This is a genomic window from Rhizobium hidalgonense, assembly GCF_005862185.2.
GTDB lineage: Bacteria > Pseudomonadota > Alphaproteobacteria > Rhizobiales > Rhizobiaceae > Rhizobium > Rhizobium hidalgonense.
This window is the reverse complement of record NZ_CP054028.1, coordinates 1,249,125-1,479,810: the sequence shown is the minus strand read 5'-3', so window position 1 is coordinate 1,479,810 and position 230,686 is coordinate 1,249,125. Positions and strand designations below refer to the sequence as shown.

At 59.6% G+C, this 230,686-nt stretch carries 193 protein-coding genes, 10 pseudogenes and 1 riboswitch (2 of these 204 only partly in view); of the genes and pseudogenes, 115 read left to right on the top strand and 88 right to left on the bottom strand.

Annotated features, from left to right (window positions below; all coding sequences use genetic code 11):
• The 3 genes in view from FFM81_RS28210 to FFM81_RS28200 are tightly spaced (at most 38 nt apart) and all read left to right on the top strand, a layout consistent with a single transcriptional unit that may run on beyond the window.
• Positions 1-720, top strand: the end of a protein-coding gene (locus FFM81_RS28210) for a sugar transferase (protein ID WP_138384692.1). 774 nt of this gene lie to the left of the window's left edge; 720 of the gene's 1,494 nt are visible here — the last part of the coding sequence; its start codon lies beyond the left edge, outside the window; it ends in the stop codon at positions 718-720.
• A 38-nt stretch (positions 721-758) separates the two neighbouring features.
• Positions 759-1,802, top strand: coding sequence for a UDP-glucuronic acid decarboxylase family protein (locus FFM81_RS28205; protein ID WP_097537431.1), 1,044 nt, complete (start codon positions 759-761; stop codon positions 1,800-1,802).
• Positions 1,803-1,805: 3 nt separating this feature from the next.
• Complete coding sequence (locus FFM81_RS28200) at positions 1,806-3,629, top strand: glycosyltransferase family protein (protein WP_138384693.1); 1,824 nt, start codon at positions 1,806-1,808, stop codon at positions 3,627-3,629.
• A 103-nt stretch (positions 3,630-3,732) separates the two neighbouring features.
• Here FFM81_RS28200 and FFM81_RS28195 read toward each other — a convergent pair whose 3' ends face one another.
• Positions 3,733-4,512, bottom strand: a complete 780-nt coding sequence (locus FFM81_RS28195; RefSeq protein WP_138384694.1) for a response regulator transcription factor — start codon at positions 4,510-4,512, stop codon at positions 3,733-3,735.
• Between the two features lie 563 nt (positions 4,513-5,075).
• Here FFM81_RS28195 and FFM81_RS28190 point away from each other — a divergent pair.
• Genes FFM81_RS28190 through FFM81_RS28165 form a run of 6 tightly spaced genes read left to right on the top strand, consistent with a single transcriptional unit; the run spans position 5,076 to position 10,619 of the window.
• Positions 5,076-5,582: an acyltransferase gene (locus FFM81_RS28190; RefSeq protein ID WP_025418120.1), complete on the top strand. Its 507-nt coding sequence runs from the start codon at positions 5,076-5,078 to the stop codon at positions 5,580-5,582.
• Entirely contained in the window at positions 5,579-6,616 is a 1,038-nt protein-coding gene (locus FFM81_RS28185) for a Gfo/Idh/MocA family protein (protein WP_025418121.1), read from the top strand. The genes FFM81_RS28190 and FFM81_RS28185 overlap by 4 nt, the downstream gene beginning before the upstream one ends.
• Positions 6,613-7,716: a DegT/DnrJ/EryC1/StrS family aminotransferase gene (locus FFM81_RS28180; RefSeq protein ID WP_138384695.1), complete on the top strand. Its 1,104-nt coding sequence runs from the start codon at positions 6,613-6,615 to the stop codon at positions 7,714-7,716. Before FFM81_RS28185 ends, FFM81_RS28180 begins: the two co-directional genes overlap by 4 nt.
• Positions 7,706-8,425, top strand: coding sequence for an acyltransferase (locus FFM81_RS28175; protein ID WP_138384696.1), 720 nt, complete (start codon positions 7,706-7,708; stop codon positions 8,423-8,425). The genes FFM81_RS28180 and FFM81_RS28175 overlap by 11 nt, the downstream gene beginning before the upstream one ends.
• Positions 8,422-9,393: an NAD-dependent epimerase/dehydratase family protein gene (locus tag FFM81_RS28170; RefSeq protein ID WP_138384697.1), complete on the top strand. Its 972-nt coding sequence runs from the start codon at positions 8,422-8,424 to the stop codon at positions 9,391-9,393. Before FFM81_RS28175 ends, FFM81_RS28170 begins: the two co-directional genes overlap by 4 nt.
• Entirely contained in the window at positions 9,390-10,619 is a 1,230-nt protein-coding gene (locus tag FFM81_RS28165) for a DegT/DnrJ/EryC1/StrS family aminotransferase (protein ID WP_138384698.1), read from the top strand. The genes FFM81_RS28170 and FFM81_RS28165 overlap by 4 nt, the downstream gene beginning before the upstream one ends.
• A gap of 243 nt (positions 10,620-10,862) precedes the next feature.
• Here FFM81_RS28165 and FFM81_RS28160 read toward each other — a convergent pair.
• The 4 genes and pseudogenes from FFM81_RS28160 to FFM81_RS28145 form a co-directional block, all read right to left on the bottom strand.
• Positions 10,863-11,102: pseudogene (locus FFM81_RS28160) on the bottom strand (transposase); the annotation flags it as partial.
• A gap of 84 nt (positions 11,103-11,186) precedes the next feature.
• Complete coding sequence (locus FFM81_RS28155) at positions 11,187-12,695, bottom strand: O-antigen translocase (RefSeq protein WP_138384699.1); 1,509 nt, start codon at positions 12,693-12,695, stop codon at positions 11,187-11,189.
• 136 nt (positions 12,696-12,831) lie between these two features.
• A complete protein-coding gene (locus FFM81_RS28150; RefSeq protein WP_173883872.1) occupies positions 12,832-14,157 on the bottom strand; it encodes a polysaccharide biosynthesis/export family protein in 1,326 nt (441 codons plus the stop codon).
• A 26-nt stretch (positions 14,158-14,183) separates the two neighbouring features.
• The gene (locus FFM81_RS28145; protein ID WP_173883871.1) at positions 14,184-14,360 is read right to left on the bottom strand and encodes a hypothetical protein; all 177 of its coding nucleotides are present in this window, start codon (positions 14,358-14,360) and stop codon (positions 14,184-14,186) included.
• Positions 14,361-14,689: 329 nt separating this feature from the next.
• On the opposite strand from FFM81_RS28145, the gene FFM81_RS28140 reads away from it, so the two are divergent.
• Positions 14,690-21,019, top strand: a complete 6,330-nt coding sequence (locus FFM81_RS28140) for a DUF4082 domain-containing protein (RefSeq protein WP_173883870.1) — start codon at positions 14,690-14,692, stop codon at positions 21,017-21,019.
• 100 nt (positions 21,020-21,119) lie between these two features.
• Positions 21,120-22,304, top strand: coding sequence for a GTP-binding protein (locus FFM81_RS28135; protein ID WP_138385459.1), 1,185 nt, complete (start codon positions 21,120-21,122; stop codon positions 22,302-22,304).
• 24 nt (positions 22,305-22,328) lie between these two features.
• Here FFM81_RS28135 and FFM81_RS28130 read toward each other — a convergent pair whose 3' ends face one another.
• Positions 22,329-22,679, bottom strand: a complete 351-nt coding sequence (locus FFM81_RS28130) for a hypothetical protein (protein ID WP_246401317.1) — start codon at positions 22,677-22,679, stop codon at positions 22,329-22,331.
• Positions 22,680-23,169: 490 nt separating this feature from the next.
• Here FFM81_RS28130 and FFM81_RS28125 point away from each other — a divergent pair, with 490 nt between their 5' ends.
• From FFM81_RS28125 to FFM81_RS28100, 6 genes and pseudogenes are all read left to right on the top strand, one after another.
• Positions 23,170-28,524, top strand: coding sequence for a DUF4082 domain-containing protein (locus FFM81_RS28125; protein ID WP_138385461.1), 5,355 nt, complete (start codon positions 23,170-23,172; stop codon positions 28,522-28,524).
• 49 nt (positions 28,525-28,573) lie between these two features.
• Positions 28,574-29,821, top strand: coding sequence for a GTP-binding protein (locus FFM81_RS28120; RefSeq protein WP_138385462.1), 1,248 nt, complete (start codon positions 28,574-28,576; stop codon positions 29,819-29,821).
• Positions 29,822-29,868: 47 nt separating this feature from the next.
• Positions 29,869-30,177 carry a hypothetical protein gene (locus FFM81_RS28115; RefSeq protein WP_138385463.1) on the top strand — a complete coding sequence of 103 codons (309 nt, stop codon included), beginning with the start codon at positions 29,869-29,871 and terminating at the stop codon, positions 30,175-30,177.
• Between the two features lie 98 nt (positions 30,178-30,275).
• Positions 30,276-32,420, top strand: a complete 2,145-nt coding sequence (locus tag FFM81_RS28110; RefSeq protein WP_037092631.1) for a peptidase domain-containing ABC transporter — start codon at positions 30,276-30,278, stop codon at positions 32,418-32,420.
• Positions 32,417-33,864, top strand: a pseudogene (locus tag FFM81_RS28105) (HlyD family type I secretion periplasmic adaptor subunit). The gene FFM81_RS28110 and the pseudogene FFM81_RS28105 overlap by 4 nt, the downstream one beginning before the upstream one ends.
• A 296-nt stretch (positions 33,865-34,160) precedes the next feature.
• Complete coding sequence (locus FFM81_RS28100; RefSeq protein WP_138385666.1) at positions 34,161-34,979, top strand: DUF6030 family protein; 819 nt, start codon at positions 34,161-34,163, stop codon at positions 34,977-34,979.
• Between the two features lie 65 nt (positions 34,980-35,044).
• On the opposite strand, the gene FFM81_RS28095 is transcribed toward FFM81_RS28100, so the two are convergent.
• From FFM81_RS28095 to thiC, 4 genes are read right to left on the bottom strand one after another with little or no spacing between them, the layout of a single operon-like run.
• Positions 35,045-35,818, bottom strand: a complete 774-nt coding sequence (locus FFM81_RS28095; protein WP_138385465.1) for a thiazole synthase — start codon at positions 35,816-35,818, stop codon at positions 35,045-35,047.
• Positions 35,819-35,820: 2 nt separating this feature from the next.
• Positions 35,821-36,018, bottom strand: coding sequence for a sulfur carrier protein ThiS (thiS, locus tag FFM81_RS28090; RefSeq protein ID WP_138385466.1), 198 nt, complete (start codon positions 36,016-36,018; stop codon positions 35,821-35,823).
• Positions 36,009-36,989, bottom strand: a complete 981-nt coding sequence (gene thiO, locus FFM81_RS28085) for a glycine oxidase ThiO (RefSeq protein WP_138385467.1) — start codon at positions 36,987-36,989, stop codon at positions 36,009-36,011. Before thiO ends, thiS begins: the two co-directional genes overlap by 10 nt.
• Before the next feature lies 1 nt (position 36,990).
• Entirely contained in the window at positions 36,991-38,817 is a 1,827-nt protein-coding gene (gene thiC / locus FFM81_RS28080; RefSeq protein ID WP_138385468.1) for a phosphomethylpyrimidine synthase ThiC, read from the bottom strand.
• A gap of 92 nt (positions 38,818-38,909) precedes the next feature.
• Positions 38,910-39,040: riboswitch (TPP riboswitch) on the bottom strand.
• 135 nt (positions 39,041-39,175) lie between these two features.
• Here thiC and FFM81_RS28075 point away from each other — a divergent pair.
• Positions 39,176-39,622 carry a GNAT family N-acetyltransferase gene (locus FFM81_RS28075; RefSeq protein WP_003571692.1) on the top strand — a complete coding sequence of 149 codons (447 nt, stop codon included), beginning with the start codon at positions 39,176-39,178 and terminating at the stop codon, positions 39,620-39,622.
• Positions 39,623-39,785: 163 nt separating this feature from the next.
• On the opposite strand, the gene FFM81_RS28070 is transcribed toward FFM81_RS28075, so the two are convergent.
• The gene (locus FFM81_RS28070; RefSeq protein ID WP_138385469.1) at positions 39,786-40,853 is read right to left on the bottom strand and encodes an ABC transporter ATP-binding protein; all 1,068 of its coding nucleotides are present in this window, start codon (positions 40,851-40,853) and stop codon (positions 39,786-39,788) included.
• Positions 40,846-41,097: a hypothetical protein gene (locus FFM81_RS28065; protein ID WP_157214815.1), complete on the bottom strand. Its 252-nt coding sequence runs from the start codon at positions 41,095-41,097 to the stop codon at positions 40,846-40,848. Before FFM81_RS28065 ends, FFM81_RS28070 begins: the two co-directional genes overlap by 8 nt.
• 91 nt (positions 41,098-41,188) lie before the next feature.
• Here FFM81_RS28065 and FFM81_RS28060 point away from each other — a divergent pair, with 91 nt between their 5' ends.
• The 6 genes from FFM81_RS28060 (at position 41,189) to rbsK (ending at position 47,405) form a co-directional block, all read left to right on the top strand.
• Entirely contained in the window at positions 41,189-42,829 is a 1,641-nt protein-coding gene (locus tag FFM81_RS28060) for an extracellular solute-binding protein (RefSeq protein WP_003571688.1), read from the top strand.
• A 72-nt stretch (positions 42,830-42,901) separates the two neighbouring features.
• On the top strand, positions 42,902-44,020 hold the full coding sequence (locus FFM81_RS28055) for a carbohydrate ABC transporter permease (RefSeq protein ID WP_138385470.1): 1,119 nt from the start codon (positions 42,902-42,904) through the stop codon (positions 44,018-44,020).
• Entirely contained in the window at positions 44,020-44,931 is a 912-nt protein-coding gene (locus tag FFM81_RS28050; RefSeq protein WP_003571683.1) for a carbohydrate ABC transporter permease, read from the top strand. The genes FFM81_RS28055 and FFM81_RS28050 overlap by 1 nt, the downstream gene beginning before the upstream one ends.
• A gap of 16 nt (positions 44,932-44,947) precedes the next feature.
• The gene (locus tag FFM81_RS28045) at positions 44,948-45,976 is read left to right on the top strand and encodes a LacI family DNA-binding transcriptional regulator (protein WP_138385471.1); all 1,029 of its coding nucleotides are present in this window, start codon (positions 44,948-44,950) and stop codon (positions 45,974-45,976) included.
• 41 nt (positions 45,977-46,017) lie between these two features.
• Positions 46,018-46,479, top strand: a complete 462-nt coding sequence (locus tag FFM81_RS28040) for an RbsD/FucU family protein (protein ID WP_003571679.1) — start codon at positions 46,018-46,020, stop codon at positions 46,477-46,479.
• Entirely contained in the window at positions 46,476-47,405 is a 930-nt protein-coding gene (gene rbsK / locus FFM81_RS28035) for a ribokinase (protein WP_003571678.1), read from the top strand. Before FFM81_RS28040 ends, rbsK begins: the two co-directional genes overlap by 4 nt.
• Before the next feature lie 52 nt (positions 47,406-47,457).
• On the opposite strand, the gene repC is transcribed toward rbsK, so the two are convergent.
• The 9 genes from repC to FFM81_RS27990 all read right to left on the bottom strand — a co-directional run bounded on the left by repC (position 47,458) and on the right by FFM81_RS27990 (position 58,138).
• Positions 47,458-48,798, bottom strand: a complete 1,341-nt coding sequence (gene repC, locus FFM81_RS28030) for a plasmid replication protein RepC (RefSeq protein WP_138385472.1) — start codon at positions 48,796-48,798, stop codon at positions 47,458-47,460.
• A 221-nt stretch (positions 48,799-49,019) separates the two neighbouring features.
• Positions 49,020-49,988, bottom strand: a complete 969-nt coding sequence (repB, locus tag FFM81_RS28025; protein WP_138385473.1) for a plasmid partitioning protein RepB — start codon at positions 49,986-49,988, stop codon at positions 49,020-49,022.
• A 69-nt stretch (positions 49,989-50,057) separates the two neighbouring features.
• The gene (repA, locus tag FFM81_RS28020) at positions 50,058-51,266 is read right to left on the bottom strand and encodes a plasmid partitioning protein RepA (protein WP_138385474.1); all 1,209 of its coding nucleotides are present in this window, start codon (positions 51,264-51,266) and stop codon (positions 50,058-50,060) included.
• Between the two features lie 239 nt (positions 51,267-51,505).
• Positions 51,506-52,567 carry an ABC transporter ATP-binding protein gene (locus FFM81_RS28015; protein WP_138385475.1) on the bottom strand — a complete coding sequence of 354 codons (1,062 nt, stop codon included), beginning with the start codon at positions 52,565-52,567 and terminating at the stop codon, positions 51,506-51,508.
• Positions 52,568-52,589: 22 nt separating this feature from the next.
• Positions 52,590-53,444, bottom strand: coding sequence for a sugar phosphate isomerase/epimerase family protein (locus FFM81_RS28010; RefSeq protein ID WP_138385667.1), 855 nt, complete (start codon positions 53,442-53,444; stop codon positions 52,590-52,592).
• A gap of 45 nt (positions 53,445-53,489) precedes the next feature.
• Positions 53,490-54,728: an ROK family transcriptional regulator gene (locus FFM81_RS28005; RefSeq protein ID WP_003571665.1), complete on the bottom strand. Its 1,239-nt coding sequence runs from the start codon at positions 54,726-54,728 to the stop codon at positions 53,490-53,492.
• Positions 54,729-54,771: 43 nt separating this feature from the next.
• On the bottom strand, positions 54,772-55,614 hold the full coding sequence (locus FFM81_RS28000) for a carbohydrate ABC transporter permease (protein WP_003571663.1): 843 nt from the start codon (positions 55,612-55,614) through the stop codon (positions 54,772-54,774).
• Positions 55,611-56,540 carry a carbohydrate ABC transporter permease gene (locus FFM81_RS27995; protein WP_025418151.1) on the bottom strand — a complete coding sequence of 310 codons (930 nt, stop codon included), beginning with the start codon at positions 56,538-56,540 and terminating at the stop codon, positions 55,611-55,613. The genes FFM81_RS28000 and FFM81_RS27995 overlap by 4 nt, the downstream gene beginning before the upstream one ends.
• Before the next feature lie 299 nt (positions 56,541-56,839).
• Positions 56,840-58,138, bottom strand: a complete 1,299-nt coding sequence (locus tag FFM81_RS27990; protein ID WP_138385476.1) for a type 2 periplasmic-binding domain-containing protein — start codon at positions 58,136-58,138, stop codon at positions 56,840-56,842.
• A 337-nt stretch (positions 58,139-58,475) separates the two neighbouring features.
• Between FFM81_RS27990 and FFM81_RS27985 the strand changes: the two genes are divergently transcribed.
• A complete protein-coding gene (locus tag FFM81_RS27985) occupies positions 58,476-59,522 on the top strand; it encodes a Gfo/Idh/MocA family protein (protein WP_097536954.1) in 1,047 nt (348 codons plus the stop codon).
• Positions 59,523-59,551: 29 nt separating this feature from the next.
• Here FFM81_RS27985 and FFM81_RS27980 read toward each other — a convergent pair whose 3' ends face one another.
• Entirely contained in the window at positions 59,552-60,691 is a 1,140-nt protein-coding gene (locus FFM81_RS27980; RefSeq protein WP_097536928.1) for an ROK family transcriptional regulator, read from the bottom strand.
• A gap of 268 nt (positions 60,692-60,959) precedes the next feature.
• A complete protein-coding gene (locus tag FFM81_RS27975) occupies positions 60,960-62,750 on the bottom strand; it encodes a methyl-accepting chemotaxis protein (RefSeq protein ID WP_138385477.1) in 1,791 nt (596 codons plus the stop codon).
• Positions 62,751-63,188: 438 nt separating this feature from the next.
• Here FFM81_RS27975 and FFM81_RS27970 point away from each other — a divergent pair, with 438 nt between their 5' ends.
• Together FFM81_RS27970 and FFM81_RS27965 are read left to right on the top strand one after the other, a co-directional pair.
• The gene (locus tag FFM81_RS27970) at positions 63,189-63,911 is read left to right on the top strand and encodes a helix-turn-helix transcriptional regulator (protein ID WP_138385478.1); all 723 of its coding nucleotides are present in this window, start codon (positions 63,189-63,191) and stop codon (positions 63,909-63,911) included.
• Positions 63,912-64,323: 412 nt separating this feature from the next.
• On the top strand, positions 64,324-65,349 hold the full coding sequence (locus tag FFM81_RS27965; protein WP_138385479.1) for an alpha/beta hydrolase family protein: 1,026 nt from the start codon (positions 64,324-64,326) through the stop codon (positions 65,347-65,349).
• Here FFM81_RS27965 and FFM81_RS27960 read toward each other — a convergent pair.
• The gene (locus FFM81_RS27960) at positions 65,304-66,398 is read right to left on the bottom strand and encodes a helix-turn-helix domain-containing protein (protein ID WP_138385480.1); all 1,095 of its coding nucleotides are present in this window, start codon (positions 66,396-66,398) and stop codon (positions 65,304-65,306) included. The genes FFM81_RS27965 and FFM81_RS27960 overlap by 46 nt on opposite strands.
• Positions 66,399-66,638: 240 nt before the next feature.
• Between FFM81_RS27960 and FFM81_RS27955 the strand changes: the two genes are divergently transcribed.
• From FFM81_RS27955 to FFM81_RS27940, 4 genes and pseudogenes are all read left to right on the top strand, one after another.
• Positions 66,639-66,890: an antitoxin gene (locus FFM81_RS27955; protein ID WP_138385481.1), complete on the top strand. Its 252-nt coding sequence runs from the start codon at positions 66,639-66,641 to the stop codon at positions 66,888-66,890.
• A gap of 16 nt (positions 66,891-66,906) precedes the next feature.
• Positions 66,907-67,192, top strand: a pseudogene (locus FFM81_RS27950) (type II toxin-antitoxin system RelE/ParE family toxin); the annotation flags it as partial.
• Positions 67,193-67,562: 370 nt separating this feature from the next.
• A complete protein-coding gene (locus tag FFM81_RS27945) occupies positions 67,563-69,722 on the top strand; it encodes a ParB/RepB/Spo0J family partition protein (RefSeq protein WP_138385482.1) in 2,160 nt (719 codons plus the stop codon).
• Between the two features lie 118 nt (positions 69,723-69,840).
• Positions 69,841-71,031, top strand: coding sequence for a DUF932 domain-containing protein (locus FFM81_RS27940; RefSeq protein WP_138385483.1), 1,191 nt, complete (start codon positions 69,841-69,843; stop codon positions 71,029-71,031).
• Between the two features lie 427 nt (positions 71,032-71,458).
• Here the strand turns inward: FFM81_RS27940 and FFM81_RS27935 are convergent, their stop codons facing one another.
• Complete coding sequence (locus FFM81_RS27935) at positions 71,459-71,812, bottom strand: MarR family transcriptional regulator (protein WP_097536920.1); 354 nt, start codon at positions 71,810-71,812, stop codon at positions 71,459-71,461.
• Between the two features lie 101 nt (positions 71,813-71,913).
• Here FFM81_RS27935 and FFM81_RS27930 point away from each other — a divergent pair, with 101 nt between their 5' ends.
• The 13 genes from FFM81_RS27930 to virB11 are packed head-to-tail and all read left to right on the top strand — an operon-like array spanning position 71,914 to position 82,054.
• On the top strand, positions 71,914-72,450 hold the full coding sequence (locus FFM81_RS27930; protein WP_138385484.1) for a hypothetical protein: 537 nt from the start codon (positions 71,914-71,916) through the stop codon (positions 72,448-72,450).
• A gap of 2 nt (positions 72,451-72,452) precedes the next feature.
• Positions 72,453-73,121, top strand: coding sequence for a lysozyme family protein (locus FFM81_RS27925; protein WP_138385485.1), 669 nt, complete (start codon positions 72,453-72,455; stop codon positions 73,119-73,121).
• Positions 73,118-73,417, top strand: coding sequence for a TrbC/VirB2 family protein (locus FFM81_RS27920; protein WP_097536917.1), 300 nt, complete (start codon positions 73,118-73,120; stop codon positions 73,415-73,417). Before FFM81_RS27925 ends, FFM81_RS27920 begins: the two co-directional genes overlap by 4 nt.
• Positions 73,418-73,422: 5 nt before the next feature.
• Positions 73,423-73,761, top strand: a complete 339-nt coding sequence (locus tag FFM81_RS27915) for a VirB3 family type IV secretion system protein (protein WP_097536916.1) — start codon at positions 73,423-73,425, stop codon at positions 73,759-73,761.
• Positions 73,754-76,120, top strand: coding sequence for a VirB4 family type IV secretion/conjugal transfer ATPase (locus FFM81_RS27910; protein WP_138385486.1), 2,367 nt, complete (start codon positions 73,754-73,756; stop codon positions 76,118-76,120). The genes FFM81_RS27915 and FFM81_RS27910 overlap by 8 nt, the downstream gene beginning before the upstream one ends.
• On the top strand, positions 76,117-76,818 hold the full coding sequence (virB5, locus tag FFM81_RS27905; protein ID WP_138385487.1) for a P-type DNA transfer protein VirB5: 702 nt from the start codon (positions 76,117-76,119) through the stop codon (positions 76,816-76,818). The genes FFM81_RS27910 and virB5 overlap by 4 nt, the downstream gene beginning before the upstream one ends.
• A complete protein-coding gene (locus FFM81_RS27900; RefSeq protein ID WP_138385488.1) occupies positions 76,815-77,048 on the top strand; it encodes an EexN family lipoprotein in 234 nt (77 codons plus the stop codon). Before virB5 ends, FFM81_RS27900 begins: the two co-directional genes overlap by 4 nt.
• Before the next feature lie 3 nt (positions 77,049-77,051).
• Positions 77,052-77,984 (top strand): TrbL/VirB6 family protein, encoded by a 933-nt coding sequence (locus FFM81_RS27895; RefSeq protein ID WP_025418174.1) that lies wholly within the window; start codon positions 77,052-77,054, stop codon positions 77,982-77,984.
• A 37-nt stretch (positions 77,985-78,021) separates the two neighbouring features.
• On the top strand, positions 78,022-78,306 hold the full coding sequence (locus FFM81_RS32990; protein WP_080687605.1) for a hypothetical protein: 285 nt from the start codon (positions 78,022-78,024) through the stop codon (positions 78,304-78,306).
• Between the two features lies 1 nt (position 78,307).
• Positions 78,308-78,979, top strand: coding sequence for a VirB8 family type IV secretion system protein (locus FFM81_RS27890; protein ID WP_138385668.1), 672 nt, complete (start codon positions 78,308-78,310; stop codon positions 78,977-78,979).
• Positions 78,976-79,833 (top strand): P-type conjugative transfer protein VirB9, encoded by an 858-nt coding sequence (virB9, locus tag FFM81_RS27885; RefSeq protein ID WP_138385489.1) that lies wholly within the window; start codon positions 78,976-78,978, stop codon positions 79,831-79,833. The genes FFM81_RS27890 and virB9 overlap by 4 nt, the downstream gene beginning before the upstream one ends.
• Before the next feature lie 8 nt (positions 79,834-79,841).
• Positions 79,842-81,017, top strand: a complete 1,176-nt coding sequence (virB10, locus tag FFM81_RS27880) for a type IV secretion system protein VirB10 (protein ID WP_138385490.1) — start codon at positions 79,842-79,844, stop codon at positions 81,015-81,017.
• A gap of 8 nt (positions 81,018-81,025) precedes the next feature.
• Complete coding sequence (gene virB11 / locus FFM81_RS27875; protein ID WP_097536908.1) at positions 81,026-82,054, top strand: P-type DNA transfer ATPase VirB11; 1,029 nt, start codon at positions 81,026-81,028, stop codon at positions 82,052-82,054.
• Positions 82,055-82,186: 132 nt separating this feature from the next.
• Here virB11 and FFM81_RS27870 read toward each other — a convergent pair whose 3' ends face one another.
• Complete coding sequence (locus tag FFM81_RS27870; protein ID WP_097536953.1) at positions 82,187-82,627, bottom strand: PIN domain-containing protein; 441 nt, start codon at positions 82,625-82,627, stop codon at positions 82,187-82,189.
• 107 nt (positions 82,628-82,734) lie between these two features.
• On the opposite strand from FFM81_RS27870, the gene FFM81_RS27865 reads away from it, so the two are divergent.
• Positions 82,735-83,568: an IS5 family transposase gene (locus FFM81_RS27865; protein WP_138385491.1), complete on the top strand. Its 834-nt coding sequence runs from the start codon at positions 82,735-82,737 to the stop codon at positions 83,566-83,568.
• Positions 83,569-83,588: 20 nt separating this feature from the next.
• On the opposite strand, the gene FFM81_RS27860 is transcribed toward FFM81_RS27865, so the two are convergent.
• The 3 genes and pseudogenes from FFM81_RS27860 to FFM81_RS32985 all read right to left on the bottom strand — a co-directional run.
• On the bottom strand, positions 83,589-84,182 hold the full coding sequence (locus tag FFM81_RS27860) for a DUF433 domain-containing protein (RefSeq protein ID WP_097536907.1): 594 nt from the start codon (positions 84,180-84,182) through the stop codon (positions 83,589-83,591).
• A 245-nt stretch (positions 84,183-84,427) separates the two neighbouring features.
• On the bottom strand, positions 84,428-85,618 hold the full coding sequence (locus FFM81_RS27855; RefSeq protein WP_138385492.1) for a DUF1173 domain-containing protein: 1,191 nt from the start codon (positions 85,616-85,618) through the stop codon (positions 84,428-84,430).
• A gap of 67 nt (positions 85,619-85,685) precedes the next feature.
• Positions 85,686-85,945, bottom strand: a pseudogene (locus tag FFM81_RS32985) (hypothetical protein); the annotation flags it as partial.
• Positions 85,946-86,447: 502 nt separating this feature from the next.
• Here FFM81_RS32985 and FFM81_RS27850 point away from each other — a divergent pair.
• The 6 genes and pseudogenes from FFM81_RS27850 (at position 86,448) to FFM81_RS27825 (ending at position 90,840) form a co-directional block, all read left to right on the top strand.
• Positions 86,448-87,485: a DUF7146 domain-containing protein gene (locus tag FFM81_RS27850; RefSeq protein ID WP_138385493.1), complete on the top strand. Its 1,038-nt coding sequence runs from the start codon at positions 86,448-86,450 to the stop codon at positions 87,483-87,485.
• Between the two features lie 325 nt (positions 87,486-87,810).
• Positions 87,811-88,752, top strand: coding sequence for a DUF2493 domain-containing protein (locus FFM81_RS27845; RefSeq protein ID WP_025418183.1), 942 nt, complete (start codon positions 87,811-87,813; stop codon positions 88,750-88,752).
• Positions 88,753-88,837: 85 nt separating this feature from the next.
• Positions 88,838-89,095 (top strand): type II toxin-antitoxin system Phd/YefM family antitoxin, encoded by a 258-nt coding sequence (locus FFM81_RS27840; protein ID WP_138385494.1) that lies wholly within the window; start codon positions 88,838-88,840, stop codon positions 89,093-89,095.
• Positions 89,091-89,392: pseudogene (locus FFM81_RS27835) on the top strand (type II toxin-antitoxin system VapC family toxin); the annotation flags it as partial. The gene FFM81_RS27840 and the pseudogene FFM81_RS27835, both read left to right, overlap by 5 nt.
• A 612-nt stretch (positions 89,393-90,004) precedes the next feature.
• A complete protein-coding gene (locus FFM81_RS27830; RefSeq protein ID WP_003571613.1) occupies positions 90,005-90,328 on the top strand; it encodes a DUF736 domain-containing protein in 324 nt (107 codons plus the stop codon).
• 344 nt (positions 90,329-90,672) lie between these two features.
• Entirely contained in the window at positions 90,673-90,840 is a 168-nt protein-coding gene (locus FFM81_RS27825) for a hypothetical protein (protein ID WP_173883869.1), read from the top strand.
• 95 nt (positions 90,841-90,935) lie between these two features.
• On the opposite strand, the gene FFM81_RS27820 is transcribed toward FFM81_RS27825, so the two are convergent.
• Positions 90,936-91,175 carry a WGR domain-containing protein gene (locus tag FFM81_RS27820; protein WP_343073723.1) on the bottom strand — a complete coding sequence of 80 codons (240 nt, stop codon included), beginning with the start codon at positions 91,173-91,175 and terminating at the stop codon, positions 90,936-90,938.
• Between the two features lie 538 nt (positions 91,176-91,713).
• On the opposite strand from FFM81_RS27820, the gene FFM81_RS27815 reads away from it, so the two are divergent.
• Together FFM81_RS27815 and FFM81_RS27810 are read left to right on the top strand one after the other, a co-directional pair.
• Positions 91,714-92,184 (top strand): hypothetical protein, encoded by a 471-nt coding sequence (locus FFM81_RS27815; RefSeq protein WP_138385495.1) that lies wholly within the window; start codon positions 91,714-91,716, stop codon positions 92,182-92,184.
• Positions 92,185-92,348: 164 nt separating this feature from the next.
• Positions 92,349-92,642: a type II toxin-antitoxin system prevent-host-death family antitoxin gene (locus FFM81_RS27810; RefSeq protein WP_138385496.1), complete on the top strand. Its 294-nt coding sequence runs from the start codon at positions 92,349-92,351 to the stop codon at positions 92,640-92,642.
• Here the strand turns inward: FFM81_RS27810 and traG are convergent.
• The 3 genes from traG to FFM81_RS27795 are packed head-to-tail and all read right to left on the bottom strand — an operon-like array spanning position 92,626 to position 95,052.
• Positions 92,626-94,545, bottom strand: coding sequence for a Ti-type conjugative transfer system protein TraG (traG, locus tag FFM81_RS27805; protein WP_138385497.1), 1,920 nt, complete (start codon positions 94,543-94,545; stop codon positions 92,626-92,628). The two genes, FFM81_RS27810 and traG, sit on opposite strands and share 17 nt — an antisense overlap.
• Positions 94,542-94,775, bottom strand: coding sequence for a conjugal transfer protein TraD (locus FFM81_RS27800; RefSeq protein ID WP_138385498.1), 234 nt, complete (start codon positions 94,773-94,775; stop codon positions 94,542-94,544). Before FFM81_RS27800 ends, traG begins: the two co-directional genes overlap by 4 nt.
• Positions 94,765-95,052 (bottom strand): TraC family protein, encoded by a 288-nt coding sequence (locus FFM81_RS27795; protein WP_138385669.1) that lies wholly within the window; start codon positions 95,050-95,052, stop codon positions 94,765-94,767. Before FFM81_RS27795 ends, FFM81_RS27800 begins: the two co-directional genes overlap by 11 nt.
• A 222-nt stretch (positions 95,053-95,274) precedes the next feature.
• On the opposite strand from FFM81_RS27795, the gene traA reads away from it, so the two are divergent.
• The 3 genes from traA (at position 95,275) to FFM81_RS27780 (ending at position 102,582) form a co-directional block, all read left to right on the top strand.
• Positions 95,275-99,924, top strand: coding sequence for a Ti-type conjugative transfer relaxase TraA (gene traA, locus FFM81_RS27790; protein ID WP_138385499.1), 4,650 nt, complete (start codon positions 95,275-95,277; stop codon positions 99,922-99,924).
• Positions 99,925-100,543: 619 nt separating this feature from the next.
• Positions 100,544-101,227 (top strand): winged helix-turn-helix transcriptional regulator, encoded by a 684-nt coding sequence (locus FFM81_RS27785; RefSeq protein ID WP_138385501.1) that lies wholly within the window; start codon positions 100,544-100,546, stop codon positions 101,225-101,227.
• Positions 101,228-101,340: 113 nt separating this feature from the next.
• Positions 101,341-102,582, top strand: a complete 1,242-nt coding sequence (locus FFM81_RS27780) for an 8-amino-7-oxononanoate synthase family protein (protein ID WP_138385502.1) — start codon at positions 101,341-101,343, stop codon at positions 102,580-102,582.
• Between the two features lie 39 nt (positions 102,583-102,621).
• On the opposite strand, the gene FFM81_RS27775 is transcribed toward FFM81_RS27780, so the two are convergent.
• The 4 genes from FFM81_RS27775 to FFM81_RS27760 form a co-directional block, all read right to left on the bottom strand.
• Positions 102,622-103,710, bottom strand: a complete 1,089-nt coding sequence (locus FFM81_RS27775; RefSeq protein ID WP_138385503.1) for an extracellular solute-binding protein — start codon at positions 103,708-103,710, stop codon at positions 102,622-102,624.
• Position 103,711: 1 nt separating this feature from the next.
• Positions 103,712-104,482 (bottom strand): ABC transporter permease, encoded by a 771-nt coding sequence (locus tag FFM81_RS27770; protein WP_138385504.1) that lies wholly within the window; start codon positions 104,480-104,482, stop codon positions 103,712-103,714.
• A gap of 70 nt (positions 104,483-104,552) precedes the next feature.
• Positions 104,553-105,461: an ABC transporter permease gene (locus tag FFM81_RS27765; RefSeq protein WP_138385505.1), complete on the bottom strand. Its 909-nt coding sequence runs from the start codon at positions 105,459-105,461 to the stop codon at positions 104,553-104,555.
• Between the two features lies 1 nt (position 105,462).
• Positions 105,463-106,572 (bottom strand): ABC transporter ATP-binding protein, encoded by a 1,110-nt coding sequence (locus tag FFM81_RS27760; protein ID WP_138385506.1) that lies wholly within the window; start codon positions 106,570-106,572, stop codon positions 105,463-105,465.
• A gap of 237 nt (positions 106,573-106,809) precedes the next feature.
• On the opposite strand from FFM81_RS27760, the gene FFM81_RS27755 reads away from it, so the two are divergent.
• The 5 genes from FFM81_RS27755 to FFM81_RS27735 all read left to right on the top strand — a co-directional run bounded on the left by FFM81_RS27755 (position 106,810) and on the right by FFM81_RS27735 (position 112,166).
• Complete coding sequence (locus FFM81_RS27755) at positions 106,810-107,508, top strand: GntR family transcriptional regulator (RefSeq protein ID WP_138385507.1); 699 nt, start codon at positions 106,810-106,812, stop codon at positions 107,506-107,508.
• Between the two features lie 107 nt (positions 107,509-107,615).
• A complete protein-coding gene (locus FFM81_RS27750) occupies positions 107,616-108,977 on the top strand; it encodes an aspartate aminotransferase family protein (protein WP_138385670.1) in 1,362 nt (453 codons plus the stop codon).
• Positions 108,978-108,979: 2 nt separating this feature from the next.
• Positions 108,980-110,689: an acetolactate synthase catalytic subunit gene (locus FFM81_RS27745; protein WP_138385508.1), complete on the top strand. Its 1,710-nt coding sequence runs from the start codon at positions 108,980-108,982 to the stop codon at positions 110,687-110,689.
• Positions 110,686-111,462: a 3-oxoacyl-ACP reductase FabG gene (gene fabG / locus FFM81_RS27740; RefSeq protein ID WP_003571585.1), complete on the top strand. Its 777-nt coding sequence runs from the start codon at positions 110,686-110,688 to the stop codon at positions 111,460-111,462. The genes FFM81_RS27745 and fabG overlap by 4 nt, the downstream gene beginning before the upstream one ends.
• Positions 111,463-111,494: 32 nt before the next feature.
• Positions 111,495-112,166 (top strand): response regulator transcription factor, encoded by a 672-nt coding sequence (locus FFM81_RS27735; RefSeq protein ID WP_138385509.1) that lies wholly within the window; start codon positions 111,495-111,497, stop codon positions 112,164-112,166.
• A gap of 159 nt (positions 112,167-112,325) precedes the next feature.
• On the opposite strand, the gene FFM81_RS27730 is transcribed toward FFM81_RS27735, so the two are convergent.
• The 3 genes from FFM81_RS27730 to FFM81_RS27720 all read right to left on the bottom strand — a co-directional run bounded on the left by FFM81_RS27730 (position 112,326) and on the right by FFM81_RS27720 (position 114,046).
• Positions 112,326-113,234, bottom strand: a complete 909-nt coding sequence (locus FFM81_RS27730) for a nucleotidyltransferase and HEPN domain-containing protein (protein WP_003571581.1) — start codon at positions 113,232-113,234, stop codon at positions 112,326-112,328.
• 147 nt (positions 113,235-113,381) lie between these two features.
• Complete coding sequence (locus FFM81_RS27725; RefSeq protein ID WP_138385510.1) at positions 113,382-113,759, bottom strand: type II toxin-antitoxin system VapC family toxin; 378 nt, start codon at positions 113,757-113,759, stop codon at positions 113,382-113,384.
• Entirely contained in the window at positions 113,756-114,046 is a 291-nt protein-coding gene (locus FFM81_RS27720; protein ID WP_138385511.1) for a type II toxin-antitoxin system Phd/YefM family antitoxin, read from the bottom strand. Before FFM81_RS27720 ends, FFM81_RS27725 begins: the two co-directional genes overlap by 4 nt.
• 179 nt (positions 114,047-114,225) lie before the next feature.
• Between FFM81_RS27720 and FFM81_RS27715 the strand changes: the two genes are divergently transcribed.
• The 4 genes from FFM81_RS27715 (at position 114,226) to FFM81_RS27700 (ending at position 119,400) form a co-directional block, all read left to right on the top strand.
• The gene (locus FFM81_RS27715) at positions 114,226-115,368 is read left to right on the top strand and encodes an RHE_PE00001 family protein (protein ID WP_138385512.1); all 1,143 of its coding nucleotides are present in this window, start codon (positions 114,226-114,228) and stop codon (positions 115,366-115,368) included.
• Between the two features lie 726 nt (positions 115,369-116,094).
• Positions 116,095-116,637, top strand: a complete 543-nt coding sequence (locus FFM81_RS27710) for a hypothetical protein (protein WP_173883868.1) — start codon at positions 116,095-116,097, stop codon at positions 116,635-116,637.
• 383 nt (positions 116,638-117,020) lie between these two features.
• The gene (locus FFM81_RS27705) at positions 117,021-118,280 is read left to right on the top strand and encodes an AAA family ATPase (RefSeq protein WP_246401365.1); all 1,260 of its coding nucleotides are present in this window, start codon (positions 117,021-117,023) and stop codon (positions 118,278-118,280) included.
• 13 nt (positions 118,281-118,293) lie between these two features.
• Positions 118,294-119,400 carry a hypothetical protein gene (locus FFM81_RS27700; RefSeq protein ID WP_138385514.1) on the top strand — a complete coding sequence of 369 codons (1,107 nt, stop codon included), beginning with the start codon at positions 118,294-118,296 and terminating at the stop codon, positions 119,398-119,400.
• A gap of 63 nt (positions 119,401-119,463) precedes the next feature.
• Here the strand turns inward: FFM81_RS27700 and FFM81_RS27695 are convergent, their stop codons facing one another.
• From FFM81_RS27695 to FFM81_RS27660, 8 genes are all read right to left on the bottom strand, one after another.
• On the bottom strand, positions 119,464-122,520 hold the full coding sequence (locus FFM81_RS27695; protein WP_138385515.1) for an AAA family ATPase: 3,057 nt from the start codon (positions 122,518-122,520) through the stop codon (positions 119,464-119,466).
• Positions 122,517-123,164, bottom strand: a complete 648-nt coding sequence (locus FFM81_RS27690; RefSeq protein WP_138385516.1) for an ABC-three component system middle component 1 — start codon at positions 123,162-123,164, stop codon at positions 122,517-122,519. The genes FFM81_RS27695 and FFM81_RS27690 overlap by 4 nt, the downstream gene beginning before the upstream one ends.
• Before the next feature lie 11 nt (positions 123,165-123,175).
• Entirely contained in the window at positions 123,176-125,599 is a 2,424-nt protein-coding gene (locus FFM81_RS27685; RefSeq protein ID WP_138385517.1) for an ABC-three component system protein, read from the bottom strand.
• 87 nt (positions 125,600-125,686) lie between these two features.
• Complete coding sequence (locus FFM81_RS27680) at positions 125,687-126,247, bottom strand: hypothetical protein (protein ID WP_138385518.1); 561 nt, start codon at positions 126,245-126,247, stop codon at positions 125,687-125,689.
• A 464-nt stretch (positions 126,248-126,711) separates the two neighbouring features.
• Positions 126,712-128,787, bottom strand: coding sequence for an AIPR family protein (locus FFM81_RS27675; RefSeq protein ID WP_138385519.1), 2,076 nt, complete (start codon positions 128,785-128,787; stop codon positions 126,712-126,714).
• A complete protein-coding gene (locus FFM81_RS27670) occupies positions 128,780-129,775 on the bottom strand; it encodes a PD-(D/E)XK motif protein (RefSeq protein ID WP_138385520.1) in 996 nt (331 codons plus the stop codon). Before FFM81_RS27670 ends, FFM81_RS27675 begins: the two co-directional genes overlap by 8 nt.
• Complete coding sequence (locus FFM81_RS27665) at positions 129,772-132,516, bottom strand: Z1 domain-containing protein (RefSeq protein WP_138385521.1); 2,745 nt, start codon at positions 132,514-132,516, stop codon at positions 129,772-129,774. The genes FFM81_RS27670 and FFM81_RS27665 overlap by 4 nt, the downstream gene beginning before the upstream one ends.
• Before the next feature lie 4 nt (positions 132,517-132,520).
• On the bottom strand, positions 132,521-134,011 hold the full coding sequence (locus tag FFM81_RS27660) for an ATP-binding protein (RefSeq protein ID WP_138385522.1): 1,491 nt from the start codon (positions 134,009-134,011) through the stop codon (positions 132,521-132,523).
• 224 nt (positions 134,012-134,235) lie between these two features.
• On the opposite strand from FFM81_RS27660, the gene FFM81_RS27655 reads away from it, so the two are divergent.
• Genes FFM81_RS27655 through FFM81_RS27635 form a run of 5 tightly spaced genes read left to right on the top strand, consistent with a single transcriptional unit; the run spans position 134,236 to position 137,488 of the window.
• Entirely contained in the window at positions 134,236-134,418 is a 183-nt protein-coding gene (locus FFM81_RS27655; protein ID WP_210384122.1) for a ribbon-helix-helix domain-containing protein, read from the top strand.
• On the top strand, positions 134,415-135,929 hold the full coding sequence (locus FFM81_RS27650) for a DNA cytosine methyltransferase (RefSeq protein WP_138385523.1): 1,515 nt from the start codon (positions 134,415-134,417) through the stop codon (positions 135,927-135,929). Before FFM81_RS27655 ends, FFM81_RS27650 begins: the two co-directional genes overlap by 4 nt.
• Positions 135,929-136,510 (top strand): hypothetical protein, encoded by a 582-nt coding sequence (locus FFM81_RS27645; protein WP_138385524.1) that lies wholly within the window; start codon positions 135,929-135,931, stop codon positions 136,508-136,510. The genes FFM81_RS27650 and FFM81_RS27645 overlap by 1 nt, the downstream gene beginning before the upstream one ends.
• Positions 136,500-136,982, top strand: coding sequence for a very short patch repair endonuclease (locus FFM81_RS27640; protein WP_138385525.1), 483 nt, complete (start codon positions 136,500-136,502; stop codon positions 136,980-136,982). Before FFM81_RS27645 ends, FFM81_RS27640 begins: the two co-directional genes overlap by 11 nt.
• A complete protein-coding gene (locus tag FFM81_RS27635; protein ID WP_138385526.1) occupies positions 136,979-137,488 on the top strand; it encodes a hypothetical protein in 510 nt (169 codons plus the stop codon). Before FFM81_RS27640 ends, FFM81_RS27635 begins: the two co-directional genes overlap by 4 nt.
• Positions 137,489-137,571: 83 nt before the next feature.
• On the opposite strand, the gene FFM81_RS27630 is transcribed toward FFM81_RS27635, so the two are convergent.
• The 3 genes from FFM81_RS27630 to FFM81_RS27620 all read right to left on the bottom strand — a co-directional run bounded on the left by FFM81_RS27630 (position 137,572) and on the right by FFM81_RS27620 (position 140,973).
• Positions 137,572-138,402, bottom strand: coding sequence for a hypothetical protein (locus FFM81_RS27630; RefSeq protein WP_246401314.1), 831 nt, complete (start codon positions 138,400-138,402; stop codon positions 137,572-137,574).
• A 454-nt stretch (positions 138,403-138,856) separates the two neighbouring features.
• Positions 138,857-139,624: a hypothetical protein gene (locus FFM81_RS27625; RefSeq protein ID WP_138385527.1), complete on the bottom strand. Its 768-nt coding sequence runs from the start codon at positions 139,622-139,624 to the stop codon at positions 138,857-138,859.
• A 188-nt stretch (positions 139,625-139,812) separates the two neighbouring features.
• Complete coding sequence (locus FFM81_RS27620) at positions 139,813-140,973, bottom strand: hypothetical protein (protein WP_138385528.1); 1,161 nt, start codon at positions 140,971-140,973, stop codon at positions 139,813-139,815.
• A 328-nt stretch (positions 140,974-141,301) separates the two neighbouring features.
• Here FFM81_RS27620 and FFM81_RS27615 point away from each other — a divergent pair, with 328 nt between their 5' ends.
• On the top strand, positions 141,302-142,093 hold the full coding sequence (locus FFM81_RS27615; protein ID WP_138385529.1) for a hypothetical protein: 792 nt from the start codon (positions 141,302-141,304) through the stop codon (positions 142,091-142,093).
• A 136-nt stretch (positions 142,094-142,229) separates the two neighbouring features.
• On the opposite strand, the gene FFM81_RS27610 is transcribed toward FFM81_RS27615, so the two are convergent.
• From FFM81_RS27610 to dinB, 4 genes and pseudogenes are all read right to left on the bottom strand, one after another.
• A complete protein-coding gene (locus tag FFM81_RS27610; protein WP_138385530.1) occupies positions 142,230-144,308 on the bottom strand; it encodes a patatin-like phospholipase domain-containing protein in 2,079 nt (692 codons plus the stop codon).
• On the bottom strand, positions 144,305-144,955 hold the full coding sequence (locus FFM81_RS27605) for a hypothetical protein (RefSeq protein ID WP_138385531.1): 651 nt from the start codon (positions 144,953-144,955) through the stop codon (positions 144,305-144,307). The genes FFM81_RS27610 and FFM81_RS27605 overlap by 4 nt, the downstream gene beginning before the upstream one ends.
• Positions 144,956-145,039: 84 nt before the next feature.
• Positions 145,040-146,272, bottom strand: coding sequence for an endonuclease/exonuclease/phosphatase family protein (locus tag FFM81_RS27600; protein WP_138385673.1), 1,233 nt, complete (start codon positions 146,270-146,272; stop codon positions 145,040-145,042).
• A 247-nt stretch (positions 146,273-146,519) separates the two neighbouring features.
• Positions 146,520-147,619 (bottom strand): annotated as a pseudogene (gene dinB / locus FFM81_RS27595) (DNA polymerase IV).
• A gap of 212 nt (positions 147,620-147,831) precedes the next feature.
• Between dinB and xth the strand changes: the two are divergent.
• The gene (gene xth / locus FFM81_RS27590; protein ID WP_138385532.1) at positions 147,832-148,602 is read left to right on the top strand and encodes an exodeoxyribonuclease III; all 771 of its coding nucleotides are present in this window, start codon (positions 147,832-147,834) and stop codon (positions 148,600-148,602) included.
• Positions 148,603-148,614: 12 nt separating this feature from the next.
• On the opposite strand, the gene FFM81_RS27585 is transcribed toward xth, so the two are convergent.
• Entirely contained in the window at positions 148,615-149,388 is a 774-nt protein-coding gene (locus tag FFM81_RS27585) for an SOS response-associated peptidase family protein (RefSeq protein WP_138385533.1), read from the bottom strand.
• A 296-nt stretch (positions 149,389-149,684) separates the two neighbouring features.
• Between FFM81_RS27585 and FFM81_RS27580 the strand changes: the two genes are divergently transcribed.
• From FFM81_RS27580 to FFM81_RS27570, 3 genes are read left to right on the top strand one after another with little or no spacing between them, the layout of a single operon-like run.
• Positions 149,685-150,443 carry an ImuA family protein gene (locus FFM81_RS27580; RefSeq protein WP_138385675.1) on the top strand — a complete coding sequence of 253 codons (759 nt, stop codon included), beginning with the start codon at positions 149,685-149,687 and terminating at the stop codon, positions 150,441-150,443.
• Positions 150,358-151,875 (top strand): Y-family DNA polymerase, encoded by a 1,518-nt coding sequence (locus FFM81_RS27575; RefSeq protein ID WP_173883867.1) that lies wholly within the window; start codon positions 150,358-150,360, stop codon positions 151,873-151,875. The genes FFM81_RS27580 and FFM81_RS27575 overlap by 86 nt, the downstream gene beginning before the upstream one ends.
• Positions 151,872-155,138: an error-prone DNA polymerase gene (locus tag FFM81_RS27570; RefSeq protein WP_138385534.1), complete on the top strand. Its 3,267-nt coding sequence runs from the start codon at positions 151,872-151,874 to the stop codon at positions 155,136-155,138. Before FFM81_RS27575 ends, FFM81_RS27570 begins: the two co-directional genes overlap by 4 nt.
• Positions 155,139-155,639: 501 nt before the next feature.
• Here FFM81_RS27570 and FFM81_RS27565 read toward each other — a convergent pair.
• Positions 155,640-158,114: an FAD-dependent oxidoreductase gene (locus FFM81_RS27565; RefSeq protein WP_138385535.1), complete on the bottom strand. Its 2,475-nt coding sequence runs from the start codon at positions 158,112-158,114 to the stop codon at positions 155,640-155,642.
• Positions 158,114-159,598, bottom strand: coding sequence for an aldehyde dehydrogenase (locus FFM81_RS27560; protein ID WP_138385536.1), 1,485 nt, complete (start codon positions 159,596-159,598; stop codon positions 158,114-158,116). The genes FFM81_RS27565 and FFM81_RS27560 overlap by 1 nt, the downstream gene beginning before the upstream one ends.
• Positions 159,599-159,870: 272 nt before the next feature.
• Between FFM81_RS27560 and FFM81_RS27555 the strand changes: the two genes are divergently transcribed.
• Positions 159,871-160,668 (top strand): IclR family transcriptional regulator, encoded by a 798-nt coding sequence (locus tag FFM81_RS27555; protein ID WP_246401312.1) that lies wholly within the window; start codon positions 159,871-159,873, stop codon positions 160,666-160,668.
• 38 nt (positions 160,669-160,706) lie between these two features.
• Here FFM81_RS27555 and FFM81_RS27550 read toward each other — a convergent pair whose 3' ends face one another.
• From FFM81_RS27550 to FFM81_RS27540, 3 genes are read right to left on the bottom strand one after another with little or no spacing between them, the layout of a single operon-like run.
• Positions 160,707-161,498, bottom strand: a complete 792-nt coding sequence (locus FFM81_RS27550) for an SDR family NAD(P)-dependent oxidoreductase (protein ID WP_138385537.1) — start codon at positions 161,496-161,498, stop codon at positions 160,707-160,709.
• A gap of 49 nt (positions 161,499-161,547) precedes the next feature.
• Positions 161,548-162,561 (bottom strand): phosphotransferase enzyme family protein, encoded by a 1,014-nt coding sequence (locus tag FFM81_RS27545; protein ID WP_138385538.1) that lies wholly within the window; start codon positions 162,559-162,561, stop codon positions 161,548-161,550.
• Between the two features lie 11 nt (positions 162,562-162,572).
• Positions 162,573-163,856 (bottom strand): aspartate aminotransferase family protein, encoded by a 1,284-nt coding sequence (locus FFM81_RS27540; protein ID WP_138385539.1) that lies wholly within the window; start codon positions 163,854-163,856, stop codon positions 162,573-162,575.
• Between the two features lie 212 nt (positions 163,857-164,068).
• On the opposite strand from FFM81_RS27540, the gene FFM81_RS27535 reads away from it, so the two are divergent.
• Both FFM81_RS27535 and FFM81_RS27530 read left to right on the top strand, forming a co-directional pair.
• Positions 164,069-165,508 carry an APC family permease gene (locus FFM81_RS27535; RefSeq protein WP_138385540.1) on the top strand — a complete coding sequence of 480 codons (1,440 nt, stop codon included), beginning with the start codon at positions 164,069-164,071 and terminating at the stop codon, positions 165,506-165,508.
• 650 nt (positions 165,509-166,158) lie between these two features.
• Positions 166,159-168,405 (top strand): methyl-accepting chemotaxis protein, encoded by a 2,247-nt coding sequence (locus tag FFM81_RS27530; protein WP_246401310.1) that lies wholly within the window; start codon positions 166,159-166,161, stop codon positions 168,403-168,405.
• A gap of 427 nt (positions 168,406-168,832) precedes the next feature.
• Here FFM81_RS27530 and FFM81_RS27525 read toward each other — a convergent pair whose 3' ends face one another.
• Both FFM81_RS27525 and maiA read right to left on the bottom strand, forming a co-directional pair.
• Positions 168,833-169,276 (bottom strand): MarR family winged helix-turn-helix transcriptional regulator, encoded by a 444-nt coding sequence (locus FFM81_RS27525; protein WP_130775899.1) that lies wholly within the window; start codon positions 169,274-169,276, stop codon positions 168,833-168,835.
• A gap of 50 nt (positions 169,277-169,326) precedes the next feature.
• Positions 169,327-169,965 carry a maleylacetoacetate isomerase gene (maiA, locus tag FFM81_RS27520; protein WP_138385541.1) on the bottom strand — a complete coding sequence of 213 codons (639 nt, stop codon included), beginning with the start codon at positions 169,963-169,965 and terminating at the stop codon, positions 169,327-169,329.
• A 103-nt stretch (positions 169,966-170,068) separates the two neighbouring features.
• Between maiA and hmgA the strand changes: the two genes are divergently transcribed.
• The 6 genes from hmgA (at position 170,069) to FFM81_RS27490 (ending at position 177,637) form a co-directional block, all read left to right on the top strand.
• On the top strand, positions 170,069-171,433 hold the full coding sequence (gene hmgA / locus FFM81_RS27515) for a homogentisate 1,2-dioxygenase (RefSeq protein ID WP_138385542.1): 1,365 nt from the start codon (positions 170,069-170,071) through the stop codon (positions 171,431-171,433).
• A gap of 37 nt (positions 171,434-171,470) precedes the next feature.
• Positions 171,471-172,739 carry a fumarylacetoacetase gene (gene fahA / locus FFM81_RS27510; RefSeq protein WP_138385543.1) on the top strand — a complete coding sequence of 423 codons (1,269 nt, stop codon included), beginning with the start codon at positions 171,471-171,473 and terminating at the stop codon, positions 172,737-172,739.
• A 4-nt stretch (positions 172,740-172,743) separates the two neighbouring features.
• Entirely contained in the window at positions 172,744-173,694 is a 951-nt protein-coding gene (locus FFM81_RS27505; RefSeq protein WP_130775895.1) for an MBL fold metallo-hydrolase, read from the top strand.
• 19 nt (positions 173,695-173,713) lie between these two features.
• Entirely contained in the window at positions 173,714-175,348 is a 1,635-nt protein-coding gene (locus tag FFM81_RS27500) for an FAD-dependent oxidoreductase (protein WP_138385544.1), read from the top strand.
• The gene (locus FFM81_RS27495) at positions 175,341-175,538 is read left to right on the top strand and encodes a DUF2783 domain-containing protein (protein WP_138385545.1); all 198 of its coding nucleotides are present in this window, start codon (positions 175,341-175,343) and stop codon (positions 175,536-175,538) included. Before FFM81_RS27500 ends, FFM81_RS27495 begins: the two co-directional genes overlap by 8 nt.
• A 155-nt stretch (positions 175,539-175,693) precedes the next feature.
• Positions 175,694-177,637: an acetoacetate--CoA ligase gene (locus FFM81_RS27490; RefSeq protein ID WP_138385546.1), complete on the top strand. Its 1,944-nt coding sequence runs from the start codon at positions 175,694-175,696 to the stop codon at positions 177,635-177,637.
• Positions 177,638-177,724: 87 nt separating this feature from the next.
• Here the strand turns inward: FFM81_RS27490 and FFM81_RS27485 are convergent, their stop codons facing one another.
• Genes FFM81_RS27485 through FFM81_RS27475 form a run of 3 tightly spaced genes read right to left on the bottom strand, consistent with a single transcriptional unit; the run spans position 177,725 to position 180,577 of the window.
• Positions 177,725-179,080: an aminotransferase class III-fold pyridoxal phosphate-dependent enzyme gene (locus tag FFM81_RS27485; protein ID WP_138385547.1), complete on the bottom strand. Its 1,356-nt coding sequence runs from the start codon at positions 179,078-179,080 to the stop codon at positions 177,725-177,727.
• Positions 179,081-179,104: 24 nt separating this feature from the next.
• Positions 179,105-179,752, bottom strand: a complete 648-nt coding sequence (locus tag FFM81_RS27480; protein WP_138385548.1) for an HAD-IA family hydrolase — start codon at positions 179,750-179,752, stop codon at positions 179,105-179,107.
• Positions 179,753-180,577, bottom strand: coding sequence for an IclR family transcriptional regulator (locus tag FFM81_RS27475; protein WP_138385549.1), 825 nt, complete (start codon positions 180,575-180,577; stop codon positions 179,753-179,755).
• A 482-nt stretch (positions 180,578-181,059) separates the two neighbouring features.
• On the opposite strand from FFM81_RS27475, the gene FFM81_RS27470 reads away from it, so the two are divergent.
• The 10 genes from FFM81_RS27470 to FFM81_RS27425 all read left to right on the top strand — a co-directional run bounded on the left by FFM81_RS27470 (position 181,060) and on the right by FFM81_RS27425 (position 192,742).
• Positions 181,060-182,301 carry a Tm-1-like ATP-binding domain-containing protein gene (locus FFM81_RS27470; RefSeq protein WP_138385550.1) on the top strand — a complete coding sequence of 414 codons (1,242 nt, stop codon included), beginning with the start codon at positions 181,060-181,062 and terminating at the stop codon, positions 182,299-182,301.
• 7 nt (positions 182,302-182,308) lie between these two features.
• Complete coding sequence (locus tag FFM81_RS27465) at positions 182,309-184,345, top strand: oxidoreductase (RefSeq protein WP_138385551.1); 2,037 nt, start codon at positions 182,309-182,311, stop codon at positions 184,343-184,345.
• Positions 184,346-184,365: 20 nt separating this feature from the next.
• Positions 184,366-185,478, top strand: coding sequence for an aminomethyl transferase family protein (locus tag FFM81_RS27460; RefSeq protein WP_138385552.1), 1,113 nt, complete (start codon positions 184,366-184,368; stop codon positions 185,476-185,478).
• 16 nt (positions 185,479-185,494) lie between these two features.
• Complete coding sequence (locus FFM81_RS27455) at positions 185,495-186,244, top strand: electron transfer flavoprotein subunit beta/FixA family protein (protein WP_130775886.1); 750 nt, start codon at positions 185,495-185,497, stop codon at positions 186,242-186,244.
• Positions 186,245-186,271: 27 nt separating this feature from the next.
• Complete coding sequence (locus FFM81_RS27450; protein ID WP_138385553.1) at positions 186,272-187,201, top strand: electron transfer flavoprotein subunit alpha/FixB family protein; 930 nt, start codon at positions 186,272-186,274, stop codon at positions 187,199-187,201.
• A gap of 27 nt (positions 187,202-187,228) precedes the next feature.
• Positions 187,229-188,113: a formyltetrahydrofolate deformylase gene (gene purU, locus FFM81_RS27445; protein ID WP_138385678.1), complete on the top strand. Its 885-nt coding sequence runs from the start codon at positions 187,229-187,231 to the stop codon at positions 188,111-188,113.
• A gap of 3 nt (positions 188,114-188,116) precedes the next feature.
• Positions 188,117-189,019, top strand: coding sequence for a bifunctional methylenetetrahydrofolate dehydrogenase/methenyltetrahydrofolate cyclohydrolase FolD (gene folD, locus FFM81_RS27440; RefSeq protein ID WP_138385554.1), 903 nt, complete (start codon positions 188,117-188,119; stop codon positions 189,017-189,019).
• Between the two features lie 19 nt (positions 189,020-189,038).
• Positions 189,039-190,694 (top strand): electron transfer flavoprotein-ubiquinone oxidoreductase, encoded by a 1,656-nt coding sequence (locus FFM81_RS27435; RefSeq protein ID WP_138385555.1) that lies wholly within the window; start codon positions 189,039-189,041, stop codon positions 190,692-190,694.
• 205 nt (positions 190,695-190,899) lie between these two features.
• Positions 190,900-191,517: a type IV toxin-antitoxin system AbiEi family antitoxin domain-containing protein gene (locus FFM81_RS27430; protein ID WP_138385556.1), complete on the top strand. Its 618-nt coding sequence runs from the start codon at positions 190,900-190,902 to the stop codon at positions 191,515-191,517.
• Between the two features lie 178 nt (positions 191,518-191,695).
• Positions 191,696-192,742, top strand: a complete 1,047-nt coding sequence (locus FFM81_RS27425; protein WP_173883866.1) for a nucleotidyl transferase AbiEii/AbiGii toxin family protein — start codon at positions 191,696-191,698, stop codon at positions 192,740-192,742.
• Between the two features lie 122 nt (positions 192,743-192,864).
• Here FFM81_RS27425 and FFM81_RS27420 read toward each other — a convergent pair whose 3' ends face one another.
• A complete protein-coding gene (locus FFM81_RS27420) occupies positions 192,865-193,605 on the bottom strand; it encodes an SDR family NAD(P)-dependent oxidoreductase (RefSeq protein WP_138385558.1) in 741 nt (246 codons plus the stop codon).
• A 316-nt stretch (positions 193,606-193,921) separates the two neighbouring features.
• Here FFM81_RS27420 and FFM81_RS27415 point away from each other — a divergent pair, with 316 nt between their 5' ends.
• Both FFM81_RS27415 and FFM81_RS27410 read left to right on the top strand, forming a co-directional pair.
• Positions 193,922-194,101 (top strand): zinc-binding dehydrogenase, encoded by a 180-nt coding sequence (locus FFM81_RS27415; protein ID WP_246401308.1) that lies wholly within the window; start codon positions 193,922-193,924, stop codon positions 194,099-194,101.
• Between the two features lie 22 nt (positions 194,102-194,123).
• On the top strand, positions 194,124-195,053 hold the full coding sequence (locus FFM81_RS27410; RefSeq protein WP_138385559.1) for an alpha/beta hydrolase: 930 nt from the start codon (positions 194,124-194,126) through the stop codon (positions 195,051-195,053).
• Here FFM81_RS27410 and FFM81_RS27405 read toward each other — a convergent pair.
• Positions 195,050-195,922, bottom strand: coding sequence for a LysR family transcriptional regulator (locus tag FFM81_RS27405; RefSeq protein WP_138385560.1), 873 nt, complete (start codon positions 195,920-195,922; stop codon positions 195,050-195,052). The genes FFM81_RS27410 and FFM81_RS27405 overlap by 4 nt on opposite strands.
• A 137-nt stretch (positions 195,923-196,059) precedes the next feature.
• On the opposite strand from FFM81_RS27405, the gene FFM81_RS27400 reads away from it, so the two are divergent.
• From FFM81_RS27400 to FFM81_RS27390, 3 genes are all read left to right on the top strand, one after another.
• Positions 196,060-196,719, top strand: coding sequence for a hydrolase (locus tag FFM81_RS27400; RefSeq protein WP_138385561.1), 660 nt, complete (start codon positions 196,060-196,062; stop codon positions 196,717-196,719).
• Positions 196,720-196,808: 89 nt separating this feature from the next.
• Entirely contained in the window at positions 196,809-197,744 is a 936-nt protein-coding gene (locus FFM81_RS27395; protein ID WP_138385562.1) for a pirin family protein, read from the top strand.
• 379 nt (positions 197,745-198,123) lie between these two features.
• Positions 198,124-198,552 (top strand): sensor histidine kinase, encoded by a 429-nt coding sequence (locus tag FFM81_RS27390; RefSeq protein WP_138385563.1) that lies wholly within the window; start codon positions 198,124-198,126, stop codon positions 198,550-198,552.
• A 214-nt stretch (positions 198,553-198,766) separates the two neighbouring features.
• On the opposite strand, the gene FFM81_RS27385 is transcribed toward FFM81_RS27390, so the two are convergent.
• The 7 genes and pseudogenes from FFM81_RS27385 to FFM81_RS27355 form a co-directional block, all read right to left on the bottom strand.
• Positions 198,767-199,111: a hypothetical protein gene (locus FFM81_RS27385; RefSeq protein WP_138385564.1), complete on the bottom strand. Its 345-nt coding sequence runs from the start codon at positions 199,109-199,111 to the stop codon at positions 198,767-198,769.
• A 125-nt stretch (positions 199,112-199,236) separates the two neighbouring features.
• A complete protein-coding gene (locus FFM81_RS27380; RefSeq protein WP_138385565.1) occupies positions 199,237-199,638 on the bottom strand; it encodes a RidA family protein in 402 nt (133 codons plus the stop codon).
• A 126-nt stretch (positions 199,639-199,764) separates the two neighbouring features.
• Entirely contained in the window at positions 199,765-200,505 is a 741-nt protein-coding gene (locus tag FFM81_RS27375) for an SDR family NAD(P)-dependent oxidoreductase (RefSeq protein WP_138385566.1), read from the bottom strand.
• Positions 200,506-200,752: 247 nt separating this feature from the next.
• Positions 200,753-200,991, bottom strand: a pseudogene (locus FFM81_RS27370) (cysteine hydrolase family protein); the annotation flags it as partial.
• Positions 200,992-201,169: 178 nt separating this feature from the next.
• Positions 201,170-201,679 carry a nuclear transport factor 2 family protein gene (locus FFM81_RS27365; protein ID WP_246401306.1) on the bottom strand — a complete coding sequence of 170 codons (510 nt, stop codon included), beginning with the start codon at positions 201,677-201,679 and terminating at the stop codon, positions 201,170-201,172.
• 39 nt (positions 201,680-201,718) lie between these two features.
• Entirely contained in the window at positions 201,719-203,197 is a 1,479-nt protein-coding gene (locus FFM81_RS27360) for an aldehyde dehydrogenase family protein (RefSeq protein WP_246401304.1), read from the bottom strand.
• Between the two features lie 47 nt (positions 203,198-203,244).
• A complete protein-coding gene (locus FFM81_RS27355) occupies positions 203,245-203,502 on the bottom strand; it encodes a putative antibiotic biosynthesis monooxygenase (protein WP_138385567.1) in 258 nt (85 codons plus the stop codon).
• A 195-nt stretch (positions 203,503-203,697) separates the two neighbouring features.
• Here FFM81_RS27355 and FFM81_RS27350 point away from each other — a divergent pair, with 195 nt between their 5' ends.
• Positions 203,698-204,609, top strand: a complete 912-nt coding sequence (locus FFM81_RS27350; RefSeq protein WP_138385568.1) for a LysR family transcriptional regulator — start codon at positions 203,698-203,700, stop codon at positions 204,607-204,609.
• A 112-nt stretch (positions 204,610-204,721) separates the two neighbouring features.
• Here the strand turns inward: FFM81_RS27350 and FFM81_RS33385 are convergent, their stop codons facing one another.
• The 4 genes from FFM81_RS33385 to FFM81_RS27330 all read right to left on the bottom strand — a co-directional run bounded on the left by FFM81_RS33385 (position 204,722) and on the right by FFM81_RS27330 (position 208,881).
• On the bottom strand, positions 204,722-204,874 hold the full coding sequence (locus tag FFM81_RS33385; protein WP_097536085.1) for an NAD-binding protein: 153 nt from the start codon (positions 204,872-204,874) through the stop codon (positions 204,722-204,724).
• Between the two features lie 194 nt (positions 204,875-205,068).
• Positions 205,069-206,316, bottom strand: coding sequence for a type II toxin-antitoxin system HipA family toxin (locus FFM81_RS27340; RefSeq protein WP_003567988.1), 1,248 nt, complete (start codon positions 206,314-206,316; stop codon positions 205,069-205,071).
• A complete protein-coding gene (locus tag FFM81_RS27335) occupies positions 206,309-206,644 on the bottom strand; it encodes a helix-turn-helix domain-containing protein (RefSeq protein WP_003567985.1) in 336 nt (111 codons plus the stop codon). The genes FFM81_RS27340 and FFM81_RS27335 overlap by 8 nt, the downstream gene beginning before the upstream one ends.
• Before the next feature lie 659 nt (positions 206,645-207,303).
• The gene (locus tag FFM81_RS27330) at positions 207,304-208,881 is read right to left on the bottom strand and encodes a 4-hydroxyphenylacetate 3-hydroxylase N-terminal domain-containing protein (protein ID WP_138385569.1); all 1,578 of its coding nucleotides are present in this window, start codon (positions 208,879-208,881) and stop codon (positions 207,304-207,306) included.
• Between the two features lie 227 nt (positions 208,882-209,108).
• Here FFM81_RS27330 and FFM81_RS27325 point away from each other — a divergent pair, with 227 nt between their 5' ends.
• The 7 genes and pseudogenes from FFM81_RS27325 (at position 209,109) to FFM81_RS27295 (ending at position 214,539) form a co-directional block, all read left to right on the top strand.
• Complete coding sequence (locus FFM81_RS27325; RefSeq protein WP_138385570.1) at positions 209,109-209,705, top strand: FAD synthetase family protein; 597 nt, start codon at positions 209,109-209,111, stop codon at positions 209,703-209,705.
• Positions 209,692-210,216: a flavin reductase family protein gene (locus tag FFM81_RS27320; protein ID WP_138385571.1), complete on the top strand. Its 525-nt coding sequence runs from the start codon at positions 209,692-209,694 to the stop codon at positions 210,214-210,216. Before FFM81_RS27325 ends, FFM81_RS27320 begins: the two co-directional genes overlap by 14 nt.
• Positions 210,217-210,253: 37 nt before the next feature.
• On the top strand, positions 210,254-211,123 hold the full coding sequence (locus FFM81_RS27315; protein ID WP_138385572.1) for a dioxygenase family protein: 870 nt from the start codon (positions 210,254-210,256) through the stop codon (positions 211,121-211,123).
• Positions 211,124-211,250: 127 nt separating this feature from the next.
• Positions 211,251-212,384 (top strand): muconate/chloromuconate family cycloisomerase, encoded by a 1,134-nt coding sequence (locus FFM81_RS27310; protein WP_138385573.1) that lies wholly within the window; start codon positions 211,251-211,253, stop codon positions 212,382-212,384.
• Complete coding sequence (locus tag FFM81_RS27305; RefSeq protein WP_246401302.1) at positions 212,381-212,782, top strand: hypothetical protein; 402 nt, start codon at positions 212,381-212,383, stop codon at positions 212,780-212,782. The genes FFM81_RS27310 and FFM81_RS27305 overlap by 4 nt, the downstream gene beginning before the upstream one ends.
• Positions 212,779-213,648, top strand: a pseudogene (locus FFM81_RS27300) (alpha/beta fold hydrolase). Before FFM81_RS27305 ends, FFM81_RS27300 begins: the two are co-directional and overlap by 4 nt.
• A 9-nt stretch (positions 213,649-213,657) precedes the next feature.
• A complete protein-coding gene (locus tag FFM81_RS27295; RefSeq protein ID WP_138385682.1) occupies positions 213,658-214,539 on the top strand; it encodes a LysR family transcriptional regulator in 882 nt (293 codons plus the stop codon).
• A gap of 484 nt (positions 214,540-215,023) precedes the next feature.
• Here the strand turns inward: FFM81_RS27295 and FFM81_RS27290 are convergent, their stop codons facing one another.
• From FFM81_RS27290 to FFM81_RS27270, 5 genes are all read right to left on the bottom strand, one after another.
• On the bottom strand, positions 215,024-215,671 hold the full coding sequence (locus FFM81_RS27290; RefSeq protein ID WP_138385574.1) for a MarC family protein: 648 nt from the start codon (positions 215,669-215,671) through the stop codon (positions 215,024-215,026).
• 107 nt (positions 215,672-215,778) lie between these two features.
• Entirely contained in the window at positions 215,779-216,180 is a 402-nt protein-coding gene (locus FFM81_RS27285) for a hypothetical protein (protein WP_138385575.1), read from the bottom strand.
• A gap of 52 nt (positions 216,181-216,232) precedes the next feature.
• Entirely contained in the window at positions 216,233-218,389 is a 2,157-nt protein-coding gene (locus FFM81_RS27280; protein ID WP_138385576.1) for a mechanosensitive ion channel family protein, read from the bottom strand.
• Positions 218,390-218,436: 47 nt separating this feature from the next.
• The gene (locus FFM81_RS27275) at positions 218,437-219,747 is read right to left on the bottom strand and encodes an alpha/beta hydrolase (RefSeq protein WP_138385577.1); all 1,311 of its coding nucleotides are present in this window, start codon (positions 219,745-219,747) and stop codon (positions 218,437-218,439) included.
• Positions 219,748-219,906: 159 nt separating this feature from the next.
• Complete coding sequence (locus FFM81_RS27270; RefSeq protein WP_138385578.1) at positions 219,907-221,727, bottom strand: adenylate cyclase; 1,821 nt, start codon at positions 221,725-221,727, stop codon at positions 219,907-219,909.
• Positions 221,728-221,871: 144 nt separating this feature from the next.
• Here FFM81_RS27270 and FFM81_RS27265 point away from each other — a divergent pair, with 144 nt between their 5' ends.
• The 3 genes from FFM81_RS27265 (at position 221,872) to FFM81_RS27255 (ending at position 224,412) form a co-directional block, all read left to right on the top strand.
• Positions 221,872-222,138 carry a hypothetical protein gene (locus FFM81_RS27265; RefSeq protein WP_138385579.1) on the top strand — a complete coding sequence of 89 codons (267 nt, stop codon included), beginning with the start codon at positions 221,872-221,874 and terminating at the stop codon, positions 222,136-222,138.
• A gap of 149 nt (positions 222,139-222,287) precedes the next feature.
• Positions 222,288-223,394, top strand: a complete 1,107-nt coding sequence (locus tag FFM81_RS27260; RefSeq protein ID WP_138385580.1) for an HlyD family secretion protein — start codon at positions 222,288-222,290, stop codon at positions 223,392-223,394.
• On the top strand, positions 223,384-224,412 hold the full coding sequence (locus tag FFM81_RS27255; protein ID WP_138385581.1) for a DUF2955 domain-containing protein: 1,029 nt from the start codon (positions 223,384-223,386) through the stop codon (positions 224,410-224,412). Before FFM81_RS27260 ends, FFM81_RS27255 begins: the two co-directional genes overlap by 11 nt.
• A 183-nt stretch (positions 224,413-224,595) precedes the next feature.
• Here FFM81_RS27255 and FFM81_RS27250 read toward each other — a convergent pair.
• Positions 224,596-225,326: pseudogene (locus FFM81_RS27250) on the bottom strand (Crp/Fnr family transcriptional regulator).
• A gap of 235 nt (positions 225,327-225,561) precedes the next feature.
• On the opposite strand from FFM81_RS27250, the gene FFM81_RS33380 reads away from it, so the two are divergent.
• The 5 genes from FFM81_RS33380 to FFM81_RS27230 all read left to right on the top strand — a co-directional run bounded on the left by FFM81_RS33380 (position 225,562) and on the right by FFM81_RS27230 (position 228,927).
• Positions 225,562-225,858 carry a DUF6894 family protein gene (locus FFM81_RS33380; RefSeq protein ID WP_425504982.1) on the top strand — a complete coding sequence of 99 codons (297 nt, stop codon included), beginning with the start codon at positions 225,562-225,564 and terminating at the stop codon, positions 225,856-225,858.
• 682 nt (positions 225,859-226,540) lie between these two features.
• Positions 226,541-226,750, top strand: coding sequence for a cold-shock protein (locus FFM81_RS27245; protein WP_137155677.1), 210 nt, complete (start codon positions 226,541-226,543; stop codon positions 226,748-226,750).
• A 1,013-nt stretch (positions 226,751-227,763) separates the two neighbouring features.
• Entirely contained in the window at positions 227,764-227,973 is a 210-nt protein-coding gene (locus FFM81_RS27240; RefSeq protein WP_138385582.1) for a hypothetical protein, read from the top strand.
• Positions 227,966-228,184: a hypothetical protein gene (locus FFM81_RS27235; protein ID WP_138385583.1), complete on the top strand. Its 219-nt coding sequence runs from the start codon at positions 227,966-227,968 to the stop codon at positions 228,182-228,184. The genes FFM81_RS27240 and FFM81_RS27235 overlap by 8 nt, the downstream gene beginning before the upstream one ends.
• Positions 228,185-228,420: 236 nt before the next feature.
• Positions 228,421-228,927 (top strand): YciE/YciF ferroxidase family protein, encoded by a 507-nt coding sequence (locus FFM81_RS27230; protein ID WP_138385584.1) that lies wholly within the window; start codon positions 228,421-228,423, stop codon positions 228,925-228,927.
• A gap of 62 nt (positions 228,928-228,989) precedes the next feature.
• Here the strand turns inward: FFM81_RS27230 and FFM81_RS27225 are convergent.
• The 3 genes and pseudogenes from FFM81_RS27225 to FFM81_RS27215 form a co-directional block, all read right to left on the bottom strand.
• Positions 228,990-229,826 (bottom strand): annotated as a pseudogene (locus tag FFM81_RS27225) (SDR family oxidoreductase); the annotation flags it as partial.
• Positions 229,827-230,144: 318 nt separating this feature from the next.
• Positions 230,145-230,456 (bottom strand): DUF982 domain-containing protein, encoded by a 312-nt coding sequence (locus FFM81_RS27220; RefSeq protein ID WP_138385585.1) that lies wholly within the window; start codon positions 230,454-230,456, stop codon positions 230,145-230,147.
• A gap of 170 nt (positions 230,457-230,626) precedes the next feature.
• On the bottom strand, positions 230,627-230,686 hold the final stretch of the coding sequence (locus FFM81_RS27215; RefSeq protein ID WP_138385586.1) for a phosphotransferase enzyme family protein. Its footprint extends 675 nt past the window's final position; 60 of the gene's 735 nt are visible here — the last part of the coding sequence; its start codon lies off the right edge, out of view; its stop codon occupies positions 230,627-230,629.

Below are 230,686 nucleotides of genomic sequence, written 5' to 3'. Positions count from 1 at the left end.
ATTTTGCTGTCTGACACGCCGAGCTTCAAGGTAAGCGGATTGCGGCCTGCGGATGTCGGCGGAGAGATCGGTATCCGCCTCACCACTGGTCGGCGTTCGGTCAACTCGGATATGGTTCGCCGGATCCTCGATCTCGCAATCGCTATTCCTGCAACGATCGTGGTCGCGCCATTCATCGCGATTGCAGCGGCCGCAATCTATGCCATCGATCCAGGCCCCGTCTTCTTCCGGCATGCCAGGGAAGGACGCTCCGGCAAGCCGGTGCACGTCCTGAAATTGAGGACGATGTACCAAGACGCGGAACAGCGCCTTGAAGCGTTATTCCGAGACAACCCGACCATGCGCGCCGAGTGGTTGAGTCACTTCAAGCTCAAGGACGATCCACGCATCCTTCCGGTTATAGGACATATGCTGCGCTCCTCGAGTATCGACGAGCTCCCGCAATTGGCAAACATCCTTGCCGGCGAGATGGCCATCGTCGGGCCGCGTCCGTTTCCGGAATATCACCTTTCCGCGATGGACAGCGAATTTCGAGACAAGCGCCGTTCCGTCACGCCGGGGCTGACGGGCCTTTGGCAAATATCCGAACGAAGCAATGCGGATATCGAGCTGCAGCAGCAACTCGACGAGTTCTACATCGACAACCGGTCCTTGTGGTTCGACTTGCACATCCTTCTCAGCACAATTCCTGCGGTCTTAAAGGGCAAGGGAGCCTGCTGACCACATCCACGGGCAACCACCAACTACGGAGCACACCAATGCACGGACACAAGAGAATTATGGTTACCGGCGGCACCGGGTTTCTGGGATCATTCCTGTGCGAAAGGCTTTTACGCGAGGGCAATGACGTCCTCTGCGTGGACAATTACTACACCGGGTCGCGCGACAATGTGCTGCACCTTCTCGACGACCCACGCTTTGAGATTCTTCGCCACGACATTACCTTCCCGCTTTATGTAGAGGTCGACGAGATCTACAACCTCGCCTGCCCGGCATCTCCGGTCCACTATCAGCACGACCCCGTGCAAACGGTGAAGACCAACGTGCACGGGGCCATCAATATGCTTGGCCTTGCCAAACGCACCAAGGCGAAGATCTTCCAGGCCTCCACCAGCGAAGTTTATGGCGATCCGGCAGTTCACCCTCAACCCGAGGACTATCGAGGCAGCGTCAATCCCATTGGCCCGCGGGCATGTTATGACGAAGGCAAGCGGTGTGCCGAAACATTGTTCTTTGACTATCATCGTCAGTATGGCGTGGAAATTCGGGTAGCGCGGATATTCAATACTTACGGGCCGCGCATGCAGACCAATGACGGCCGCGTCGTCTCCAATTTCATCGTCCAAGCGCTCCGAAACGAGCCGATCACCATCTTCGGCAACGGCACGCAAACGCGCTCCTTCTGCTACGTAGACGATCTCATCGAGGGCTTCATCCGCCTGATGGGTACGCCGGCCGGCGTCACGGGTCCGATCAATCTCGGCAACCCGGGAGAATTCCAGGTCCGGGAACTGGCCGAAATGGTCGTCGAAATGACCGGGTCTAAATCAGGCATCGTTTACAAGCCTCTGCCGATTGACGATCCGACCCAGCGCAAGCCCAATATCAGCCGTGCAATGCAGGAATTGGGCTGGCAGCCGACAGTGAGCCTGCGTGAAGGGCTCGAGAGGACGATTGCCTATTTTGAGTGGAAGCTTGCCGGCGGCGTCAGGAACATTCTCGGCGCCAAGTCCCCGCAGGAGGCTTACCCGGATCTGCTTCCTCCGAAGGTCGGCCTTCCTGTCGCGGAAATCACACGATAGAACATGGACAGATTTGTCGACCATCGCAAACCACGGCTCGTCTTCTTCCAGTGGGACCATCAGCCCAATGCGAATGCGGCCGGTTACCTGTTGCTGCATATGCAGCAACAGGTCAAATGCCTCGCCACGCACTTCGATGTCGTCGTCATAAACCACGACTGCGATTATGCCGAGATATGCGACCGTTACGAACCGGATCTGACGCTGTTTGAAAGCGGCTACCGGTCACACGGGTCACAGCGGATAAAAATCACCAATACCAATACCCAGGTTCCAAAGCTCGGCCTCCACAACGCCGATCCGTGGTGCGACCGCCGCAGCGGCTTCCTGTCCGATATGGAGCAGTGGGGCATAGAGACCTTTTTCTCGATTGGAACTATGACGCCCGAATACATGCCGGAGCTCAGGGATAACCTGTTCGTCTGGCCAAACTTCATCGACCCCGAAGTTTATCGCGACTATGGCCAGCAGAAGATCATACCGGTCACGCTCACCGGCCAGGTCTATGGCCTCTACCCTTGGCGGCAGAATGTCTTTCCGATAATCCGCGACCACTATCCCTGCCTGGTCTCGCCGCAACACAGTTATGAAAGCAAGCTTGCCTCCCAGCTGTTGTCGGGAGAGGCCTATGCGCGCGTCCTAAACGCAAGTTTTGTCGTCCCTACATGCGGAACCGCGGGCGGCGAGGTCGTTCGCAAGCACTTCGAGATCCCCGGGGCAAACGCCTGTCTTTTGACGGAACGTACGGCATCGGTGGAGGCCGCCGGCTTTGCCGACATGGAGAACTGTATCTTTGCCGACCACCACAACGTGGTTGAGCGATTGGAATACCTCTTTGCTCATCCCGATGAAATACAGCGCATCGCGACGTCAGGCTACCGTTTAGTTCATTCGCGTCATACGCTGAACCACAGACCTCAAATATATCAATGGTTCATGCTGAACCGAGACCTGCAATTCGGCGAAAAGATCATTCAGCCCGGGCCTTTCGATGAACTTATTAAGGTCGAACGCGCCTCACAGCGAGAGAGTATCCATGTTGTTGGTGAGGCGAGCGATCGCGCCTTGCTGAAACAGGGCGATTTGCTTCTTGAGCAGGACAGGGTGGAGGAGGCCAAGCGCTGCTACCTCAGCTGTCTGGACTATGTATCCTACCTGCCTGAAGCTAAGTTCCGTCTTGCCATCTGCGCTTTGCGTGAGGGCGATGTCGATCGCGCCTATGACCTTATGGTGAACTTGGTCAAGATAACGATGGTCGACTATGGGTCGACCGACCCGGACCCGGTCGAATGGGCTTATTTCCTTCTTTCCTTGATCTGCAAGGGGGAATTTGAGCAGGCGCGGAGGTTACTGGACTTTTATCCATGCCTGTCCCACGATGAGCTCAGGCGCATGCGCCTCATCTTCGAGCAACCGGGTCTAGAAGGCGATCGGGCCGCCTCGCAACGGCGCCGCAAAGATCGAAAAAGCATTCATCAGCTTCCCAAGCGAAGCGATCTTGAATGGCTTTCATGGGTTGCCGATATTCTTGAGCGTTGTGAAAAGCCAGATCTTGCGAACGCTCTTCGTCGTGTCCCTCTTTCCGTCAACGAGACCGGCGAGCGCGTAGCATCTCTATATCTAAAACGTGATCTTGGTTGGCGCTTGCGATTCTACTTGGGCATCGATAGCCTGATGACCAAACTGCGTCTGAACAGCATAAGGCCGAACGTGCCGCCTCTGCCGGAGTTCCGATATCTTCGGCATCTTGCACGGGGCCTAGTGCCCCGCTCACAAAGAGGTGCGTTCCGCAGGATCCGAATGGCGCTTTCCAGGCCTCTTTTGTGACGGCGGCAATTGACTCACGTCGCTGCGAGGTCTCACCAAAACAGGATGATTTTAGGCCGGACTGCCTAAAATCATCCTGAAAAGATGTGATCGGTTGAGTGTATCAGGACAGTTCTCTGCTCGTCCCTGAGCCAGCAAGACTATCCGGAAAGAGATCGTTGAGCTTGAACACGACCTCGGTCCTGTTCGTTGCCTTGACCTTTTTCATGATATTTCGAACATGTACCTTGACCGTGCTTTCTCGCAGATTGAGCTCGTAGGCAATGATCTTGTTCGCCTTTCCGCGCCGCAGTGCCGCTACGACTTCGGCCTGGCGATCCGTGAATATCCCGGCCAGCGGGTGTGCTGTCGGGTTGTTGGACTGCAGCAAGTGACGCATGGCGAACAGGGCGCTTGCGGGAACGAAAAGTCCTCCTGCTACCGATAGCGCAATCAGCTCCATGCAGACGCTGATGCTGACGGAGGCAGGTATGTAACCCTTTGCTCCGTAATCGATCGCCCTCACGATCTGCGCGAAGTCGTCACTATCGGACAATATGATGACCGGTGTCGACACGAATTCCGACGAAAGACCCTTGATCTGCTCCGAAACGACAGGGTCGTCGACCGTCTTGCCACCGACGTTCAAGAGGATTGCCGAAAGCGGAGGATATTCTTCACGCCTTTGCTTCCACTCTTCAATCGATCCAAACGCCAGAATTACGAAATCCGCCGTGTGGGCGGCCATGCATTGCGCAAGGCAGTGCCGATCAAGTTCCCTCTTGTCAAGAATGACAAGCGAGTGCTTTGCCTTTGACGGTCCGGCAAACGCCGTGGATTCTTCTTCTATCTCTAACGGAAGAGATACGTTTTCCTGCCTGTGGCTTATATTTATTGTATCCAAAGCCCTATCCTCCCAGCCTTTTTTTACGCGGTACTTCAAAGTCGAATATCAAACTCCGCTGTAGATATGGGAGTTTAATCACTAGAAGTGCTCATTTAATACCACAGTTCCGAGGATGTTAAACTAATTAATAGTGGTTACCCCAATACATAAGTTCCATCGACAGATACAAATGGTTACATCGTTGAAACTGATCGATCTGAGGCTCATTCATTTGTATGTCGATCCGGCAGGTTGCTACATGTATTCATCTAAACTCGCTAAACCCATGTAAACTATGCCCCTCTTCGACGTGGAGGATTAGGATCGGTCGGCGTGTGACCTGTCGATGCTGATGATCGATGGGATAGACATTCGCATGTGATGGTCATCCAATTTTCGTAAGCAGATACGCCTTTAGGTGAATGAGCTTCAACGTTTTGTCCCTTTACTCAGATGAAGAAAACAATTCTTTTTGAAGGAGAAGAAATAGTTGTTCTGATGAAACGAAACCTTGAAAGCATTCTTGCGATCGACGGTTTCACCCACATCAGGGTCTGTAGAAGAGTAGGGGGCGAGTTGGGATGATTGCATCGAACGTCAACCTGGGTGACGGCTGCGTTATCCACCATCGGGATCTTGTAAATCTCTACGGCTGCACGATCGGCGCGGGAACGCGCATCGGCACCTTCGTTGAAATCCAGAAAAACGTCCTCGTCGGAAAAGACTGCAAAATATCAAGTCATTCCTTCCTCTGTGAAGGCGTGACGCTGGAGGATGGCGTTTTCATCGGCCACGGGGTGATGTTCACCAATGATACCTATCCGCGCGCCGTCAATTCGGACGGCAGCCTGCAGACGGAGGCCGACTGGGTCCTCATCCCCACTCTGGTCAAGCGCCACGCGTCAATTGGCAGCAACGCCACCATTCTTCCTGGCGTGACCATCGGAGAGGCTGCACAAGTCGGCGCCGGCGCCGTCGTCACGAAGGATGTACCCGCCGGCGCCATTGTTGCCGGCGTTCCGGCGAGAATCACCGGTCGCGTTCATGACCGGACAGTTGACATGCAAGCGTTGGGAGGAATGCGATGATCGGCATTGCTGTTGTCGGGTATGGGTATTGGGGTCCGAACCTGGTTCGTAACATCTCGGAAGCGGCCGGTGCGCAGCTCGTTTCTGTCTGTGATCTGAATGTCGAACGGTTGGCGGCTGTCAAAAGCCGGTATCCAGCAGTCACGATCACCGACAATTTCGAGGAAGTTCTGCGCGATCCGAGAGTGGATGCAATTGCTATCGCAACGCCGGTCTCCACCCATTTCAAGCTCGCTATGCAGGCGATGATGGCCGGGAAGCATGTCTTCGTCGAAAAGCCGATGGCATCGACGACGGAGGAAGCTTCGCGGATGGTGGAAGAAGCGGCGCGCCGCCGCCTCGTGCTGGCCGTGGACCATACGTTCGTCCACACCGGGGCCGTTCGCAAAATGTGCGAACTGGTCGAAAGCGGCTTGGGCGACATGTATTATTACGACTCGGTTCGGGTCAATCTGGGTCTCTTCCAGCACGATGTCAGCGTGATCTGGGACCTCGCAGTGCATGATCTTTCCATCCTGGACCATGTTGTGCAGGAAAGGCCGGTGGCTGTTTCTGCGACGGGCATGAGCCATGTGCTCGGCGAGCCGGAGAACATCGCCTATCTGACGCTCTTCTTCGAAAGCAAGCTTATCGCCCACATCCACGTCAATTGGCTGGCGCCGGTCAAGGTGCGCCGCACGCTGATCGGCGGCAGCAACAAGATGGTCGTCTACGACGATCTGGAGCCGAGCGAAAAGATCAAGGTCTATGATAAGGGCATCACGCTGAACCCGAATTCCCAGGCCTATGGGGAGAAGGTGCATCAAATGATGGTCGGCTACCGCAGCGGCGACATGTGGGCGCCCAAGCTCGATATGACCGAAGCATTGAAACGCGAACTTGATCAGTTCGTCGAGTGCATCGATCAGAGTACACGTCCCATTACGGACGGCCAGGCCGGGCTGCGTGTCGTTCGCATTCTGGAAGCCGCAAGCCGGTCGCTCGCCCAGCGCGGTCGTATCATCGAGCTCGAAGAGGCGAGGCGCATTGCATGATCCCGTTCCTGGACCTCAAAGCCCAATATCAATCGATCAAGAGCGAAATCGACGCAGCCGTCCTCGGTGTGCTCGCCTCGGGGCAATACATACTGGGCGAGGAAGTCGCCTGCCTCGAGCAGGAATTCGCGGATTATTGCAACGTCAAACATGCGATAGCGGTCAATACCGGGACGAGTGCCCTGCATCTGTCGCTGCTCGCGGCGGGCGTCGGCCCCGGCGATGAAGTCATCACCGTGCCGTTTACCTTCGTCGCGACCGTCTCGGCGATCTGCTACGCCGGTGCGCGACCGGTATTCGTCGATGTCGAGCCCGCGACGCTGACGATGGACCCGGCTCAGCTCGAGGCAAAGATTACGCCGCGAACCAAGGCCATTGTTCCCGTCCATCTCTACGGTCAGATGGCCGATATGGACGCGATCAAAGCAATTGCCGATCATTACCGGATACCCGTGATCGAGGACGCCTGCCAGGCGCACGGAGCGCAATATAAAGGCGCCCGCGCCGGCAGCATCGCCGCATCCGGCTGCTTCAGCTTCTATCCCGGCAAAAATCTCGGCGCCTGCGGCGAGGGCGGTATCGTCGTCACGAACAGCGACGATCAGGCCAAGACGATGCGCATGCTGCGCGACTGGGGCCAGGAACAGCGCTATCACCATCTGCTGAAGGGCTTCAACTACCGGATGGATGCCATTCAGGGTGCGATCCTGCGTATCAAGCTCCGGCATCTCGAAACCTGGACCGAAGCACGGCGCGCCCATGGCCGGCGCTACTCGCTGCTGCTTGGCGGTTTGGCGAATTTGAGGACGCCTGTCGAAATCACCGACCGGCGCCACGTCTACCACGTCTATGCCATCAGAAGCCGCGATCGCGACGAGCTTCAGCGCGTGCTGACCGCCGAGGGCATTCAGTCCGGGCTGCACTATCCGATCCCCGTTCACCTGCAGAAGGCCCATGCCGACCTTGGTTACCAGGCCGGCGACTTCCCAGTCTCGGAAGCGGCCGCACGAGAGGTACTCTCGCTGCCGATCTATCCCGAGATGCCCACATGGCATGTCGACCAGGTGGCAGCAGCGCTGGAATACGCCTATGTCAGTTGATCGTTTGGGTGAGGCCCGGATCGTGCAAGCGGTACACGGCCGTCATGAAAGACCGGCAGATCCAGCCTACCAGGCCGGGCTGGCCGAAGAACTCAGGCAATCATACGGGCGCGCTGGCCTGATTGAGCTCTACGGTCGTTTCGCGACGGGCGACGGGGTCGTCGATACGATGATGCGCAAAGCCATCTGGCAAGCGATCACGCGGAGTTGCGGCACGGGATTGCAGGTCGCAGGCGGCGCCGGTTTCAAACATCCGGAAACGTTCGAAATCGGCAATGGGGTGTTCATCGGCGCCCAGGCCTATATCCAGGGGCGCTACGACGGCACCTGCGTAATTGGCGACAATGTCTGGATCGGGCCGATGGCCTATTTCGACGCGCGCCACCTGGTGATTGAGGATTTTGTCGGGTGGGGCCCAGGCGCCAAGGTGCTGGGCTCGGGCCACACGGCACTTCCGGTGGATGTGCCGATCATTCGCACGGATCTTGAAATCAAGCCGGTCCGCATCTGTGCAGAGGCCGATATCGGAACGAATGCGACGATTCTCCCTGGTGTCACCATCGGGAAGGGAGCGATCGTTGGAGCGGGGGCAGTCGTCGTTTCCGACGTCGAACCGTTCTCCGTTGCCGCAGGTGTACCGGCGAAATTCATACGTTGGCGTTCGGAGAATGATCCGATGACGAACATGTCGCGTGAGGGAAGATCATGAGAAACAAACGAGTGCTCATTACCGGCGGCGCCGGTCTGATCGGATCGCATATTGCCGATCTTGTCGCATTGGAAAAACCTCGCGAGATCATCGTCCTCGACAATTTCGTGCGCGGGCGCCGGGACAATCTCAGCACGGCAATAGCCAGTGGGTCCGTCAACATTATCGAGGGAGATATCCGCGACAGAGCGCTGCTGGCAAAAACCTTCGACGGCGTCGATATCGTCTTTCACCAGGCCGCCATCCGCATCACGCAATGCGCCGAAGAGCCACGACTGGCTTTTGATGTTCTTGCGGAGGGGACGTTCAACGTTCTCGAATCTGCCGTCAAGGCAGGTGTTTCGAAGGTCGTCGCTGCTTCCTCGGCTTCCGTGCTGGGACTGGCCGAAAGCTTCCCGACCACTGAAGCGCATCATCCCTACAACAACAGGACGATCTATGGCGCGGCGAAAACGTTCAACGAGGGGCTGCTGCGCAGCTTCGCGGAAATGTACGGCCTGCGTTACGTCGCGCTGCGTTATTTCAACGTCTACGGGCCGCGCATGGACGTTTACGGCGCCTATACGGAAGTTTTGATCCGTTGGATGGAGCGACTGATGGCAGGAATGCCGCCGCTGATCTATGGGGACGGCAGCCAGACGATGGACTTCGTCGATGCACGCGACATCGCCCGTGCAAACATTCTGGCCGCCAAAAGTGATGTCACGGACGAAGTGTTCAACGTCGCCAGCGGCACGGAGATAAGCCTGCTGGAACTCGCCAAGATGCTGAGCGACATTATGGGTTCCTCGCTCGAGCCACAGCACAAAGAGGCCCGCACGGTCAACGGCGTGACCCGTCGTCTTGCCGATATCAGCAAGGCCGAACGGCTCCTCGGCTTCAAGGCGGAGATCTCCATGGAGCAAGGGCTTCGTGATCTCGTTGCCTGGTGGCAAAAGCAGACCGACGCAGGGGGGCAGGCAGCATGAGCTCGTCTCAATCCACAACCCCAGCCACAATTCCGGTCGCCAAACCCGTCCTCGGGGAGGAAGAGGCTGAGGCCGCGCGCCGCGTTATTCTGTCTGGATGGGTGACGCAGGGGCCGGAAGTCGCGGCTTTCGAGCGTGAATTCGCGGCCTATGTCGGCGCCCCACATGCATGCGCCATGTCGAATTGCACGACGGCATTGCATTTGGCGCTGAAGGCGGTCGGCGTATCGGGCGGCGACGAAGTCGTCACCGTCAGCCATTCTTTTATCGCGACCGCAAATGCGGTTCGGTACTGCGATGCGGTGCCGGTTTTCGTCGATATTGAAGAAGATGGCTACAATATCGACGCCAGTCTGATCGAAAGGGCAATTACGCCTCGCACAAAGGCCATTCTCTGCGTGCATCAACTGGGTATGCCTTGCGATCTCCGCTCCATCTTGGAGATCGGCAAGCGCCATCAGATACCGGTGATCGAGGATGCAGCCTGCGCGACGGGAAGCGAAATTCTGTGGGACGGGCGTTGGGAGAAGATCGGCAAAGCGCATGGCGACATTGCCTGCTTCTCCTTCCACCCCAGGAAGGTCGTGACGACGGGCGATGGCGGCATGTTGACCACGGCCAATCCCGAATATGACCGGAAGTTCCGGCTCTGGCGCCAGCATGGCATGAGCGTCACCGATGCCGTTCGTCACGGCTCGAAGCAGGTCATCTTTGAAGACTATGACGAGCTGGGTTACAATTACCGCATGACCGATCTCCAGGCCGCCGTCGGGCGCGAGCAGTTGCGGCGGCTGCCGGAACTGGTTGCCCAACGCAGGCTGCTTGCCGAGCAATATTGCGAACGTCTGCAGACGATTGCCGGGCTTTCTCTGCCGGCCGAACCGCGCTGGGCTCGCAGTAACTGGCAGAGCTTCTGTGTGAGGTTGCCCGATACCGTCGATCAGCAGGCTGTCATGCAGACCCTGCTCGATCAGGGCATCTCGACCCGGCGTGGCGTGATGAACATTCATCTGGAGGGCGCCTATTCTGCTCAGAGCTCCCACCGCACTGCCACGAGCCTGATGCGAAGCGTAACCGCGCAGCAGCACACGATCATCCTGCCGCTTTATGCCCAGATGACGGAGGCTGATATCGTCAGGGTCGTCGAGACATTGCGACAGGCCCTTGCTGCGGCCACCACCGGGCGCGTCGTCCGTCAGCCCGAGCAGGACGTCGTACCTGCCTGAAGTGATGCCTGCACACTGCGGAATGTGGATACGAGATCACGACGCGCGCATCATCTGATGCGCGCTCAAACTGCTGACAAGCCCGCCATATTTTCGGCGGGTTTTATTTTTTCGCGGATAGGATGTTTCTGGCCGCAGGATTTGGCGGAGGGAGTCGGGTCGTTCCCGGCTTACGCGGTGGCCGGTTTCGGCGCCTTTGTCAGGGCCATTGCGATTTTCTTGATGTTTTGGGCGGACGCAGCCAACCAGTTGACGCTCCGAGCGGATGCCGAACAGGTAGCCAATGAACAGCGCCTTGAACATGAGGGTCGGATCGAGCCGCGGGCGGCCGTTGTCGGCGCAATTAAGCTCCGCAACGCGATCGCGGGTGAACGAGAAGTCGATCACCGCGTCGATCTTGCGAAGCAGATGAGCCTTCGGCACCAGGCTGTCGAGCATTACCATCTCGAGGGCAGTCTGGCAGGGGCCAGGTTTCTTCAACATCTCCCAATGAACCACAAACCCCTGGACGCCGCCAGGGGTTTGTCAGCAGTATGAGCGCGCACCATCTGATGCACGCTTTCCTTTTTATGCGGATTTCGCGATCCATCCTCTTACGATTGCCGGCACGAACTCCCGTGGAAGCAGCTCGACCAGCATGCGCAGAGAGTAAAGCCCGGTCACGACCACGGCGAGGCAGCCAATCACCATCGCCGACCACGCCGGTAAGAGGAAAAAGACCGAGACAACCAAACCCGATGCAGGCAGGAAAAGAAGCGCGTGCCTGCGATTGGCGGGCGACCAGCGAAAGCCGGTGAGCCGACGCACGATCAAGTAAATCAGAATACTATGCCAGACATAGAGGCCGAAGAACGCCATGCCGGCCCCTAGCGTGCCCAACTTCGATACGAAGAACCAGGCCAACCCCACATGCACCAGCGTCGCAGCGACCTCCGTCCAAAAGAAGATCGTCTGCGCACCCTTCGCCAGGACGATGAAACCCATCGGCCAGGCGACGATCCTCAGCATCATCCCAAGACAGATCCAGCGCAGAAGATCCACAGCCCCATGAAACTCCGCGGAATAGAACAAACTCATCACGAGTGGCGCCAGGGTCAACGTGGCAATTAGACCGGGGCCGGCCAGCAATATGCTAATTTCCGCCTGCTCATTGACCAGCCGGTTGCACTCGGCATTATTGTTGGCGATTGCAGTCAAGCGCGGGTAGAAGTCCGTTCCCATCGCCTGCAGGATGAAACCGGCGTAAAGGCCGCCAAGCGCCCAAGCTGCCTGATACAATCCAGCCGCTACGACGCCCCCTTCATTGAGCACGATAATGCGGATGGCATAGGCCGCGCCGAAGGTTAGAAGTCCACTTGCCATGAAAGCGACACCGAGCCTGAACAGAGCTGTCGCTTCCCGGCCGAACTGGTGCGCCGACATCGCCGGTGGCTGTGTGGATATTTGTTTGCTGTACCACCAGGTGGGAAGTAGCGAGACGGCCGCGATCGCCACGAGAGAGGGTGCAATCGCCTTTTCGCCGAACAGATAGATCAGCGGGATGCTGACGATTGTGCCGAACAGCCCTGAAAGCACATTGATGCGGGCAAGATTTGCAATGCCCCGCAAGCCCTGGATCAACGCAGCCTGTCCGGCAGCGACAAGCCGAAAGAATACGGCCAGGGAGAGCAGCACAATGCCGCCGGCATGCTGGTAGTCGCCGAAGGTGAATTTCGAGACCGGAAACGCCAACGCGGCAAGCAAAAGCCCGCCAAGCAACCCGAGCGCTAATGAGATGCGTCTGAGCGCTGTCGCCGACCGGGCGATCTTGTCGTCGTCGCCGGCGCCCGCCGCCTCAGCGACCCGGCGCACACCGCTGCTGCTCACGCCCAGACCAGCTATCGCTTGCGCGATATCGAGGATTGCCCCGTAAAGGCCGAGAAGCCCCACGCCTTCAGGACCGAGCAGAACGGCGAGCGCTTTGTTGCGAATGATGCTCAGAGCGACATTGACCAGCGAGGAACCGCCCATCAGCATCGTCGATTTCAGGATTTGGGTATAAGTCAGACCGCTGGGGGGGGGCATGCGCAAGGTCATCACTTAACCCTAGCTGCCAGGTGAGATTCAGGCTGGTCCATATTAAAAGCGATTTCTTTGGGGCAGGCGGCCTGAGCGCCTCGATGACGCTCGAACCTCCGCTCCAACTTTGTTGAGAACACGCGCACGTCGCGGGTCACTGGCCGGCTCGATCTGCGAGCGCTTGGGTTTCGAAAGATGGGCTTGTGTCGGCCTGAGACGTATTATCCAATATGTGCGGCTGGACGACTCTCACCACATCGCCGGGTGCCAGCATCGTCGTTTCCGAGGCTTGGAACTGATCGATTTGTCCATCGTTGCGGCGGGTCACGCTAAAGGTGAGCGGGAGTTCCTCGACGAGGGTCTTGACGCTGTCATTGCTCCCCAGGTCGGCGATGAGCAGCTTCTGTAGTGTTTCGCGCTTCAGCTTGAATTGATCGAGACTTGCCCGTTCGGACTGCGCTTCGGTCGCCACTTCGCTCCGGCGTGCGTCGTAAAGTCCCTCAAGGTTCCGCGTCGTCTCGCTGACCGCCTGCCGGCCCCGCATGACGGCGGTGAGAAGGTCGAGCTTGTCGGAGCGGTAAGTCGTCAGCAACCGTTCCAGATCCATCTGCCTTGAGGAGATCGTCAGGCCTTTCTGGACCAGGGACTTGACGCTGACCAGTTGGTCTTCGACTGATTTGATATTGTCGTCGGCGCCCGTCAGTTTCTCTTCCAATGTCGATATCTCAGTGGTCAAAAGATCGCGTAATTCCGTGAACGCCCTCGACTGCCTCTCCAACGCATTGGCGCGAGCCCGAAAGATAATCCTCTCCTCGTTGTATATGCCGGCGGCAAATTGCTGATCGGCGCCGGTCATCTGATCGAAGGTAATCTCGTCGGCTCCATCCATCTCCGCCTGCAGCCGCGCCAGCCTCGCAGTGCTGCGCAGGATCGAGTGATCGATTTCGCGCAATTCTCCGACGATCTGGATCGAATGCGTTTGCTGCTCTTCTTTGGCGCGGCGCGGCCCGCCACTCATTGCCAGGGATTTCAGGACGGTCAATCCGGGGCGGAAACCGTACTGCCCAGGCGTGGTCACGTCTCCCACGACGTAGATCGGCGGGTATTCGAGAATTTCGATGTTGACCGCCGGCGCCTGAACCAAACCGATCTTTTCCTGCAGGCGCTTGCCAATCTCGTTTGTGAGGTCGGCGTTTGTCCGATTGCCGACGGAAAGGGACCCAAGAAATGGCAGAAAGACCGTGCCGTCATCCGAGACTGTGTATTCGCCGCCAAGCGCATCCCATCGTTCATATTGGCCCCTGGACTGCATCCATTGGACGATCGTTAGGCGGATCTTCGTTTGTGGAGCCAAGGCTTGTGGAGCCGGCGGCGCGCTTTCTGCGACGGCCGGCGACACAGTTCCGGCAAGAAAGACGGTTGCTCCGATGACAGCGATCGCACGAAAGAACAGGTGGAGCGCACGGTGCGATGAATTCATGTACATATCTCGCCTGCAAAACATCCTTAAGCGGATGCCGGTCCAATGCCTTGACGCTGCTTGACGGCCGGACGAAAGTCCGAAGCCGAGATCTTCAGTTTGCAGCCTGGCGAAGCCTTGAGGAAGGTGGAGTCTGTTTGCTTTGCCTCATCATTATTGATGAACTGGTGGCGAAGTGCTTCACCCATGTCGACCAGAAGCATATGTCCCTGCGCGGCAAGGAGGCATTATCCTGGAAAATCAAAGGTTATGCACGCAGGCTTAGGCGTGCCCGCGACGTCTCCAGCGCTGGCGCGAGCATGAGGAAGAAGCCGCCACCGCGGCTTCGGGTCTTGCTTCGGAAGCGGCGAAGCTTCGCGACTCCGCGTGTCTCGCCCGTCTCCTGGCCAATGCGGCACGGCCGTTCCAAAGGATGCTGCGAGTAGAGCAAAAGGCGTAGGATATACTCGCTTAATTTTCGACTATACTTCGGTGCTCCGTATTGAGCGATCTCATAGCTTCGACTCTGACAATCTCGCGAGAGGTGCCTCCCATGTATCGCAACGCTCGTCGCTGGACTGCGCGCTCACTCCTGGTGGATTCGCTGATTCCCCAATGGCTGACTATCGGAGGGAAGGAAAGGCCACGCAAGCCGGCCGAAAAGCACGGGGACAGTGCTCAACTCGCGGCAGCGGTGAAAATCGCGACTGGAAACAATCAGGCCCTTATCGACGATTCCCATAAGGACGCGACGCTTAACGAGCGTGACGTTGGACAGAAAGAGGGCGGGAACGGCGTCGCGGACGGCCGGGCCGACGATAGGCTCGTAGCGCCGCCCTTGCCTGACGCTTTCACAATCAATCGCGAACTGGGGGCGCGAAGCGGCGATATCGCTGCGTCTGTGAAGGCCGGCCATACGCCGGGTTTCGTACATTTCGCGCCGGATGCGGGCAGGGTTGCGTTCGGGGCCGCATCGTCTCTTCCGCGTAGCTACGGCGAAATGAGCTCCATAGGCGACGACCCCCTGGCTCCGTATTTGCCGCAAAGCCCTGCGCCGACAGGTTCGGGGCAAGATTCTGCGACCATTGGGGCCGAGCGTTCTCACTCGGGCAAGGTCGTCATTCTCGAATCGACGCCCTCAGCGCAGTCGACTGCGCATCATGCTGGGCCGAATGCGCTGGCGGTTGGCATGCCCTTTGGAGTGTGCGGATGCGGCTACTATACCTCCCCCACGCGGATTCTCGATTGGGCCCATGGCAGCGGCCTGCTTCAGCAGGACGGTCAGTTGCCGGGGACCAAATTTACCGACGGGCCGGACTATGTGTCGACGATCAAGAAGGCCATCGGCGCCTCGGTCAGTGATCCTCTGCTCGATCGTGACGTATCTTCGTTCGCGGGCTGGCGCGCAACCGCAGACCTGACGAACTTGGCGCTCTCCAACGGATCATTGCCCGGCGGCGGAGAGATAGGAACGGGAACCGGCACCAAGGGTAAAGCCGTCCTTTCCGGCTCGGTGACGACGCCACCTCAACCTTCTGCGCAGCGGTCGCTGGCAACGCAAGATCTGGCGGCCGCCGCGGCGGCGAGCAACGCGATCGTGCTGGAAAACCAGAAGCAGGGCAATCCGGAGAGCGAGTGGGGCATCGACACCGCCAGCACCAACATCGAGGGTTTTGCGACCGATATCAGCGTCGACAACGGCAAGACGATCAGCTTCAAGATCAATACGAATTCTACCAACTATCGGATCGATATCTATCGGCTCGGCTACTATGGCGGCATGGGTGCCCGCAAGGTCACGACCATACAGCATACCGGATTGCAGACGCAGCCCAATCCGCTGCGCAATGCCACGACCGGCACGGAGGATGCCGGCAACTGGGCGGTCTCGGCGTCCTGGGCCGTACCGGACGATGCCGTCTCAGGCGTCTACATCGCCAAGCTCGTGCGTCAGGACGGCACCTTCGGCGAAAATCAAATCCCGTTCATTGTGCGCGATGACGCCAGCCATAGCGACGTCGTCTTTCAGACCGCAGACGAGACCTGGCAAGCTTACAACGGCTGGGGTGGCGCAAACTTCTATGGCGGCAACGGCCCGGCGACGGGGCAGGGGGCAGGCCGCGCCTATGCACTCAGCTACAACAGGCCGATTGCAACCCGCGACGGAGTCGGCACCTATGCCGGCCCGCAGGACTATCTGTTCGGCGCCGAATATGCAGGCATCTACTGGCTGGAACAAAACGGTTATGATGTCTCCTATATGTCAGGCATCGACGTCGATCGCTATGGCAGTCTGCTACTCAATCACAAGACCTATATCGATGCCGGGCACGACGAATATTGGTCGGGACAGCAGAGGACCAATGTCGAAGCCGCACGCGATGCGGGCGTCAACCTGATGTTCTGGAGCGGTAACGAGGTCTATTGGCGTACCCGCTGGGGCAATGCCTACAGCGCCGACGGAACACCTTATCGCACCCTGATCTCCTACAAGGAGACATGGGGACCGCCTGGCACCAGCCTCGATCCTTCCAACGAATGGACAGGCACCTTCCGCGACCCGCGCCTCAGCCCGCCTGCTATCGGCGGCGGCAGCCCTGAGAACTCGCTGACTGGCCAATTATTCAAGGTCGACGATGTTGGCGGCAATCTCGCCGCGATTAAGGTTGGCTATGATGATGCCAACCTGCGCTTCTGGCGCAATACGAGCGTCGCAAACCTCCAGCCCGGCCAGACGGCAACGCTCACCAAGAATTATCTTGGTTACGAGTGGGACGAGGCGCCTGACAACGGCTTCGATCCGGCCGGGCTCGTCAAGCTGTCGTCGACGACGCTGCCCGTCACCACCTACTTGCTCGATTACGGAAATACGACCGGCAGTGCGACGGCGACTCACAATCTGACCCTCTACCGCGCCCCCAGCGGGGCACTGGTGTTCGGTGCCGGTACGGTCTATTGGACATGGGGCCTGAGCAACAATCACGATAACGAGGCGACCCCCACCGATCCTCGCGTCCAGCAGGCGATGGTCAATCTGCTTGCCGATATGGGCGTTCAGCCGGGGACGCTACAATCCGGGCTTACCGCGGCGACTGGTTCCACCGATGCTGTTGCTCCGACCTCCGTCATCACGGTGCCAGCGACGGTGGCCGCTAATTCAACCGTGACGATTTCAGGCACCGCTGCCGATACGGGCGGCGGGGTCATCGCCAGCGTCGAGGTTTCGACCGACAATGGTGCGAGTTGGCATCCGGCGACGGGCGACGAGAACTGGACCTACTCATGGACCCCGGCGATTGCAGGGACCTATACGATCCGGTCGCGGGCGGTGGACGACAGCATCAATCTCGAGACACCTTCGGCGGGGCGCACGGTCACCGTCACCGGCCCGACTTTTACATCTCTCTTCGGTGGCGCGACGCCCGCGGTCGTCAACACCGACGATGCTGCCGCCGTCGAGCTCGGAGTCAAATTCCAGTCATCCGTGGCGGGCACGGTCAGCGGTATCCGGTTTTACAAGAGCAGCCTGGATACGGGCACACATACCGGGTCGCTCTGGTCAAGCACGGGTACGCGGCTTGCGACCCTCACCTTCACTAACGAGACTGCCAGCGGCTGGCAGAGTGCGACTTTCACGAGCCCGGTGACTTTGACAGCCGGACAGACCTATACCGCATCCTACCATACGAATGTCGGCAACTATTCGACGACCGCCAACTACTTCCTGTCCAATGTGACGAGTGGTCCGCTGACGGCGCCGGCAAGCGGCAACGGCGTCTACCGCTATGGCAATAGCGCGTTCCCGACGAGCAGCTTCGACCAGACGAACTATTGGGTCGATGTGATGTTCAATCCCTCGAATGCGAACAACACGACACCGACGGCGGTCGCCGATACGGGGAATGCGACCGAGAAGGGCGGTGTCGCCAATGGTTCGGGCGGCGTGGTTGCCAGCGGCAACGTGCTGACCAACGACACCGATCCGGATTCCGGCGATACCAAGACGGTGAGCGCCGTCAGCTTCGGCGCGACCTCAGGCACGCTCGGCTCAGCGCTGAACGGCACCTATGGCAGTCTCGTTCTCAGTGCATCGGGCACCTATAGCTATACGATCAACGAGAGCAATACCGCCGTGCAGGCGCTGCGCCTGTCGACCAACACCGTGAACGACGTCTTCAGCTATACGATGCGTGATACCGCCGGGGCCACCTCCACGGCAAATCTGACCGTCACCATCCATGGCGCCAACGACGCACCGGTGCTCGCCGTCCAGACGGCGACGCAAAATGCCACCGTCGGCTCGGCCTTCTCCTTCGTCGTGCCGACGACCACCTTCAGCGATGTCGACAGCGGCGAAACGCTGACCTACGCGGCAACGGCCGCCGACGGCACGGCGCTTCCCAGCTGGCTGACCTTCAACGCCTCGACGCGCACCTTCTCCGGCACGCCGACGGCGGGCGGGAGCTACGGCGTCAGGGTCACGGCAACCGATATCGGCGGCCTTGCCGCCAACGAGACCTTCAACATCGCCGTGTCGGTTCCCGGCAACACGACCCCGACGGCAGTCGCCGATACAGGGGATGCGACCGAGAAGGGCGGTGTCGCCAATGGTTCGGGCGGCGTGGTTGCGAGCGGCAACGTGCTGACCAACGACACCGATCCGGATTCCGGCGATACCAAGACGGTGAGCGCCGTCAGCTTCGGCGCGACGTCAGGCACGCTCGGCTCAGCGCTGAACGGCACCTATGGCAGTCTCGTTCTCAGTGCATCGGGCACCTATAGCTATACGATCAACGAGAGCAATACCGCCGTGCAGGCGCTGCGCCTGTCGACCAACACCGTGAACGACGTCTTCAGCTATACGATGCGTGATACCGCCGGGGCCACCTCCACGGCAAATCTGACCGTCACCATCCATGGCGCCAATGACGCGCCGGTGCTCGCCGTCCAGACGGCGACGCAGAATGCCACCCTCGGCTCGGCCTTCTCCTACACGCTGCCGACGGCGACCTTCAGCGATGTCGACAGCGGCGAGACGCTGACCTATTCGGCAACGGCCGCCGACGGCACGGCGCTTCCCAGCTGGCTCGCCTTCAACGCCTCGACGCGCACCTTCTCCGGCACGCCGACGACAGCAGGCAACTATGGCGTCAAGGTTACGGCAACCGATATCGGCGGTCTCTCGACCAACGAGACTTTCACTATCGCCGCTGCGGCGGGGGCAACGACCTACAGCCTGTTCTCCGCCTCCAGCACGCCGGCCCAGACGAACCTCAACGATGGCCAGCAGCTCGAGCTCGGCGTCAAGTTCACGTCGACCGTCGGCGGCGACATTACCGGGATCAGGTTCTACCGCAGCGCCAACGACAACGGCCAGAACGTCGTCGACCTGTGGAGCTCGACGGGCACCAAACTTGCCAGCGCCACCTTCACCAACACCACGGCAAGCGGCTGGCAGACGGCGAACTTCACGACGCCCTTCACCATTGCCGCCAACACGACCTATGTCGCCTCCTACCACACGACAGGCGCCTATGTGGCGACTGCTAATTTCTTCACCGCCGCCGTTACCAGCGGGCCGCTGACGGCAACAGCCACCGGCAACGGCGTTTACCGCTATGGCGGCTCCGCCACCGCTGGCATTTTCCCGAACTCCACTTTTAGCGCCACCAATTACTGGGCCGACGTGGTCTTCCGTCCCACGAATACGAACAACGCGACGCCGACGGCGGTTGCCGATGCGGGGGATGCGACCGAGAAGGGCGGGGTGGCCAATGGTTCGGGCGGCGTGGTTGCCAGCGGCAACGTGCTGACCAACGACACCGATCCGGATTCCGGCGACACCAAGACGGTGAGCGCAGTCAGCTTCGGCGCGACGTCGGGCACGCTCGGCTCAGCGCTGAACGGTACCTATGGCAGTCTCGTTCTCAGTGCATCGGGCACCTATAGCTATACGATCAACGAGAGCAATGGCGCCGTGCAGGGGCTGCGCCTCTCGACCAACACGCTGAACGATGTCTTCAGCTATACGATGCGTGATACCGCCGGGGCTACCTCCACGGCAAACCTCACCGTCACCATCCATGGTGCCAATGACGCGCCGGTGCTCGCCGTCCAGACGGCGACGCAGAATGCCACCCTCGGCTCGGCCTTCTCCTACACGCTGCCGACGGCGACCTTCAGCGATGTCGACAGCGGCGAGACGCTGACCTATTCGGCAACGGCCGCCGACGGCACGGCGCTTCCCAGCTGGCTCGCCTTCAACGCCTCGACGCGCACCTTCTCCGGCACGCCGACGACAGCAGGCAATTATGGCGTCAAGGTCACGGCAACCGATATTGGCGGTCTTGCGGCCAACGAGACTTTCACTATCGCTGCCGGGACGGCGCCAGCGACCTACAGCCTGTTTTCTGCCTCCAGCACGCCGACCCAGACGAACCTCAATGATGGCCAGCAGCTCGAGCTCGGCGTCAAGTTCACGTCGAACGTCGGCGGCGATATTACCGGCATCAGGTTCTACCGCAGCGCCAACGACAACGGCCAGAACGTCGTCGACCTATGGAGCTCGACGGGCACCAAGCTTGCCACGGCCACCTTCACCAACACCACGGCAAGCGGCTGGCAGACGGCGAACTTCACGACCCCCTTCACCATTGCCGCCAACACGACCTATGTCGCCTCGTATCACACGACAGGCGGCTACGTGGCAAGCAACGCCTTCTTCACCGCCGCCGTCACGAACGGTCCGCTGACGGCGCCGGCCAGCGGCAATGGCCTCTATGCCTATGGCGGCTCTGCCACCGCAGGCCTCTTCCCGACCAGCACTTTCAATTCAGCGAATTACTATGCCGACGTGGTCTTCCGGCCGCAGCTTGCCGCGTGAAGGATCGGGAGGTCGGGAACGGGATCGGAATGAGGTTCATACGACGCAAATGCCCGCCGCGGCGACGACCGCCCCGAATGTCCATATCCGGGAGATGTCGATGAACGGGATCGACCGGCTACCCGTGACAGTGCTCACCGGCTTTCTCGGCGCCGGAAAGACGACGCTTCTCAGCCACGTGCTGATGAATCGTGAGGGCCTGCGGGTCGCCGTCATCGTCAACGATATGAGCGAGGTGAACATAGACGCCAGTCTCATCCGGGACGGCGGCTGCAACCTGTCGCATACGACGGAGACATTGGTCGAGCTCAGCAATGGCTGCATATGCTGCACCCTGCGCGACGACCTCCTGGCGGAAGTGCGGCGACTGGCCGAAGAGGGGCGATACGACTATCTGTTGATAGAAGGGACCGGCATTGCCGAGCCATGCCCGATCGCGGCCACCTTTTCCTTCTGCGACGAGAAAGGTGTTTCGCTCTCCGATTTCGCGAAACTCGACACGATGGTGACCGTCGTCGACGCCGCAAGCCTCCTGGCCGACTACAGCAGCGCAGATCTGCTTGCCGACCGCGGCATGCAGCGGGACAGCGAAGACCGACGGACACTCATAGACCTGTTGGTGGACCAGATCGAGTTTGCCGATATCGTCGTGATCAACAAGATCTCGGACGCGAGCGAGGAGATGCGCGCGGAAGTCCGCATGGTCGTGGCTGCCCTCAACCCGGATGCGCGCCAGGTGGAGGCGGACTTCGGCGAGGTTTCTCTTGCAACCATCCTCAATACGGGCCTCTTCGACGAAGCAAAAGCCGCCGCCCACCCGTTATGGCACAAGGAACTGTACAGGTCGGGCGACCATGTTCCCGAAACGGAGGAATACGGCGTATCGAGCTTTGTCTATCGCACGAGGCGCCCTTTCGATCCCATGCGGTTTCGAGCATTTCTGGACGAGCCCTGGCCGGGAGTGATGCGCGCCAAAGGCCACTTCTGGCTTGCCACCCGCCCGCGTCACGTGGGCCTGATGTCGGCTGCCGGGGTGCAGCGGCGCTGCGAGCCCATGGGGCTGTGGTGGGCAGCCGTGCCCCGGCAGGACTGGCCGCCCCATCAGCAGTTTCGTCAGCATCTCGAGAGCCGGTGGGACAGCGCCTGGGGCGACCGTCGGCAGGAATTGGTTTTTATCGGTGTCGATATGGACGAGAAAGGTGTGCGGACGGCACTGGACGGATGCCTCGCCAGCACCGATCCGCGCGACTGGGCCACCCTCGAAGATCCGTTTCCGGCCTGGTAGCTCAGGCGGTGGACCTTGGCGTCGTCACGGCTTGGTTGGGCAGCTCTTTGCCACGCGAGATATCTGGTCTCGCGCCCCCGTAAGTTCAAAGCCGGTGCTGTAATCTATCCCACCGGCCTTGAGGGCAAACATAGTGGCGAAATCAGCGCCAGATGTGAGGGCGGCAAGCAGCTTCGGATGCCTTGAGAGAACAACCGTTCGCCGATCGGGACTGTTGCCGTCGAGGCGGATCGTCTCTTTGTACCTCCCAATCTCGAAACGCGCCAATCGCAGGCCGTTCTCACCAACAGTGGCATCGCCAATCTCGAAAATGAGACCGTTCTTGGCGTCGCACCGGACCATGTAACAAGCCTCGATGTCGCTCGCATCAATCATTGAGCATGTTCCGACCGCTCCGGCATGCGAACCGGTGAGCTTAACCCATGGAGCCGGCGGCTCGACTTCCTGTGTGAGCGCAGGCGATGCCGCAAGGCACGCACCAAACATACACGCTGCCACGCCAACCACGCCAGCGACTGCCGGTCTGCTGAACCTCATCCTATCCTCGTTTTTTCAAAGACGTTGCGACCCGAATAGCGTCTCGACTTGCACAATCTTGTCAAGGTCGATTGAGAGGAGACGCAGACCAGCAGCATAGCATCGCCGGAGCCATTTTCGTTTCGCCAAGGCAAAGCGGTGCGGCCGGTGGGCCGGGCATTTCTAGCCAGGATTAGAGGCGATCGCTCGGACGTACCTTGGGGTTTGCGTTGAGGGTCATCATATGGGCGTAGGGAATACCTCCCTCATACCCCAGATTACTGTCGTACATTCCCTCGGCAAAGGTGCCAGAATGAACCTCTTGCTATAGCGGCCGAAGGGCCGGCCGATGCGGAAGGGGACGCCGCTGATGCGGAGAATTCGCGTTAGTAACCGTGAGTACCTGAGTACATTTGGTGGAGCGTTAAGTATCTGTCGTGCACCCTCAGCCTGGAGCGCAGTGCTGGGAACCGCGACGGTTGTATCTTCCACAAGTACCGATGGTTCCCTAAGCTTTGCCAATAACGGCGGCTTCGCCAATCCCGACGGGGCCGCCGTCCCGTCCTCCTTCACAGGTCCGTCTTCCTTTACCGGCAATATCATGCAGCCTGCCGCGCTGTTCTCATCAAGCGGCGTGGAGACTGCCTCGATACCACCGACGGCGATGCCCGCGCCTGCGGGCGAGGGCGGCGCGCGGGACCCGTCCACCAAGACGGCGTCGGTTGCGACGGTGTTGCAGACGACGACGACCACATCATCCGAGCGCACTGTGCTTGGTCCGGACCCATATCAGGAGGCTGCGACACTGCCTGCCGCTCCCGTGCTGACGGGTGTTACCAGCGATGCCGGCACGGCAGGCTCTACCACGCCGTCGGCCGATCCTGCCGCCGGTTCCGGCACGACGTCATTGCGCCTTCAGACCTCGATAGCCTCCATCTCGCTGGAGCCGAGCCAAGACGGTTCCGCTGGTTCCACCGGTTCGACCGCGACGCCTGCGGCGCTTGCAGCACCGGTGGCGGCGGCGGCGGTGACGCCCAACAAGATCGCGCTCGAAAACATGAAGCAGGGCAACCCCATCAGCGAATGGGGCCTGGAGGGCGATGGCAAAGGCACCATCCAGGGCTTTGCCACCGAAATCAGCACGAATATCGGGCAGACGGTCGATTTCAAGATCGCCACCGATTCCACCCATTACCGCATCGATATCTACCGCATGGGCTATTATGGTGGGGACGGCGCGCGCAAGGTCGACTCGATCGAACAATCTCTGACCACGGCGCAGATACAGCCGCATCCGATCGTCGACATGTCGCTCGGTCTCATCGATTGCGGCAACTGGTCGGTTTCGGCGAGCTGGCAGATTCCGACGGACGCCGTCTCCGGCGTCTATTTCGCCAAGCTGGTGCGTGAGGATGGCACCGAGGATGCAAGCATCATCCCCTTCGTCGTGCGCGACGACGCCTCGCACAGCAATATCGTCTTCCAGACCTCGGATACGACATGGCAGGCCTACAATGCCTGGGGCGGCGCCAGCCTCTATTACGGCGAAGTGCCTGTCGATCCGGCCGCCATGATCGGCTACCTGCCCCCGAACTGCAGCTGCGGCCTGCAGGCGATCGGCCGCGCCTCGGCGGTCAGCTACAACAGACCGATCATCACCAATACGAGCCCGGTCGGCGGCTCGCATGATTATATCTTCGGCGTCGAATCCTCCGCGATCTCGTGGCTGGAGCAGAACGGCTACGACGTGTCCTATATTTCCGGCGTCGATGCGGCGCGCAGCGGCGCGCTGCTGCTCAACCATGATGCCTATCTCTCGGTCGGCCACGACGAATACTGGTCGGCCGAGCAGCGCAGCAATGTGGAGGCCGCGCGTGATGCCGGCGTCAATCTCGCTTTCTGGAGCGGCAACGAGTGCTACTGGAAGGTGCGCTGGGAAAGCAGCATTGACGGCAGCGGCCAGGCCTACCGCACCATGGTCTGCTACAAGGAGACCTGGGGCACGAGCACCGATCCGAGCAATGTCGGCACCGGCACCTGGCGCGATCCGCGTTATGCCGATCCGGGGCAACAGCCGGAGAATGCGCTGACGGGAACGATGTTCCAGGTCGACAGCTACCGTCAGGACACGATCTCCATCCCCTACGACTATTCCAACCTGCGCTTCTGGCGCAATACCGATGTTTCCCAGCTGAATGAAGGCGACACCTACAATCTGGTGCAGAACCTGCTCGGCTACGAATGGGATTCCGACGTTGAGAACGGCTTCCGTCCGGCCGGGCTCGTCAATCTGTCGCTCTCGTCGGTCTCGGTCGACACCTATCTGCGCGATTACGGCGCGACCATCGGTTCGGCAGTCGCCACCCACAGCCTCACCATGTACCGTGCGGCAAGCGGCGCGCTGGTCTTCGGCGCCGGCACCGTCTTCTGGTCCTGGGGTCTGAGCGACAATCACCAAGGCCCGACAACGTCGACCGATCGCAACGTCCAGCAGGCGATGGTCAACATGTTCGCGGACATGGGCATCCAGCCGACGACGCTCGATGCAAGCCTGATCCTCGCGACCCAATCGACCGACACCCTGAAGCCGACCTCGTCCATCTCGTCGCCGGTCGTCGGCGCAAGCTTCCTCGAAGGACAGCATGTGACGATATCAGGCACGGCGCAGGATTTCGGCGGCGGCATCATTGCCGGCGTGGAAGTTTCGACCGATGGCGGCCAGCACTGGTTCAAGGCGTCAGGCCGCGAGAGCTGGAGCTATAACTGGGTCGTCCAGGCGAGCGGAGCCTACACGATCATGTCGCGGGCCGTCGACGACAGCGTCAATATGGAGACGCCATCGGCGGGCAAGCAGGTCACGGTCAGCCTACCGGGAACGACGGGCCTCTGGACGCTTGCGGAAAAGCCGGCAACCGAAGTGGCGATCGATCGCGATTCCGTCGAGCTCGGCCTGCGCTTCCAGACGACGACGGCAGGCTCCGTGGAGGGCATCCGTTTCTACAAGGGCTTCTACAATATCGGCGACCATGCCGTGAGCCTCTGGAGTGCCAACGGAACGTTGCTGGCAACAGGCGTGTCCGTCGGTGAATCGCTCTCCGGTTGGCAGACGGTGATGTTCTCCAGCCCGATCCAGATTGCCGCCGGCACAACCTATGTGGCCTCCTATCACAGCAGCGGTTTCTATTCCGCCACCAATAATTATTTCGGCGGCACCTATGCCAGCGGCGCGCTGAAGGCTGTCGACGGCGGCGGCGTCTTCGCCTACGGCACCACTGCCGGCACGTTTCCCGGCCAAAGCCCCGGCACCGGCACAAATTACTGGGTCGACGTGGTCTTCGATGCCGGTCCCAATGGCGCGCCGGTCGCGACCGACGATACGGGGTTCGTCATCTCCAGCAACGATACAGTTAGCATCTCGATCGCCTCACTTGTCGGAAACGATACAGATCCCAATGGCGATGCGCTGACGATTTCGGCCGTCGGCAATGCCGTCAATGGCACGGTGACGCTCAACAAGCAGAACGGCACCGTCGTCTTCACGCCGACCAACGATTATTCGGGGCCGGCAAGCTTCACCTATACGCTGTCGGACGGGCGCGGCGGCACGGATCAGGGCGGCGTCAGCCTCACCGTGAACCCAGGCCCTGCCGGAGCGACACTGTTTACATCAAGCGAAGGACCGACGGGCGCAAGCTTCAACGACGGCCAGTCGATGGAACTCGGCATGAAGTTCGTCGCTTCGGCGAGCGGCATGATTACCGGCATCCGCTACTACAAGGCAGCAGGCGATACCGGAGCCCATACCGGCTCGCTCTGGACGGCCGGCGGCACGCTGGTCGCGACCGTCACCTTCGCCGACAGCGGATCGGTGAACGGCTGGCAGACCGCGACATTCGCCAACCCGGTGCATATCGCGGCCGGCACGACCTATGTCGCCTCCTACAGCACGACAGGCTCCTATGTCGCGACGGCAGACTATTTCACATCAGCCCATAGCAATGGCTCGCTGACGGCGCTCGCCGGCAGCAATGGCGTCTACACGGTCGGGGGCTCGGCGTTCCCGACCTCCAGCTACCAGTCGTCGAACTACTGGGTGGATGTCGTCTACAATCAGGCGACGGGCAACGCGGTGCCGGTCGCCGCCAATGACAATGGCTACACGACTTATTCCGACACGGCGCTGTCGATTGCCGCAGCCAGTCTGCTTGCAAACGACACCGATGCCGATGGCGACGCGCTCAGTATCACCGGCGTCAATGGCGCGGTCCACGGAACGGTGACTTACAACGGCCAGACCAAGACTGTGACTTTCACCCCGGCGGCGGGTTATACGGGTGCGGCAAGCTTCTCTTATTCGATCTCGGACGGATTGGGCGGCACGGCGTCGGCCACGGTCAGCCTCACCGTCGGCGCGCCCGGCGGAGGAACGACATCAAGCCTGTTCACCGGCGCCGACACGTCTGGGGTTGCCGCCGCCAATGACGCCAACTCGGTCGAACTCGGCGTCAAATTCATCGCGTCCGCAACCGGCCAGATCACCGGGCTCACCTATTACAAAAGCGCCCAGGATACCGGCACGCATGTCGGCTCGCTGTGGACGACGAGCGGCCAGCTTCTGGCCCAGGCGACCTTTATCAACGAGATGGCGAGCGGCTGGCAGACGGTTTCCTTCACCCAGCCGATCAATGTTACGGCCGGCGCCACCTATGTGGCGAGCTACCATTCGAACGGTTTCTATTCCGCAACGTCGAATTACTTCACAACGGACCATACGAGCGGCGGGCTGACGGCGCCATCGAGTGCTTCGAGCGGCGGCAACGGTCTTTATGCCTATGGCTCCGGCAGCCTGTTCCCGACCGCTTCCTACAATGCGACCAATTACTGGGTCGACGTTCTCTACCAGCAGGGCGGCGCACAGAATGCGGTGCCGGTCGCCGCCAATGACAGCGGCTTCTCGACCAATACCGGCACGCCGATCACCATCCAGGCATCAGTGCTCCTGGCAAATGACACCGACACCGATGGCGACCCGCTTGTCGTCACCGGCGTCAGCGGCGCGGTCAACGGCTCGGTCGCCTGGAATGCGCAGGCCCAGACGGTGACATTCACGCCGACGGCAGGTTATTCGGGGCCGGCGAGCTTCAGCTACGCGATTGCAGACGGCAAGGGCGGCACGGCGTCGGCGCAGGTCGCGCTCACCATCAACGGCGGCCAGACGGGGCCGGAGCAGAACCTCTTTTCCGCCAATGCGACGCCTTCAACCGTCTCCGTCAACGACAACCAGCAAGTCAATCTCGGCATGAAATTCCAAGCCGATACGTCAGGCTGGGTCACCGGCATCCGCTTCTACAAGGGCGCCGACAATACCGGCCCGCATAACGGCTATCTCTGGACCGCCTCTGGCACGCTCATCGGCAGTGTCACCTTCAACAACGAGACGGCGAGCGGCTGGCAGACTGCGCAGCTTACCCAGCAGATCGCCATCGAGGCGGATACGACCTACGTCGTTTCTTATTCGAGCAACGGCAATTATTCGGCCACCGGCAATTATTTTGCCAGCGACGTGACGAACGGCGATCTCAAGGCGCTCGGCGGCAGCAACGGCGTCTATGCCTACGGGGCGGGCGGGTTGTTCCCGACGGCCAGCTACAACAGCACCAACTACTATGTGGACGTGGCGTTCAAACCACAGCTCGCGGCGTAAAGCCCGCGAGGATGTAAGGCCAGGCATGCTGTAAAGAGTGAGAGTTTCGATGATGGGTGCAGACAACAGATTGCCCGTAACCGTTCTTGCCGGGTTTCTCGGCGCCGGCAAGACGACGGTCCTCAATCATGTCCTCAGTAATCGGGAGGGCCGCCGGGTTGCTGTCATCGTCAATGATATGAGCGAGGTCAACATCGATGCGGAACTCTTGCGCGAGGGGGAAGCCGGCCTCTCGCGTACCGACGAGACATTGGTAGAGCTCACCAACGGGTGCATCTGCTGCACCCTGCGCGACGATCTCCTCAGCGAAGTGCGCCGGCTCGCAGCCGCCGGCCGTTTCGACTATCTGCTGATCGAGGGCACCGGCATTGCCGAGCCGCTGCCGGTCGCAGCCACCTTCTCCTTCCGCGACGAGAGCGGCGCGGCCCTCTGCGACGTGGCGCGTCTCGACACGATGGTCTGCGTCGTCGATGCGGTCAATCTTCTCACCGACTACCAGAGCGCCGAGTTCCTTGCCGATCGCGGTGAAAGGCGTGACGGGCATGATGAGCGGAAGCTCGTGGAACTGCTCGTCGAGCAGATCGAATTTTCCGATGTCGTCATCATAAACAAGGCAGGCGACGTGCCGTGCGCCGACCTTGCCGAGGTTCGCCGGGTCGTCGCGGCGCTCAATCCGGATGCTCAGGTCGTCGAGGCAGTCTTCGGCCAGGTGCCGCTTGGCGCCATCCTGGATACCGGTCTCTTCAGCGAGGCGAAGGCCGCCCGCCATCCGCTCTGGCACAAGGAACTCTTCGGCTGGGGCGATCATGTGCCGGAGACCGAGGAATACGGTATAAGAAGCTTCGTCTATCGTAGCCGCCGGCCCTTCGATCCGCTGAGGCTCAAGGATTTTCTCGACCGGAAATGGGCGGGCCTCATCCGTGCAAAGGGCCATTTCTGGCTGGCGTCGAGGCCTGATGAGATCGGCCTTCTGTCGATTGCCGGCACCCAGTGCCGCATCGAGACCAGGGGGTACTGGTGGGCCTCGGTGCCGCGGGTACAATGGCCGCGCTTTCCGCAGTTCCGCCAGCTCATCGACCGGCATTGGGACGATGTCTGGGGCGACCGCCGCCAAGAGCTCGTCTTCATCGGTTCCGGCTTCGACGAGGAAGCGATCCGCGCTGCGCTGGGTGATTGCCTGACCGGCGAGGAGACTGGTTTCGATCCGCAGACCGCCGTCGGGCTTCGCGATCCATTTCCGGCATGGCAGCACGGACATATCCCTGCACATTCCAATAGTGCGTCCGAACGCACGTAAGACGCCCTGATATGAAGACCCTTTGATTATCAACGGAGGAGAGAACAATGAGCAACGAACTTTACGCAGACGGCATCGGCGAAATTACCATTACGGGAACGATCGTTCGCATCGACCTGATGTCGCTTTCGGCAACCGATCGTGACGCCAACAACAACCCGACGCCGGTCTTCCGCCAGCGCATCATCATGCCTGTCGATGCCTTCGCCAATGCGGTCGATCTCATGCAAAAAGCGCTTGGCGGGTTGGTCGAGGCGGGTGCGGTCCGTCGGGTCGGCGATATGTCGGGCGCAGCCGCAGCCGATATCCAGTCGACCCAGGGCGGCGCTTCGAACGCCTCGCCGAACTTCAACTGATAAAACAGGTCTGGAGCGCTGTGCGTCCATCCGGACGCACAAAAGAGGCTCCAACTCTTTGAGACTAAGCCGCGGTCTCGTATTGTTTCGGGTGGGCCATGAGTGGATTTCTGCATACCAATTTGCACTGTCTGGCGCTCGTCGCGCGTCATCACGGCGTCGATCTTGCGCCGGAGCGATTGCAGCATGATTATGCCGTCGGCAACGATCCCGTTGCCGTGCGGCAGCTGCTGCGCATGGCCAAGGATGCGGGCCTCAGAGCCCGGCATCTGACACTCGACTGGCGATCGCTGTTCCAGCTCGGCGAGGCCTTTCCGGTGCTCGCGGAACTTTCGAATGGCAATTGGGTGGTCATCGCCGGCGCTGTCGGCAGCGGTGAAGATGAGAGAATCCGCGTTCTCGACCCGCTCGCCTCACGCGCCGAAGTGATGATGCTCAGCCAAGAGCAGTTCGCCAAGGCCTGGCTCGGATCGGTGGTCCTGCTGAAGCGCAATTATCGCATGTCGGATGAGGACCGGCCCTTCGGCTTCCGCTGGTTTATCCCCGAAATCATCAAGCAGCGCAGCTTCTTCCGCGATGTCGCACTCGCCGCCTTCGTGCTTTACGGCCTTGGGCTGACGACGCCGATCTTTTTCCAGCTCGTCATCGACAAGGTGCTCGTGCATCAGAGCTATGCGACGCTCACGGTTCTGACGGCGGGCATTGCAATCGCGCTCATCTTTGACGCGACCTTCACCTTCCTGCGTCGCTACCTGCTGCTCTATGCCACCAACCGGATCGACATCCGTGTCGCCACGCGCACCTTCGGCCATCTGCTGAACCTGCCGATCGCGCTCTTCGAGCAGGCTTCGGCCGGCGTTCTCGTCAAGCATATGCAGCAGACGGGGCGCATCCGCGAATTCCTGACCGGCCGGCTGTTCCTGACACTTCTGGACGGCGTGTCGCTGCTGGTCTTCGTGCCGATCCTGCTTCTCTACAGCGTCAAGCTGACCCTGGTGGTGCTGGGCTTTGCAGCGCTCGTCGGGCTGGTGGTAATGATGCTCGTCGGGCCGTTTCAGCGCCGGCTGCAGGCGCTTTACCAAGCCGAAGGCGACCGGCAGGCCTTGCTGGTGGAAACCGTGCATGGCATGCGCACCGTCAAATCGCTGGCGCTGGAGCCGCGCCAGCGCAAGGTATGGGACGATTATTCGGCGCAGTCGATCTCCGTGCGTTTCCGGGTCGAGAAGATCTCGACCATCGCCCAGGCGATGACCGGACTGCTGGAGAAGCTGATGAGCGTGGCGATTATCGGCCTCGGCGCGCTCGATGTCTTCAGCGGCGCGATGACGATCGGCGCGCTGGTCGCCTTCAATATGCTCGCTGGCCGGGTCTCGGGACCGCTGGTGCAGATCGTCACCATGGTACACGAGTATCAGGAAGTGGCGCTTTCGGTCCGCATGCTCGGCGAGATCATGAACCAGCGGCCGGAACAGGCGGGTCGCGGGCGTGGTGTTCGGCCGCATTTGCAGGGCCGCATCGAATTCGACAGGGTCAGCTTCCGCTATGCGCCCGATGCTGCGCCGGCGCTCGACAATGTCTCCTTCGCCATTCCGGCGGGCTGCGTCTTCGGCGTGGTCGGCAAGAGCGGCTCCGGCAAGACGACGATAACCCGGCTCATCCAGGGACTCTACCAGAGCCAGGAGGGGCTGGTGCGCATGGACGGTTATGACAGCCGCGAGATCGACCTCGTGCATCTGAGAACCAGCATCGGCGTCGTGCTGCAGGATAATTTCCTGTTCCGCGGTTCCGTTCGCGACAATATTGCCGCCGGCAAGCCCGATGCCAGCATCGAAGAGATCATGGAGGTCGCCCGCATTGCCGGCGCCGAAGAGTTCATTGAGCGCCTGCCGCGCGGCTTCGACACGATGCTGGAGGAAAATGGCTCCAACCTGTCAGGCGGCCAGAAGCAGCGGCTTGCCATTGCTCGCGCGCTGATCACCGATCCGAAGCTGCTGATCTTCGATGAGGCGACGAGCGCGCTCGATCCTGACAGCGAGGCGATCATCCGCGACAATTTGAGCCGCATCGCCGCCGGCCGTACCGTCGTCATCGTCTCGCACCGGCTTTCGACCCTCGTCGATGCCGATGCCATTCTCGTCATCGATCGCGGCAAGGTCGCCGATATCGGCCGGCACGATCAGCTTGTATCGCGCTGCATGACCTATCGCCACCTGTGGGCCCAGCAAATGAGGCAGGTCGCATGAACGCGCACGCTAGAAAACCCAGCGATAACCTGCCGGTCCCTTCAAATAAGGGCGCCTCGGACAAGTCTTCTGCAGACAATGGCCCCCCAGACAAGGGAAGGGCACTGACCGCCCGCCCGCCGCTGCCGCCGGCCATTGCCGAATTCCAGTCCGATGCGGTCGAGCTCGAGGAACGCGCACCGCCGCGGGTGGCGCGCATGACGCTCTACTGCGTGACGGCGCTGCTTGCCGCAGCGATCACCTGGGCCTCGGTCTCCTCGATCGACGAGGTGGTGATTGCGCCTGGCAAGCTCGTCACCACCCAGCCGACCATCGTTGTCCAGCCGCTCGAAACATCGATCATCCGCACGATCGAGGTGAAGGCCGGCGAGGTCGTGCATGCCGGTCAGACGCTCGCGACCCTTGACGCGACCTTCAGCCAGGCCGATGTCGGCCAGCAGCAAGCGAAATTCTCTGCACTCGACGCCCAGGTGAGGCGGATTGAGGCAGAGCTTGCCGGCGATGACTATACGAAGATGGCCGGAGATACGCCCGATCAGATGCTGCAGGCCCAGCTTTTTGGCCAGCGGCGAGCCTTCTACGTGGCGCAGTTGCAAAATTTCGATCAGCAGATCGCCGGCCAATCGGCCGCTCTTGTGGCGAGCAAGAACCAGGAGGCGGTGCTCAACGACAGGCGTGAGGGGCTCTCGCAGATCGAAGCAGCGCGGGAGCGGCTCTACGACAACCAAAGCGGTTCGCTGATCACGTTGCTCGGCTCCCGTGATGCCCGCCTCGACGTCGAGTCCGATCTGACCGCGGTGCGCGGCCGCGCCGACGAGGCCGCCCACTCTTATGCCAAGCTCCGCGCCGACCGCCAGGCCTTCATCGAGGATTTCCGCCGGGCCGCAATGGAGCAGCTGGTGGAATTGCGCGGCCAGCGTGACATGGCCGACGAGGAACTGAAAAAGATGCAGTTGCGCCGCAACATGGTAGCGCTGACCGCACCCGCCGATGCCGTGGTGCTCGATCTGGCGCAACGCTCGGTCGGTTCTGTGGTGCGGGAAGCGGAGCCGGTGGTCACACTCGTGCCCATCAACGTGCCGCTCGAAGCCGAAGTCTCGATCAACACCCGCGATATCGGCCGGGTCGCCGTCGGCAAGGAAGCGCGTATCAAGCTCGACGCCTACCCCTTCCAGAAATACGGCACTGCCGCGGGAGAGGTGAGAACCATCAGCCAGGACACCTTTTGACCGGCCAGCAGGAGCAGACCAGTCAGCCTGCAGCCCCCTTCTTCAAGGCCCGGGTCCTGCTTGCCGATACAAGGCTGAATGCCGCAGATGTGCCGGTGCGGCTGCTTCCCGGAATGACCGTGTCCACGGAAATCAAGGTGGGCAAACGCACGGTAATCTCCTATTTCCTGTATCCGTTGCTACGAGGACTGGATAACGCAATACGCGAACCGTAGGGCCAGTTCGGCTTGCTGCTTGACGCTCCAGACAGGCGACCTCACACTCGCGGTGTCGAAGGTGAGTCGGACAGACTGGACCGTTTTCCAATCCGTTGCTCACCTTTGGAAGGAGTCGCCAGCAGGGGCTTTGGTTCACGCGCCCACCGACACCGGTTGGCCGCAAACAGGATCGAGGTTGATTGGGTTTGCACTCGCATCCGCTCCGATTTTGCTTGTGAGGTCGCGCCGTGGATAAAGGGTTATCAGCAGTCGATCCGCCTCGCGACATCCCGCTTCCGCATTCGAATTTCCAATTGCGGCGCAACCGCCGCCGGCTGCTTAGGCCAGTGCTTTTGCTATTCGTTTTGCTCGTTGCGGGCATCGTTGTTTTTTACAGTGAAATCCGCCAGCCCGAAGCTCCGATTGATCGTTTTGAAGATCGAGCCCTCAATAAGGCACCGCGCTCATCACCCATAGCCGTCCGCCCCGACCCGGCGGCTCCTTCGCCTCTCCCGACGATGTCCATATCGCTGAAGCTGATCGAGGTCCCGAATCCGGAATTGGCAGGTCAATTTCTGCGGATGTGGCGCGTCTCGGGACAGAATATTTGCGGGGCTCTTCGACAGGCCGGCATCGAGATGAGCGAATGGAAAGCCGCATCCATGCGCAATCGCAGTTATGAATGTTATTTTCAGCGCATCTACGAACGGGACGAAGTGCGCCCCATCAGCTCGACTTTCGTCAAGGTGCGCGGAAATGAAATGGGCGATGTTGTCGAGATTCGCGCCAAGCTCATTGGGCCGACGACAGATGCTGAGGGGCGTCTTGCCCCTGCCGTCCTGCGCATATTCGAAATCATCGTGACGCAGGCGTGCTGGCGCGATTTCGAGGATACGCTTGCATCGATCCAAAACCTTCGAAATATCGAATACGAACGCTTCGGCTCCTATCTTAGCTTCACCCGCGAAGCCGGCAGCGGAAATAATTTTAATTTTGTCCTTGGTCTGAAGGCGACTTCAGCTTCGCAGGTGAGAACAAAGACCTATTTTTCGACAGAGCGCTGGCTAGCCACAACAAATCCTCGCCTCGTGGACAGCTTGGGCACGTCGATAGCAGCCAATTGCGCTCAATGACGGGGCAACCCGGAGGCTTGACACTCCGGTTGTCGATGTCCCCGGCAATCGGAAACGGTGGACTTTCATGCAAATACCGCCTTTCCGATCACGGGTGTCGACGGCACCGCCATGTCGCGCGGCTCCAGCATGCCGGCGCCGAACGCCTGCCTGCCGGCGTCGATTGCCTTGGCAAAGGCTTGCGCCATCGCGGCGGGGTCGCCGGCGCCGGCAACAGCGGTGTTCAGCAACACGGCATCGAAGCCCAGCTCCATAACGATGGCCGCATGCGAAGGCCGGCCGATACCGGCATCCACGATCAGCGGCACGTCGGGAAAATGCGCCCGCATCGATCGAAGGGCTGCGAGATTTTGTGGTCCCGCCGCAGATCCGATCGGCGCGCACCAGGGCATCAGCACCTGGCATCCGGCGTCGATCAGACGCTCGGCAACGACCAGATCGTCCGTCGTATAGGGAAAGACCTGAAAGCCTTCGGCGGTCAGGATGCGTGCCGCTTCCACGAGCGCAAAGACATCCGGCTGCAGCGTGTCATGATTGCCGATCACCTCCAGCTTGATCCAATCGGTGCGAAACACTTCCCGAGCCATCTTCGCCGTCAGCACCGCCTCGGACACGCCATGGCAGCCGGCGGTGTTGGGAAGAACGTGAACGCCGAGCGCACGGATCATCTCGAAGAAAGCCCCGCCATTGCGCCCGCCCGCCATTTCGCGGCGCAGCGACACGGTGACGATCTCCGTTTTAGAGCGTGTGATGGCTTCGGTCAGGATCGCCGGCGAGGGGTAACGCGCGGTGCCGAGAAGCAGACGCGATGCGATTTGGCTTCCGTAAAGGTCAAACATGCTCAGCCTCCCTGCATCGGGGTCAGGATCTCGATCCTGTCATTATCGTTCAGCATATGCTCTTCGCGATCCTCGCGATGAACCAGTTCGCCGTTGACGGCGGTCGCCAGCCAGTCGCCTTCGTAACCGAGTGCGGTCAGAAGCTGCGAAAGCGTGGTGGCGGCGATTGTCTGGGCTTCGCCGTTGATGATCAGCTGCATCGGACGTTCCTTTGCTTCGGTTCTTTGGAAAAAACGAGATCGGCGGCCTCGGCCGCCATGGCCGGCGCCAGCAGAAAACCGTGGCGATAAAGGCCGTTAAAGATGACGACCTTTCCCTCGCGCGCAACGCGCGGAAGATTGTCGGGCAGGGCAGGGCGGATGCCGGCGCCGGTTTCGACGACGGCGGCGTCGCCGAAGGCCGGATGCAATGCATAGGCCGTGTTCAGCAGTTCCATCAGCGAGCGTGCCGTGATTGGTCCGTCGGAGTCGGTCTCAAGCATCGTCGCACCAATCATGAAAAACCCGTTGCCGCGGGGAACGATATAGACGGGAAAGCGTGGATGCAGCAGGCGGACGGGCCGCGCGAGGGTCACTTCTTCGGTATGGAGGTAGAGCATTTCACCCCGCACGCCGCGCAGGTCGCGGCTTTGCCCGATGCGGGCAGCACCGGTACAGTCGATGATATCGGAGAAATCGCCGTCGCTCACAGCCGTGTCGGTAAAGACGACGCCGTTTGCCGACAGTTGCTCTTTCAAGCTGCGCAGCGCCTCACGAGGGTCCAGATGCGCTTCGCGTGGGAAGAACAGGCCGTGCCTGAAACGGCCGGCGAGCATGGGTTCGAGTGTCGCAATATCCTGCTCTTCAACCCATTGATAACCGGTCGTGCGGCTTGCAAACCGCTTCAGTTCGCCGTGGTCGCGCGTCGAGGCGACGACGAGCGTGCCATTGCGGACGACGTTGCCGGGCAGGATCGCTTCCCATCGATCGGCGGCATCGAGGCCGCGTGTCAGCACGGCCTCATCGGCACTTTCCCGCTCGCACCAGGGCGCCAGCATGCCGCCGGCGAGCCAGGAAGCCGCATGAGCGAAGTTCGGCTGCGGGTCGAAGACCGTGACATCAGCACCGCGGGCATGCAGTTCGCGGGCGACGGTGAGGCCGGCGACGCCGGCCCCTCTAACAAGAACACGCATTTCAGTCTGCGCCCTGCGTGTGGGTATCGATCGGCATATAGAGATCGCCGCCCTCGCGGTATTTCGCCGCCATCGCGTCCAGCCCCTCCTTTTGCGCTTCGGCGCGGATGTCATGCGATATGCGCATCGAGCAGAATTTCGGGCCGCACATCGAACAGAAATGCGCCACCTTGTGCGCTTCTTTCGGCAGGGTCTCGTCATGGAAGCTGCGGGCGGTTTCGGGATCGAGCGACAGGTTGAACTGGTCTTCCCAACGAAATTCGAAGCGCGCCCGCGACAGCGCGTCGTCGCGCAGGCGGGCGGCCGGGTGCCCCTTGGCAAGGTCGGCCGCATGGGCGGCGATCTTGTAGGTGATGACACCGGTCTTCACATCCTTGCGATCGGGCAGTCCAAGATGCTCTTTCGGCGTGACGTAGCAGAGCATGGCCGTGCCGAACCAGCCGATCATCGCCGCACCGATGCCGGAGGTAATATGATCATAACCGGGCGCGATATCGGTGGTGAGAGGCCCCAGCGTGTAGAAGGGCGCCTCGCCGCAAACGGCAAGCTGCTTGTCCATATTTTCCTTGATCTTGTGCATCGGCACATGACCGGGCCCCTCGATCATTACCTGGCAGTCTTTGGCCCAGGCGATCTTCGTCAGCTCGCCGAGCGTTTCGAGTTCGGCAAATTGCGCCGCATCGTTGGCATCGGCGATCGAGCCGGGGCGAAGACCGTCGCCGAGCGAGAAGGAGACGTCATAGGCCCGGCAGATGTCGCAGATCTCCTCAAAATGCTCATAGAGGAAGCTTTCGCGGTGATGATGCAGGCACCACTTGGCCATGATCGAACCGCCGCGTGAGACGATGCCGGTCACGCGATTGACGGTGAGCGGGATGTAGTGCAGCCGCACGCCGGCATGGATGGTGAAATAGTCGACGCCCTGTTCGGCCTGTTCGATCAGCGTATCGCGATAGACCTCCCAGGTAAGGTCCTCGGCAATGCCGCCGACCTTTTCCAGCGCCTGATAGAGCGGCACCGTGCCGATCGGCAGCGGCGAATTGCGGATGATCCATTCGCGGATATTGTGGATGTTGCGGCCGGTCGACAGATCCATGACCGTATCGGCGCCCCAGCGGGCCGCCCAGACCATCTTCTCGACTTCTTCGGCCATCGAGGAGGTGACCGCGGAGTTGCCGATATTGGCGTTGATCTTCACCAGAAAATTCCGGCCGATGATCATCGGTTCGCTTTCGGGGTGGTTGATATTGGCCGGGATGATCGCCCGGCCGGCGGCGACTTCCCGGCGAACGAATTCCGGCGTCACATGATCCGGAATATCGGCGCCGAAGCTTTCGCCGTCGCGCACCAGCGCGTCGGTGCTGGCCCTGCGGCCAAGATTCTCGCGAATGGCGATGAACTCCATCTCCGGTGTGATGATGCCGGCCCGCGCATAGGCGAGCTGGGTGACGGCCTTGCCGTCCCTGGCCCGCAGCGGCCGGCGCCGCCCTGGGAATTCCGGCGTCAACCGGTCGGCGCTGACGAAGCCGTTGTCTTCGGGGCGGACATGGCGGCCGTCATAGGGTTCGACATCGCCTCGGGCCAGCACCCAGTCGCGGCGCAGGGGGGGCAGGCCCTGATCGATGTGGATGTCGGCGCCTTCGATCGTGTACGGACCGGAGGAGTCATAGACGACGACAGGCGGTTCGCCCGCGGTCGGGTGGACGCTGATTTCGCGCATCGGCACGCGGATATCGCTGTGGATATCTCCCGGGATATAGATCTTCTGCGATGCCGGCAGCGGGCCGGTGGTGACGGTCGGGGTGAGATTGTTTGCGGCAATGGTCATGGTTTTGAGGCTCCAATTGCAGTTGGAGACCCAGTCAATCAGCCGGAATGATGAAAAGACGCCGGCATGGATTCCACGCGTGAATCCGACGCCTTCGAGCGCTTGCACCGTCCCTACGCCAGTATGAACTGGATCAGGTTCAACGGGTCACTGCGCCACAACAGGCAAAGCCGTATTGTCCAGCAGTATCTCAGCCCCTTGCGGGACCCCCCTGGTGAATGCCGACAACCGTAAAGCGCGGTCGCTGATTGTGTCAAGCTTACAACTTCGCGTTCCGATTATAACCTCCGTCTCGGGGCCTGTTGCGTTACCGGTCGAACTGCGGCAAATGTCGTTTCACTCAACGTCAGGTGGATTTATGTCGTTTCGGATTGAACGTCTTGCGCTAGAACATCTCAATGGCGCCGCCGCTGTACTGGTCGGTGCCTATTCGGGACCGCCATGGAACGAGAATTGGTCGCTTGAAGCGGCGGTTGAAAATGTCAAAACCGTGCTTGAAACGCCCAGATCCATCGCCCTTGCGGCCATCGACGGAGGCAAGGTGCTGGGGATTGCATTGGGTATACGACAGCGGCGCCATGCGGGTCCGGTCATTTATCTTGATGAGCTTTCGGTGCTGCCTGAAGCGCAGGGTAGGGGAATAGGGACCGCGCTCCTGTCGGCCGTTTTTGAAGCAGCAAAGGCCGAAGGATGCAACAGCGTCTGGTTGGTCTCGCAGCGAGACGGTGCCTTGTCGAAATTTTATCAGCGCTGCGGATTCGCCGTCGGCGGCAATCTTGGCCTCTACTCCAAATCGAGCGCGTAGCGGTTAGGGCTGTATTGGCCTGTCATGAGGGGGAGCGGAAGAATGCAAGGCCCGTCACCCGCTATTCCACTTTGAACAATTGGTTTTAGAGCTGAAAATTGACCTGACCTCGCCCTGAATTTCCACCCGGCGGCGATTGGGGTCTCAGTGGTTTTTTGGGCGGTCAATCCGGCCGCAACGTCTTACCCGATTCCCCATCGAATAGATGAAGCTTTCCTGGTCGGGCAGTAATCGTCGCGACCTGCCCCGGCACAAAATCGTGACGGTCGGAAAGCACCGCGACAAGCTCGCCGGACCCGTAGCGCAGGAAGACCATCGTCTCATGGCCGGTGGGTTCGGTGACGTTCACGGTCGTGTCGAGGCCGCTTTGGCTGAGCGACAGGTGTTCGGGCCGCACGCCGAGCAGCACGGCCTGTCCGTCGGTCGCCTGCGGGGTGAAACCGAGCGCAATCTCGTCGCCGGTCTCGGTGACAAAGATCGCACCGTCGGCCTTGTAGCGGCCTTTCAGCAGATTCATCGACGGCGAGCCGATAAAGGCTGCCACGAATGTATTGCGGGGACGATCGTAGAGTTCGAGGGGAGTGCCGATCTGTTCGACCTTGCCGCCCTGCATCACGACGATCTTGTCGGCCATGGTCATCGCTTCGACTTGGTCATGGGTGACATAGATCGTCGTGGTTCTCAGCCGCTGGTGCAGTTCCTTGATCTCCTTGCGCATCTGCACGCGCAGCTTGGCGTCGAGGTTCGACAAGGGTTCGTCGAACAGGAAGACTTGCGGCGATCTGACGATCGCTCGTCCCATTGCCACGCGCTGGCGCTGCCCACCCGAAAGCTGGCGCGGATAGCGGTCGAGATAGGGTACGAGGTCAAGCGTTTCGGCCGCCGCCTGCAGCCGCTGCTTGATGATATCGGCCGGCTGCTTCTGCAGACGGAGCGCAAAGACCATGTTTTCGGCAACGGTCTTGTGTGGATAAAGCGCATAACTTTGAAAGACCATCGCGATGTCGCGATCCTTCGGCGGCAGATTGTTGACGATCTTTCCGCCGATCGAGATGGTGCCGCCGGTGATGCTTTCGAGCCCCGCGACCATGCGCAACAACGTCGATTTGCCGCAACCGGATGGGCCGACCAGCACCACAAATTCGCCGTCGCGAATGTCGATATCGACGCCATGCAGAATATTTACGGCGCCATATGCCTTCCGCGCCCCTGAAACATTGACTTCAGCCATGTGCCTCCCAATCGCCTTCCTGCCACCCCTGGGCAGTCCCAAGAGCAATGTTTTCTCGACAATATTCCAAGGCATCAGGCTCGGCGAAATCGCCCTCGGCCCCTGCCTGAAATACCGTCAGACCTCCTCCATGAAACGTTTCATTTGTTATTGACATTTCCCGCTTGCCGTCTAATTCTCGCTGCCGAGGCCGAGAGGAGCGGTTTTCAACAAGAATATGAAACGTTTCATTTCTTGTTACCAAATAGTTCTGCGCGAGACCAGTCCCAAAATCGGACCGGAGCCAATCCGGAAAGACCGGCTGGCGGCAGCGCACAAACGTGGAGGAGGAAAGCATGAAAGTTGAAATATACGATGCATTGATGCGCAGTCAGGCAAGCCGCCGCGATGTCCTGCGCGGAACGGCAAGCGTCGCGGCACTGCTTGGTCTATCGGGCGCGATGGGCGGACTTCCCGGCATGGCGTTCGCTGCCGATGATCTGCGCGCCCAGATCCTGCAGATTCCCGGCGTCGGCAAGGGCTCCCCAACGGATGCAGACTGGCAGAAGGTCGGCGAGCTCTGCCTCGGCCCAACCAAGGCCAACGTCAAGCAGGGCGAATTCGCCGGTGTCGAGCTGACCTTCATGGGGCTCAACAATCAGAACCTGCACAACTTCCTGTTCCGCGGCTTCCTGAAGCCGTGGGAAGCCTATACCGGCGCCAAGATCAACTGGATCGACCTTGCACAGGCGGACTACAACGCCCGCCTTCAGCAGTCGATCGCGACCGGCACGGTCGATTTCGACATTCTGGAAATGGGCGCACCCTTCGAAGGCGATACGGCCGGGCGAGGGCTTCTGGATGAGATGCCCGACTGGGTTGCAAAGCAGATCGAGGCCGACGACCTGGTGAGCTACCTGAAGCCACCGGTCGGCACCTGGGACGGCAAGACCTATCGCGTGACGATCGACGGCGACTGCCACACCTTCGCCTATCGCAAGGATTATTTCGGCGAAGGCTCGATCAGCGGCATGGCCGAGCCGCCGAAGACCTGGCAGGAGGTCAACGCCGCCTCCAAGGCGCTGATCGGCAAGACCGATCCGCTGACCAGTCAGCCGGCCTACGGCTATCTCGACCCGCTCAAGGGCTGGGGTGGTTTCGGCTTCTATTTCATCGAGAACCGCGCGACGGCCTATGCCAAATATCCTGGCGACCCGGCCTGGCTGTTCGATCCTGAAAACATGAAGCCGCTGGTCAATAACCCTGCATGGGTCCAGGCGATCCAGGACGTCTTGGATCTGATCGCGGCAAAGGCCTATCCGGCCGATCAGATCAATGCCGATCCCGGCACCACGGCCTTCTCGCAGTTCCTGGCAGGCACCGGCGCAATGCTGATGTGGTGGGGCGACGTCGGCTCCGGCGCGCGCACCTCGGACACCTCGGTCGTTGGCGATGTGGTGGGCTTCGGTATCAACCGCGGCTCGAACCGGGTCTACAACCGCAAGACCGGGCAATGGGAAGACAAGTATAACGAAGCGCCCAACATGGCCTATCTCGGCTGGGGCATCTATGTCACCAAGCAGGTCTCCGGCGACGAGAAGAAGCGCAAGGCGGCCTGGTCCGCCGCCGCCCATCTCGGCGGCAAGGATCTGTCGCTGTGGACGTCGGCCTATCCCTCCGGGTTCCAGCCCTACCGCCAGTCCAACTTCAACTACGACGAATGGGAAAAGGCAGGTTACGACCGCGCCTATATCGAGGACTATCTGGGTTCGAATGCGGACAGCTACAACCACCCGAACGCCGCCATCGAACCGCGCATTCCCGGTATCTTCCAATATTACTCCGTCGCCGAAGACGAATTGGCAAAGGGTTTTGCCGGGCAATACAAGTCGGCGCAGGAGACCGCGGATGCGATTGCGGCCGCCTGGGAAAAGATCACCGACCAGATCGGCCGCGACAGCCAGCTGAAACTCTATCGGTCGAGCCTCGGGCTCTGACCGTTCGACACCAATAGGCCGGCGGACCGGAAGCGGTTCGCCGGCGCTCATTCTGTCCGGGCGAGGAAAATCATGTCGACAGTTGAAGGCGACCTGCTTCACACGGTCGAAGCCGGCTCCATTTCCGCGAGCCGTCGTTTCTGGGGCCGCGCGGCCCTGTGGCTGAGCGCCATATGGTTCATAACGTCCTTCGCACTGCAGGGTGCCCATGAGCTAGGCTGGACCGGTTGGGGCTTCGCGAACTGGCGGCCGGTGCTTTATGCCTATTTTCTCTGGGCCGCCGTTCTTTGCGTCACGCGCGTCGTCATCCACGGCGAGGCAGGCAAGAAGGCGCTTTTTATTCTGCCCGCCGCGCTTTTCGTCGTGTCGATGGTGGTGTTCCCGCTGCTCTTTGCGCTGTGGATCGGCTTTTCCGATTGGAACCTCGCCTCGTCGACCGGGCGGCGCTTCAACGGGCTCGACAATGTGCGCCGGATGATCGCCGATCCGTTCTACGCCAATGCGCTGCTGAACATGGTCCTTTATTGCCTGGCCATCGCAATCGAATATGCGATTGCCTTCGGCCTGGCGCTACTCCTCAACCAGGAGATTATTGCCCGAAAATTCTGGCGGGTAACCTTCCTCGTCCCCTTGATGCTGTCGCCGGTCGCAGTGAGCTGGATGGTCGGCAAGTCGATGCTGGAGACCCGTTTCGGCCCGGTCGCGCGCTTCGCCCGCTGGCTCGGCTGGGAAAATCCCTCCTTCTTCGGCGATCCGCTGACGGCGAAACTTTCGATCATGATCATGGATGCCTGGACTTTCATTCCCTTCATGATGATCATGCTGGTCGCCGGATTGCAGGGCCTGTCCAGGGAGGTGCTGGAGGCGGCTGAAGTCGATGGCGCCACCAGATGGCAGCGCTTCTGGAAGGTCACTTTCCCGCTCATGCTGCCGGTTTCGGTGACGGCGGTGATGATCCGGGTAATCTTCAAGCTCAAGCTCGCCGACATCATCATCACGGTGACATCGGGAGGTCCCGGCGGGGCGACAGACTCCGTCACCAGTTTCATCTATCGTGAATATCGCGACCGTTCGAATGTCGGATACGGTACCTTGCTCGCGCTCGTCTATCTGGTGATCATCGTCTTCGGGATGACAATGCTGATGAAGATCTCGGACCGTATCGTGAAGCGGCTGACAGGAAGGCTCTGATGGTTCGCATCGATTTCGAAAAATACGGGCGGGCTCAGCGCATTCGCTGGTGGGGCATGCGTCTGGCCGTCTACGGCCTGCTCGTCACCTGGGCATGTGTCTGCATCTTCCCGCTGTTCTGGACGGTTTCGACCTCGTTCAAAACAGCCGCGGATGTCATGCGCGGCAACCTGATTCCCTGGTTTAACTTTACGCCCAGCTGGCTCGGCTGGCGCTCGCTCGGGCTCTCTCCCGATACGATTTCCCAGGTATCGACGGTGCGTGACGAGTTCATGCGCCGGCTCTGGAACAGCGTCATCATCTCCGTCACGGCATCTGCCCTTGCGGTCGTGCTCGGGTCGCTGGCGGCCTATGGCCTCAGCCGCTTTTCCTACAAGTTCGGCCATATGCGCAATTCCGACATCTCCTTTTTCTTCCTGTCGCAGCTCATCATGCCGCCCGTCGTCCTCGCCCTGCCGTTCCTGGTTCTCTACAAGGAGCTGGCGCTGCTCGACACTTATGCGGGCATGATCGCCGTCTATACGCTGATGGTCCTGCCGATCGTCGTCTGGATCATGCGCGACCAGTTCGCCACCATCCCGGTCGAACTCGAGGAGGCCGCACTCGTCGACGGCCTGTCGATCTGGGGCGCGTTTGGCCGCATCATCGTGCCGCTCGTTCTGCCGGGCATGGTGGCCGCGTTCCTGCTGGCGCTGATCCTGTGCTGGAACGAATATTTCTTCGCCGCGCTGCTGACCTCAACCAATACCAACACGCTGCCTGTGATGATTGCCAGCCAGACAGGCAGCCAGGGCATCAACTGGTGGTCGATGGCGGCCCTTTCCACCGCCGGTATCCTCCCGCTTGTTGTCGTCGGCGTCGTGCTGGAAAAGCACATCATCGCCGGAATGACCGCGGGCGCCGTAAAATAGCTGCGGGATGTCGAAAATGTCGAAGATGCCGACAATCAAGGATGTCGCCGAATATGCAGGCGTCTCTGTGGGCACCGTTTCGCGTGTGCTGTCGGGCGAAGCCGCCGTCAAACCCATGCTGCGCGAAAAGGTCAACGACGCCATTTCTTCGCTCGGTTACCGGCCGAACGTCACCGCCAGAGCCTTGCGCACCAGCAGAACCGACGTCATCGGCCTCATCGTGCCCGACATCACCAATCCATTCTTTGCGCAGCTTGCGGCAAGCGTCGAGCGTGCGGCGCTCGAACGTGCGCATAGCCTCATGCTGGCAAGCTCACATGACGATCGCGAGGCGGAGCAGAGCCATGTTTCAGCCTTTCTCCACCGGTCGGTGCGCGGCATCATCGTGGTGGCTTCGAGCGACGCTTCAGGCCTCCATCTGCCGGCATCGGTCCCGATCATATCGCTGGACCGGCGCTTCGGCACCTTTCCCCTGGTGTCGACCAACCATGCCCAGGCGGCCGCGCTGATTGCGGATCACCTCTATGGGCTGGGGCATCGCCGCATCGCCTATATCGCTGGGCCTGCCGATACCGAGGCGGGACGCATGCGCAAGGAGGGTTTTGTCGGCCGCATGGAGGAGTTCGGCAAGACCGGCGAACGCGTTGAACTGGAAATTGCCTATGGCAGGTTCGACTACGAGTCCGGCGAAAGAATTGCCCGAGACCTGCTTTCGCACCCGCCGCAGGATCGGCCGACGGCGATTGCGGCTGCCAGCGATCAGCAGGCGATCGGCGCGCTGCGCGCTGCGCGCGATCTCAAGATCGACGTGCCGCGAAAACTGTCGGTCACCGGTTTCGATGATATTTCGCTCGCCAATCTCGTCGTTCCCAGGCTGACGACCATACGTCAGCCGGCCGACATGCTGGCGCGGCGCGCGATCGGCCTTCTGCTGGCGGAACCGCCGGGCGTGGAAGACGAAATGGTCGATGGGTCGCTGATCGTGCGCGGGTCGAGCGGCCCGTGCCCGCAATTAAAGACAGATACCGCCAGCCACACGAATTGAAGAGGCCGGCGCGCCGGCTATGAGAAAAGGATGGAAGATCAATGCTCAAGGGAATCCGGGCCGAACTCAACGGCGACATTCTTCAAGCACTTTGCAATATGGGGCATGGCGATTATCTCGTCATTTCCGACATGAATTTTCCGTCGGATTCGATCGCCCGGCAGACTCGCCTGGGGACGCTGCTGACGATGGAAAACATTCCCGCGCCGCAGGCGATCGATGCGATCCTTTCGGTCCTGCCGCTCGACACACCGATCCAGCCTTCTGTGGGCCGCATGGAAGTGATCGGCAAGCCGGGTGAAATTCCGCCGATTCAACAGGAAGTCCAGGCGATCGTCGACCGCGCCGAAGGCAAGCCGGCGCCGATGTATCCGGTCGAACGGATGGCCTTCTACGACATCGCCAAAAAGGCTTATTGCGTCATCGCAACCGGGGAACTGCGCTTCTATGGGTGTTTCCTTCTGACCAAGGGCGTCATTCCGGCGGAAGAGGCGGTCCGATGAGCGAGAAAAGCGGTATCGTCATTCTCGGCATTTTTGCCGCCGACACCGCCTATAAGGCAAAACGCCTGCCCCATATCGCCGAAACGTTGATGGGATCGGGCTTCTCGCTCGGGCCCGGAGGCAAGGGCTCCAACCAGGCGATCGCCGCAGCCATGGCCGGCGGCAAGGTGACCTTCATTTCAAGGGTCGGCAACGATCCCTTCGGCGAGATGGCGCTTGCGGCCTATTCGCAAGCGGGCGTCAAAGCCAATGTGATGAAGATGGACGGTGTTTCCAGCGGCGCCGCCTTCATCTTCGTCGACGAGGTGAGCGGCGACAATGCGATCATCGTCGTCCCGGGTGCCGCCGGCCTTATCGGTATCGAAGACGTCGATGCGAACCGGGCGGAGATCGAAAGCGCTGCCATTTTCATGACCCAGCTCGAACAGCCGCTCGAGGCGGCCTTGCACGGGCTGGCGATGGCAAAAAGGGCAGGGGTCACGACAATCTTCAACCCCGCGCCGGCGCGCGCCATTCCGGACGAGATCTATCGTTTGTGCGATTTCATCGTCCCCAATGAGGTGGAAGCCGCCGAATTGGTGGGTCATCCGATCACAACGGATGAACAGGTCCGTGCGGCGGGCCGCACTCTGCTGGATCGAGGAGCGCAAGCGGTGATCATCACGCTCGGCGCTCGCGGCGCATTTTATCACAGCGCCGGGCAGAGCGAATTCGTCCCCGCATTCTCAGCCGGGAATGTCATTGACACAACCGGGGCAGGGGACGCCTTTCTTGGCGGCTTCGCCACGGCGATTTCGGAAGGACAAACACCGATCGAGGCCATCCGTTTCGGCTCTGCGACCGCTGCGATCGCGGTAACACGGCCGGGCACGGCCCCCGCCATGCCTTCGCGCGCCGAAATCAGCGCCTTATTGCGCCGCTCGTGATGAATATCACACGCGAAGCTATCGCGACGCGGCTTGATCGGAAGACTCGCGCTCACCTCACCCCGTTTTGCCGAGCAGGCGCTCCAGGCTCTGTCCCGAAGTTGACCTTCCGGCAATCCTCTTCCAGCCCTACTTCAAAGCGGTCCTTTGTGCGTAACAGCGCCATCAACATTGGGCCGAGCGCGAATTCGCCGCGTTTGGCGCGTCGCGTGAGATCCCTGAGATAACCGCCGGCGGAGTTTATGCACCCTCCCTTTTGCAAAATACAGGCCATGACGACGGCGGCGTTCTGCGGTCCCATCACGCAGGCCGCCTCCTCGTAGGCCGAGGCGCTGGCGCCCAGCATCGAGTGAACGACGGCCGCCGCCGTCATCAGATCCCGCCAACTGGCGATCCTGCCGCCTGGCCCGTAGTGGACGATGTCAGGACAGGCTTGGACGACCATGCCGAGCGGGAAGGATTTCAATTCCCCGGCATTTGTCCGGGCAGTGGTCCGCGATCCGTTCCCGGCCACTCCGGGTTCCCGCCTATCCAACCTTGAACTCGGCTCAAGATCCCGGTTCGCCTCCTGCACCGTTTCCAAGCCCGGTTCAGATTCAGATGTGGATTCGGGATTAGAATTCTGTATGTGGCGCTCAATCTGGGATTCATTGGTGCTCGCTATCCGATGTTTCTCTTGCGATTCCAAGGTGTTGATGACGCCGAGGCGGATCGTCTCAAGTTCTTCGAGAATCGGTGACAGGCTTTCGAGGGTTGCCGCTCTCGGAATGGACTGCAGCAGCGCGTGAAATGTCGAAGAGAGACGGGCCCAGTCGCCGGGGATCGTCTCCTCAACGGCTGCGCAGATGAGCTTGGCGATGTCACGCCGGCAGATGGTCAGCCGCTCCTTCATCCCCCGCAACAATTGCCGGTCGTCGGCGATGCGTGCGGCGATCGCTTCGATCTCGGTAGCACGGGCAAGCAGCGGCGCCAGGCTGAAGCCATAGGCCTCGCCGATCTCGCCTTCCCTGCCTCGGCGGACATAGCGCTTGCCGTTCGGGCTGTCCTTGCGGGAGATGAGGCCGGCCTCGACGAGGACCGCCAGGTGCCGGCGCAGCGTCGCGGCGGCCATGCCGCGCGCCCTGAGGCAAAGCTGCACGTTCGAGGGAAAGACCACCAGCCCCCTTTCGCTGGAGAGTTCATCCTCGGGATAAAAACTCAGCAGCGCATCGAGCACCATCAGCGCTCTGTCGGTCACGTCGAGTTCCGCCCGGGCCTCGCAGACCGTCCGGAACAGCTTCCACTTGTTGCGCCTCGTCCCAGCCTCCATCGCCTCGCCTCGCCGCTGTCTCAGCAGCATGGCAAGCGACATCGGCCGCCGCCCAAAGGGCGTCGTTACAAATTCACTCTCCATTTCCTTCACCTTTCATCAGGCAAAAGAAATCCGGTCACCGAAACGATGCGAGGATGACAAGTGTCACAGCGTCTTTTGCGCGTCTGAAAAGACGCGCGGCGCGGTAAGACTCTTGACTGGGATTCGTGAAAATGCGATTCTCTGTCTTGCTTAAGGATAGGAGAAGGGCTTCCACGACTCAGGTCGTTTGGGGGCCTTTTTCTTTTGCGGTTTCAGTCTCCTTATTTGCTCTCCTCGGCGAGGAATTGCTCATAGAGCCCATCCAGCCTGCTGGAGAGAAATTCCCCGAAGCGGCCGGCATTCCTCGCCTTCATCGAGAGCGAGAACGCCTTGCCGTCATTCTTCATTTCCGCCTGGACAGCCTTGTCCTGCGGCTGCCATTTGATCTTCCCCGCCGCGGCCTGCGTCTTTTTCACCGGCCGGGCGCTTTTGTTCAGTGCCGTGTAGAGCACGTCGAAACGCTTGTCGGAAGGCAGGCGGGGAAAGTTGCCCTCTTCCATGACCTTGGCGATATCTGCCGCGTTGGACGCCTTGCCGGCGAGCAGCGAAAGCGCCACCCAGCGTTCGCGGCCGATGCCGGGTGCGGGGCCGATCGCCTGAACGATCTCCGGCGAAATCCGATTCATGACCGAAATCATCTTCGAGATCGACGCCGCATTGGCGGCAAGGGCGGTCGAGATGACATCCCTGTCGTAGCCGAGTTCTTCCAGCCGCCTGGCGAAGAGCGCCCGCTCGATGAAGGTGAGGTCGGCCCGGGCCGAATTCTCCTGGCCCTGGGCGATGACATGGGTGCGGTCGTCGATTGCCTTGACGACGGCTCTGACATTGCGGCCGAGTTCGCGGGCCGCGCGCAGCCGCCGGTGACCGAAGACGACCTGATAGTGTCCATCGATCCTGGCGTGAGGGCGCACCAGAATGGGCGTATCCTGCCCGCGCGCGCGGATCGCTTCGACCAAGGCACGGAATTCATCGTCATCCTCCGTCAGCCGGTCCTTGACGAAAGAAGCCTCGACGACATCGGGATCGAGGTCGACCACCGCCTCGCCCTCCAGGAATTTCTCGGCCTGCTTGGCGAGCTCATCCAGCGAACGGACGAGCGAGCGGCCTGCTCCGCGCATCGGATAGTTCGGCGCGCCTGCATTCTCGTCAGGCATATCCGCCAGCCCTTCAAGGAGATTCTTTCGTGCCATCGCTTCCTCGGATGTCGGTCATTCCATTGATTTGGTTTAAGGAAAAGGCGAATTTGTCAGCCGACAAATTCACCGCCCCCATGCCTGATGAATAAGCTCTGCGATCTCTGCGTTGACGGCGTCCATCGCCACCAGCGCCCGGTCATAGGTTCCCCGATTAAGCGAGGCGCGTTCGACCTCATAAAGCGTTTGCTTGGTAATCCCGGCATCCGAAATCGCCGTCGATTTGACCATCTGGTTCTTGAGCATGAACTCGTGGAACATCGTCGACATGAAGCCGACCATCTGCGCCTGCGGCACATCGGTCGGCTCGTAGCGGGTGACGAGATAGCGATACCAGGAGAGGTTCACTTCGGCGCCGGCCGCGCGGATCGGTTTCAGAATGCCGCCGAGCATGAGCAGGAACTGACCCATCGACATGACGTCAAGCATCTGCGGATGGATGGTGATCAGCACGCTCGTCGCTGCCGTCAGCGCCGTCAGCGTGAGGTAACCGAGCTGCGGCGGGCAATCGATGACGACGACATCGTAGCGATCGTCGACCTCGGCGAGCGCCCGCGAGATGCGGGTAAAGAAGGTCTTGCCGTCATTGGTCGATTTGTCGGCCATGGCAAGCGGCGTATCATATTCGTACTCCTGCAGGTCGAGATTGGCCGGCACGATATCGAGGCCGGGAAAGTTCGTCTTGTGGATGATCTCGGAGAGCGGCTTCTTCTCGCCGTCGTAGCGGATCGCTTCATAAAGTGACGAGGCCTGGTCGAATTCCGGCTGGAAGCCGTGCAGGGAGGATAGCGATGCCTGCGGATCGAGATCGACGGCCAGAACGCGATGGCCGGTCAGCGCAAGATGCTGGGCAAGATGGGCAGCCGTCGTCGTCTTTCCCGAGCCGCCCTTGAAATTGACGACGGCCAGGACCTGCAGTTTCTCGTGGCCGCGGCGATGGGGAACGTACATGCGGCTCTCGGAGCGGCCGTGCGTATCCAGATGTCGCCTCAATTCCAGCATCTGCTCGGCGGTGTAGGAACGGCGCCCGGAAGGAGATGTCAGCGGGCAGGGGCCTTTCCCCTCGAGGTGCAGTTTCTTCAGCGTGCTTTGCGAGGCGCCGACATAGTTGGCAACCTCCGCCAGGGAGAAATTGCGCAGCGTCTTCTTCGCGTTGGGCGGAAAGCGCTGCACGCTGAGCAGATGGAGCTTTTTTGAAATCACGTCGCCCTGTTCGAGGATCTGATCCTCGAAATGCAACGGCGCCTTGTTCAAGGCGGCCAAATTAGCGTTCATCGGCAGCAATCTTTCAGATAACGATTTTCGGGATCAAATCCCCTTCTAACCGTTATCCGCGATTCTCCGATGTCGGCCAAGAATTTTAAGGTTAACGCATATTAACCTTTTCGGTCCTCGTTCAAACACTTGGCTGGATCTAGATGATTTTCGCAAAAGACTGGGGCTTTCGGGGCCGGAGGCGCGGAAGACGCGCCCCCGGCCGCCATCCGGCCGAAGGGGAGGGGCAATCGGCCGCCTTAGCTCAGAGGCGTTTCGCCTGATGTTATCCGCTGCTCGTCGGCGCCGAACAGGTGGACGGTATCGTGGATCGGCGCAATCTTCAGCACCTCGCCGGGGGCGGCCCTGATCCGCTCCCGGAAGACGCAGGTAAGCGTCTGTGTGCCCAGCCGGACAATGACGAGCGTTTCCGAACCGGTCGGCTCCACCACGACGGTCGTCACCGCGATGCCACCGGGATCGAGGCTTATATGTTCGGGACGAATGCCGTAGGTCACGGCATTGCTCGGGCGGCGCTCACTCGGCAACAGCAGGCCGTCGACGGTTTTGAACCCGCCTTCGGTCATGTTGCCCCGGATGAAGTTCATCGCCGGCGAGCCGATGAAGCCGGCAACGAACAGGTTGTTCGGCCGATCGTAGAGTTCCAGCGGCGAGCCTGACTGTTCGATCAGGCCATCCTTCATGACGACGATCTTGTCGGCCATGGTCATGGCTTCGATCTGGTCATGGGTCACATAGATGGTCGTCGTCTGCAGCCGTTGATGCAGCTCCTTGATCTCCGAGCGCATCTGCACCCGGAGCTTGGCATCGAGGTTCGACAAGGGTTCGTCAAACAGGAAGACGGCCGGGTCGCGCACGATCGCCCGACCCATGGCGACGCGCTGCCTCTGGCCGCCCGACAATTGCTTCGGATATCTTTCCAGAAGGGTCTCGAGGCCGAGGATCTTGGCAGCATTACCGACCCGCTGATCGATTTCCGTCCTCGGCATGCGTTTCAGCCGCAGGGAAAAGCCCATATTCTTGGCGACCGTCATATGCGGATAGAGCGCATAGTTCTGGAACACCATGGCGATGTCGCGATCCTTGGGCGCAAGCTCGTTGACGATATGCTTGCCGATCTGGATCTTCCCCGAGGTGATGCCCTCCAGGCCGGCGATCATCCGGAGTAAGGTGGACTTCCCGCAGCCTGAGGGGCCGACCAGTACGACGAATTCGCCGTCGCCGATATCGACCGACACGCCTTTGATGGCTTTGAACGCGCCGTAGTCCTTGCGCGCATTGCTGACCGAAACATGGGCCATGAAACTCCTCCCGAATTCGCCGTCAAAGTCCGTTCAAGACGCTTTTGAGATAATCGAGGCCGAGGCGCTCGCCCTGCTTGCGCGCCGCCAGGTCCTTGCCCGGCCAGCCATAGGCGGCATCCTCGTGCTCGATCGAGAGCGTGCCGTCAAAACCGTGGCCGCGTGCCTGTCCGAGGAAACTCGGCCAGTCGAGCAGGCCGAGCCCCGGCAGCTTGTATTGCCACCAGCCCTTGCCGTGATAGCCGATCGCCTGCAGAGCCTCGGCGTCGATCGCCGTGTCCTTGGCGTGGAGGATGGCGATGCGATCCTTGACCGCCTCCAGCGCCCGATAGGGATCGACGCCGATGCGGATGAGGTGCGAGGGATCGAATTCGAGGCCGAAGCGGCGGTCTTCGATCCGGCGGAAAAGCTCCTGCCATCCCTTCGGCGTCGTCCCGATGAAATTGTCTTTCGGCCCTGGCCAGTTCTCGATCGCGAAGGTGAGGCCGCTTGCCTGCGTCTCTGCGATCAGCCCGTTTGCGAAGTCGGCGAAGTCGTCGTAATTGGCCTCGTCGCTTGCCGTATCGTCACGACCGGGGAAGATCACGAAGATCGGGACGCCGGCGGCGCCGATCGCTCTGGCGAATTCTGATGTCTTTGCCCGAAGCTCCCGGCGCTTGTCGCGGTCGGCATCGAGCTGGTTGCCGAAATAGGTGATCGAGGAGACGAAGAGACCGCGGCTCCTGGTCAGCGAGATGGCCTCCTCCACCCGGTCGGGCGTCTTGATATGGCCGCCGACATCGATCTCGATCGCATCGAACCCGGCCGACGCGGCGAAATCCACGACCTCCTCCAGCGGGCGGTCATTGAATGTCGAGGTGTAGAAGCCGATCTTCATCATATCCTCCGATCCTCATCAAAATCCGGGGGCCTTGCGGCCGTTTCAACTGTTCAGGCGATCCATGTTTTTGAGCGGCGAGCGTGTGCGTTGGGCGACATCCGCCGATGCGAGCATGAGGGCCGCCGCCATCGGCATGGCCGCCGCCCCCATGGCCGAGGCATCCTCGCCGATCGAGGCGCGATGAAGCGACGGAAGAGTGACGTCGTTGGCATCGAGATGTTCGTGCACATAACGCAGCAACTCGTCGACGATCCGGATCGGCAGCCGGCCGCCGACGAGGACGGCGTCGGGATCGACGATCATGCCGATATGTTTGACGGCGACGGCCAGATGCGCGCTCATTTCCTTCAGCCACTGCGAAACCAAACGCCTGCCATGTGTATCCAGCGTCAGGAGATCGTGGGGAACACTCACCTCGACGCCTTGCCGCGACAGGAAATCATAAAGGGAAAACAGCGAGAAGATCTCACCAAGAAGCTGGACCTTCTGTGCTTTCCCGTCGCCGCCGTCGGCGATCGGAAGCCAGCCGATCTCGCCGCTGAGGCCCATGGCGCCGCGATGACCGTTGCCGTCGAGCACGAGGCCGCCGCCCGGGCAGGCATTGACGGCGATATAGAAGAAGCTGCTGCTCTCCGCGCCGAGGCCGTAGTCGAGCTCGGCAAGGGCTGCGGCATTGGCTTCGTTTTCGATGAAGACAGGATGCTGCGTCAGGTTCTCCAGCGCCGCGCGCACATCGAATTCAGTCCATTCCTGATAGGCCTTGGGCTTGCCGAGCAGCGAAATCTCCCCAAGCCAATCCGGCATCGCCAGACCGATGCCGGCGAGCCGCGCGTCGTCGATCAGCCGGCTGCGCTGGAAATGCGAAATCGCATCTGATGTCAGCTGCAGGAATTCCGTGGGCAGGATGAAGCGCTTTTCATGATGCACCCGGGCGCGGACATTGCCGACGGCGTCGACCGCCAGGATCGTCAGGTGGTCGCGATCGATATTGATGCCGATCGCAAAACAGGCGTCCGGATTGATCTCGAGTTCGATTGCCGGCTGGCCTCTCAGCCCATGCCGCCGGCGGGCTTCCATGATCAGCCCCTCATCCAGCAGCCGATCGACGATGCGGGCGATCGCCGGTTTGGTAAAACCCGTCCGCCGGGCGATTTCGGCCCGCGAAATCGGCGCCTGGCGATGGATGCAGCGCAGGACGACGGCCCTGTTATGCTCCCCTGCATCTTCGACATTGGCGCCGGTCAGATCGGGTGACGGCCTGGCGCCGAGCGTCTGGTTCATGGGGTCGCATCCTTCATCGCGCACGGGAGACTGAAACCGGCCCTCATCCTTTCACCGCGCCGCTGGTCATCGCGCCGAGGATCAGTCTCTGCAGCGAGAGGAAGGCGACGATTGCCGGAACCACCGAGATCAGGCAGGCGGCGGCAAGCAACTGGATGGACGAGTCGGTCTGCATGCCACGGAAGTTAAAGATTCCGACGCCGATCGGCATCAGGTCATTTTTGGTGAGCAGCAGGAAAGGCACAAGGAATTGCGACCAGCCGGCAATCACCGTGATGATGAAGACGGAGGCGATGCCCGGCGCCGACAAGGGAAGTACGATGCGCCAGAAGACCGAAAACCGGTTGCAGCCGTCGATCATGGCGGCTTCGTCGAGGCTGCGGGGGATGCCGTCGACCGTGCTCTTCAGAAGCCAGGTCGCCAGCGGAACGCCGAGCGCGATATAGACCATGACGACGGCAAAATGCGTGTCCAGCAGGCCGAGCCGGTTCATATAGCGGTAGAGCGGTACCATGATGACCAGCGGCGAGATCATCTGGAAAAGCAGGAGCCCCATCATCGACAGTCCCTTGCCGCGAAAGTTGAAGCGGGAGAAAGCGTAAGCCGCGGGCAACGCAACGATCAGCACGCCGATCCCGCTCAGGGCCGCGAGCTTGAGGCCGTTCCAGAGATAGATCGGAAAGTAGCTGTTGTTGAGCACGGTGATGAAATTGTCGATGGTGGGGTTTTGCGGAATATAGCGCGCCGCGCCCCGATAGATTTCGCGCTTGTCGCGCATCGCCATCGACAGGAGATAGGTGAGGGGGCCGGCGAAGAAGATGAACATCGCCAGCATGAAGAGATAGCTGAGCGCATCGCCGAGCCGCGTTCCGGTCCTCCCGCTCATTGCTCTTCCTCCTTCGGCAGGAACGACGCATAGACGACGGCAAGCCCGAGGCTGATGATCAGCATGAGCACGGAAAGCACGCTGCCGCCGGAAAGATCGTAGTTTCTGAAGACGATGTTGAAGACGTAGAGCGAGATCACCTCGGTGGCGCGCCCCGGACCGCCGCCGGTCAGCGTGATGATCGCATCGAAGGTGTTCACCGTCTGGATGGTGATGAGGATCATGTTGACGAGGATGGCGGCGCGCAGTTGCGGCAGCGTCACGAAGAAAAACTGCTGCGAGGCCGTGGCGCCGTCGACTTCGGCCGCTTCATAGAGCGAGGGATCGATCGACTTCAGCGCCGCATACATCACCACCATCGAAAAGGCCGTGCCACGCCAGATATTGGAAATCAGCGTCGACCACGGCGCGATCGCCGGGTCCGACAGCCAGGCGACGGTCGGCATGTGCATCAGCCTCAATATGCTGTTCAGCGCCCCGTAAGGCGCTTCGGAAAACAGCATCTGCCAGATGATGCCGCCGGCAATGCCGGGCACCACCCAGGCGACGAGCGCCGTCGTTCTGAGAATCGTGGTGCCGAACAGGCCGCGCTTTTCGCCGCGGATGACCGTAACGGCGACTGCAAGGCCGAGGATCTGCTGGCCGATGACGCTGCCGCCGACGAAGATCAGGGTCGCCCAGAGAATGTCGGGCAATTGCGGCGAGCTGAGCGCATTGACGATCGAGCCCAGAGTATATTGCTGATTGTCGCCGATCAGCGTCGCATTGGTGAAGGAAAGACGGAAGACGTCGATGACGGGGTAGAGGTAGAAGATGCCGATGACGACGATCACCGGCATGATCCAGGGCAGCGGCGCCCCGGCGAAACGGCGCATGAACGATCTGCTTTGAGGCAAGTCCTCAGCCTCGATGGCAATAGGGCTCATTGGGCTTCCCTGTCCGGGTTTGGCACTGTCGACGACGCCTGAAGGGCAGGCACCGTCGTGGTTGGAAGCGTCACGGACGCCGGGTTTCAGAGCGGCCGATAGCTGCCCCTCGCCCTAGCCCTCTCCCCGTAAGAACGGGGAGAGGGGACATGCCCCACGAGGCGTTGGCGAGGGACGGAGAGAGGTTGCATCTTGTCCCTTTTCCTCGCGAGCGGGGTCCGAAGGACGGATCGAGACCCGTGGCTCGACCCCGGGGGTGGCGGCAGCCGGATGAGGGGCTAACCAAGCACGCCGTGGCATCAAAGACGCTTGTAAGCCTCCATCGCCGCATTGAAGGCGGCATCCAGCGCCTCTTCCGGCTTCTTTGTTCCTGACAGCACGTCGCCCATCATGATCTGGATCTGGTTTGATATTTCAGGATAGATCGGCACGCCCGGGCGGGCCTGCCCGTCGACCAGAGCCTTTGCGAAAGTCTTGTTGGCCTCCGTCGAGAAGACCTCATACTTGTCGAACAGCGACTTGCGGGTCGGCAGCTGCTGCTGCAGCGCATTGGCGGGCCCCATATAGACCTCGCGTGCGAGGTTGGCGCACATCTCGACCTTCTCCTTGTCCTTGCTGAAAGAGGCGATCGTCCAGCCGCCGGTGCCTGTCGAGCGCTGATCGGCCGTCGGGCCGGGGATCGGCGAGAAGGTCCAGTTCTTGAATTCGTCTTCGTCGAGCGTCGACTTCAGCTGCGCATATTGCCAGTTGCCGCCGATGAAGAGGGCCGTTGTCTCCGCGGCTGCCGCGGCGTTCATATCGTCGTAATTGGCGATCGTGCTGACGCGCTTGGGAGCCGCGCCGGAATCGACGAGATCCTTGAAATAATTCAGCGCCTTCAGGAATTTTTCCTTGTTCTCGCCTTCGCCGAAGACCGGCTTGCCGCTGTCATCGACGAGCTTGCCGCCGAGCGCCCAGTAATTGGCGAGCCAATCGAAGGTCGTGCCTTCCCAGCGACCGCCGTTGAAGAGCACACCTTCCATTCCCTCCTTGGTCGAGGCAAGGGCAGCCGCCTTCAGATCGTCCCATGTCTGCGGCGCATCTGCGACAACCGACTTGTTGCGGTAGAGCACGCGAAGGTCGGTATCCCACCACCAGGCGCGCACCGTCTGGTCCTTGTCGGTGATGCCGCTGCGAATGAAGGGGAAGAGATCGTCCACTTCTTCCTTCGAGAAATAGGGCGTGAAGTCGGCCAGCACTTTGTTGACCATGAACTGCGACAGCACGAACGAGTCGACGGCGGCGCAATCCGGCGCGTTGCCGGCCTTGGCCTGCTCCAGCATCTTGGCCTGTTCGGTGCCGATGTCGGAGGACATGAATTGCATCTGCAATTTCCAGTCCGGATGCTTCTTGATGAAATCGACGAAAAGTTTCTGGTAGCCCTCGGCGATGGCTGGATCGGAATTGTTCGGGCTGTCGTTCGTCAGGCGGACGATCAGCGTCTTCGGCGCATCGGCAGTGCCGATCCGGTCTTTGGTGGCAAGTTCCTGGGCAAAAATGGCGGATGTGGAAAATAACATAGTGCTCAGCGCCAATGCGCTGACGGTCACGCTCTTCATGATGGGTCTCCTCCCCATTTTGAACGAATACAGCCAGGCGGTCGGTTGACCTCTCCTCGTTTCCGTGCTGCATTAATTAGATTAAGTTACTTTGATTTGATGTCAAGCAGCAGCTTGGGAGGTTGAGATGCTGGCGACATTCAACAGCAGCTAGCGCGCGTCCGGGTTTTCGGAAGGGATGCGCACCAAATTAAAGTGATGCGACGTCCAGCATGGGCGCGCGGCGCATCGACCCTGCATTTTCCTGAAGGAAACAAGAGCGATCGCGGACGGCCGCGCTGGCAAGCTTTGGTTTTGCCCGGCTGCACGCGGCCGGAAACTGTCCATGGAGGAGAAGATGCGTTTACTCATTCTCGGCACCGGCGGCATGGCCAACCAGCACGCTGCGCGCTTCAAGGCAATCGAAGGCGTCAGCGTCGTCGGCGGCGTCGATGTCGTCCCGGAGCGGCTGGCCGCCTTCTGCACCGAACACGGCATCGCCCATCATTTCACCTCACTGGAGGAGGCGCTTGCCTGGGGCGAATTCGATGCGGTTGCGAACGTCACGCCCGACAGCATCCACCACCCGACGACGCTTCAGGCGATCGCTGCCGGCAAACATGTCTTCTGCGAAAAGCCGCTCGCCACCGATGCGGTCAAAGCGATGGAAATGACCGAGGCGATCGAGCGCTCGGGCAAGGTCGGCATGGTCAATTTCACCTATCGCAATTCGCCCGCCCTGCAGAAAGGCCGGCAGATGGTGCTCGCCGGCGAGATCGGCGCGGTGCGCCATGTCGAGGCGTCGCATCTGCAAAGCTGGCTGGTCGGCCGCCACTGGGGCGACTGGAAGAGCGAAAGCAAATGGCTGTGGCGGCTGAGCAAAAAGCACGGCTCGAACGGCGCGCTCGGCGATATCGGCATCCACATCGTCGATTTCGCCTCCTATGGTTCCGGCCTCGACGTTGCGCATGTCTTCGCGCGGCTGAAGACCTTCGACAAGGCGCCCGGCCATAAGATCGGCGAATATGATCTCGACGCCAATGACAGCTTCACGATGAATGTCGATTTCACCAATGGGGCGATCGGCACGATCCAGGCGACGCGCACCGCCGCCGGTCAGCTAGACCAGCTGCGCCTCCGGGTCTACGGAGAAACCGGCTCGATAGAGATGATCTACGATACCGGCCAGTCGACGCTGCGCGCCTGTCTCGGTGAAGACGTGCATACGGCGACCTGGCGCGACGTGCCCTTCGATCCCGTCGAGACCAACTACCAGCGTTTCGTGCAGGCGGTGCGGGCCGGCAGGACGCAGGAACCGTCCTTCCGGCGCGCGGCCAACATCCAGAAGGTGCTCGACAAGGCGCTGGCTTCCGATCTCAGCCACGCCGACGAAACACTGACCTGACCCGGTCAAAGCGCGCAGCGCCTTTGGCCTCAGGCAGAAGCCGGCGGCAGCAGAAGCGTGTTGAGGAAAGGCAGGAGGGCAGCACCGAGCGCCACGCCGCCGCCGCTGAAGCTCGCCGGTTTCATCGGCGAAATCCAGGGTGTCAGCAACGGTCTCGTTGCGGTGTCGCGCCGCTCGATGGAGAGTTGATGGATCAGCGCTTCGATCACGCCTTGCGGCAGATCGCCGCCGATCATGACGACGCTCGGGGCAAGGAAACCGGCCATGGCGATGATCGGGTCGAGCAGATGGCCGGCGGCCTCGCGTATCCACTGCGACAGCGACGGGGAGGGGACTTCCTCGCCTTTCAGCAGGCGCGCAAAGCCCTCGTCACCGATGCGCGAGCGCAGGGAACCGAAACCGACCACAGTGTTGAGCTGCACATTGTCGGGGCCGGTCAGCATTTCGCCGATGCTGCCCGCACGGCCATGCACGCCGGAATACGGAATGCCGCGAATGAGAAAACCGGCCTGGACGTCGTCATCGATGATGATCATCGCAAGCCCTCGATCCCGCGTAGCGCTGCCGATCGTGCGCTCGGCGAGAAGGCCTGCCGTGCACTCGTTCTCGACATAGGGACGGGCGATCGAGGACATCGCGGCGATCGCGTCGCTCTCATCCTCCGTCCAGTCGTTGGCGGCGATGCCGAGCCCGATGATCGGCAATGCGCCATGGCGATCGACCATATCCCGAACGGCCGCATGCACCAGCTTGACCTTGTCTGCTGGATCGAGGGCGAAATAGACCCGGTCATGCACTTGGCCGCTGAGATCGATGAGCACCATCTCGCCACGCCTCTGGCGAAGCTTGACGCCGACTGAAAAGGCGCCCTCCGGCCGAAGCGCGAATTCGGTGGCGGTCGCGCCGCCCCCGAGCCCAGTGCGCCGGTTCGACGTCACGAGCTTCTCGTCGGCGAGCCGCCGCAGGATATTGGTGATGCCAGGCCCGGTCAGCCCGCTATGCCGCCCAAGCTCGGTGCGCGTCAGCGGCCCGTGCCGGCGGATTGCCTCCAGAATGACGCGAATATTCCGATCGGCGATTTCACCCGACCTAAGACCTACCGTTTTGGCGCGCGGAACGCCCATCTCCTGGGTGTGAAGCCGACGCGGCCCTGACCGAAGATACCGCATCACTGTCTTCCCTAGAGCCCTATCTCAATTGTGTAGCACGCCTGTTCTTGAAGCTCTTAATAATTTTCCAGTTGGTCTCAAGTCGAGTGTTTCCGTCGCTCGAACCGCTTGTCATTGGGGTGTCACGGGTGCGAGAAGGCGCCGGCGAAATCCACGACGTGATAAGCCATGGATTACATTGATCATCTTTTCCATGGCGGCCACTTTTCCTTCAGCTCCCATGACAGCTGAAGCGATCGGAAAAGGCTGTCAAACAGCCGGCTGCGCCTCAGAACTCCTCCCAGTCGCCACCGGCAACTGCCGCATTGCCATGGAAGGCGGCGCCGACCTTGGCGACCATTGCCCGCGGCGCCGATGTGACGGGCCTGGAAGCGGCGGTCGCCACGACGGGACGTTGCTGGCGTGAGGCCACGCCGCCGATGTTGAACTGTCCCAGCAGTTGGAACAGCGCGTCAGCCTCCTTGGCGAGACTATGGGAAGCCGCCGTCGATTCCTCGACCATGGCCGCATTCTGCTGCGTACCCTGGTCCATGGTGTTTACGGCGGTGTTGATTTCCTTCAATCCCGTCGCCTGCTCCCTTGAACTTTCGACGATCGCAAGAACATTGCCGTTGACCTGCTGAACCTGGCCGACGATTTCTTCCAGGGCCTTGCCAGTTTCGCCAACCAAGGTCACCCCGCTCTTCACATGCTCGTTGGAGGCGCTGATGAGCTCCTTGATCTCCTTTGCCGCCTTGGCCGATCTCTGGGCAAGCTCGCGGACTTCTTGCGCGACGACCGCAAAACCTTTGCCGGCATCGCCCGCACGCGCCGCCTCGACACCGGCGTTGAGGGCCAACAGATTGGTCTGAAAGGCGATTTCGTCGATCACGCCGATAATATTGCTGATTTCCGCAGACGATGTCTCGATCTTCCCCATCGCATCGACGGCGCTGCGGACCACCGCCCCGGAGCGCTCGGCATTCTCACGGGTCCTTCGCACCAGCTGCCCGGCCTCCTGGGCGCGGTTGCTGGAATCGGAGACAGTCGTGGTGATCTCTTCAAGCGCGGCCGCGGTCTGCTCGACGGAGGCCGCCTGCTGCTCCGTGCGCTTCGACAGATCGTCCGAAGCGGAACGAACCTGCTGGGCTCCGGCAGCGATGCCGGTTGCGTTTTGGGCCACCACCTGCATCGCCGTGCGCAGCTTGCTGACAGCGGCGTTGAAGTCGGTGCGGAGTTTTTCCAGTGTCGGAATGAAGGGTGTAGCGACTTCCTGGGTCAAATCGCCGCCAGAGAGCGCCGTCAGGGATGCCGCTAGCTGGTCGACATTGCTGACGCGCGCGGTGACGTCTGTCGCGAACTTGACGACCTTGAACACCTTGCCATTCATGTCGAAGATCGGATTGTAGGAAGCCTGGATATAGACCTTTTTGCCGCCCTTGCCGATGCGCAGAAACTCGTCGGCCACGAACTCGCCGGCTGACAGACGCGCCCAGAACTGCCGGTAATCGTCACTGTTGGCGTAAGCGCTGTCGCAAAACATCGAATGGTGGCGCCCCTGGATCTCCGCCAGCTGATAGCCGAGCGTCGACAGGAAATTCTGGTTGGCCGTCAGAATCTCGCCCTTTGGTGTGAATTCGATCACCGCCTGGGCACGGGACAGCGCACTTATCTTGCCGGCGTCCTCCGCGTTTTGCAGCTTCTGCCTGGTGATGTCGGTCGCGAATTTCACGACTTTGTACGGCTTGCCGCCACTGAAGACCGGATTATAGGAGGCTTCGATCCAGATTTCCTTGCCGCCCTTGCCGATGCGCTTGTACTGGCGCTGATCGAACTCGCCACGGCCGAGCCTCGCCCAGAATTCGCGATAATCGGCTGAAGCGGCTTCTGCCGGCTCGACGAACATCCGGTGGTGCTGGCCGACAATCTCGGGCAGCTGGTAGCCGAGCGCGGCACAGAAATTGGCATTGGCCGTCAAGATCTTGCCGGCAAGGTCGAATTCGATGATGGCCTGCGACCTGCTCATCGCCGCCAGTACGGCCTTGGCGTCAGATCCGAAGCCCAATCCTATTTTTTTCATGCTTTTCCCCTACCCCAGATCCACGCGATCGCCGCGACCCATGACGGGCTTCGCTGGACAAGCATCCAGGAAATAGAATCCGCTAAATTCTTTAAGCTTCCTTTAACCGGGCTAGGGTGTCTGAACTTCGGTGCCGTTGAGAAAAATAAGGAGGCAGAATCAGTCGTTTGTCTTAAGGCTTCGCCTCGGCAGCAGGATCTTCCTGATGGGATTTCACAGCTTTTTTTCTCATCGGCTCATCCCTAAAGGTCGACGATCGTTTACTTTTTATTAAGCAACGGCCGCCGACCTGTTTTCCGCCTTCAAAAGGTCTTTCTGTTTTTCCACTGTAGGTGCATATTTCGCCGTCCTTCGAGCGTGCAGAATCAACTTCCGATACGAGCGATAAGTGGACATCGTCCGCCAAGTGCCCAATACGATTGGCGATCGGAGAGAGACATGACGTTCGAGACGGAGTTCATTGGAATTGAGGAAGTCGCCGCAGGCTTCAACACTCATTACGAAGTCTTCAAATATATGAAGGGCCTCACCCAGTATCTGGGGATGACCGCTTTCCTGATCATGACATTGCCCAATGTCGACGTCGTCGAAATAGGCGCGACAAAAATCATCACCAACTGGCCGGCGGAGATGGTCGATTATTACGACGCCCATAACCTGATGGTCGACAGTCCGGTTATCCGCCGGATGCTGAGATCGACCAGCCCGTTCAACTACGATGTCGCAGCGATCAATACCGATCGCGGAGAAGGTAAGAAGTCCACGGTCATCGAATTATTCAACCGATATGGCCTGGAAAAAGGAGCCTATTTTCCCGTCCATGATGCCGCCGGTGGTCGCGGTGCGATGTCGATTTCGGGGTCGCGGAATTTTAGCGTATTTGAAATGGCGAAACTCTTGTATATCGCGACGCTCATCTATGATCGGCTCTCGCAGCTGACATTGAACGAGAAACACAAGCCGATCGCCTTTACCTCGAGCGAGCTGGACTGCCTGCGACTGACGGCCGGCGGCCGCAAGAGCATCGAAATTGCCAAGCTTCTCGATCTGTCGGAACATGCGGTCAACAATCACATCGGCAGCGCGATCAAGAAGCTCGGATGCACGACAAGAACGCAGGCAGTCGTCAGCGCGTTGCGTCTCAATATCATTCGGGTTTAAGGAGCCTGTCGGCGAACGTCCTGTTCGTGTCCAATCCCCGATCGTGGTGAGTGCGCGGTCCAGGTTGCTAGGTCGGCATAGTCGGCTTGGCAAACCAATGAAGGGCGCACCTTGAAGGCGTGCCAGGTCTGCAGCAGACGCTGCGGCAACGACGAGCTACTCCTGGCGAAATGCTGATCAGGCCGAGCGCGATGGCGGGGGCGCACGGAGGTGCCAAGATTTCTGATTTCGTCAGCCATCATCGCCGACTTCCATCTTATGATGAGGGCAGAACAAGATCTGTTTAAAATCCTGCGCTGCGTAGGATGAACCCGAAACACAATTGCGGTCTTGGCGTACTCAATCGTGTTCTAGGTCTTTTTGCCTCTCATTTTGGCGCATGAAGCCGTGCTCATTCTAAAGAGAGGCTTCCATGTTCAAATCTCTATTGCACGCCCTGGGATTCTTGCTGATCACCACTGAACTCGCCCACTCTGCGGACGCCGTTGGCTTCCGCGAGACCGATATCGATATAGATGGAGCGCGACCCCTTCATATCAGCATATGGTACCCAACCGAAGACGGCGCCAAGGCAGAGATCGTCGGTGAGAATCGCGCATTCTTTGGGGTCCCGGCCATTCGGGATGCGAAACCTGCGTCAACGGGGCGGCCACTTGTCGTCCTGTCGCACGGCTATGGCGGTTCGTGGCGAAACCTTAGCTGGTTGGCGATTGATCTCGTCGAGCAAGGATACATCGTTGCAGCACCTGACCATCCTGGCACGACAACGTTCAATATGGATCCTGCGCAGGCGGCGAAACTCTGGGAACGTCCGCGCGATCTTAGCCGCGTGATCGACCTTTTGGAGGGTGATCCTGCTCTTGCCGGCACCGTCGATGCCGGTCGGATTGCAGCCATAGGGCACTCGTTGGGCGGTTGGACGGTCACGGCGTTAGCCGGTGCGCGTTTTGATACGACGTGGTTTGAAAAGGACTGCCTAGCCCAAACCAGCCCTCGCGCATGCGCTCTTAAGAACGAGCTTGGACTGAACCGGCTTGAAATCGAGTGGGATATGAAGGACCCGCGTGTGCAGGCGTTTGTGTCCCTCGATCTCGGACTGGGGAGGGGATTTACTCCGGAGAGTTTGGCAAGGCTGCGGGTACCATCTCTCGTGATCGCCGCCGGCATCGACATCGGCGGTTTACCACCGAGGCTGGAAAGCGGATATCTTGCGGATCACCTCCCGGAAATGTCCTCGACCTATGTCGAAATTCCAGATGCCATGCACTTCAGCTTCATGGGTCTCTGTAAGCCGGGTGCCGCCGCGCTCATCGAAAAGGAAGAGCCGGGCAATGGCGTGGCCTGCAAGGACGGCGGGACGCGAAGCCGTGAAGCAATCCATCGCGAGGTAGCTTATCTCGTCAGCGGATTTTTGACCAAAGCCATCCCGGCCAAGTAGCCAGCATTCGCTCGGCCGGCCGAGCGGCGGTGGTCGCTCGGCGTCATACCTGTTACTCTGACAAACTCCCTGTTGAAATTGGATTTTGTGTAGAAGCCGCAATCGAACATCACTGCCGTGATCGAGCGATCGGTCTCCGATAGCAAGTGCTGTGCTTCCCTGATCCGGTATTCGTTGACAACCTGCGAGATGTTTCGGCCGAGGGTCCGATTTACTGCACCCGAGATTTGGCGCGACGGAATGCCCAGTTTGCGTGAAAGGCGATTCAGAGTCAGGTCCGGATCGCGGAATAGATGTTTGTCCCGCATGATGGTTTCGATTGCGGTTATGATCCGAGCGTCATCTTGCCCTGCCGACGCTGTTTCGTGGTTGGAGGGCTGTTCGTCCTGACCGTCAACCCAAGTCTGGTTGGACGATTGCGTTTGCGGCACACTCCAACCGAGAACTGCGATCGCGTAGGCCAAGAATGGTAGCGTAATGACGTTGGCGATGCCGACAATAGAGACGGCGTGGCTACCCTGATAAAGAAGGAAGTCGGCAGCGATCACGAGATCGACGGCACCCGAAAACAGGAGCAGCCAGCCTGCTGATAGCGCTGCCCTTCGAGCGTTAGCAACGTCGCTCAGCCGCGTCCATTCGAAACCATTGGATTCGCCGTACGAACGATGGATCAGAGATGTGCCATAGGCGAAATACAGAACCGGAAGGAGCAGATCGATCGGCGGGTGCCATCTCTCCCAAGTCGCTGAAAGAACCACGATGACTGCGGCTGGGAAGAAATGAAGCCACCTGCTTTTCGACGGCGACTGCCCAAGCTTGGAAAAGCTAAGCCAGGCGGTGGATGGCAGCAGTGCCGCGACGACGGGCTGAAAAAATCGTACCATCCGGAGATCAACGCTCCAGCGGAGCCCAACTAGGGTTACCAGAAGAATGCAAACGCTGATGAAACCGGCGACTGGCCGTAGATTTGCTTCGCGCTGGGCAAGGACCCGGATCAGGAGGATGACGAGCAGAAGCGCTATTACAAAAGGCAATGGTATCGCCAACATCAAGTCGCTCCATTGCCCGAGTGAATTGGTCGCTGCGTTTCGTCTAGCACGCCCATAATGGTTTGCCGACTGGTCGCATATTTTCTGGCGATCGCCGAAACGCCGGTCCCCGTAGCCAACTCGCCACGCACACCTTGCTTCTGTTCTTCGCTGAGGGTCGAGGGGAGACCGAGGATTCCGCGGTACCCGCATACCCACATATGTGTTAATGTGGGTTATCAGAGTTCAGGAACGTGTTAGATGAGCCGATTGACGATCGACATAACGGACCGGCAACATCAAAGCTTAAAGGCACTGGCCGCTTTGCAGGGCAAGACAATCAAGCAATATGCACTCGAGCGCCTTTTTCCCGGTGACGCAAATGGAGAACGAGCCTGGGAAGAGCTGAAGATGCTAATGAACACGCGCATCAATGACGGGCTCGCCGAAAAACTGTCGACCAAAGCAATAGGTGAGATCCTCGGCGAGGAGATTGCTCAGGATCGTGCTTGACGGCTTACATTTTTAGGCGGAAGCGGACCTACGTTCTTTACTCCGCTACACACGCGATCAATGGAATGCGGCCCAGATACGCCGCTATCGTCTCGGCATTGGAGCGAGGTATCGCAAACCTTGCCGAGGGCAAAGCTCCTTTCAAGGATATGAGCGCGCTTCATCCGGCGTTACGAATGCCGCGATGCGAACATCACTACGTCTTTTGTCTGCTTCGAGAGGATGCGCCTGCCCTTATCGTGGCCATTCTTCATGAACGAATGGATCTCATGAAGCGTTTGGCTGATCGTCTGAACGAATGATTTTTGCAGGCGAGATTGCCTGAGCTTAAGGCCAATAAATCGTTGTTGTCGAGTGGTTCAAAGGGGGTCACCAGTTCTGATCCCTTCAACCGCTGCAGACGTCGAATAATGGGCATCGCGATCGGTGCCGAGTATTCCATCTGACCATTCATGTCGGAATTGGTGCCTGCCCGGCTGCGTGGGAGGCTCATGGGCTTGACCCTTATTGTCCGAAGACGGCGCTGCCTGGGATTGTCGGCGAACTGGGGTTGTGGCTGATCGTCGCCTATCTGGAAGCTGAGAATGCGGTAGAGGGAGAGGAGGGAAGGAAATTTTCCGACGGGTTTGGAGGCTGGAGAGAGCTCCGGCCGGCGCGTCACGGAGAAACGACATGGCACAAGCCATAGAGAAAGTCACGCTCAGTGTTGGACGCGACATACCTTTCAATAAACTTGTTTTGAGCGAGCAAAATGTGCGTCGGACCAAGGTCGGCGTCTCGATTGAAGATCTCGCAGACGACATAGCGCGCCGCGGACTGCTGACGAGCCTGAATGTTCGGGCTGAGGTCGACGGCGAAGGCAAGGAGACCGGCTTTTTTCGCATCCCGGCCGGCGGCCGGCGCTACCGTGCGCTTGAACTGCTTGTCTCACGCAAACGGCTCGCAAAGACCGCCGGCATTCCATGCATCGTCAGTATCGGCGAAACGTCTGAAACCGAGGATTCGCTTGCTGAAAATTTCCACCGTGCCGATCTTCACCCCCTTGACCAATACCGCGCGTTCCAGAGCTTGCGTGAGCAGGGGATCGGCGAAGAGGAAATCGCAGCCCGCTTCTTTGTCTCGGCAGCGACCGTCCGGCAACGTCTGCGGTTGGCTTCGGTCTCGCCGCGGCTGCTCGAGCTCTACGCCAATGAGGACATGAAGCTTGAACAGATCATGGCCTTTTCCCTCACCAACGACCATATCCGGCAGGAGCAGGTCTGGGACACGGTCTCGCGCCAGCAGCTTCGCGAACCCTATTATATCCGCAGGCTTTTGACCGAAACGACGATCAGCGCGAGCGACCGCCGGGCCGTCTATGTTGGTGTCGATGCGTATGAAGTCGCCGGCGGCGTCGTCATGCGCGACCTGTTCGAGCAGGACAATGGCGGATGGCTCCAGGATCCGGCACTGGTCGAGCAATTGGCGTTCGAGAAATTGGCGGCAGACGCCGAGGCGCTCAAGGCGGCGGAAGGCTGGAAGTGGGTCGAAGCCGCTTTCGACTTTCCTTACGGTCATACATCGGGGCTCCGTCGTCTCTATGGCCGTCAGGTCGACATGACCGATGAAGAGATTGATCGACACGGCGAGCTGAAGTCCGAATATGACGAACTCGATGCAGCCTATGCCGCGGCCGAGGAGCATTTCGAGGAAACCGAACATCGGCTGGAGGAACTCGGCGCCGAACTCGATCGGTTCAACGACCGGCCATATATCTTCGATCCAGAGGATGTCGCCCGTGGCGGCGTGTTCATTTCGCTCGACGCCGGCGGCGAACTGCGGATCGAGCGTGGCTTTGTCCGACCGGAGGACGAACCGCAGCCCGGGACGGTGGAGACCGATGCCGTGATCTCCGGGAGCGAGGTCGGCCACGAGGTGATCGGATCGTCGTCGACCGGTGGGGTGGCGATCGGTGGCCGTGTTGTGAATGATCAGTCAGAGGAGGAAGACGACGCCATCCGCCCCTGGTCCGACCGCCTGGTTGTCGATCTGACGGCGACCCGCACGGTGGCCCTGCGCAATGCGCTCGCCAACGATCCGATCATCGCCTTCATTGCCGTGCTGCACGCCTTTGTCCTCAAAACCTTCTACCTCTATGGGTCGGACACGTGCCTGGAACTGACGCTGCAACGTGCGGGGTTCGGCCAGACCGTAGGGCTTGCCGACACCGTCTGGGCCAAGGAGATCGATCAGCGGCAGGAGGCCTGGGGCCAAGACCTTCCGAAGGCGCCCGACGATCTCTGGGACTTCCTGATCGGGCTCGATGAGGTCAGCCGGCTGGCATTGTTTGCCCACTGCGCATCCCTTTCGCTCAACGCGGTGATCGAACCATGGAACAAGCGCACCCGCGCCATCGCTCATGCCGATAAGCTCGCTCGTTCGATCGGCTTCGACATGGTCGATGCCGGCTGGACGCCGACGGTCGATGCCTATCTCGGCAGGGTGACCAAGGCGCATATCCTGCAGGCCGTGCGGGAGGCGAGGGGCGAGCAGTCGGCTCATCTGATCGATCATCTGAAGAAGGCCGATATGGCGCGTGAGGCAGAGCGCCTGCTCGACGGCAGCGGCTGGCTCCCCGAGCCGCTGAGGATGGCGATTGAAGAGGCATCGGCAGAAAGCCCCGGGACAGCAGCCGGTGACGTCGCCGACAACACCGGCGACGATGCCCTCCTCGAAGCCGAGGCTTCAGATCTTCCAGCGGTCCTCGGTGGCAACGTGAATATCGACGAAACGGCAACGGAGCTGAAGGCCGACATCCAGGTGGAGCAGAAACATCTCGACGCTGCCGAGTAGGCTTTAACACGACAAGTCAAGGTCCGGCCGGTGCGCCGGGCCTTCAATTTCCGATCCACTCGCACGGTCCGGCTCCGACAGGAGACCGGACCGCTTTCGTTTCAAGGAGCAAAATGTCATGGACACCACCACTTCCACCTCGGGGCCAGTATCCTCCGGCTTCAAGGTCGACATCTCGCGGGGGCAGCGCAATGGCCGCGTCTCGTCCGAATGGTTCTCTCGGCCTGATGACGAGCGCTATCTTTCCCTCGGGGAACTCTACGGTGCCGTCAAATCACGTGCTGAGCGTGCTCACGCCCGCACCGTGGAAAGTTCGTCGATCCGCCTCGAGGCCAGTCGCGACAATGCCGAAAAGCTCGAACTGATCGTACCCGGTAACCGGGAGCCGATTGCGCCGACGCATTGGAGCTACGGCCAGCTTTGCAGCCTGGTCGGAGCGCCCTCCACCTATATGCGCCAGCTTCCGGCGCCACTTGCCGCGATCAATCTGCAGCACGGCCTGCTCAACCATCGGGCCGAACTCGTCAAAACACTAGAGATGGAGGACGGCCGCGTCGAGCTGCGGGCGGTGACCGGCCCAGAATATGGCAGGATCTGGGATCATGAGCTCGTCTCTGCCGTGATGAAAATTGCCGGCAACGGAACCGGTGACACGATCTGGAAGGTGCCAGGTCTCCTCGACTGGGCAAGCATGACGCACAATCCCTTCGTGGATGTCTCCAAGGATACGACCACGCTCTATGCCTCCGACCGCGATGTCTTCCTGTTTTTGGTCGACGATACCCATCCGATCGAGGCGGGGCGCCTGCCGAACGGTGAACCTGACCTCTTCTTCCGCGGCTTCTATGCCTGGAATTCGGAGGTCGGCTCGAAGACGCTCGGCATCGCCTCCTTCTATCTGCGCGCCGTGTGCGCCAACCGGAACATCTGGGGATCGGAAAATTTCCAGGAGATCAGCATACGGCACAGCAAATTCGCCGCCGAGCGCTTTGCCCATGAAGCAGCGCCGGCGCTGACGAGCTTTGCCAATTCCTCACCGGCAGCTTTCGTCGCCGGCATTCGGGCCGCCCGCGAGCGGATCGTCGCCCGCGACGATGAGGATCGCCAAACCTTCCTGCGCCGGCGCGGTTTCTCGAAAAGCGAAACCGGCAAGATCATCGAGACGGTTCTCTCCGAAGAAGGCCGCCCACCGGAATCGATTTTCGATTTCGTTCAGGGGATCACCGCGTTGGCACGTAACAAGACCCATCAGGACACGCGTCTCGAACTGGAAGGCAAGGCCAGGAAGCTTCTCGAAAGCGCGGCCTGATGTCGCCCGTCATCACGCGATGCCATCGATTGGTCCGAACCCGGTCGACGGCATTATCATTCCAAAACATTCCATCATCCATCAACAGCCTCCGGGGTGACGTCGACCAGGGCCTGCGAGACGCTTTTTTCGGAGGAAGGAACGCACGGGCGGGGGCAGTCGGTCCCGCCTCCCTGCCGGCCGCTATGCTGAGGCTCCTGCGGCTGCCCTTGTCCCGCCCTTAGCGTGGCGAGATTCCCGAAATCCCGCCTTCGGCGGCGCTATGCTGATTTCTCCGATACTCTTCATTGTCTCTTTGGAACCCGCCTATCCGGCGGGTTGCCCCACGGCCCCTGATTTCTTGCCGGCAGCTGTACGATCCAGACCGGTACGTGATTCGCCGTGACGCCTCATTGAAAGTCGGAAACCAGTCAGTTTAATCGCCATCCTAGCTGGCGCGGAAGGAACTCAGCTTGTTCAGGAGATCCTCTGAGATCTCAAATTGCCGTGCCGTTCCTCGGCCCATGGAATTCTTCACCATGGTCTCCGTCAGCATTCCGCGCTTTACGAGAAGATCGACGGTCTCCTTCACTCCGCTTCGCGTCAGTTCTGTGATTTCGATGATATTGGAAAGGGTTAGCTTTTGATGAGCCTGGCTCATCGTGTAGAGGATCGTCATCATGCCGACCTGCTTCAGCCGCGCCTGAGGGGTTTCGTCCTCCAGCGGATGATCGAGGATCTCGTGGAGGATGAGTCCCGAGAAGGCAAGGTTATGCATTTGCTTTTTTAGCGCGCTTGTCATGTCATTTAACTATGTTATATAAGTCAGTATGAACGCGGGCAGGCAGCTGTGCAAGCCTTCCCGAATGCGATGGAGCATCGTCGTGTCGAAGGGGCCTGTCCATGAAAAGCCTTCTGCTGAATTCACTGCTTTCGATCTGCTGCATGACGCCACCCTATCTTATTTCCGGCAGTAAAGCGCGGGCAGAAGATTGGAGTTGCCAGGTTATTCTATGCCTTTCCAATCCCGGCGGGCCGACCCAATATGGCGAATGCCGGCCGCCGATCCAGAAGCTTTGGCGGGAGCTTGCCAAGGGGCGTTCGTTCCCGACCTGCAGCGGTGTCGGTTTTCACAGCTCACGGCCTGGCTTTGAACCCTATTATTGCAACGCAGGATACAGGCTGGCGGGCGAGGACGGCGTCCGCGGGCGGCAAGCGACTTGCGTGTCGACATCGCCGCAGCCGGTGAGCAATGCCCTTTGCTCGAATGACGGCGACTTTGGCACCCGCAACGATTCGGTCCTGTCACCACATTGGCAGCGCCAGGATGGGCGCCGCCAATGCATGGGCTATCCGATCGCCCGCCCGAATGTGCGATCGCAACCGCATTATGTCGACGTCACCATCGATGGCGCGGCCACGCAGAGGGTCTGGTACTGACCATGGCCGCTGCTTTCGTCAATATCGCGCAGGTCTGTGCGCCGATGGTGGAGGTCGAAACGCTTGCGGGCGTCGTCAGCCTCGAGAGCCGCTTTCAGCCTCTCTTCATTCGCATCAACAGCGGCCCGCCGCTTCCCGCCCAACCGGCATCGAAGGCCGAGGCGATCGAGGTTGCCACATCGTTGATCGCCGATCACCAGGATGTCCAGATCGGCCTTGGCAGCCTCGGGACCGAGGCGCTCCGGAAGCTGAAACTGTCCGTTGCCGATGCTTTCGACGCCTGCCTGAACCTCAAGGCCACGGCGACGCTCCTCGACGGATACTTCCGTCAGGCTTTGCGCGCGGGCGACGATCGGGTTCGGGCGGAGCGTGTGATGCTTCGATCCTTCTACGGACGCGATGACCCCTCCGTTGGCGCGGTGGTCAAATATGACGAGCAGGTGCGCCAGGAAATAAAGCGGCTATCGCCGATGCTTGCGTCGCTCACCATTGGCGAGCCCGATGGCCAGGCCGGGGCGGGCGAGTTGCAAGAAGATCCGGTGCAAGTGCCTTCGAAACCACCCTCCCACGCCGCCCAAATCGCAGACGCCGCATCCTGGGACGTTTTCAACTCCCGACGGCGATCCTCGGTTCTCGTTTTCCAGCCTGATCGATCGGAGCAAAGTCAATGATCTCCAAAGACCGTCTTCGCCGCCTTGGCGCATCCACCCTCATGGCAGCCGCAATCATCGCCTGCGTGGTCGAGCCGGCCTTCGCCCAGGCTGCCGGTATCGAAACCGTTCTGCAGAACATCGTCGATATGCTGACCGGCAATATCGCCCGGCTACTGGCGGTCATCGCCGTCATCATCATCTGCATTGCGTGGATGTTTGGATACATGGACCTCAGGCGCGCCGGCTTCTGGATCATCGGTATCGGCGGAATTTTTGGCGCCACCGAGCTGGTCAACACCATCGTCGGGAAGTGAGCGCCATGGCGAACCTTCCAAGCCTCGAAGACGATACGCTGTTTCTCGCCTGCACTCGCCCGACAATGATCGCCGGCGTGACCATGGAGGCGATGGGCGTCAACATCATGCTGACGACCATCCTCTACATCACCGCGGGATCGATCGCCTTTGCGCTCACCGGCCTCGTTTTCCATTTCCTGTTTCGCGCCCTCGTCAAGCACGATCACAATATGTTTCGCATCCTCATCGCCTGGGTCGAGACCCGGGGTCGCTCGCGCAATGCCGCCTCTTGGGGCGGCGCGACACTCTCGCCGCTGGCGCTCGTCAGGCGTTATGACGAAAGGGATCTCCGCCTTGCCTAGTATCGCAACGCTCCGGTCCCGCGAGCTCGGGCCGGAGACCTTCATCCCCTATGTCAGGCATGTCGACGAGACGACCATCGCGCTCGATTCGAGAGCGCTGATGACCATGATTACGCTCGAGGGTGTTTCCTTCGAGACCGCTGATGTCAGGGACCTCAACGGGCTGCACCGGAGCCTGAACACGCTCTATCGCAATATCGCCGACGAACGGCTGGCGCTTTGGACGCATGTCGTGCGCCGCCGCAACAGTGCCTATCCCGAGGGACGTTTCGCCAATCCTTTCTCCGACGGCCTCAATACCAAGTATCGCGAGCGGATGGTGCGAGAAGACCTGTTTTGCAACGACCTCTACCTCACCCTGGTCTGGCATCCCGGCCGGGATCCCGTCGAAAGGGCAGCCAGCCTTCTTTCCCGGCTGCGCAAGGCACACCGATCCGGTATCGAACTCGACAACGATGCCTTGAAGAATTTGCACGATCGGGTGACGGACGTCATTGCCGGGCTGCAGCGCTTCGAGCCTCGTCTCCTCACGCTTCACGAACAGGATGGCATCCTGTTCTCCGAACCGAGTGAACTCCTCCATCAGATTGTCGGTGGGCGGCGTGAACCGGTTCCTCTGACGGAGGGACGGATTTCGTCTGCGATCTATTCCGATCGGGTGATTTTCGGACGCGAGACCGTCGAGATCCGTCACGAGGCCGAAAGCCGCTATGCCGGCATGTTCGGTTTCAAGGAATATCCAGCCACCACGCGCAGCGGCATGCTCGACGGCATCCTGACCGCCCCCTTCGAGCTCATCCTGACGCAGTCCTTTGCTTTCGCCTCCAAGGCCGATGCCCGCACGATCATGGGCCGCAAGCAAAACCAGATGGTCAGTGCCGGCGACAAGGCGGCATCGCAAATCGAAGAGCTCGATGAGGCGATGGACGAGCTGGAGTCCAACCGCTTCGTTCTGGGAGAGCATCACCTTGCACTGTCGGTGTTCGCCCCCACGGTTAAGGAGTTGGCCGACCACATGGCGAAAGCACGCGCTCTCATCACCAGCGGTGGCGCGGTCGTCGCCCGCGAGGATCTCGGGCTCGAGGCGGCCTGGTGGGCGCAATTGCCGGGGAACTTCCGCTATCGGGCGCGCTCGGGGGCAATCACATCGCGCAATTTCTCCGCCCTTGCTCCCTATCATTCCTACCCCACGGGCCAGAAGGACGGCAATGAATGGGGACCGGCGGTCGCCATGCTCAAGACGGCATCGGGCTCACCCTTCTATTTCAATTTCCACCACAGCGATCTCGGCAACACCTTCGTTTGCGGACCATCGGGCGCCGGCAAGACGGTGCTGTTGAACTTCATGCTGTCCCAGCTGGAAAAGCATGAACCCCATATGGTCTTCTTCGACAAGGACCGCGGCGCCGACCTTTTCGTGCGCGCGGCAGGTGGCAATTATCTGCCGCTGAGGAACGGTATCGCTACGGGCTGTGCGCCGTTGAAGGCGCTGGACCTCACGCCGGAAAACAAGATATTCCTCAGCGGCTGGATCGCCAAGCTGGTCGGATCCGCATCTGGCGAATTATCGACCACCGAGTTGCGCGACATCGCTTCGGCCGTCGACGGGGTGGCGGACCTGCCGGTGGAGCGTCGCTCCATCGGCGCCCTGCGCACTTTTCTCAACAACACCGATCCCGAGGGCATCGCCTCGCGGCTCAGGCGCTGGGAGAGGGGAGGGCCGCTTGGCTGGGTCTTTGACAACGAGACCGACGACATCGGCATTGGCGCCAAGTTCATCGGCTACGACATGACCGACTTCCTCGACAACGAGGAGATCCGCAGGCCGCTGATGTCTTACTTGTTCTACCGCATCGAACAGTTGATCGACGGGCGCCGCATCATCATCGTCATCGACGAATTCTGGAAGGCGCTGCAGGACGAAGGTTTTCGCGACCTCGCACAGAACAAGCTCAAGACCATCCGCAAACAGAACGGGCTCATGCTGTTTGCGACCCAGAGCCCGCGCGACGCGATCGTCTCGCCGATCGCCCACACGATCATCGAACAGTGCCCGACGCAGATCTTCTTACCGAATCCGCGCGGCGACCGGGTCGACTATGTCGACGGCTTCAAGCTGACCGAACGCGAATTTGAGCTCGTCTCACGCGAACTCACCGTCGAAAGCCGTCGCTTTATCGTCAAGCAAGGGCACAACAGCGTTGTCGCCGAACTGAATCTCAACGGTTTCGACGACGAGCTCGCCATCCTCTCCGGCCGGACAGCCAATGTGGAACTTGCCGATGCCATCCGATCGGAGCTTGGCGACAAGTGGGAGGATTGGCTTCCCGTATTTCACCAGAGAAGGAAGAGAGCATGATCCGCGCAGGAACGCTATGGCCTTTGTTTGCATCGGCGGCCTTTTTGGTGTCGGCGGCGCCGGCGCCTGCCCAGGGCATCCCGGTCATCGATACATCAGCGATCGCCAAGCAGATCGAGAGCATTGCCCAGCTGAAGTCGCAGCTCGATACACTCAATCAGCAGCTTCAGCAGGCGCAGCAGCTTTACGGATCGCTGAACAAGATCACCAATATGGCTGACGTTGCCAGCCTTTTGAACGATCCGTCGATCCGCAACGCGCTGCCGCAGAATTTCAATGCGATCGAGGGGCTGTTCAAAGGATCCGGCAGCGGCGTCTTCGGCAGCGCCGCCTCAAAATACCTGCAGGACAATTCCACCTATCGCACCGATGCCGATGATTTCTATGCGCAGGAACTGTCCCGGGTCCAGAATGAGAATGCGGGGCAGATGAGCCTCGGTCAGCAGATCTACGATGCTGCGACCAAACGCATCGACGGCATCGACGAGTTGCGCCAGAAGATCTCGAGTGCGGCCGACGCCAAGGACATCGCCGACCTCCAGGCACGCCTCCAGGCCGAAAGCGCCTTCCTGCAAACCGATGTCCTTCGCATGCAGGGTCTGCAGATGGTCCAGCAGGCGCAGATGCAGGTCGATGAACAGCGCAAAGCCGAAGACTGGCGCAAGCGCATGGATACGATGGGAGCGGCACTCAAATGAAGCGATTTCTTCCTGTCCTTGCCGTGCTTTTCTTATCGGCCTGCTCAGCGCAAACGGAAAAGGTTTATACCGTTGATGAACTTGCAGCCGACGATGCTCTGCTTACCAGGATTATCGGCGAATGCCGCAACAATCCCGGCGAGCTCGGCAATAGTCCCAATTGCCGCAACGCCGAGGCCGCCGATGGCAAGCTGCGGCTCGAGCGAATGCGCAAGTCGCTCGGAGGCTGAGCGATGTATCAGATTTTCAGCTTCGTCGACGGGCAGTTCAAGACGCCACTGGAAAACTTCATTTCCTCGGGCACTTCGAATATCGCCAGCTGGGTGAGCGGCCCGCTGACGGCGGCGCTCACGCTCTATGTGGTGCTCTACGGCTACCTGGTTCTGCGTGGATCCGTCCAGGAGCCGATCCTCGAATTCGCCTTCCGGGCGATGAAGCTTGCGATCATCGTCATGCTGGTCAGGAATGCCGGCGACTATCAGACCTACGTCACCAATATCTTCTTCGACACACTGCCGCGCGAGATTTCACAGGCGCTGAACTCCGGCACGGCGCCAAGCGCTTCAACCTTCGACAGCCTGCTCGATAAAGGCCAGAAATGCGCCCACGAAATCTGGTCTCGCGGCTCCTGGCCGGTCGACATCGTCACCGGCATGGGCGGCATGATGGTCATCGGTGCGAGCTTCGTCGTGGCGGCGATCGGTTACATCGTCTCGCTTTACGCCCGGCTGGCGCTTGCGATCGTGCTCGCCATCGGCCCAATCTTTATTGCGCTCGCCATGTTCCAGCCGACACGCCGGTTTACCGAATCCTGGATCGGCCAGCTTGTCAATTTCGTGATCCTGCAGGTGCTGGTCGTTGCGATCGGCTCGCTGCTGATCACCTGCATCGACACGACATTTTCGGCGATCGAAAGTTATAGCGATGTCTTGATGCGCCCGACCGCGCTCTGCGCCATCTGCCTTGCCGCTCTCTACGTCTTCTACCAGCTGCCCGGCATTGCTGCGGCACTTGCGGCGGGCGGGGCCTCGCTGACCTACGGCTATGGCGCCGCGCGCGATGCGCACGAAAGCACGCTCGCCTGGGCCGCATCTCACACAGTGAGAGCCGCCGGCCGCGGGGCGCGTTCCGTCAGTCGCCGCCTGACGCCAGACCGGACCGAATGACGCCCCAACGTTCAAGACAGTGACAGGTTCTTTCCGCATGATCCGTATCGTTTTATCGCTTTTCCTGACCGTCAGCCTGGCGGCTTGCGGTTCGATCTCCCACCCTCTTCCCAAATGTGACGGTTATTCCCGCCGGCCGCTGAACCGCGCGATGTGGCAGTGGCAAGAGAATGGACGAACCGAACAGCCGACAACCGGAGCTCTTCCCGCAGAGGCGACGAGCCAAGCCGCCTCTTACGGGCAGGAATCGTCCTCGGTCACGCCGGCCGCCTTTGCAGCTTTCGATGTCGCCGGTTCTTACCGACCATGCGAGGGCAGGTGACATGGTGACCACGGAGAGTTTGAAAAGTTATTTCGACAGAGCCCGCCGGTTCGATCAGGACCGGATGATGCAGGTCGAGCGTTCTGCGCGGATCGCCTGGTCCGTCGCCCTTTGTGCGAGCGTCATTGCCGGCGTTTCCGTCTTTGCCATCGCCGGCCTCACGCCTTTGAAGACTGTCGAACCTTTCGTGGTGCGCGTCGACAACTCGACCGGCATCGTCGACGTCGTTTCGGCATTGACGTCGAGCGCCGGCACCTATGACGAAGCGGTGACAAAATATTTCGCCGCCAAATATGTTCGTGCTCGCGAAGCTTATGTCTGGAGCGAGGGCGAGGAGAATTTTCGCACGGTCGCCTTGCTATCGACGCAGCCGGAACAGACGCGATTTGCAGCACTCTACCGCGGCAGCAATCCCGAGTCCCCGCAGAACATTTACGGCCGCAATGCCACATCACGGATTAACATCGTTTCCATCTCGTTGATCAACGCCAATGTGGCATCGGTCCGCTACATCAGAACCGTTACCCGCGGCGACGACGTGCGTACCACGCATTGGGTTGCAACCCTGACCTTCTCCTATGCCAACGCCCCAATGTCCTCGACCGATCGGCTGATCAATCCCCTTGGCTTTGTCGTCAGCGAATATCGCGCCGATCCGGAGGCCATCAATTGAAAGCGTATTTCCTCGTTCCGCTCATCCTGACGGGGGGCTTTTCCTCGGCGGCGATCGCCCTCGAAACCCCGCGTAGCGCCGCACAAGACAGCCGCGTCCGTTTCGTCGATTATCAACCCTACAACATCACCAAAGTCGTCGGCACGCTGCGCTCTTCGGTGCAGATCGAATTCGCAGCCGACGAGGAAATTGCCCATGTGGCGCTTGGCAACAGCGTTGCGTGGGAAGTGGCGCCGGCCGGCAATATCCTGTTCCTGAAGCCCCGGGAAAACCAGCCGGTCACGAATATCTCGGTCGTGACAACGCGGCGTGACGGATCGACCCGCAGCTATCAGATGGAGCTCACTGTCCGCGACGGCAGCGTCGAGGCTGGGCAGAACACCTATTTCTATGTGAAATATCGCTATCCAAGTGATGAGGCGGAGCGGCGACGACAGGAGGCGGCAGCGCGGGCTCTGGTGGCGGAGGCGGGTGACGCCGATCGGGTCCTTGCCCTTCACGAAGCCTATGGACCGCGCAACTGGCGCTACGCGGCGCAAGGAACGCAGGCGCTCGAGCCACAAGCGGTCTACGACAATGGCAATGTCACGACCTTCGCCTTTGCCGGCAACCAGGAAATGCCGGCGATTTACATGGAAAATTCCGACGGCACCGAAAGCCTGATCCCCAAATCCGTCGACGGAAACCTTGTGCTCGTTCACGCGATCAGCCGCAAGTTCATCTTGCGCAGGGGCGGCGACGTCCTCTGCGTCTTTAACGAAGCCTACGATCGCGTCGGCATCAATCCCGAGACTAACACCACGTCACCGTCGGTCGAGCGCGTCGTCAAGGCGAAGCCCGACGCAGCGCAGTAGGAGGCGTCATGGCCGGGGAAGAGATTACGCAGATTCCTGGCGAACGGGTCGAGACGTCAACTGCCCGTCGGCTGGACAATAATCCCATCCTCAAACGAGGCGCTGTCGCGCTGGCCATCGTCGTCTTTGTCGCCTTTGCTCTCCGGTCGATGCGTGGGCAGGACAAGCCGGCTGACGGCACGCAGCCCGAAAGGGTCGTCATCCGTCAGACATCGGACTTCGAGCCGGCGAAGGAGCCCGTCCAGCCGGTGGCGCTCCCCGCGGACGTCCGGCTGCCGACGCCCGGCGTAGCCGAGCAGGCGCCGACCGACGACGAAAAGCTGCTCGATGCTGCGCGCCGGGCGCCGGTCATCGCCTTTGGCGGCGAAAAAGCACCGTCGACGCGACCGCAGGAGAAGGACGAACGATCCGATGAGCGCTCAAACTACGTGCCGCTTGGCGACAATGCGGGTGGGCTCGCATCGGAAGGCGAAAACGAGGATCAGCGCTTTAACCGCTTGCTGGTGCCGACGCAATTGCAGGGGTCGCGCGCCGGCACGCTGGGCAATCGCGATTTTATCATCGCGATGGGAGCGTCTATCCCGTGCGCCCTGGAAACGGCGCTCTCCTCCGATCAGCCGGGATTTACGAGTTGCGTCATCAACCGGGACGTCCTGTCGGACAATGGTCGTGTCGTGCTGATGGAAAAAGGCACCCAGGTCGTCGGCGAATATCGTGGCGGCATTCGTCGCGGGCAGAAGCGCCTCTTTGTCCTCTGGAACCGGGCCAAGACGCCGAAGGGCGTGATCATTACGCTTGCGTCGCCGGCAACCGACGCCCTTGGTCGGGCCGGCATCGATGGCTATGTCGATACCCATTGGTGGGAGCGTTTCGGCAGTGCAATCCTGCTGTCGATTGTTGGCGATGCGAGTTCCTATGCCAGCAGCCGGCTTCAGGGCAGCGATGTCGAGGCGCAAAACACCACTAGCGCCGGGCAGCAGGCCGCAGCGATTGCCGTCGAACAATCGATCAATATTCCGCCGACCCTGATGAAGCACCAGGGCGAGCTGGTATCGATCTTTGTGGCACGCGACCTCGATTTCTCGAGCGTCTACCGGCTTCGCGTGACGGAGCCCCGCAATCGCATTTACGATCGCGCTGTGCTCGGAGATTTCGGGCCCTCTTCGAAGCTCGTGACAAAATAGGGTCGAGGATGACTGAAGCTGCTGACTCAGGTGTTGTCCGTGAACTGCTTTCGCCGCTATCACGCTTCCTGCGCGACAAGACCCTCTATGAGGTCATCGTCAATCGGCCTGGACAGGTTGTTACGGAGGGGAGGGAGGGATGGCAGACCTATGAGGTGCCGGAGTTGTCCTACGACAGGCTGATGCGTCTCGCGCGGGCGGTCGCGAGTTTTTCCAGCCAATCGATCGACGAGACGCGACCGATCCTGTCGGCGACGTTGCCGGGTGATGAACGGGTCCAGATCGTGATCCCGCCGGCAACGATGAAGGGAACCGTCAGCTTCACCATCCGCAAGCCGTCCTCCGTGTCACTGACGCTCGATGATCTCGATCAGGCAGGATTGTTCGCCGACGTCGAGCCCGCCGAAGGCGGCGGGGGGCAATCAGACAAAAGGCTGTTGGAATATTATCGGGTCGGCGCCTATAAGGCGTTTCTCCACCAGGCGGTGTTTGCAAGAAAGAACATCATCATCTCCGGCGCCACCGGGTCGGGAAAGACAACCCTATCGAAAGCTCTGACCCACCACATTCCGCAGAGCGAGCGGATCATTACCATAGAGGACACACCGGAGCTGGTGGTTCCGCAGCCGAACCATGTTCGGCTCTTCTACTCCAAGGGCGGGCAGGGCCTGGCCAAAGTCGGCGTTAAGGAACTGCTGGAATCCTGCCTGCGCATGCGGCCCGACCGCATCCTGCTGCAGGAGCTGCGCGACGGGACCGCCTTCTACTATATTCGCAACGTCAATTCCGGCCATCCGGGCTCGATCACGACGGTTCACGCCGATTCCGCCCGCCTCGCCTTCGAGCAACTGACATTGCTGGTCAAGGAGTCCGAGGGGGGCGGGGATCTCGAACGCCGCGACATTCACGAGATGCTGACGGCCGCGGTTGATATCATCGTCCAGTGCAAGAGGATCGATGGTCGGTTTCGGGTGAGCGAGGTCTACTATCGATACGCGGCCGGGGGAGGCAACAATGGCCGCGTGGCGCCATTCTGAAGCAGCGCGTTACGCAGTCAGGCGCCGCAGTCAGCCGAAAGCGTTATGGAGCGACCGCCAACCAACTGAGTTCGCTAGCTTTCCAGTCCAGACGTGCCGTTGGCTGCCGAATGGTCTACGGCGTTCGCCTCATCATTTGCTCTTCGTCGGCTTGTCGTCATATTCCAGCAAAAATGGTGGGTCTCGGAATGGGTCGAGGCACGGTACGCGGAAGTCAGCGAAGTCGCTCAGGTTGCGCGTGACAATAATAAGCCCGCGCGTTTTCGCGACCGCGGCGATACCGGCATCCATGACATGCCTTTCCCGCGCGCCGACAAACGAAGCCCATTCTTTCGTTGCCGCTGCGTCGAGACTGAGAATGCGATCGGGCCCGAAGCTGATTTCGAACTCAGCTATCGCATCCAACTTGGCCCGAGCCTTCTTTGGATCCTTTTTCAACTGCGCCTCAGCGCCCTTCCGTTTCTCAAAGAGCGTGAAAACGCATATCGCCAGCTCGCTGTCGTCGATGGATCTCTTCCACTTGACGACGTTGTCGTGTGTATCCATTGAACGGATGACGGACTCGTCGAGCAAATATTTAAGCACTCCGCGACCTTGTCTAAGAGCCTGACCGAAAAAGAGTTGAGTGAAATCAGCCAGTTGTGATTCTGTTTGTTTGCTTAGGACGAACGGAGACCACAATGGGCTGGACTGATTTCACCCGTCGGCAATATGCCCGACGCGCAATGCGGTATGCAAGCGATCTGACGGACCGGGAGTGGGGATTGATCTCACCTTGCCTGCCTGGACCGAGGCGGTTGGGCAGGCCGCGCAGCACCGATCTTCGCGAGGTCGTGAATGCGTTGCTTTACATCGCCACGACGGGGTGCCAGTGGCGGATGATGCCCAGAGATTTTCCACCTTTTACAACTGTGCAGTCTTATTTCTACGAATGGCGAGCGACAGGCTTATGGGACCGGATCAACCATCATCTTGTGATGGAGGCACGTGAATTGGAAGGCCGGGAAGCCTCGCCGTCTGCGGGCGTGATCGACAGTCAAAGCGTGAAAACCACGGAAAGCGGCGGAATTTCGGGCTATGACGCGGGCAAGAAGATAAAGGGACGCAAGCGTCATATCGTCGTCGACACGCTCGGACTGATGGTCGGCCTCATGGTTCACAGCGCCGATATTCAAGATCGCGACGGCGCGCCTGCCGTCCTCAAAACCATTCTCAGGCGCTGGCCATGGTTGAGGCATATCTTCGCCGACGGTGGTTATGCCGGACCGAAGCTGAAGGGCGCACTGCAAAAGATCGCTGCGTTCACTCTCCAGATCGTCAAGCGAACCGACAAGGCCAAGGGCTTCGAGGTTCTGCCGCGTCGCTGGGTCGTGGAGCGCACCTTCGCATGGCTTGGCAGATGCCGACGACTGGCGAAGGACTGGGAAAAGTCCGTCGCATCAGCCGAGGCCTGGATTAGTATCGCCCACATCCGGGTCCTGACACGACGCTTGGCAAGGTACGGATATCATTGAAACCTTTTCGAGTCAGGCTCTTAGTCATCATCAAAAACACCGCTTTTAATAAGGCTGGAAATTCCGCGTTTCAGGGACGTCGACGGATAAGGGCGCCCCTTTTTAGGATATGCCCGCGCGAAGTCGATCGCATGTTCAACTTGGCCACGCTTGAGCGAGGGAAAATCCTCCAGGATCTCCTCGATAGAAGCGGCAGGATACAAGGCAGCCACTTGATAAGCAGGAATATCGGTTCCCTTGATAAAGGGCTCTCCCGCCCTCATTTTGATTGATCCCTTGATCGTTTCGAGCAGTCTCAATCTCCTCTTGAGCTTGGCGTCGCTTTTTCGAAGATCCACGACGAGTGCTCCAAATCGCGCCGTCGTGGCCTTTTCCGGAAGCCTTGACAGTTCCTCGTAAAGACGGCGTTTGCCTGCGCCAGACAGGGCTTCACCAATTTCGCGATCCATCGTCAGAAACCGCAACTCAGCCCTTCCGAGAAGGCGTTGAGCTCGCGGCCCGACTTTAACCACGGTGGATTTGACGACCTTCTTGTCGACCGCGTTTTGCACGTCGGTAGCAGAGCGATCTGCCAAGAAGCTCGCTTCAGTAACCGTAAATTCCATATCGCTCATGTCGATGGTCCTAATTCAACTCCATATGGAGATGAATTAATATAGGTGTTGACGGCCGCTCGGGTCAACCGGTTGCCCTAAACATCGCGGACCTCAACGTCCGATCGCAGTTGCCAGCCTACGGCTGCGCTCCAAGCAGCAGGATTGGGCCGATTTGCATTTCGCAGCAATTGAGCACCGACTGAACCAACACTTTGGCGATGCTGGCAAGGAACCCGGCTGCTGTGAAGCAGAGTTCATGCGGATCATGGCAAGCGCGGCATTTCACCCTCAGCGACACGCCAGATCCACAGCGTCATCTCGGGCCTCGCGGCAATCATCTCCTTCAGGGCGACCTCATAGTCTTCGTCGGCATTCGACGGAATGACGAACAGAGCGACGGGCGCCGGCCTTGCTTCCGGCAACATCACGGAGGCAATCGGCTGAGCGCGTGAAAGGTCGAACCGCAGCCCTTTCACGCTTCTGCGCTTCAGCCCGGAGAGCCGGTCGAGAAGACGCTGTTCGTGGATGTTTTCGAACGGGATCCAGTTCACATTGACCACCATCATCGCCACTTCCTCGACGGATGCGATGCCGGCGCTTGATATGCCGAAAGTGGCGACCACTACAAGATGGAACTCTTCGTTTGACCGCCAGAGTTCCAGTTCGGTCTCATATCGGGCGTTCAGCCGCTTCCATGCGCCCTCATCGATCATCAGAGGAAAGGGCAGGTGGCGCACGAGTATTTTCTGGCCGTTGCGCGCCGGTGAGAATTCCTTCACTTCCGCGACTATCATCATCAGTTTGCGCGGCCCGGGACCAACTGCCTGAGCACCGGCCAACATCGCCGCACGCCGGGCGGAAATCTCTTCCTTGTCCTCCTGGTGAAACACCTCCGGGACAAACAGGATGTCGCTGAGCGGACCGCCGCGGACGGTCATCTGCCGTGCGGCGTTCAACAGGCTGCTGCGCACGCGACCCCAGCCGCGTCTTCCGGCCCATAGGGACGTCCATTCGGTGAGCTCCCCCATATCCCAGAGATAATGGAGCATCGCCCTCAGCGACAGCTTTTTGGGTTCGCTTCGCACCGTTTCCGACGGCTCGGAAGACGACGTCGAGGTCGATCGGTTCCCGCGTTTCGACAGCGAAAAATCGAGTCTCAGCATTGTCGCACCGGTCGCCGCGTCGATCTGGATGGCGTTTCCGATCAACGGCCCGAGGCCGGATAGCTCATATGGCGGGTCGTACGATAGGCATCCGGGATCATGCTGCCGGCCTGAGAGCGGCATGCGTTTGATCAGGAATTGGTCATCCATCCGAGCGATGTACATCGGCACCGGCGGTTCCCGACACAGGCAAAGTGGCCTGAGCTTCTGTTCGTACGCGCGTTCGAGCTGCGGCGGAAACTCCGGAGAACTGTCATCGAACGCCTGGTTGCCGATCAAAAACTGTCGCACATCGTTCCTCGCTTGCCTGACCAAGGATGATCGAGCCCTATAGAAGACGTAGCACGACCTTCGAGGATTATACTAGTGCAAAATAGTTAGTATAGAAACGCCACGGCCGCTGGGGCCGATTTCGGCGCCATAGGCAGGAAAGGGGAAGTGCGGCAAGCCGATCGCCAAATGGCACGACATCGGTTCCATCGTAAAGAACGATGGCGAACGCAAATTTTTTGCCCGCACGCGTCTTCAGGCTCCTGAAATCGGTGGCATTGACCATGGCGCTCGCTTTTACCTCGATCCCGACGACCATCCATCGTCACGCTCGAGCACTCCATCCACCGCATGCGTCTGCTGATGGCTCCGACAACCGCGCTCCTCCATTCGTCGTCCTGCAAACCGCCGGTACCTGGGTTCCAACCTCCACAAATTAGAACCATCAAGCATGACAATTAGAAGTCGACAGTTCGTTGATTAGAAGCCAACCCGCCAAAACTAGAGGCTACGCAAGCAAAAAGTGAGTTTTCATCGCGTGTTGCCCAGCCCTTCAAGCCGGCCGCAGCTGGCAGTTTGGTGAAAGAGGAAGAGGAGGGCAGAGAAGGGTTGGCCTGGCGGGGTTGGAGAGCGCCGGCGCAGGCCGGCTCTTTCCTTGCTCTCGACAGGTGTCCCATGAGCGTGATTTCTTCCTCGGCGGTGAGTGCTGGTATCTCCGTGCACGGTTGCTTCGACCGGCCGAGCCGAGCGGGCCGCATTTTCGAAGACTGCAACAGACCGCTGCCTGTTCCTAAACTGCAGGACCGCTTGGTCTTTCCTATCACCAGCCACTCGTGACGGAGGAAGCCTTATGTCATCCGCCTCCGAACTGGCGGACCGTCTCGCGCGTGATGCCGAGGCGGTGTGCAAGCATTATCTCTCTGTCGGCCGACGGGCCGGCAACTATTGGATCGTTGGTGACGTCGCCAATAGCAAGGGTCGTTCGCTCTTTGTCCGTTTGACAGGCTCTCGCGCGGGGAAATGGTCCGATGCAGCAACCGGGCAGTATGGCGACTTGCTCGATCTCGTGCGGGAAGCCTGTGGGCTGGCCGACTTCCGCGACGTCGCTGATGAGGCGCGGCTTTTTCTGACCGAACCCCAGCCCATCCCCGCGTCGTCCCGCAGGGGCGACGCCCACACCGCTCCGCCGGTCGATAGGCCGGCAGACGAACGCGCAAGACGCTTGTTCCGGATCACAGAGCCGCTTAGCGGTTCACTGGCCGACAGCTACTTACGCCAGCGGGGCATCCTGCGGGCAGCTCTGCACCAGGCGCTCCGCTTCCATCCCTCGTGCTACTACCGCGACCTCGTGACCGGCAGGACGAGCACCTTTCCAGCCCTCATCGCTGCTGTGACCGATCCCTCCGGCGTGATCACCGGTGTGCATCGCACATGGCTCGATCCACAGGGCAAGGGAAAGGCGCAGGTCGCTGATCCCCGCCGCGCGCTCGGCAGGCTGCTCGGCAATGCCGTGCGCTTCTGCTTTCCTTTCCGTGGCCCGGTGCCGGTAATAGTCGCGGGCGAAGGCCTCGAAAGCATCCTGTCACTTGCCCGCGTGTTGCCCGGCATGCCGATGGTCTCGGCGCTGACCGCCAATCATCTTGCCGCCTTCCGGCTGCCCGATGGGTGCCGGCGCCTCTACATCGCAGCTGACGCCGATGCCGCCGGCCGGCACGGCATCGAGGGACTGAGCCGCCGCGCCCAGGCGCTTGGAACCCTGCCGTTGGTGCTCGCCCCGGAGCTCGGCGACTTCAACGAGGATCTGCGCCGGCTCGGTCCGGAGCGGCTCATCGCCAATCTCAAGGCACAGCTCGCCCCGGAAGACGCTCTGGCCTTTCTGCCCGCATGATCGAGCCGGTCGGGGAGGTGAGGGCGCCAGGCGTCGCAGGCAAGGCCAGCTTCTAGCGACCGCCGCTCGGTGGCGCGCCCGCGGGCCTGCCGGGAGGCGACCCTTATCATGCAGCGAGTGGGCCTTCAGCGGGTCGCTCAGGTTTCTTCCCCTGTCTGGGGCCGCGAGCGGCCCGCCATTCCTCGCGCAGCAAGAAACCTTCTTGTCCCCGCCCGGCGCTTCGCTGGGCCGCGGCGTCAGGCGCCGCGGTTCCGGCCCATCTGCCGCATGGACAGGGATCGCCGTCAGGCCGCGAGAGGCGCGCCCCAAACCGACGGAGACCATCATGAACCTTGCCCTTCCCATCGACGATGCCTTCGAGCCCCATCACGGATCTTCTCCGACCGACCGCTTCATTTATGAGATGCAGATCTACGGCCATCGCCCCTTCCAGGACGAACCGGACCCGCGCCCGCTGCCAGAGGAGCCCCTCGTCCAGTCGGCGCTGACCGCCATGTTCGACACCCTCGTCGAAATGCTCGGGGACACCCGTCTGGAGCCCGATCTCGAAGACCTGCTCTGGTCGGTGGTCAACCTCTTCCACCGCGCCGGTGAACGGATCCAACGTGAGCTTCAGCGCAATGAGGATAGTCAGCGCAACGGTCAGCGCGAGCAGGACGGCTCGGAGGTCAAAAGCGTCGAGCTTGAGCGCCTCGTCGCCGAAGGCATCACGCTGCTGGAACGCCGCAACGCCTTCGAGTTCATGCGCGACTATGCGGGCGACCTCTTCGAAGCCCAATGCGGGTCGGCATGGCGGCCGCGGACGGGCTCCAAGGTCAGCCACGCCAACATGACCGCGGCGATGATCGACTCCAGAGACTTTCTATCCGCCCGCCGCCGCGCCGAGACCGAGGTGCTGATCCCGGCAGGCACCAAGATCGCCTTCGGCGGTGGCATCGACTACAACGATCATGAACGAATCTGGGCGAAACTCGATCAGGCCCTGACGAAATATCCTGATATGGTGCTGCTGCATGGCGGCTCGCCGAAGGGCGCCGAACGCATTGCCGCCTGCTGGGCCGAGGCGCGCAAGGTGACGCAGATCGCCTTCAAGCCGAATTGGACGAAGCACGCCAAGGCGGCGCCGTTCCGCCGCAACGACGACATGCTCTCGGTCATGCCGGCCGGCGTCGTCATCTTCCCCGGCTCCGGTATCACCGGCAATCTCGCCGACAAGGCCCGCAGACTCGGCATCTCCGTCTGGCAGGCGGCGGGAGATGGCGCGTAAGCGCCATCTGTCCATATAGGCTGAAGGCAATGCTTGCATTTCTTGAAAATTGTGTACACATTTGCGGCTGAAACGGAGCTTCGCCATGCCCCAATCCCGCCAGCAGATACCATCTCCCCGCCGTGTCGGCGTGCGGGAATTTCGGGGCAACCTGACGTCCTTCCTCAAGCAGGTCGAAGAGGGGCAGCGGTTTGTCCTGACGTCCCATCACAAGGTTGTCGCCGAAATCGGGCCGCCGTCAGCGAACGCCGTCATGCGGAAACCCGGCGCGTTGCGCGGAAAGATCAAAGTTGCCGATGACTTCGATCGTCTGCCGGCGGATGTTCTGAAATCCATGGAATGACGTCCTCGTCAGTGCTGTCTCTCTTTGGGAAATCACCGTGAAGCTGCGCATCGGCAAACTTGATGCCGATATCGAAGAGATTGTGGCGATCTTGCCCGATCAAGGTTTCGACCGGCTGGATATCACGGACGCGCATCTTATCGCTCTCGCTACCCTTCCACTTCATCACCGCGATCCCTTCGATCATCTGCGCATGGCGCAAGCCGTGGCGGAGGGAGCGTATTTGGTTCGGAGGATCAAAATGTCGGGCTCTATGGCATTCCGTTTGTGACTTGCTCGGATCCTGTTGCCTTGTGATCTCACGCGGGTTTGGTTCCGCGGATGAGGCGGGCCCAGATCGTTGGCGGTCGCTTGCTTGCCATAGTGCTGTGCCTGGTGACCACCGACGGCCTTGATGGTCGGATGCGCGCGAACAGTAGGGAACGATCAGCATCTGCGTCCATGCTAACAGCTTCACTCGGGAATGTCGCACGGTCTGCAGGCGGCAATGCGGTCGCCGCGGCGACCTCCCCGATCAGCAGAGGAATGCTGTCGAGCCGGGTGCTCACCGCCTGCCGCAGCTGGGAGCGGGCGAGGGTTATTATGTTGATCGACATGCGGGCGAAGCGTTCAGGGGCGCGGCCGACATCCCGCAGCACTTGGACCGGGCGGCTACGATGGTTTGTCGCGGCATTCGATTGCCCCGAACCATTCCCGTTTTATGTCGCTCGTATAGACGACCGCCTGCTTTTGCGGCCAACCCCTGAAGGGGTAAGACTCGCCCGAATATTTTGCAAAATTCGATTTCGGTTCTTTGTCCTGGTGGAAAATAGAATTTTGCAAAATTTTCGATCGAGCTGACCGCAGCAGGTCGGCCGTCTCTTCGTGCGCCATCGGGAATGGTCCCGATCAACCGAAGGAGACAACACCATGGCCACCACGATCGCAACGCTCACGCAGAAGACCGACGGCATCCTCGAAGGCATCTTCGCCACCATCCGGGTCAACGCCCCCATCGCTATCGTCCCGAACGCTCAGAAGGCGAGCGAAGAAGCTCCTGACTACCGCGTCATCCACCGCAAGACCGGCTTCGAGATCGGCGCGGCCTGGAACCGCATCGCGCGGCAGACTGGCGAGGAATACCTCTCGGTGAAGCTCGAAGCCCCCGAGATCGGCGTGATCTTCGGCAACCTCGCACCGGCACCCGGCGGCGATCCGAGCAAGAAGGTGATCCTCTGGAACAACCCGAACTGAAGAGCAAAGCTAAGCGGCCCCGAGCAATCGGGGCCGCCTCCGCCGTTCCTCAATTCACGCGCGTTAGCGGGAGTGAAAGCGGGCGTCGAGCCCGCTTTCACTCCTCCTGTCGTGCCACACGAGACCAAGGACTGTCTGCTCAGATACTTGAAGTCTGCCGCGAGGCTCGCGCCGCCTCAAGGACTTCGCGGCCCCTCCAATTTTCAGCCGGCGCCCTGAGGGGCGCCGTCAGAAAATCGGTTCCTCCGCTCGCCGGCTCCGCCGGTCGCTGACGCGATCCTTGACCCGGCCCGATCCTCACGACCCCGGGCGTCATCTTTCACATCATTCAGGAGATGACGACGATGACGACGGCACTCGAAATTCAGGTTGAAGAACTGCGCGCCGAGTTCAGGAACGCCGATCCTGCCGAGCGCCGCCAGATTGAAGCGGAGCTGGAGATCGCTCAGGCCGAACTGAGGGTGGCGATCGCCGAGCAGGTAGGCGTCATCGACCCTGCGCCGCCCTTCTGAGGGTGGCGTTTTGCCATGTCACCAGGCCCGGCCAGCCGGATCGACCAGCTGGCCGGGCTCGAAGCTTCGCTTCGCACCATGATCGCCGGCAAGGATCAGGGCGGCTTCCGGGGACAACTCCAGACCATGGGTTCACGTCGGGCATTTGTCTTCGCTCTATAGCCGCGCGCCAGCTTCGTCAGAAGCAGATCGAGGAACATGCGGACTGCATCCTCTTCCCTGTCGAAGTGATGCACCATGGCCTGTCCAAACGTTCCGATGCGTCCCCATCGTCGCGTCAGGCAGGGCGTGCCGAACAGCGTCGGTTCGATCGCGAGCACATAAAAGCGCGCCATGTTTTTCGTCGCGTCCGTGCGTTCGATGTAGAGCCGATATGGTTAAGCCAGCATGGCGGAAGAATCGTCGGCTCCAGCTTTTGCGTCCAACGACACTTGTGAATCGGTTGGCCCCTTCTGATTCATTTTCGTGATGATGGCCGAAGGCGAAGATTGGAATGGGCGAACCCGCCGAAGGCCGGCCGGGTACATTCGCTTCGCTCGCGGAACCCGCACGCGGGTCTCCGCCTCCGGACATGCCCCTCTCGCGGGATGATGTGTGCGAATTGCCCAGCCGCAGGGCGGGGATTCTACCCTCGACACTTCCTGCCGGCTCACGCCGGAAACGGTCGCGTCCCCTTCGGTGCCGCGGGTCTTCTTCTCTCTGACGTCCAATTTTACTCCAGCAAATCCGGCGTCAAGGACGGCACGGTCTCCCCCAATTTTGCCGCAAGCGACAAAATCGGTTCCCCCGCTTGCGAGCCGCGTGCCGCGGTCCTTGACCCCTCTTTGCTAAGGAGTGGCCGATCTCCGTCATCAAGATGAAGGAGATCACATTATGACAACCGATCAGAACCTCATGCTCTACACCAATCTTTCCGGTTTCCGGCTCGTCGTCCTGGCAAACCGCTTCGGCTGCGACAGCGACTTCTCGCGAGAACTACACGATCGCCTGGTTGAAGGGCTCGAGGCGGCAACCGCTCGGATCCACATCATCATGGAATTGGAACGAGGTGTTCTCGTCGGGGACGATGAATTCGGCGAATATCAGCTGGAGGGTGAGAACGAGATTTTCGGGCGCTTCACCATCAATCTTCTGGACGATCTCGAATTCGATTGCGACACGCATGAATTCCAGGTCAACGGCGGCGAATGGATGAACGCTTTGGCCGTTGATGATAGTGGCGTCGATATCGATTTTCCGGAGCTGGTTTCGCTGAGCGAGGATGAGTTCGGTTCGCTGGCGCAGATCATAAAGGATATCAGGCTGGCAACGGCCATCACCATCCATGCGGGGCGCGCCGTTTGATCATGGTAGTGGCGCCATCTGAGGGGCGACAGACAAGGTTGCCTCTTGGTTGCGATGGTCTCTGACATCGAGAGCCGAGCAACGATGGCTACGAGGTCTCATGACAATCGTCGCAATGTTGTAAATGCTGTATAGAACAACCGTAGTGGCAACGAAGGAGCCATATGCCCAGGTCAAGCGGTCCCTATTCAACCAGTGACCTCTCCCGTAAGTCCGGCGACATCATCGCCGAGGCGCTGCGTCATCCCGTGACGATCACCCACAGGAACAAACCCCGTCTGGTTCTCCTTAATATCGAAGATTATCAGCGGCTGATCAGGCAGTCCGACCGACGCACCGTCGGCACCATCGAAACGATGCCCGATGAACTTTTTGCCGCGCTCGAAAACGCTGTCGACACCTTTGCCAGGGAGGACGAGGCAGGCCCCGCATCAACTACGATCACTGCACCGGTTTGACGAAACGATTGACCTTGGCCGCCTGGTCCATCTCCTTTCTCCGGAAGTAGATCGCCCGACCGCAGCGGATCGGACTATGCCCTTGGACGATGATGATCTGCTCGTCCCTCCGCATCGACTGGGTGATCTCGTGCGGCATGATCAACGGCCGGCGCTGAAAATTGACGCTCTCCGACTTTCGCGATGCATTGTTCTTCGTGCCCCAGCCGATATTGCGGGAACTGCCTTTCACCTCCACCGTCATCTCGCCGCATTGTGCCGAGACGTTGCGGGCCGTGTCGAGCGCCTTGATCGCTGCGTAAGAGGCGAAAGCGCAGCCATCGATCCACGATGTCGCGCCATCCTTCCCGAAATGCCGCTCCAACTGCCCGACCGACTGGTACATCAGCATCATCGAGATGCCGTACTTCCGGCCGCGGTCGCGCGCCTCCTCGAGCACCCGCATGTAGCCGAGAAGATCGACCTCATCGAGCATGAACAGCGCCCGGCGCTGGAAGGCGCCATCTGCCTGCACCATCGCATTGATCAGCGAACCGATGATGACGCGTGCGATGCCGGGATACGAGCGCAGGATCGATGCGGGGATGTTGAGGAAGACGTCCTTCTTGCCCGAGACGATGTCATTCGATTTGAACGCATTGCCGCAGACGAGCGCAGCATAGCTGTCGAGCGACAGCCACTGCGTATCCTTGGATGCGGTGGAATAAACGCCGCTGAAGGTCTGCTCGGTCATGTTGGTGAAGACGCCGAGCGTTTCGCGGATGAAGGCCGAAGTGGAATGCTCCTGAACGTCGCGCAGCATGGCCAGCACCGATGGCTCCGGTTCGGAAACGATCCGGCGGAGACTGCGCAACGTTCGCCTCCCCTCATATTCCGGCGAGAGCATCACATGGGCGAGCAGACCGGTCAGGAGGTTGTGCGCCTGGTTCTGGAAGTAGGATCCCGTCGAGCTTTCGAAGCGCAGGCTTTCCGACAGCAGCATATGCGCAATGCCGACAATGTCCTCTTCTGGTCTCACAGATGCTTCGATCCCGTCGAGCACGTTGAAGCCCACGGTAGGGTCCGTGGGATCAAGGACCATGACTTCGCGCTTGAGAACGCGGGATCTGTGATCGGCCACCATCGGCGCGACCTCGGTGGAGGGATCAAGGCAGATCAGCGGCCCGCGATAGCGCAATGCCGTCGGCACCACGTTGCTCGTCGTCTTGTATCCACCCGACCCGGCAAAGAACAGCATATGGGTGGAATCGAAATCTTGTCTGTAGGTGAGCAAAGGAGCCTTGCCACCTTTTCCCCATGTCGCCGGATCGTTCGGATCGAAGGGCAGCGCATGGACGATTTCCTTGTCGACGCGGTAGCGTTCGCCGACGACGATTTCGCCATCGGGTGGAAAGAGCTTTGCCGCCGCGGACAGCGAAAGCCAATCCGCATCCCCGAAAGTTCCGTGCTTGGCCCGCGTCAGGGGTTCGGGCACGACGGTCGAGATGCGCGCGGCCACCGCCACAGCCATGAACCCAACCACCGCGCCGATGACGGCTACGAGATCCACGTAGGAAAGTGCCTGGTTCCATGAGACCGAGCCGCTCTCCACGGATGGACTGAGCCTGGCGAATTCGCGCAGCGCGTAGAAACCGGCCACAGCCAGAAAGCAGACGAGGCTCACGATAGCCACCGGCATGCGCCGGTGCAGCGGCAGAGCCCATACCGTCAATAGCCCGGCAAGCGGCCCAAACAGAAGCGCCGGCACGGGTGCGGCCCGCAGGAACCAATACCCCGTCTTGCCTGACATGCCAGCTGCCAGTTCCTGCCAACGCCAGCCGATGACATAGGCGGCAAAAACCGTGACGGCGATCGGCACCAGAACGAGCAACAGGCTCGGGTGCGATTTCCTTCTCGTGGTCATTCTGCCGCCTCCGCGATGAGCCGCGAACTGCCGTCGAGTTTGGGGATCTTGAATGCCTCCTCGCCGATATCGCGCAAGCGCCGATACTCTGATGAGCCCGTGCCGATCCTTGCCAATTCGAGAAATCCGCCGAGCAGGAACGCCCGGTCGACGTTTGAAAGCCCCGCCTTGACGACGAGGCCGCCGAGCAAAAACTTCTCGCGCGCCTCGTGCTTGCGATCAGCCGCCATGAGAAATTTCCGCCGGCGTTCCAGTGACGCCAGCTGCCGGTCGACGCGGCGAAACAGATGCGCCGTCAGTCCCCTTCTCCTCTCCTTTGCGAAATCGCGCTGCGATCTCCTCGACGAGGCGATCGACCTCCTCGTCGGCGATCTCCATTTCCGCCAGCCCCGACTTCGTCGCGGCCCGCGCAAAGCGGTCGGCGGACTTGGCGATCATCGCGCGTCTGCGCTCGCGCAGCTTCTCGATCTGGGAGTCTATGTCGGTGATCGATAATTTTGTGGCCATCAGTGAACTCATCCTTCCTGAAAATAACCTCAACGGCCAGATTATACTAGCTAGAATAAAATAGTTAAATAGGCTATTTTCCATCAATTCGAAAACGTCGCAGCCGGAAGTCCGGCCGATGGCCGTGTTCCGGAAAAGCGGCATCGGCCCTGCGGTCCGATCGGTTTGAGGGCGCAATATACGTCGCTGTCGCGACGTGCTTGGCGAGGTCTGGAGACGTCGGTGGCGATCATGTTCGTCAGAGCACAGATGATCAGCAGGGGAGCGGGGCGCAGCATCATTTCGGCTGCTGCCTATCGTCACCGCACCCGGATGATGGATGAACAGGTCGGCGCCTCCTACAACTATCGAAGTGGAGCTTCCGATCTGGTGCATGAGGAGCTTGCCTTGCCGGACTGTGTTCCGGATTGGCTCCATAAGGCGATCGACGGCCTTTCCGTTGCTAGTGCGAGCGAAGCACTCTGGAATGCTGTGGAGGCCTTCGAGACGCTGGGAAACGCACAGCTTGCCCGCGAATTGATCATCGCCCTGCCGGAGGAACTGACCCGGGCGGAGAATATTGCAATGGTTCGCGAGTTCGTTCGGGACAATCTCACAGCTAGGGGCATGGTGGTTGATTGGGTCTATCACGACAAGGACGGCAACCCGCACATCCATCTGATGATGACGCTGCGTCCGCTGACGGAGGACGGTTTCGGACCAAAGAAGGTCCCTGTTCTCGGCGAAGACGGCAAGCCGCTGCGCGTCGTCACGCCGGACCGGCCGAATGGCAAGATCGTCTACAGGCTCTGGGCCGGCGACAAGGAAGCGATGAAGGGGTGGAAGATCGGCTGGGCGGAAACAGCCAACCGGCATCTGGCGCTGGCCGGCCACGAGATCCGCCTCGACGGGCGCTCTTATGCCGAACAGGGTCTCGACGGCATCGCCCAGAGACATCTCGGTCCGGAGAAGGCAGCGCTCGCCCGCAAGGGGGCCGAGATGTATTTCGCGCCGGTCGATCTCGCCCGGCGGCAGGAGATGGCCGACCGGCTGCTGGCGGAGCCCGAGCTTCTCCTGAAGCAGCTCGGCAATGAACGTTCCACCTTCGACGAGAGGGATATCGCCAGAGCGCTGCACCGTTACGTCGACGACCCCACCGATTTCGCCAATATCCGTGCCCGCCTGATGGCGTCCGACCAGTTGGTCATATTGAAGCCGCAAGAGATCGACGCCGAGACCGGTAAGGCGGCCGCGCCGGCAGTCTTCACCACACGGGAGATCCTGCACGTCGAATATGACATGGCGCGGTCGGCTGAAGTTCTATCCGAACGAAAGGGCTTCGGTATCTCCCGTGCCCAGGTCGCTGCAGCGGTCCAAAGCGTCGAAAGGGCCGATCCGGCAAAACCTTTCAAACTCGAGGCGGAACAAGTCGAGGCGGTTCGCCATGTCACCGGTAGCAACGCGATCGCCGCGGTCGTCGGTCTCGCCGGCGCCGGCAAGTCGACGCTGCTGGCTGCCGCACGTCTTGCCTGGGAAAGCCAAGGCCATCGGGTGATCGGTGCAGCGCTCGCGGGCAAAGCGGCGGAAGGATTGGAGGATAGTTCCGGCATCCAGTCGCGCACACTCGCTTCCTGGGAATTGGCCTGGGCGAATGGGCGCGACGCGCTGCATCGCGGCGACGTCCTTGTCATCGATGAAGCGGGCATGGTGTCGTCGCAGCAGATGGCCCGTGTGCTGAAGATTGCCGAGGAGGCTGCGGTAAAGGTCGTCCTGGTGGGTGATGCGATGCAACTGCAGCCGATCCAGGCTGGTGCTGCCTTTCGGGCGATCTCGGAGCGAGTTGGCTTTGCCGAACTTGCCGGTGTGCGCCGCCAGCGTGATGAGTGGGCGCGGGAGGCCTCGCGGCTCTTTGCCCGCGGGAGGGTGGAGGAAGCGCTCGACGCCTATGCCGCGCATGGCCATCTGATCGAGGCGCAAACACGTGCCGGAACGATCGATCGGATCGTGTCCGACTGGAGTGAGGCGCGCAAACAGGCAGTCGAGAAATCTGTTTCCGGGGGAAACGAAGGCCGGTTGCGCGGCGATGAGCTCCTCGTCCTTGCCCACACCAATGACGACGTCGGCAAGCTGAACGAGGCCTTGCGCAAAGTGATGACGGACGAGGGTGCGCTGGCAGGTGCCCGCGAATTCGAGACGGCCCGCGGTGCGCGCGAGTTTGCTGCTGGCGATCGCATCATCTTCCTGGAGAATGCTCGTTTCCTGGAGCCGCGCGCCCGTCATCTCGGTCCGCAATATGTCAAGAACGGCATGCTCGGCACAGTCGTTTCCACCGCTGACACACGGGGCGATCCATTGTTGTCGGTGCATCTCGACAATGGCCACAAGGTCGTCTTCAGCGAAGACAGCTATCGCAATGTCGATCACGGCTATGCCGCAACGATCCACAAATCGCAAGGCGCCACGGTCGACCGGACGTTTGTGCTGGCGACCGGGATGATGGATCAGCATCTGACCTATGTGGCAATGACCCGGCATCGCGATCGCGCCGATCTTTATGCGGCGACAGAGGACTTCGCGGCGAGGCCGGAATGGGGCCGCAAGCCGCGCGTCGATCATGCTGCCGGCGTCACCGGCGAGCTCGTGGAAGCCGGACAAGCCAAATTCCGGCCCGACGACGAGGATGCCGACGAAAGCCCCTATGCCGATGTGAAGACGGATGACGGAACCGTCCATCGTCTATGGGGCGTCAGCTTGCCGAAGGCGCTCGAGGACACCGGCGTCTTGGAAGGCGATACCGTTACCTTGCGCAAGGACGGGGTCGAGCGGGTCAAGGTGACGGTTCACGTCATCGATGAGGATACGGGCCAAAAGCGGTACGAGGAACGGACCGTCGATCGCAACGTCTGGACGGCCAAGCAAATTGAAACCGCCGAGGCTCGTCGGGAGCGGGTTGAGCGCGAGAGCCATCGGCCTGAGATGTTCAAGCAGCTTGTCGAGCGCTTGTCGCGATCCGGTGCCAAGACGACGACGCTCGATTTTGAAAGTGAGGGCGGCTATCGCGCATATGCCGACGACTTCGCCCGGCGCCGCGGGATCGATCATCTTTCGTTGGCCGCAGTCGAGATGGAGGAAAGCCTCTCCCGGCGCTTTGCGTGGATTGCTGTAAAGAAGGAGCAGGTGGAAAAACTCTGGGAAAGGGCGAGCGTGGCGCTCGGCTTTGCGATCGAGCGGGAACGGCGGGTTGTCTACAGCGATGACCGAACTGAATCCCACGTCGTCTCGGGTGCGAGCGCTGGCGAAGCACGCTATCTGATCCCGCCGACCACTTCCTTCGTCACGAGCGTCGAGGAGGATGCGCGGCTGCTGCAGCTTTCGTCCCCGACCTGGGCGGAGCAGGAAGCGATCCTTCGACCGTTGCTGGAGAAGATCTATCGCGATCCAGATGCAGCGCTTGCCGCCCTGAACGCGCTGGCATCGGATGCCAGCGCCGAACCGCGCAAGCTCGCCGACGATCTTGCCGCAGAACCCGATCGGCTTGGCCGGCTGCGCGGCTCCGATCTCATCATCGACGGGCGGGCCGCCCGCAACGAGCGTAGCGCAGCAATCTCGGCTCTGGAGGAACTGCGCCCGCTCGCACGGGCCCACGCAACCGAGTTCCGCAGGAATGCCGAACGGTTCGAACAGCGCGAGGAGCGACGTCGGGGGCATATGGCGTTGTCCGTCCCGGCGCTCTCCGAACATGCGATGGCGCGGCTTATGGAGATCGAGGCGGTACGCAGCCAAGGTGGTGACGACGCCTATAAGACGGCCTTTGCGATTGCCGCCGAGGACCGTTCGGTCGTGCAAGAGATCAAGGCGGTCAGCGAGGCATTGATGGCTCGCTTTGGCTGGAGCGCCTTCACCGCGAAGGCGGATGCGGTTGCCGAGCGTAACATTGCCGGGCGCATGCCGGAAGATCTGATGCCGAGCCAGGGTGAGACACTGATCAAACTGTTCGAGGCCGTGAAGCGTTTTGCCGACGAGCAGCATCTTGCAGAGCGGCGGGATCGCTCGAAGATCGTCGCGGCTGCCAGTGCCGTTTCGAATAAGGAGCCAGAGATGGAGCCAGGCAAGGAGAATGTGACCGTGCTGCCGATGCTTGCTGCCGTCACTGAGTTCAAGACGCCGGTCGACGAGGAGGCGCAATCGCGTGTGCTCGCAGCTCCTCTCTATCACCAGCAGCGTGCGGCATTGGCGAATACGGCAAGGACGATCTGGCGGGATCCGGCTGGCGCCGTCAGCATGATCGAGGAGCTGATCATCAAAGGCTTCGGCCCGGAGCGAATTGCTGCCGCTGTGTCCAACGATCCCGCTGCCTATGGTCCGCTGCGTGGCTCCGAGCGCCTCATGGACCGGATGCTGGCTTCCGGTCGGGAGCGCAAGGATGCGTTGCAGGCGGTGCCCGAAGCGGCAATCCGCCTGCGATCGCTCGGTGCGGCCTACGCTAATACGCTCGACGCCGAACGCCAGGCGATCACGCAAGAGCGGCAGCGTATGGCGATTGCCATACCCGGTCTGTCGAATGCGGCGGAAGCGGCGCTCGAGCAACGGATGGAAGCGGCACGGAAGAATGGTCGCAAGCAGAATATCTCGGCAGCGCCGCTCGATGTAAACATCCGCCGGGAGTTTGCCGCCGTCAGCAAGGCGCTCGACGAACGCTTCGGGCGCAATGCCATCCTGCGCGGCGAGAACGATCTCATCAATCGCGTGCCGCCGGCGCAACGCCAGGCCTTTGTGGCGATGCAGGAGAGGTTCAAGGTCCTGCAGCAGACGGTCCGCATGGAAAGCAGCCAAGACATTGTCTTGGAGCGTATCCAGCGGGCCGTGCGCCGGGGCCGTGGCATTGGTCTATGAGACCCGTTGAAGAAGCAAAAAGCCACGTCTGTTGACCAAAGTCTGCTACGGTTGCCGTAGATCTCCTATCTCCCCGATCTCTTCGGCATCGAGATGTCGGAAAACCCGCACCCAAAAGCTGAAATCGCCTGAGCGTCCATCGGAGCGCGCGGACAGGGCGCACCACGCCGCAGCTGTCTTTGCACGTGCTCCGTAAAGCGATCGGGCGGCAAGGGTTGCAGCCTCTACATCGATGTTACCCCAAAAATCAGGTGCGGCTGCGATGCAGCCAGTCGAGTACTTCTCGAAAATTTCGCGCATGCGCAAAGCCCCGTTACCGTCCGGGAACAGGTCGCTGAAATTATGCCGGACGTCGATCCCATCAAATGGGCCACGATCTCGTGCCGTCCCTGGCAATTTGACGCTTTTGCGTGAAACTCTCTTCGCGCATTCAACATTATGTTGTAACAAAATGAAAAGGCAAGCTATAAAAATAAGCGCGAACGGAGCGCACCTGGGCGGTTCTGCGCGCGCGGTACACGAAAAGCCTGAGGGTCGGGATCAATATGAGGCGTTCTTGCTGCCTTTTTGTCATATCAAAACTGCCTGGAGCGAGGGCATCCGCTGGCGGGGACAGCCGATGACCGAGCTTTTGGTGATCGTATCCCGAGATGCCGACTACTATTTGATGCTCTCTTACATTTTGAAGGAGGCGGGCTATAGGGCGATGCTCGTCGATGTACCGAGCGAAGCCGTGGCGATCGCAGAGGAGAGCGAGGCTGCAGCAATCATCGTCGATTGCCAACCCGGTTCGCAGATTCTGGCGAATATCGCGTCCGGCCTGAAGGAAAGAGAACTGACCAGCGACATTACACTCATCGCGCTCGTTGCCGAAAAAGCTGCATACCTCGACATTCTAAAGGCGAATGTCGATGAGAGCTTTACAAGACCCATGCCGCCGGAGCGGCTCCTAACCTATCTTCACGGTGCGATAGGCAACCCTCTCGACGAGTTAGCGAAACGCCCCGTCCCAATGTTTGACGAAATGAAGTTAGACGCCGGCGCCCGGCGTGTCCTGGTGCGGGGTGCGCCGGTCAATCTCAGCCCGATCGAGTTTCGTCTGTTGAGTGCCCTTATGAATGACGCAGGACGCGTTTTCAGCCGCGCCGAACTAATAGACATTGCCTGGCCGAAAAGAGCATTTGTCGAGCCACGGACGGTCGATGTTCATATCGGCCGCCTGCGGCGCGCGCTGAAGCGTGCCCTTGGCCGCGATGTGATCCGTACCGTGCCAAAAGTAGGATATGCAATTGATGTGGTCTGAAGCATATGACCCAGTCACGTTCACATTCTTCACCGAAAATTCCTGCCGCCTTCGTTGTATAAACGAAATGCTCGCGGTTAGCGTGTGCCTCGTCCAGCGATAGGGAGTACAACATGCATGAGGCCGCATCGGGCGCCGGGTCGCCCAAAATATCTCACAGAAATACCGCCAGTTTGATCAGGCACGCCGCTCCCCACTTCGCCGCAGCCCACCTGGAGGGCCTAATGGCTCTTTACGTCCATCCGTCGGAAGGTCGAGCGGTGGCGCTGCCAACATCAGAGAGCCGATCGCAGCGTGTCGTCGACTTTGTTCGTTGCTCCTATCTCGGGCTCGATAATCATCCCGCGATCATCGAGGGCGCTATCGAGACCGTTCGACGATACGGAACGCTGCACTGGTCCTGCGCCCGCACGCGGCTCAATTTCGCGGTCTTGGGAGACCTCGAGGATGCCCTCTCTGACCTTTTCGCCGCAAGAGTCATTACCTACACAACAGTTCTTGCAGCCAACATGAGTGCTCTTCCACTAATCGCGTCCGGAGTCCTGACCGGTGGGAAGAAACCCGTGATGGTGTTTGATCGCCTGGCACATGCGACGCTCGCCTTTAACAAGCCCGTCGTTGCCGAAGAATGCGAGGTCCGCACCATAGGTCACAACGATCTGCAGGCACTCGAAGAAATTTGCCGTCAGAATGAGACGGTCGCCTATGTCTGTGACGGGGTCTACTCCATGGGGGGCTGTGCGCCGATCAAGGAGTTGTGCGAACTTCAGGAGCGGTACGGCCTCTTCCTTTATATCGATGATGCTCACGGCATATCGATCTTCGGAGAAAGAGGCGAAGGTTTTGCCCGCTCGCAAATGTCAGAAGGGCTCGGCGAGCGCACCATAATCGCAGCCTCGCTAGGCAAGGGATTTGGGGCTTCAGGCGGCATGCTCATGCTAGGAACTGCGTTTCAGGAAGAGATCTTTCGGCGCTTCGCGCTCGCACATGCCTTTTCGGCCTCGATCAATGTTGCAGCGATCGGTGGCGCCCTCGCCTCCTGCGTGATCCACCGCACGCCGGAACTCGGCGTGCGGCAAAGGGCGCTTGCCGACTACATCTCTCTCTTCGACGAACTGATACCAACCGCGCAGGCGGGGTCTCGACTGCCTATCAGGACGGTTTTCGTCGGTGATGAACTTGCGGCCATCGGCGCCGCCAGAGTAGTGCTTGACTCAGGTTACTATACGTCTGCTATTTTCTTCCCGACGGTCGCCAAGGGGCGAGCCGGCCTGCGGATATGCCCCACCGCCAGTCATACCGCGGCCGAAGTTCGCGGTCTCGCTGCGGCCATCAATCGTGCCCTAAAAGGCTAAAGATGGGCCTCAGAGCCCGGGCGTTTCCGCCCGGGCTTGTCATCGGATCCAAGCGTTCCAACGCTCAAGCATCATCGCGGCATTTTCGTTGATCCATTTGGCGTCCGGAATCACGATGTAATCCGTAATGTCATCGTCGCTCGGCAGTGCTGCGCGTGCGGCCGGCGACATCAATCCGATCGCCTTGCGGCTGGGCGGGGTGCAAAGAAGCTTCTCGCAGACCCTGGCCTGAGTCTCCGGATGATCAAGCCAGTAGCTGACCAGCTTCTCCGCGTTCGCGCGGTTCGGTGCGCCCTTGATGATTGTCAAGCGATCACCCACCAGGAACGAAGCCTGCTTGGACCAGGCGATGTGGCGCCCTTCCGCCTTCAGCGTGTTTGCGCGCGTCAGCCAGATCTGCCCAATGCTGTAATCACCGTTGCGAAAGCCCTGGACGCTCTGGTCGCCGGTCTTCCACCAGAGTGATATCGCCGGGCGGATATCGTCGAGCTTTTTGAGTGCGCGATCAATGTCCAGCGGAAAAAGCTTGTCGCGCGGAACGCCGTCGGCCAGCAGTGCGGCAGCCATGACTCTCCACGGATCGTCGAAATTTGGAAACGAGCGGCCACCGGGATATTTTGTCTGGTCCCACATGTCAGCCCAGCTCGAGGGAGTTCCATCCTTGAAGGTGGTCGGGTCATAGGCCATCAGCGTTGCGGTCGAGAACAGCCGGGCCCCGCCGCTGACGCAGGCATCCTCGACCAGGTCTGGCCGGCCCTGGAAGGATTTGCAGAACTCGGTCAGGTCTTCAGATGTCAGTCGATGTGCTTCAGCACTCGCCTGGATCTCGCCGTCCGGGTAAAGGTCCCAGGTCACGTTGCCGGTCTTGACCATGGCCGCAGCTTTCGCGCGCATCTCGGCATTCGTTGCTGCGACCGAAACAACCTTTATTCCGGTCTCTGCTGTGAACGGGTCGAACCAGAACGTTCGAAGCGCCGAGTCGTATGCACCGCCAGTTGTCGCGATGACGACTTGTTCCTCGGCCTGCGCCCCCGCGCCAGCAAGCACGAGGCAAGCAGCAAGCAGCAAAGGCTTCATCCCAATTCTCTTTTTCATCGCATATTCCTTCGTCCGGATGGATGTGGCCATGTTAGTCCTCCCCACGGCCGGTAAGGAGATGGATGGAGCCCATGAGGACGAGCGATATCGCCACAAGCAGCGTCGAAACCGATGCGATGACCGGGGTAAGATTGAAATCGATATCCTCGAACATTTTGCGGCTGATGGTTTTGCCGCCGGTATCGGAGATGAAGAAGGCGACCGTTGCCTCGTCGAATGACGCCAGGAAAGCAAAGACAGCAGCCGCTGCCACCGATGGGGCGATGTTTGGAAGGACAACGCTGAAGAAGGCGCGGCTACGACTTGCTCCGCAATTCAATGCGGCAAGTTCAAGTGACGGATCGAAACGTTCAAGTGCCGCTGATACGGTGATGATGACGTAGGGTACCGAGAGCACGGTGTGCGCGATCAGGAAACCAATAAAATTGCCGGTCAGGCCAATCGGCGAAAAAATGAGATAAAGCGCGACACCGAAGACCACATGGGGGACGATCATCGGCCCAAGAGACAGGGCCTGCAGAAGGGGTTTTCCGGGCAGGTTGCCGCGAACGAGCCCGATCGCGGCCATTGTTCCGATTGCGGTTGAAGCGATCGTTGTCGACAGGGCAATCTTCAGACTGAAGATCGTGGCCGCCCGCCAGTCCGGATCGGAAAGAAATTCGCTGTACCAGCGAAGTGTGAGCCCCCGCGGCGGGAACTCGATATAGCTGCCGTCATTCAGCGAAATCGGGATAACCAGCAGCGTCGGCAGAACCAGGAAGAACAGGATTGCGCCGACCACACATCCACCCAGGAGCCGCAAGATTGCCTCGAGATACGGTCGATGGCTGCCGTTGGCGCGAGAGGCAGTAAACGAGGTGGTGGTTAGGGGCTCAATTGACACTGTTCATTCCTTTGCTGATGGAAAGGGCCTTGCGAAACGCAAGGACGAAGACGAGCGTCGTCGTAAGAAGGACCGTCGCCAGGGCCGCGGCGAATGGCCAGTCAAGCAGGACGATCGTTTGCTGTCCGATCAGCGTTGCCATCATCAATGTTCCGGGTCCGCCAACGAGTGCCGGCGTGATGTAAAAGCCGATTGCCAGAATGAAGCACATGACGCACCCGGCGAAGATTCCAGGCAGACTGAGCGGCAAGGTCACGCGTAGAAAGGCGTCAAGGGGGGTGGCGCCGAGATTGCGTGCGGCCTGCCCATATTCGGCAGGAATGGTGCGTAGGGCATTGCAGATCGGCAAGATCATGAAGGGCATCAGGACATGTGTCATCGCGAGCATGACCGCGCCTTCGGTATAGAGAAGCTTCAGAGGACTCGTGATGATGCCGGTTTCAATGAACACATCATTGACGATCCCGTTTCGCTGCAACAGCACGATCCAGGCGTATGATCGCACCAGCACCGAGGTCCACAGCGGCACGAACACCGCCGCCGCGACGATCATTGCGGTCTTGCCTCTGGCGCGCGCCATGAGAAAGGCAACTGGATAGCCAAGCAGCAGGCTTGCCACTGTGACAATCGCGCCTGTCTGCAACGTGCGAAGCAGAACGTCGAGGTAAAGCGGTTCGCCGACGATCCGCCGGTAATTTTCGAGTGTGAATTCCGGCGCCATGACGCTCAGAGAGATTAACCGGCCGATTGGATAGACGAAGCCCGCGGCGAGTAGGAGGGTGAGCGGCGCAATAAGAAGGAGCGTGAGCGCATGCGAATAGCGGCGGGCCGAGTGCGAGAACAGCCAGCTTGCTGGAGCGGTCTGTGCAAGCGCGAGATTGTCGACTGTCATGGTCATCTCATGCCTCCGCATCGGCAAAGAGCCGGAGGCCACCCTGCTCGGCAACGACATCAACGGGCGTACCTTTCGCAAAGGGCGCGTTCATCCTATCGGCAGGGATCTGGACCTGAATGATCTCGCGGCTTCCAAAGTCGGTTCGAACGAGATGAAGATCGAAGGAGCCCGCAAAGACTGAGGTTTCGATCCGGCCGGGAAGGGCGTTCTTTCCCCCTGCGCCGCGCGCTGCAAGACCAAGGCGCTCGGGCCGGAGTGCAAGGCGAACACGATCACCGACGCGTGCGGCGTTCTCGAAACCGGCGACAGAGCCGGGTGTCTGGACGACGACGTCATCACCCAGTTTGATTGAGCTGGTGCCGGCGGCTTCGCCCAGGAACTCCCCAGTCAGGAAGTTCATTTTGCCGATGAAATCCGCAACAAAGGCACTATGCGGATTGCGGTAAATGTCTGCCGGAGTTCCGAGTTGCGCGATTTTCCCCTTTGCCATAACCGCGATCCGGTCGGACATGGTCAATGCTTCCTCCTGATCGTGAGTCACATAGATGACCGTCGCCCCAAGGCGCTGCTGCAACTGCTTGATCTCGATCTGCATGGTTTCGCGCAGCTTCTTGTCCAGCGCCCCAAGCGGCTCATCCATCAGGAGGACAGGCGGTTCGAAGACAATCGCTCGCGCGACCGCCACTCTCTGTTGCTGGCCCCCGGACAACTCGTGGGGATAGCGCATGGCGTAGTCGGGAAGTTGAACGAGGTCGAGCGCCCGCCCAACGCGTTCGGCTCTAAGGTTCTTGCGAATGCCGCGCATCCTCAGCGGAAATGCTATGTTTTCGGCGACGGTCAAATGTGGGAACAAGGCATAACGCTGAAAAACCATCCCGATGTTGCGGCGATCGGGCGATATGGCCGTCACATCGCGCCCGCCAATGACCAGGCGTCCGGCAGACGGGCTTTCGAAACCGGCGATCATTGTCAGCAACGTCGTCTTGCCCGATCCCGATGGGCCGAGGATCGACAGGAATTCGCCTGCCGGAATGTCCAATGTCACTCCACCCACGGCAGTCTGGCTGCCATAGGCTTTACCTATGCGGTCGATGAAAACAGGCGCACCAATCAAAATGATATCTCCTCCACTTCGCGTGCTGCGACGCGCATTGAAACCTCCCGGACCGCTCATGCGGCCAGGTGCTGATACGCCGAAACATCGGCTGCTTTTGCGGGCATGGCGTTCCGCGGCCACGACGTTTGCGGATGTTCACGATCCCGTTATGCTGTCACATTACGTTATCGTTTCGCAGCTGTCGCATTTTTGTTGCAACAAAAATGCGACAATGTCAACGCATGGGGGTCGAAGTTGAACAAAAATACAACCGGAGAGGAATCGCCGGCGCCAGACCAACAGTCTGGACGCATCAGTGATTTTGCCTATTCATCCATTAAGGAGCAGCTCACGCGCGGTACTTACAGGCCTGGTCACAAGTTGCCGATCCGCTCGGTTGCCGAGATGCTGAAGGTTGGCGCAACGCCAGCTCGCGAGGCAATCAACAGGCTGGTCTTCGAGGGCGCGCTTGTCATGGTTGGGCCTAAAACCGTTATCGTCCCACATCTCGATCTTCCGGCGCTCTATGAGGTCACCCAGATGCGGCTTGCGCTTGAGGGGTTGGCGACTGAAAAGGGTGCGGCTCAGGCGACCGATGATATAATCGATAAGCTATTGGAAATTCAGGGTCATATAACGTCGGCGCTTGACGAAAAGCGCTATTCTGACGCTCTGCACGACAACAAGGAATTCCACTTTACGATCTACCGACTGTGTGAGATGCCCCACCTCCTTTCCACTATCGAGGCTTTGTGGTTGAGGGTGGGCGCCTCGTTCCACGACCTTTATCCCGAGTTTGCGGAAGTAAAATACGGTGTCCGCAACCACATGGCTGCGATAGAGGGATTGGTGGACAGGGATCCCTCGGCCGTCCGCGCTGCTGTGGAAAGCGACATTCGCGATGGCTACCGCCGCTTGAAGAAAGCGGCGCAAGAGCGCCTCAAGCGGCAATAGCACTGGTCGCAACATTATTTTGTTGCAACTTCTTCGGGTTCATGATTTTTGTTACAACAAAATTATGAAGGGTCGTGCCGCGACCCGTTTTGGCCGGAGAAAATCCAATGCTTCACACTGACGTTTTACGCCACGGCCGGGGGTTCTCCCGGTCGCGGTCAGAACATTTCTTCAAGAGGGGGCGCCGCGTCTTTCCAACCGGGATCACGCGGGTCACGGTGGATCACGAGCCGAGCCCGCTCTACATTTCGCGTGGCGAGGGAGCCTATCTGATTGATGTCGATGGCAATCATCTCCTTGATCTCAACAATAATTTCACGACTCTGATCCACGGGCACGGTTTCCTTCCAGTTGCCGATGCGGTCGCGGATCTTCTTCATCGCGGAACGTGTTTTTCAAACCCCACCGAGCACGAGATCACGCTTGCCGAGCTGTTGATAGAGCGCATCCCAGCGGTCGAACATATTCGCTTCGTCAACAGCGGTACCGAGGCTGTGATGTTTGCGATCAAGGCTGCCCGGGCATTCACCTGCCGGCCAGGCGTTGCACGCATTGAAGGCGCCTATCACGGCGCTTATGACTGGGCGGAAACGGGGCAGGCGGTATCACCGGCTATTTGGAACGACCCGCAGCGATCGTCGGCTGTGCCAGCGTATCGGGGGATGCCGCCCTCGGTTGGCGAGGAGGTGACGGTCATCCGTTTCAACGACGTCGAGGATCTCGAGCGTCGGATTGCTTCGGCAGCCTCTTCATTGGCCTGTATCCTCATTGACCCAATGCCGAGCCGCGCCGGATTGATTGCGCCTGAACCGAGCTTCCTTGCTGCCCTTGGTACGATCGCCAGGAAGTATGGAATTCTTGTTGTAGCCGATGAAGTCCTCAATTTACGACAGTCCTATATGGGCGCTTCGGCCCGCTATGGGCTGGAGCCTGACCTGGTTGCGGCTGGGAAGATCATCGGCGGGGGTTTTCCCGTCGGGGCAATTGGTGGGCGCAAGGAGGTCATGCGGGTCTTCGCGAGCGACAGCGGCAAGCCGCTGCTTCCGCAAGGCGGTACGTTTTCGGCAAATCCCGTATCGATGGTCGCGGGGCGGGTCGCCATGGAGGCAATGACGGAGGCCGCATTCGCCTCGCTCGAGATCCTCGGCGATAGCATTCGGGCCGGTCTTCGAAGGGAGATCGAGCGTCGCGGCGCAGCCTTTAGCATAACGGGCTCCGCCTCACTGTTTCGCATCCATCCGAAAAGCAAGGAGCCAGCAGATTTCCGGGAGGCTTACCTCGAGCTGGCAGAGACGGAACTGATGGCTCGGCTATCGCGGCATTTCCTCGAGTGCGGCATCCTGCTGCCCAATGGAGCCGCCGCGTGCCTATCGACGGCAATGACCACGGCCGACGGTAATGCGGTCATCGCAGCCTTCGCAGACTTCCTTTCAACCCTCGAAGCAAATCCAACCGAAGCAGGCATGTGATCATGGCAAATGATGTTTTTACCGTCGCCGAACGTATCGCTTATTCTCTCAAGAGGCACCACGTTACGCATATCTTCGCACAGAGCCTGCCTTCGGCGGTTGTCCTCGCCGCGGAAGCGATCGGCATCCGTCAGATCGCCTACCGTCAGGAAAACATGGGAGGGACAATGGCTGATGGTTATGCGCGGCTGTCCGGGAAGGTTGGCGTCGTCGCAGCGCAAAACGGACCAGCAGCAACGCTTCTCGTTCCACCGCTGGCCGAAGCGCTGAAGGCCAGTGTGCCGATCGTCGCTCTCGTTCAGGATGTTGAACGAGACCAGGCCGACCGCAATGCATTCCAGGAACTCGATCATATTGCGTTATTCCAATCCTGCACGAAGTGGGTGCGCAAAGTGCTGGTTCCGGAACGGATCGACGATTATGTCGACGCTGCCTTCACCGCAGCCGCCTCGGGCCGGCCAGGGCCGGTCGCTCTTTTGCTTCCCGCCGACGTCTTGCGAGAGCAGATAGCGTCTTCACCATATCGGCGCGAGACTGCCCTAGGTCACTGGCCACTCGATCGGTTGCGCCCGCGCGATAGCGAGATCGAGCTGGCAGCTTCAATGATTGCGGCAGCGCACGCACCCGTTGTCATCGCCGGAGGCGGCATTCATGCAAGCCGCGCCGCCGGCGAACTTTCGGCGCTGCAGGATGAGGCCTCGCTTCCCGTCGTCACGACGAATATGGGTAAAGGGGCGGTCGACGAATTCCACCCCCTCTCGGCTGGGGTCCTCGGTGCACTCGTTGGACCGAGATCGCTCGGACGGCACACGCTTGCCCTCGTCGAAGAAGCAGATCTCGTCATTCTCGTCGGGACGCGAACCAATCAGAATGGCACCGATAGTTGGCGTCAAATTCCCCGCTCCGCCTCAGTCATCCACGTCGATGTTGATCCCTCCGAAATCGGCCGCACTTACGAGGCAATCAGGTTGGCAGGCGATGCCGCGGAAACCATCGGCGCGCTCCGCGGGGCGCTTGCTGGGCGCGACCTTTCGTATCGCGCATCGAAGCGCAATGACTTGGCTTCTCGTATCGCTGGGTTCTGGCATGCGTTTGACGCAGAACGGCAACCAGTGGCCCAATCGGACGCAAGTCCGATCCGTCCCGAGCGGATCATGTTCGAACTGCAACGGATGTTAACGGCTGATACGACAGTTGTCGCTGACGCAAGCTATTCGTCCATGTGGGTCGCCGGTCAGCTGCGGGCGCTCTCGCCCGGCATGCGGTTTCTCTCGCCGCGTGGCCTTGCCGGGCTCGGGTGGGGCGTGCCACTTGCACTCGGCGCCAAAGCGGCAAGACCAGATAAACCGGTCGTGACGGTCGTGGGGGATGGGGGTTTCGCGCACAGCTGGGCAGAACTTGAAACTATGGTGCGAAGCAAATTGCCCGTCCTCATTATCGTATTGAATAACGGCATCTTGGGTTTTCAGCGTGACGCAGAAACTGCCAAGTTCGGCAGCTTCACGACCGCCTGCAGCTTTGCAGATGTCGACCACCAGAAAATTGCCGAAGCCTGCGGCTGCCCGGCCGTCCGAATTTTCGATCCCGCCGATCTTCCTCGTTACCTCGAGCGCGGTCTCTTTGGAGAGGGGCCTTTGTTGATCGAAGTCATGACCGACGCTGGCGCCCATCCACCTCTATCGCTGTTTGCTGCAATGGACCAAGCGGCATGAGCGCCGACTGCAGCAAGCGTGTTGCGGTCATCACCGGCGGCACGACGGGGATCGGACTTGCTACCGCGTTTCGTATGCTCAAGGCCGGTCACAGGGTCGCTGTCTTCAGCCATGGGGAGGCGAGCGTCATGGCCGCGGGCGCAGCTCTTGCCGAAGCTTTCGGATCGGGGATGTCGCTTGCGCGAAGGGTAGATCTCCGCGAGCCGGCTGCCATCACGAATTTCTTCCGCGAAGTCGCCCAGGTCTTTGGCGCGCCTGAAATTCTCGTTTGCAATGCGGGGATCTCGCCAAAAGGCCCTGACGGTCCTCCCAACGTCTCCGACCTTTCCCTTGAAGAGTGGAATGACGTGCTCACTGTCAACCTGACGGGTGCGATGTTGTGTTGCCAGGCCGTTCTGCCAGCGATGAAGGATAAAGGTTATGGTCGCGTTATTTTCGTTGGATCTCTTGCCGGCCGGACGAGACCACGGATCGCCGGCGGGAGTTATGTCGCGTCAAAGGCGGCACTTTCAGGGCTATCCCGCGTGCTGGTCTCTCAATATGCTCCCTACGGCATAACATCGAATGTCGTGGCGCCAGGTCGCATCCTGACGCCATTGACCGGGTCCCCGGACACCAAGACCAACGTCGACGCGCTCACTCGCATTCCCTCCCGTCGGCTTGGTGATCCGGACGAGGTTGCTGCCGTGATCGCGTTCCTGGCATCGAAAGATGCCGGGTTCGTCAACGGAGCCATCATCGATGTCAATGGCGGCGAGTTCGCGCCGAGTTGAGGCTGTGCTCAGACGACGAAGAGGCGATCGATATGGCCGCTGTCATACTGGTTTGCTCGCAGGATCCCGAATTTTATCTGATGCTTGAGCATATTCTGCGTCATGAGGGCTTCGGAGCTCGGCTAGCAGCAAGTGAAGACGATGTCGTGGACGCCTGCGCATCAGCAGCAATTTCCGCAGTCCTCTTGGATTGTGGAAGCTGGCCGAGTGACGTTGCGCCGCTATGTGCGCTGTTAAAGGAGGCCGGGCTTCCCGTCGGGGCGCTCATCGGCGGCAATATGGGCGCACAGCACCTGCAATTGATCAGGGCGGGCCTCGAAGAAGTCATCACGCGTCCTTTGTCGCCATCGAAGATTCTTGCCTTTCTGAATACCGTAGGGCCAGGGCCGAACGCTGTTACAGCGCCAAATTTTGTTGTTCCCGCCGAGTTTGTCTTCGAACAGCAGGCTGTCGTCTTTGGTGGGAGGAGAATAAACCTTGCGCCCATAGAGGCGCGAATCCTAAAGTTCCTGTTGGAAAGGCAAGGACAAATCAGCACGCGAGAGCAACTCATCGACGCCGTTTGGACCAATCCGCGCCGGGTGGACCGTCGGACGGTCGACGTGCATATCGGACGCCTTCGAAAATCGGTCGCGGGGCTTCGGAGTCTGCGGGTGCGGACTGTTTATGGCGCAGGTTATTCTCTTGAATTTCACGAGGCATGAAGGCAGATGTCGGATAACCTTCATGGCCTGCGAGATTACGGATGCGGCTGTCGTAGACGGCGACATTTTTGAACGCTTTAAGATGAACTGCCAAAGGCACCAAGCTTGGAACCTGAATGGAACTTAATTCACGGTCCGACTGCATATTAGGGGACGGGGCTAGCCGCCGTTCCGCCTGAGCCTATCCAGATGCTCGCAGCAAACGGTCTGAACGAACTCAAGCAACAAAGCCGTTTGCTCTGCCAGCCATCCTAGAGCCTCCTCACTGATCTCAAAATGCTTGGAATAACGCGCCTTCACGTATGCCTCGTTCAGGGTGTTGAACCAGGCGCGCTCTAGATGCTGATCACGAGGAAAGGCTTCGGCCAGGCGCCGGTCCTGTTCTTCGGCGAGCGACCGGAGGAATTTGATGTTATGGGAAGGCTGGCTGTAATTGGTGAGCGTCAGCAGGACACAGGAATAGGCTTGTTCCAACGCCTGATGGAGTTGGAATGCCGCAACGCGTAGCTCATTTTGGTTTATGCAAGACGATGCAATCTTTAAGAAGGACCGAGCCAGCGGAAACCTGCCCTCATAATGCTCAGTTGCGATACGAAGCTGATCAACTGCCGAGAGTGGCTTAGGCTCTGGAAGCGGCTCGTCGTCTAATTCATATAGAACGATCCCTTCCTTCCGGATGTCGGAGAAGAAATACTGCCCTTCCTTCAGGTAGGTGTTCACCTCTCGCCTGGAATGGACGATGAAGCTTACTGGCGTTTCGATCGACTTGTCATGGATCAGCCGGTCGGCGGCCTTGTGCCAGTACTCGGTGAACTCGCACAGCTTGCGATTATTGACGATGACCAGCAGATCGAAGTCCGACCGGTACCCCTTCATGGTGAAGGGTTCATCCACCCAGCCGCCCTTGGCATAGGAGCCGAACAGGATGATTTTTAAGATACGTCCGCGCTTCTTGAACTCCGCCGTGCCGTCCTTCAGCGCATCCTCGAACTCCTCGTGCAGGATCTCCAGTACGCGGCCAATCTCGCGTTGTTTGCGAAGCGGAATATGATCGAGGGAGGACTTCATAGCACCATCGATAGGGGAAAGATTCTGCACGGTCCACCCGTTGCGTTAAAGGTATCCTGCGGGGGCAGTTAACGACCACATCCTGCGCAGTGCGAGGTCCATCAGATCTTCTTCCGGAATATCCGCAGAAACCATGGCCATTGCTCGTCACCAAACCCGCTCATGCAAAATCGCGTCGAACACCACATCGGTCGAGACGAGAGTGCAATGCTCCAGCCGCGTCTGGGCGGCGAGAACGCGATCCCAGGGGTCGCGATGATCCCAGTCGAAGGCGGCCGCCAGTTCGGCATGCAGATCGGTGATGGCGAGCGTCTGCAAACCGCTGGCGGCGACGGCGGCGCGCAGTTCCTGCGGCTTGAGGTCAAGCTTCTTCAGCCGCATCTTGTTCTCGAGCTCGTAGAAGGAGACGGCACTCACCAGCACGGTGTTGGCCTTGTCCTCGATCATCGACTTGGCCTTGCCGGACAGCCGCTCACTGCCGATCGTCCACCAATAGACGGCGTGGCTGTCGAGCAGAACTTTCATCGCTTGGACTTGCGGTCGGCCGGTCCATCCTGCCAGACGCCGAGGTCGTCGTTGAAGTCGCCAGCGTCGATCGCCGCCTGTTCTGTGTCGACATCGTCGAACAAATCATCGGGCAGGCCGCGCTGGCGCAGCAGGCCGAAGGGACGTTTTCCCTCGTCGGCCGGGCCAATACGGGCGTAGATTTCATTGCCGCGCATGATCAAAATTTCCTCGCCGTGATTTGCGCGTTCGAGCACCTCGGCGAAATTCTTGCGCGCTTCGCTGATCTTGTAGCTGCTTTGCGGCATGAGGCGCTCCGATATTGGCTTTTGAGGCTAGGATATCACCGCGAATAAGTGCGTACAAGTCACATGTACATACTGCTTCCGATAACCAGTACTTATCGATGGTTAGATAGCAATTTTGCAAAAGCGGCCGGTAATGAACATTAAGTATAAGATAGCATTCGTTTAGAAAATCATTTACCATAATTTCAATGTCTTACGATTTGTCCAAATTGCCGATCACACGCCTGTTGCGGCCGATTTCGGACGCCGGCAGCGCGCTGTCGCGCCTCGACGAGCGCATCGCCCGTTCGCCGATCGGACCGGGCTGGATCGAACGATCGCATTTCGCCGACGCCTGCGCCTCGTTGTGGATCGACGGTGAGCTGGTGCATCTCGAAGACCTGGTGCTGCACGACGCCGGCGCCGACATCCGCGCGCCGACCCATGAGCTGACCATCGCCCGTGACGTCCTGCGGACGCGCCGACGCATCGCGGCGCAGCCGCCCGGCTGGGCGCTCAGCCCCGACGGTCTGCGCAGCCTCCGCGGGCAGGCGTGGCCTGCACCATCAGGTGGCGCCGACGGCACCGTGGCGCTCGACGCCGCCCAGCCGGCTGTCGACCGGGCCGGAAGAGGGGAGGGGGAGGAGGGCGATGATCGCAACAGCGCCCTCGACGCTGAGTTCGCCGCTATCGATGCGGTGCTGGCCCGATCGGAGGCTGCCCTCGAAGCAGCAAAGACGCCGAACCGCGTCGGTTCCCGGGAAAAGGATCCGTTCGTCTATGATCTCGATTGGGACGAGGACGAACGGCTCGGTGAATGGCGGGCCGTCCTGCGCGAGCTCGACGGTTTTCCAGCTGTGCTGCAGGTGATTGTCGCCCTCGATGCTTGGAATAGCTTGGAGGTTCTACAGCATGCGCCCTGGCTCGGCCGGCTGCTGGCAGCATCATTGCTGCGTCAGGCTGGAGTGACGACAGGAGCGCATTTGGCTGCCTTCAATCTCGGGCTCAAGTCGATACCCGTCGATCGCCGCCGGCATCGCGATCACGAAACCCGGTTGTTGGCGCTTCTCGCCGGCCTCATCGCTGCGGCCAAGGTTGGGCTCAAGGAACACGACCGATTGACCCTGGCTCGGCAGGCGATGGAGCGCCGGCTGATTGGCCGCCGTCAAACGTCAAAGCTGCCGGAGCTGATCGACCTGGTGATGGCACGGCCGCTGGTCTCGACCGGTATGGTTGCCAAGACGATCGAGGTGACGCCGCAGGCAGCGGTCAGGATCGTCGGTGAGCTCGGGCTCAGGGAGATGACGGGGAGGGGGAGGTTTCGGGCATGGGGGGTGTCGTAAGACTGAGGAAAAGCTGTCGAAGGAAAGACGGGATACCATTGGAGTGGGATTGTTCTCGCCGAGACTTCGCAGCGACCCCCTTGGTCTCGCCGCGAGCGAAGGTGGCGCATCTTAGATTTCAGGCGGCATAAACCTTCTTTTCGGCAGCGAAGTAATGTAGATCGTAACAATTGCGTCGGGGGGCGTCATAATATGTACAACAGCGAGCCGTCATCCAGGTCGATGAAGCGATGGCTGACGACCTATCCGTCTACACCGATCGCAGACGGGTATGGCCGCCTGCTTCTTGAGGAAAAGGCCAACAGAGATCCGAATCTCTCCGCTGCTCTCGTTCCGTACTTCGAGTCAGCCCATCGCGATGCGCGCGAACATTTCCACCGCAGATCGATATAGACCTCCATCCCGAGGCAGATGGAGACGATGATGATGTGTCACGTTTGCCATTTCCTAATTGCCGACCGCCACGGAGATCCTATGCCTCGCCATGAATTCAATCTGCCGGTAAAGCGTGAGCTCGCGATGCGGGCGGCGCACTTCTGCTCGAACCCACGGTGCCTTCGGTTGACTGCAGGCCCTCGATCAGGTGGTCAGCGCGGCCTCGGAACCGGGCACGCTGCACATATCTGCGCTGCGGCTGAGGGCGGCCCGCGGTACGATCCGGACCAAAGCGAAACAGAGCGCCGGTCGGGAGCCAACGGTCTTTGGTTATGCCGCGAGTGCGGAGACATGGTTGATAAGGACAGTGGTGGCTTCCGCGCCGAACAATTGCGCGCTTGGAAGCGCGACCATGAAACTATGATTGGTGAAGTTCGCCAACATGGCTGGTCGAACAGCATCGAGTTGCTTCGATCAGGCCAGATGGCACCCGGCTTGGCGCGAGAGATCATCATCTTGTTCGAGGACCGCCGGACCTTTTGGGCCAGCTTCGACGCGGAATTCCCCGATCGCGTGCGGATTTCGCTTGAAGGCCTTCGGCACGATCTCACCCGTCTACGTCGCGATTGCGCTGCCGGCAGTCCGCTCGACATTGTGGTCGTCGCCCTCGGGCAAACGATCCGACACTTTTTCGATAGCGTCGAGCGCTTCGACCTCACAGCCTTGCGATGTGACAGCGGCGATCCGGTTTGGCTGGCGTTCGAATCCGCTCTCAGAGCGCTACGCAAGTCCGTGGGTTATCAGGTAAGCGCCCTCGCAGACTCCTTTAAGTTCCCGCTTCAAGGCGAGTTCGCCGCTTACCTTCCACAGATGTCGGGCGTAAACGGACACTAGGGCTCCACGTCCCTACCAACGAGATTGATCTCGATTTTGGGATTCGATGTAAGGGTTGAGCCAGGAAGTTCGAATGACCAGGGCGGTTTCGGAACCCCACCAGTTGAACGAGCCGGTTCGCCGCGCCATCGATCCTTAGTCATCGGCAGTATTTCCTACGTCCCAAACATAGGCGCAACGGGGCATTATCTGTTTTACCCTTCGTCTCATTCCCGATGAGGTGCATTCAGGAGAGATGTGGTGGCGGCCATGACGATCGCGACCTCGTTTCAGCTTTGCGCTCCGCTTGCAACTTTTCGGTTAGCGATGGCTGAACTCTCTAACAAGCTTTGTGATTCTTCTGTAGGATTCTCGCGAGCATATAGCGGGGAAAAGCAGACTTGGTGGATACGCGGGATGAATTCACACCGGCGACGGTTCGTCGCTTGGCACTGCGCGCCGGCTATATGTGCGCCAAGCCGGACTGTAAACAGCTAACCGTTGGGCCGTCAGAAGATCGGAAGTCCCGCGTAACTATGGTAGGCGTGGCCGCGCACATCACTGCAGCGTCGGCCGAAGGTCCGCGCTATGACGCCGATCTTTCGCCTATCGATCGCGCGAGCGAGGCCAACGGCGTGTGGATGTGCCAGACCCATGGGAAGCTGATCGACGATACAGAAAGCCGCTATACCGTCGCGGAGTTGAGGCGCTGGAAGAAACAGCACGAAGAATGGGTGTTTGCCCGGGTCGCAAGTGCCGGAAGTGCCCTGAAGCATGGTCTCACAAGCGTCTCGATCGAGAACGTTGGTCCATTCCGCCAGCGAACGACTATTTCCCTTGGCCGACACAATGTCGTCTTCGGATCGAACGGTTCCGGTAAATCGAGCCTGTGTGAAAGCATTGCGGCATTTTCGGGTGGGTCGAACTTCGAAACCTTCCGCAAACGCTGGGGCCTGTTCGGTGCCCGCTCTCCTAATATGATGATCGAGGCGGCAATATCCGTGAACGGCGTCCACACAAAAGTTAGACTGAATGAAGAAGCCACCGCGCTAAAGCGCATCCCCAAGCATCACCAGACCCGTTTGCATGTCGAGGTAAACGGGAATGTCGCGCCGCATTGGCCGCGTTCGCTGTTCAACATCGTCTATCTCGACAGCCAGAATTCGAAACCCAACCGATTGAAGGACGCTTTCCGCCGAGACCTGCGCGCGCTTGCACCCCAGCTAGGGCTAAGCGAAGATCAACTATGGGATGCTCTGCGCGAGGAACTCTTTTGCAGCTCGACATTCGGCTCCCGCATAAGGAGAATAGGTGAGTATCGAGCGGAGATCCGATCCGCGGGCAGCGATCATTTCTATGAGACCGGCGGAGTGTCCGGCTCTGAGCACACCTTCGCGCTGTTCGACATCATACTGCGGATGATCCGCGTCGATCCGCGGTCGGCACCGTGGGTCATCATCGTTGATTCCAGTCTGTTCCTCGGCCTGGATAGCGAGAGCAAGCGCCGCCTGGTCAATGCCCTTAATGCGCTCGACGAGCCCGCTGTCCAAACCGTCGTGTGCGTCAATTCCGAGGAAGACGCCGTCGAACTGACGGCGGACGACTCCGAGCGTTGGATCGGTTCAAGCGCAACCGGTGCGCTCACCGTCCATTCGTTCCTGTAGCGAGCGTGCTTCCATGAGCACCCGATCGCAGCGCTTTATCATCAATCCGCCGTCGGCCTGTCCCTTGCATCTACGCTCGGTTCTCGGCCGGCCGATGTCAAATATCGCCTTCGATCTCGATGATGTTGCCCGCTGCGCTTGGAACGAAATTCTCCAGACCGCGCCGCGCTCGACATCTCTCTTCGCCTTCCTCGAGGATCTGCTGGAACCGGGCCCGAATCTCGTCTGGACCGAGAATGGGCCGGGTCGTGGCACGGAAATGCGCCGCTCGTTCTCGGGACTATTCGGCCGGTTCTTCGCGCGCGCGTACCTTCAAATGCACCATAATTTCGTCTGGTTCGCTGCGATCGACGGCGACAATTTCCATCTCTCGCCGAGTTGGCGGGTTAGACGGAAACTGGGTTCGCAGACCGAAATGCCCGACTGGATCTGCGCTCGCCCGGGAGAGCTGGCAATCGGAGAGGCAAAGGGCTCGCATCAAAAGGGCAACGTCACGCGTGGCGGTATGCCTGGTCCAATCAAGACCGCCGACGGCCAGATCAGGGGCGTGCGTGTGGAGAAGCGGATACGCGCCGGCTCGCGAACGATTTGGCGACCCAAGCGGGTGAAAGGGTGGGCGGTCATGTCGCGCTGGGGGCTGGCCAATCCTCCCCGAGACCCTTTCCTCTATGCCCTTGACCCGGAGACAGACGGTGAAGAATTCACCCCCGAGGAGATCGACGCGCTCGTGCAAGCGGTCGCTCGAACCAGCGTCGAACAGACGGCGCTGGGCCTCGGATTGCTGACTAGGTCCGAAGGCAAAATCGCGCCGGCGCCCCGTCGGCAGGTCCGCGTGGCCGACGATGAGGAGAAGCGGTTATTTGTGGGAGCGGTCATAACGCCGTTTGGCCCGCTCGACCTGGACTTCGATCAAGCGAGGGAACTGTCGGGTCTGCTTCCCGATCCGGATCTCGTCCGCTTCGTCGGGCTCGACGAGGGCCTTTTCACCGAATATCTGCAGCAACAGCCGCTTTTGCCCCGCCAACGACAAAAGATCGGCAACTTTTCGCTGGTCGGTAGCGATGGCTTGGTGGTCGCGCCGATTAAGCAGATCATCGACCCAGGATATCAGACGAATTAGTCTACGGCACTAGATTGTGTTCCGGCGACCGGGACCCATCGAAGACTGTCGAGGTTGGCTGCATTAGACGGCAACCGATGTCAGCCCTAGATTGCCATGAGGAACCAGTTCATGAACTGAGAACGGTATGCCAGCGCTTCGGCATTTGCGGCTCAAAAATTCCGCTTCAGAGCTGTCATGCGTTGATAGAATAACTTGGTATTTCAGCTCTCGTACCAGCTGACGAAGGAGATCCATGAACGCGCTGGCGTGAATGATGTCGTTGTGCTGTAGGGGATCGTCCATTAGCAATCCACGCCATCGAGACCACGAAAATGTCGTGCTGGCTGCCAACAAGGCACTGACGCTCAAAGCGGAAAGTTGCCCCTCACTGAAATAAAGATTTGGATTCATCGGTAGCTGCGAAACTGTGCCATCCAATTCCGTTCGCACAATACCGGGTCGGAGTTCTGAGCGGGTCGCATGGTGCTCCGCGTGATAGATGATCGACTCATCCGACCAGGTCATGAGTGCGCGCGCAAACCTCTGGATAGTTGCGTTCAGCGGTACAAGTACATCTTCTGCGTATTTTTCGGCACGATCCTGCATTCCGGCCGTCAGTTGTACCATTTGCCTTTGCGTCGTCTGAGTTCCAGCCAGTCTTTTCTCCGATTCGATCACCCGTTCTGTGAGACGCGTCGTCACGGTGAGCTCGTCCGAGGCGTCGCCGCTTTCGATCTTTAGTTTGATTTCTCTTTGTTTTTCGCGGAGCGACTCGTCGTTGAGCCATTTTCGATATCCGCTAAGCAATGTGTTGTGCGATGCTCCGAATGCCGAGATCCTCGCCTTCTGCTCGGCGAGCGTCGACCGATATGCGGCGAGACGTGATGCATTCGGCTCACCGCTCATACCTGCTGTCATCCACGCTTGTGTTAGTTCCTGCGCACGCACGATAGCTTGGTTCAATCGACTGTCCGTCAAAGTTTTTAGCTCGTTTTCGTTCGCTAGTTGTTCTCTGAGGCGATCGCGCGTCAAGAGCGCATCGCTCGCCGTTTTCCGAGACAAGCCTAGTCGCTCGCCGGCCGCCACCGCCTCCTGAGAGTTTATCTGGCGTTGCTCTTCCAAATCGAGGAGCAGCCCCTGTTTGTCATTCCAAAATTCTGGATACTGTGAAAGCACCGTGCGGGCTGCTTCAAGAGTATCAGAGATGGCGCCGCGATTACGATGTAGAGTCTCTAGTCTCGCAACTTCCGCGGAAAACTCTACCTCGGCGGCGGACAACGCAGTTTCCAAGGTGTCCTGTGTCACGGCTTCTTGGAGGGTGAGATCCAAGGCCTCAATTTCCAACTGAACACGCAATACCTCGGTTTCATCGAAGAGGCCGTCACCTTGCCCCCCCGCCTCGATGAATTGCTGCAAGAACATCCTTTCCTCGGATTGTGCCACTGCCAACGCTGATGACTGTTGGCGATAGGTACTAAGCTTTCCCTCAACGTCCGAGAGCTCTTGGTGTGCAATCTGATGTTGGAGCCGCTGATCTGCCAGCGCTTCAGCGAGTTGCGACGCCAGCGGTTGCTCAGCGCCTTCTTTATTGTTTGCCAGCTCCGCCAGTCGACCAGGGGCAAACGTCGTCTCACAAACTGGGCAGATCGTGTCGCGGTCATGCAGGTGCCCCGCAATTATAGCGACCGCCTGAGCCATTGATCGTGTACGATCGTCCTGTCTACGCAGTTCATCCTCAATTCGACGGATTGTCGTTTCACAAAGCTCGATTGCTGCCAAAAATTCTCTACGCGCCACATCAAGTTCCGCGACTGATACCGAAGCCTGTAGCTCCCCTAGTCGCTGGGTCTCCAATCGGGCATGCCTGAGGCGACCGATGATGCTTTCTCTTTGACGGGCATTGTTAAACCGCTCATTTAGTCGCCGCCTCTGCTCTCTCTGCGCGGTTGCTTCGACAATTTGCTGTCCGACAAGACTACGCTTTTCTTGCAACAACTTCATGGTCGTTTCACACGAGGCTATTTGATGTGCCACTGCCGCTGAATTGGATTCTGATTTGGTGAGCTCGGTATAGGCTACTGACACGCGTGCAAGCGTAGCTGCCCTGAGTTCGATCTGCCTCGCGGATTGGTTTGCGGTAGCAAGCGCTGCATCCGCCTCTGTAACCTGTATTTCCGCTTTCGCGAGCGCATCCGCGGTCTGACCCCGTTGCACGACAATTTCGGTCGCGCGGAGGGACAAGGCTGAATTTTCAGCGCGGGCATTTTCAAAGTCGGAAACAAGTCGGCCCAAAGCTTCGACGCGTTCGGACCCTCTTTGCATCGATTCTTCTGCGGTGCGCAAAAACACACCCAATCGGTTGATTGCCGATTCAGATTCCTCAGTAGCGCCCGCCGCATTCCAAACGAGTGCAGGGACCTCAGTAGTGACCTGCGTTGCTAAGCGATCGACGGTCTCTCGAACAGCTGCAGGAGGCAAAGCGAGTTCAGATGTCGATAGCAGAAGCGAGCGATCGCGCTCAGCCAGGAGGGCCGCCCATTCCGTAAGCGCACGGTTGGCCTCCTCAAGGTCCTTGGTTCGTTCCTTGATCGCCCGCGAAAAGGCAAGTCGCGCACCTTGGCCGCCCAATCGCTCACGCAATGCGTTAATCCGATCTACGCCGGCAGGGCCCTTCAATGCCTCCCACTGGTCAGCCGGTTTCCTGACTGAAAAGCGACGCGTTGATGCCTGCCCGAGGAAGTGGGTGATCGAAAGGTATCCATGCAGATTCGCGATTTCCGGCCAATCCGCTTTTTTGAGAAGATGCGCGATCGCCGTATCGTCTGGAACGAAACCTTGCCCACGATCAATCGGATCTCCGTCCGAAAATTTTAGGCTTACGCGATGACTGCCTTCGGGCGCGCCGATTCGTGTCAAGGGATTTTGCTCACGCCTTCGGTTGTCAACCGGGATGTCGGAGAACCTGCTCACAGAGCCAGCGAGCGCCCACTCGACGCCGTCAAAGAACGTCGTTTTTCCAAGACCGTTGCCGCCTGTGATCAACGTGACACCAGGCGTGGCCGGCAATCGGTAGACATAACTTTCGCCATAGATGCGAAAATTTGAGAACTCGACGCTTTCGAGATACAGTTGGGTCATTGCGTTTCTCCAGCCTGTAGATCGACGAGCCTCGTTACGAGACCATCGAAATCAAGTTCAGGATCGTCAATTGCCTCTTCCCACCCTTCCGGGAGAGCACTCGCTGTCATCGAATCGAGCGCCGCCCGCGAAGTGTCTGCTGGCCACGGACGGGCAACAAACGTTCTGTCTAGAAAGATCGCGGCGTCCTCGACGCTTGGAGTTTGGTCGCAAAGCCACACGAGCTTACGGCATACCCGGTCGTCAGATTCGATCTCTGCAGCCAACTGGCGCCATTCAAGGCTCCCAAAGCTTCCTATTGGAGCTATCAGAAACAGTTGGAGATTGGGTGCGGCATTCCCGAGCCATGACCGTGCAATAGTCGCCTGGTTACGATATTTGCGAAGTGCGTGCTCCACACTCGACCGCTGGGGAGGTCCGTTAATCTCGCCAACTAAAACAGGAACCGCGTCTAGTCGTACTGAGCCTACGATCGACGGGAGATCGTCATTGCTCCTCACGATTGCAGAACGCGAAACAGCCTCGCTCAACACCTCCGAATTGAATTTGGAGCCGGTCAACTCGGTATTCGCAGCTTCCCTAGTCGCTCCAATGCGATCGGCGGCTTCAAGCAAGAGAGGCATAAATCGCGGAGTATCAGCCATTTTGGTTTCCATCATTCCAAGTTGACCTTGGTCGTTTCAGCTCGCCACCTGAACACGGATTCGAAGTAGCTCTGGGTGGCAAGTTCACCGCCTTCCAATGCCTCCAAAAATTCCTCATCCGCCCCGATAAGCAACGGCTGCTCAGCCGGAGACACAGTTCCGATCCGTACGGTGGATCCACCAAAACTATCGAATCGGCCTTCCGGTTGTAGAAGTTGAAACGCCGCTTTTAGCTGAGATAATAAGACCAAGCCGGTCGTCCATGCGCGCGCGCTTACGCCTTTCGAACCTAGATCTTTTCCGTCAATCCATCCTACTCCGCACGCATGGGCGGTTATACTTTGTGTCACAACGTTGCCTGGATGGACAGTCGCGGGTGTTAAACTGTGCCCTGAGCAGACAGCGAAGGTTAGCGCGAAGATCGCCGCTTTCAAAAGGAATGGGCGGATGGTTTTTGGTCCGAGGTTTACGATCGTCTGATTGTGCAAGTGCATCGGGTCGCGTTCTGTCGCAAGCAAGGACAAGAAGCGGCGTAGTGTGACGGGGTTTCCCATCAAGATCGGTTGCCACTCGAACCATCGCTGCAAAAGTTTCGCGCGGAGTTCACCTTCGATTGGCCAACCCATCTCACCGCCTCCTGGTCCGAGGCAATCGTGAAGCGCAGCAGAGAGTTGGTCAAATGTTGCTAAATCGAGACGTGCATGAATGATGCTCGCAAGCTCGTGTGTCGACACGGTCACCTCATGGGCGTGAGCTGTGATCACGGGCTTCTCAAGAATAGTGAAGTTGACGTCAAGGTCTGGGCCCGGCAGCTCCCGGCCACTGGATACTGCCTTCAAAGCGCCCGACCAGCTGTTTGTGTCGTCGGCATATATGATGCAATGCAGCGTGTGTGCCGCAAGTCGTGCGAGTGCCTTCACAAGGTCGCCTGCATCGAAAGGTCCAATAGCACAATGCAATGATAATGCCATCAGCTCCGTCCACGGTCGCTGCGCGTCACCGGGCAAACAGTTTCCAGACCACCGAACCTGACCACCAGGGGCGTGGGAGATACATATTTCAATCAAGCCGTTTTGGTTTTGGGCTGGCGGGGGCTGTGGAACGGCGGCTAGTGCTGCAACAGGTGGTGTCTGAGCCAACTCCTGAAACCGGGCGAGAGCGCTAGCCGTGAGCACGGGCGATGCCGGCCGCTGCCCCGACAGCGGTAGCGCATGATCTACCGGGTAGGTTCCGAGAATATCTTCGAACGGCCCTAGGTTAGGAGCGGTATCGGTCCCCAGTCTTAGGAAACGGCGAAACGGAGTGAACCCCGCTTCACCGACCAAAGCGACCGGCCCGGCAGTGGGTACAACACCGTCGACGAAACCGACACCGGTCTTAACAGTTATGGCGTTCCTTCCCTCGGCAGCATCCACATGTAGGATCAGATATACCGCAAGGCGATTGTGAAGCGCAGTTGTTCGACGTAGCAGGAACGGTTCGTTTGTATGTACGTAGATGGCAACGTGAGCGCGGAGCCGATCGCGCACCTCTGACCAGACTGCGTGCGGAATTAGGGGGGTTAGGCGCGCCCTGTACTCGGCTAAAATGTCCATGTTGGCATCTTCGGCCCATGCCTCATCTTCAATAGCCCGCAACTCATCCAGTGCAGGGCCGAGGTTCAAGCTCATAAGGAATTCGCAGATCGCTTGATGCTCAAGGGCGTCAAACGCCGCCATTATGAAATCGACCAGACCGCCGTCACCGTTCCCAGATATGAACAACAGGGGATTCGCCACGTTGGTGTTGATGGCGCCGGCGAGCGGAGAGGGGGTCCAGTAGGACAGCGTCTCCATTGCGATATGAGCCTCGAGCCCAAATCCGATCGCGAGAATAACCACGTCATAGATCCGGCCGATCGAGGTGTCGCCCTCAACGATAACTCGGGCTCCAGCGAGGGAACTTGGCTTAATTTGCCTTACCCTTCGGCCAGAAAGCAAATTGAGAATAGAATTCCTTGTGGCCTCTTCGAATTGTGCTTTCAAGACCTCCGCTATTTGTCCCGCAGGTCCAGCAGTCCAGTTCATTATTGGCAACCCAGCACCCTCGTTTTCTGAGCCGGCGCTTGGCCAATCATAGAAGTGAGGATGCAGATAACGTTGACTGTTCCGCTGTAAACTGAGCACGTTCGGTTGAGCTTCGAACAGATCTATGGCCTTTGCATTCGGAATTACCTTTGATAGTGCGACAGCTGCAGTGATGCCTGCAACGCCTCCTCCAATGATAGCAACTTGTCCGGTCGGTCTTGCCAGACCACGTTGAATTATCGCATCTACGAGGTTCAGTGCTCGAACCTGCTGCGAGTAGACGGTCACGCGGCGTTCAAAGCTACCTAGAACCAGAACGCTATGGGTACCGGGAATGAGTGCATCGGCAATTAATTCCTGTGCCGTCATGTATTTGGTCGTTTCGTCTTTTCCCGCTGAGATCGACTGCGTCCGTCATTGCCGTACGTTAAGAGAGCAGGGATCGGCGTCCAACGGCTACCACGTATCATGAAGGTTTTTTCCTTTTTCCAGACCTTCAAGATAGTAGTCGAGGTTTTGAGCTACCTTGTTGAAGACCTCGCGGAGATACGGTTTGATATCCTCAAACAATGGCTCTTTCTCTGCAGGGCCGCCGTGGTATGAGCGGAGATAATCTCCGATCTCCGCACGATCTTGTTGCGATAGGGATGCGAGCGGATCACACCCCGCATAACCGTGCGAATTGGAAAGATGGATAAAGGAACATCCGAACTCATAGACGCGCATTGCCCAACCATCAAGCGCGTTATACAGCTCCATCATCTGCCGGTCGGTCACCCTTCCCTTCGGCTTTTTTCGGGACCAGATCTCGCCTGCTAAGGTTTGGCCTGCCAAGATTGCTCGTTCATTGAGGGGCTGATCGAGAAGATAAAAGATTCGCACGAGTGAGTCTAATTCCTGCCGGATCGTCGCCAGAACCTGGCCCCACAGTTTGGCAGCAACGAGCAGCGTAATTGCTTTGTCATGCTCGGCCGAGCGCGACCTGACTATAGCTATCAGCCTATCAATGTCGCTCATCCCCCACCATGCGTCACAACTGTTCAACTCAATTCGGGGTAGCATATTCCCTTCCCTCTTGCGAGCGGCGATCGGTGGGCCGTTCGCATGTTTCTCGAAGACCATCACCCTGTGCTCAGCTTTAACAACATCGGTTTGTAACCGAGACGTCAGATTGGGTTTCCCGGACGTCAACGCTCAGCATTAGCAGCGCATCGTCATCGGGGGGAAGGACCGAATTGGGAGACAATCCTTGTCATTGGGCACCGCCTCTGCGAACTCGCCTGCCAACTGCACATCTTCCAAACGACATCGTCTCAACAATTCCCCAATTGAACGATCCACTTCTGCTTAGCGATTTGTACAGCCGCTTGTCCCCAGGCCCTAGCCTCAGCTGAGCTCACGCAACCGACAGCGCGCAGGACAACACATCGAGATCGACCACTTGGCCAAGCCCTTCGGCGCGCTGACGAAGCCGGCAGTCTCTATCCGGCTTCGCGCTGTGTCTCGTCGAACAAGCCCGCGGCACGCACCTTGGCAACACTCTCCAGCCCGTGCTTCGCTTGTTTGATAGAAGGACGACGGCTCCAGCCGCCTGCAGCATAGTTGGCGAGAGTCATGCATATGCTGGCGAGTTTGAAATGAAGCACGCCGCTGCGCTGCCCCGCCTCGGCAGTCGCCACCCAGACCGCTGGCGGGATACGCATACATTCTTCGATCCGATCATAGTCAGCGACCTGCAGAGTCGGTGCGTGCCGTTCACCCACCGCGCCAGCCGCGTTTGCCGGAGTGCCGTTAAGCTCCGCCGGGAGCGGATCCGACAGCGTCGGAAGGTAATTGCGGACTTCAGCCCAGCAGTCCTCCTTCTTGAACCATTCAGTAGGATTGCTGCTACCGACACTGGCCCGCAACGCCCTATCGATCAGCGGCGCCCAGGCGCAGATGAGTGCCTCCATCTCCGTCGACAGCCTTTGTTGGCGCCACACCAAGTCGAAATCGATACGGCCGCCCGTGCGTTCGCCAAGCGCGGCGACCAGATACGCAACGATATTGGCGCCATACGCCGGAAACTTCATCGTTCGGACCAAGCGCTCAGTCGTGCGATAGAGGATAGTGAGCGCAATCAGCCGGCGGAACCAAGCGGCGTCCGGAGGCGGAGCCGTCAGTTCCTTGCGGCGTTGCATGAACGCCTGAAAGTTCTTCTGACCGCCAAAAGCGACACGCCAAGGAAAGCCGTCCCACGCCGACAGATTACGTGCGAGGTCGAGCTTGCCGAAGCGTCGAGCCTTCGGCGTCTGCTCCCGGAAAGCGCGCTGCTCGGTTGTGCGGTAAGAAGCCTTCTGCTCGGCTGCGAGCCATGATCCGCGCGCTCTTTCATAGAACCAGCGCCCGCGCCCGCTTTCGAGCCACTCGTTGTTCGCCAACGTCTCCACCTCGCGGTGGAACGGGTCGCTGGCCGAGAAGTCGGCCTGCTGCACCGTATTCTGTCGGTTCGCGGCGCGGGAGATCGAGGAGACTATTTGCTCCAGATCCCCCTCGGTCACTCGGATAATCTTGACCGGTACCTCCACCGCGCCAAGCGCAACACTTTCCTTGCGCCGCGCACGGTGAAGCGATGCCGTCGTCTGTCCTCCGTTGACGATCTGCAGGCCGCGCAGACCGGTCAGGTACACCGCGCCACCCTCATACTCGAGCCGGACCTCATCGGCAGTTGCGACCACGCCGTTGTTGTATGCCAGAAACATCTCCGGCTGTTCGACCAGCGTTCGGCGCAGTTCGGCATTCACCGACTTACGCCCGGAAAGTCCCAGAAATGCGCGCACATTCAGCTCGAGGAGGTGCGTGCCATATCGATCGTAGATGCGCGACAGCACCTCTCCCGGGAAAGCCGCAAGGAACGCGTCGTAATGCCCTGCGCCCGAAGCGACCGGCAGACAGGCGACGCGATGACCGGCGAGGGCGACAAGGTCGACGTCGATATCAGCGCGGGTATGGCCTTCTCCAAGAACTCTGTGTAGCCTGACAATGTCATAGAGCTCGATCTCGATCGACTTTCCATGACTGTCCACCGTCGCGGGCAGTGTGCCACCTGCAATGCAGTCGGTCAGCACGACGATCCGGAAGCGGTCGATGCGCTCGCCAAGCGCCGCCACGCGACGCGCGAGGTCCCCAGCCTCTGTGTTGGAAGGCTCGATGCGGTCTGCAAGCCCGCCAATGCACGCAGCGACATAGGTGCCGGCCTTTTCTGCAGTCTTTAGAAGGTCTGAGGCGGGAACACGACGCGGCGGCACGTCGCCCGAGTAGTGCGTCGCGAAGAGAGTAAGCTGGCCAGCGTCCTCATCGATCACATACCCGCTGATCCGGAACGGTGACCGGCCGACCTTCCCCTCTTGAGGAAGATCGAAGGCTGCCTCGAAATGACCAATTTCCTCCAGTTCATCGATGACTATGCGGGTGAAGAGCGCTTCAGTCGACGGGATGTCTATTGTCGGATCATCACGCGCCTGATCGACTTCGTCCGCCAGCGCTCGAGCGAATTCCGACGTTGCATTCTCACTCATTGTCCGTCCCCCCGAACGTGTCCAACACCGTTGCCATATCGACGGCAAAACCGGCCAGCGCCCGCACCTCAACCTGATAGGTGGCCTCGGCAATCCCGAGCGATACATGGTTCCTTAGAAGCCGCGGGAAGCCATCGCTCACCGCGTAACCATCAATGCCGGCGCAAGCGACCCGCGGCCCAGGGTTGGTGTCGCCACCCGGTAAGAGTCCGCGACGCAAAAGCGCATTGCGAAAAGCACTACGCGCCCGCTCACCGTTCAACCGCTGTTCGATCCGTATGGTGATCTGGCCGAGTGTCTCGCCGGCAACCGACTCTACAAGACGGACGTGCGCGATGTGCAGCGAGGCAAGCCCGGCGTCGTCAAGCTGATCGAGCGTGGAAATATGGAGTTGTCGCGTCGGCCCCAGCGCAGTCTTGACCTCAAGGCCATGACCGCAGAGCACGAAGTCATGCAACCCGTCATCGGGTGCCTTCCACGCGGCGATCGCTTCAGCGTTTTCATCGAGCAGCCGATCGAGGACGAGGATCTCACCGATGAGGCCAACAATCTCGTTTCTCGAAAGACCACCGGTCTGATCACGCAGAAACGCTCTCCACGCAGCGAGGCGTGCGGCGAGGACGGTGACCAATTCTTTTTCGCCTTCATCTTCCCAGCGCAGGACGGAGCGGATGCAGTCGCTGCAAATCTCGGCGAAAAGATCACGTCGCGAGGGTTCTTCGAGTGATAGGACAAGCAGGAGGCCAGCAGGATCAGCGGCTCGCGACAGCCGCAGGCCTGCGGTCTCGAAAGAAGCGATAGAATTCCCAGCGCCACCCGGCAATGCAACGAGACACGGCGCGCCGTCGGTTTCTCGCAGACCCGCTCGGAGGTCGAGTTGCGCGGGACGGGAAAGCCGTCGGGTGCGATACAGCCGGTCCCCTGGAGCTACAGCAGCCAGCTCGTCCCACTCCCCCAGTAATGCGGCCGCATCAGGAGTCATGCTCATGGTGTCGCGCGCTGCTGGACGGTATTTTCCAGGCGCCAGTTGGCCGAAGCTGTCGGCGAGGTCGGGAAGCTCACCACTACACCCCAGAGTGGGATTCCAGGTTCAAGGCCGGCGCCTGCCGGGTCGATCGGATAGAGAATGAGCAGACCGCGACGCGGATCCTCACCACGGACCCTTCGGATCCAGGGACCGGCCGGACGGTCGGCGGGAGGCTCGCCCTCGTCGGCTAGTACCTGATCAGTTTCTGCCTGCGCGCGGCGATACTGATCGTCACTCAGATCGATGGCCTCGTCGAGCGGGCTGAGGATCGACTTGGTGATAAATCGCGCAGTGGTCGAACGGGCGATCGGAGAGCGACGAACGCTGGGCAGATCGCGCCCGGCCACCTGCACAGTGGCCCCGACACCAGCCGGTACGAACACCGTCCAGTCGTTCAGCTCGCCCCGCCCGAGCTGCGTAGTGATATAGCCCGCCATGCGCTTTCCATCGACGTCGCTGCTCTCCGGCGGAAACGCCAGGGCCTCAAGCAGCGCGGCGACACGGTTGCCACGAACATTCCGCCAGATGAACCCCGCGGCCGGTGGTCGGCCTCCCGGCCGGGCCGGATCGATCTCCGGATCCTCCAGTTCCTCGAGAAGGCCGTCGACAGCCGAAGCATTCGCGATCGTAGTATCGGCGTCCCGGTATTGCACCGTCTGGATCTTGCCTTCGCCGGCGTAGGTGACCGGACGAAGCACAGCATGCCGCCGTTTGTTCGCAGCCGTCACGTTCATGATACTGTGGTCAGCGATGCTGAGACCGTAGAGTTTGGGAGTGCCAGCCGTAACGCGCATATGTGCCAGTTGCGCGCGGAGATCCTCGTTGACCGTAGCCAAATGTCGGAACCAGGTTTCCATATCGGTGGTGGTGTACAGCCGGCAGAGATCGGCATAGCCGCGGCGGTAACCGAACCAGCGCCCCATCTGCAGCAGGCTGTCATACTGACGGGAGACACGCAGGAAGTAGCTGGTCGACAGACCTTCGAGTGTCAGCCCACGTGACAGCTTGTCGCCACCAATGACGATGACCGAGAGGCTCTGCCCGGCAGCGTCGGCAGCATCATAATCGACACCCGTGCGGCTGCGGCCGTTGGATACCGCGACCTGAATTCGGTCAGCCTCATCTCCCAGCCGTGCTGCGACCTCATCCCAGCCGATCCGACGGACAGAACGCCCGTACACAGACGATGCCATCGCCTCGGTGGTCGGTTCGAAGTCCTCGCGCCACAGCCGCTCGAGCTCCGCCATTTCGATCGGATCGGCCGCAGCGATCGCATTGCGGATCGAGCGAAGCTCTCCTTCGACCTGGGCATGGACCGGGTCATGGACATCCTGAAATCGCGAAACATGTACCAGCATGGTCTTGTGCGCATTGGCTTGGCCGCGCGCGGCGCGTGCTGCGCAGCAGACGACAAAGCTGCGGATTGCCTCGGCGAGGCTCGGCGGGACACGCGTCACACCCCGGTATATCGGCCGCAGCGTCTTATCATGCGGGTCAGGAATCCAATTCTCAGCGGTCTGGTCGAGATGGCGAATGACAGGCAGGCCCACTGAATCAGCGTCGTCTTCGCGACCGAACACCGCGAGTGGTCCGAAATAATCGTCGGGAGCGGACAGCGAAACGATAAAGGCGGAAGGAAATAGGTCGGCGCCATAGTCCTCAGCCGCGCGCTCATCATGGATCATGATGTTGGCGAAGGGAGTCGCAGTATAGCCGACATAGGCACTGCGCCTGAACCCGCCAAGCAGTTTGCGAATCTCGCCGTTGATGCGTTTCGGATCATAATCCTCATCGAAGCTGCCGTCCGGGAGGAAGCCCTGATCTCCCGTGTCAGGCGATGCCTGATCAGCCTCATCATCGATCACCAGCAGTGGTGCGTTGCGCGACTCCTCGGGCAGTCGCGCGATCCAGCGATTGAGGTTCTTGAGCACTGCGCCGTTCTTCTTGAGGACAAACACGAACGGGCGGTTAGCCGGCGCGAAATTGGAATTTTGCGCAACCGTGCGGTTGAAATCGCCGTTCAACTGAGAGGTAGTCAGACTGTCGACCAGTTGCACCGGGCCCGGCAACAAGCCGACTCCGACCGGCCGCCGCCCCCCGCTGCCGGCATTCCCGGCGGTATCGAAGCCGAGAAAATCCTGGTCGAGACGCAGCTGGGTCTGGCGACGCAGGATATTGTGCATGCCCGCCAGAACGATAATTACGCGATAGCCGGCATCAGCGGCACGGTTGATGACCCCTGCATAATGCGCGGTCTTGCCTGACTGAACATTGCCGACCACTAGGCCGCGCCAATTCCAGGGCACATCCCGGTTGGGATCATCGATCAGCTCAAGCACATCAGCGGTGCTTTCCTCAAGCACCTCGAGCGCGCGGGGCGCCCACCCGCTCTCGCCCAGCTTCTGCAGATAGCGCGAGAAAAAGGCGCCCGGGCGACGACGCTCACCAAGATACCAGGGTGGCGGTTGAGTTTCTCCGAGCAGCCGGATCGACGGTCCCTGCGCAACCACGAAAAGGGCCTCAAGATCGCGCGTCGCTGCTTGAATCTCATCCTCGGTGAAACTGTGTCCACTGGTGAGCCCCACAAGCGGGGCCGAGGCGCGCACCACCGCCATGATCTCATGCGTGCCCAGCGTGCGGTCGCCGGCTCGCGGACCGAGTGCAACGCGGGCAGTGTTCGCAAGCTGTGTGACCGGATCCATCAGCTCAATTCTCCCCCAATTTTTGGATGATGGCGGCGCGCAACGCAGGCTGCGCAACGCCAAGCGAACGTAGCACCGAGTCGAGCCGATCTCCACTATCGTCCATCTTATTCATGCTGCGCACCAGCGTTGCAAGCGGTGCAGCGAGTTCGGCAATCTCGGTCGCGGCTGGTTGCGCAGGCTCCGCGCCGCCCTGTTCGGCGACATCCAGCCAAATGCGTTCGACCGGAACGGTGAGTTCGAGGGCAGAGAGCAGTCCCTCAAGCAGCCTCGATTCGGCACCGAGCGCTTCAACGACAGCAGAAACTGCAGGATGGTCTCGTCGTACACGATAGCGTGGCACGGCCTTGGCGCTGCGCACTTCCCATGGCCATGCTCCCCCATCAGCATCGCCCCGGCGACCCTTGCCACCCGACACCACACCGCGCCATGCGAAGACCTCGCGAGCGCGCCGCCTGCAGTCCGCGCCAAGACCTGCTAGTCGTGCCCGCGCCCAGGCGGGCGGTCGAGCTACAGACTTGCGAATATCGATACGCCACGCCTCGTCCATCGCGACGGGGAGATCGAGAGCAATACGCGCCAGCCGGCTTGACTCCTCCCGAGTCCAGGCCCGAGCACCGCCGAGGGCAAGCCAGCCTCCAGCCGAAACGAGGCGGTCGCCGCGGTAGACGTAGAACCCTTGCCGTTCGATCCAGCCGCCCGGGCCGCCGGCGTCTTCCCATTCGCGTTCGCTCGCGAACCGGTCACGATGAGGAAGAATATATGGCCGTGCCGTGATCGCGCCTTCAGGACTGCGAATGATATCACGCGGCAACGCAATGGTTGCATCATGTCCACGGCAAAACGGATCCCAGGCGGAAAGGGGCCGGCCGTTAACGCTGATCGCGAGCCGCCGCGCTTCGCCACTTAAAAAGCGGTGAAAGGTCATCGCAAGATGAGCGCGGATATCGGAGATGCGGTCATTGAACGCATCTCGATCAAGGCCCCAGAGCCCGCCGAACCGGTCCATCCGGCCCCAGCTCACCAGCGTGCCATCACCTGACGTCTGGAATTCGGCCGCCAGCTCACCTGGCGGCGACTCGTCAGGCGCGTCGGCGCGCCATTCTTGCCCGACGTGGTCGACATCCCAGGCCAGCCGCGCGACCACGCCCTCGCGGCGCGACGCAACGGTCAGCTCGCGGCACTGGGACAGCGAAGCAGTCTTCAATCCCAGTCCAAACCGCCCGAGATCTCCGCCTTCTCGCTCGGCGTCGGGTCCAGCGCCCCCGAAGCGCATGGCCTCAACGAGCCGATCAAAGCTCATACCGGCACCGTCGTCGAGAATTTCGACAATTGGATTGCTATCGCGCCATTCGAGACGGATACGGACCTGCCGCGCACCGGCAGCAAGCGAATTGTCGACTAGATCAGCGAGCGCGGTCTCGGGTGAATAACCAAGACCACGTAGAGATCTCAGCAGTGCATGTGGTGATGGCGTGATCTCGATAGGACGCAAAGAGAATCTCCGATGGCGGCAGTAGAAACGCGTGTCTGCCAACGCGTACATGAGCCGGACAGTGCGGAGAGTGGAGCTGACGGACGCGAAACCGCGTTCTCGCAATTCTGTCAGCCCGTCTGGGAACTCATCCGATCCTGCACATCGCGTCCGGCTATGCATGAGGAAAAGTGGTGCATTGTGGTGCGATCTGGTGTATCACGGTATTAAGGAGTTTCGCAATCTTGGCAACAGTAAAAACCGTCCGCACAACCGTATTACTGCCAGAAGGCGTGCATCGCCAAGTGCAGGCGTTGGCTGCTGCCAATGATGTATCCTGTGCCTGGGTGATTCGACAGGCAGTTCTGCATTATCTTGCGACGAAAGCCGGCCAGACTGAGTTGCCGTTCGGAAGCGACCGGTCATGAGCGCTGACCCGAAAGTCATCCGCCAGAAAATCCAGCGTTTACACGCCGGGGCGCGCCCTCGCGTGCTTGACCTCTTCTCGGGCTGTGGCGGGATTTCGCTTGGTTTTCAGGCGGCGGGTTACGAGATCGTCGCCGCGGTCGAGAATGATCCTGAAGCGGCCCGCTCGCACGGCCTCAACTTCCATCATGGCGAAGACCGCCACAGTATTGCGCGCGATATCACTGCAACATCTCCTACCGATCTTACCACGGCGCTTGGTCTCGGCTCGGCGGCGAGCGCCTTCGATGTCATTGTCGGCGGTCCACCCTGTCAGGCATTTGCGCGTGTTGGACGCTCAAAGCTGCGCGAGATAGCCGAACACCCCGAGGCGTTCCGGCATGATCCGCGCGCGCGGCTCTATATTGAATATCTCGCCTATGTGGAGGCTTGCGCTCCGCTCGCGGTGGTAATCGAGAACGTGCCGGACATGCTCAATCATGGCGGTCACAATCTCGCTGCAGAGATCGGCGAGATCCTCGCCGGCAAGGATTATGTTGTCCGCTACACGCTGCTCAACGCAGCCTTCTACGGCGTGCCGCAGATGCGTGAACGGATGATCCTCATCGCAATCCGCAAGGAGCTTGCGGACGATGTCGAGTTTCCCGCGCCGACGCACTGGATCGACCTGCCGTCCGGTTATCAGGGGTCGCGCGCTGTCGCGCTTAAACTGGCGACGGGGAAGGATCTACCTACTGCGGCAACCAGCGGCAGCGGATATAAGGCTGCGCCCGAAGCTGATGATACACTGCAGCCTGCGGTCTGCACCCAAGAGGCCATCGGCGATCTTCCGGAAATCATGGCGCGCGAACTACTTGCTGAAGGGACGCTCCGGCGCGGCACGCGGCGACTCGATGCGATGCTCCCTTATGGTGGGCATAACCAGCAGAACGACTATGTGAAGGCGATGCGGGCTTGGCCCGGGTTCGAGGGCGGCTCGCATGTGCGTGACCATGTGATCCGATACCTCCCGCGGGACTATCGTATCTTCGCCGGCCTGAAGCCTGGTGATCAATATCCTGAGGCGCATCGCTACGCACTGAGCTTGTTCGAGTCCGAGCTCGAGCGGCTCCAGGCACTGGGTGAGCGGCCGGAAGACGGCGATTCCGAATGGGATGCTCTCAAGGCCGCTTTCGTGCCGCCTTACGATGCCGGGAAATTTCCGAACAAGTGGCGCAAGATGGAAGCAGTGACGCCCGCCCGAACGCTCCTCGCGCATCTCGGCAAGGACGGCTACAGCCACATTCATTACGACAGCCGGCAGGCACGGCCGATCTCGGTACGCGAAGCTGCCCGCCTGCAGTCCTTCCCTGACGGTTTCCGCTTCGCGGGAACAATGAACCCGGCCTTCCGTCAGATCGGCAACGCCGTCCCACCGCTGCTGGCGCGCGCGATCGCACAGACACTGCACAGGCAGCTCATAGGGGAAGCAAGCTCAGAGGACCTGCCGCTCGCGGCGGGCGCGGGTCGCTGATGAGCCGGCGCGACGAGATTATCGTCGTCAGATCACTGGCGGAATCGGACCTGGGTATCTTCTCGGCGCACCGCCTGAGCGCCACCAGCAAGCAGCGCGCGATCGCGCTGACCACGCCTGTCGCGCGCAAGCTCTTGAGCGCGCAGCTGTTCGAAAACGGCGGCGCGGATATGGATTTGATCTGTGTCTATGGAGGCTATGGCAACCGCGAACTCAGGAACATTGGTAAAGTCGGCAAGAATTGGCGCCTCGGCGGCCGCAAGATCACGGCCAACGCTTGCGCTTTCCTCGACAGTAAGGATTTCGTGCTTCTGCGCTCAGTTGCGGACAATGACGGCGATCAGCCGATTCTGATGACCTTTATCGGCCGCCAGCGTGAGCGTCTGCTCCATGCGGGGATCGTTGCCAGCCTTGCAGTCGAATTTCGGGACAGCGTAGCCGTGCTGTCCGCGGGGTCGGATGCCTTTCACGCCTTGTCAGCAGCCTTTCCTGCCGTGCCCGCCGATCTGGCGGTCGGTGCGCCCTTGGCCGAGGACGATGCTGTCTCCCGGGAGCAGGCGGCCGGGAGCGATGGCCGATAGACTGACACTGGAGCAGCGCCGGCTCAATATGAGCCGCATCCGCGCGAAGAATACGGCGCCAGAATGGACAGTACGCCGGCTGCTGCACAGCCGCGGATTCCGATACCAACTGCATCGCGGGGACCTGCCGGGCAAGCCTGATATCGTATTGCCACGGTTTCGCACAGCTGTCTTCGTGCATGGCTGTTTCTGGCATGGTCACGCCTGCTCCCTGTTTCGTACGCCGGCGACTCGCACAGAATTCTGGCTAGCCAAGATCGCTTTGAACCGCCAGCGCGATGCCACTGCGGTGAGCTTGCTCAAGGAGCTCGGCTGGCGCAGCCTGTTGATCTGGGAATGCGCGCTTAAGGGACGCGGCCGCCTGCCAGAAAGTCAGCTCGCTCAAAAAGTTACAGCCTTCTTGAACAGCGACGCCATGTTCGACGAGATTGCAGAGAAACGTATTTCACCGACAGCGGAGGAGATTTTATGAGCCAAGCCCTGCCGGTTCCGCCAACAGATCCGTCGGACGCGCTCGCTGACTTAAGCGACATTGCGTTGCTTCGATTGCGCGCCCGGGTGGCGGCGGAGCTCAAGCGACGCGGACTGGCGTTGAATGTCGGGCAGGTCGCTGAAAACCTTGCGATCGCCCTCTACAACGCTACTCCGGGTCGTCCCAATCTACAGCCTGCGCCGACCGGCACGCAGAATGTCGATGCCCTCTCCCGGCGCGGCGACCGCTATTCGATCAAGGGCGTGCTCGATGCGCGTAAGACCGGTACCGTCTATCCGGATCGCGATGACCGGGAGAAGCAGCTATTCGAATATTTGATCGTCGTGCGCATCGATTCCGACTGGCAGCTGCTGGCGATTTACGAGTTCGACTGGAAAACGTTCTGCGAGGTTCGCAGCTGGGACAGCCGGATGAATGCCTGGTATGTGGGGCTTGCAGCAAAGACGCTCGCGCGAGCGACGCAGTTCACGCCCCAGCCAGGCTAGTGCCTCGCCATGAGCCTCTGAAACTCACGGGCGCGTCCCAGGGACTTTTCGTGCGGCCTTTGGGAAACATGTGCGGCAGGAGTTCAATCGGCGCTGTGAATGTCGCGAAAACTTGCGATTGCTGCGACTAGATTGGCATGAACCCAGGCGGCCTTCTCGTCACGAGTGAAAAGTCCGTCGAAGTAAGTGGCATACACAGCGAAACCGAGATCGATGAGATCATTGCTCATTCGATCCATGCGCACCACCGCTTGACTGCCGCCGCGGATCCACCAGAGCAGATTGATCACTATCCCCAGTGCATACCGAAAGAGATAGGCGCGGCACACGAGGGTTTCGTCGAGGCCCTCCCACTCGATTTCGTAATAGCCTGCCAAAGTTTCCCAAATCTGCAACGCGGCGCCGAAGGTGGTGAAGACCATCTCTTCGGTGTACTTGCCGTTCGTCCTGATAATCCGAAGCTCCTGGTGATTGAACATCTGCTCCTGCATCTCAGGAAAAGACACGGCGATGTCCATCGCGCCTTCGATCAACGAAGGTTGCAGAGTTCGTGCCCAGTCCCATAACGAGTTCAATTGAGCCGCCGCCAAGTCGCCCATTGGTTCGTCAGACCTTACGAGGCGAACAAGTTCGCCGATCTCTCCTTCAGGTCCTTCGAAGACCAGTCGTTTCAAATCCTCAGCGACCGCAGGATCCAAGCTCGATATCTGGCCCCCAGACCGAAGGAGGATCACCTGCTCAGCATAATCGCCGACGACAGAAAGCCCCAATCTCAGCCCTTCTAAGGATTGCTGCTTGTAGAGTTCGTACCACGCGAGATCCGGGAGTATCGCCAGATTGCCGCATTCTTGCTTAAAGTAGCGGCGGAGTTCGTCCGACTGCAGCATATTGCTGTCGATCACGTAGGCCTTCATGATCATCCTCGTTGAGCGGGTGCTAATGTCCCGTCTTCACGATTGCTGGAATCGCTGCAGGAACTTGGATAGCGAAGCGTGGTCATCTGTGACAGTAAAACTCTGGACCACGATCTCATCGCCGCCACGCGTCCGTCCGCAGCTCCTTGAGTACCGCCCGAAGCAGGCATTGGGTTATTCGACCACCTTTTATGAGGGCCGCAGAAATCGATCCAATGCTCTTTCTGCTAATTTCGCTAATTGCATCCCCGCGATTCAGAGCTGGGGGTTGAAACTAGATAAGTTATTTCTTGTTCGCGGAAAAGCCGTTGTCGCAGGACGAACACCTTAGGTGACGCTACAGCGAGCATGAACGAAAAATTGGCTCGCACTGACGGGTGCGTGTACCGCATCCGCTGCCAATGGCCACTCCGCCACCAATAGTCCGGTCGCTGCCGGAGCCGTTTAGCAGTGTCTAGCGCTCCCAGCATGTCTCGGTAGCGAGATACTCCCATACGACAGTCTTCACCCTCACGGCGTCGGACCAGTCTATAGAATAGCGGTAGCGACCGGGCTCGACCGTGGTCCAGCCGCCGACCATCGCTTCCTCGTCGAGCAGTTGGACGGTCATGCGACTTCCGACTTCTGGCCAAACAGAAAGTTCCGCGCCGGTACCGACAGTCTCGAAGGCGTCGCGCTGCTCTCGACTCAACTGCTCCAGCGGTACGAATGCAACGTGATCAGGCGCTTCGAGCAGCGGCTCGCCGATCTCGTGATAGGCGTGGCCCCGAGCGTTTTTTACAATGACGCGCCGTACCTTGTCGGGGTGGGGAAAGAGGGTGAACGGCTGGAGGTTTTCGAACAAAAGAAGCTGTCCGTCCGGCCCTTTCTTCAGAGATCGGACTACGTGCCGGTTACTCCGCAGAATGGCTGCCGCTTCGGGATGTTTCGTCGGATCGGGATAGAGGCTTCCAGCCATAACCGCGTGAAGCACGCAAAGGAGGTAGTTCTCGTCTGGCGCGAAGCTGGAATTGCAGCGTCGACAGACGATAACCTGTGGAAGATAGTCCATTTCATCCCCCGCGCCGCTGTCATAGTCGGCGCCCCGTTCTCGAAGTGTCTTCGTCAGGAGCGACTTGGTCGGAACATGGTCGCGATTGCTCTCGACGTCGGCAATCACCGCGCCACAGTGGATGCACCAGGCCTTAAGCCGATCGTCAGTGAAATCCTCAATTTCTCGCACCCGCCGAATCCTTCGTTAGTGTTGTTTGTCTTCGCAGTGAGCGATCACCTGAACGAAGGTAAGGAACCTACGACAAGCTGTTTTCGATCGCAGCTACATAGGCGGGAACTGTTGAAATTTGGTCCGTGCGCCAGCGCCCAGGCAATCGTGAATTCCGCCATACTGACTGCCAAGAGTAGAGCCTCGGTTCAGGTTTTTTCAAGTTGCCTGAAATCCGTATTACGTCCCGAAACCAGATCGGTGTTTTGGTTTGCCAACCAAAAATCGAAAAGGTCAGTCTCCAGCGTAATCTTTTCGAGATGCGTTATCTGCTTGGTCTCTTCCTCGTCAAAGGGAGCAGCCAAGCCATCAAGGGTGCCAGCATCCCCGATGATCACATAATCAAATGCCTTTATTTCGAGCTGTTCCACGCCAATCTGCGAGGAAGATAACCGCAGTTTCGCTTTCGGAAGGACGCCAACTCTCAAGATGTCCGGGCATACGACTTCGAAATAGGCGGGCTCATGGCCGACGGGCGGATGCAGGTAAAGGTGGGCGGGTGCGATGAGCTCAGAGGACACAGAGAACGCAAGCGCGGCGGTTCGGTCTCTGGTCCTGTCGCGATAAACCTTGAGAGAAAGCACCTCTTCGCGGAGGCGGCCTGATGTTGTCTGAAATTGAATCGTACCTTGGCTTGCCATCGCAATTGTGCGGAGATCCTCTTCGCTCTGTATTTCAGAGAGGGTCGTGAAATAGCCATAGGCAATATTCGTCAGCTTTCTGGTGCCGGCGAGATTCCATGCGGATGACCAGAGCTCGCCACTCGACTTGATATTTCTCGCGTTGGCTGGGGTCGTATGGTGATAGAGTTGCAGCAGGAAATCTCCGCCTCCATCCGGACTGCATAAGCCGCTTGCAAACGATGCCAGTGCTCGCGGGCCTTCAAACGTGCAGCGATATATTTGCGCACCATCATCATAAACGCGGACTCGGTCTTCGGACCGAATACGCACCACGAGGCGCTCTCGCTTTGTCGTTCGAGGATGACCTACGTCCAAATTGAAATCGGCGAAATGCCGCCCAGGCTCGATGTTGAAGGAGAGCAGGGGAGGGCCAAAAAATGTGGGTAAGAAAAAGCGATAACCGCCGACCGCTATCAATACGTCCGGAACAAGGTAGCTGCGGCCTTCGCTGTGTCCTAGTCGCAGCTTCAGGAAACCCTCGTAGGCGCGGCGGCTGTTGCCTTGCAAACCAATCGTGGAGGACCAACGACTCGGAAGGCCCGCCAAATTACCCCAACTGTCTCTGAATTGCGCCATCGCGCCATCGCCTTTACATATTTGAGCAACGTATCGTTGTTGCCAATCCATTTAAGTCGGCATTCCAAGTAGGAACTGGCAGTTCGACTATCAATCGCACTCCGGCCGTGCCGGCACCCGGTTACAAGAATAACCTGACTTCCGGCTTCGCACGTAGAAGACTCGAGTCGCAGAGATGATGGAGATCGGCAGACAATTGTGCGCCAGTGGGTCGGATGTTACGAGCACTTTGGTGCATTTTGAAAAATGAAATTGCCCATGATCCTTTTGTGGGCCGATAGTTCTGCTTGATTTCTCGACTCTCGGCGCGAATAGACGCGATCTCAGGAAAAGTCTACGCGATGGGTATATCGCGGCTTCAACTCGCATGGGAGGACTGGTGACTAGCTGGGTCTGTGCATTCTGTGGACCAACGGATCGGAAGCGAACCAAGGAACACCTCTGGCCCGCGAGCCTCCATCGACGCGTCGTAGCCTTGCTCGACGGGGGCGAGCAAAAATTCTGGGTTGCCCGTTTGGATAAGGCTCTTTCAAACGAACCTACTATTCGGGATGTTTGTGCAGTCTGTAACAACGGCGAATTATCGAAGCTTGATAATTATATCTGCGAGGCCTTCGATCGTGATTTTTGTGTAATTCGCGAGCGTGGAGAGAAGGTTTCACTGGATTACGACTATCACCGGCTTAAACGTTGGTTGCTTAAGATGTCGTACAACTCAGCACGTATGAGCGGCGCCGACGTGCCCCTGTTTCAGCCGTTGCTTCCGTATATAATGGGGCAGAGCCTGCCCGCAGGACGGAATATAAAGCTCTTCCTGGAGATGACATATCCCAGCGAAATACCCGCGGACGAGCTGCAAGACGGAATGCCGGCGGCCGTGAGGCCGGCCGTAAACCGTGTCGGGTTCTTTGGCTGCCCGACGCCGAGCGGCATGAAGTGGCTGCGGGCGGTCCATTTGAGGAGCTTCACTTTCCTTCTGGCGTTTTTACCACCGACGGCGAGCGCGGCGTCGATGCACGCTTTCGTCGACGAGCTCCTCTCGAGCCGCCCTTCAGCGCGCGAGCTTCGGGCTTCAATGTCTCGAGTAACGTTGCAGTGTGACGGGATCGATTGCTGGACATCACTAAAGTCAGGCATGACTCATCGCATTGAGTCCAAACGAAATCACTGACCAGCAAGGCGAGGATGATTGTCTAGTCAGGCAAGGCTCGGAGCGCTCGATATCAAACGACGGCAGAGTGCCCTTCTCAAGCAACCCAAGATGCGGACATTTAATCTCGCTGCGGTGCTGGGCAGCTTTCCGCCGCTCAGTTGAACCCGTTGATCGACACACGACCTTTGAAATCGAATAGTCGCATCAGAACGCGCATGCTGCAACCCGTACGACGGCGAATTGCTTCTTGGCGCACTTTTCGTTCCCTCTGCGGAAAAGCGGTCTTAGCTTGTTCGGGCGTAACGGATAAGCTTTGTTCAGCGGCGCCCCACCGCGCACCGTCTTTGGTTTCGACTTCGCAAAGATCGATTGGTGCAATGTCGTTCAAGAGCGCGATTGCTCGGCTAGGCGAGAGACGCCATCCAAGTGGCAAAGCAAGTTCCGAGTGGGCGATTCGATGTTCGTAGAAACCATTGTCGACGTGTGAGGTGATGTCCAGCGCAGGATTGCGCTGTCCTTCCTGAAGGCGGTTCAAAGCTCGGCGCGCCTCGCTGACACGGGCGCTGAGCAGCGCCAGGAGTGGATCGACGAACGTCGGATCTGCGTGTGGCTTCGTGTCTAGCGTAGGGTCGGCGGCAAAGGCGACATGAGCCAGGAACAGCGGCAGCTTGCAGTTCTTCCAATCGGCGTCGCTCAGGAAGCTCTCGGTGAACACGACGCTGAGGGTGCTGCAGTCGCCCCTTTTCAGGGACACAATCCGAATCTTTCTGATGGCGGAGATCAAGTTCGATGCAGTCAATGCTCCGGTGTTATCCGCATAGCCGCCATCAACAAGAACGTGCTGTGCCTTGCCATCGTTGAACACGGCCGATTGCGTCAGGAACGGAAAACGCGCGCTGGCTACAGCCGCATTGATTATCGTCTCACCGATTGCCTCACCGGGGGAACTCTCCGCCAATGAGAACGTCTTAAGTTCGCCGGAGACCTCGAAACGGATCGGGGAAAAGATGACGCGCGATCCTGATCGGGCGTCCGTCGTCACGAACAGCAAAGCTGCATCCTCGGGCATGTTCGATAGCGTGTCGCTTGTCGATCCCAAAGCGAGCGACAGCGTCTTCGCAAGAGTGCTCCCGCCGTCCGGGAGTGTGTTCCAGAACGGCATTAGCCAAGCGATTGGCTGACGGAGGAGCAGATTGGCGAGAACCGGGGAGAGAAGATCAGCGGTAATCGCATCGGGAATGTCTTTTGGCGCAAGGTCGTCGCGACACTGCATATCCGCTTGAGGATGGTTCAATGCGCGTTCCATGACGAAACCGAGCGCGCCGCCCGATACGCCGACGGTTGCGAAGACCTGCGTTTTCAATTGGGGGCAATAGTGCGTGAGCGCCCGGTAGCCTAGAAAGCTATGTGCGGCCGCATATATTCCGCCGCCCTCTGCCGACATGATGATCAGGGGCAGCGGTCGGTTCGCCTCTTCATATCGATCGACGGCGTCATGGCGCGTTGCTAGCCAGATTTCTAGCGCTTCCTTTGCAGTCCGACCCGGCTGTGTCTTACCCACCGGGATTGTCGCGAACTGCTTGTTGAAGGCAGCAACGGCCAGCCATACCAACAGGAAACATAAAGCGGATTTCGGATACTGCATAATCGCCGCGATAATCAGGGTAGGAAGTAATAGTCCCAGCGAAAATATCGTGATGGGACCGAGCGTGGTCGGTAGCCACACCGGACTGAACGCGAGAAAGAGTGAAATCACACCGTAAAGAAATCCAAGAGTGGCCAAGACAGTGTTTTTTCGTGACACTACACGTGGCGATGAGAGCGGCGACCATCGGGCCACCGCCCAGCCTACGAGAATAGCGGGAACCGATAGATACGCGCTGTATGGAGCCGACAGCGCACCGAGACCTGCGAGTGTCAACGCCGGCAGCAGGCAAACGACCGTATCGAAGATTGAGAGGCGCGCGTCATCAAGCCGAACCAAGCAGATGACGAACGGCATCAGCGCCAGGATGAAAAAGCCAACGGCCAGCCCAGCATATTGCTTTTGGTCGCTCATTGCGACGAAAGTGTCAGTCAGTTGCGCCGGCTGGACCAAGCATAACAAAATGACGATAGCGCAAAGGAACAGCAAGGGAAGGCGCCGCACGACCCAACGCTGTTTAACGACGACAAGGAGAAGCAGCCCCGCAGCTGCAAGTCCGGCAAGAATGCTCAAAGCTGTTGAGCTCATCGCGCACTCTTACACAAACGTCGCACCTTGCGCTCTAGAGCTTCCGCACTCGGATCGGGCGGGCGAAAGCGGTTCAAGATCGGCGCATACATGAACTTGAGCTTGCTACGCAGCGGCCCGTCAATTGAGAGCTTTGAGGCATCGAGCGGCGCTGAACTGTAAACCAAAAAGCCGCGGATATCGCCCTTTGCTCGGTAGACGCCGCGAATCAATTCGCCGAGCTCCAGCCGGAGATTGGCCGAGCCAGTAAAAGTTGAGCCGTGCACGACGATGACGTCAGGATTTTGCGCGACAATGTCCGGCATTATGCGGGCGGCTTCTGATTGACCAGGCTGCCGTTCAGCATTCGAAATAGGTACGTATCGGAAGGATGAGAGGACGTAAGTAGCACCGATCAAGTCCTCTACGGCGTCCAGCGCCGGGCGTTCGTGATAGTCAATATGGGTCACGCGGCAATTGCCCGTTTGTGCAACGGCAGCGATCGGCGACAAGGCTGCCAGGGTGATGAGGAAGGCGAATACCCGGCACCATTGTGTGACCGAGTAAGAAACCCCGGCTGCACGATCGGCAAGAAGCTTTATTGGCAATGCGTGTTCGTCGAGATCAGATGCCCGTTGTATCGTCATTAACCGGATCTCACTTTGCATCCGTTTTACTGGGAAGCCCGCCGATACCATAGGTAGACGTTATGCTGGTGGTTCGTATCTGGCGGCCAAGTTCAAAAAGCGGGATCAAAAGTTCAGCTGCGCGATCATCGGGCAGTGGTCCGAAATTGCCAGGACCTGATCTTTCCCGTTCGGATTGCCTGCTCTGTTGCCGCCATAGCTCCCTATGCTCAGGTGCTCGGCCGGGCCGTTGCTGTCGATGCCGGGTCCGACGAGGATATGATCGAGCCCCACTGGATTGCGGCATCCGAGGTAGGTGTCAGACGAGAGCAGTTGCGTTTCGGGCGTGGTCAGGTCGCGGATTTCTGCCTGGGTGCAGAGTGCCTGTCCGGCATCGCTGATCTGGCAGTGCTCATCGAGAATCTTGAGGTTGGCAGCCGCCGGCTGACCGTCGGCGACTTCTTCTATGAGAGACCGGGACAACACGCCCGCTGGTCGCGGCGTCGAGGTCCCGCTGGCGTCGGTCCTGGCCGGTCGCTGGTCGCGCAACTCATGCCAGAAGTTACGGTTGAAATCACCGAGGAGAACGATCTTGGCTCCGTCGGCCGCCGCGCGCTCGATCCAGCTTTCGAGCGGATTGACCTGCTGCTGCAGGATCGTGCAGTCCCTAGCAGTTCCCTCCAGGTTTCCGCCGTCGAAAGGCGATACGCAGCTGGACTTGAGGTGGACATCCATGACGCGAAGCAGTTTGCCGTCAATCTTAAGCGTGAGTGCAAGGCCCGGGCGCGGCCGCTTGTCGTCGGGGTTGGTGGGCAGGCTGAGCGCATCCTCAATCGCACAGGACACCTTTTCGCCCAACGTCTTCTTCCAGACAATGACCAGGCGCTGCACCTTGTAGCCCGTGACGGGGCAGAAATCGTAGTCGAGGCCACCGTTCGGGAGGACTTCCCTGACAGACTGTTCGCCGCTGACCTCCTGGAAAGCAATGATGTCGGCGGGTATGGCCCGCGATATGAAGCTCGCGATCTGCTCCTGCCGCTTCCGGTAGGCTTCGAGACTGACACGAACGGCGCCCCCGGCGAAGTAGACGCTGCAGACCGGATAGCGGCTCACGTCCCAACCCTCGATCTTGAAGACGTCGATGTCCCATCCTGGCTTGAAGCCCGCCTCCTGGGACGGCTTGAATTTGCCGGTCGCGGGATCTTCGACATAGTTCTTCGAACATCCGCCGATCCATTGCTGCGCCGTCTCGAGGTCCATGTGCCAGCCGAGGTTCCAGGTGGCGATGGTAATCTGGCTCGCCTGTGCCTCGGCGAATCCGAACAGAACAAAAATGCATGCTGCCAGATACCTGACCATGGACGTCTCCCTCGCCTCAAAGTTGATCGTAGGAAGTGAATTACAATTTGCTTGTCTACGCAAGTGTTCCTCGAGCGCACGCGCGTCGATTTTCGAACTTACCTAAGATCGCACGATAGGTGTTTCGGGTAATCTGGGGGGATCGATCGGAGGATGTGTTGTGCCGATCGTACCCGCGAGATCGAGCTGCGTCCTTGTCTCGATCGATCCGCTGTTTGCGCCAAATCGGACGCGGCCTCGCACCTTGCTACAGCTTGAGATCGAGTTGCGGCTGTTCCTCGGTCCCGTCGTTGGGCTGATCGTTGGTCAGCGACGAGAGTGTCACCCCCAACAGGCGCACGGACAGCTTGAAGGGATAGACGGTTGCCAGAAGTCCAGATGCAGCGTCGAATACATCCGCCATGTTAGTGAACGGCACTGTGCCGGTCCGGCTGCGCGTCGCCTGGGTGAAGTCCGAGTATTTGATCTTTACGGTCACTGTCTTGCCGCTGATCCCTTGGGCCTCGCAGTAGCGCCAGACCTTCTCGGCAAGCGGCTTCAACTCTGCGGTCGCGCCTTCGAGATTATCGATGTCCTCGACGAATGTGTCTTCCGCGCCTACCGATTTGCGGATGCGGTCGGGTCTGACCTGGCGCTCGTCAATGCCACGGGCGATGCCATAGAAATACGGACCTGACTTGCCGAAGTGCTCCTGCAGGAAGGTGAGCGTCTTCGATTTCAGATCGAGCCCGGTTTCGATCCCGTATTTGCGCATGCGCTCGGCGGTCGCCGGCCCGACGCCGTGGAATTTCTTGACCGGCAGGGTTTCGACAAAGCCTGGCCCATTCTTCGGGGTGATGACGGCCTGGCCGTTGGGTTTGTTCAGGTCACTGGCCATTTTGGCGAGAAACTTGTTGTAGGAATGCCGGCGGAGGCGTTGAGCCCGGTGACCTGCTTGATCTTCGCGCGGATCTCCAGGGCAATCTCGGTGGCAATTTCCATGCCTTTCAGATTCTCGGTGACATCGAGGTAGGCCTCGTCCAGCGACAGCGGCTCTATCAGCGGCGTGTACTCGGCGAAGATTTCACGGATTTGCTGGGAAACCGCCTTATAGACGTCGAAGCGCGGCGGCACGAAAATCAGGTCTGGACATTTCCGTTTTGCGGTGACCGACGGCATGGCCGAATGGACACCAAAGGCCCGCGCCTCATAGCTTGCGGCAGCCACCACACCGCGTGCCGCCGATCCGCCGACGGCGAGCGGCTTGCCGCGGAGTTCCGGATTGTCGCGCTGTTCGACCGACGCGTAAAATGCATCCATGTCGACGTGGACGATTTTCCGGATTGGGATGTTGCTCATGTCGTCCATGGCGGCTTTTACAAGAAGGGCTGCAGGTTCGGCGTCTCCGGTTGAAGGTTTTACACCGAAACAAAGAGAGAACATAGCAGTCTTCGCCGCGATATCAACAATCGGAGTTACCGGGTCCTGAATGCGGTGAAACTACTGGCCTGCCGAGGCGTTCTGTTCCTGTGACAATATCAGCAGGAGAACAGTCCCATGATCGCAAGCGCGGACCGTCGGTGAAACTCGCCACCTACAATGTCAACGGCATCAACGGCCGGCTAGACGTGTTGCTGCGCTGGCTTGACGAGGCGGCGCCGGATGTCGTGTGTCTGCAGGAACTGAAAGCGCCGGACAACAAGTTTCCGCGTCGAGAACTTGAGCGCGCCGGCTACGGCGCCATCTGGCATGGCCAAAAATCCTGGAATGGAGTGGCCATTCTAGCGCGTGGACAAGATCCCCTCGAAACGCGGCGCGGCCTGCCCGGCGATCTAGACGACACGCATAGCCGCTATATCGAGGCGGCAATCGACGGCATGATTATCGGTTGCCTCTATCTACCCAATGGCAATCCTGCGCCGGGACCGAAGTTCGACTACAAGCTGCGCTGGTTCGAACGGCTACATGACTATGCGGCGGAGCTGCTCGAGCTAGATATCCCCGTCGCTCTCGTTGGCGACTTCAATGTCATGCCGACCGACCTCGACGTCTACAAACCTGAACGGTGGCGGGACGATGCGCTGTTCCGACCGGAGGTGAAAGCGGCGTACGCCGCGCTCGTTGACCAGGGGTGGACGGACGCGGTGCGGCACCTACATCCCGATGAGCGGATCTACACGTTCTGGAAATATTTCCGAAATGCCTTTGCCCGCGACGCGGGGCTGCGGATCGATCACTTCCTGCTAAGCCCCGCACTTGCTGACAATCTCAAGCAGGCCAAGGTCGACAAGTCGGTGAGAGGCTGGGACCACACGAGTGATCATGCACCGGTTTGGATCGAACTGCTTTAGACCGGGCCAGGCTCAGAAAAGGCTCGCCTGGGCGACCGGTTCTCCGGACTTCGTCACGATCGTCGAGCCGTAAGGCTCCCGGGATGCTACGATTAGCGCATCGTCGGGCAGCGGACGGGCAAGCGCTTTTGCCTCGTCCCATGGCGCGCGCATCCAAACATCGGTCTCTTCCTTGGTCAGCAGCAGGACCGGCATGGCCTTCTCATGAATAGGCTTCACCAGGTTGTTCGGATCGGTGGTCAGGAAACCGTAGAGGTCATCGGTTGTCAGTCCATCCTTGACCTTCCGCACGCTCGTCCATTGTGGGACATGGATGCCAGCAAAGAACATCAGGGGCTTGCTTTCATCGCGCGCGAACCAGGCGTTTGGGGTCCTGCCACCCTCTTCCTTGCTGGCTGGATCGGGCTCCGCGAAACTGGTTACAGGGACAAGGCAGCGATGCTCGACACCAAACCAACGCTTCCAGTGCGGAAAATTGAGAGTGCGGACATTCGTGGTGCCGCCGTCCACCTGATCACGCAGCAGGGCCTCGAAGTCGACCTCCTTGCCCTTGGCTCGCAGTTTTTCGGCCTTCTTCTCAGCTTCTTTCTTGAGAGCGAATAGTGGGGAGGGCAGACCCCAGCGCACATGCACCAGATGCTTTCTGCCATCGGCCGTATTGCGCACGATCGGCCCCATCTGATCCGGGTTCATTTGGTACGCCGGCATGAGATTGATCATGCTCTCGGCGTCCTGAGCCCACTTGGCAACCCAATCCTTGTCTTCCATGCGGTACAGATTGCACATGGGCAGTGACCATTCCCGTGAACACTGCGAGCATCGTAACCGATGGAATTGCCAAATGCCAACCGGCGGGTCGTAGTTGCGAATCCGGGAATTTTTTTCCTGCTTTGACTAAATCACTGCAATTGGCCCATGGCCATGATTCGCAAAGCGAATCTCTTGGTCTCCTAAAGTTGAGAGATAATATTCCTATTCTCGGTTGCTTGACTCTTCGGTTACATCGGAACAGATAGAGAACATCTGCATTCGAACGACATGAAGTCGAAACTCCAACACGGCCTTCAAGGGACGCGTGAATGATGACTGTTGCCCGCAACAGGGTAATTACCGATCTACGCGAGCGCATCGCATCACTCGAGGGCGGTTCGGCGAGGAAGGTCGGCTGCCTTGCTTTTGGGGTTTCCGAAATAGACGCCGTGCTTCCGGGCGGCGGTCTGGCCTATGGCGCCTTGCACGAGTTCGCGGGTGGCGGGTCCGGAACGGTCGATGGTGCTGCCGCCGCACTCTGTGTGGCGGGGATCGCTGCGCGAACCAAGGGGCAGATCCTCTGGTGCATGACGCGTCCGGATCTGTTTTTCCCGGCGCTGGCGTTGGCGGGTCTTCATCCCGATCGCGTGGTCTTTGCCGAAGCCGATAGGGAAGAAGATGTCCTGGCGACCATGGAGGAAGGTCTTGGTTACGGTGGCCTGGGCGCCGTGGTCGGTGAACTCGTCCGTCTTCCCATGACCGCGTCTCGCCGGCTTCAGCTTGCGGCCGAGAAGACCGGAACGATGGGGCTGGTCGTGCGACGATGGCGACGGCAGACAGAGGCATCGGATTTTGGCCAGCCGACGGCCTCGACATCCCGGTGGCGCGTCAGCGTACTGCCATCGGAAGAGCTGCCGGTTCCGGGCGTCGGGCGGCCGCGATGGCTGCTGGAACTGATGAGAGTGAAAGCGGGTGAGTGCGCAGAGTTTATCGTAGGAGCGTGCGATGCCACGGGTCGTATCCATTTATCTTCCGCATCTCGCGATCGACAGGATCAGGCGGGCCAATGGCGTGGGAATGCTCACCGCTGAGCGGCCACTTGTCGTCGTCGCGAAGAGTGGTTCCAAACGCTGGATTGCGGCCCCGGATGAAACGGCCCGATCGGCGGGCCTTCATATCGGCATGCCGGCAGCCAAGGCGCAGGCCATCGTGCAGGGCCTGCAGATGGTCGACGCCGATCCGATCGCGGACACTGCCGCCCTCGAACGCCTCACGCTCTGGGCGTTGACGCAGTACACGCCGATTGTCGCAATGGATGCGCCCGACGGCATCGTCATGGACACCGAGGGCGCCGATCATCTCCAGGGTGGCGAGGATCTGATGCTGTCCGGCATCGTCAATCGCTTCCGAGCCAAGGGGTTGACCGCGCGGGTTGCGATTGCCGATAGCTGGGGTGCGGCGCATGCGCTGGCACGGGTGAGCCCGCGCGATACTCTGATCGCTGCGCGGGGCGAGACATCCCGCTTCGTTGAGCGGCTGCCGGCATCATCCTTGCGGTTGCCCTCTGAAATCGTCGTCGGCCTGCGGACCCTCGGGTTTCAGACGATCGGCGAGCTGTCGGCCACACCACGCGCGCCGCTTGCCCTTCGCTTCGGTCCCGAAATCGGCCGTCGTCTCGACCAGATGTATGGGCGGTTGCCGGAGCCGATCGATCCGATCCGTCCCATGGATGTTATCAAGGTCAGCCGCGCCTTCGCCGAGCCGATCGGCGCGCCTGAGACCATCGCCAAATATGTCTCGCGGCTTGTCGTTGAACTCTGCGAAGCGCTCCAGCAAAAGGGCCTCGGTGTTCGCCGCGCAGACCTTCTCGTCCACAAGGTCGACAATACCATGCAGGCGATCCGCGCTGGAACCGCGAAACCCGCTCGCGATGTGGCCTGGCTGATAAAGCTCTTCAAGGACCGGATCGAGAAGATCGAGCCGGGCTTTGGGATCGAGAAACTCTCGCTGGTTGCCGTCATCGCCGAACCGCTCACTGAGGTGCAGAAAGCGTCCTCCCTGATCGAGGAGGAGATCGTTGATATTGCGCCGCTGATCGACGTGATCGGCAATCGCGGGCAGCGTGTGTATCGCATGGCGCCTGTGGCGAGCGACGTGCCCGAGCGTAGCGTCAAGCGCGTCAGTGCGGTTGCCGAGGAAACCGGTGCGTCATGGAGCTTGCATTGGCCCCGGCCCGTTCGCCTCCTCTCCCGTCCGGAACTGATCGAGGTGATCGCGCTCATGCCCGATCATCCGCCCGTCTCGATGACCTGGCGCGGCAAGCGACGGCGGGTGAAACGTGCCGATGGCCCGGAGCGCATTTTTGGCGAGTGGTGGACGAGGGGCTCCGAGTTCGACGCGGTGCGCGACTATTTCGTGATCGAGGACGAGGGCGGCGAACGGTTCTGGATATTCAGGTCGGGCGACGGCATCGATGCGGCGACCGGCTCGCATAAATGGTTCCTGCATGGGATCTTCGCATGAGATATGCCGAGCTCCAGGTCACAACACATTTCTCGTTCCTGCGCGGAGCATCGTCGGCGGTTGAACTGTTTGCGACCGCCAAGGCGCTCGGCATCGAAGCGCTCGGCGTCGTCGACAGAAACTCGCTCGCCGGCATCGTCCGGGCTCTGGAGGCGTCGCGCGCCACAGGCGTTCACCTCGTGGTCGGTTGTCGTCTCGATCTGCAGGACGGCATGTCGATCCTGGTCTATCCGACCGATCGTGCCGCCTATTCGCGCCTGACCCGTTTGCTGACGCTCGGCAAAGGCAGGGGCGGAAAAGCCAACTGCATCCTGCATCTTGACGACGTTGCCCTCTATGCCGAAGGCCTGATCGGCATTCTGGTGCCCGATCTGCCCGACGAGACCTGCGCGCTGCAGCTCAGAAAGATGGCGGAGATGTTCGGGGACCGGGCCTATCTGGCCCTTTCCCTTCGCCGGCGGCCGAACGACCAGATGCGGCTACACGAGCTGTCGAACATGGCCACACGCTTCAAGGTGAAGACCGTTGTGACGAATGATGTTCTTTTCCACGAACCGTCGCGCCGTCAGCTGCAGGACGTCGTCACCTGTATTCGCACCAGAACCACGATCGACGACGTCGGTTTTCAAAGGGAGCGTCATGCGGATAGATTCCTCAAGCCGCCCGAAGAGATGCAGCGGTTGTTCCCCCGTTACCCGGAAGCATTGGCCCGGACGATGGAAATCGCCGATCGCTGTCGGTTCTCGCTCGAGGAACTGACCTATCAATATCCTGAGGAGGCAATTGTCCCTGGCAAGGACGCCCAAGCGTCTCTTGAGCATTATGTCTGGGAATGCGCGCCTGCGCGCTATCCGGAAGGTCTGCCGCAGAATGTTTTGAAAATCATCCGGCATGAGCTCGACCTCATCCGGACCATGAAATACGCACCCTACTTCCTGACCGTGTTTTCGATCGTCCGATATGCCCGCAGCCAGGGCATCCTCTGCCAGGGACGGGGATCTGCCGCCAACTCCGCCGTCTGTTACATCCTCGGAATCACGTCGATCGATCCCGAGACGAACGATCTGCTTTTTGAGCGCTTCGTTTCCCAGGAGCGCGACGAGCCGCCGGACATCGACGTCGACTTCGAGCACGAGCGGCGCGAAGAGGTCATTCAGTGGATCTACAAGACCTACACACATCAGAAGGCAGCACTGTGCGCGACCGTGACACGATATCGTGCGAAAGGTGCGATCCGGGATGTCGGCAAGGCACTCGGTCTGCCGGAGGATATGATCAAGGCGCTATCGTCAGGCATGTGGTCCTGGTCGGCCGAGCTGGTCGGCGACCGGAACCTGCGCGAACTCAACCTCAATCCCGACGACCGTCGCCTCGCACTGACGCTGAAACTTGGGCAGCAGCTGATGGGAGCCCCCCGGCATCTCGGCCAGCATCCGGGTGGTTTCGTGCTGACGCATGATCGGCTCGACGATCTCGTCCCCATCGAGCCGGCATCGATGGTCGACCGGCAGGTGATCGAATGGGACAAGGATGATGTCGAAGCCCTGAAGTTCATGAAGGTCGATGTCCTGGCGTTGGGGATGCTGACCTGCATGGCAAAAGCATTCAAGCTCATAGAGGAGCATAAGGGCGAAACGATCGACCTGGCGAATATCGAACAGGAAGACTCTGCGACCTATGCGATGATCCGCAAGGCCGACACGCTCGGCACCTTCCAGATCGAAAGCCGGGCTCAGATGGCGATGTTGCCGCGGCTGAAGCCCCGGACCTTCTACGATCTCGTCATTCAGGTCGCCATCGTCCGACCCGGGCCGATCCAGGGTGACATGGTGCATCCCTACCTGCGCCGTCGCGAGGGGAAGGAACCGGTCGTCTACCCGACCCCCGAACTGGAAGCCGTGCTTGGAAAGACACTCGGCGTGCCTCTCTTCCAGGAGTCGGCCATGAAGGTGGCGATGGTCTGCGCCGGCTTTACCGGCGGCGAGGCCGATCAGCTTCGTAAATCGATGGCCACGTTCAAATTCACCGGCGGCGTCTCAAAGTTCAAGGACAAGCTCGTCTCCGGCATGGTGAAGAATGGATATTCGCCGGAGTTCGCTGAAAAGACCTTTTCGCAGCTCGAAGGTTTTGGCTCCTACGGATTTCCGGAGAGCCACGCTGCGAGTTTCGCGCTCATCGCCTACGCCTCAAGCTTCGTGAAATGCCATTACGCCGACGCTTTCTGCGCGGCCTTGATCAACAGCCAACCGATGGGTTTCTACGCGGTCGCCCAGATCGTCGGCGACGCCCGCAACCACGGTGTGGAGATCCGGCCGGTCTGTATCAACCGCTCTCGCTGGGACTGCACGCTCGAGCCGGTAGTGGGTGACCAGCGCCGCCATGCCGTCCGCCTGGGTATGCGTCTGGTGCGTGGACTGGCCGCAGTCGATGCGGCACGCATCGTGGCCGCCCGTGCCGATCAGCCCTTCGACAGCGTCGATGACGTGTGGCGGCGCGCGAGCGTTCCGGCAGCATCGTTGGTCGAACTGGCGGAGGCCGATGCTTTCCTGCCATCGCTCGAACTTCAGCGCCGGGATGCGCTGTGGGCGATCAAAGCTTTGCGCGACGAGCCACTGCCGCTCTTTGCTGCTGCGGCCGAGCGCGAGATGAAGACGATTGCCGAGCAGCACGAACCTGATGTCAAACTCCGGCAGATGACAGATGGCCACAACGTTATCCAGGACTACAGCCATACCGGCCTGACCCTCCGCGAGCATCCGATCGCGTTCTTGCGCAAGGACCTCGCCGCGCGAAGCATCGTCACATGCGAGGAAGCGATGACTGCCCGCGATGGCCGTTGGTTGATGACCGCGGGCCTCGTTCTCGTCCGTCAAATGCCCGGATCGGCAAAAGGTGTCATGTTCCTAACGATCGAAGACGAGACTGGTCCGGCGAACATTGTCGTGTGGCCAAAACTCTTCGAGCGACGCCGGCGCGTCGTGCTCGGATCGAGCATGATGGCGATCAACGGCCGCATCCAACGGGAAGGGGAGGTCGTGCACCTCATCGCCCAGCAACTGTTCGATCTGTCCGGCGACCTGTCCGCCTTGGCGGATCGCGATGGGGAGTTCAAGCTGCCGACGGGTCGCGGTGACGAGTTCGCCCATGGATCGCCGGGCAGTCCGGATTCGCGGGATCGAGCGCCGACGGTCAAGCCGAGGGATATTTTCGTTCCCGACCTTCATATCGATACGCTGAAGGTGAAAAGCCGGAACTTTCACTAAGGGATTCATCGTAATAGATGATCCTTGATGGAGAATGCGGAGGTTCGAATCCGCTTCAAAGGGAGGGACTTTGGCATCGTTTTCGGGATCGATCGTAAGACGGATCACTGCGCTTATAGAGCGCGCTAACCGGGTGTCGCGCGCAATTTCGACACTCGCTTCAATGCCGCGCGGGTGTCAATAACGACTGCAGTTCCGCCAACCGGGAGCGCCAGAAGACGTCAATGGCCGCGTGAAGGGACGGCCCCTCCTCGTAGGCGCCGAGCGTGTCGCGTTGGTGTCGAGAGTTCGGGGGACCTCAGTCCTTGCAGCCGAGATCGCGCCAGGTATCGTGGCGCCCTTGGCCTGCCAGCGAATAGAGGATCTCACAGCCTCTCCAACCTCTTGCCTCAACGGTGTCCGTAGGCGTTCCTCGTCGCCGAGAACGCTCACAGACACCGTGGCTGCAAAGCCGCCTCGTACGGCAATGCGGTTGCAGAGGGAGTTCAGTCCCTCGTCGCTTTAGCCGCGCATCCGCTCTCCCTGCGGGTCGTAGAAGGGCTGGAGTTGCACCTGTATCGGATAGCGTTTGCCGACGATCTGTACCTCGAAACCGCCCTCATCGATCCATGCTTTCGAAACGCCTTCGTCGCGGTGCAGGCTTGCAAGCCCCAACATTTTGTTCAGACGATAGCCCCACCCTCCGGACGTGACGTGGCCTACAAGCTCATCCCCTCTCCAGATCGGCTCGTTGTGCACCAGATAAGGGCCACTGATATCAAGGTCGGGGACAGAGATCGTCACCGTTCTGAAGCGTGTCGCCGCCCCGCCTGATTTTTGTTTCGCAAGAACGTCCCTGCCGGTGAATTCGCCTTTGTTGAGATCGACAGCAAATCCGAGGCCCGTTTCGTAAGGGGTGTCCTCTTCACCGATATCATGTCCGAAGTGCCGGAACGCCTTTTCGATGCGGCAGCTTCCCATGGCAAACATGCCCATATGCTTCAGGCCGAGCGGGGTTCCAACCTCCAGAATGCGCTCGTAAACACCATGGGTAAACTCGGTCGAGATCAGCAATTCATAACCGAGTTCGCCAACGAAGGATCGTCTGATCGCCCAGACACGTGCATGAGCGAGATCGATTTCCCGCGCTGCGCCAAATGGGAACGTCTCGTTGCTTAGGTCGTCCGTTGTCAGCGCGGAGAGAATCTCGCGAGACTTCGGACCATGGATCGTCAAAAGCGCATAGGACGACGTTGCGTCGAAGATCTCAAAGCGCCAGTCAGGATCGGCGTGCATTTCAAGCCAGGCGCGGTCGCGAACCTGGCTTGGATGTCCCGTGACCAGCAGAAACTTCTGCGATGCAATTCGGGTTACAGTAATATCGGCTTCGATGCCGCCGCGGTGATTAAGGACCTGCGTGTAGACCGACGTTCCGACCGCAACATCCATCTGGGCACCGCAGACCCTATTTAACAAGGTTACTGCATCTGGTCCCTGAATCAGAAGTTTCGCGTACATCGACTGATCCAGAAGCACTGCCGCATCCCGCGCTGCGGCGCATTCTTCGGCCACAAGGGGTGACCAATACTGTTCGCGAGCCGACGGCTTGTCTTGCCAGCCCTCTCCAGAGGGATCGTAGTACATGGGGATCTCCCAGCCGATGCGCTCCGCAAAAACTGCATTTTGCGATTTCAATTTCTCGTGGAGAGGCACCCGGCGCACCCCGCGCGCCGTCTCGATCTGGCGGCCGGCCCAATGGAGGCCGTAGTGAAAACCAACGGATTCACCGACCCGATCCGCGTTGTATGTGGAGTTGGACTGGAATGGATGCGCGCGAGAAGCCAGCATCGAGTTCATGCTTCGGCTGGGATATCCGTCGATCAGCCATTCCGCCATGGTCAAGCCGACGCCACCGGAATTCAGAATGCCGTTAGAATTCATGCCCGCCGCGATATACAACCCAGGCATCTCGGGTGCAGGTCCGAGGTAAGGTCTTCCGTCCGGCGTGAAGCTCTCCGGACCGTTGAAAAATGTCTTGATGCCCATTTCGGCAAGGGCCGGCATGCGAGCGAAGATCGTCTCAAGGATCGGTTCATTGTGTTCCATGTCGAATGGAAGTTCGTCAAACTCAAAGCTATCGGGAATACCTGCTTTCCCCCAGGCCTTTCCAAGTGCTTCGAAGCCGCCGATCAGCAGTTTGCCCGCGTCCTCCTTCCAGTATGTCCGCTCTTCTGCGACGACAAGACAGGGCAGCGTCCGGGGCAGATCGGCGACTGCTTCGGTGACAATGTAGAAATGTTCCGCCGCATGAAGTGGCACTGTGACGCCGTGCGCCTTAGCGAAACGGCTTGTCCACATTCCACCGGCCAGAAGGACCTTCTCGGTCGCAATGACTCCCTGGCTGGTCTCGACCCCGATGACCCGACCATTCTTCGTGAGGATTTTCGTGGCAGCGGTGTTTTCAAATATAAGCGCGCCGTTGTTGCGCGCGCCGCGGGCCATTGCTTGGGTGACGTCCAGGGGATTGACCTGGCCGTTGGACGGAACAAAAAAACCACCCTGGACGCCGTCGTAATTCACGAGGGGCCAGATTTTTTCCAGCTCAGGGATAGACAGAATGTGACTTTCGATTTCCATTCGTCTGGCATGGTCATGGTTGCGCAGCAGTTGTTCCATGCGAATATCGGATAAAGCGAGATGGAGCGTGCCGTTCTGTTTATAGCCAGTCGCCTGACCCGTCTCGCCTTCAAGCTCCGTGAACAGCCGTGCGGTGTATTTGGACAGAGCCGTTTGTGAGCCGGATTCGCGCAGCTGTCCAACGATGCCGGCCGCATGCCACGTCGTTCCACTTGCAAGCTGCTTGCGCTCCAGAAGCACAGCGCCGGTTACGCCGCGTTTGGCGAGATGGTAAAGGGACGATATGCCAATGATCCCTCCGCCAATGACGACTACGGGGGCCTTTTCTGGCAGTGTCTTGATGGAATTGGTCTGGGTCATCAGAGTTGGATCCATGCTGTCTTGAGGTTGAGAAATTTGTCGAGCGCGTGCGGCGATTTGTCGTGGCCGTTGCCGGATTGTCCAACACCCCCAAGGGGCACGGTGATGTCCGCTCCCCCGTAAGTGTTCACGTGGACGACGCCCGCCCTGATCGCCCTTATCATGCGGTGAGCACGCGCGAGGTTGGAGGTCCAGACGCCCGACGCCAGCCCGTAGATCGTCGAATTTGCGATGCTGACCGCATCGACCTCGCTGTCGAAAGGGGTGATCGCCAGCACCGGTCCGAACACCTCCTGCTGAGCAATGACAGAGTGAGGAGTAACGTTGTCGAACACCGTCGGCGCCATGAAGAAGCCACCCGTTTCCTCACGGATGCGAGTGCCGCCTGTGAGAAGCGACGCGCCCTCTGCTTGAGCGCGTGCGACGAAGTCGAGGTTTTTGGAAAGCTGGTCTGCACTGACGACCGCGCCCGCTTCCGTTGTGATATCGAGAGGGTCACCCAGACGCATTTTCGAAGCGTATTCGGCGACTTTACGCGCAAAATCGCTGTGGATTGAGCGCTCTACAAGAAGTCTTGAGCCGGCCACACACACCTGGCCGGAGTTCCGGAAGATACCGTAGGCCGCAACCTTGGCTGCCTGATCGAGGTCTGGCGCATCGGCAAACACGACATTGGGCGACTTTCCGCCAAGTTCGAGGTACACGCGTTTGAGGTTGGATTGCGCGGAATATTCGAGAAGTTTGCGACCCACGGGACCGGAGCCAGTGAACGCCAGGACATCGACATCGTTGTGAAGCCCCAGCGCCGCGCCGACTGTGGAACCCTGGCCGGTGACGACGTTGAGAACTCCCGGAGGAAGCCCCGCTTCGGAACAAATTTCCGCAAGCCGCAACAGGGACAGTGACGCCACCTCAGCCGGTTTGATAACGACCGAATTTCCAGCGGCCAGTGCCGGAGCGATTTTCCAGGCGCCGATCATCATCGGGAAGTTCCACGGAACGATCACGCCTACGACGCCGACGGGTTCGTGGTGTACCAGCCCGAGAACCGAACCATGCGTTGGCGCGATCTCGCCGTAAACCTTGTCGAGCAGCTCGCCATAGTAGCGGAAAGTGCCAGCAGCACTTCCGGGCTCCGCTTTTATCGCCATCGATATTTCGGTGCCGTTGTCGCGAACGCCAAGGACGGCAAGTTCGAGGGCGTGTTTGTCGATCAGATCGGCGATGCGGCCCATCACCTTCTTGCGTTCGGCAGGTGCTGCCTTCGACCATGAGCCGCGCTCGAAACTCGCTTTCGCACTCGCCACGGCGAGACCAACGTCACCTTCGTCTGCTTCAGCGAGACGTGTTAGGATCGAGCCATCGAGCGGCGATACGACGTTACGCGTTCCGCCGTGGCGAGCCTTCCGTCTTTCCCCGTCGATAAAAAGACCTTGCTCCGGAATCGGAAGGTTTCGAAGCTGGTCGATCTGGGTTTGATCCATAACTAAAGCGTCCTTATGATCGGTTCCGAGTTGCGTTCCGTCACGTTTGTTTGGAAAGACGAGCCATGTGGTACAACAGTCCAGATGTTCGACCTCGCTTGATCCGCCTTTGGCAAAATCCCTTGTCTTCCAGTTTGGTCTTGACGGTCGTCTATCGGTTTATTATTATCACCAGTAGTTTAAAAAACTGCATCAAAATTGAAGTTCTGTCAAGTAGTCCTCAGTGAAGAGAGAAAATCGTGCCGAAATCCGAACCCGCCGGAGCAGTCCCAATGATGAAGAGCGTCGATCGGGCGCTTTATCTGCTGTCATTCTTCACGGTGCAGGAGCCCGAATGGGGTCTCAGCGACCTTGCGAGGAAATCCAAGATCGACAAAGCCACAACGTTGAGAATCCTCGTTGCACTGATCCGCAACGGATTTGTCGAACAGCATTCGGAGACCAAGAAATACCGCCTCGGTATCGCAGTCCTTAGGTTGGCTCGAGTTCGGGAAGCGAGTTTCCCTCTTCTGTCTTTCATCAATCCCGTCCTCGACCGGCTGGCCGAGGAAATGGAAGAAACCGCGCACGCGACCTTGGCGGCTGAGACTGCAATGATCACGATTGCGGTGACGGAGCCGAAGAGGTCGACCCGGGTTTGGGTCAACCCGTCGCAGTTATTGCCCTTTCATGCCTCCGCGTCCGGCCTCGCTTTTCTGGCCTTTGCCGGTCAGGAGATGCGCGACACTGCTTTGGCCCAGGAAGAACTGATCAGGTACACCGAGAATACCGTGGTCGAGGTTGACGAACTTCGCACCCGTCTCGAGCAGATCAAGACACGCGGCTTTGCGTTTTCACCAGGAACATTCGAGGTCGAATCGAGTGGCATTGCCGCACCGATCTTTTCCAATACTGGCGACGCCTTCGGATCGATCGCGATCGCAGGCGTCAGCTCCCGGATGACGACGAAAGATCAGCAAATGAAGGCCGCGCGGCTTGTCATAGAAGCATCGATCGAAATATCGCGTGCGATCGGCGCTGAGCCCCATCCAAACGTCCTGCGTGCGAGAAACGAGCTACTCGATGCGTGAACGTTGCGCGACGGCTCTTGGCAGTGATATCGCTCAGTCTACGCCTCGTCGAATTCGACCAATCCTTGGTTTACAACGCTGCTGCCTCCATCCACATTGATCAGAGCGCCATTGATGTATGACGCATCGGGCGAGAGGAGAAACGCGGCTACGTTTGCGATCTCGCTCGCGTCCGCTGCCCGTCGCTGCGGCACAAGCCGTGTGACACGCTGGTAGCCAAGTTCCGGATCGCCGCCGTCTGCCAACATGGCCATTTCCATATCGGCCATCTCCGTTCGCACCCAGCCCGGCGCTATGACGTTGGCGCGCAACCCGTGACGAGCATACTCAAGGGCTATCGTCTGGGTAAGAAGCGTTGCTCCGGCCTTCGACGCGCTGTACGCAGCCAGCCCCGCACCGGCCGTTGCGCCGGCCACCGAAGAGATTGTCACGATGGCGCCTTTCGTCCGCAGCAAATGAGGAATTGCAGCTTTCGCCATCACAAACGGCGCGGTCAGATTAACATCGATTTGGGCCTGCCAGTCGGCGATAGACATTTCAGACACGGGGGCAGGTATCACAATGCCGGCGTTCAGAACCAATGCATCAAGGCGCCCGAAATGGTCGATGACCTTTTCAATCACGCCCGCCGCCTCATCGGGTACGGCGATATCGGCAGAGATGGCGAGCCCGTTCATCTCACTGGCCACACTCCGAAGAGCGTCTTCTCTTCGCCCACAAATTGCTACTGCATATGTGGGCGCCAGTTTCCGCGCGATGGCGGCGCCGATCCCGCTACCTCCTCCGGTTATCAAGGCAACAGGGCGGCTTGCATTCACTGTCGACGACATCGGTTTCCTTTCCGAGACGGGGCAAACTGCCGAGACCGGGACTCAACGGTCACAAGCCGGAGCCGAAGTAATTATCCGCAAGGTCATATGAATCCTTCAGGTAACGAGACAGGCGGGCGCCATTGTCGGCAAATTCCGGCCGTTCTCCGATCCACCCGATATAGGTGAGACTGCGCAGGAGCATGAACAACGGCAGGATCGATTCCGCCTGAAACGATAATTCCCGACTGCTCCGGTAGCCATCCAGAACCGCCTGCCTGATGTGAGGGTAGTGGGGTTCAGCACGATTTCGCAGCAGCGTCGTGGCGATATCGAAGAGACGCCAACCATAACCGGAATCATCGAAATCAATGAACTGAACGGAATTTTGCGTCACAAGAACGTTTTCCCGCACGAGATCCGCATGGATGAGGCCGAAATCCAGTTTCTGAGGCTCGATCCGTTTCATCTCGTCCAACAGGATACCGCGCATCCTTCCAAGCTTGTCCCGGTCTTCTGGTGGTAGGCCGTCAAAATCCCAGAACCGTCCCCATACAGGATTGTCTCCGAGCAGTCCCTGAGTGTCCCATGAAGGCCGATCGAACGCGCTGCCGCGTTCCCAGGCATCGCTGATGGTGTGAAGATCGGCCATCTTGTTTCCGATGGCCCTGAAAATCGAGATAAGTTCTTGTAGATCTTGCGCAAGAAGCACACCCGATTGCCCGAGAGGGGATCCGGATAGCCACGAGACAACGTCTGCGTTCTGATTTGGAAAGTCGCGATTGGGAGGCAGTTCCACATAGTCCGCGCCGTTGTCTGCAGGGATGGGCGCTGGAACCTCGACGCCGCCGTGCTCCAGGACCTTCATCCACTGCAATTCGGAACCCAGGGCTTGCGCGCTGTTGTACCCGGGGCGGTGAAGCCTGAGGACCGCAGGCTGGCCATCGGAAAGCGAAATCTTGAAGACCGCGTTCTCCCGATACTTCAGAAGCTGCGGCTCCTGGCTGGACAATCCCCAATAAACGAGCGCTTCCCGGGCTCTGATCGACAGGCGCTCCGACAGCGCCGCAGTGATGTCTTCCATGGCAGGTCTCCCTAGAGTGCCGTCAGCACGTCGTCGAGAGTGCCGATCAGGAGGTCGGCATTCTCCTTTGTAAAGGGCATGGGAGGACGGATCTTCGTTGCACATTGATGGATGCCGAGCTTGCCCATCAAGACGCCGCGCTTTCGCATCTCGTTGATGAGGCGCGTCGCTATTTCCGGGGCAGGGGTCTTTTCCTCCCTGTCGAGGACCAGTTCCGCGCCGAAGAATAGGCCGCTACCGCGCACATTGCCGATAACCGAATTCTTTTCCGCCAGGCGCAACAAACCGTCCTTGGCATATTTGCCGACGTGCTTTGCGTTTGCCATCAGCTTTTCCTGCTCAAGCACATCCAGGACCGCCATGCCGGCGGCGCAGGAAACCGGGTTGCCACCGAAGGTGTTGAAGTAGCGAAAAGCCTTCCTGAATGCGTTAAGGGTATCCGAGCCCGCCACGACCCCAGCAATGGGATGGCCATTGCCCATGGGCTTGCCCAGCGTCACCACATCGGGAACGATCCCAGCGTGCTGATGTCCCCACATGTTGTCGCCAGTCCTGCCAAATCCAGGTTGAACCTCATCAGCGATCAAAAGACCACCGGCTTTCCGAACCGCTTCGGCTGCCCCGGTCAAAAATCCCTTCGGGAGATCTGGAAAACCCTCGTTCGCGAAGAACGGGTCGATGATCAATGCCGAGAAACCATGTCCGCTCTCCTCGAGCGACTTGATAGCCTTTTCCACTTCCGCTGTGAACGCGGCGGCAAACACATCGCCAGACGTCCCGCCCAATGGCCTGTAACTGTCAGGTGCCGGAACATGGCGGACATGCCCGCCGTACCCTCCGACAGGAGGCATTCGGGTCGATAGTTGAGACACGGCGGTGGTGTTGCCGTGATAGGTGAAGTTGGTCGCAATGACCCCCGTCTTTCCCGTGACAGCTTGTGCCATACGAAGAGCGATGTCGTTCGCCTCGCTCCCGGTGCAGGTCAGAATTGCGGCATCGAGCGAATCGTCGAAGTAACCCAGCAGCCGTTCCACATAGTTCAAGATACCTTCGTGGAGATATCGGGTGTGCGTATTCAACATCGAAGCCTGCCTGCAGATGGCATCCACAACGTATGGATGGCAATGGCCGACATGCGGTACGTTGTTGTAGCAGTCGAGATAGCGCTTTCCGTCCGCATCCCAGAGCCAGACGCCTTCGCCACGAACCAGATGGACCGGGTTTTCATAGAAAATCGATGTGTTCTTCCCGAGTAATCTCTCGCGCCGAGCGAGGAGAGCTTGCGTATCGTCCATCATCCGTCCTGCCGTGATTTGCCATAGGCGGTTCAATATAATATCCAATAGATATATTATCGGTCCGACGAGCAATGAATGTCAAGCAGCTGGACGTAAAATAGCGCGCCTAAAACGACGTATTGACATTCTCTGAAAATCTAGGATCATATTTAACCATCGGTGAGAATAATGAACCAATAGTGCCGATAACTCTAGATTGGGGAAGTTACATGTCTGAAACATCTACCTCGAGCGATCGCGGCCTGCGGTCAGGAACTTTGGGAGCGGCGGCTATAACGTTGATGGTCGTGTCTGCCGTAGCTCCACTCACCAACATGGCGGGCGTTTTGCCCGTCGCCATCCTTTTCGGCAACGGCACGGCCATCGTCCCAGCCTTTATGCTGATGATGATCCTGGTTCTTATTTTCTCGGTGGGCTACGTCACTATGGCCCGCCACGTGCAGAATGCCGGCGCGTTTTACACGCTCATCACTAAAGGACTGGGGAAGACCTTCGGCGGCGCGGCGGCGCTCGTGGCACTTCTCGGATACAATTGCATGCAGATCGGTATGTCGGGGATGTTTGGCCCGGTGTGTACTGATCTCGTGAAAACATTCACTGGGGTTACAGTGCCGTGGTGGGCGTTCAGCCTTGGTGCATCGGCATTGATCGGTGTCCTCGCCTATCGAAGGATTGATCTCTCCGCCAAGGTCCTTGGAGCTCTGGTCTTGGCGGAGTTCGCTGTGGTTATGATTCTAGACCTCATGATCGTCTACAAGGGCGTTCCAGGTGGCTTCGACCTCGCACCGCTTTCGCTGTCAGGTATGCCTAGCACTTCTGCGCTCGGTGTGACCTTCGTGTTTGCGTTCGGGTGCTATATCGGCATTGAAGCAACGACGCTTTACAGCGATGAAGCGCAGAACCCAAAACGCACAATCCCCTTGGCAACATACGCATCGGTGTTTCTGATCGGCGTTTTCTACTCGGTTTCGACCATCTGGATTGTCGAAGCCGCTGGCACCTCCACGATCGTTTCCCAACTGCAGAATATTGGGGACCCTATCCAGTTCGTATTCAATATCGCCGACCAATACGTTGGCACTTGGTTGGCCGTATTGATGCGGATTTTGTTCGTGACCAGCGTCTTTGCCTGCCTGCTGGCCTTTCATAACCACGTAGCCCGCTATTTCTACTTCCTCGGCAAGGAAGGCCTCATGCCCAAATGGCTTGGCCGGACCCACGACACCTATCAGAGCCCTCATCGCGGCACGATCGTGCAGACGATTATCGCCCTCGTTGTGATCTCTATGTTTGCGATCGCAGGCTTGGATCCGCTGCTGACCTTGTTCGCATGGGTCGCCAATGTCGCCGTCATCTGCATTATCCTTCTCATGCTGATGGTTTCGATTGCCGTCATCGTCTTCTTCAACAAGAACCCGGAACTGGAACCGAACCAGCCGATCAAGACGAAGATTATGCCGGCAATTGCGGTCATCGGTTTTGCCGCCGTGGCGTATTTCGGCATTTCGGGTTTTGACATTCTGACCGGAACCCCGGGTCCCTTGGCCATCGCCCTACCCTCGTTGATCCTGGTTGCCGCTGCAATTGGTGCGGTGAGGGCAATTATGCGGCCTGAAGCCGTTGCACGCCTGAATGCCGATGCCGTTTAGGGGGCTTGAACGTTGAGGCGATTGGGGGGGCGCTAGAGGGCGGCCCCCTTTCGGTTCTGTGGGCCGTCCGACCCTGTCGTCCTTCGAGGAAGGGGTGTCCGGAGCGGGAGCAAATATTCGTAGCTGCGCTTCGCAACTCACGTGAACCCAAAAGAATAATTGTGGCCCTATCTATCGGGGCCGAGTGACTGTACCTGACGCCGGCACAATCGGACTATTCGCAACTTTCTCAGCGGTTGAGGCAGCCCAGTGTTCGACATTGTTAAGTCAGGAGGCGCTCGAATGCTCGGCGCTGCAATGGAGACTCCTGACCCTTCTCTGGCCCAACATCAATCTCGTGACTTGGTCGCAACAATAAGTTCAGATTGGGAACGATCGTGATCATGGAAGGCAACCAACCTGTGTATAGCTCTAGTAAAAGTGTTTGATGAGTCGGGTGTCTGGCAACCAGTTTCCTGACAACGGCAGGCGGCCAGACGATTAACTGCTCTCCTGCCGCCTGAGTTGTTGTTATGCAGCACACGCGTATACTTATCGGAACTAGGCTATTCGTCAATAATACGAGATGATCTCGTCTTTGGTTCGCCGCACAGCCGGCATGTTCTTCCACTCCGAACAACGCCCATGCGCACCACTCAAGGAGAGACTTGATGCTGATACCCAAGACCGCGATCGCCAGAAACATGGTCGCCATCGTGGCGGCAGGGGTCGTCACCACCGTCGCGACAGCGGGTATCCTTCTCTGTCTGTCCTACTGGGCCGTGGAAGAGCGGTCTATCTCCGAGATGGTGAATGCGGCGCATGCGAGCGCCGGCAAAGTTGAGACCTATTTCGCTAAAGTCAAGTCGCTAAGCTGGAATATGCGCTCAACGCTTTACGCAGTAAAGACGGCGGGTACACCAAGTCGCGAGACGATGAACCGGGTTTTCGACCGGCTGATGACAGACAACCCGTTCGCGCTCGGCGTCAGCACGGCCTGGGAGCCTGGCGCATTCGACGGCAAGGACGCGGAATACCGCAACAAGCCGGGTCACGACTCAACCGGCCGCTACATTCCCTATTTCTACCGCAACGACGGCAAGGTTGATCTCGTACCGCTAGCCGATTACGACAAGCCCGGAGCCGGCGACTACTATTTGGTGCCAAAGGCGACCGGAAAAGAATTTCTGACCGAGCCCTACAGCCCTGTGATTGACGGCAAAAGCGTGCTGATGACTTCTTTTATGGTGCCGCTGCTGTTCGACGGGAACTTCCTGGGTGAGACCGGTGTGGATATTGCTCTCGATGTGCTGACATCCGATATTGCTCAGTTGAAGCCGCTCGGCGAGGGATATGTCGCCCTTCTTAGCAAGGGCGGCAGCGTAATTAGCCATCCGGATCAGGCGACACTTGGCAAGACCTTGGCAGATTCCGGTCTCGACGCGGTGGCTTGGAAGGCGTTGATCGACAATCCGGAGCATGCGATGGAATTTACAGACGCGGCAGGTGTGTCCTTCACCGCCGTTGCAGTTCCAGTTCCGCTCGTGCCCGGCACGATCTGGTTTACGGTGGCCTGCGTTCCCACCTCCGTTCTCTTCGCAAACGTCACCGCGCTCGCGTTGACATCCATCGTCGTGATCGCTGTCGCTGCAGGCTTCATGGTGATGATCGGCTGGTTGCTCGCGACACGTTTGCGTAATCGACTCGAAAAGATCATTTCCGCGACTAGCGAGATTGCCAACGGCCGAACGGATGTCGACCTTTCGGAATCGGAACGCGGGGACGAGATCGGCGAGATGGCTCGCTCGCTCGCAGTGCTGCGCGATGCAACACTCGCCAAGATTCGTCTTGAGGGCGAAGCGGAGCAGATTCGCGCGCATTCGGAAGAGGAGCGTCAACAACGCGCCGAGGAAACGGCTGAGCGCGAACGCCAGACGCACATTGCCGTGGAAGCGCTGGCTGTAGGCTTGCGCAACGTTGCCGACGGCAACATGACGCACAGAATTGAGCAGGCCTTCGCTGGCTCACTCGACCAAGTCCGCCACGATTTCAATGTTTCGGTAGAGAAGTTGCAGACGGCGCTTAGATCGGTTGGAAGTAACGCCAACGCCATCCAAGCCGGCTCGGCGGAAGTCCGCGCCGCTTCCGACGACCTCGCCAAGCGCACTGAGCAGCAAGCAGCTTCGGTAGAGGAGACTGCCGCCGCGCTTGAGGAGATCGCAACTGCGCTCAAAGACGCTAGTCGGCAAGCGAAGGATGCAGGCCAGTTGGTGGAGCGAACCCGCACCAGTGCTGAGAAATCCGGCGAGGTCGTCCGACGTGCTGTGAACGCAATGAGTGGTATCGAAACCTCGTCGCGTGAAATATCCACCATCATAGGCGTAATCGACGAAATAGCTTTCCAGACGAACCTGTTAGCGCTTAATGCTGGCGTGGAAGCGGCGAGGGCAGGGGATGCCGGGAAAGGCTTTGCTGTCGTTGCGCAGGAAGTGCGCGAACTTGCTCAGCGTTCAGCGGATGCCGCTAAGGAGATCAAAGCACTTATCACTAAATCTGGCGAACAGGTCCATCTCGGTGTCGAACTCGTTGGCGAGACGGGCTCGGCGTTGTCGAAAATCGTCAACCAGGTGCTGGAGATCGACAAGAACGTGGCGGCAATCGCCCAATCGGCGCGTGAGCAATCGATGGGCCTACAGGAGATCAGCTCTGCAATGAATTTCATTGACCAAACGACGCAGAAGAACGCGGCAATGGTGGAGGAGCAGACCGCCGCGAGCCATGCGCTAGCCAGAGAAGCAGATTCCCTCAACAGGCTAATTGCGCAATTCAGCATAGGCACGGTCGGCTCACGCCCCGTCGTGGCATCCACCGAGGAGCATCGCCCTGCTACCGCCGGTGCGCGGATGCTCGGCAGGTAGGTCATTCGTGTCTTTGCTGGTAGCAGGCGACGGCAGCAAAAAGTGATCGAACGAATGGAGCAACTTTTGAGATGTCTTTGCCTGCTCAAACTTGCAACGACTTTTCCCAGTGGTTCAGGCGCTTGGGTTTCTCGCATCGCGGCAAATGGTACAGTTGGCGCAATGGGTTGACACCGACCGGCGGCCGCGCAAAGACTCCTGAGGACCGGGCCGCGAACTTGAGAAACAACGTGGGTTAGCTGCAACCAAAGCCTTACCGTTCATCAAGGTGCTCTCGGGCGCTGCGCGGACGACTTATACCCAGCGGCTCCGCTGACTTAGTACTTATGAATGATGAGAGAGCGAGTTGTGGAGCCCGCTTCAGGCTTTGGGCCAATGCAATTATTCCTTCTTCTCGCACCGCAACGAAATAAATTGGCCACTCGGCTCAGAGCTTCATCAAGCGTTCCAGCAATCGGACGAGTTCGGCAGAAGTGGTTTCTCCTAGTTCTAACCTGAGTTTTCTATCAAACTCGTTTGCTCGACGACCAAGATCATGGAACGCTATTTGCCCCTTCTCGGTGAGGTTTAGGATCTCAGCGCGCCGATCGTCCTCGCTTGGAAACCGCAGGAGGAATCCTGAGGATTCTAGGGTTGCAACGGCGCGACTTACCTTGGATTTCTCGATATGCGAGATAACGCATATGTCTTTCGCCGTCATCGCGCCGAATTTGCCAAGGTTGGCCATCACGCGCCACTGTGTCCGGGTCATCCCATAAAGATCACGATAAACGATATGGAAAGAACTGGAGGTCGCCTCCGCCGCTTGATTCAAAAGATAAGGAAGAAACTGCTCGAGGTCGAACTCGGGCTCTGCGTTCAGATCTGCCATCGCGATATCCATTGCCTGCGTCTCGACACTGCCACAGGATCCCTCATAAGTCACGACTGCGGGCGGGCGCGGTCCGGATGGGCAGACTTAAAGGCCGGAAGCTCCTCGAGCCGCAATGTGATCGCAACTGTTCTCGGAAATTGATCCATCTCCACAGCCCAGCGCTTGGCATTGTAGATCTGCGGCACCAAACAGATATCGGCAATCGTCGCTGCGTCGCCGTAGCAATAGAGGCTGCCCGGCCCCTTCGCGAGCATATTTTCAAAATCGGTAAGCCCCTCGCGGATGAAATGTTGCATCCACTCCTCGATCGTCGTTCCCCCAAGCGATACCGCGTGGCGTGCAACGCGAAGATTGCAAACCGGGTGAATTTCCATGGCAATGGCGTAGCTCAATGCGCGTACTTTTGCTCGCCCAACAGGATCGTCTGGCAGCCAGCCTGCGGAGCGTGTTTCATTGAGGTACTCAAGGATGGCCAGGGATTGAGTGAGCTCGACGTCGTCGATTGTTAGCGTGGGTACCAGGCCTTGCGGATTGCGTGCGACGTTTTCCGCCGCCCGCTGTGCACCCGAGACGAGATCCACCTGACAGGTCTCATAGGTGAGTCCCAAGAGGTTGAGCCCAATACGCACCCGATAGGAGGAAGACGACCGCCAGTAATCAAACAGCACCGTGTCGACATCGTTCATCGATCAAATCCTTACTTTCGTACTGTGTCAAAGTTTAGCTTGACAAAGTTGCGAATGCAACTATTTTCCGGATCATGAAATGACATGAGCTTCGGAGCAGAAGATGAACCACCATCCGCTTGCCCCCGGTATGACCCGGGCCCTCAGCAATCCTGGTACGCACGAGGGCTACATGCCGGGTTTCGGCAATGACTTTGAGACCGAAGCGCTGCCGGGAGCCCTCCCGCAGGGTCAAAACTCTCCCCAGAAATGCAGTTATGGCCTCTATGCAGAGCAGCTTTCAGGTACTGCCTTCACCGCCCCGCGCGGTCAAAACGAGCGTACCTGGTGCTATCGCATTCGCCCTAGCGTCAAGCACACGGCGCGGTTCAGCAAGATCAATGTTCCACACTGGAAATCGGCGCCGCACATCCTGTCCGACATAACCTCTCTTGGTCAGTATCGCTGGGATCCGATCCCGCACACAGAGGAGGCGCTGACATGGGTCACCGGCATGAAGACCGTCACCACTGCCGGCGACGTAAATACCCAGACCGGCATGGCGTCCCACGTTTATCTTGTCACCCAGTCCATGGTGGATGAATATTTCTACTCCGCTGACGGCGAGTTGCTGGTTGTGCCGCAAGAAGGCCGACTGCGCTTCTGCACCGAGTTGGGCGTGATCGATCTAGAACCGAAGGAAATTGCCATCCTGCCTCGCGGCCTCGTCTACCGCGTCGAGGTGCTAGAGGGGCCGTGTCGCGGCTTCGTCTGCGAAAACTATGGCCAGAAGTTCGACCTGCCCAATCGAGGACCGATCGGCGCCAATTGCCTGGCAAATCCGCGGGATTTCAAATGCCCTGTCGCGGCTTTTGAAGATCGTGAGGTGCCATCCCGGGTCATCCTCAAATGGTGTGGCCAATTCCATGAAACGACAATCGGCCACTCGCCACTCGACATCGTGGCTTGGCACGGAAACTACTGCGCCTACAAATACGATCTGCGGACGTATTCCCCCGTCGGCGCCATCCTGTTCGATCATCCCGATCCGTCCATCTTCACAGTGCTAACCGCGCCGTCGGGACAAGAGGGGACGGCGAACATCGATTTTGTGCTTTTCCGCGACCGCTGGATGGTGGCCGAACATTCGTTCCGCCCGCCATGGTATCACAAGAACATCATGTCAGAGCTCATGGGCAACATTTACGGCGTTTATGACGCCAAGCCACAGGGCTTCGCGCCAGGCGGCATGAGCCTTCATAATTGCATGCTGCCCCATGGGCCGGACCGAAGCGCTTTCGAGCATGGCTCAAATGAGCCGATGGTGCCGATCTTCCAGGCCGAGACCATGAGCTTCATGTTTGAAACACGGTTTCCACAGCACCTGACGGAATGGGCGGCGAACGATGCTCCTCTACAGGACGATTACATCGACTGCTGGGCGAGCATCGAAAAGAAGTTCGATGGCACACCAGACATAAAGCCTTGATCGACACGAGCCCTGAAATGAGAGACGGAATTTTGCAATGCCCCTGAAGCCAAGCTGGGTGGAAAGCGCCAATCGCGCCGGCTGCCCGTTTCCTCTAAACAATTTGCCTTGTGGCACCTTCACCGCAGACTGTGGCGACAAACACAACGGCGTGGCGATCGGCGATCGAATTCTCGATGTCACCGCCTTGGAACAACAGGGCGTCATCTCGTTCAAGGGCGGGCCGCTTCTCGATCAAGCAGGATGGAACAAGCTGATGGCTGCCGGGCCGGAAATCTGGGCCTCGCTGCGTGACCAGATCACCCGACTTCTGGAGGAGGGGGCACCTCAACGCACACGGGTGGAGGCTTTCCTCGTCCCGCTGCTGGGCGCGGAGTTGCATCTGCCCTTCCGGGTCGCGGAATACACCGATTTTTATGCTGGGCGTCATCATGCTTTCAACGTGGGCAGCATGTTTCGCGACCCGGAAAATGCGCTACCTCCAAACTGGCTGCATATTCCCATCGGCTACAACGGTCGCGCGTCTTCGGTCGTGGTGTCGGGCACCAATGTTCGCCGTCCCTGGGGCCAGTTGAAGGGTTCGGCCGACGACAAGCCAGTCTTCGCGCCATCGCAGCGCTTCGACATCGAACTGGAAATCGGTGCGGTTATCGGCCTGCCGTCGAAGTCCGGCCAACCGGTGACTGTGGCGGAAGCCGATGCGATGATCTTCGGTTACGTTCTCTTGAACGACTGGTCGGCGCGTGACATCCAGGCCTGGGAGTACCAACCGCTTGGGCCGTTCCAGTCAAAGGCTACAGCCACGACTATCTCGCCCTGGATCGTCATGAAGGCGGCACTCGAGCCCTTCCGCGTCGCGACAACGGCACGCGAAATACCGCTGCTGCCACATCTCGTCGAACCGGGGCCACTGCTCTACGATATCGATCTGGAAGTCAGCATCTCACCTGATGCAAAATCCGAGACGACTGTCAGTCGCACGAATTATCGGGAAATGTACTACTCGGCGGCTCAGCAACTCGCCCATCATACGACCTCCGGCTGCCCAATGAACACGGGCGACCTGCTCGGCTCCGGTACGATCTCCGGACCCCTAAAGGAAAATCGAGGATCCCTACTCGAGCTTAGCTGGGGCGGCAAGGAGCCACTTACGCTTGATGGCGGAGAGACGCGCAGTTTTCTTCACGACAACGACGCCATCACCCTGCGCGGAGCAGCGAAGGGCGACGGCTACATAATCGGTTTTGGCGATTGCACCGGGCGAATCCTCCCTGCGCTTGCCGAACCTTACCTGCGACAAGGATAATTCTATGGCCAAAGCATTTGCTTCGCAAGGCGATCTCGCCGACAAGAATATCAGCTTCACAGAAGTCGGCGAGGGGCTTTACGCCTTTACCGCCGAAGGCGACCCGAATTCGGGCGTCATCATCGGCGATGACAGCGTGATGGTCGTGGAAGCCCAGGCCACTCCGCGCCTTGCGCAAAAGGTGATCGACTGCGTCCGCACAGTCACCGACAAACCGATCAGCCACGTCGTGCTGACGCATTATCACGCCGTCCGGGTGCTTGGGGCGAGTGCCTTCAACGCCGGCCAGGTGATCATGTCGGATGCCGCGCGCAAGATGGTGGTCGAGCGCGGGCAGGAGGATTGGGAAAGCGAATTCCAGCGCTTTCCGCGCCTGTTCCAGGGACATGAGTCCATTCCGGGCCTGACCTGGCCCACTACGACCTTCAGCGGCAAGATGTCGGTTTTCCTCGGCAAGCGTCGCGTCGATATCCTGCAACTCGGTCGTGCCCACACCGCTGGCGATGCCGTCATCCACGTTCCGGACCAGAACGTGATGTTCACCGGCGATATCGTTGAGGCGCATTCCGCCTGCTACTGTGGCGACGGTCATTTTTCCGACTGGAGCGCGACGCTTGAGGCAATCCGCGCCTATGATCTCGCAGCCATCGCGCCAGGCCGTGGCGATGCCGTAATCGGCCGTGACGCGGTGAATGCCGCACTCGATCGAACCAAGGATTTCGTGGAATCGACGTACAAGCCGGTGGTGCGCATTGCCGCCCGTGGAGGCTCACTCCGCGAGGCTTGGGACGCTGTGCGTTCCGAGTGCGATCCAAAATTCAAGGATTATGCCATCTATGAACACTGCCTGCCCTTCAATGTGGCGAGGGCCTACGATGAGGCGCGTGGCATCGACAATCCGCGCATCTGGACGGCCGAACGCGACTTGCAGATGTGGGCAGACCTTCAAGGCTAACGTTCCCGGAGGAGGGATCATGAGAACTCCTGTGACGGAGCGCTATCCGATTGCGTTCCGACTGTATCCTTACGTGAAGTCATCGGACCAGACTGCCGCCGTGCCGGTGAGGCACAAGGTGGTCATCGCCGGTGGCGGTCCGGTCGGCCTGGCAACCGCACTCGATCTCGGCTTGCGCGGCGTTCCGGTCCTCGTTCTCGACGACCAAGAGGGAGCTGGACTCGGGAGCCGGGCCATCTGCTTTGCCAAGCGGACGCTGGAAATCTGTGACCGACTTGGCGCGGGCACTTCCATGCTCGCCAAAGGTGTCCAGTGGAACATTGGAAAAGTCTTTCACGACAGCAGGCTGCTTTATGAGTTCAACCTGTTGCCGGAAGACGATCATGCCTTTCCAGCCTTCATCAATCTCCAGCAGCCGCTGTTCGAGAAGTTTCTCCACGAGGCTATCGTCAAGGCGCAAGGGCAGGGCGCACCCATCGAAATCCGTGGCGGCAACCGCATCGACGACGTTGTGCGACATGAGGATCACGTCACGATCGATGTGATGACGCCGGACGGCCCCTATCTGCTCGAGGCGGATTGGCTGGTCGCCTGTGATGGCGCTCGCTCTCCTATCCGTTCCATGCTGGGTCTTGGCTTTGACGGACGCGCCTTCGAGGACAACTTCCTGATTGCCGATGTAAAGATGAAGGCGGATTTTCCGACAGAGCGCTGGTTCTGGTTCGAGCCCCATTTCAAGTCGGGCGACAGCGCACTGCTTCACAAGCAGCCCGATGACATCTGGCGGATTGATTTCCAGCTTGGCTGGAATATCGATCGGCAGAAGGAATTGCAGCCGGAGAATATCCGTGCGCGCGTTAGCGCCATGCTCGGGCCGGACTTGGACTATGAGCTTGACTGGTGCTCGATCTATACATTCCAGTGTCGCCGCATGGACAAGTTCCGCCATGGGCCGGTTCTCTTTGCCGGGGATTCTGCCCATCAGGTCTCGCCTTTCGGCGCGCGCGGCGCCAATTCGGGAGTGCAGGACGCCGACAATCTCGGCTGGAAGCTGGCCCTTGTGGTCCAGGGATTAGCGCCGGATGCGTTGCTCGATACTTACGACCGCGAGCGCGTCTACGGGGCGGACGAGAATATCGCGAACTCGACGCGGGCAACGGATTTCATCACCCCGAAATCCGCTATTTCAAAGCTATTCCGAAATGCTGTGCTTCAACTGGCGGAGACTGTTCCCTTTGCGCGGACAGTCGTGAATTCCGGCCGTCTGTCCATGCCATGTACGTATGACGGTTCGCCGCTCAATGGTCCGGATGTGGCGAGCCTTCCAGCCCGCACGCGACCGGGAAGCCCGTGCCCGGACGCACCGATTGGCGAAGACTGGTTGCTTCGCCTGCTTGGCGGCAACTTCACCCTTCTCGCCATCGATGCCGATATTCCACCCACATTTTCCGCCCATGGCATTGCGTTGAGCGTGCTCTCGATCTCAGGCCGTGACAACAAGGCCCTCGCCCAACGCTATCTCGGGCAGGCAGCAGGCGCTCTCTACCTTATGCGCCCCGATCAGCATGTGGCCGCACGGTTCGAGCATTTCGATGCCGATGCCATCTCTGCCGCTCTTGGCCGCGCCCTTGGAAAGGATGTAGTGGATGCTTGAGACCAGGCCCAATTTCAACCGGCCCGACGAATCCTATGCGCTTTTGATCAAGGCGCATGAGGGCCTTTCGGAAGCCGAGAGCCATGCCATGAACGCCCGTCTGATCCTCATTCTGATGAACCAGATCGGCGATCATGCCATCATCGCTGACGCGCTCTCTCTCGCACGAAAAGTGCCCGCCGCGACCTGACGGCATTCCATTCTTGCCGTAAGGACGCATGACGGTTTTTCGAGGAATGCCATCCGAATGGCGGCGTGATGCCAGCGAATTGGGACGGAGATGACGGGCTGGCGGCCCAGGGGTCGCGAGTTTTTTGGGAGGGGATCATGTCGACGGAGGCAAGAATGACGCTGCATTTTACGCCCAGTGAAACGCGCATCGAACAGGCGGAAATCGCCCGATTTCGGATCTGGTGCGCAGAAAGGTTCGGCGTTTCCCTGCCAACCCACGACGCTTTTCACCAATGGTCCGTCCTCCAGCGTGGCTCTTTCTGGTCGGGGCTGTGGGACTACTGCGACGTGCAGGGTTACAAGGGCGAAAGGTCTTTGCTTGAAACGGGAAACATTCTGGAAGACCGGTTTTTCCCGGAGGCCAGATTGAACTTCGCAGAAAACCTGCTCGCAAAACGAGGGGGCGACGATGCGCTGATCTTTCGCGGTGAAGACAAGGCCGCGAGCCGCTGGAGCTGGGACAGGCTCACCGAGTCGGTCTCGCGTCTGCAGCAGGCCTACCGGTCGCTTGGCATCGGGCAGGGTGACCGCATCGTCGCGATGTTGCCAAACCTCCCCGAAACGGTAGCCTGCATGCTCGCGGCGGCGTCGATCGGAGCAATATGGTCGTCCTGTTCTCCCGATTTCGGCGAACAGGGTGTGATGGACCGTTTCGGCCAGATCGCACCGAAGCTGTTCCTTACCTGCGACGCCTACTGGTATAACGGAAAACGCATTGATGTTGGCGAGAAGGTGACATCGCTGGAGCCACGGCTCGGCGTACCGGTCGTCATCGTGGACTATTGCCGTGGTGCGGATAGCCTTGCGGCTACGCTGTCGAACGGGTGCACCCTTGAGGCATTTATGTCCGCCCACGATGCCCGCGAACCCGAGTTCGAGCAACTGCCCTTCTCCCATCCGTTGGTCATTTTGTTTTCCTCAGGGACGACGGGCGTGCCGAAATGCATCGTCCATTCGGCGGGGGGGACGCTGCTGCAGCATCTGAAAGAACACCGATTCCATTGCAATCTCGGGAGTGGGGACAGGCTCTTCTATTACACGACGTGCGGCTGGATGATGTGGAACTGGCTGGTTTCCGGCCTCGCGAGCGGGGCCACGCTCTGCCTCTACGATGGCTCTCCTTTCGCGCCTGATGCGAAGGTCTTGTGGGATTATGCCGACCAGGAGCAATTTTCCATCTTCGGCACCTCGGCCAAGTATCTCGATGCTGTCGCCAAGGCAGAGGTAAAGCCACGCGAAAGTCATCGGCTGGACCATCTGACAGCCGTGCTGTCGACCGGCTCGCCCTTGTCGCCGGCCAGCTTCGACTATGTGTACCGCGATATCAAGCCCGATGTGAGCCTCGCCTCGATGTCGGGCGGCACGGATATCGTTTCCTGCTTCGTGCTTGGCAACCCGGTGAAGCCGGTCTGGTCAGGCGAAATCCTGGGGCCTGGGCTTGGCATGGCGGTCGAGGTTTTCGACGACCACGGCCAGCCGCTGGAAAGCGGCAAGGGAGAGCTGGTCTGCACCCGTGCCTTCCCTTCGATGCCACTCGGCTTCTGGAACGATCCGGACGGCTCGCGCTTTCACGCCGCCTATTTCGAGCGCTTCGAAAACTGCTGGTGCCACGGGGATTTCGCGGAATGGACCACCCATGGCGGCATCGTCATCCATGGCCGCTCTGATGCCACGCTGAACCCCGGCGGTGTGCGGATCGGCACGGCCGAGATCTACAACCAGGTTGAGCGGATCGCCGGGATCGAAAGTGCTGTCTGCATCGGCCAGGACTGGGACAACGACGTTCGCGTAGTCCTTTTCGTCAAGCTCTGTGCCGGCGTGACGCTCGACGCGGCCCTGACGCAGACGATCAGGCAACAGATACGAACCGGCGCCTCACCGCGCCACGTGCCGGCGAAGATTATCGCCGTTGCGGATATCCCTATGACCAAGACCGGCAAGGTGGTCGAGCTTGCTGTGCGTGAGGTGGTGCATGGGCGTCCGGTCAAGAACGAAGAAGCATTGGCCAATCCGCAGGCCCTTCGGTTCTTCGCCGATCTGGCGGAGCTGGCTGGCTGATGCGAAGTGTTCCTGGACACGCGGTGTTTTTCGAGTCCTTCGATAGCCCTTTGACCGGGACGTTTACCTCCCGGTCCCTGACTGGCATCAGTTTTGAGTGGACGTCAGCCCTGCATCGAGGGCATTAAGAATGCGTGCGACATCGGCCTTGGAAATGATCAGCGGTGGCGACAGGATGATGTTGTTACCCGAGGTGCGGATCATCACGCCGGCGTCATAGGCGCCCTTGTAGATCTTACTCACGACATCCTTTCCGGCTGGCGTCTTGTCGTCCCTGTTGGCGACGAGTTCGAGTGCGCACATCAGGCCCTTGCCGCGAACATCGCCGATGACTGGGTGACGCGCCTGCAAATCCTTCAGGCCATCGAGCAGTTCCACGCCGCGCGCGGCGGCATTGGCGGGGAGATCTTGCTTGATCGTTTCGGCAAGGCAGGCGATGGCGGCTGCTGCCCCGACCGGGTGACCGGAATAGGTATAGCCATGGCCGATGCTGCCCATGGTCGTCCGGTCTGCTTCGAAAACCTCTGCGATGCGGCTACCGATCATCACGGCGCCGAAAGGGAAGTAGCCGTTGGTGATGGCCTTTGCCGTGCACATCAGATCCGGTTTAACGCCCCAAAGCCGGCTTCCCGACCATGCACCGGTGCGGCCGAAGGCGGTGATGACCTCATCGGCAATCAGCAGGATACCGTTCTTGTCGCAAAGCGTGCGCAGTCCAGGCATCAAACTTTCATGCGGAACGATGACGCCGCCAGCCCCGAGCACCGGTTCCATGATGAGGGCGGCGATCGTGTCGGCACCGTTGAAGGCGATCTCGTCGGTAAACTGTCGGACGATAGCATCTGCGATCAGTTTCGGATCGTCGGTATGAAACGGATTGCGATAGGCATAAGGTGCTGCCAGATGGATGGTGCCCGGCAGGAGCGGCTCGTAGGCCCGACGGAAATTCTGATTGCCGTTGACGCTGGCGCCCCCGAAATGTGTGCCGTGATAGCCTTTCTTCAGCGAAACGAATTTCGTCCGCTCCGGTTGGCCGTTGATCTTGTGGAACTGCCGTGCGAGGCGAAGCGCGGTTTCAACGCTGTCGGAACCACCAGATGTAAAGAAGCTGCGCACCATTCCATCGGGGGCAAAGAATTCGGCCAGAGCCACCGACAGTTCGATCAACGGCCCGTTCGTGGTGCCGCGGAAAGCCGAGTAATAGGGAAGTTCGTTCAACTGAGCCGTGATCGCATGTTTGATCACATCGCAGGAATAACCGAGATTAACGTTCCAAAGGCCTCCGACGCCATCAAGCAATCGGTTTCCATCTATGTCGATGATCTCCGCGCCGTCACCCCCGGTAATGATCGTCGGAGGGTTTGCCCGCATTTCCGCAGGATGCGCCATCGGATGCCAGACATGGCGGGCGTTGTGTTCAGTCAGAAAATTGCTGTCGGCCATTGCAGGGCTCCTTGAAGTTTTTGTTCAGGCTGAAAGCAACGAGAGGGCGCGTTCATAGCTGGAATGCGGGCTCGTGACGTCGAAATGCACGCAGGCCATGCCGGCCGCCTCGCCGCCACGAATGTTCTTCAACTGGTCATCGACAAATACGCAATCCCCCGCGTCGATCGAAAGGCCTTCGGTGATGAAGGCAAAGGCGCGTGGATCTGGCTTCAGGATTTCAGTGTAGGTTGCGTCAACGATCAGGTCGAAGCTGGCGAGGAAAGGCAGTCTGGTGCGGAACTCCTTGCCGTAGAAGAGATCGAGTTCGTTGGACAGTATGGCTAGCAGATGACCGTCCCGCTTCGCTGCGGAGATCGCTTCGAGTGCTTCCGGGCGGACGACTTCCGATGGATCGTTGCCGCGAACGGCGCTCAGGAACGGCGGCAGCGTCTGCCAGTCCTTGCCGACGAGCTGCCCGGTTTCACGAGCACGGGTCATCCAGTAGTCGCGCTCGGTGATGATGCCTGCCTGCATCTCGCGCCAGAGAGGGTCCGTCTCGACGTCAAAGGGACCTCGCCATGTCAGGGTCCCTGCGGCAAGGCCCAGGGCTTTTTCGCTCAGGTCGTGTGTTTCGAACATCGTCTTCGAAATCACGCCGCCAAAATCCAAAACCAAAGCTCGTTGAGCCATCTATGCATTCTCCCTTATCTTCTTGAGAAAAGTGTTTGGCGGTTCGCCGCCCATTGCCCGTGTTGCAGCTATTGAAGCGCGCAACACTGCTTTTTTCACCTCGCGTTCCAGCTCCGGTGTCATACGGGTTGAAACGCACGCTGCTGAAATCGTCGCCTGAATCTTGCCATGCCAATCAAAGATGGGGGCGGCGATGCCCGTCACGTCGTCTTCGAAGCTCCGGCTTGACAGGGCACATCCGTTTTTCCTGATCTCATCCAGCCGCTGCCGCAGTTCCTGCTCCGATTTGACAGTCGCGTCGGTGTAGGCCTTCGAGATGTTCAGGCGTCGCAGCACGTCGCTGACGATCCCTTCGTCCGCATGGGCTAGATAGACTTGACCCGACGCCGTGGCATGGACGGGGAGCGGTTGCACGGGGTCGATGAAGACACGCGTTGATCTGCGTGGTTCTGCAATTGCGATCGTCGTCATATCCTTGCCTGAAAACAGGCAGGCGTGTGTCGATTCTCCAACCTCTTCGGTTAGCTCTTCCAAAAGGGGCTGCAGGACCGCGACGACCGGGAAACCGGCTTCACGAATACGCGCAAGGCGGAGCACCTCCGTTCCAAGCCGGTACTTCTTCGTTTCCGGATGCTGCTCCACAATTCCACCGAGAACCAATGCACCGAGGATTCGCATGGTCGTAGCCTTGTCAATTTCGGCTGCGCGGGCGAGATCGCTCAACCGATGCTCCGGTTGGTCTGGGGAGAAAAACCTTAGTAAATTCATCGCCTTGTCGATCGCCTTGATCGTCGAGCCCGAATGTCTTGCGTTGCAGTCGGTCATTTTTTCAGCCTCACCCTTGCTAGATACTTGACAGAAACTAGTCGCAGATGCAACAATTTTGAAACAGCGTATATAATAATGAACCGACGCGCAGATTACTGGAGGTATCCCGTGCAGTCAGTCCGGCAGCGGCCACACCAGGTCCTCGAGCGCGCGCCATATATCGCGACCGCGAGACCACATGGATTCAGCTGTTGGCGTGATCAACGCTCTTTCGATACCGCATCAGGCGCCTCACCGTCGGAGGACTGTGCATCGAGTGTCGACCCGTCTCACCCTTCAGAGAAAGGGGAGAAAGACGCTATTGTTCAGAAGTGCAGCCAGCTTACCACGAACAAAGCGTAACAATGGAACGGCCCGAGGAAGGCCGTTTCACGGTGCAGGTCGCATGTAAACTCTACCACCACGTCGAGTTCGGTCCCTGGGACAAGCCTGCAGTTGCAATTCAAAAAAAGCGAATGAAAAAATAAGGGAACAGAAAAATGAACGCTTCAAAAACCATTCTGGTGATCGGCACATACGATACCAAGGATCCCGAGCTTAATTACGTCGCAGACTGCATCAGGAAGCTTGGTGGAAACGTCATCTCGATGGATGTAAGTGTGCTGGGCGATCCGGCGCACCCGACGGACATATCGAAGCATGATGTGGCAGCTGCGGTTGGCAAGACAATCGATGATGCCGTATCCACCGGCGATGAAAATCATGCCATGCAGATCATGGCGGCTGGCGCATCCGTACTTTGCGCAAAACTCCATGCCCAGGGCCAAATTCACGGCATGATCGTCCTAGGCGGGACCATGGGCACCGACCTTGCGCTCGATTGCGCGCGGGCGCTGCCGATCGGCGTACCTAAATATGTCGTATCGACGATCGCCTTTTCGCCGCTGATCGCGCCGCACAGGCTTTCCGCGGATATACAGATGATCCTCTGGGCGGGCGGTCTTTTCGGCCTCAATGACATCTGCAAGGCAACGCTCAGCCAGGCCGCTGGCGCCGTGTATGGGTCTGCTCTCGCTGTCGAAGCACCCGACCCGGATCGCCCGGTGATCGGCATGATGAGCTTTGGCTCTTCAGCGCTGAAATACATGGTGCACCTGCGTCAGCCGTTGATCGATCGTGGTTTCTCCGTCGCTGTTTTTCACGGAACCGGCATGGGCGGCATGGCGATGGAGAGCCTCGCCGAACAAGGCTATTTCGCAGCCGTCCTCGAACTGGCTGTCGCCGAGATCGGCAACCTCATGGTCGGCTCGGTCGTCAACGCAGGCGCCAATCGCATGACGGCCGCCTGTCGTCTGGGCACGCCAATGATTGCCGCGCCGGCTTTCGGGGACATGATTGACTTTGCAACCTGGCAGCCCGTGCCGGAGCGCTTCCGCGACCGACCCTATTACGCGCATAACCGGCTCATCGCGTCCGCGTCGCTTTCAGGCGAGGAGCGTCGTGAACTCGCCCGCGAGGTGGCTAGACGACTGAATCAATCGAAAGGCCCTGTTCATTTTGTTCTCCCGACTAAAGGCGTTCATGCCTGGGACGTTGAGGGCATGCCGGCGCACGATCCGGACGCACTCGCCGACATGGTGGACGAATACCGGAAGGTGATGATCGATCCGATCGAACTTTCTGTGCTCGATTGCCACATCAACGATTTGGCCTTTTCAGAGAAGGTGCTCGAGGTTATCGACCGGTGGATCGCCGACGGCACCATCAAGATGACGCGGTGAGGCTTTGATGGATCCGCGCTATTCAATTCTCTTCGAGCCGCTCAAGATCGGGCCGGTCACCGCGCCGAACCGCTTGGTATCGATGCCGCACGCGATAGGCCATAGCTACTTGATGCCAAACGGAGCCATTGGCATCCGCGAAACCCGTGCCGAGGGCGGCTGGGGCATCGTGGCAATGCAGCTGAGCGAAATCGATCCGACCTCGGATCTTGCAGGTCTGCCATACGAGCGGCTCTGGGACGATGGCGACGTGTTCTCGCATGCACGCTCCGTCGAGCGCATTCACGCCCATGGCGCGCTTGCCTCCATCGAGCTTGGGCACACAGGGATTCGCTCTCGCGGAATCTCAACCGGCTATCCGGCCATGGGGCCATCCGTTGTGCCTATCCTGAAACCCGAAATGCCCTTTATGGCCAAGGCCATGGATAGGGAAGATATCAGGAACCTCCGACAGATGTACCGGGCAGCGACCCGCCGGGCAAAGGGTGCCGGCTATGACATCGCTTATGTCTATGCCTCGCACGACGCCTCAATCCTGTGGCACTTCCTGTCTCCGGCCTATAATTACCGAACGGACGAATATGGTGGAAGCTTCGAAAACCGGCTGCGACTGTTCCGCGAGGTGCTGGAGGAAACCAAGGAGGAAGCGGGCGATGACATGGCGGTTGCGGTGCGCTTCGCCGTGCACGAACTGACCGGTCCGAGGCGTATCCTGAACAGCGGCGAGGGCAGGGAGGTTATCGAGGCGCTCGCCGATCTACCCGACCTTTGGGACGTGAATGTCTCATCCTGGAGCCGCGACAGCGGAACCGCCCGCTATGATGCTGAAGGTTTTCAGGAGGAGTTCACCAGCTTCGTCAAGCAGGTGACCGGCAAGCCGGTCCTGGGCGTCGGACGCTTCACCTCGCCGGATGCGATGGTAAGCCAGATCAAACGCGGTGTGCTCGATCTTATCGGGGCTGCTCGTCCCTCCATTGCGGATCCGTTCCTGCCTGCGAAAATTCGCGAGGGCCGCATCGAGGATATTCGCGAATGCATCGGCTGCAACATGTGTGTCGCTGTGGAGACGATCGGGGTTGAGCTGCGATGCACGCAGAATCCGACGATCTCAGAGGAATGGCGGCGGGGCTGGCACCCGGAGAGAATCCCTGCGGCTGACGTCGCCAAGATCGTGCTGATCGTGGGTTCCGGTCCAGCCGGGCTTGAGGCGGCGCTTGTTCTCGCCAAGGCGGGGCACGACGTGACCGTGGCCGAACGCGCCGAAGAGATGGGCGGTCGTTCTGCCCGGGAAGCCCGGATCAAGGGGCTTTCTTCCTGGGGGCGGGTCAAGGACTACCGGCTCTACCAGCTCCAGCAGATGCCCAATGTAAACCTTTATCCCGGCAGTGAGATGGATGCAGACGGTATCGCCGATTTCGGCGCGGATCATGTTCTGCTCGCAACCGGAGCGCCGTGGCGCGGCGATGGGGCCGGGCGAACGAGGCTTGTGCCCATTCCCGGCTTCGACGGTACAGCTTTATCGCCTGACGACATCATGAATGGCGCAGGCGTCGGCGCCTCCGTGGTCATCTACGACGATGACCACTACTACATGGCCAACTCCCTAGCGGCTGACCTGGCGGCTAAGGGGAACGAAGTGCACCTCGTTAGCCCCATGCCCGCGCTTTCGGCGTGGATGGGACACACACTCGAGCAGCCGCGCATGATCGCCGAGATGAAGGCGGCCGGTGTGCGGATGTATCCGAACAGCGTGGCGATCGGCTGGACCGGGGAGGGGCTTTCGGTCAGCCGGGGCGACACCGGCGAGCCGCAGCCGCCGATCAGGGCTGCGACACTGGTCGCAGTGGGGACCCGGCTGCCGGACACCAGCCTTGGCGACGCTCTTACCGCGCGCGGTCTGTCTTTCCGCACCATTGGCGACGCGGAATGTCCGGGCGTCATCCAGGGCGCGGTCTATTCCGGCCATCGCCATGCGCGCGAACTACTGGGCACGGAGCCCGAAGACCGGATTTTCAAACGCGAGCGACCGACACTTTTTCTTTAGGCTCGGAGGGATCAAACACTATGCCGCTGAAACGAACACCACTCTATCACGCCTTCAAGGCGCGCAATGCCGAAATGACCGAGAAGGCCAACTTCTTGACCGCCAACGTTTTTTCCGACGCCAGGTCGGAACACGAGGCGGTACGGACCGCTGCAGGATTGTTCGAGATCTTCGGGCAGTTTCTCATGGAGGTCGCAGGCGTCAACGCCGAGACCTTTTTGAATGAAACCTTCGTGGCGGATATGACGAAGGTGGCTCCGGGCAAGGGTGTCTATGGCGGTATCCTGAATGACGAGGGCGGCTTCATCGACGATGTCATCACCTATCGCCCGTCACCGGATCTGTTCTGGGTCGTTCCAGCGCCGCATCGTGTCGAGAAGGTCGAAGCCTATCTGAAGAAACGTGCAAAACCTTATGGCGTGCATGTCGTTTCGCTCGGATATCGCTATGTCTCGTTGTCCCTCCAGGGTCCGCAGTCGCGTGCATGCCTGGAAAGTGTCACCACTGTGGACGTATCCAGCGAAGCGCTTCCCGCCTTCGGCGTCGTCAAGACGACGGTGGCCGGCATTGATGGGGTGATCGTGACCCGAACCGGGTTCACCGGCGAACTCGGCTACGAACTCTGGGTGCCGACCGAACACATCGAAAGCTTTTACGACACCTTCCTGGAGGCGGGAAAGCCGCTTGGGCTCGTGCCATGCGGGGCAGGGTCGATGGGCTCACTTCGTATCGAGAAGCGCTTTCCGATCTGGGGCCGGGATATCGGTGAGGATACGACACCGGTCGAGGCAGGTCTTTCCTGGACAATCAGGCCGAAGGACGCGTCCTACCCCGGCAAGGAGATCGTAGAGCAGCAAAAGCGGGATGGCGCCGAGCGCATACTCGTCCTGCTTCAGCTCCCTGCCGGTTCGACCGTGCCTGCCATCGGAACAACGGTAAAGCTGGGCGGTGACGGAATAGGCAAGGTGACTTCCGCCGCCTATGGACACACCGTCGGATATGGGATCGCACTCGCCTATGTCCAGTTCGCCTGCGCGCAGGAGGGGCAGGTGCTGACGCTGGGAGACGGGACCTCGGTCGCAGTCCATAGAACCGCAGTCTACGACCCCAAGTCCACCCGATCGCGAGCATAAGCAGGAGAACCGATCCATGAAAATTCTGGTCACAGTCAAGCGCGTTGTCGATTACAACGTGAAGATCCGCGTCAAGCCGGATGGTTCCGGTGTCGAGCTTGCCAATGTGAAGATGTCGATGAACCCGTTCGACGAGATTTCGGTCGAAGAGGCTCTGCGGCTGAAGGAAGCCGGCAAGGCTTCGGAAGTCGTCGTCGTCTCGGTCGGCCCGGCCAAGGCCGAGGAGACGCTGCGCACGGCGCTGGCGATGGGTGCCGACCGGGCGATCCTGGTCGAGACCGACGATCAGGTCGAGCCACTTACCGTTGCCAAGATCATCAAGGGTGTCGCCGAAGCCGAACAGCCTGGCCTGATCATCGTCGGCAAGCAGGCGATCGATGACGATTCCAACCAGACCGGCCAGATGCTGTCGGCCCTCTTGGGCTGGGCACAGGGCACCTTTGCCTCCAAGGTCGAGATCGGTGACGGCAAGGCGCAAGTGACGCGCGAAGTCGATGGCGGTCTGCAGACCATCGAGATCAAGCTGCCGGCCGTCGTTACCACCGACCTGCGTTTGAACGAGCCGCGTTATGCCTCGCTGCCCAACATCATGAAGGCCAAGAAGAAGCCGCTCGACAAGAAGTCACCGGCCGATTTCGGCGTCGACACCGCGCCGCGCCTCAAGGTGCTGAAGACCGAGGAGCCCTCGGGCCGCAAGGCCGGCATCAAGGTCAAGACGGTCGCCGAACTCGTCGACAAGCTCAAGAACGAAGCCGGCGTCCTCTAATAAAGCCCAGAAAAGGAGACTAACACCATGGCCATTCTTCTTCTGGCTGACCACGACAACGCAACGCTTTCTGACCAGACCGCCAAGGCGCTGACGGCTGCTGCCAAGATCGGCGGCGACGTCCACGTTCTAGTGGCCGGCAAGGGCGCCAAGACGGCGGCCGATGCAGCTGCCAAGCTCACGGGCGTTTCCAAGGTTTTGCTCGCCGAAAGCGACGACCTCGCTAACAATCTCGCGGAGCCGCTCGCAGCCCTGATCGTCTCGCTCGCCGGTTCCTACAATACCATCCTCTCGGCGGCCACCTCGACCGGCAAGAACGTCCTGCCGCGCGTCGCAGCACTGCTCGACGTCGCCCAGATCTCGGAAATCACCGAAGTTGTTTCGGCCGATACCTTCAAGCGGCCGATCTATGCCGGCAACGCCATCCAGACGGTTCAGTCGGGCGAGGCCAAGAAGGTCATCACCGTGCGCACGGCGTCCTTCGCGTCCGCTGCCGAAGGCGGCTCGGCCTCGGTCGAAACTATCTCGGCTGCGGCCAATCCCGGCCTGTCGACCTTTGTCAAGGACGCGCTGTCCTCCTCGGATCGTCCGGAACTGACCTCTGCCAAGATCATTATCTCCGGTGGTCGTGCGCTCGGTTCCTCGGAAAAGTTCCAGGAAGTCATCCTGCCGGTTGCCGATAAGCTCGGTGCTGCCGTCGGCGCCTCGCGCGCTGCAGTTGACGCAGGCTACGCTCCGAACGACTGGCAGATCGGCCAGACCGGCAAGGTCGTCGCCCCGCAGCTCTACATCGCGGTTGGCATTTCCGGCGCCATCCAGCATCTCGCAGGCATGAAGGATTCGAAGGTCATCGTCGCCATCAACAAGGACGAGGAAGCCCCGATCTTCCAGGTCGCCGACTATGGCCTCGTCGGCGATCTCTTCGTCATCCTGCCGGAACTCGAAAAGGCACTCTAGTCAACATAGGGCCCAATGGATCTGAATATGAAAACGTACATTCTCAACGTATCATGCGTGTCAACACGCGGCATTGTAGCCGCGATCACCGGTTTTCTGGCAGACAAAGGCTGCAATATCGTCGACTCCTCGCAGTTCGACGATCTGGACACAGGCATGTTCTTCATGCGGCTTACCTTCACGAGCGAGGAGGGCGCAACAATCGGCGACATTGACGCTGGCTTCGAGACGATCAAGAAGAAATTCGAGATGGTCAGCGAGTTCCACGATGGAGACACCAAAACGAAAGTGCTCCTGATGGTCTCGCGCTTCGGTCATTGCCTCAATGACTTGCTCTACCGTTGGAAGATCGGCGCGCTGCCGATCGACATCGTCGGCGTCGTCTCCAACCATTTCGATTACCAGAAGGTGGTCGTCAACCACGACATCCCCTTCCACCATATTCCGGTGACCAAGGCCAACAAGGTGCAGGCCGAAGCCCGCATCATGGACGTGGTCGAGCAGACCGGCACCGAGTTGATCGTGCTGGCCCGCTACATGCAGATCCTGTCCGATCCCGTCTGCCAGAAGATGTCAGGCCGCATCATCAACATTCACCACTCATTTCTTCCGTCCTTCAAGGGGGCAAACCCTTACAAGCAGGCCTATGAGCGCGGCGTGAAGCTGATTGGGGCGACGGCGCATTACGTCACCGCTGATCTAGACGAGGGCCCGATCATCGAGCAGGACGTGGCCCGAATCACGCATTCGCAGTCAGCATCTGACTATGTCTCCATTGGCCGTGATGTGGAGAGCCAGGTGCTGGCTCGTGCCATCCACGCCCATATCCACCATCGGGTGTTCCTCAACGGCAACAAGACCATCGTATTCCCGGCAAGCCCGGGCTCTTACGTGTCAGAACGGATGGGCTGAGGGATGGCGACAAAAATCGATGGGAAGCAAGTTGCCGCCTCGGTAAATGACGCCGTGAAATCAGCGACGTTGGCGCTCGAAAAGGATACCGGGGTCAAGCCAGGTCTTGCCGTGGTCATCGTTGGCGAGGATCCGGCTAGCCATGCCTATGTCGGCGCGAAAAGCCGCATGGCAAAAGAATGCGGTTTCAATTCGATCCAGCACACGCTGCCAGAAGGAGCAACCCAAGAAGAGCTTGCGACAATCGTCGAAGCGCTCAATGCCGATGAGACCATCCACGGCATCCTGGTCCAATTGCCGCTGCCGAAACACCTCAACCCGGACTCGATCATTCAGTCGATAAGGCCGGAGAAGGATGTTGACGGTCTGCACATTGTCAATGCCGGCAAGTTGGCGACGGGCGATCTCGATGGAGGCCTCGTCTCTTGCACGCCGGCCGGAGCGATGATCCTCGTGCGCCGCACCCATGGCGAAGACCTCTCTGGCCTCGGAGCCGTGGTGATCGGCCGCTCGAACCTCTTCGGAAAGCCAATGTCGGCGCTGCTGCTTGCCGCCAATGCAACTGTGACGACTGCTCATTCGCGCACTAAGGACCTTTTCGAGATCTGCCGCAATGCAGACATTCTCGTTGCCGCGGTCGGCCGTCCGGAAATGGTCAAGGCGAACTGGGTAAAGCCGGGAGCGACCGTAATTGATGTCGGCATCAACCGCATAGCCGCCTCTGAGAGAGGCGAGGGCAAGTTCCGCCTAGTTGGCGATGTTGCCTTCGATGAATGCGCGGAGGTCGCCGGCGTCATCACGCCGGTTCCGGGTGGGGTAGGCCCAATGACTATTGCCATGCTGATGGCAAACACCGTTATCGCGGCCCACCGTAAGGCCGGCAAGACGTCACCAAAATTCTCGTAGATAATGAGGCCGGTGCTAAATGAGAGAGATGCCTGAACGCGAAAGCATGGAATTCGACGTGGTGATCGTCGGCGCCGGACCGGCCGGTCTGTCTGCGGCCATTCGTCTGAAGCAGGTCAATCCGGAGCTGTCTGTCGTCGTCCTGGAAAAGGGCGCGGAAGTCGGTGCGCATATCCTGTCGGGCGCGGTCGTCGATCCGATCGGCATAGACCGGTTGCTGCCGGACTGGCGCGCGGAAGAGGGGCATCCCTTCAAGACCGAGGTCAAGGACGACCAGTTCCTGCTGCTGGGTCCTGCCGGCTCCATTCGTCTGCCGAACTTTTTGATGCCGCCGCTGATGAGCAATGACGGCAACTACATCGTCTCGCTCGGCCTGGTCTGTCGGTGGCTCGCCGAAAAGGCGGAAGGCCTCGGCGTCGAGATCTATCCCGGCTTTGCCGCCACCGAAGTGCTCTACGATGAAGCCGGTGCCGTCATTGGCGTTGCCACCGGCGACATGGGCGTCGAGAAAAACGGCGAACCGGGTCCGAATTTTGGCCGCGGCATGGAGCTACTCGCAAAATATACGCTGTTTGGCGAAGGCGTACGCGGTTCGCTCGCCAAGCAATTGATCGCCAAATTCGATCTGCAAAAGGATCGGGAGCCGCAGAAATTCGGGCTCGGCATCAAGGAACTCTGGCAGGTGAAGCCGGAGAGCTACAAGCAGGGCCTGGTGCAGCACTCGTTCGGCTGGCCGCTCGGCATGAAAACCGGCGGCGGCTCGTTCCTCTATCACCTCGAGGACAGTCTGGTTGCCGTCGGCTTCGTCGTGCACCTCAATTACAAGAACCCCTATCTCTATCCGTTCGAGGAGTTCCAGCGCTTCAAGACGCATCCGGCCATTCGCGGCACCTTCGAAGGCGGCAAGCGGCTCTCCTATGGCGCCCGCGCCATCACCGAGGGCGGCTACCAGTCGGTGCCGAAACTGACCTTCCCCGGCGGTGCGCTGATCGGCTGTTCGGCCGGTTTCGTCAACGTGCCGCGCATCAAGGGCAGCCACAATGCCGTGCTGTCGGGCATCCTCGCCGCCGAAAAACTGTCGGATGCGATAGCTGCCGGCCGTGCCAATGACGAGGTGATCGAGATCGAAAACGGCTGGCGCGACAGCGCCATCGGTTCCGACCTGAAGAAGGTGCGCAACGTCAAGCCGCTCTGGTCGAAGCTCGGCACGGCTGCCGGCGTGGCGCTCGGCGGCCTCGACATGTGGACCAACACGCTGTTCGGCTTCTCCTTCTTCGGCACGCTGAAGCACGGCAAGACCGATGCCCAGTCGCTCGAACCCGCGTCCATGCACAAGCCGATCGCCTATCCGAAGCCAGATGGTGTTCTGACCTTCGACCGTCTGTCCTCGGTGTTCCTGTCGAACACCAACCACGAGGAAGACCAGCCGGTCCACCTCAAGGTCAAGGACATGGACCTGCAGAAGCGCTCCGAGCACGACATCTATGCCGGCCCGTCGACCCGCTACTGTCCGGCCGGTGTCTACGAATGGGTGGAAAAGGACGGCCAGGACGTCTTCGTCATCAACGCCCAGAACTGCGTCCACTGCAAGACCTGCGACATCAAGGACCCCAACCAGAATATCAACTGGGTGCCGCCCCAGGGCGGCGAGGGACCGGTATATCCGAATATGTGACGACAGTTCCATAAATCAACGATATGCCGCAAATCACCAGCAAATCTGTTAGCTTCAAAAAAGAGGCGCGTGTCGGCGGTTCGTATCCGTTCGAGGCGACGGTTTGTTGTTGCTCACGGCTTCGCCAATCGACGTCTTTCTCAGGGCTAAGGATTGTGATACAAATCCTCGGATAATAGATTCTATCCTCCGAGTTTTTGTATCAATGCCGGCTTCCGTCACCCAACGCCAAATCGCCCGAACTGTGCTCGCTGAATGCGGGATAGCACGTCTGGCGGAACTGCGGAATTCAGGCGTGACGGCGGCCACCATCAGCCGGATGGAACGGGATGGCGAGGTCGTGCGGCTTGCCCGCGGTCTTTATCAACTCCCCGATGCGGAACTCGATGCCAACCACAGTCTGGCAGAGACTGCCAAACGCGTTCCGAAAGCCGTTGTCTGCCTTGTTTCAGCTCTCGCGTTCCACGGCCTCACCGACCAACTGCCGAGACACGTGTGGCTTGCCATAGGCCGCAACGACTGGGCTCCACAACCGAACGGCCCTGCTATGCGCATCGTACGCTTCACAGACAGTCTGCTCCACGATGGCGTCGAAACCCATCTCGTCGAAGGCGTTCCGGTGAAGATTTTTGGAATTTCTAAGACGATTGCCGATTGCTTTCGCTATCGCAACAAGATTGGCCTATCCGTGGCGATTGAGGGGCTGCAGGAGACGCTGCGGCAACGAAGAGCTACTCCTGGTGAAATCGCTGATCAGGCCGAGCGCGGTGGTGTTGGCACGGTGATCCGGCCGTATCTCGAGGCACTAACCGCCAATGGCTAAAGAAATCAGAAATCTTGGCGCCTCGGTGCGCGCCCGCCCTGTTGCAACTCGCCAAGGCAAGCGGACAAAGCTTCGATTTGGTTCTGACGCGTTTTGCGCTTGAGCGGTTATTATTCCGGCTCAGCCGGTCACCCCATGCGGGCTGTTTTGTGCTGAAGGGTGCGATGCTCATGATGAGTTGGTTGACGATCCGCACCGCGGCACGCGTGATCTCTACCTATTGGGCTTTGGCAGTCCCGAGCCGGAGCCTATGCTGAAGACCTTTCGGGAGATTCTAGCGCAACGGGCTGATGATGGCGGTCACGTTCGACGCAGAAACTTTACGCGTGGATCGCATTCGCGAGGGACTGGAATATGGTGGGCTCAGGCTGAGGTGGTCGCCTCGATCAGCGGCGCCCGGATCACCCTGACGATCGACATCGGGTTTGGCGATGCGCTCGAGCCTGGGGCGGAAGTGCTAGATTATCCCTCTATGCTCGGTTTTCCGATGCACCGGCTCCGAGCCTATGCGCGCGAGACGGTCATTGCCGAGAAGTTCCAGGCGATGGTCATGCTGGGGCGTGCAAACAGCCGGATGAAGGACTTCTACGAAATCTGGATTCTCAGCAGGTCATTCGATTTCAATGATGACAGGTTGGCGCGTGCAATCACGGCGACTTTCGAGCGCCGCGACACTCCGATCCCCACTGAGGTACCAGACGCCCTAACGGACGCCTTTGCCAAGGACGAGGAAAAGCAACGGCAATGGCACGCATTTATTGAAAGCGTTGCACACGAACCCGGCAATCTGACGGACGTCATCGCGGAGATTGCCACGTTCCTGATGCCACATGCTGTTGGGCTACTAGGCTGGGCAAATGAGGTCTCGTCACCACGTCGCGCTGTGGAGCGATTACAAATCGATTGCGCTGATGAAGTAATAACGGGATCGGCGGTTCGTATCTCTTCAACTGCAGCCGGTTGCGACAGGAGTTTGATCCCCGTTATGCAAGCATTGTCGGGGGGTGTGTTCCAGTGCGCTCAGGCTCGAGCGTGCCCCGATGCCGCTGGTGGACTCGGGGCCCGGCCTTTTCGAACGAATATCCGCTGCGACCCGCCCATTTCACAATGTTCTTCAATGTGGAAGATACACAGGGCAGACCCGATATTCTCGGAGCTTTTGAACCTGCTCGAAATCAGCAACATAAGGGACTTTTCAAGGGAATTTGGCGAAGGGTTTACATAGCACATCCGCCAGACACCGACCGAGCGATTAAGAGCCTGGGGACCTTGAGGAACGATCTCAGGTTTCGGATGTCGCGGAAAGCGTGACCTTCCTCAGCGAAAGGCCACGCCAAGGGAAGTGCATCAGGCGATCGCGCCGCCGTCCGCAGTCAGGGTCGCACCTGTAATCACGCTAGCGGCGGAGCTTGCAAGAAATACGGCGGCGTTCGCTATCTCTCTCGGTTCGCCGTAGCGTCCGAGCGACGTCAGTCTTCGCTGGAAATCCGCAGCCGCGCCGTCCGCCGGATTGGAGTCGGTGTCCGTCGCTCCGGGCTGGACGAGGTTGACTGTGATCCCCTTCGGTCCAAGTTCGCGAGAGAGGCCGCGCGTAAACGAGGTCAGCGCCGCCTTCGACATCGCGTACAGGGTGATCCCAGGAAAAGGTACCCGCTCGCCAAGTGCGGAACCGATCGTGATGATACGGCCGCCTTCGCGCAGATGCGGGATGGCGGCCTTCGCGAACAGCACCGGAGCGCGGACGTTAACGTCCATCACCGCCTGATATTCGTCTAGGTTCAGATCGGCTATACTTCCCGCGTGTCCGATGGCGGCGCTGTTGACGAGAATGTCCAGCCCGCCGAGCGCAGCCACGGCGTCTTCGACAGCCCGCGTGATGGCCTGCGGGTCGGCGCTGTCGGCCTGTATCGCGACGGCTCGACGGCCGCGATCTTCGATGGATTTGGCAACCGCCGCAGCCTTCTCTGTCGCGCGTTGATAGGTAAATGCCACGTCGGCGCCGTTCTCCGCAAGCGCCTCGACAATGGCTGCACCGATACCGCGCGAGCCGCCAGTGACCAAAGCGCGCTTTCCGTTCAAATCAATCATATGCGTCGGTTCCTTTCTTCGTCGTCGGATGGGGAGGACCGCAGCCTTGCGGCAGCTCCCGACGGATGTCCGTCCTATTTCGTGGCCAGGGCTCAGCGCTTGAAGTGGCGGTGAATGCGACAGCTTGTTGCGCGGAGGGGAACAGCGGCCGCTGCCTCCGCCGCTCGTTGCAAACCGAGCAACAGGGCGTTCCCACCAGGAACCCTTTTTCGGAACCGTGGACCTCCTACATGTCTCTCACGACTTTCCTCGCAAAATGGAGTGAAGATGAAAGCCGCGATCTACGACAATCCGGGGCCACCATCCGTGCTGACGTATGCCGACGTGCCTGATCCAGTCTGCGGCCACCGTCGACGATCTCCTTGCCGCTGCCGCTGCCGCTGCCGGAAGAATCGACGTCGTGATCGACCGGTCCTTCGCCCTTGAAGACGCTGCGAAGGCGCATCACTACGCCGACACAGCCAAGCCCCTCGGGCGGGTAGTGATGACGCCGTGAATGCGATAAGGAGGACCACCGTATGAAGCGGGTTTCATTCAAGAACAGAGATATCGAAGTCGTCGGCAATATTCACGTGCCGCCGGATTTAAACGAAGCCGACGCATATCCAGCAATAATCCTTGCGACGCCCGGCAGCAGCGTGAAGGAACAGATCGGCGCGATCTACGCCGAAAGGCTCTCCGACGGCTTCATAGCGCTTACGTTCGACCCGTCATACCAGGGCGAGAGCGGCGGTGAACCACGCGATCTCGAAGATCCGTCCGTTCGTGTGGATGACATTCATTGCGCGGTCGATCATCTGACGACGCTACCCTACGTCCATGAAGCGCGGATCGGAGTTCTCGGGATCTGCGCGGGCGGCGGCTATGCGATCAAGGCAGCCCTGACCGAAAGGCGCTTCAAGGCGGTGGGCACGGTCGTCGCCAACGACATCGGCGAAGCGATGCGCCGCCTGCTTCCCGACTTTCGTCAGACCCTCCAGGACGTGGCGGTGAAGCGCACGGCGCAGGTCCGCGGCGCCGCGGCCCGGAGAGATCCTTGGATTCCCGATAGTCTTGCAGAGGCCAGGGCTGCAGGCATCACCGACCCGGAACTGCTTGAGACCGTCACGTTCTACAGGGAGTCGGAGTATCGGCATCCGAATTCGACGAACCGCCTGCTGTTCGTCAGCTACGGCAGCCTGCTGGGTTTCGACGCCTTCAGCCTCGTGCCCGAGCTGCTGACCCAGCCGCTCCAGGTTGTCGTTGGCGGACGCCGTGGGCCGACCGGTCAATACGAGGCGGGGAGGCGCCTGTTCGACCTTTCTCCGTCGAGGGCGAAGCACTTCCTTGAAGTCGAAGGCGCGGGCCACTACGACCTGTACTACAAGCCGGAATACGTTGGTCGGGCGGTCAAAAGGCTGGCCGAGTTCTTTTCAGAGCATCTTACGCAGGATTCGAGCCGCTCCTAGGCGCCGGACTCGAAGCATTCGATCAGCATCTCCGTCAGCACGCGGACCTTCTTGGCAGGATGCTGTCCAGGAGGCCTGACGACGAAGATGCCCGCGGTGGGCGGCGGGTGCTTCGGCATCACCTCGATGAGCGCACCGGATGCGATATGCTGGTCCGTGAGGCCGTTTGGAAGTCTGGCGATGCCAAGACCTTCCAACGCGGCTGCGAGCAGTGCCACTCCGTTGTCGGCCTTGAAGCGGCCTTGCGGTCGGATGTTAAGCACCCGGTCGCCATCGGTGACCTGCCAGATCTCCGTTCCCTGCATGAGCGCCTCATGCTTTGGAAGCTCGTCCGGCGTTTCGGGCGAGCCGTTCGCTGCGAGGTAGTCGGGACTGGCGACAAACCTTCCATAAAGCGGTCCGACGCGCCTGGCGACGAGATTGGAATCCGGCAGGTAGCCGATCCGGATGGCGCAGTCGAAACCCTCGGTAATGAGATCGACGAAGCGGTCGGTGTAGCACGAGTAGACGTGTAGCTGCGGATGTCGATGTGCCATCTGAGACAGAACGGGAGCGAAGTGGGTCGGACCGAACGACAGAGGTGCGGCAACCCTGAGTCGACCACGCAGCTCGCCCGCGGGCAGGATCGTCTCGCGCGCCGCATCGATATCCGCCGAGATCCTCGCCGCGTAATCGCGGAACGTCGAGCCTTCTTCCGTCAGTGCGATGCCGCGGGTCGTTCGCGCGACGAGCTGTACGCCAAGCTCCGCCTCGAGACGCGCAATGCGCCGGCTGACCATAGACTTCGAGACACCGAGCCGTTGCGCGGCGGGTGTCACCCCTCCGGCGTCGGCGACTTCCACGAAGGTCCTGAGATCGTCGATTTCCACCCCCGTTCCCCTTTCTGCAACACAGCTCGCGTTTCCGAGGGCTACCGCATCAAGGGCGGCAATGACAAGGTTTTCGTGGATCGCCTTCCAACTGGGCGTTCAAACCCATATCGCCGAACCACCAATAAGGATGTTTCATGACCTTTCGTAACGGCCTCGCCTCGCTTCTCCGCCCCGAAGACTCGGTGCTCGTCCTCATTGACCATCAGCCATATCAGCTCGCGAACGTGAACAGCCACGAGCCGACGATGGTGGTCAACAACACGGTCGGCCTGGCGAAGGCGGCAAAGGCCTTCGACGTTCCGACCATCCTCACCACGGTGATCGCGGAACGCGGCGGCAACCTGTTCCCGCAGATCGCCGACGTCCTCCCCGGCCAGGAAATCATCGACCGGACGCTCATCAATACCTGGCAGGATCCGAACGTCGTCGACGTGGTGAAGGCGACAGGCCGCAAGCAACTGGTCATCGCCGGTCTCTGGACAGAGGTGTGCGTCGCCATGCCGGCAATCCAAGCCGCGGGCGAGGGCTGGGATGTGACCGTCATCACGGACGCCTCGGGAGCAGTCTCCTCCGAGGCGCATCAGGTCGCAATCCAGCGAATGATCGCAGCCGGAGTCAATATGATGACCTGGCTTGCGCTCGCAGCCGAATGGCAGCGCGACTGGGCCCGTGCCGAACAGGCTGCGAAGATCACCGACGTCATCGTCCAGCATTCTGGCGGGAGCGGCATCGCATATCTGTGGGAGCAGCAGTTGCTCAACACCCAGGCACCGAAGGCTGGTGCTGGCGCGTAAGCACGTTTAAAAAGAGGAGCGGGTGCGGCATGCGTCTCCGCTCCTCGCTATGAATGGATGACTATCGGCCGAAGAAGAGGACGTCACACATGAGCTGGAGCCCTGCGATCGAACCAGGCTGCCCTGATGAGGTCGGCGTGGAGGCGATCGAGACGTTGATCGTTCCCCGCGCCCGCGACCTGGGCGGTTTCGAAGTCCGACGCGCACTACCTGCGCCGAACCGCCAGATGGTCGGGCCGTTCATATTCTTCGACCAGGCCGGTCCCGCCGAACTCCTGACCGGGCAGGGCGTCGACGTTCGACCCCATCCGCATATCGGTCTCGGCACCGTGACCTACCTCTATCAAGGCGACTTCCATCACCGGGACAGCACCGGTGCCGACCAGATCATCAGGCCAGGCGAGTTGAACTGGATGGTCGCAGGCAAAGGCGTATCGCACTCGGAACGTACGAGTGCGGCGGCAAGAAGCGGCCCGAACAGCCTGTTCGGAATACAGACGTGGCTCGCCCTGCCTGATAGCCGCGAGGACGTGGCGCCTTCCTTCGAGCACCACGGCAGGAACGCGCTTCCGATGATTGAAGACAAGGGCGTCTCGGCGCGGCTCATCCTCGGAAACGCCTACGGCGAGCACGCTCCCGCCAGGATGTTTTCGGAGACCTTCTACGCCGACGTCAAGCTGGATCCTCTCGCTCGCCTGCCCATGCCAGACGAGCATGAGGACCGTGCGATCTACGTCGTCGAAGGATCGATCTCGGTCGCCGGACAGGACTTCGGCAAGATGCAGATGATGGTATTCCGTCCTGGCGACAGGATAACCGTCTCGGCCGGCGAACTGGGCGCCCGGATCATGATACTCGGGGGCGCAACGTTCTCCGGGCCAAGGTACATCTGGTGGAACTTCGTCGCGTCGTCGATGGAACGTATCGAAGAGGCCAAGGCCGAGTGGCGAGCCGGAAAGTGGGGCGAGGGCCGTTTCGACCTCCCTGCCAACGACCGTGGGGAATTCATACCCTTGCCCGATTGAGGCCGCATGTCAGTCTTAAGGCAAGGGGCTGGGTCCGCGGCGATGCAATGAAATTGGAGAGGTTGCGGGAGAGGTGCGTGGAGAAGACAATCGATGGATTGCGCGAAGCGGACGAGGCGCTATTGATGACGCGGTCGATCGAGCCGTGCGTGCTGCCTGCGGGGACGGCCGCTTAGTGAGTGAGGTCGTCTCTTTTTATCTCTCGCGTGCCTCGCCCCAGTGAGAATAGTCACGAAAGCCGTCGTCGCTGCGCTATCGCGCATAAGGGAAAGAAACAACGAGCTAGGTCGTCTTACCGGGCAATTGCTCGACTATACCATGATCCTCCACCGGAGCGATTTGAGCAGGCTTGTATATAAACGCGTTGGTCAGGCTCGTCATGGCGAAGGTGGTGCCCCTTTCCATGTCGAGGGAAATTGAGATCAGCTTCACGCCTGCGAACCCTGATATCGTTCTTTCCGTCGATCCCGCGAGCGTGCGGGAGGCAATCTCCAACCTCATCAATAATGCCCTTGCTCACGGAGCGACCTCCAGGCTGGAAGTGGAAGTTGAACAGGTTAAGACAGGCGTGAGCATCATCATCCGCGACGACGGAGATGGTTTCGACGCTGATCCCCAATCGCTGCTCGCCCCCTTCGAAAAAGGGTCCAAATGCCGTGGGTCGGGATTGGGGCTGACCATAGCGTCCGAGGTCGGGAAGGCCCACAGCGGCTCCCTGCATTTTCGACGGGAAAATAATTTCACTGTTGTTCAACTAATTCTGCCGGCGTCGGGAACACTCGGGACCCAAGCTGGCAGCACCGCTTAACTCATCGAGTTGATTGCCTGTAATTTGCGATGTCGCGCTGGGATCGCTGCAACAAATTCTGCACGCCCCAACCCGCGGGGCTTAAACTCCTGGCGGATTAAGGCTCGTGCGCTCGTGCCGCCGGTTCGATTCCTATCAAGAGCTGGCTATTCCCATTTCATGGTGGACCTCGTTAACTGTCGTTTTGGATTATTGGTGACAAGCGAAGAGCTATTCAGGGCACCGTGGTCTGTGCTGTGTGGCGCTTCCAATAGGTGTCAATGATGTTGCGACAGTTTCGAACGACATGATCGCCAACCTCGGGGTTTCCTCCCCGCAGCGTATCCGGATCACCTCCGCAAAGGCGCACGAACGTTGCCTGCTGAACCGCAAACATGAAGTAGCCTTCACTGATCGGTTTAAAGTCCAAACCGGCGTCTTGCGCGTTCCTTGTGACTTCGGCTGTCGCATCGGAGATGGCGCGCGACACCTTCTCAAGCATCGTCTGTTCGGCTGCTTGCTGGATGGCTAATAAGGAGCGCTCCTGCGGTGTGGGAATGGGGCAACTGTCGGTATTCATTACATTCTCCTTGGGAGGCTGAGGTTCTGATCGCATTGAGGCGGTCACAGGCTTTAGCCATGGGTCGGCCGTTGCTAAACGTGACTTGTCTTTGCACCGTAATGCAGCCGTGGAAGACGCCAGTGTCATTCCAGGATGGCAGTGACACGGATCTCAATTCGCATGGCGGGGAGCCCTAGGGCTTCCACACCGGTCTGCGTCCAAATTGGAGCGCGATCGGGCATGTACTGACGGAAAAGACCGGCAATGGTTTCGTTCACGATCGATGGAAAGCCTCCGACGTGATAAGAGTTGACATGGACGACATCCTTCCAGTTCGCGCCAGCCGTGGCCAAGGTTCGCTGGACATTCTCAAACGCTCTCTCGATCTCGGTCACGATCGAATCCGGAATTTCGAGTTCATCGTTCCATCCGCCCTGGCCGGAAATCTCGATGCGATCACCAATCTTGAGCGCTTGTGAATAGTGCAAAAGCTCATGGAATTTCTGCCCGTACCCGGGTGTGACGAAAAGTTCAGGCTTAGCCATCAAGGCCTCCTATCGTGAGGAAGGAATAAGCATGGAGATGGCGCCCACCGAAAGTGACTGTTCCCGGCCAGGCCGGGTGATCGAAAGGTAGGTACCATCGCTCCATCAGAGTCGTGCACGAGCAAATCAGGCTATCGCACCGCCATCTGCGGTCAGAATAGCTCCCGTGATGACACTCGCGGCTGGACTTGCGAGAAATACCACAGCGTTGGCAATTTCCCGCGGTTCGCCGTAGCGCCCCAAGGAGGTCAAGCTTTTCTGCAAGTCTGCAGCCGGTCCGTCCGCCGGGTTGCTTTCCGTATCGGTAGCTCCGGGTTGCACAAGATTGACGGTGATACCAGTCGGACCAAGTTCACGAGAAAGACCGCGTGTGAAGGATGTGAGTGCTGCTTTGGACATTGCATAAGGTGTTATGCCGGGAAACGGTACCCGCTCACCCAGAGCCGAGCCGATTGTGACAATGCGGCCGCCTTTGCCGAGATGCGGGATGACGGCTTTCGCGAAAAGGACCGGAGCCCGTACGTTGACATCCATCAAGGTCTGATACGCTGAGACATCTAGGTCGACGATCATGCCGTTGTGGCCAATCGCGGCGCTGTTCACAAGGATGTCCAGCCCGCCCAAAACGGAGACGGCCTCGCCTACGGAGCTAGCAATTGCCTCGGGGTCGGCACTGTCGGCCTGGATTGCAGCCACACGGCGCCCCATCTTTTCGATCGCTTGCGTTACCTTAGAAGCCTTTTCGGCGGAGCGCTGGTAGGTGAACGCGACATCCGCGCCATTTTCCGCCAGCGCCAATGCGATCGCAGCACCAATGCCTCGCGACCCGCCAGTTACCAATGCGCGTTTGCCTTCAAGATTGATCATGTATCTGTTCCTTTCTTCCAAGATAAGTGGCGTGTTTCAGGTCATTTGCGAAAGACACCGAAGGCGCGAACCGAACAAGCGAACAATATTTCGCGGAGCTTGCTGGCATGCTGTAGGTGCGCGACGCGAAAAGCTCTGTTGTGTGAGCTGGACCGCTGGGACTGGGTCGTAAAACCCGTACCCGTCTCCCCGCGAAGCTTCTTCCAGTGTCTCCTTTTCAGTGATCACTTGAGCCAAACTCGACCACGAGACTGTCGCATCGAGCTTGGACGGCCAGCAGTTCCGGGAAGGTGTTGCCGGAGAAGCTACCGGTTTCGACGGTGGTGATTGTCGTCGGGATCTTGAAGATTTTCGCTGATTTGGCGAGGCCTACAACGCCTCAGCTTCTGACGATCAATCGACTGGACGCCAAAGGCCATTTGCGGCTGTTGATCAATGAAGGTCAGTTGAGTTCGATGGAGTTAGAACCTGTCGGAAATTTACCATCTGGATATCCTTTGCAATCAGGCACGGCGCAAGGCGCCGACCGGACTAAGTAGCCACCGGTTGAGAGAAAGCTGCTCGGCAAGAACCTAGGCATCAATCGTGGATCAAGATTGTTTCTTTCGCCGCTGTTTGGCCTAAGACTGACCGAAGTTTCGTTTGCCCGTGAGGCAGACTTACCTCAGACGGTGATTTCGGACCCATCTGGGTTCGCTTTGATGGAATACTCGCCGTCGTGTCTGAAGCTGCGGACCGTTGCGAACGTATCTTCCATAAACTGCACATAAGACAGCTTGCCGTTTTCACCGCGCGCCAGAACCGAGAAGGGCGACGTCACCGTTTTACCCAAAACGTTTGATGTGTAGGTGAACGTGCCGAAAATCGCTGCGCCGTTCACATTTTCGAAGCTGTCCTGAATTTCAAAGTTGTCTGTCGTCCAGTAACGGCCGACATCGATAAAAGTCTGAACCAGCCCTTGGGTACCTTCGTTGGTACCGGCCCAAGGCATAATCCGCTTGAGTTCCGGGTGCTCATAATTCAGCGAAACATAAGTGAAATCGTCCGTCGTGAATTGTTTGACGAAATCCAGGTCGGTCGGGTTCGACAGGATCGACTGCAATACCCCCAACGGTGACCTCGGGGATGCAGGCTCGGCTTTAGACAACTTCTTAGCGGGCGCATTGATAGACATCGTATATTCCTCCTTTTAAGTGACTTTGGGAATGAGGTGTCAGTGTTGCGTCAAGCCCGGCTTGAGCGCGATATGCTTGTGTTCGATGAAATCGTCCAGCGCCGCCAGACCGTTCAAGCGGCCAAGGCCAGACTGCTTGAATCCGCCCTCCTCGGTACCGTCGTAGACCTTCGCCCAGTCATTGATCCACACCGAGCCCGCTTCGAGCGCCTGCGCGACGCGCAAGGATCGATCGACATCGCGTGTCCAGATGCTGGCCGACAGTCCGTACTCATTGTCATTGGCCAGCCGGATCGCTTCCGCCTCGTCAGAGAACCGCTGTATCGTCAGCACCGGACCAAAAGTCTCCTCCTGTATTATAGCGAGACTGTTGTCGGAGACTTCCAGAAGGGCCGGGCGGAAGAATGCGCCGTTTGCAAGGGGACCAACATTGATGGGACCGCCACGCTCGACGACCTTCGCCCCAGCTGCGATAGCGGCCTCGACAACACCATCGACCCGCGCAACGTTAGCGCGGTCGATCAACGGGCCCATATCGCTGGAGGGGTCGGCGGCGGGGCCAACCTTGACGTTGCGCAACCTCTCCGCCAAGCCGTCGCGCACGGCCTCGTATTTCCCATCCTGCACGAGCAAGCGAGAGCCCGTCATGCAGAACTGGCCGCTGAAGACAGTCAGCGCCTTTTCCACTACCGGCAAAGCGGCACTAAGATCCGCATCGTCAAAGACAATCATCGGCGTCTTACCGCCGAGCTCCATTCCGAAGCGCTTGAGATATCTCGCGCCGGTGCTGCTAATGGCTCGGCCGGTACGGGTGGATCCGGTGAAACTGACGACTGGAACCTCCGGCGAGTCCACGAGATAAGCAGAGCCTTCAGGACCGCTCTCGAAAAACATATTGATCACGCCATTCGGAAGATCTTCCGCTTCGGCCATGATCTCCGCCATAACGCTTGCTGTCTGTGCTACTTGCGCCGGGAGCTTGATGACCATGGTGCAACCAGCAGCAAGCGCTGGGGCGAGTGATCGGATCGTCAGAATTACTGGAGAGTTCCAAGGTGCGATGACCGCCGCGACTCCCATCGGTTGCCGAAGGATCAGGGAGATGCTACCGGGCTTTGGTGTCAATGCCCGTCCACCTTCGACCAGGGCAGTGGCTGCCGAGTAGCGGAGTTTGCTCGCAACCATGTCCAGCTCGAACGCGGCTTCTGCCTTAACCTTGCCGTTCTCCAACGATAGAATTTCGAGCAGTCTGTCGCGATTGCGCTCGAAGGCGCGCGCTAGTTGGTCGAGCACACGCGCCCGCAATTCATGATCATGCGCCCACAAGGTTTCGCGAAAGGCTTTAGAGGCTGCTGCCACCGCAAATTTCGCTGCCTCAAGGCCGTAGTCGGGGTAGTGACCGATTACGTTATAAGTCGCCGGGTCGATTGACTGTTTCAGCTGACCTTCTCGGCATTGAGATCCGTTGATCCAATTAAAGGCTTTGCGGCTCGTTGTGTTGTCGGGGGGCATCGTCATATCTCTGGATCCTTCGACTTTCGAATGTTCGTCCGGGAAGGACGAGGCTACAGCAGGTTACGTGATTGCCACTGCACCATTGCCTGTTCGATTTTGCCGACAATTGTCCTGACCGCGGGTTGGCTAACGTTGGTGACAATTGGCACGATCATGAGCGTCGCGCCCAATACTCGCAGCGGCATTGTCCAGTCCTGCATGCAGTCGCCTACAAGCCAAATGATCAGAAGAACGCTTGGGTAGACGGCGAGCCAAACCATCACGGTGGTTTTGAAGCGTTCGAGAATTACCTGCCGAACTTTTGTCATTGCTTGCTCGATCCGTTGCCCGGCGCGTTGAATGATCAACGACGCGGGACACGCGCATGCGTGAGAGACATGATTACTTCCTCCCAAAGCTTAGCTGGACGCACTGGCAGGGGTTTTCGCCAGCGCTTGCTGTTGATATTGGAGAATCGCAGCAGTTGACGGAATGGGGGTACTCGTCGCATCATACCGGACATAATGTCGTCAATCGTCTCAATAGAGTCCCTCAGCGGCCTTGTCGCGTTTTCAGTCGCCGTCGAAACCGGAAGTTTCGCGGCTGCGGGCAGGAAGCTTGGCCTGTCCGCATCCGCCGTGGGAAAGGCGGTGGAGCGGTTAGAAGCGCGTCTAGGATTGCGGTTGTTGAACCGTACGACCAGATCGCTAGCCATGACCGGCGAAGGTGACATCCTATTCCGATACGTCGCGCGCATCTTGAAAGAACTGCAAGATGCTGAGCAAGAGCTTCACCTGGTCCAAAAGGCACCCCGAGGCCGCATCAAGGTGAGCGTGCCCACAGTCTTAGGTCGCAAGATCATCATGCCGGCGCTACTCGATTTTCAGACCCGCTTCCCAGAGGTGACGACCGAGATCAGCCTCGATGATGTCAAGGTTGATATTATCAACGGTGGATATGACGTGGCGCTGCGACTTGGTGAGCTGGACGACTCGACCTTACGCGCGCGAAGGATCGGACCACACACATTCACAACGTGCGCCTCGCCCGAATATCTTGCCCATCGCGGCACTCCGCAAAGTCCGTCAGATCTCCATAATCACTGTTGTGTTTTTTATCGTTTTCCAACCACCGGTCGGCCAGAGGTTTGGGCGTTCAAGAATTCACGTCAACCAACGCCAATCAAGCCTTCTGCCGTTCTGAACGATGGCGAGGCGCTTGCATCCGCCGCACTGGGTGGCTTGGGGATTATTCAGGTGCCAAGCTATCTCGTAAGCGAAGACATTGCGGCGGGGCGTCTCCAACCTGTCCTCGAAGATTACACGGACGAACGTGGCAGCGTTTCGCTCGTCTGGCCACCTATGTCGGCACGAGCGCCCAAAGTTCGTGCCTTCATTGATTTCATGGCGGAGCGCGTTTCCCAAAAGCTTTATTAAGGCGGCCCCAAGATCTGTCCATTGCTGTGGAACAGCTTGCTGTTTAGGATCGGTCCAGCCTTAGCCCGTTCGTAAGTGTAACGCCTACTAGTCGGCCCGCCTTCACGTGGATCTATTCCGGCCTCAAGGTGATTTCGACGCCAGCGGTGCGATGGAGGCGCTCGATCTCCGTAGCCATATGTGGCGAGCATGAGCGAGCCATGACGCACTTCTGAAACTCGACGAGAGCTACACGACATCCGATGCTCGCAAGCGTTGACGCCACGTCCTCCGATCAGACCGGCACCCACAATCACCACTTTTTTGGGGGAGGTCAGCGCATCTCTCACGAACCGTGCGTCATTCAGACTTCGCAGGTTCACTACGCCAGATGGCACAGCGCCGAAGCTTTGGGGCAAGCTTCGCGCGTTGCTCCCGGGCTGGCCGAGGACGGATCGAAACTGTATAGGAAGGTTCTCGTCATAGGGCTAGCGCTCGCTGCAAATCATCGTGCTCGAACGCACTGGCAATACGGTTGATCTCGGCTGACCGCGCGCCGACCGCCTTTGCGGTCTCGCGCCACGTTGCGGTGGAGGTCGCGACTTCCTTAATGATTGCGCGAGCCTGGGCGAGCGTGAGGGCGAAGAACCCGGCAGTTTCTTCCAGCAGATCAAGTGAGCAGGTGCCTTCATCAAGATCTATGTTGGTCGTCAGGACGCGCGCCTTGACGTCAGTAGGCACTGGATTGAGGTCATAGGCAGGGGACAACGACCAGCCGGCTTTGCCGAGCCACAGGAAACCGTGATTCCTCAGGTGGTCATCGACGTTGGAAATCAGCACATTGAAGGCGACGCGGCGATAAAGCGCGTGCGCATCGGTCTTTCCCTGCGCGCCGTGTTCGGCCAAGGCGTCTACGATCTCCGGATAGCTTCCACGCTCGCCGTCCTTTGCGCCCATCATCGCCATCGCGGACAGGAAGGGGATCCGGACAGTACCATCGCGGTCGAAGCGACGCGAGAGCATGACCTTCTTGCCGGCGACGTCGATGAGCTCGTGGAGGGGCGTGACAATGCCGGCTTGTTCAGCCAGTTGCAGAGCGACCTCTTCCCATGTCTCCATGCTGTAGTCGTCGGTTTCCTTAGGAAACTTGGCGATCGAGAGATGGCCATGTTGATCGATAACAGAAGCCTTCGGACGCGCTCCACCAAGCGAGGAGCCAGGCGCGAAGATAAGTTGGAGGTCTTCGTCGGTTTCCTCATCGCGCAGAATACGTTCGGTGATCTGCAGCAGGCGGCCGAGCTCGATGAGGGCGGGGACGCCGGCACGGATCGGCGCCTGGAATTCCTCGTCACCAACCCAGCGGAACCGGAGCGCGCCGAGCCGTGTCTCGTCGGCGACGCCAAGCAGATAGTCGCTTTCGGCCAGCGTGCGAACGGCCCGGCCATCGCGCTCAGCCATGCGCCTTTCCGAGCGTTGCATGAGACGTCGGCCCCAGGTATCGGGTGCTGAGTCGCCAATAGAGCCAAATGTTGCGAGGCCGGCGGGTGGGGCGAACGCTCCCCGGCTCAGAGCTAGAGCGGGCTCCAGCGAGAAGCGGTCGGGGTCCTCAAGCCAGGCACGGTCATACTCAAACATGATCGTTTCGGCACCACGGACGCGATTGCTCCGCGCCAGTCCGATTGGACGTGTGCGGCCGTGAAGGTTGAGATGAATTTCAAAATCAGCCATCGCGTGACGATCCCGGCGATCGCTTTGGGTGAGCGTGCTTGGGCAACTCCGCACTGGCCAGAGCCTGGCCGACGCTGTCGTTACTGATGTCGGCGACTTGGCTCAGCCCATCTAGCAGGCCGAGTGCCTGGAGGACGCCTGCATAGATGCCGATGCTGACATTGGTGTCGCCGGCCTCGATCTTTTGAAGCGTTGAGCGTGAGGTGAAGGCACGTTCGGCTACTACCGCCATAGGCAGGCGGCGACGTCGACGTGCGTCGTGGATGTCTGCGCCCAGTTTGCGCAGCGCGCGCCGGACAGCGGCCGGAGGGTTATGAGGTGTCGGCATTTGCCACCTTCGCACTACAGATTAGCCGGATATGTAGCACGAAGTTTACAATTTTTCCAGAGGGGTGGTCTGGTAGAAAAGCTGATTGTTTCGTCGTGCGACTGGCATGACTTTGAGCAGGAGCAGATCACATACAGCAATTTGCGCGCTGAGCCAGCTTGGTCGGCAGCTAATGGCGGAACCAGAAGCAGCGAATGTTCCAAAATAACGACTTTATGCCACAAAATGTTCGGGAATCAGTGGCTTAGACAAATCAGAGTAAAGGGGCGGCGGTTCGTATCCCTTCAAGAGCGTTAGGCTCAATGGTGTCGCCGAGCGGACATCCTGTCAGCAGTGAACGCTTCGGCTGCTTTGCGCCTTCTTTCCGGCCACGGGGCCCATCCGGCTGTGTCTCGAAAGCGGACAAGACAGATGGCTGGGATGGCAGCAGGAATGCGCCAAACGCGGACTTTGATACCGGAGACCGCGACCGTTACGATCCGACCCGTTGCCGCCGTTGCGGTCCGGTACGATGAGCGGCGGGTTTGAGCTCATGCGAGCCAAACGGCAAGGGCATGGATGGAAAAACAGGACGGTGGCAAAGAAATGCCTCCAACCCAGATCTAAAGGGTTGGAGGCTTCTGGCCTACGGTAAGGCGAAGCGAACCAAAGTGGAACCACTAAGCTGCTTGGACGGAACCTCGGCCGACGAGGCTGATGTCATCAGGATTTATCAGATCAGAACCCGTCCACCCGGAGAGGTCGTACTCGCTCATGCAGGCCTTCACCAAGGACTGCATGGACGCGAGGTCGCCGGTGGCTGTCGCCGCTCCTAAGGTCTCGATCCGAAGGTTTTCATAGTTACCGGCATAGTTGCGCTCGTAGAGCTCGTGGCGACCGCCGAACTCGGTGCCGATGGCATCCCACAGAAGCTTTAGGAGCTTGACCCGGTCCAGCGCGGCATAGCCGTTCGAGCCACGTACGAAGCGGTCGAGATAAGGACGGATTGCCTCACTTTCGAAATCGGCAGCACTCGACGGCAGATAGATGAGGCCGCTCGCAACGTGACGCTCGATCAGTTCCTTGATCCGCGGGTAGGCCATCGGCGCCAACACGCGGTAGGCAAGGCCGGCATTGAGGTTCGGCAGGTTGTAGCCTTCCGTTCCCTGCCAGGGAACCGGCGACTTCACCATCGCATCGCCAAGTGCATGAAACGTGTTGCGCCAAGCAATGACCTCGCCGACGCCGGCCTGGACGCCGCGAAAATCCTTCGAGCCCGTTGCCTCGACAGCCATCGAGAAGAGACCGGCGAGGAAGTCGAGTTTCACCGACAGGCGCGTGAGGCCGTGCAGCGTAAAGCGTGGGACGAAGCCCGATGCTGGGAAGAACTGATTGATCTTGTCGACGTCTCCGTAGATGAAGACGTTCTCCCAAGGCACCAATACCTTGTCGAAGACGAGAATGGAGTCGTTCTCGTCGAGGCGGCTGGAAAGCGGGTAGTCAAACGGCGATCCGGTCGCGGCCGCGTTGAACTCGTACGACGAGCGGGCAATGAGCTTGATGCCAGGCGAGTCCATTGGCGCGGTAAAGATTAGCGCAAAGGACTTGTCCTTGATTGGAATGCCGTAGTGGGCGATGAAATTGTAATGCGTCAGCGCCGAGCCCGTCGCGACGACCTTGGCTCCCGAGACAATGAGCCCCTTGTCCGTCTCCTTCTCGACATGCATGAAGACGTCGCGCACCTCCTCGATCGAGCGGTCGCGGTCGATCGGCGGATTGACGATGGCGTGATTCCAATAATCGAGACGCTCTTGCGTGCGGGCATACCAGGTGCGCGCATTCTGGGCGTATTCGCCGTAGAAGGCCGAATTTGCCCCCAGCGTTCCAAGGAACGAGGCCTTGTAGTCAGGGGACCGGCCCATCCAGCCGTAGGAGACCTTCTGCAGCTCGGCAATAGCGTCTCGTGACTTGATGAGGTCTTCGCTCGTTTTGGAGCCGAGAAAGAAGGGATGCGTCAACTTGCCCGACCCCGTGTCGGTCAGCACGCCGATTTCCTTCTTCTTTTCGTGGAAGCGATCGTACCAGCGCGCCACCATGCGCGCGGAATTCCGAAATGCCGGATGCTCGGTGACGTTCTTGACGCGCTCACCATAGATGTAGATCTCGCGGCCGTCCTGAATGCTCTCCAGGAACTCCGAACCGGTGTAGGCGTCGGTCGAGTTTGCGTTCTCCTCGGACGCGATAGCCAGATTGTGCATGTCGTTCACTCCTCCATTTGGCCGGGTGGGCTGCGTGCCGGTGCGGCGCTTTGATCCGAAAGGGCACTCCTTCCCTTTCCGAGGGAGAGAACTATGCGCTTGCAGGGAGCGATTGATAGGTATCATGCGATACCGCTTCAGGCATCGCAGAGCATGCCGGCAGGCGCTAGATTTACTCATCGATGGCGCTGGAGAAGGCGCCACGGCTGGGAACATGGGAGGAGACCATGGATCATCACCCCCGCATTCATGTGCAGAATGAGGCAGAATTGCTTTGCGGATCGGCCCTGACGATCGGAGCCTTCGACGGGGTTCATGGCGGCCATCAGGCGTTGATCCGGTCGGCTGTGCTAAATGCGCAAAGTCTCGGCATTCCCTCTGTCGTCTACACATTCGATCCGCCTCCCAAGGCTGTGCTGTGCGGTGCCCGCCCCCTCACTTCGATCGACGAGAAAATCGAGCGGATAAGCGCCCTCGGCCCCGATCACATCGTCGTCGCCCGTTTTGACGCGTTCTATCGGGCCCGCACAGCAAATGATTTCATTCGCGAAATCGGTCGGCTTTCGCCGCGGGTCATTTGGCTCGGCTCGGATTTCCGCTTCGGTTCCTGCAAGAAGGGAAACCCGGCATTGCTAGCCAGCCACTTCGATACTCGCATCCTTCCGGCCATATGTTGCGAGTCTGGCGAGGTTGTATCGAGCACTCGGATTCGAGCCCTTAGGGCCGCAGGACGCTTCCTCGAGGCGGAACGACTGGAAGGATGGTCGGAGCTTCCGCCGTTTCGAGTATCCAATGACAATGGAGGGCACCATGCGACTGCTTGATCCCCGCACGTTTCGCGACGCCTGTGGTGTCTTCGCGACCGGTGTGAACATCATCACCACCCACTGCGACGGCCACGATCACGGCATGACCGCCAACGCGTTCATGTCGATTTCTCTCGATCCGCCACTGATTGCCATCTCAATTGCAGAGAAGGCGCGAATGCTCGAGAAGATCCAGAAATCGGGGCGTTTCGCCGTCAGCGTTCTTGCTTGCGGCATGGACGCTGTTGCCTGGCACTTCGCAGGCAAGCCAAACGCTAATCTACACGATCTGTTCGACACTCTCGATGGCCTTCCAGTGATCCGCGGTGCGCTTGTCACGTTCTCAGCCATCGTCCACGACGAAATCCTCACCGGCGATCACACGATTTTCGTCGGTCGGGTCCAGGCGCTCGCGAGAAGCGACGGCGATGAACCGCTGCTTTTCTTCAAAGGTAAATTCGGCGCCATGGAAAATACGCGAACTACTGCGGCTTGCCTGCTGCAGGTCGAGACCGAGCTTATGTGGTGAGGATGAACCGCATACTTACACGTTTGAGGAGGAGAAAATGCGAAACGTAACCCAGCAAAACATCTCGGATGTCGTAATCGCCGCGCTGTCTTCGGATATCCCGGCCCGCAACCGTGAGATTCTTGAAAGCCTCATCCGCCACATCCACGCCTTCTGTATCGAGGCGAAGATCACCCACGCGGAGCTGATTGAAGCCTGTCAATTCCTCGTCCGCGCTGGACACATCTCTGATGACGCTCGCAACGAGTTCATTCTGCTTGCCGACATCCTGGGTGTCGAAGTTCTGGTCGACATGCTCGACCACGCCGTGACCGACGGTGAGAGCGAATCTACTGTCCTCGGGCCGTTCTATCGCGACAACCCGCCGGTTTTGCCGAAGGGTGCCTCGATTGTTCAGAAGAGCTTCGAAGGCTCTGAGACCGTACGTGTTCGCGGAACCGTGCGCGATACGGCCGGACGTCCCGTTGAGGGCGTGACGATTGACGTTTGGGAGGACGCGCCGAACGGTCTCTATGAACAGCAGGATCCCGAGCAGCCCGACTTCAATCTTCGCGGCCGCTTCCTGACCGACGAAAGAGGCGAATACGAATTCGTCGGCATTCGGCCGGTGCCCTATCCGATCCCCTACGACGGCGCAGCCGGCGAACTGCTGAACTATATGGGCCACCACCCGTGGCGCCCTGGCCATATCCACTTCATGCTCAAGAAAGATGGCTATCAAAGCCTTGTGTCGCAGATCTATGACGCGGACACCAAGTATCTCGACAACGACGCCGTCTTCGCCGTTAAGGAAAGCCTCATTGGCAAGATGGGCAAAGCCGGAGCTGGCGCTGACACGGATCTCGTCATGGAATTCGATTTCAAGCTCAAGCCGGCTACCGGCACCATGTCTGTCGCCGCCGAGTAATCACCGCAGCAGCATTCCAGCATCGATCCGCCGAGCGGCGTCTCTGCGGATCAGCTCGAAAGGCAATAGGAACATGCCCCCCGCCATCGCTGAACCATCCCCAACTACTGACCAATCCGCGGCCGGTATGCGGGACATGCGGATTCGGTCCATCGTAGCGACCATCCTCGAGGCTCCCACCATTCGCCGGCATAAGCTTTCGAACACGGAGATCGCCCACCAGGGATTTGTTCTCGTGCGGGTTCTGCTTGAGAACGGTGTCAGGGGCATCGGCGAGGCCTCTACGCTCGGTGGGCCGCGTTGGGCCGAGGAGAGTGTGGAGTCAATACAGGCGGTCATCGAGAAGTATCTCGCCCCCGCCCTCGCAGATCAGAATGCGATGATGTTCGAGGCCAATGCGGTGCGCATGTCAAAGGCGGCCACGCGCAATTTCGCTGCCAAGGCAGCGGTTGAGTCGGCACTTTTTGATGCCGTCGGCCGCACGCTCGACCTGCCCGCCAGTGCGTTGCTCGGCGGGCAGGTCCGCGACAGCATCGGCGTGATCTGGGCGCTTGCCTCCGGCGATTCCGGACAGGAACTCGAGGAGGCACGCGAGAAGCTACGTCTGCGTCAGCACAAGGACTTCAAGATCAAACTCGGCTTCAACACGCCGGATGCCGACGTCAGGCGCCTGCAACACTTGCGCGCCGGCTTGGGCGACGACGTGCGGCTTATCGTCGACGTCAATCAAGCGTGGACGGAAGCACTATGCCTCAGGCTCTTTCCCGCGCTCGAGGAACTCGGCGTGGCGCTGATCGAGCAACCGGTTCCGGCGTCCCAACGTGACGCCATGGCGCGTGTCGCTTCGCGGACCCGTATCCCGCTTCTCATCGACGAGGCGGCCTTCACCAACACGGAACTGGCGAGTGTCGCCTCGCAGGCCTGCGGAAGCGTTTATTCTCTCAAGCTCGTCAAAAGCGGCGGGCTTCTTGAGCTCAAGCGAGCGGCCGGCATCGCGCAGGCATTCGGTATCGAGCTTTATGGCGGATGCCTGCTGGAAAGCAGCATTGGCGCAGCAGCGCACATGGCTGTGTTTTCGACGCTTCCCAAGCTCGAATGGGGAAGCGAGCACTTCGGTCCCCGTATTCTCGTGGACGATCTGGTCGCGAAGCCGCTGGTCTTCGAGGAGTTCGAGATCCATGTGCCGACTGGTCCTGGCCTCGGCATGACCCTCGACGAAGACAAGGTACGCTTCATGGCGCGCAAGGCAGGAAGCCAATGACACCGGAAATGCCGTACGCACTCCATCGGTTCAAACTCGAAGACATGGCGGAGAGGCTCAACGCCACCCCTCATCTCCTGCGCCTCGGGCGCCTGTTCAACGAGACCGTGCTGCTCGAAATAGACCGGGATGAATTCTACCTCACCTTCGAGAAGGGCCGCGTGGTTGAGATCAAGGAAGGTCCGAGCAAGAAACTGCCGTGGCGCTTCGCGCTCAGGGTCAAAGGTGAGGCGCTGGACAAATTCTGGCACCCGCTGCCAGAGCCTGGGTACCATGACATCTTCGGTCTTGTGAAATATGGGCATGGCCGCATCGACGGAGATATTCTGACGCTCGTGAAAAACCTGCGCTACTTCAAGGAATTCATGGCATTGGGACGGCGGGAGAACAGCCTATGACATCCTCGATCGAGCCGATCACCGGCCGGTATGTCCGCCTGACCGTCGAGGGCACACCGTTGCGGGTCTACTTCGAGGAAGCCGGCCAAGGCCGTCCGGTGGTGTGCTTGCATACCGCCGGAGCCGATACACGCCAATGGCGGTTCATTCTCAACGACTAGGGTTTCACCAAGTCGCACCGCTTCCTGGCATTCGACATGCCCTGGCACGGCAAGTCTTTGCCGCCAGAAGGATTCGAGACTGCGGAATACCTGCTGACCACCGGAACCTACATTGAAACAGTGCTCTCTTTTTGCAGTGCGCTGGGGCTGGAGAAGCCACTGCTCGCGGGGTGCTCAATGGGGGGCCGGATCGCTCTGCAACTGGCAGCACTGCATGCCGATCGCTTTGCCGGCTTCATCGCCATCGAGGCGTCCGATTTCCAGCCCGCTTGGTATGACATCAACTGGTTCCATCGTCCCGACGCCCACGGCGGCGAGATGGGCGCCGCGCTCGTGTCGGCCAATATTCCTCCCCAGGCGCCGTCTGTCGAACGCTGGAACACCCAGTGGATGTTCATGCAATCGGGTCCGGGCGTGTTCCGCGGCGATCTCAGTTTCTACACGAAGGATGACAGCCTCACCGACAGGCTGGGAATGATCAACACGAGAAAAACGCCGGTGCATATCATGTGCGGAGAATACGACCTGACCTGCACACCCGAGGACGCCCGGCGGACGGCGGAGGCCATTGAGGGTGCCACCCTTGCCATCATGAAGGATCTTGGGCATTTTCCGATGAGCGAGAACCCCGCCGCCTTCCGACCCTATTTTCAGGAGGCGCTGGAGCTTATGAGGCACTCCCAGGCGGAGCTGGCTCATGCCTGACGGACGATGATGGACTTCAAACGGCTGAGTTATTTTCTGGCGGTGGCGGAAGAGCTGCATTTCGGCCGGGCATCCGCGCGGCTCGGTATTGCCCAGCCCCCGCTCAGTCGCCAGATCGCTCAGTTCGAAAAGGAGCTCGGCGCGATCCTGTTCGATCGCAGCCGCAGCCAGATCAGGCTCACCCAAGCCGGCGACCTGCTTCAGGAACGGGCAAGAGAAATATTAGAGCGCGTCGACCAGACGGAGCGCGAGGTGAGGCGCATCGGCGAGGGGGTTGCAGGGCGTCTGCGGATCGCCTTCGTCGGCACTGCGACGTTCGGCGTCCTCCCCAACATCATCAAGGCATTTCGAGTCGCCCATCCGGATATCGAGCTGGCTCTCTCTGCCATGAACAACGCCGAGCTGCAGCGCGCACTGATCCAACGAGAGATCGATATTGCTGTCGCGCGTCCCGCGATCGAGGATCCGGAGCTGAAATCCGAGACGTTGATCGAGGAGCCGCTGGTCCTTGCGCTGCCAGACGTATACGCCGACTTCCAAGGTCCGATGAAGCTCGAAGACCTGCGAGAAACGCCGTTCGTGCTTTTCCCGCGCCGGCCGAGGCCAAGCTACGCGGACTACGTCCTCGACGTCTGCAAGCGGAACGGCTTCATCCCTGCCTCACAGGTGATGGCTCAGGACTTCCTGACCGCTATCAGTCTCGTATCGGTCGGCGTGGGTGTGTGCGTCGTCCCCCAGTCGGTCGCCCTCAATGAGCGGACCGGGGTTGTCTACCGAAACTTTGAAGGCTTCAATCCGGGCACCAAGCTCTCGCTAAACTATCGTCGCGACAACCGCTCGCCGCACCTGTTCGGGTTTCTGGCGCTCGTGCGGAAAGTTGCCCGCGTATAATTCCGAGATCGCTGGTGTTTCCGTCTGATTGGATCTCCAGCGTCAAAACTTCCACAACAGAGTGCTCTGCAGACGTTCATCGCCCTCGAGGGACTTCCGCTCACCATCCCGATCCGGACCTTGGCGGCGAGAACTGGCATGTCCGCTTTTCGCGTTGCGCGGCCTAGCAACGGATGGTCGGCCGACGGCCCCAATCAGTCATTTCAGCCAGGCCAAATTCTTAGCTCGCCTAACCAATCTGTTACCAAGGAAAATTGTAATAACAGGGGCGTGGGTTCGTATCCTTTCAACTGCAACGATGGATAACATCAAAGGAATGATCGTTGTGCGCCTCCGGCAGTCGGCAGACTGTCATCGGCCTACCCAGGCTTTCTGTTCAAGGGTCGAAATCTGTACGCCGGCATGATGCCAAAAAAATGTCAGCAGGTTCGGACGAGATCGCGCTCTATTTCTTCACTTGGACCAAGGTTCGCATCATCGGATGCTAATGCGCGGCGGACGGGGCGATGATCCCGAGATTGCCAAGCCCGACGACGATCAACTGGACTGCGACTGCCGTCAGCAGAACGCCGAAGACGACCTCCGAAACGATCATGGTGACTGGCTTCATACGCTTGGCGAGCTTGTCGATGTTGGTGAACACCAGATAGTCCAACGCGCCGACGATCAGGATCAGGGCGGTGACCAGTATGGCACTGGCGATCGAGACAACTTCGCCGGAAGCGATGATGATGACCGTGATGCCGACAGGATTGAGCAAGTAAGGGACCGCGAGCGGAAATATGGCCAGCTTGTCCGGGTCGACGGGAGCCGCAAAGTCGTCGTGCGGCTTCTCCGTTGGTCCTGATGCCATCTTGATCGCGATCAGCGCGAGGATGATGCCGCCGGCGACGGCGACTGCGCCGCCCGTGATATGGAGAAGCCGCATCAGCAGAGCGCCAGTGGCAAAAAGGATGAGCGCCGTAACGACGGCGATCAGAACCATCTGACGGCCGATGCGTGTCTTGGTTTCTGTATCGAAAGCGTGGGTCTTTTCCAGAAACGGCACGAGGGCGATCTTCGGCCCCATGCCGATCAGGAGCAGCAGCAGAAGTTTTCCAATGAGTGCGGCATCGATGACTGTGAAATCCATGGAAACGTACCCTCTATAATTTCTGACTTGAAATTCCTGGCCCTCCCCGATCGGGGGAGGGGTATTGAAGACAACCAGACGACCGCGCCGGCCTTTCTACCAGCCGCTCAGCGCGGGCATACATCCCAGAAGCCTGTCGTCTTGGCCGGCGAGGTGTAGTACCAGCATTGACCGGGCTGGGGCGGCGTACCTGCCAGTGAAACGGCGGCAGCGCCGGCGACGAAGCCGATGGCAGCGCCTGCGGCGATGGCAGTACCTGGACGCCAGTAGCGGCGAGGGGCGACGACAACGACGCCGCGCCGGACGGGCGGGCGAACAACAGGACGGGTGGTGCGTCCGACCGCAGCGCATCCGCGAGGCCCGCAGGCCGCAGCACCGCAGCCTCTCGGGCCGCATGCCGCCACGCCACGACGGGCTTCGGCCGTCGCCGGAAAGAGGACGGGCGCGCAGACCATCATCAGCACGGCAAGTGTCACAAGCATGTGCAATAGGTTGACTAGGATCTTCATTTCATTCCTCCTTGCTGTTGTGTTTCGTTTCATGGCCCGACGAGTGTCGCTCTTAAGCCGAGTTCGCGGCTGTTGCCGCGCTGTGCGCTGCGAGCGTCTGCTGGGCAGCGGCCGCAACAGCGTCGTCCTTGCCGCCCGAGACCTGGACTGTGGGCACTGCGAGCTTAATCCCGTTTTCGTTGAATGCGTCATGGATCATCCGCAGAGCCCGCCGCTTCAGTGTGAACTGCTGGCCCGGAAGGGTCATGACCTTCATGCGCAGGAGCAGGCCGGAGTCACCGAGGCTGTCGATCCCCTGCATCTTCAGCGGTTCGATCGTCGTTGGTTTGAATTCCGGATCCTCGAACAGCTCCAGGCCGATCTTCTTGATGATCTTGCGGGCCTTCTCGATGTCGGAATCGTAGGTGATGGTGATCGTCATCTTCTCGATCACCCAGTCACGGCTCATGTTCTGGATCGCCCCGAGTTCGCTGAAGGGGACGATGTAGACCGCGCCGCGGTGATGCCGGAGCTTGACGGATCGTAGGCTGAAGGACTCGACGGTGCCCTTGTAGCTCCCGCTCTGGATATATTCGCCCACCCTGAAGGCGTCGTCGAGCAGGTAGAACATGCCGCTGATAACGTCCTTGACCACGGTCTGCGCGCCGAAGCCGATAGCGACGCCGACGACGCCGGCACCGGCGATCAACGGACCGATTTCCACGCCAAGCGACGACAGCGCCATCATTATCGCGATGGCAGCGAACAGGATCATCAGGAAATTGCGAAGGATCGGCAGCAGGGTTCTGATACGCGTGCGCCGCCGCTCCCGTTCGCTGCCGATTTCAAGGACGGCCTCGGTATCGCCGAGCTTGCGATCGATCAGCACTTTCACGATATTCCAGGCGAGATCGACGACCAGCAGAATGATCCCGGCGCTGAGAAGGCCGCGCACGAGGCGAAGAAGCGGCGAATCCTGCATTGTCATCTCAGTCAGCCTGACATCGAGGGCGTCCGCAAGCAGGACGATGGCGCCGACGATCAGCGCCGCCCTTATGCCGCGCTCGACGATCACCGAGACGACAGTGCTTCTTTGGTGACCGTCCTCTTCAGTCGCGGAAGAGCGCAGGATATTGTTGACCGACGCTTTAGTGAGGGCGATGGCGCCGGGCAGGGCGGCACAGACTACCGCGATCCAGAACAGCCGCATGGCACCGACCACCCACAGCAGCCAGACGGCAACGAAATAGACCGTCCAGAGCCAGTTCCGCGCGCGCAGACCGATCCGGCTCGCTTGACCACGAGACAATCGAGACGGACGCCTCCAGACAGCTTCGATGCCGATGACGAGGAGCACCAGGCCAAGCGAATAGGCTACGAGTTGCCGGGCCGGGATGGAAAAGCCGAGGGTGCCGAGCAGCCGGATGGTCACCCAGCCAAAGGCATACCAGCCGACGAGATAGCCCAGGCGTTTCGCCCAGTGGCCGGCGGCATTTTTCGTGATCGGTACGACGCGGAACCGACCCTCTTCCTCGGCCCGTGGCGCCAGGAACACGTCGAAAAGCGCGCTCGCCAGGCGGAAGACGACGATCGCTAAGAGGTAGCCGACGACGACCTCCCGGATGACGGGCGGCCATTGGAACAACAGGAAGAAGCCGATGCTGCCGAGGCCGAAAGAAAGCACGTAACATGCCGCCCACAGGAGCCGGGCGGCCAGCGCGATCACCCTTTCCAGAACCGTCGCATAGGGCGCGCGCGCCATCCATGCGCGCCAGCCGGCGCTGATCCACCAGAACAGCCATTGCACGGCCAGCCCGGCGGCGAGGAAAGCGGCGATCAGGAAGATCGGCCGCGTCCCACCATTCGCCTGAATGTCTCGTTCGAGCACGGCTCCGCCGCGCATCGTTTCCCGGGGGAAGGAATCGACGGCGCCAAGAAGGCCGGCGGCATGGCCACGGAATCGCATCGCGAATTCGGAGAACGAAGGGTCCCGATTCACCATTTCCGGGGGTGGCTCCGTCGCCGGCTTAGGAGCGGGCGACTGCTGCTGCAGGAAGCGCTGGACGTCAGGATCAGAGAGCATTCCGAGAAAGCGCTGGACGCTTTCTGGCTGCGGGCTTGCAGGCTTCACGCTCTGCGCCACGGCAATGGAGGCACAAAGGAGAAGGGACGCCAAGGCAGCCCCAGTGAAAAACGGTCTAAATATGCGGATCTTGGAAAGTGGTGGCATTGTCTATCCTGATCTCTATGAACGTCAGTTTGCCGGCTCCTGAACCGTCATTGCCTGCACGACTCCTTCGATCGGCCTGCGGCAGTGCAGTCGGGCGCTCGCGGCCGCGTACCCACAGGACCCGTGAGGCCGCTCACCTGGCCGGCGTAATTATCTCTGGTGTCGGCATCGACGACGGCGACCGGGGCGGCAAGGATCAGGCCGGCTGCGCTGCCCGCGGCGGCCGCCGTGCTCGTCGTTGCGGCAAGGATCTTGTCCCCGAGCCCGACCTTGCTGTCGGTCAGCGTCTGGCCGTCGGAAATCCGCGCGCCGATCAGTTGAACGACCTCGGGCGATTCCGCAAATTTTCCGTGGTTCAGCCTGTCGCCCGCCTTGACCTTGGTGAGGTCGATCACCGTGATCTGGCTGTCGGCCAGTTCCTTCTTGAAGGGCGCCTGCTCGGGATCGATGGCGCCGAGTCTGGCGACGTCGCCCCATACCCTGCGGGATACCGCGAGCGCGCGGTCGTCTCGCGAAACGAACAGGGTGAACTTTGGGTGCTGTTTGCCCATGTCGACGATCTGCTGCCGGAAGACATCGACATCCACATCGGGCGAGGCCAGCATCACGTTCTCGAACTTGTCGGGAAGCCGGCCGTTGCGGATCGCCATCTGGCGAAGCGCTTCCAGCGCCAGCCAGTTCCCCATGGAATGCGCCAGGATCGAGACTTCCTTCACCTCCGGATCCCTGGCGAGATACTGGAAGAGCGTCTCCAAGGCGTTGCGCGTGTAGTTGGTGCTCTCTCGGTCATACCCGTATGCCAGCAGGCTGCCGCGCGATGGCCATGTCACCAGAACCGGCGCACTATGGACACGGGAATCCTTGACGATTTGGGCGAAACGATAGACGGAATCTTCGAAGCGATTGTTGAAGCCGTGGATAAACACCAGCACGCTGCGATCGCGGCTCTTCCTGACCGTGGCGCTCAGCCATTTCCTGGCGTCGTCGCGGGTGATTTCGTCGGCTTTCAAGGTTGCGAAGTCGGTTGCCGGGTTGGATGGAAGCCGCCTCGGCCAGGCGACTTCGCCGACCTTGCGGACGTTCGCAGGCGGGATAGATACGGTGATGTCGGCAAAGGCCGGGGCGAGTGCGCGCTCGCCCGTGAACATCTCGCCTCGTATCGTGGAGCGGGTGCGCGTCGTCGTCACCAGCATGTCGACCTTGGTGGCGTTCGGCGCGCTATCGGCAACCGGGATGAGCACGTTCTTCGGGTGGCCGCCGCATCCGGCCAATGCGCCGAGCAGCAGAAGAGCCGAGATCCATGTCAGACCCGGGGAAGGGCATGGCCGAATTCGCCCATCTCGACATCTTGTGCTCACTGCTGTTCCTCATCGCCCTGTTAAGTTCTCGGCACTGTCAAGTTAAGGCAGGCCTCGACGCGGCGCGCGGCGGCGGTCGAAGTCGGCACAGGCGAGACTATGCGAAGATGAGCTGGCTTGCCCGTATGATCGGGTATGTTACGGGTCGGGAAGAGCGCATCAGCGGGGCTGCAGATCCGAGGAGGCGGCGGTCGATGACATTGCATCAGGATCGGGCACCGTCATCCCTGCCTTGCGAAGTCCTTCGATCAGACGGTCGCGATCGTCAGGCTGAATGTTGCGCATTGCAAGTTCCGTAACCACGTTCGGCAGGAAGTCAGGCCGCATGCCGACGAAGACTTGTCCTTCCCGGCGGGCGTCGTCCATCAGCCCGGCCTCGGCGTAGATGATGGCGGCAACGACATGGAAGAGAGGGAACTTTTGCATATTCGCCTGCCGGATCTCCAGCACCGCGGTGTCGTTGTCGTGGAGCATGTAGGCGGCCAGCGCTCGCGTTCCGTGGTAGAAGCCGCCGCTGCCCGGATTGAGGGCGATGGCCTGGTCGAGAAGGGCTGCTCCGCGCTGCCATTGGCCAGCGATCGCAAGCCGCGTTCCGAACTCGCCCATCAGTTCGGTGTCGTTGGGATTGGTGGCGAGCGCCTGCTCGCCCACCCGCAGTGACTCAGCCAATTGCCTGTCGAAGAACAGCGCCGTCATCAGCGCTTGCAGTCCGCGCGTATTGTTCGGATCGATCTGCGTTGCGCGCCTGGCGGCATCGAGGGCACGCTGTGTGGCTGCGCCCTGGACTGGCGTCGGATTGAACTTGTAACGGTCCTCATCGAGATAGACGATCGATAGCATCGCCCAGGCGGTCGCGTAGCTCGGAAAGCGCGCGAGCGCTGCCTCGAGACAATCCCGGACGCGCGCATGCGCTGCAGCGCTCAGTTCCGAACGATAGGCATAGAAGCGCAAAGTGCACTCATAGGCACCGAGATCATCCGGCGGCGGACTGGCGGCGTCGACCTGTGCCATGACCCCGTAGGGCTGGGCGATGGCGGTCGCGACCTTTCTGGCGACATCCGTCTGGATCGCAAACAGGTCTCCCGACGCCAGATCATTGTCATAGTTCTCCGACCAGAGGATCTCGCCGTCCGCTGTGTCGAGCAATCTGGCCGTCACACGAAGACGCTTGCCCGACGTGCGAACGCCGCCGGCAAGAAGATAACGGGCACCGAATTCGGCCCGGACCTCCGATGCGCCCACATCCGCGGGGAGGGACTTGGAGGTTTCGCGGCCGAAGACCTTGATCTCCTTGAACCGCGGCAGGATGGTCATTAGTTCTTCGGTCAGGCCGGCGGTGTAGAGCTGCGCCTCCGGCCCTTCGCCGAGATTGGCAAAGGGGGCCACCACGAGGGCCGGACGATCGGGCGACAAGCTCATGCCGCGTTCGAGCGAGGGAGTGGGAGACCGGGCCCCGATCCAGTATAGCGAGATGGCTACCGCAGCGAGAGCGGCGGCACCCGGAAACAAGACCCGCCTTGTCGCCCACCAGCGTCCGGGGCGGACCTCGGAGGGTGCTGCGTCTTCGGCTTCTTCGTCTCCGGTGTCGGCTGACGCGGGACAGGACCAGGCGAAGCTTGGGATATATCCACCTTTGGGAATGTCGATCCGAACCGGATCATGCTGCCCGGCGACGAGATAGTAGCGCTCGAGCGACCGCCGCAGCCGTCCGGCCTCGATCCTGACCACCGGATCGTCCTGGGTGAAGCCGGCATCCCGGCCGAACACCTCGATCGCGATCGAATAGGCTTTGATCCGGTTGCCCCGGCCGTCGAGAGTTTCCGAAACGACATAGCGAAGAAACGCCGCGGCGCGGCCGACGCCTGGGAATTCAGGACTAGAGACGATACGCTCTAGCTGCTCCCTGATATCGTCGGCTCGAGGCGCGGGCCTCAAAGAAATGGGTGCTGCAGACCCCTCTGCTGGTATCCACGTCTGCATGTCTGTCCCCAATTCCCCGTTGAGTCACATCACTGCCAGACCGTATGTTACGGTAACATACTCCACGAACCCTCCGTCGTCCATGAAGATCGGGATCTGGCATACGCTGCAGCGGCAGCCCAAAATGCCGGCAAGGAGTGAACCATGGGCGAAAGCGTGACCGCAGTCCGTCGGCAGTTTCCAGACAGGATCAGGGCGATCGACGAGCTCTTTTCCCTTAGCCAGGACTTCCGGGAAATCTGCAGGGATTTTGCAGATGCCCAATCGGCGCTGGAGAGATGGAATGTCTCGACCGATCCGAAGCGGAACGAGCGCGTCGTCGAATACCGGGAGCTGATCGCAGAACTTGCCAAGGAGATAGAGGGCGCGCTGGATAACGTCTCGGTATCGCCACCGCCAGGTACTCGCTGACGGGCAACGAGGCCGGCGGCAAACCATCACTGGGCGTATGTTACGGTTACCTACTTGCGTTCCATCGGCCGGTAACGACCATCGCGACAGAGGTCCAGCGCTGAAACTTTGCGCTTTCCCGAAACGAAACGCTTGCGAAGGATATTGCCGTGGTTTCCGAAAACTTGGACGAGCCTGTCATTTCCCCAGCGCCTCGGAACCCGCTCCGCAGGATAGCACTCATCATCGTCCTGCTGGCGCTCGCCCTGTTCGTCCTCTCCATCTTCATGGAGCGGCGCACGCCATCGACCTCGCAGGCTCAGGTCCAAGCCTATATCGTCGGCATCGCGCCCGAAGTTACCGGCCGGGTGGTGGAAGTCGGCGTCGCCGACAACTCGCGCGTCGAGGCCAATCAGATTCTCTTTCGTATCGATCCCGAGCGCTATGAACTCGCGGTCAGTGAGGCCGAGGCGAGCCTTGCAAGTGTCGGCCAGTCAATGGGCGCGTCAACGGCTGCTGTCGATGCAGCGCAGGCAAAGCTCGTCACGGCCCAAGTCGATCGGGACAATCTTCGCGAACAAGCTGCGCGCGCAGCAGAGCTGCAAAAGAGGGGCGTGTATTCCAAAGCGCGGGCTGATTCAACCAAATCGGCTTTCGCTCAGTCAGAGGCCGCCGTCACCGGTGCCGAGGCTGAGCTGGCCAAGGCCAAGGAGCAGCTCGGGCCGAGCGGAAATGACAATCCGCAGCTCCGGGCAGCTCTGGCAGCGCTCGAAAAGGCACGGCTCGATCTGGTGCGGACCACCGTTCAGGCACCTTCGGCCGGGGTCGTGACCAACCTCCAACTTACAACCGGTAAGGTTGTGTCGGCTGGACAGTCAGCCATGACCTTTATCGATGTCGGAACGATCTGGATCACCGCCGCCTTCAAGGAGAACAGCCTCGAGAAGGTGGCAGTCGGCAACCGGGCGGAAGTCCTTTTCGACGCGCTTCCCGGTCGGTTGTTTCCGGCGCAAGTCGAGAGCGTTGGTTTCGGCGTATCGCAAGGCAGCACCGACCCGAACACCGGATTGCCGACGATCCGGAGCGATAGCGGCTGGGTCCAGGAGCCGCAGCGGTTTCCAGTCCGGCTCATCATCGAGGAGGCGCAGAGGCCCAAGGGCGGAGTACGCTACGGATCGCAGGCGACCGTCGTCATCTACACCGGCGACAACCCGGTCACCAATGCCTGGGGATCGCTCTGGATCCGCATCATGTCGGTGCTGACCTATGTCCGCTGAGAGGAGCCCTGCGGTCGAGGAGCAGAAACGCAAGGGCCTGCGGGTTGCGTTCGCGGTCTCGATCGGCTTCACGCTCGCGGTCTATGCCGGGGCCATCGTGCCCTTCCTCGGTCCGCTCTTTGCCGCCCAGTTTCTGCTCGGAAGTTCGCGGCCCATGCAGCTCGACAAGACCATCGGCGCGGCGATGATCATCCTGATCGCCGGGATGGCGATGCTGGTTCTGACCAACGTGCTCGGCGACCGTCCGGCGCCCTTTCTGCTGATCCTGGGGCTGACCTATTTTGCGTGCTTCGCCGCACAGTCGACGGGAAAGGGAGGACCGGCCGTCTTTCTCGTGCTCGTCGTTTCGATCATCGTGCCTCTGCTCGGCATCCTGAACAAGGAGCTCGCCAATTCCATCCTGTCAATCCTGGTCGCCGGGGTGTTGTCCGGCACGGCTCTGATGTGGTTCGCCCACGCGATCTTTCCCGAGCCGTTCTCCCCGGAGGTTGAGGCGGTGGCGATCGACGAGCGGCCGCCGGCCTTGGGTCCGGCGCTGGCAAACACGGTCATCCTTCTGGGCTCCGTCGTGATCTGCCTCACGAGCGACAACCTGACCGCTGCTGCGGTCATTCCGATCACCGTGGCGTCATTACTCGGGCAGCTGGACGTTGCTGCGGGGGGGCGGGCGGCAATCGGGCTCGTACTCGTCAACCTCTTCGGCGGCGTGCTCGCGTCCATTGCTTATGCCGCGTTATCTTTGCGTCCCAATCTTCTTTCGATCTTCCTCATCGTTCTCGTCGTCGTCCTTCTGATTGGAGGGCGCGCAGCCGCCAGCGCGAAGGAGGCGCCGGTATTTGCCGGCGCTCTGACGACCTTCCTGATCCTCTTTGGCCTCGGGGTCTCGCCTCTGCCGGGGAGCGCTGCAGAATCCTTCGCGACCCGCATCGTCTATGTCGCAGCAGCCTTGACCTACGCGCTGCTGTTTGCCGCCATCCTCTGGCCGCGGACCGGCCACGCAAAGAGGATATCGGCATGACCATCCGGTCGCCGCAAGAGACCGACTTGCTGCGAACGCGACAGGCCTCTAAAGCTTTCAAAAAGTCACCTGGCCTCTCGGATTATTCAGTCCTATCAGCACGGCGTGAAGGATGAGGATGGACTGTTGAGGCTGCTCATCGACGGTCGGTCTTAGAACCGGACTAACTACCCCACGTTCCTTTTAGTCTCGCCGTCTTTCGTCATCTGACGACGTGGACCCAAGAAGCCGTTCGTACTCGGCTTCCGGAGCGCCGTAACAACCATCGGCAACATCGAGGAGAATCTGGCGGCTCAAAATTTGGACGTTCTCGCGCGTCGACTTGATGGCGTGCATACCCTCGAGGATATGCAGATGGTCGGTAACACCGGACCGTCTGACGCCCAGCATCAGCGCCAAAAACTCGTGAGTAAGGGGCATATCATCCACGAGAAGACGGTCATGGCACATAAGCAGCCATCTCGCGAGGCGCTGGTGCATGTTGTATCGGCCCGCCGCCAAAGCCGAATGAACAAGTTGCAGCTCTCGCGTGTGAACGTAGCGGAGAAAGATTAGACGAACCGCCTCGTCGCGCAAAAGCGACGGGAAACGGCTGGTGGGCAGTTCTAGGCCGTCTCCTGAAACAAGTTCGGTTTGGCGTCCGATCGACGCCGAGCACAACCGGATATCCGCTCATACCTTCGTATCCAATCTGACCCACCTCGATGCCTATTCCGTTCGAAGCCACGGCCACCATTGAACCTAGGCCGCTCTCGACAAAAACAGACGTCCTCAATGGGTTGATCTGGTTCAACAAGCGAGCGGCGGACCGGAAGATCAACGGGCTTCAGGTATGATGCGATATGGTCAAACGCCTGCTCAGGAAGCCCTCGCAGCAACCTGTTCCTGGTATCTGTTTGGGCGATTTTTGTCATAGCGTCGCCTCCGTCAGTGTCTGCGTTGGCATACGTCATTTGCCGCTTCAGACCCGTTCGCCCTCGTAAACGCACGAGCGAGGCCAATCGATACCGTTTTAATCCCAATTGCTAATGCGTTCTACCCCAGCGGAACTTGCACGTAAAAAAATGGTTTGACGAAAAACTGCAGGGAATTGTCACCTGTGTAAGCCTGCGCCGGAGGCCTCATTCTCTGTCGCCAACATGCAGGTGATTGCCAGACGCGGTAACGACTGGAGCTCGGGAGTGCAAGCCGTTGCCCACCTATTATTTTCACATCCAACACGCTGACTATGTCGTGCCCGACCCAGATGGTGAGACATTCCCGGACTTGGATGCAGCAAGAGAAGAGGCCGGCGAAGCCCTCAGAGAACTAGTTGCCAGGAGCAGATCCAATCAGCCGGAGCTCCCGGAGGCAATCGAGATTCGAGACGCCCAGGGTCATCTGGTTGCCGAAGTTCATATAGATGCAGCGATACCCCAGATCGCCCGTCGAAACCCGGATCGATAGCGCCGGTAACTAGTAGATCTTCAACCAGCTCCGTGGCCGCAACCGTGCTGTCGCTCATATAGGCCAGATTCAGTCAATGGTCAGCCGGCGATGGCTATGAGGCGAGCCCGCTTGCATTTCCAGCGGGCAGGCCGCGGAGCCCGGCTTCTCTGGGGCTCTCCGACGCCGAGTTCATCGGTGAAATCGAACCGTTACAGAATCACGTCCCGCGCCCGGCGGCGTTCTGTTCCCCCAAGGGTTTGTAGATTTCAAGATTATTACGCCCCGACTGTCGTCATTCGAATCCGGTAATGTCTCGCCGCCCCGCAAGGCGTCACAGGCGTCAATGGTCAATCAGTCACGCAGGTCGGTGATCGTCGCTCCTTGAGCCTTAAAACGCAAAAGAAGGCAAACCGCCAATCATCGATATGCCGCACTGCGAAGCGCCTGGTCCATGGTTAGAATCCCCCAACTGCAAAAATTCGTCGCGCCAGGATGACGAGCCACGAAGCCAGCGTAAAATCAAAGGTTGACAAACTGCCGCCCCGTCTCTATTTAGAGTTTATCGATATTTGCTTGCTTAGCTTTGGTTACCGCGCGTTTGGCACCGCGCCCTGAACGAACCTTCCTTTCAAAAATCGCTATCAACATCCGCAGCGCGCTTCTGCCGCGGTCCTTCAGTATTGCTATGAAAGGGTTCATCATGACCACTGGCACAGTTAAATGGTTCAATTCCACCAAAGGCTTCGGCTTCATCCAACCTGACAATGGCGGCCCGGACGCGTTCGTCCATATTTCCGCCGTCGAACGCGCAGGGATGCGCGACATCGTCGAAGGCCAGAAGATTGGCTACGACATGGAGCGGGACATGAAGTCCGGCAAGATGTCAGCCTGTAATCTTCAGGCTGCCTAAATGGCATCCGCTCTCCGTTGACCACGGATGTACTGGCACTGCGAGAGCAAGATACCAATCGAGGTCAGGCAACGTTGCCTGGCCTTTTTTTGTTGCGGTCACGCCGACAGCTGCGCCTGGGACCGCATTTTCGCTTGGCCGGATCAGCTCGCCATCGAGACACTCTGAATTCGGCACGCTGTCTTTGCGGATCCAACGACGCGGTTTAAAAGCACGCAAGCCACGTCGGGGCGGTCCGACTGCCGTTCTACACCCCTGTCGCAGTCGCCATGTGGCCCGACAACCACGTTGTCTGTTGCGGTGGGTAGTGGGGCTATGGGAAGAGGCGGATCGCGCAGACTACAAGGTTACATGCGGAGACAAGATGCTCCTTCCGCGCGATCCGTATTGAACAACTTGTTTTCATGCAACGAGTTCCCGGCGCATCCGCACCAAGTATTGATGGTGAAAAGAAGTCCCCTAAACATGTGGTCCCGATAGGGTTTCATCGAACACGACGATCCGAGCTCAAATTAGAAATGTTGCGTCCGGAACATCGATGCTAGCGCAGTGAAGTTCCAATAAATGGGACACCGGTATCCAGCGCTGAAGCCTATACCGCCAAGCCACTATCGAGCGCTCGCCTGCGCAGAATCGAAAGCTCGCCTTACCGCAGCAATGATGTCCTCCCGCGGGGCAGGCTGCACAGCCAGACCTTCACCATCGGCTCCCACCCCATCTCCACAGCGACATGGCTAATAGCTAGCGACATGGACCCAACCGTCATGGTCTCATCGGCATGGTTCATTTCGGCGGCGCCGGAAGCGGCGGCCGTTTGGGTGAGTGCAGGCATGGGAAGGCACGCTGGGACGCGGCGGCGAAGGCCGCGCATGTCAGCAGTGTGCGGGCGGTCTTGATGGCTTCGTTTGAACGCGACAACGAACCTTGCTGGACGCTCAAAGTTCCGGCGTGACGACGAGGGGAAGGGAACATCCACTGACGACGAAGGTTAGCTAGCAGAAGGAGTCAGCATAATGGGAATGAACAAGCCGAAAGACGGTGCACCGGGCACCACGGACCAGTCGCCGCGATGGGAAGGTCCGCAGGAAAACACGCCGCGGGGATACCTGCCCGCAAAGGACGATCCCGACCGTGCGGAAGACGTTAATGGCGAGACCAATGCCGACCCCCAGGTCAAAAAGATCTCGGACGGGCTGAAGCAGAAGGGCGAGAGCGATGTCTGATGTCGAGAAGGACGCCAAAGGCCAGTTCGCCAAGTCGATTGGCGACAGAAAGGCGACAGGCGTCGCCAGTGCCAAGCCGACAGTCATCACCGGATCGGAAGACGCCACGGGGCACAAGACGCCTCCAGGTAAGAAGCCTGTGAAGGAATGGGATCTGAACTACGATCCCTCTGAAATGAACGAAGGTCAGACTCGGAAGTCGAGGATATAGATCCGTGACCACCAAGTTTCTTTCTCCTCGTGATGGAGAGAAAGCCAAAATCGAGGGGAACAACGATGTTCCCGCGTGGTTACCTTACCTGCGGATCGGCCCGGCGCCATTTGCATCGGACTGTCTGGCAGTATCGCTGATCGGCCTCTCTTCCTTGGCCGGTAGATTTTCGGACAGGGACAACCAAAAACACGCGGCGTTACCCCCGCGCAAACCCATGCCACAGGAGGATTACCATGGCTGCTACCACGACCAAGACACTCGATGACCTCTTTCTTGATACACTCAAGGACATCTATTTTGCAGAAAAGCAGATCCTGAAGGCGCTGCCGAAAATGGCCCGTGCCGCCCAGTCTGAGGAAGGTAAAGCAGGTTTCCTCCAGCACCGCGACGAAACTCAGGGCCAGATCGAACGCCTCGAGCAGGTATTCGAACTTCTCGGCAAGCCGGCACGCGGCAAGACCTGTGAAGCCATCCAGGGCATCATCGCCGAAGGTGAAGAGATCATGGAAGAGTTCAAGGGATCGCCGGCATTGGATGCCGGTTTGATCTCTTCGGCCCAGGCCGTCGAACACTATGAGATTGCTCGTTACGGCACTCTTATCGCCTGGGCTAACCAGCTCGCCCTGAAGGATGCAGTTCCCCTGCTTCAGGCGAACCTTGCCGAAGAAGTTGCCACCGACAAGAAGCTGACCCAGCTCGCACAGGCGACTGCGAATGCCAAGGGCAAGAAGGCGGCCTGAGTGGCTTGACGATCACACAGAAAGGCCGCCTCGTTTTGGCGGCCTTTCTACGCTCCCCTCAACTAGATCATGATTTCCCCGCCGGTCACCGGAATGATTGCTCCTGTCATGTAGCTGCATCCGAAGCAAGAAGGACGTAGGCACCGGCAAGCTCCGCTGGCTGTCCGGCACGTCCGACAAGTGTATTTCCTCCAAACTTTGCAGCTTTTTCGGCCGGCATCGTCGAGGGGATGAGCGGCGTCCAGATCGGGCCAGGTGCGACGGCGTTAACACGAATGCCTCGCTCGCCCAGCATCTCCGCAAGTCCCGCGGTAAAGTTGGAAATAGCTCACTTCGTCGAGGCATAGGCTAACAGTTGGGGTGACGGCTGGCGCGACTGAATGGACGTGGTGTTGATGATGGCACTGCCGCGCGGCATGCGGGATCGCCGCCTTCGCGAGAAAGAACGGTGCATAGATGTTTGTGCGGAAGGTCTCGTCCCACTTTTCGGCATCGATATCGGCAATGTCGGCATAAGTGCGCTGAAAGGCAGCATTGTTGACCAGAATGTCGATACCGCCCAACTCATCGACGGTCCGCTGCACGAGCATCTTGCAGTGATCCTCCGACTTGATGTCGCCGGGGATGATGACGGCTTTGCGCCCTGCTTCCCTGACCCATTTTGCGGTGTCGTTGGCGTCGTCGTCCTCGCTCAGATACGAGATCGCAATATCGGCGCCCTCTCGAGCAAAGGCGATCGCCACAGCTTTGCCGATCCCCGAATCCGCGCCTGTTATAAGGGCAGTTTTGCCTTCAAGATTTCCATTCCCCCTATAGGATTCTCACCATGGTCGGGAACAGGCCGCATGGCCGTGACCCGGCGGCTCCTGCTGCTGTGCAGGATAGGGCGGCGTGTGTCGTCAGTCATCATCATCTCCATGTTGGTGGCCAAAGGCAAACATCCCGAAGCGGCAACGGTTCCCGGAGGTAGCTTTCTTTCCCCCGCAGTCGAGCAGTACCGTCCCAAAGAATGGTGGCTGTTTCCTCGAAATCGGATGGAACAAAAGCCCATGTCTTAGGTTGGACGAGGCAGAGGGCCAAGACATGTCTGCAAATCCGAAATTCCCGCCCAAAATCAAGCGGATGCGCATGGGCGAAGCCCGCCAAGGAGCATCCGCTTGAATTCATGCCGTCCTCTGACGGCGCTTACGATGCGTCCGCTCATCGATGAGGATAGGCTACCTTCGCGCCCTTGAGGGCAGGTCCGGTCGTCCCTCCAGCACTCCCCGCTGGACGACCGTTATCGCGGCGATTCCCGCTTCACCGGCCGCACGCAAAAGCGCTTCTCGAAATTGTTCCGGGGCAATTTTCCCGCTAATCGCGTCGACGCAGGCTTTCACGGCAGCAACATACTCCTCGCCGTCATCGGACGGCCAGTCCTTCATTAAAATACGCGCGGCGTCGCCCAGCGTTCGTACGATCTTCCTGGTTGCCGGGCGGGGCAGAGCGAGCCCAACGGGCGCGAATGCCGATGATGTATTCCAGCACATTGTTCGCGATCCTCAAGGCACCCACACTGCAATGCCGTCTGCAAGATACGCGCGAATGTTAAACTTCGATATTGAATAATACGCGAGGGACACAGCCTTTGATGACCGAAATTGACGACAGAGCGGCCGCAGGCTCCGGCATGAATACGGTCGGTCGATCCGTCAACTCCTCAAACCGCCCGAACTTCGCCAAGTCGTCTAACCGAGTACTCATCTGGCCAACAGACGGC

Coding starts and splice junctions, on each gene's coding strand:
- FFM81_RS27565 (WP_138385535.1), bottom strand. CDS start 158,114: ATGACCCAGACCAATTCCATCAAGACACTGCCAGAAAAGGCCCCCGTA.
- FFM81_RS27670 (WP_138385520.1), bottom strand. CDS start 129,775: ATGAGCATGACTCCTGATGCGGCCGCATTACTGGGGGAGTGGGACGAG.
- fahA (WP_138385543.1), top strand. CDS start 171,471: ATGCCCCTGAAGCCAAGCTGGGTGGAAAGCGCCAATCGCGCCGGCTGC.
- FFM81_RS27235 (WP_138385583.1), top strand. CDS start 227,966: ATGTCTGATGTCGAGAAGGACGCCAAAGGCCAGTTCGCCAAGTCGATT.
- FFM81_RS27420 (WP_138385558.1), bottom strand. CDS start 193,605: ATGATTGATTTGAACGGAAAGCGCGCTTTGGTCACTGGCGGCTCGCGC.
- FFM81_RS27840 (WP_138385494.1), top strand. CDS start 88,838: ATGCCCCAATCCCGCCAGCAGATACCATCTCCCCGCCGTGTCGGCGTG.
- FFM81_RS27920 (WP_097536917.1), top strand. CDS start 73,118: ATGATCTCCAAAGACCGTCTTCGCCGCCTTGGCGCATCCACCCTCATG.
- FFM81_RS27785 (WP_138385501.1), top strand. CDS start 100,544: ATGACCGAGCTTTTGGTGATCGTATCCCGAGATGCCGACTACTATTTG.
- FFM81_RS27320 (WP_138385571.1), top strand. CDS start 209,692: ATGCGACTGCTTGATCCCCGCACGTTTCGCGACGCCTGTGGTGTCTTC.
- virB10 (WP_138385490.1), top strand. CDS start 79,842: ATGGCCGGGGAAGAGATTACGCAGATTCCTGGCGAACGGGTCGAGACG.
- FFM81_RS27965 (WP_138385479.1), top strand. CDS start 64,324: ATGTTCAAATCTCTATTGCACGCCCTGGGATTCTTGCTGATCACCACT.
- FFM81_RS27410 (WP_138385559.1), top strand. CDS start 194,124: ATGAAGCGGGTTTCATTCAAGAACAGAGATATCGAAGTCGTCGGCAAT.
- FFM81_RS27990 (WP_138385476.1), bottom strand. CDS start 58,138: ATGAAGAGCGTGACCGTCAGCGCATTGGCGCTGAGCACTATGTTATTT.
- FFM81_RS28010 (WP_138385667.1), bottom strand. CDS start 53,444: ATGAAGATCGGCTTCTACACCTCGACATTCAATGACCGCCCGCTGGAG.
- FFM81_RS27545 (WP_138385538.1), bottom strand. CDS start 162,561: ATGGAAGACATCACTGCGGCGCTGTCGGAGCGCCTGTCGATCAGAGCC.
- FFM81_RS27395 (WP_138385562.1), top strand. CDS start 196,809: ATGAGCTGGAGCCCTGCGATCGAACCAGGCTGCCCTGATGAGGTCGGC.
- FFM81_RS28185 (WP_025418121.1), top strand. CDS start 5,579: ATGATCGGCATTGCTGTTGTCGGGTATGGGTATTGGGGTCCGAACCTG.
- FFM81_RS27280 (WP_138385576.1), bottom strand. CDS start 218,389: ATGCCACCACTTTCCAAGATCCGCATATTTAGACCGTTTTTCACTGGG.
- FFM81_RS28175 (WP_138384696.1), top strand. CDS start 7,706: ATGTCAGTTGATCGTTTGGGTGAGGCCCGGATCGTGCAAGCGGTACAC.
- FFM81_RS27850 (WP_138385493.1), top strand. CDS start 86,448: ATGTCATCCGCCTCCGAACTGGCGGACCGTCTCGCGCGTGATGCCGAG.
- repB (WP_138385473.1), bottom strand. CDS start 49,988: ATGGCACGAAAGAATCTCCTTGAAGGGCTGGCGGATATGCCTGACGAG.
- FFM81_RS27865 (WP_138385491.1), top strand. CDS start 82,735: ATGGGCTGGACTGATTTCACCCGTCGGCAATATGCCCGACGCGCAATG.
- FFM81_RS27290 (WP_138385574.1), bottom strand. CDS start 215,671: ATGGATTTCACAGTCATCGATGCCGCACTCATTGGAAAACTTCTGCTG.
- fabG (WP_003571585.1), top strand. CDS start 110,686: ATGAGCGCCGACTGCAGCAAGCGTGTTGCGGTCATCACCGGCGGCACG.
- FFM81_RS27585 (WP_138385533.1), bottom strand. CDS start 149,388: ATGTGCAATCTGTACCGCATGGAAGACAAGGATTGGGTTGCCAAGTGG.
- hmgA (WP_138385542.1), top strand. CDS start 170,069: ATGAACCACCATCCGCTTGCCCCCGGTATGACCCGGGCCCTCAGCAAT.
- FFM81_RS28165 (WP_138384698.1), top strand. CDS start 9,390: ATGAGCTCGTCTCAATCCACAACCCCAGCCACAATTCCGGTCGCCAAA.
- FFM81_RS28125 (WP_138385461.1), top strand. CDS start 23,170: ATGCGGAAGGGGACGCCGCTGATGCGGAGAATTCGCGTTAGTAACCGT.
- FFM81_RS27560 (WP_138385536.1), bottom strand. CDS start 159,598: ATGGATCAAACCCAGATCGACCAGCTTCGAAACCTTCCGATTCCGGAG.
- FFM81_RS28135 (WP_138385459.1), top strand. CDS start 21,120: ATGAACGGGATCGACCGGCTACCCGTGACAGTGCTCACCGGCTTTCTC.
- FFM81_RS28145 (WP_173883871.1), bottom strand. CDS start 14,360: ATGCTTCTGGTCGACATGGGTGAAGCACTTCGCCACCAGTTCATCAAT.
- FFM81_RS27775 (WP_138385503.1), bottom strand. CDS start 103,710: ATGGCCACATCCATCCGGACGAAGGAATATGCGATGAAAAAGAGAATT.
- FFM81_RS28205 (WP_097537431.1), top strand. CDS start 759: ATGCACGGACACAAGAGAATTATGGTTACCGGCGGCACCGGGTTTCTG.
- FFM81_RS27925 (WP_138385485.1), top strand. CDS start 72,453: ATGGCCGCTGCTTTCGTCAATATCGCGCAGGTCTGTGCGCCGATGGTG.
- folD (WP_138385554.1), top strand. CDS start 188,117: ATGGCGACAAAAATCGATGGGAAGCAAGTTGCCGCCTCGGTAAATGAC.
- FFM81_RS28180 (WP_138384695.1), top strand. CDS start 6,613: ATGATCCCGTTCCTGGACCTCAAAGCCCAATATCAATCGATCAAGAGC.
- FFM81_RS27285 (WP_138385575.1), bottom strand. CDS start 216,180: ATGAAGATCCTAGTCAACCTATTGCACATGCTTGTGACACTTGCCGTG.
- FFM81_RS27455 (WP_130775886.1), top strand. CDS start 185,495: ATGAAAATTCTGGTCACAGTCAAGCGCGTTGTCGATTACAACGTGAAG.
- FFM81_RS27955 (WP_138385481.1), top strand. CDS start 66,639: ATGAGCCGATTGACGATCGACATAACGGACCGGCAACATCAAAGCTTA.
- FFM81_RS27550 (WP_138385537.1), bottom strand. CDS start 161,498: ATGTCGTCGACAGTGAATGCAAGCCGCCCTGTTGCCTTGATAACCGGA.
- FFM81_RS28040 (WP_003571679.1), top strand. CDS start 46,018: ATGCTCAAGGGAATCCGGGCCGAACTCAACGGCGACATTCTTCAAGCA.
- FFM81_RS28070 (WP_138385469.1), bottom strand. CDS start 40,853: ATGGCTGAAGTCAATGTTTCAGGGGCGCGGAAGGCATATGGCGCCGTA.
- FFM81_RS27630 (WP_246401314.1), bottom strand. CDS start 138,402: ATGAAGGCCTACGTGATCGACAGCAATATGCTGCAGTCGGACGAACTC.
- FFM81_RS27695 (WP_138385515.1), bottom strand. CDS start 122,520: ATGACCCAACTGTATCTCGAAAGCGTCGAGTTCTCAAATTTTCGCATC.
- virB11 (WP_097536908.1), top strand. CDS start 81,026: ATGACTGAAGCTGCTGACTCAGGTGTTGTCCGTGAACTGCTTTCGCCG.
- FFM81_RS27365 (WP_246401306.1), bottom strand. CDS start 201,679: ATGTCTATCAATGCGCCCGCTAAGAAGTTGTCTAAAGCCGAGCCTGCA.
- FFM81_RS27930 (WP_138385484.1), top strand. CDS start 71,914: ATGAAAAGCCTTCTGCTGAATTCACTGCTTTCGATCTGCTGCATGACG.
- maiA (WP_138385541.1), bottom strand. CDS start 169,965: ATGAACGATGTCGACACGGTGCTGTTTGATTACTGGCGGTCGTCTTCC.
- FFM81_RS27470 (WP_138385550.1), top strand. CDS start 181,060: ATGAACGCTTCAAAAACCATTCTGGTGATCGGCACATACGATACCAAG.
- FFM81_RS27820 (WP_343073723.1), bottom strand. CDS start 91,175: ATGGCGCGCTTTTATGTGCTCGCGATCGAACCGACGCTGTTCGGCACG.
- FFM81_RS27350 (WP_138385568.1), top strand. CDS start 203,698: ATGTCGTCAATCGTCTCAATAGAGTCCCTCAGCGGCCTTGTCGCGTTT.
- FFM81_RS27435 (WP_138385555.1), top strand. CDS start 189,039: ATGAGAGAGATGCCTGAACGCGAAAGCATGGAATTCGACGTGGTGATC.
- FFM81_RS27735 (WP_138385509.1), top strand. CDS start 111,495: ATGGCCGCTGTCATACTGGTTTGCTCGCAGGATCCCGAATTTTATCTG.
- repA (WP_138385474.1), bottom strand. CDS start 51,266: ATGAACGCTAATTTGGCCGCCTTGAACAAGGCGCCGTTGCATTTCGAG.
- FFM81_RS27490 (WP_138385546.1), top strand. CDS start 175,694: ATGACGCTGCATTTTACGCCCAGTGAAACGCGCATCGAACAGGCGGAA.
- FFM81_RS27540 (WP_138385539.1), bottom strand. CDS start 163,856: ATGGACGATACGCAAGCTCTCCTCGCTCGGCGCGAGAGATTACTCGGG.
- FFM81_RS27570 (WP_138385534.1), top strand. CDS start 151,872: ATGAGATATGCCGAGCTCCAGGTCACAACACATTTCTCGTTCCTGCGC.
- FFM81_RS27635 (WP_138385526.1), top strand. CDS start 136,979: ATGAGCCAAGCCCTGCCGGTTCCGCCAACAGATCCGTCGGACGCGCTC.
- FFM81_RS27355 (WP_138385567.1), bottom strand. CDS start 203,502: ATGACAAAAGTTCGGCAGGTAATTCTCGAACGCTTCAAAACCACCGTG.
- FFM81_RS27940 (WP_138385483.1), top strand. CDS start 69,841: ATGGACACCACCACTTCCACCTCGGGGCCAGTATCCTCCGGCTTCAAG.
- FFM81_RS27255 (WP_138385581.1), top strand. CDS start 223,384: ATGTCCGCTGAGAGGAGCCCTGCGGTCGAGGAGCAGAAACGCAAGGGC.
- thiS (WP_138385466.1), bottom strand. CDS start 36,018: ATGCAGCTGATCATCAACGGCGAAGCCCAGACAATCGCCGCCACCACG.
- FFM81_RS27220 (WP_138385585.1), bottom strand. CDS start 230,456: ATGTGCTGGAATACATCATCGGCATTCGCGCCCGTTGGGCTCGCTCTG.
- FFM81_RS27750 (WP_138385670.1), top strand. CDS start 107,616: ATGCTTCACACTGACGTTTTACGCCACGGCCGGGGGTTCTCCCGGTCG.
- FFM81_RS27535 (WP_138385540.1), top strand. CDS start 164,069: ATGTCTGAAACATCTACCTCGAGCGATCGCGGCCTGCGGTCAGGAACT.
- FFM81_RS27230 (WP_138385584.1), top strand. CDS start 228,421: ATGGCTGCTACCACGACCAAGACACTCGATGACCTCTTTCTTGATACA.
- FFM81_RS27265 (WP_138385579.1), top strand. CDS start 221,872: ATGGGCGAAAGCGTGACCGCAGTCCGTCGGCAGTTTCCAGACAGGATC.
- FFM81_RS27245 (WP_137155677.1), top strand. CDS start 226,541: ATGACCACTGGCACAGTTAAATGGTTCAATTCCACCAAAGGCTTCGGC.
- FFM81_RS27935 (WP_097536920.1), bottom strand. CDS start 71,812: ATGACAAGCGCGCTAAAAAAGCAAATGCATAACCTTGCCTTCTCGGGA.
- FFM81_RS27830 (WP_003571613.1), top strand. CDS start 90,005: ATGGCCACCACGATCGCAACGCTCACGCAGAAGACCGACGGCATCCTC.
- FFM81_RS27810 (WP_138385496.1), top strand. CDS start 92,349: ATGCCCAGGTCAAGCGGTCCCTATTCAACCAGTGACCTCTCCCGTAAG.
- FFM81_RS28045 (WP_138385471.1), top strand. CDS start 44,948: ATGTCGAAGATGCCGACAATCAAGGATGTCGCCGAATATGCAGGCGTC.
- FFM81_RS27305 (WP_246401302.1), top strand. CDS start 212,381: ATGACACCGGAAATGCCGTACGCACTCCATCGGTTCAAACTCGAAGAC.
- FFM81_RS28075 (WP_003571692.1), top strand. CDS start 39,176: ATGTCGTTTCGGATTGAACGTCTTGCGCTAGAACATCTCAATGGCGCC.
- repC (WP_138385472.1), bottom strand. CDS start 48,798: ATGGAGAGTGAATTTGTAACGACGCCCTTTGGGCGGCGGCCGATGTCG.
- FFM81_RS28055 (WP_138385470.1), top strand. CDS start 42,902: ATGTCGACAGTTGAAGGCGACCTGCTTCACACGGTCGAAGCCGGCTCC.
- FFM81_RS27525 (WP_130775899.1), bottom strand. CDS start 169,276: ATGGCAGATCTGAACGCAGAGCCCGAGTTCGACCTCGAGCAGTTTCTT.
- FFM81_RS27650 (WP_138385523.1), top strand. CDS start 134,415: ATGAGCGCTGACCCGAAAGTCATCCGCCAGAAAATCCAGCGTTTACAC.
- FFM81_RS27665 (WP_138385521.1), bottom strand. CDS start 132,516: ATGGATCCGGTCACACAGCTTGCGAACACTGCCCGCGTTGCACTCGGT.
- FFM81_RS28000 (WP_003571663.1), bottom strand. CDS start 55,614: ATGAGCGGGAGGACCGGAACGCGGCTCGGCGATGCGCTCAGCTATCTC.
- FFM81_RS27530 (WP_246401310.1), top strand. CDS start 166,159: ATGCTGATACCCAAGACCGCGATCGCCAGAAACATGGTCGCCATCGTG.
- FFM81_RS28130 (WP_246401317.1), bottom strand. CDS start 22,679: ATGATTGATGCGAGCGACATCGAGGCTTGTTACATGGTCCGGTGCGAC.
- FFM81_RS27780 (WP_138385502.1), top strand. CDS start 101,341: ATGCATGAGGCCGCATCGGGCGCCGGGTCGCCCAAAATATCTCACAGA.
- FFM81_RS27800 (WP_138385498.1), bottom strand. CDS start 94,775: ATGGCGGCTGATCGCAAGCACGAGGCGCGCGAGAAGTTTTTGCTCGGC.
- FFM81_RS27995 (WP_025418151.1), bottom strand. CDS start 56,540: ATGAGCCCTATTGCCATCGAGGCTGAGGACTTGCCTCAAAGCAGATCG.
- FFM81_RS27460 (WP_138385552.1), top strand. CDS start 184,366: ATGCCGCTGAAACGAACACCACTCTATCACGCCTTCAAGGCGCGCAAT.
- FFM81_RS28095 (WP_138385465.1), bottom strand. CDS start 35,818: ATGTTTGACCTTTACGGAAGCCAAATCGCATCGCGTCTGCTTCTCGGC.
- FFM81_RS27270 (WP_138385578.1), bottom strand. CDS start 221,727: ATGCAGACGTGGATACCAGCAGAGGGGTCTGCAGCACCCATTTCTTTG.
- FFM81_RS27700 (WP_138385514.1), top strand. CDS start 118,294: ATGAGCACCCGATCGCAGCGCTTTATCATCAATCCGCCGTCGGCCTGT.
- FFM81_RS27795 (WP_138385669.1), bottom strand. CDS start 95,052: ATGGCCACAAAATTATCGATCACCGACATAGACTCCCAGATCGAGAAG.
- FFM81_RS28050 (WP_003571683.1), top strand. CDS start 44,020: ATGGTTCGCATCGATTTCGAAAAATACGGGCGGGCTCAGCGCATTCGC.
- FFM81_RS27385 (WP_138385564.1), bottom strand. CDS start 199,111: ATGAATACCGACAGTTGCCCCATTCCCACACCGCAGGAGCGCTCCTTA.
- FFM81_RS27680 (WP_138385518.1), bottom strand. CDS start 126,247: ATGAGCGACATTGATAGGCTGATAGCTATAGTCAGGTCGCGCTCGGCC.
- FFM81_RS27915 (WP_097536916.1), top strand. CDS start 73,423: ATGGCGAACCTTCCAAGCCTCGAAGACGATACGCTGTTTCTCGCCTGC.
- FFM81_RS27495 (WP_138385545.1), top strand. CDS start 175,341: ATGCTTGAGACCAGGCCCAATTTCAACCGGCCCGACGAATCCTATGCG.
- FFM81_RS27890 (WP_138385668.1), top strand. CDS start 78,308: ATGGTGACCACGGAGAGTTTGAAAAGTTATTTCGACAGAGCCCGCCGG.
- FFM81_RS27720 (WP_138385511.1), bottom strand. CDS start 114,046: ATGCCGCAAAGCAGCTACAAGATCAGCGAAGCGCGCAAGAATTTCGCC.
- FFM81_RS27900 (WP_138385488.1), top strand. CDS start 76,815: ATGAAGCGATTTCTTCCTGTCCTTGCCGTGCTTTTCTTATCGGCCTGC.
- FFM81_RS27620 (WP_138385528.1), bottom strand. CDS start 140,973: ATGGATTGGCAACAACGATACGTTGCTCAAATATGTAAAGGCGATGGC.
- FFM81_RS27325 (WP_138385570.1), top strand. CDS start 209,109: ATGGATCATCACCCCCGCATTCATGTGCAGAATGAGGCAGAATTGCTT.
- FFM81_RS28005 (WP_003571665.1), bottom strand. CDS start 54,728: ATGAACCAGACGCTCGGCGCCAGGCCGTCACCCGATCTGACCGGCGCC.
- FFM81_RS27500 (WP_138385544.1), top strand. CDS start 173,714: ATGAGAACTCCTGTGACGGAGCGCTATCCGATTGCGTTCCGACTGTAT.
- FFM81_RS27895 (WP_025418174.1), top strand. CDS start 77,052: ATGTATCAGATTTTCAGCTTCGTCGACGGGCAGTTCAAGACGCCACTG.
- FFM81_RS27745 (WP_138385508.1), top strand. CDS start 108,980: ATGGCAAATGATGTTTTTACCGTCGCCGAACGTATCGCTTATTCTCTC.
- FFM81_RS27505 (WP_130775895.1), top strand. CDS start 172,744: ATGGCCAAAGCATTTGCTTCGCAAGGCGATCTCGCCGACAAGAATATC.
- FFM81_RS27375 (WP_138385566.1), bottom strand. CDS start 200,505: ATGATCAATCTTGAAGGCAAACGCGCATTGGTAACTGGCGGGTCGCGA.
- FFM81_RS28060 (WP_003571688.1), top strand. CDS start 41,189: ATGAAAGTTGAAATATACGATGCATTGATGCGCAGTCAGGCAAGCCGC.
- FFM81_RS27985 (WP_097536954.1), top strand. CDS start 58,476: ATGCGTTTACTCATTCTCGGCACCGGCGGCATGGCCAACCAGCACGCT.
- FFM81_RS27240 (WP_138385582.1), top strand. CDS start 227,764: ATGGGAATGAACAAGCCGAAAGACGGTGCACCGGGCACCACGGACCAG.
- FFM81_RS27860 (WP_097536907.1), bottom strand. CDS start 84,182: ATGAGCGATATGGAATTTACGGTTACTGAAGCGAGCTTCTTGGCAGAT.
- FFM81_RS27685 (WP_138385517.1), bottom strand. CDS start 125,599: ATGACGGCACAGGAATTAATTGCCGATGCACTCATTCCCGGTACCCAT.
- FFM81_RS28140 (WP_173883870.1), top strand. CDS start 14,690: ATGTATCGCAACGCTCGTCGCTGGACTGCGCGCTCACTCCTGGTGGAT.
- FFM81_RS27430 (WP_138385556.1), top strand. CDS start 190,900: ATGCCGGCTTCCGTCACCCAACGCCAAATCGCCCGAACTGTGCTCGCT.
- FFM81_RS27330 (WP_138385569.1), bottom strand. CDS start 208,881: ATGCACAATCTGGCTATCGCGTCCGAGGAGAACGCAAACTCGACCGAC.
- FFM81_RS27645 (WP_138385524.1), top strand. CDS start 135,929: ATGAGCCGGCGCGACGAGATTATCGTCGTCAGATCACTGGCGGAATCG.
- FFM81_RS28190 (WP_025418120.1), top strand. CDS start 5,076: ATGATTGCATCGAACGTCAACCTGGGTGACGGCTGCGTTATCCACCAT.
- thiO (WP_138385467.1), bottom strand. CDS start 36,989: ATGCGTGTTCTTGTTAGAGGGGCCGGCGTCGCCGGCCTCACCGTCGCC.
- FFM81_RS27945 (WP_138385482.1), top strand. CDS start 67,563: ATGGCACAAGCCATAGAGAAAGTCACGCTCAGTGTTGGACGCGACATA.
- FFM81_RS27360 (WP_246401304.1), bottom strand. CDS start 203,197: ATGACGATGCCCCCCGACAACACAACGAGCCGCAAAGCCTTTAATTGG.
- FFM81_RS27340 (WP_003567988.1), bottom strand. CDS start 206,316: ATGGCTGATTTTGAAATTCATCTCAACCTTCACGGCCGCACACGTCCA.
- FFM81_RS27765 (WP_138385505.1), bottom strand. CDS start 105,461: ATGACCATGACAGTCGACAATCTCGCGCTTGCACAGACCGCTCCAGCA.
- FFM81_RS27675 (WP_138385519.1), bottom strand. CDS start 128,787: ATGAGTGAGAATGCAACGTCGGAATTCGCTCGAGCGCTGGCGGACGAA.
- FFM81_RS27980 (WP_097536928.1), bottom strand. CDS start 60,691: ATGCGGTATCTTCGGTCAGGGCCGCGTCGGCTTCACACCCAGGAGATG.
- FFM81_RS27450 (WP_138385553.1), top strand. CDS start 186,272: ATGGCCATTCTTCTTCTGGCTGACCACGACAACGCAACGCTTTCTGAC.
- virB5 (WP_138385487.1), top strand. CDS start 76,117: ATGATCCGCGCAGGAACGCTATGGCCTTTGTTTGCATCGGCGGCCTTT.
- FFM81_RS28110 (WP_037092631.1), top strand. CDS start 30,276: ATGAGTGGATTTCTGCATACCAATTTGCACTGTCTGGCGCTCGTCGCG.
- FFM81_RS27415 (WP_246401308.1), top strand. CDS start 193,922: ATGCCGACGTGCCTGATCCAGTCTGCGGCCACCGTCGACGATCTCCTT.
- FFM81_RS27640 (WP_138385525.1), top strand. CDS start 136,500: ATGGCCGATAGACTGACACTGGAGCAGCGCCGGCTCAATATGAGCCGC.
- FFM81_RS27310 (WP_138385573.1), top strand. CDS start 211,251: ATGCGGGACATGCGGATTCGGTCCATCGTAGCGACCATCCTCGAGGCT.
- traG (WP_138385497.1), bottom strand. CDS start 94,545: ATGACCACGAGAAGGAAATCGCACCCGAGCCTGTTGCTCGTTCTGGTG.
- FFM81_RS27315 (WP_138385572.1), top strand. CDS start 210,254: ATGCGAAACGTAACCCAGCAAAACATCTCGGATGTCGTAATCGCCGCG.
- FFM81_RS27485 (WP_138385547.1), bottom strand. CDS start 179,080: ATGGCCGACAGCAATTTTCTGACTGAACACAACGCCCGCCATGTCTGG.
- FFM81_RS28150 (WP_173883872.1), bottom strand. CDS start 14,157: ATGAATTCATCGCACCGTGCGCTCCACCTGTTCTTTCGTGCGATCGCT.
- FFM81_RS28200 (WP_138384693.1), top strand. CDS start 1,806: ATGGACAGATTTGTCGACCATCGCAAACCACGGCTCGTCTTCTTCCAG.
- FFM81_RS27380 (WP_138385565.1), bottom strand. CDS start 199,638: ATGGCTAAGCCTGAACTTTTCGTCACACCCGGGTACGGGCAGAAATTC.
- FFM81_RS27815 (WP_138385495.1), top strand. CDS start 91,714: ATGACAACCGATCAGAACCTCATGCTCTACACCAATCTTTCCGGTTTC.
- FFM81_RS27970 (WP_138385478.1), top strand. CDS start 63,189: ATGACGTTCGAGACGGAGTTCATTGGAATTGAGGAAGTCGCCGCAGGC.
- FFM81_RS27725 (WP_138385510.1), bottom strand. CDS start 113,759: ATGAAAGTTCTGCTCGACAGCCACGCCGTCTATTGGTGGACGATCGGC.
- FFM81_RS27845 (WP_025418183.1), top strand. CDS start 87,811: ATGAACCTTGCCCTTCCCATCGACGATGCCTTCGAGCCCCATCACGGA.
- rbsK (WP_003571678.1), top strand. CDS start 46,476: ATGAGCGAGAAAAGCGGTATCGTCATTCTCGGCATTTTTGCCGCCGAC.
- FFM81_RS27465 (WP_138385551.1), top strand. CDS start 182,309: ATGGATCCGCGCTATTCAATTCTCTTCGAGCCGCTCAAGATCGGGCCG.
- FFM81_RS27480 (WP_138385548.1), bottom strand. CDS start 179,752: ATGGCTCAACGAGCTTTGGTTTTGGATTTTGGCGGCGTGATTTCGAAG.
- FFM81_RS27710 (WP_173883868.1), top strand. CDS start 116,095: ATGGTTGATAAGGACAGTGGTGGCTTCCGCGCCGAACAATTGCGCGCT.
- FFM81_RS27605 (WP_138385531.1), bottom strand. CDS start 144,955: ATGCAAAGTGAGATCCGGTTAATGACGATACAACGGGCATCTGATCTC.
- FFM81_RS27960 (WP_138385480.1), bottom strand. CDS start 66,398: ATGTTGGCGATACCATTGCCTTTTGTAATAGCGCTTCTGCTCGTCATC.
- FFM81_RS27575 (WP_173883867.1), top strand. CDS start 150,358: ATGCCACGGGTCGTATCCATTTATCTTCCGCATCTCGCGATCGACAGG.
- FFM81_RS28120 (WP_138385462.1), top strand. CDS start 28,574: ATGATGGGTGCAGACAACAGATTGCCCGTAACCGTTCTTGCCGGGTTT.
- thiC (WP_138385468.1), bottom strand. CDS start 38,817: ATGACCATTGCCGCAAACAATCTCACCCCGACCGTCACCACCGGCCCG.
- FFM81_RS27555 (WP_246401312.1), top strand. CDS start 159,871: ATGATGAAGAGCGTCGATCGGGCGCTTTATCTGCTGTCATTCTTCACG.
- FFM81_RS28015 (WP_138385475.1), bottom strand. CDS start 52,567: ATGGCCCATGTTTCGGTCAGCAATGCGCGCAAGGACTACGGCGCGTTC.
- FFM81_RS32990 (WP_080687605.1), top strand. CDS start 78,022: ATGATCCGTATCGTTTTATCGCTTTTCCTGACCGTCAGCCTGGCGGCT.
- FFM81_RS27825 (WP_173883869.1), top strand. CDS start 90,673: ATGACGACGGCACTCGAAATTCAGGTTGAAGAACTGCGCGCCGAGTTC.
- FFM81_RS27580 (WP_138385675.1), top strand. CDS start 149,685: ATGACTGTTGCCCGCAACAGGGTAATTACCGATCTACGCGAGCGCATC.
- FFM81_RS27975 (WP_138385477.1), bottom strand. CDS start 62,750: ATGAAAAAAATAGGATTGGGCTTCGGATCTGACGCCAAGGCCGTACTG.
- FFM81_RS27295 (WP_138385682.1), top strand. CDS start 213,658: ATGGACTTCAAACGGCTGAGTTATTTTCTGGCGGTGGCGGAAGAGCTG.
- FFM81_RS27730 (WP_003571581.1), bottom strand. CDS start 113,234: ATGAAGTCCTCCCTCGATCATATTCCGCTTCGCAAACAACGCGAGATT.
- FFM81_RS27690 (WP_138385516.1), bottom strand. CDS start 123,164: ATGGCTGATACTCCGCGATTTATGCCTCTCTTGCTTGAAGCCGCCGAT.
- FFM81_RS28170 (WP_138384697.1), top strand. CDS start 8,422: ATGAGAAACAAACGAGTGCTCATTACCGGCGGCGCCGGTCTGATCGGA.
- FFM81_RS28115 (WP_138385463.1), top strand. CDS start 29,869: ATGAGCAACGAACTTTACGCAGACGGCATCGGCGAAATTACCATTACG.
- FFM81_RS27610 (WP_138385530.1), bottom strand. CDS start 144,308: ATGAGCTCAACAGCTTTGAGCATTCTTGCCGGACTTGCAGCTGCGGGG.
- FFM81_RS27475 (WP_138385549.1), bottom strand. CDS start 180,577: ATGACCGACTGCAACGCAAGACATTCGGGCTCGACGATCAAGGCGATC.
- FFM81_RS27600 (WP_138385673.1), bottom strand. CDS start 146,272: ATGGTCAGGTATCTGGCAGCATGCATTTTTGTTCTGTTCGGATTCGCC.
- FFM81_RS27335 (WP_003567985.1), bottom strand. CDS start 206,644: ATGCCGACACCTCATAACCCTCCGGCCGCTGTCCGGCGCGCGCTGCGC.
- FFM81_RS28155 (WP_138384699.1), bottom strand. CDS start 12,695: ATGACCTTGCGCATGCCCCCCCCCAGCGGTCTGACTTATACCCAAATC.
- FFM81_RS27390 (WP_138385563.1), top strand. CDS start 198,124: ATGGCGAAGGTGGTGCCCCTTTCCATGTCGAGGGAAATTGAGATCAGC.
- purU (WP_138385678.1), top strand. CDS start 187,229: ATGAAAACGTACATTCTCAACGTATCATGCGTGTCAACACGCGGCATT.
- FFM81_RS27400 (WP_138385561.1), top strand. CDS start 196,060: ATGACCTTTCGTAACGGCCTCGCCTCGCTTCTCCGCCCCGAAGACTCG.